This window comes from Pseudomonas rhodesiae (assembly GCF_013285305.1).
Classification (GTDB): Bacteria; Pseudomonadota; Gammaproteobacteria; order Pseudomonadales; family Pseudomonadaceae; genus Aquipseudomonas; species Aquipseudomonas rhodesiae.
In genome coordinates, this window is record NZ_CP054205.1 from 4183316 (window position 1) to 4413497 (window position 230182).

A 230182-nucleotide genomic window follows, 5' to 3' on the forward strand; every position below is an offset into this window, starting at 1 on the left:
CACCCAGCGCTCCTCGCGGGTCTGCCAGGAACCCGTGGCAAGGGTCTGCCAGTACTCGGTCTGGGCGGTGTTGAGGCGCTCGAACAACTTGAGTGCGACAACTCGCTGCAGTGCTTCCAGCGCTGTGAACGGCAAACGGCGCGTCGGCTCGTCCTTGAGGCTGAGGGCGGTGAATTGATTGATATTGAGCGGCACCGACGGCAGCACGAGCAACTGCAGGGCGCGGTCGGTCAAGCACTCCACCTTGCTCGCGGTGGCCGGCGGCAAGGGTTCGGTGAACAGCAACGTATCCGGGTCCAGATCGAAGGCCTGGCGCAGGGCGGCGCGAATCACTCGCAGCACCTTGGGCGCGCGCGCAATCAGGCCTGACACGCGGCGTGCCGCGTCGGCGCAGCGCAGATCGGCCGTCGCCAGCTGGTTGATCAGACGGCTGGGATGGGGGCTGCTGTTGATCCGCTGGGTCAGCTGGGCGCGCAGGGCCTGGCGCGCTTCGTGGGCGGCGCGGGCCGGATCGTCCGCCTCGGCAGGCAACGCGGTAGGGTCGTCGTTAAGTGAGGTCACGGCGGTATCTTCGTCGAGGAAAACACCTAGCCTAGGCAGGGCCAAGCTCGCGCAGGCGCTAGATAATTGAACGCCGCCCGAGCAAAAAAAAGCCCGCAGTGTGAGCGGGCGAAAAACCAACGAAGAGCTTTGGGGGTGTGAAGCGCGGGGACGACTCAGCTACCGCGATAGGTGGAGTAGCTGTAAGGCGAAATCAGTAAGGGCACATGGTAGTGATCCTGTTCGGCGCTGATGCCGAAGCGCAGCACCACAACGTCCAGAAAGGCCGGCTCCGGCAGTTGTACGCCGCGGGCGCGGTAGTAGTCACCGGCGCTGAACTGCACCTGGTAGACGCCGCTGCGATAGTCGTCGCCTTGCAGCAATGGCGTGTCGCAACGGCCGTCGCTGTTGGTCACGGCGCTGGCCACCAGTTCCAGCTGCGTGCCTTCGACGCGGTACAGTTCAACCTTGATTGCGCTGCCGGGGCAGCCGTGGGCCGCGTCGAGTACGTGTGTGGTCAGTCGTCCCATGGATCGGGGCTCCGTTCAGTCGAGTGAGAAAGGCCGCACCTTTTCAGGGCGAGAAAAAGCCGGCGATGGATGATTAAGACACTTTTGATAAAAATTGTACACAATAAAAACCACAAAATTTTCAGCACGCTCCGCAGCGCTTTTCGCGCTGGTGAATCCTCGGTAAACCTTGCGGTTAAAAGGACTGCTATACATTTACTGACCAACCGGGCAAGTTTCTTGCAGGGTTAAGCCGTGCAGATGGCTTGGAAAAAATGCGGAAATACAGGCTTACAAAGTGACCAGCAAGTTGTATACAATCAGCCCATCGCTGTGACGCCACCCAGTCTTTCCGCTGGCCGCCACGCACTTGTTACCACGCACAAGAAGGAAGACTGCAGTGAGCGCTGACTACCCACGCGACCTGATCGGTTACGGCAGTAACCCTCCTCACCCCCACTGGCCAGGCAAGGCGCGCATTGCCTTGTCGTTCGTACTCAACTACGAAGAAGGCGGTGAACGCAACATCTTGCACGGCGATAAAGAGTCGGAGGCGTTCCTTTCGGAAATGGTCTCGGCCCAGCCGCTGCAAGGCGAACGCAATATGAGCATGGAGTCGCTGTACGAATACGGCAGCCGTGCCGGCGTGTGGCGCATCCTCAAGTTGTTCAAAGCATTCGATATCCCGCTGACCATCTTCGCCGTAGCCATGGCCGCTCAGCGTCACCCGGACGTGATCCGCGCCATGGTCGCCGCCGGCCACGAAATCTGCAGCCACGGTTACCGCTGGATCGACTACCAATACATGGACGAGGCCCAGGAACGCGAGCATATGCTCGAAGCCATCCGTATCCTCACCGAACTGACCGGCGAACGCCCGCTGGGCTGGTACACCGGGCGCACCGGCCCCAACACGCGGCGGCTGGTGATGGAGGAAGGCGGGTTTCTCTACGACTGCGACACCTACGACGACGACCTGCCCTACTGGGAACCCAACACCCCCACCGGCAAGCCGCACCTGGTGATCCCCTACACCCTGGACACCAACGATATGCGCTTCACCCAGGTGCAGGGCTTCAACAAGGGCGATGACTTTTTCGAGTACCTCAAGGATGCGTTCGACGTGCTTTACGCCGAAGGCGCCGAGGCGCCGAAAATGCTCTCCATCGGCCTGCATTGCCGCCTGATCGGTCGCCCGGCGCGCCTGGCCTCGCTCAAACGCTTTATTGAATACGCCAAAAGCCACGAACAGGTGTGGTTCACTCGCCGCGTCGATATCGCCCGTCACTGGCAAGCCACCCACCCGTACAAGGGAGCGGCGAAATGACTGCATTCCAAACCCTGCAACCCTCGACCTTGAGCCGTGACGCCTTCGTCCGCGCCTTTGCCGATATCTATGAACATTCGCCATGGGTGGCCGAAAAGGCCTTCGACCTGGGCCAGGACGCGTCGATCGATCAGATCGAAACCCTGCACCAGCGCATGAGCGATATCCTGTTGAGCGCTGATCACGCCAGTCAACTGGCGCTGATCAACGCTCACCCGGACCTGGCCGGCAAAGCCGCCGTCCAGGGCCAACTGACCGAAGCCAGCACTAACGAACAGGCCGGCGCCGGTATTCACCAATGCACGGCCGAAGAGTTTTCTCGCTTCACCGAGCTGAACGAAGCCTACAAAGCCAAGTTCAAGTTTCCCTTCATCATGGCGGTAAAAGGCAGCAACCGGCATCAGATACTCGCCGCGTTCGAAACGCGCATTCACAACTCGGTGGACGCCGAGTTCAAGTGCGCGCTGGACGAGATCAACAAGATCGCGTTGTTCCGTTTACTGACCCTCTAAACACCATCCCCAGCCACTCTATCTAAGGCAGACAAGAAGAATGAAAGCGCAACCCGTACCGTTCGAAAAGTTCGTCAACCTGGCCGACGCCCGCTTGGGCACCAAGATCATCTCCGTGACCGATGACTGGTTCGCCGACGCCAACCGCCTGTTCCAGCCGACCCCGGCCGTGTGGAAGGAGGGCGTGTTCGACGACAACGGCAAGTGGATGGACGGCTGGGAGTCGCGCCGCAAGCGCTTCGAAGGTTACGACAGCGCGGTAATCCGCCTGGGCGTGCCGGGCTCGATCAAAGGCGTGGACATCGACACTTCATTCTTCACCGGCAACTACCCGCCGTCGGCCTCCCTGGAAGCCTGCTTCCTGGCCTCGGGCGAGCCGGACGAAAATACCCAGTGGACCGAAGTGCTGTCGGCCGTCGAGCTGCAGGGCAACAGCCACCACTACCATGAGATCAACAACGACCAGGCGTTCAGCCACCTGCGTTTCAACATCTACCCGGATGGCGGCGTGGCGCGTCTGCGTGTGTACGGCGTGCCGTTCCGGGATTGGTCGGCGGTGGGCGACAACGAACAGGTCGACCTGGCCGCGGCGCTCAACGGCGGCCGCGCCCTGGCATGCTCCGACGAACACTTCGGCCGCATGAGCAACATCCTCAACCCAGGCCGTGGCATCAACATGGGCGACGGCTGGGAAACCGCGCGTCGCCGCACGCCAGGCAATGACTGGGTGATCGTCGCCCTGGGCCATCCGGGCGAGATCGAGAAGATCATCGTCGACACCCTGCACTTCAAGGGCAACTACCCGGATACCTGCTCGATCCAAGGTGCTTTCGTAAAAGGCGGCACCGACAGCCAGATCGAAACCCAGTCGCTGTTCTGGCGCGAATTGCTGCCGGCGCAGAAGCTGGAAATGCACGCCGAACACACCTTCGTCGAGCAGATCAAGGCGCTGGGGCCGATTACCCATATCCGCCTGAACGTATTCCCGGACGGTGGTGTAAGCCGCCTGCGGGTGTTCGGCAAGGTCGCTAAATAAGCGGTGAACCCAATCGCGGGCAAGCCCGCTCCCACAGGGGAATGCATTCCAAATGTGGGAGCGGGCTTGCCCGCGATTGCAATAGACCAGACAACACAGAACTCGGATAAGAAGACAGCCATGCGCACACTAGTGATCGAACCCCTGACCAAAGAAGCCTTCGCCCCTTTCGGAGACGTTATCGAAACCGACGGCAGCGATCACTTCATGATCAACAACGGGTCGACCATGCGCTTTCACAAATTGGCCACGGTCGAAACCGCAAAGCCGGAAGACCACGCCATCATCAGCATCTTCCGCGCCGACGCGCAGGACATGCCGCTGACCGTGTGCATGCTGGAGAGACACCCGCTGGGCAGCCAGGCTTTCATTCCGCTGCTCGGCAACCCCTTTCTGATCGTGGTCGCGCCACTTGGCGATGTACCTGTATCGGGCTTGGTCCGCGCCTTCGTCACCAACGGCAGGCAGGGCATTAATTACCATCGCGGCGTCTGGCACCACCCGGTGCTGACGATCGAAAAGCGGGATGACTTCCTGGTGGTTGATCGCAGTGGCACAGGCAATAACTGCGATGAGCATTTTTTCCAAGAGGATGAGCGGTTGATCCTCGCCCCCCACCAATAAGAGAAGGTCTGATCACCCGACAACAAGGGTGACAGGCGAGAGGTAAAGACTGTGGAAGCACATCTGTTGGAATGGCTGAACCTGAGCGTGCGCTGGGTTCACATGATCACTGGCGTCGCCTGGATCGGCGCTTCGTTCTACTTCGTCTGGCTTGAAAACAACCTCAACCGCGTCAACCCCAAGGACGGCCTGGCCGGCGACTTATGGGCGATCCACGGTGGCGGCATCTACCACCTGGAAAAATACAAACTGGCCCCGCCGACCATGCCGGACAACCTGCACTGGTTCAAATGGGAAGCCTATTTCACTTGGATGTCGGGCGTCGCGCTGCTGTGCGTGGTGTTCTATTCCAACCCGACCTTGTACCTGCTGGCGCCGGGCAGCAGCCTCAGTGGTCCGCAAGGCGTGTTGCTGGGCATCGGCTCGCTGTTCGCCGGCTGGTTCATCTACTCCTTCCTCTGCGACTCGGCCCTGGGCAAGCGCCCTGCCCTGCTTGGTTTCATCCTGTTCGTACTGTTGATTGCCGCCGCGTATGGCTTCAGCCAAGTGTTCAGCGGGCGCGGCGCCTACCTGCATGTAGGTGCGGTGATCGGCACCATCATGGTGGGCAACGTGTTCCGCATCATCATGCCGGCGCAGCGCGCGCTGGTGGCGGCCATCGCCGAGAACCGTACACCGGACCCGGCGCTGCCGGCCAAGGGCCTGCTGCGCTCGCGTCATAACAACTATTTCACCTTGCCGGTGCTGTTCATCATGATCAGCAACCACTTCCCGAGCACCTACGGCAGCCATTACAACTGGCTGATCCTGGCCGGTATCGCGGTGGCGGCGGTGTTGGTGCGGCATTACTTCAACACCCGGCACAACAGCCAGAAGTACGCGTGGACCCTGCCGGTGGGCGCGCTGGCGATGATCTGCCTGGCTTATGTGACCGGCCCCAAGCCGGCCGAACCGATTGCCAAGGCGCCGGCGGCCATCGAGTACCAACCGTTGCCGGAAACCGCATTGGGCGGTGGCTTGAAACCTGCCGCGCCTGCGGCAACCGAACCCGCTGCCGCACCTGCGCCGGCCCAGGCGACCATTGATTTCGACAAGGTCCACGGAGTGATCCAGGAACGCTGCGCCGTGTGCCATTCGGCCAAGCCCACCAGCCCGTTGTTCAGCACCGCGCCGGCGGGCGTGATGTTCGATACACCGGCGCAGATCCAGCAACAAGCGGCACGCATCCAGGCCCAGGCTGTGGCCAGCCAGATCATGCCACTGGGCAACATCACTCAGATGACCCAGCAGGAGCGCGACCTGATCGGCACCTGGATCAACCAGGGGGCGCATACCAACTAACAGCCTGGTGCGACTCCAAAATGTGCGAGGGGGCTTGCCCCCGATAGCGGTATGTCATTCAAAACATCAGTGACTGAACCAACGCAATCGGGGGCAAGCCCCCTCCCACAGATGACTTGCAGTGGTTTAGAGATTGCGTTCCACACAATACAAAAATAAAAAAGATTCGAGGTGTTGCATGTCCCCGTTAGAACCGCAGACTCCTGCCGCGCCCGCCATAGTGCGGCTACCCCTCTTGCAACTGATTCTGGTCGGCCTGCAACACGTCTTGTTGATGTACGGCGGCGCCGTCGCCGTACCTCTGATCATTGGCCAGGCCGCCGGTCTGAGCCGTGAAGAAATCGCCTTTCTGATCAACGCCGACCTGCTGGTGGCCGGCGTCGCCACCATGGTGCAGTCGTTCGGCATCGGCCCCCTGGGCATTCGCATGCCGGTGATGATGGGCGCCAGTTTCGCCGCTGTCGGCAGCATGGTCGCCATGGCCGGCATGCCCGGTATCGGTTTACAGGGGATCTTCGGCGCCACCATCGCCGCCGGGTTCTTCGGCATGCTGATCGCGCCGTTCATGTCCAAGGTCGTGCGCTTTTTCCCACCGCTGGTGACCGGCACCGTGATCACTGCCATCGGCCTGTCGCTGTTCCCCGTGGCCGTGAACTGGGCCGGTGGCGGCAGCGCGGCGGCCACCTTCGGCTCACCGATCTACCTGACGATTGCCGCTTTGGTGCTGGCCACCATCCTGCTGATCAACCGTTTTATGCGCGGTTTCTGGGTCAACATCTCGGTGCTGATCGGCATGGGCCTGGGGTACGCCCTGTGCGGCGTCCTCGGCATGGTCGACCTTAGCGGCCTGGCCCTGGCGCCGTGGGTGCAGGTGGTGACGCCGCTGCATTTCGGCATGCCCACCTTCGAGTTGGCGCCGATTCTGTCGATGTGCCTGGTGGTGGTGATCATCTTCGTTGAGTCCACCGGGATGTTCCTGGCGCTGGGCAAGATCACCGACCGCGAGGTCACGCCAAAGATGCTGCGTCGTGGCCTGCTGTGCGACGCCGGCGCGTCGTTCGTGGCCGGGTTCTTCAACACCTTCACCCATTCCTCGTTCGCCCAGAACATCGGCCTGGTGCAGATGACCGGCGTGCGCTGCCGCTCGGTGACGATCATGGCCGGCGCGTTTCTGATTGTGCTCAGCCTGTTGCCCAAAGCCGCTTACCTGGTGGCCTCGATTCCGCCGGCGGTGCTGGGCGGCGCGGCGATTGCCATGTTCGGCATGGTGGCGGCCACCGGCATCAAGATTCTCCAAGAGGCCGATATCGCCGACCGCCGCAACCAGTTGCTGGTGGCGGTGAGCATCGGCATGGGCCTGATTCCCGTGGTGCGCCCGGAGTTCTTCGCTCAACTGCCGCTGTGGATGAGCCCGATCACCCACAGCGGCATCGCCATGGCCACCCTCAGCGCGTTGTCGCTGAATGTGTTGTTCAACATCCTCGGGGGTTCCGAGCGGGCGGTCGCCGAGCACGCGCACACCTGAGCGTGCCCCATCATCGCGCTGTACGCCCTGTAACAGCGCGCTTGAGCCCAGGCAGGGTTATCAGTATTCTCCGCGCCCGCTCGAATCGATTGCTCTTCAACGCGTTGGCGCGGCTCTTGCTAAACCCATAAAAGCTGACCGATCAGACGATATTCACAGCGAACCAAAGGCGCCACATCAGAGCGCCTGCATTAGAAGAAAAACCAAAAAAACTTTAACTCGGGAGCAACCGAATGAAACCTATGTTCAAAGGCCTGATGCTGGCGGGATCCCTGCTGGCCGGCGGCCAGGCCGTGGCCGGTGACTTGTTGCAGTGGCAGAACAACAGCCTGACCTACTTGTGGGGCAAGAACTTCACCGTTAACCCGCAGATCCAGCAGACGGTCACGTTCGAACATGCCGACGCCTGGAAGTACGGCGACAACTTCTTCTTCCTCGACCGCATCTTTTATAACGGCAAGGAAGACGGCAACGTCGGCCCGAATACCTACTACGGTGAGTTCAGCCCGCGCTTGTCGTTCGGTAAGATCCTCGACCAGGACTTGTCCTTCGGCCCGATCAAAGACGTGTTGCTGGCGATGACATATGAGTTCGGCGAAGGCGACAACGAGTCATACCTGGTCGGCCCAGGCTTCGATTTGAACATCCCCGGTTTCGATTACTTCCAGTTGAACTTCTACCAGCGCCAGACCGAAGGCAATCGCCCCGGCGACGGTGTGTGGCAGATCACCCCGGTGTGGTCGTACACGATCCCGGTGGGCAACTCGAACATCCTGATCGACGGCTTTATGGACTGGGTGGTGGACAACGACAAGAACGCCCGCGGCACCTACCACGCCAACCTGCACTTCAACCCGCAAGTGAAATACGACCTGGGCAAGGCGATGAACTGGGGCGAGAAACAGCTGTACGTCGGTTTCGAATACGACTACTGGAAAAACAAGTACGGCATCGAAGATTCCGGCGCGTTCAAGACGACTCAGGACACGGCGAGCTTCCTGGTCAAGTACCACATCTGACCGAACGCCCCAGGTCAGCGTGTGAGAGGGGCTTGCCCCCTCCCACCGTTAGATCGGCTACAGACCCAAAAATCGGGTGATCTCTTCACGCTTGGCCAGCGCATCTTTTCTGCCCAACTCGATCAGTTCGCTGCAATACCCCGCCTCGAACAACAAGTAGCTCAGCACCCCTGCCCCGCTGGTCTTGGTCGCACCCGGCCCGCGCAGGAACACACGCAACGCTGCCGGCATTTCCTGGCGATGCCGCGCGGCGATTTCGTCGATGGGCTGGCTGGGCGCGATGACCAGCACTTCCACCGGCGCCAGGCCGCGCGCAGCGCTGTCGGCCGGCTGCAAATGGCTGAACTGATTGAGGCGTTCCAGCAATTCGATATCGCTTTCCAGGCTGTCGATAAAGGTGCTGTTGAGCATATGCCCACCGATCTGGGCCAGGGTCGGTTGCTGCCCGGTAAAGGCGCGCTGCACCGCCGGTTCATTGCCCCGCGGGTTGCCGCTGACGCCCACCACCAGCACGCGGTTGGCGCCCAGGTGCAGGGCCGGGCTGATGGGGGCCGATTGACGCACGGCACCGTCGCCAAAATATTCCTGGTCGAGTTTCACCGGTGCAAACAGCAGCGGAATCGCCGAGCTAGCCAGCAAGTGCTCTACCGTCAGCTGGGTCGGCACGCCAATGCGACGGTGGCGCAGCCAAGCGTCGATGGCGCGCCCGCCCTGATAGAACGTCACGGCTTGCCCGGACTCATAGCCGAACGCCGTGATCGCCACCGCATGCAGGTGGTTTTGCCGGATGGCCTCATCGATGCCTTGCAGGTGCAGTTTGTCTTGCAGCAAATCGCGCAGCGGCGAGCTGTTGAGCAGCGCCACCGGCACCCGGCGGCCCAGGCCCAACAGGCTGTGGATCAGGAAGCGAGCGGCCTGGCGCACCACGCCGGGCCAGTCGCTGCGCAGCACCAAGTGGCTGCGAAAGCCCTGCCAGAAGGCGGTCAGGCGCTCGATGGACGCGCGAAAATCCATGGCGCCGCTGGCCAGGCTGACCGCATTGATCGCCCCGGCCGAGGTGCCGACGATCACTGGAAACGGGTTGGGCGCCCCCGGTGGCAACAGCTCGGCAATCGCCGCCAACACCCCTACCTGATACGCCGCTCGCGCCCCGCCGCCGGAAAGAATCAAGCCTGTTACCGGTTCAGCTGGGCGCATCGCATCACTCCATTGGGGAAAGGTCGTTCTTATCGACGGCGTTTTTCGTACAGCTTGGGTTCACCCGGTGGCCGGCTCTTGAAGCGGCGGTGGGTCCACAGGTATTGCTCGGGGCATTCGCGCACGGAGGCTTCGACCCACTGGTTGATGCGCAGGCAGTCCACCTCGTCGCTTTCGCCGGGGAAGTCGGTCAGCGGCGGGTGAATCACCAGGCGGTAGCCACTGCCATCGGCCAGACGCTCTTGAGTGAACGGCACCACCAGCGCCTTGCCCAAGCGAGCGAACTTGCTGGTGGCGGTCACGGTGGCGGCCTGGATGCCGAACAGCGGCACGAAAATACTTTGCTTGGCGCCGTAGTCCTGATCCGGTGCGTACCAGATGGCACGGCCGGCGCGCAGCAGCTTGAGCATGCCGCGCACGTCTTCGCGCTCCACGGCCAGGGAATCGAGGTTGTGACGCTCGCGGCCGCGGCGTTGGATAAAGTCGAACAACGGGTTGCCGTGCTCGCGGTACATGCCGTCGATGGTGTGCTTCTGGCCGAGCAATGCCGCGCCGATTTCCAGAGTGGTGAAGTGCAGGGCCATCAGGATTACGCCCTTGCCATCCAACTGTGCCTGCTTGAGATGCTCCAGGCCTTCAACATGGGCCAGCCGCGCCAGGCGCTGACGCGACCACCACCAGCTCATGGCCATTTCAAAAAAGGCGATGCCGGTGGAGGCGAAGTTTTCCTTGAGCAGGCGCTTGCGTTCCTTGGCGGTTTTTTCCGGGAAGCACAATTCCAGGTTGCGCGCGGCGATGCGACGGCGTTCGCCGGCCACGCGGTACATGCCCGCGCCCAACAACCGACCGATGGTCAGCAGGGCGCGGTACGGCAATTGGGTCACCAGCCATAGGAGGCCGAGTCCCAGCCATAACAGCCAAAATCGCGGGTGAAAAAATACAGCTCGAAAACGCGGGCGATCCATTACAGATTCCGGTAAAGACAAGGGCCGCGCATTCTACAACGGTTCGACTCGGCTTGCGGCCAGTGAGTGTTCTCGTTATAAGTCTCGACACTTTTCGTGACAAGCCGCTTTTGCCGACCATGAGCCAAACCGAACCGCTAGACCAAGATCCCGTGTTCCAGTTGAAAGGCAGCATGCTCGCCATCACCGTGCTGGAACTGGCGCGCAACGACCTCGACGCCCTGGACCGCCAATTGGCCGCCAAGGTCGCCCTGGCGCCGAACTTCTTTAACAACGCCCCGCTGGTGCTGGCTCTGGACAAACTGCCCGCCGGCCAGGGCGCCATCGACCTGCCTGGTCTGATGCGCGTGTGCCGCTCCCATGGCCTGCGCACCCTGGCCATCCGCGCCAGCCGCATCGAAGACATTGCCGCCGCCATCGCCATTGAACTGCCAGTACTGCCGCCGTCCGGCGCGCGCGAACGTCCATTGGATCCGACGGAAGGCGACGTAAAGAAAAAACCGGAAAAACCGCCCGAGCCGACGATAAAGCCTACAAAGATCATTACCACCCCCGTACGCGGCGGGCAGCAGATTTACGCCCAGGGCGGCGACCTGGTGGTGGTCTCTTCGGTCAGTCCCGGCGCGGAACTTCTGGCCGATGGCAACATCCATGTATACGGCCCGATGCGCGGACGTGCCCTCGCCGGTATCAAGGGTGACACCAAGGCCCGTATTTTTTGCCAGCAATTGACCGCTGAACTTGTGTCCATCGCCGGCCAGTACAAGGTTTCCGAGGATTTGCGCCGCGACCCGCTGTGGGGGGCCGCCGTTCAGGTCAACCTGTCGGGCGATGTGTTGAACATCATCCGGCTTTAACGGATACTGCCGCATTTTCCAAGCATCTCTAGACTCTGATAGCACAGCGAAACCGGCAAGACTTGTGTAGGAATAACTGAAAGCTGGCGTTTCCCCGCGGAAACCACAGCTTTTTCCTACAGTAGCTGTCCGCCTGCAGCGAGTTCCAAGAGATGTTTTTCAGGGGCTGAAAAGTCCTTTTTCCTTAGGGGTGAAACACCTTGGCCAAGATTCTCGTGGTTACATCCGGCAAGGGTGGTGTGGGTAAGACCACCACCAGCGCCGCTATCGGTACCGGCCTCGCACTGCGCGGCCACAAGACAGTCATCGTCGACTTCGACGTCGGTTTGCGTAACCTCGACCTGATCATGGGCTGCGAACGCCGCGTGGTGTACGACTTCGTCAACGTGGTCAACGGCGAAGCCAACCTGCAACAGGCCCTGATCAAGGACAAGCGCCTTGAGAACCTGTACGTACTGGCCGCCAGCCAGACCCGCGACAAAGAAGCGCTGACCAAAGAAGGCGTAGGCAAAGTCCTTGCTGAGCTGAAGGAAACCTTCGAATACGTGGTCTGCGATTCCCCAGCGGGTATCGAGACAGGCGCGCACCTGGCCATGTACTTCGCCGACGAAGCCATCGTCGTGACCAACCCGGAAGTCTCCTCGGTACGTGACTCGGACCGCATGCTCGGCCTGCTGGCCAGCAAATCCAAGCGTGCCGAAGAAGGCCAGGACCCGATCAAGGAGCACTTGCTGCTCACCCGCTACAACCCTGAGCGCGTCAGCAACGGCGAAATGCTCGGCGTTGAAGACGTGAAGGAGATCCTGGCCGTGACCCTGCTGGGCGTCATTCCAGAATCCCAGGCGGTGCTCAAAGCCTCCAACCAAGGTGTTCCGGTAATTCTCGACGACCAGAGCGACGCCGGCCAGGCGTACAGCGATGCGGTCGATCGCCTGCTGGGCAAGTCCGTGGAACATCGCTTCCTCGATGTCAAGAAGAAGGGATTCTTCGAGCGTATCTTTGGAGGCAACTAAACAATGAAATTTCTCGACTTCTTTCGCGCCAACAAAAAGCCAAGCACCGCGTCGGTCGCGAAAGAGCGTCTACAGATCATCGTGGCGCACGAACGCGGCCAACGCAGCACCCCGGATTACCTGCCAGCCTTGCAGAAGGAACTGGTCGAAGTGATCCGCAAGTACGTCAATATCGGCAACGATGACGTGCATGTCGCCCTGGAAAATGACGGCAGCTGCTCGATTCTGGAACTCAATATCACCCTGCCCGATCGTTGATCGAACGGGCGGTCGCCACGGCGGCTGGGGCGTGCGGCTCCCTTTACGGGAAGCGGACGGCCCAGCCGCCGTTGGCGTTTGTTACGAGGCTGTTTAATGCCGTTGTCCAACATTCATATCCTCTACCAGGACGACGCGGTCCTGGTGGTGAACAAGCCGACCCTGCTGCTTTCGGTGCCTGGCCGCGCCGATGACAACAAGGACTGCCTGATCACGCGCCTGCAGGAAAACGGCTACCCCGAAGCTCGCATCGTCCACCGGCTGGACTGGGAAACCTCGGGCATCATCCTGCTGGCCCGCGACGCCGATACTCACCGCGAGCTGTCGCGCCAGTTTCACGACCGTGAAACCGAAAAGGCCTACACAGCCCTGGCCTGGGGCCAACCGGCACTGGACAGCGGCAGCATCGACCTGCCCTTGCGCTACGACCCACCCACCAAGCCCCGGCATGTGGTGGACCACGAATTCGGCAAGCATGCACTGACCTTCTGGAAGGTGCTGGAACGTTGTGGCGATTGGTGTCGCGTTGAGCTGACGCCGATCACCGGGCGTTCGCACCAATTGCGTGTGCATATGCTATCCATCGGCCACCCTCTGTTGGGGGATGGCCTGTACGCCCACCAACAAGCCCTGGCTGCGTGGCCGCGCCTGTGCCTGCACGCGAGCATGCTCAGCTTTACCCATCCGCAAAGCGGCGAGCGCTTACGCTTCGAGTGCCCTGCACCCTTTTAAGTGGTCAACACAGGCAAATGTGGGAGGAGGCTTGCCCCCGATGACGGCGTATCAGTGGCAGATGTACTGACTGACACACTGCAATCGGGGGGCAAGCCGTCTCCCACATTTGTTATGTGCACTTGCCGCCACCGAACGGTAAACTCCGCGCATTGCTGTCTGGAGCTATTTATGCGCGAAGCGTTGAATCAAGGCCTGATCGACTTTCTCAAGGCCTCCCCTACTCCTTTTCATGCCACCGCCGCCCTGGCCCAGCGCCTGGAAGCGGCCGGTTACCAGCGTCTCGACGAGCGCGAAACCTGGGCTACCGAAGCCAACGGGCGCTATTACGTTACCCGTAACGACTCCTCGATCATCGCCTTCAAGCTCGGCCGCCAGTCGCCGCTGCAGGGCGGCATTCGCCTGGTCGGCGCCCATACCGACAGCCCGTGCCTGCGGGTCAAGCCGCAGCCGGAGTTGCAGCGCCAGGGCTTCTGGCAGTTGGGCGTGGAAGTCTACGGCGGTGCGTTGCTGGCGCCGTGGTTCGACCGCGACCTTTCCCTGGCCGGCCGCGTGACTTTCCGCCGCGACGGCAGGGTCGAAAGCCAATTGATCGACTTCAAGCTGCCGATCGCGATCATCCCCAACCTGGCCATCCACCTCAATCGCGAAGCCAACCAGGGCTGGGCGATCAATGCCCAGACCGAACTGCCGCCGATCCTGGCGCAGTTTGCCGGTGACGAGCGTGTGGATTTCCGCGCTGTACTCACCGACCAACTGGCCCGCGAGCATGGGCTCAATGCCGACGTGGTGCTCGACTACGAGTTGAGCTTCTACGACACCCAAAGCGCTGCGGTGATCGGCCTCAACGGCGACTTTATCGCCGGTGCGCGCCTGGACAACCTGCTGTCGTGCTACGCCGGCCTGCAAGCCCTGCTCACCAGCGACAGCGACGAAACCTGCGTGCTGGTATGCAATGACCATGAAGAAGTCGGTTCATGCTCGGCCTGCGGCGCCGACGGCCCGATGCTGGAACAGACCCTGCGTCGCCTGTTGCCTGAAGGTGATGAATTCGTACGGACCATCCAGAAATCCCTGCTGGTGTCTGCGGACAACGCCCACGGCGTGCATCCGAATTACGCCGACAAGCACGACGCCAACCACGGCCCCAAGCTCAATGCCGGCCCGGTGATCAAGGTCAACAGCAACCAGCGCTACGCCACCAACAGCGAAACCGCCGGGTTCTTCCGCCATCTGTGCATGGCCCAGGAAGTACCGGTGCAGAGCTTCGTGGTGCGCAGCGACATGGGCTGCGGCTCCACCATCGGCCCGATTACCGCCAGCCACCTGGGTGTGCGCACCGTGGACATCGGTTTGCCGACATTTGCCATGCACTCGATCCGCGAACTGTGCGGCAGCCATGACTTGGCGCATTTGGTGAAGGTGCTGGGCGCGTTCTACGCCAGCCACGACCTGCCCTGATCAATGAGGGAGGGGGCAGCCCCTCCCTCATTGGGTTTTGCCTAAAGCTGATCTGCATCATCTGCACTTTCTGCAATCCGACCTAGACTGGTCGATATTCCCCGTCAGACAAGGCCGTCGTTCCATGATTTCCATGTCCTCGTTCCACGCCATGCTTATCCCTATCCTGATCGGCATGATCATGCTGGCAGTGGGTTTCAACTTTCGCGACAAGCCCCTGGGCGTGTTCGGCATGTGGGTCGGCATGCTGCTGATCCTGGGCACCGTGGTGTACAAAATCCTCGCCAAACTGGCTGAATAAGAATTGCACTCGCATCTGGCATAGCGCCCTCGTACACTCGGTCAATTCGTCGTCTCCAAGGTTGACCGCCTCGTGCTTTCCCGTCTGTTTGCCCTGCCCTGCTCCCTGTTGCTTGCCCTGCTTATCCTGCTGCCGACCGCGCCTGCCTACGCAGCGGGCCTGCCGGGGCTGCTCAACGGCGGCAATAAAGCCCAACCCCAGGCCGAAGTACCGCTGGGGCAGTCGTTGGACGAGGTGATCAAAACCCTGGAGAACGACCAGCAGCGCACCCAACTGCTCAGTGACCTGAAAAAACTGCGCGCCGCCACGCAAAAGGCTCAGCCGGCCGCCGAGCAAGGCGTACTCGGCTTGATCGGCAGCACCTTGTCAGGCCTGGAGCAGCAATTTTCCGGCAGCGACAGCCCACTGGGGCGTTGGTCCGATGAAGTCGATCAGGCCAAGGACGAACTTGAAGCCCTGATGCTGCCGGCCAGCGAATGGCTACCGATCATTTTCGGCTTTGCCTTGATTCTGGCGGTGTGGAGCCTGCTCGCCGCCGCGCTGATCTGGCTCAGCCACCGCGTGCGCGAGCGCTTCGGCCTGCCCGAAGAATTGCCGCAGCACCCACGCACCTGGGACATGCTGCGCTTTGCCCTGCGCAAACTCGGGCCGTGGCTGATCGCGCTGGTGATCACCGTGTACCTGAGCTACGCCCTGCCCTCGTCCCTGGGCAAATCCCTGGCGATGGTGCTGGCCTATGCGCTGGTGGTGGGCACCTGTTTTTCCGCAATCTGTGTGATTGCGTTCTCCCTGCTCGACGGCCCGCATCGCCATCGTGCGCTGTACATCCTGCGCCATCAGGCTTTTCGTCCGCTGTGGCTGATCGGCAGTTTCGCCGCCTTCGGCGAAGCCCTGAGCGACCCGCGTCTAATGCAATCCCTAGGGCAGCACTTGGCACACACCGCCGCGACCGTGGCCAATGTGATGGCGGCGTTGTCCACTGGGGTGTTTATCCTGCGTTTTCGTCGCCCGATCGCGCATCTGATCCGCAACCAGCCACTGTCGCGCCGCCTCACACGGCGCACCCTCAGCGACACGCTATCGATCATCGGCACGTTCTGGTACTTGCCGGCGCTGTTGCTGGTGGGCATCTCGCTGTTCGCCACCTTTCTGTCGGCCGGCGACACCAGCACCGCCCTGCGCCAGTCGCTGCTGTGCACGGTGCTGCTGGTGTTGTGCATGGTGATCAACGGCCTGGTACGCCGCCATTCGCTCAAGCCACAGCGCGGGCACAAGCGCCATGCGCTGTATTCCGAGCGCCTGAAGAGTTTTTTCTACACCCTCGCCCACTTGCTGGTATGGCTGGCGTTTATCGAACTGGGTCTGCGGGTCTGGGGCCTGTCGTTGATTCGCTTTACCGAAGGCGACGGCCATGAAATCAGCGTCAAGCTGTTCGGCCTGGGCGGCACGCTGCTGTTTGCCTGGCTGATCTGGATCCTCAGCGACACCGCGATCCACCACGCCTTGACCCGCTCGCGCAAAGGCCTGGCCAACGCCCGCGCGCAGACCATGATGCCGTTGATCCGCAACGTGCTGTTCGTGACCATTTTCATCATCGCCGCCATCGTCGCCCTGGCGAATATGGGCATGAACGTCACGCCGCTGCTGGCCGGTGCCGGTGTGATCGGCCTGGCCATCGGCTTCGGTGCGCAATCGCTGGTGGCGGACCTGATCACCGGCCTGTTCATCATCATCGAGGACTCCCTGGCCATCGACGACTACGTGGACGTCGGCGGCCACCTGGGCACGGTCGAGGGCCTGACCATCCGCACCGTGCGCCTGCGCGACATCGACGGCATCGACGGCATCGTGCACACCATTCCGTTCAGCGAAATCAAGAGCATCAAGAACTACTCGCGGGAGTTCGGCTACGCGATCTTCCGCGTGGCGATCCCTTACAACATGGACATCGACGACGCGATCAAGCTGATCCGCGACGTGGGCCAGAAAATCCGCAACGACCCGATGCAGCGTCGCAATATCTGGTCGCCGCTGGAGATTCAGGGGGTGGAGAGCTTTGAGTCCGGCAGCGCAATCCTGCGCGCCCGATTCAAGACCGCGCCGATCAAACAGTGGGAAGTGTCGCGGGCGTTCAACCTGTCGCTCAAGCGTCAGCTGGATGAAGCTGGCCTGGACCTGGCCACGCCGCGCTTGAGCGTGCAGGTGGTGACGGCGGCGTCAGGGCAGGAAAAAGACAAGAGCGTCTAACTCCCGATCCCATGGCGGGATCGGGAGGCGAGAGTGATCAACCGGCCAGTGCCGCGCCATCCATCTTCTGGCGCAGGCTCAACGGACGCATGTCGGTCCAGACTTCTTCGATGTAGGCCAGGCATTCTTTCTTGAAACCGCTCTTGCCCACGGTACGCCAGCCGTCCGGCACGGCCTTGTAATCGGGCCAGATGGAATACTGTTCTTCATGGTTGACCACTACCTGAAACAGGATGTCGTCGCGGTCAAATACTGAGGTCATTGCTGTTCTCCATCGTTCAAAGGCTGGGCTGCGCACCACGCGCAGCATCGATATCTGTAGAAACGTAGCGGGCGCGCAAAAAATTAGAGACTGGCGACGGCTGCCGCCAGGGCGCGGCCGAAAATATCGGCCACTTGGTCGATTTCGCCGGCGGTGATCACCAGCGGCGGCAAGAAGCGCACCACGCTGGCGTGGCGACCGCCCAGCTCCAGGATCAAGCCGCGCTTGAGGCATTCGCGCTGCACCAACGGCGCCAACTGGCGATGCACCGGGGGGTGGCCCTGGCTGTCGAGCGCGCCGTGGGGGTCTACCAGCTCAACACCGAGCATCAACCCACGCCCACGGATATCCCCCAGGTGTGGGTAGTCGCGCTGCAACAGGCGCAGGTGTTCACCCAGGCGCTCGCCCATCGCCGCCGCGTGACCCGGCAAATCGTGGGCCTTGAGGTAGCGCATTACCGCCGAGCCCGCCGCCATTGCCATCTGGTTGCCACGAAACGTGCCGGCATGGGCGCCCGGCAGCCAGGTGTCGAGCCAGTCGCGGTACACCACCACCGCCAACGGCAGGCTGCCGCCGATAGCCTTGGACAGCACCACCACGTCCGGGATGATGCCGGCGTGTTCAAACGCAAACATCTTGCCGGTGCGACCGAAGCCGCTCTGGATCTCATCGACGATCAATGCCACGCCCGCCTGTTCGGTGATACGCCGCAGGCCGCGTAGCCAATCGAGGTCGGCCGGAATCACGCCGCCCTCGCCTTGCACCACTTCCACAATCACCGCCGCCGGCAGCAGCACGCCGGCTTCGGGGTCGTTGAGCAGGTTTTCCAGGTAATGCAGGTTGACCCGCACGCCCTCCGCGCCACCCAGGCCGAACGGGCAACGGTAGTCATAGGGGAACGGCAGGAATTGCACACCATTGCCGAGCAGGGCACCCAGCGGTTTCTTCGGCCCCAGGCTGCCCATCAGGCTCAACGCGCCTTGGCTCATGCCGTGGTAACCGCCCTGGAACGACAACACCGTACTGCGCCCAGTGGCGGTGCGCACCAGTTTCAGCGCGGCTTCCACCGCATCGGTGCCGGTGGGGCCGCAGAACTGGATCTTGGCTTGCTGCGCCAGCTCAGCCGGCAGCAGGCCGAACAAGTCCTGCACAAACTGATCCTTGACCGGCGTGGTCAGGTCGAGGGTGTGCAGCGGCAATTCATCGCTCAGCACCTGCTGGATGGCGTCGATCACCACGGAGTGGTTATGCCCCAGCGCCAGCGTACCGGCGCCGGCCAGGCAATCGATAAAGCGTCGGCCCTCCACGTCCTCCACGTAAATGCCCTTGGCCCGCTTCAGCGCCAGGGGGATACGCCGCGGATAACTGCGCGCATTGGACTCCTGCTGACGCTGGCGGGCCAGCAGCGGGGTTTCGTCGAACTGATAAAGCGTTTCATGCACTTGGTTATCTTCAATACGGCTGATAGCGACTGACATCTCTCGATCCCTCAATACGCGGATGATGGTGACCAAACTGCCGATCCGTTGGCGTCTGGCCCAAGGGCATGCGCACGGATTTCCTGTTCTGGAAACGCACCAGCGAGAAGAGGATTTAGGCGGCAGTGGTGATTGCCCCTGATAGCGGGGGATCAATCGGCAACTCTATTGGCTGATCCAGTGCCATCGGGGGCAAGCCCCCTCCCACATTGGGATGACCTTTGTTTTCGAAATGGAGCAATGGCTCGGTTAAAGTGAAATCGGTCAAAACTGTGGGAGGGGGCTTGCCCCCGATGGCCATAGGTATCTATAGATCTTCGGTGAAAACATAACCTGAGAAAATGAGGTTCTTGTGGTGACCAGGCTTGCCCTGCGCCGGGCTTCAGAGCCCGCGGTATTTTTCATTCAAGGCATACAGAATCGCGCAGGTCTCGGCATCCAGCACGCCTCGGTAGTCCCGTGGCCGAAAGTGCATCTGAAAGGCCCGTGTCCGCGATTCGAACGCCTGGCGGTTCTGCGCCGGCTTGTAGCCGTAGCGCTGGAACGCCCGCTCCACTTCCACCTCAGGGGGTAAGCCGACGCAGAAGCGGCGTTGATACATGGCCCGGGTCGACTCGTCGAACCAAGCGCCCAGGCCCGCCTCCGACAAGCGCTGCCACGGCAGTCGCGGCCCCGGATCGCTTTTGCGCCAGTACGCCACGTCGCTATGGCCGAGGATGTCCGTGGGTTCGATCTGCGGATAACGCCCCAGCACATCATGCAGCAGCGCAGTCAGCGCCTCGATCTGTGCTTCGGCAAACCCAGGAAAAACAAACACACCCGCCTCATCCCGCGCCAGGTTGACGATCTCGATGCCAATCGACCGTGCATTGAGGTTGTCGCGCCCACCCCATTGGCTGGCCCCGGCGTGCCAGGCGCACTGACGTTCATCCACCAGGCGGAACACGCGCAGTTCCTCGTACCCGGCGGCGCGGTAGCCGGGGTCGTCGGGGTCGGGCAACAGGTAGTGGGCACTCACGGCAGCCTGGGTCAGGGTGCGCAGAGACGCGGCAAACGGCGCCGCGGTGTAATGCAGGATCACCTGCCGCACGGGCTCGCCGTTACGTTCGTTGCAGCCCGTGGCGGAAAAACTGGTGTCGATGACCAACATAAGAAGCATCCCTTTCAATTCAGGCCGAGTCTTTCGGCCCGTTCAAGCGCAAAAAAATTACCGCCATCCTGAAGCCTTCCACTTCAAGGGGGCGGTAACTATTTGGCACCGGAAAGAAAAGGGATCAGCGTCGCAGCGGCATACCCAGCTCGACCCGCAGGCCATCGGGCTGGCTGTCGAAGTTCAGTGAGCAACCACAGCGCTGCACGATCGCCTGCACAATCGCCAGGCCCAGGCCGCAGCCTTCGCTGCTGCCGTTGCGCCAGAAACGCTGGGTAAGGTATTGCAGGTCTTCGCTGGAGATCTGCTCGCCATGGTCACGCACGCGGAACACTACCTTGTCGGCGTCGTTGAACAGGCTCAGTTCCACGCGGGTGTGGGCTGGGGTGTGGCGCAGGGCGTTGTCCAGCAAGTTGCGCAGCGCGGCCACGGCCAGGCCCACCGGCATGTCCACCGGGGCGCCGCAGAGGTTGTCCGAGAGGATCAGGTCGATGCGCCCGTTGTCGCCGGCGCTGGCGTCCTGGATTGCCAAGCGCGCGACTTCTTCGGCGCTGGACTGCAAACCATCGTCAAACGACAGGCTACCTTCCACCCGCGCCAGCAACAGCAATTGTTCCAGGGTGCGGTGCAGGCGGTCGGCACCCTCCTCGGCATGGGCCAGGGACTGGTCGCGCGCGGCGCCGTCGGTCATGCGCGCCACTTGCAGGTGGGTCTTGATCGCCGTCAGCGGGCTGCGCAGTTCATGGGCCGCATCGCCGGTGAGGCGGCGTTCGCGCTCGATGGTCTTGGCGATGCGCTGCAACAGTTGGTTCTGGGTGTCGAGCAGCGGCTTGAGTTCGCTGGGCAGCGGGTGGATCTGCAGCGGTTCGAGGGAATCGGCGCTGCGCCGCATCAGCGCATCGCGCATGCGGTTAAGCGGCAGCAGGCTCTGGCCGATGCCCAGCCACAGCAGGCATAGGCAGCCCAGCATCGCCACGCCCACCGGCACCGACGCCGCCAGCAGGATCGACAGGTTCAACGCCTCGCGCTCCACCTGACGGTCAGCGGTGGTGATCAGCAGGTCGCCACGGGACAAGGTAAAGCTGCGCCAACCCACGCCGTCGATAACCTGATCGCGAAAGCCGCTTTTGCGCGACTCCAGCCCTTCATCCGGGGTGGTGTGGCTGCGCGCGAGAATTTCCCCACGCAGGGAGCTGACCTGGCAGGCCATGCCGCCCGGCACATTGAGTTGTTCGGCACTGAAATGCGCACCGCCGCTGACGCTGGCCAGGCCCGGCATCTGCTCGGTCAACCCGGCCACCATGCGCGCCGACGCCACCAGGCGCTGGTCGAGGGAGAACATCATCTGGTTGCGCAGGTCATTGAGCATCCAGGCCGCCGCCAGGGCCCAGATCAATACGAACGCAGCGCCCAACTTGAAGGTCAGGCGCAGGCGCAGGCTTTTCACGACGCGTCCTCTCCCCCGTCCGCCGGCCCCAGGCGGTAGCCCAGGCCGCGCACGGTCTCGACGATGCCGTTGCCCAATTTGCGCCGCAGGTGGTGGATATGCACGTTGAGGGCGTTGCTTTCCAGTTCGTCATTGAAGCCGTAGACGCTGTCCTTGAGCTGCTCGCTGGACAGCACACGCCCCTTGTTGTGCAGCAACGCTTGCAGCAACGCCTGTTCCCGGCGCGACAGGTCCACCGGCTGACCGCCCAGAAAGGTTTCGCGGCTGCTGGGGTCGTAGGTCAGGCGGCCGTGTTCGATCAGGTTGACGCTGCGCCCGGCCACCCGCCGCAGCAGGGTTTGCAGACGCGCGGCCAATTCGCGCAGGTCGAAGGGCTTGAGCAGGTAGTCGTCGGCCCCGGCCTGCAGGCCGTCGACGCGGTTGGTCACCGAATCCCGCGCGGTGAGGATCAGCACCGGAATCTCCAGGCCCTGGCTGCGCTGTTGCTGCAATAGCTTAAGGCCGTCTTCGTCGGGCAGGCCGAGGTCGAGCACCATGATGTCGAAGGTCGCGGCCTTGAGCATCGCGCGCGCGGCCGCGGCCGTGGCCACGCGCTCGACCGTAAAGCCTTGGGCGGTGAGGCCGGCCACGATGCCGCTGGCGATCAGTTCGTCGTCTTCGCAGACCAATACGTGCATGGAGAACCCTTCGTCAAAGATGGGGGAGATTAAAAAACCAACCGATTAAGCGCGGATTATGCCGTGAAAAGATGCACCCTCAGATATTCCCTACACTTTAGAATAGCGCCCGGTTAATCATCGGTTAATCAACGCCACACATTGTGTGCCTCACTTGTATCGAACTAAGGCTTGACCATGCGGCTTCTGTTGACCTTTCTACTGGTGATGTTCGCCGGGTTCGCCCAGGCCGCGCCGGGTAACCCCTTCGACACCAAACCCGAGTTCCTCCCGGTGGGCAAGGCCTTCACCTTTACTTCCGAGCGCCTTGAAAGTGGCGAGACCCAGTTGTATTGGCAGATTGCCGACGGCTACTACCTGTACCAGCAACGCATGAAGTTCGACGGCCTTGCCGAAAAGCCCGTGCTGCCCCAGGGCGAAGCCCATAGCGATGAATTCTTCGGCGAGCAGCAGGTGTATCGCCAGGGCCTGGAAGTCAAACTGCCGGCGGGCACCACCGGCCAGGTCAAACTGGGTTGGCAGGGCTGCGCCGACGCCGGCCTGTGCTACCCGCCGCAATCGATCACCGTGGACCTGGGCGGCAACCCGGCGGTAGCCGCCACTGCGCAGGCGCAGGATCAAAGCCTGGCCAGCGGTCTGCAACAACGCAGCCTGGGTTGGAGCCTGCTGGTGTTCTTTGGCCTGGGCCTGCTGCTGGCGTTCGCGCCCTGCTCGTTGCCGATGCTGCCGATTCTCGCCGGCCTGGTGGTCGGCAGCGGCGCCAGTCCGCGTCGCGGCTTTGCCCTGGCCGGCAGCTATGTGGTGTGCATGGCGCTGGTGTATGCCGCGCTGGGCGTGCTGGCCGCCCTGCTCGGCGCCAACCTCGCGGCGCTGCTGCAAACCCCCTGGATCCTCGGCAGTTTCGCGGCATTGTTCGTGATCCTGGCCCTGCCGATGTTCGGCTTCTTCGAGCTGCAACTGCCAGTGGCCCTGCGGGATCGTTTGGATAACGTCAGCCGCAACCAGAGCGGCGGTAGCCTGGTCGGCGCGGGCGTGCTCGGCGCATTGTCCGGCCTGCTGGTGGGGCCGTGCATGACCGCGCCCCTGGCCGGCGCGCTGTTGTACATCGCCCAGAGCGGCAATGCGCTGCACGGTGGGTTGATCCTGTTCGCCATGGGCATCGGTATCGGCGTCCCGCTGTTGCTATTGGTGACCGTGGGCAATCGCTTCCTGCCCAAGCCGGGCACCTGGATGAACGTACTCAAGGGGGTATTCGGCTTCCTGTTCCTGGGCACTGCCGTGCTGATGATTCGCCCTGTGGTGGATGAAAGCCTGTGGCTCGCCCTGTGGGGCGCGCTGGCGATGGCCATGGCCTATTGCGGCTGGCGCCTGGCCCAGGATTTCGGGCGGGTGGCCATGCTGTTCGGCGCCGGTTCCGTGGTGCTGGGCCTGTGGGGCGCGCTGATGCTGGTGGGCGCCGCCGGTGGCAGCGACGAACCGTGGCAGCCGTTGAAGGTGTACAACGGCTCGGGTAGCGCCGCCGCGCCGACGGCCCACGACGCCTTCCTGACCCTCAACGACCCAGCCGCGCTGCAAAGCCAACTCGACAGTGCCAAGGCCCAGGGCCAATGGGTGCTGGTGGATTACTACGCCGACTGGTGCGTGTCGTGCAAGATCATGGAGAAACAGGTGTTCGGCCGCCCCGAAGTCCTCGCCGCCCTCAAAGATGTGCGCCTGTTGCGCCTGGACGTCACCGCCGACAACCCGGCCAGCCGCGAACTGCTAGGCCGCTACCAGGTGCCGGGGCCGCCGAGTTTCGTGTGGATCGGCCCGGACGGCCAGGAACGCCGCACCCATCGCATTACCGGTGAAGTCGACGCGATGACCTTCCTGCAACGCTGGACCCAAGCCCGGGACGCCCTCTGATGCTGACCCTGACCATCGGCACATTCGCCATCGCCCTGAATCACATCCTGCTGATCGGCGCGCTGATTCTCGCCACCCTGGTGGGTTGGCGCGTGGCCAAGCGTGGCGGTGAAAACCCGGAGTCGGTGCTGTTCAGCCTGTTTCTACTAGGCATGCTCACCGCGCGCATCAGTTTCGTGCTGATGTACTGGAGCTACTACCGCAACGACCCAGTGCAAATGGTCGACCTGCGCGACGGCGGTTTCCTGGCTTGGCCGGGCGTGGTCGCACTGATCCTCGGCGCCCTGCTCTACGGCTGGCGCCGCCCGGCGCTGCGCAAGCCGCTGAGCGCCGGCGTCATCACCGGCCTGCTGTTTTGGGGCATGACCAGCCTCTCATTGAGCGTGTATGAAAAAGGCACGCGCCTGCCGGACATCACCTTGCGCAATGCCAATGGCGACGTGGTGCAACTGGTCGACTACCAGGGCGGGCCGCTGGTGATCAATCTGTGGGCCACCTGGTGCCCGCCGTGCCGGCGCGAAATGCCGGTGCTGGAAAGCGCCCAACGCATGCGCCCCGACGTGACCTTCCTGTTCGTCAACCAGGCCGAAAGCATGCAAAGCGTCAGTACCTTCCTCGCCACCCAGGGCCTGACCCTGGACAACGTCTTGTTCGACGCCAGTGGCCGCCTCGGCCAGGCCGTGGGCTCCATGGCCCTGCCGACCACGCTGTTCTACACACCTGACGGACGCTTGATCAACAGCCATTTGGGCGAGTTGTCCCAGGCCAGCCTGGCCCGTGCCATGGAACCCTTCGACACCGTCCCCACCGCCACAAGGAAACCGACATGCCCCGCCTCCGCCACCTGCTGACCCTGCTGCCGCTGACGCTGGCGGCCTCCCTGGCCCAAGCCGAAGACTGGCCGGCGCCGATCAAGCAGATCGAAGCCAAGGGCGCCAAGATCATCGGCAAATTCGACGCCCCCAGCGGCCTCACCGGCTACGCCGCGCAATACCAGAACCGTGGCATGGCGCTGTATCTCACCGCCGATGGCAAACACGTAATCGCCGGCAGCCTCTACGACGCCCAGGGCAACGACTTGAGCAACGCGCCCCTGGAAAAACTGGTGTATGCGCCGATGGCCAAGGAAGTCTGGGCCAAGATGGAACACAGCAGCTGGATCCAGGACGGCGACGTTAAGGCACCGCGCATCGTCTACCTGTTCAGCGACCCCAACTGCCCTTACTGCAACATGTTCTGGGAACAGGCGCGACCTTGGGTCAAGGCCGGCAAGGTGCAACTGCGCCACATCATGGTCGGCATCATCCGCGAAGACAGCCCCGGCAAATCCGCTGCGCTGCTGGCCGCCAAGGACCCGCAAAAAGCCCTGGAAGAACACGAAGCCGCCGGCAAAGGCAGCAAGTTGCAGGCGCTGGCCAAGATCCCGGCGGATATCGAAGCCAAGCTCGATGCCAATATGAAGTTGATGGATGAACTGGAGTTGTCGGCGACGCCGGCGATTTTCTATCTGGATGACAAAGGCGGGTTGCAGCAACAGCAAGGTGCGCCGTCGCCGGATAAGTTGGTGAAGATACTTGGGCCGAAGTAACGCCTGCCAATATAGAGAAATGCCCGCAATAAGCGGGCACTCCGGGCGTAATGGAACAGCCGGTTACAGCTCCCTTACGCGGATGTTATCAACCGCGTAATCATTACCTATTCCTGTAGCCACATGATTGTAGAGAGCTAACATCATGGTCGTGGCAGTGGCGGAAAACGTACCTTTAAGGGTTTGCCAGCTCTGACTTGGAATAAGCACCGGGCCCACCAGGGTTCTGCCATCCGCCAAAAAACCAGGGCACTTTTTAAAAAAAAGAGTGCTCTGACGTATGTCAGAGCACTTGAACAAGTGCTGTCGCTCACTCCATTATCGATACAATTCAAAACTATCCAAATAAGAGTGCTGCTGGTTAACCACACTGATCTTCGCTATTTGACGACCGTCAGGAGCAGTGAAATCAACCCAGCTATTGAGAGGTAAATTAGAACGAACCCCGAGTTGCTGTCCTGCGGCATCATAAAAATAGCAAGCGCCGTAATACGCGTTGCGTGTAAAGGAGAATCTGACACGCATATATTCTTGCTTGAGAAACAGATCTACCGTCTGGATGGGCCTTTGTTGCTCAGTAGGCGCAGCACAATTCAGCGCTATGGCATTCCCTTCAGTCATTCCTGGAACGGCCGGGTTCGCAGCATGAATACCGACGTAACCTGACTGAGCCGTAATAGACATCGTCGGCGCTTGCACAATAGTCCCAGCAGGGTGCTGACCGTAAGGCAACGTCGCAAAATCTTCAATGATCTTCGTGACTGTGCGCACACTCAATACACGCTCTGGGCACACCACGTTGGCTGTCAAGCTGCCATCCGTTGCCACACTGAAAGTCAAAGTCAAGTTGGTACTGTCCATCAGTACTTCTAACTCAGAGCGTAAGACAAGGTTCGCTACCCCCACGGCGACTTCTCCCTCGATGATAGTTCTGGCCGCGTACACGTCGAAAGAGTGCGGATGGCCACTCTTAGCAGTCCCCGTCGCCCGCAACCAACACTTCTGCCCCGCCCGCAAGAACCACATCGGGTCTTCCAGCGAGTTGGCATTTCCCGCAAACGTACGCAGATCCAAAATGGCATTTTGAGTCCTGGGTGGCGTAGCTTCCAGCACGTTCGGCGTTTCCAGGCGTGTCGGCAAGCTGATCGTCAAGTTCAACGGCGTTGACGTCTGTACCTTGCATGCCGTGTTGACGGTGTAGGTGATCGACACTGTTTTGCCCATGCTTTCGATCACCGCTTCCGCCGGCAAGGCAAAGCTGACAGCTTCACCCGTGCTTCCTGGTTTGGAAGGCAGTACCCAGCACGTGCCATTTGGCTTTTTCCAGCAGACACTGATGCTGTGCTGGGGCCCGATACCGACGTAATTCACTTCGACATGCACGCCATTACGCCCATTCCAGGCAATCAGGTTGGAACCCACCGCTTCGGACACTGCGGGGGCAACCAGCGCCAGCGGTTCCTGCTCGATCTTGTAAGTCTGAACCGGAAACTCATAGGCCTGTGCAATGTCGCTGACATCACAAAAACTCACCGCAAAGTGCAGCTCGAAACGACTGCAATCGGCCAGCAATTGTAGCTGCCGTCTTGGAATAGTGGCTTCGACACCCTCGGCCTTCCAATCGTCCGTAACCGGTGCCGCCTTCAAAATATCGAACCGGTAAGCATCACCGCCTTCGTGTTCTCCAGTGATCCACATCCAGCAAGCGTTCGAGCACTCGGCATAGGCCCAGACGGGCACTGTCGCGGTGGCGGCGCCTGTAAAGGTACTCAGGTCCAAATCATCGTTCGTGGCCTCTTCAATTCCCGGGTGGAGAAACTCAGGCACCGAAACATTCACGAGCCGGGAGGGCGATTGCTGCGGCTCATCCCCATTGGGAAACTGCACCGTGTAGCTCAACTTCATCGAGGTGTCGAAGAAGCACGCGATTGCACAGGACGACAGTTTGACGGACGCCGGAGCTCCATCATTCGCGATGGTCACGCAGCCCAGCGGCTCGGGCTCATAACCGGACCCGCTGAGAGAAAAACACACGCGGTCGCCGGCATAGGTATCCAACTGAGGGGTGTCTACGTCCCCGCCCGCCTCAGTGAGTCTCGGGTTGAGCCACCATTGGTCCTCGAACGCCACCGACTGGCGCAGGTGTGGAGGCTCCAGCTCCAGTCCTGGGTCCACGATCAAAGCCGCCGTGCGACGACGTTGAACTTCGAGCGCGTTTCTCGGCAGCCGTGTTTCAAGGTGAGGGGGGACATCCGCTGGCTGTTCGGCCGGCAAACCGCTGGTGATCCACGCCGACTGCAGGGTGATCGTCCGCCAGCGCTTGCGGCGCGCCAGCCATCCGCGAGCAATCTGCGGACGCAAGACATAGCCCGCAACCGCCTCCTCGGCCGTGAGCACATGGTCGTAAATCACCGTGTAAAACACATGGGGGATGGCGTCCTGTTCGGTTACCGCGGTGCAATAAACCTTGTCTCCGGCTTTGGCCAGAGGATGCACCGGCACCAGCACCGTCTCGTTGCCGGTGTGGTCCTTCATGTCATAGGTCGGTGTGTTATTAACGTTTTCTTCGTGAAGCAAACGCGGGGCAAGGTCTTCACTTTCACTGGCAGGGTAAAACGATATTCCCACCTCCTTGACCAGCGAAGCGGCTACCTGACCTTGTGATTTGCCCTTATATGAGACCAGCAGCGTGAAGCCCATGGTCTTCGTCATGTAATCCAACGGGATCTTAATCATGCGGGCGCCTGAATTGCCGCTGGAATCCACGATGTTTTCGAGCTTCAGCTCAGGCGCCTCCTTGGCACTGAGCATGACGGTGATCGGCGAACTGTCCATGCGTGCGTCTACCGTCAGATAGGTACCGGGCATGTCGGAGGGTACAACGGTGCCATCCACTTCACTGGAAATTGATGGGGCATCGACCTCCACGGCTTTGGGCTTGGACGCTTTGGTGGGTTTTGCAGGAACGACGATTGAGGAGGATGCAGGTGCCTTATTTTCTTTAGTCATGACAAAAGCTCCGTTCTAGGGGGTACGTCCCGAACCTTTCGGGATTAAAGCTCCCCCCTAGTGAGCGCTTCATCCATAACGTCGACAACTGTCAAAATTGACAGGTTTATAGCGTAACGCCGAGGTCTCAGACGAACGGTTCATCAACTCGCCTCACCGCAGATGAACCGTCACGAACTGCCTCAACATGGAATAAGCACTACATTTTTTGACACAGCGTACGCACGCAGCCCGCACACGAGCATCCAATCAAGTCCTGTAGCACATGCTGAAGTTGTCAATAAACGAGTAATCTTCCACATGAATGAGCATTGACTTGATCGCAGTACCAGGCGTCGTAGTGTGTTCCACCCAGAACCCGCCTTGCCAGTCGTCAGGATAATTGGCCGAGGTAATCACCTGACCATCTTCGTCGTAGAACGTGACGTGTGCCGGGCGTTGCTTCCAGGACCAACTGAACCGGACCGACTCCAATGCTCGACTAAATTCAATGCGGTGCAATTGCGGTGGGACTTGATACCCGACGTTTTGACACATGACAAAATGATTGCCCGAATAGAACTGATTATTGCCATATCGGACAATACCCGCCAAACCCGCCCCAGATTCAAAGGTTATCGTCATCAACGGCGTCTGGATGCGGCCCCCTGCGCTGTACGTCCCCCGCGCCAAGTCTTCAAATCGCTCTATTTCACAGATCAGAATTCTGCGCACAACCAAGTTCAGCACTGGAAAAACAATCCCATCTCGCTCGTGCTGGCTTTCATCTGTCGTCGCAGTACAAGTGACGACAAGAGGAGAGTCGTGTTTCAAAAGTTCAAGGTGCGCTCGGTCCAACTTTCGGACCAGCCCTTCATTCACATCATCCTGCGTGAGGATCGAGCCGTTGGAAACATAGAAGGTATAAGCGCTGTCGTCCTTTTTTACCCCCGTACATTTCAGCCAGACCCGCTGCCCCACTAACGCGAACCACCATTTTTCCACAGTGATCGAGGCATCTCCCGCAAAGCTCGCCAAATCCAGAAGCCCGCCCTGGGTAGCCGGTGGTGTTGCCTGCGGTACGACAGGTGTCGGCAAGCGCACAGGCTGGCTGATCGTTAACTTCAGCACCTTGGATTCACGCACCTTACAAGCACTTGCAACGGTGTAACTGACCTGGATCGTTTGCCCCGCGCCTCGAATCACGGCTTCGCGGGGAATGGAAAAATCAACATAACCTGATTCGCTATTACCTGGCTCAGGCCCCAGTGGTAGACGGGCGCCGTTTGGTTTGACCCAATAGCCAGTGATGGTGTCATTGGGATTTATCCGCTCATATGCGACTCGGACTGTCACGCCGAATCGACCATTCCAGATCGTCAGCTGCGAGCCGACCGCTTCAAGTACGGCCGGCGCAGTGAGCTCCACGTTTTCTTGAACCAAGTGGAACCGCCTGCTTGGAAATTCCAACGCCGTTTCACGCTCACACAAACCATCGAAGCTGGCGGCAAAATGCAAGACCATGACGCTGCAGTCGGCCAGTTCGCGCAACTTGTCCCGTGCGATCGCGGTAACCACACCATCGGCCAGCCAAGCGGTCGTCAGGGGTTCACTGACCAGAACATCGAACCCATGGGCACTGCCATCCTCAAGCACCCCGGTGATCCACATCCAGCAACAAGCCCCCTCCTTCGCATAATCCCAGATCGGCACCAAAGCGGTTGCATCGCCGTGGAATGTGTTGAGATCCAGTACCCCGGACGTTACCTCTTCAATGTCCGGTGTGGTGAGTTGAGGACCTAACACCTTGACTACCCGCTCCGGCGAACGCTGGGGTGCGTAGTGGTTGAACTGAAGGCTGTAGTCCAGCGTCAGGGTTTGGTTGAACAGCGCCGCGAAGAGGTCGGGAGCGACATCAAACGACAGACTTGCTTGGCCCGCCACGACGTCCTGGCAACCGAGGGGCACTCGCACGCCATTCGGCCCAGATGCATAAGCGCAGACATGATCGTCTTGAGCCATGCCGTCATAGGCGACGATGGCGTGCCCACCGTTGACGGTATTGGCCGGGTTGACCTGCCAGTGACCCGGTGGCAACTCCACCGATTCGCGTAAGTGCGGGGCAGAAAGTTCCTGGGTCGGGTCGACCTCCAGCAACGACGTAGTGCGTAGGTGAAAGTCTTGCGCGTTGACGGGTAGCGGGTTCTCATGCATGGGGTCGCCCGGTTCCGGAAACACAGGTACGGTTGTGTCCCAGATAACGCCCAAGTGGGCGGTGATTGCCGAGTAGTCCCCAAGCCTGGACAACCATCCTCGCGACAGGCGAAACCTGAAGATGTGATCCGCGTGTGCCTCACCGGGTTGCACCACATGCCCCAAGGCCACCCAGATGAAACGATAGGGCGCGATGTGCTGATTACCGGCAACGGTGACAAACAATCGCTGCCCCGGATAGATCATTGGCCAGGCTTTGATCTCGACAATTTCATCGCCGCTGAAATTGTGCATCCTCAGCCACCACGTGTTCCACTCGTTGGTCGAATTCTTGAACACGGGCCTTGAATCAAGCAGGTCATCCTCAAGGATGTGCTGAACCTGCAGCTCCAGCGTCAAGGACTCACGGAGCTGCCCGCCAACGGTGGCCGTGTACCGCATCAAGACCGTGTGCCCGATGCAGTAACTGATTAACTGGGCGGGGATCTCGACGACATCCACCCCATCCTCGACAGACACCGGCTCGAATGTTGGCTCCTCCTGGCCTTCGATAGCCATATAGAACATGACATGGGTGGCCCCCGCCGGCAGAGTCAACGTCGCGCGGGTGCCCTCCAGCACGTCCATGGGATACAGCACACTGTTATTGGCAGCGAATTCTATGATCGGGTAAGGCAACTCCGCCTTTGGCTTTGCCGAGGGAACCTGCGCTGGGATAGAGGCATGTGAAGGGGCGGTTGAAGCGCGCACGGTTTTTTTAGCCACGATAAGACTCCTTTCCAACGTTGGATACGGTCGGTGGGCCTGGCCTTTAGGTCAGAAACTCCGTTATCTAACGCTGGGAACGTGAGCCTTGCCTACTGTCAAAGTTGACAGTTCTGATGAATGATCAGGCACGGCACGACCAGTGGCATGGACATACCTTTCAACCAGTCTCTTCATCAGGATTTCCAACTTCAGCCGGCGGTTGGGCCGGCAAACCATTCGTGATCCAGGCTGCTTGGCAAGTGATCGACTCGTAGCGTGGTTTTTGCCGTGCCAGCCACGGGCGATGGGAAAAGTTAGGCGTTCACCGGAAGCTATATCATCAGCCGTTAACGCGTAGTCGTACGCCACAGTGTAGAAAGCCGGTTTCCCACTGCATTGCTCAATCACAACGGTGCAGTAAACCTTATCTCCTTGCTGGGCAAGATCCGGCAGCGGGATCTCAACGATCTCGTCCCCTTCGTGATCGTGCATGTCGTATGTTGGCGTGTTCTGGTAGATTTTTTCGTCGATTAATCGAGGTGCGAGCACTTTACCTTGCTCGGTTGCGTGGCCGCAGAAATGGGCGAGGATAGCCGGGTCAACTTGGACTGGCGCCATCGGGGCGTGGTATCTACACGTCCTCGATGAAAACACAGCCTGAGAAAGTGAAGCTTTTATGGTGAGTGGGCTGCTTCGCAGCCCGGCGCAGGGCAAGCCTGCTCATACCACAGAGTTATGTGTCGGCCTTCAGGACTTGAGTAAGTGTTATGACCATCGCAGATCAGAGCCCTTCCAACTCCGCCATCAAATCACTCAAACGATCCACCTTCTCCACGCTGATCTCACTGCCCGCCAACCCGTCGATGTACTCGGCCAGTTCCGCCACGCTGCTGCACTCGAACATCGCCCGCAGCGGTACGTCCCGTTGCAGGGTTTTCTGCACGCGCGACGCAATCTGTGTGGCCAGCAGCGAATGCCCGCCCAGCTCGAAGAAGTTGTCCTGCACACCGACCCGCTCGACTTTGAGCACTTCGGCCCAGATGACGGCCAGGGTGGTTTCCAGTTCGTTGCGTGGCGCCAGGTAATCCTGGCGGTGCAACTGGCCGATCTCCAGGGCCGGTAGGGCGTTGCGGTCGAGTTTGCCGTTGGCGTTGAGCGGCAGGCGTTCAAGCCATAGCCAATGCAGCGGCACCATGTACTCCGGCAGTTCGGCGCGCAGGCGCTGTTTGATACGGTCCAGGCGCTCGCTGGGGTTGAGCGCGCCATCGGCCGCCACCAGGTAGCCCACCAAGTGCTTGCCGTTGACGCCGTCCTGCACGCCGACGGCGGCGTCGCGCAGGTCGGCTTGTTCGTGCAGACGCGCTTCGATTTCCCCCAACTCGATCCGGTAGCCGCGAATCTTCACCTGATGGTCGATCCGACCGACATATTCCAACACCCCATCGCTGCGCCGCCGCGCCAGGTCGCCGGTGCGGTACAGGCGTTCGCCCGGCGCGCCGAACGGGTCGGGCACGAAGACCGGCGCAGTACGCAACGGGTCGCCAACATAGCCGCGCCCGACCCCGGTGCCCGCCACGCACAACTCGCCGACGGCGCCTTGGGGCACCAACTCCAGTGCGCCATCGAGCAGGTACAGGCGGTTGTTGTCGGTGGGTGTGCCAATCGGCAGATAAGTGCCACGGGTCGAAGCCAGGTCGACGCGGAAGAACGCCACGTCATCGGAACATTCCGCCGGGCCGTACGCATTCACCAGGCCGATCTCGGGGTAGCGTTGCAGCCACTGGTGCGCCAGTTCAGGCGGCATCGCCTCGCCGGTCGGCAGCATCCAGCGCAGGCCGTCCAGGTGCAGGCGCTCCTGGGCGAGCATGCCCTGAATCAGCGACGGCACGCTCTCCAGCACGCTGATGCCCTGGGCCTGCACATGGGCCAGCAAACCTTGCGGGTCGTGGGCGATGCTGTTCGGCACGATATCCACCCGCGCGCCAAACAACGGCGCGGCGAGGAATTGCCACACGGAAATATCGAAACTCTGGGAGGCGGTTTGCGCGATCACATCCGCTGCGGTCAGGTCCAGGTACGGCACTTTGCTCAACTGGTTATTAAGCATGCCGCGCTGTTGCACCATCACGCCTTTGGGCAGGCCGGTGGAGCCGGAGGTGTAGATCACATAGGCGAGGTTGTCGGGGCCACTGTAGACACCCGGGTTCTCACCACGGGCCGGCACTTCGTCCCATACCAGCAACTGGCAGTCGATACCGTCCAACAACGCGATGGCCTGTTCGCGACACGCCTCGCTGCACACCAGCAGCGGCGTACGGCTCAGCTCGATAAGGCGGCGCAGACGCTGGCTCGGCAAGCCCGGGTCCAGGGGCAAGTAGCCGGCCCCGGCCTTGAAGCTGCCGATGATCATGCCCAGCAGTTCCAAGTCGCGCTCGGCCAGCAACGCCACCGGTTGATCCAGGCCGACACCCGCCGCGATGAGTGCGTGCCCCAGGCCATTGCTGCGGCGATTCAGTTCCTCGTAACTCCAATGCCGGTCCAGGCAACTGGCGGCGATACGCTGTGGATGCGCGGCTACCTGGGCTTCGAACAGCTCCACATAGCTGCGCTCCAGCGGGTAGGCGTGTTCGCTCTGGTTGCAGCCGTGCACCAGGAAATCGCGCTCCTGTTCGCCCATCAGCGGCAAGTCGGCCATGTCGCCATGGAAGCCCTGCACCAGCGCCAGCAGCAGGCGTTTGAACTCGGCGAGCAAGCCTTGCACGGTGCTTTCGTCGAAATAGCGTTGGTCGTAGGACAGGTGCAAGCCCAGGTCGTCGCCCGGATAGCACACGGCCGTCAGCGGGAAATTGGTGTGGGTGCGACCGGAATCCGAGGTGGCGTTCAGGCTGTGGGCGCGGTCCAGCACCGTGGTGTCCACCGGGGCGTTTTCGAACACGAACAGGCTGTCGAACAACGGCTGGCCCTTGGGCAGTTCGCTGTGTTCCTGGATGGTCACCAGCGGCAGGTATTCGTACTCGCGCAATTGCATATTGCTGTCGAGCAGGCCGTTCAACCACTGCCGCACGCTGCAGGGCTGGCCGTCCTCGGGCAGTTGCACCCGCAGGGCGATGCTGTTGATAAACAGACCGACCGTGTGTTGCATCTCGGGCATGTCCACCGGACGACCGGCCACGGTCACGCCAAAAACCACGTCACGGTCTCCGCTCACCCGACGCAGCACCAGCGCCCAGGCCGCCTGGGCGAAAGTGTTGACGGTCAGTTGATGGGCCTGGGCCAATTCACGCAGCTGTGCGCCGTCGTGCGCATCGAGGCGGGTGTAGCAGTCGCCCACCACCATGCCGCCGCTGTGGCCGGCGTGTTCGCGCAGGAATGGGCGGTCGCTGGGGATCGGCGTGGTGCGTTCGAAGCCTTTCAGGTTCTGTTGCCACCACTGGCGCGCTTCGCTCAGGTTGCGGCGTTGCAGCCAGGCGATGTAGTCGCGATAGCGCGGCGGCGTGGCCAGCTGCGCGTCGCGGCCTTCACCCAGCGCCAGGTAGATTTCGAAGAAGTCGTTCATCAGCAACGAACGGCACCAGGCATCGATCAGGATGTGGTGGTTGCTCATCATGAACCAGTAGCGCGCCTCGCCCACGCGAATCAGCCGCAGGTGGAACGGAGCCTGGTTGAGCAGATCGAAACCGGCCTCGCGCTCGGCCTTGAGCAGCGCTTGCAGGCGCGGCTCATGCTCGGCCTCCGGCGCGTGACGCCAGTCCAAGTACTCGATGGGGGTGCTACCCGGTGCGTGAATCACTTGCAGCATGTCTTCGCCGACGTTCCAGCAGAACGACGCGCGCAAGGCTTCGTGACGGGCGATCACCGCTTGCCAGGCCTGGGCGAAACGCTCGGGGTCCAGCTCGCTGTTGATGCGGTAGCGGTCCTGCATGTAGTACAGGCCGGTACCCGGTTCCAACAAGGTGTGCAGCAGCAGACCTTCCTGCATCGGGGTCAGCGGGTAGACATCTTCGATCACATGGGCGGGCACCGGCAGGCTGTCCAGTTGTGCCTGGGTCAGGCGCGCCAGAGGGAAGTCCGACGGTGTCAGGCCACCGGCCTGGTCGCTGAGGCAGTGTTCGATCAGGCTGTGCAACTCGGCCAGGTAAGCCTCGGCCAATGCGCCGATGGTGCGCGCATCATAGCGTTCGCGGCTGAAGGTCCAGCGCAGCAGCAATTGACCGCCGTAGACCTGGCTGTCCACGCTCAAAGCATTGGGCAGCGGCGCGTCCGGGTCATGGGCCTGGCCGGCCGGCTCATCCAGCGGATGGAACAGCGCATCGGCGCCGAAGCTCTGGTCGAACTGGCCAAGGTAATTGAAGGTGATTTCGGCGCTCGGCAGCGCCGCCATCTGCTGCTTGCAACCGGCGTCCGCCAGGTAGCGCAGCACGCCATAGCCCAGGCCCTTGTGGGGCACCGCGCGCAGCTGTTCCTTGATCGCCTTGATCGAATCGCCCTGCCCGTCTTGGGGCGTGAGGCGCAGCGGGTACGCGCTGGTGAACCAGCCGACGCTACGGGTCAGGTCGATATCGTCGAACAGCGGTTCGCGGCCGTGGCCTTCCAATTGGATCAACGCCGAGGCGTGGCCGCTCCAGCGGCACAGTACGCGGGCCAGGGCGGTCAGCAGCAGGTCATTGACCTGGGTGCGGTATGCGCTGGGCGCCTGTTGCAGCAACTGGCGGGTGCGCTCGGCGTCCAGGCGCACGCTGACGCTGTCGGCATCGCGATTGCGCAGCGCGCCATGGGCACGGTCCACCGGCAACGCCACGTCAGGCCCGGCCAACTGCGCTTGCCATACGGCCAGTTCTTCGCGCAGGGATTCGCTGCCGGCATACGCCTGCAGGCGCGCGGCCCAGTCACGCAGCGCGCTGGTCTTGGCCGGCAGGCTGACCGACTGGCCGGCGCTCAACTGGCGGTACACCGTTTGCAAATCTTCGAGCAGCACACGCCACGACACGCCGTCCACCACCAGGTGATGGATCGCGATCAGCAGGCGTTGCTGGCCCTCGGGCCCGTCCACCAGCAGCGCGCGCAGCAGCGGGCCGTGTTGCAGGTCGAGGCTGCGCTGGGTGTCGTTGAACAGCGCGGTGCACTGCGCCATGTCGCGTACCTGGGCCTGCATCAGCACACCGCCGCGGGGCACGCCCAGGTGTTCGGCGTGCCACTGGGCGTCGCGCCGGGTAAAACTCAGGCGCAGCGCATCGTGCTGTTCCAGAACCGCCAGCAGCGCTTGCTCCAGACGGTGCGGGTCGAGCAGTTGCAGCGGCTTGAGCAGCAGCGCCTGGTTCCAGTGCTGACGGTTGGGCATCGGCGTTTCGAAGAACCACTGTTGGATCGGCGTCAGCCCCGAACGACCGGTGAGCACGCCTTGCTCGGCGCGAATGTGCTCGGTGCGCGTGGCCACGGCGGCCAAGGCCCTCACGGTCTGGTGCTGGAACAGGTCACGCGGGCTGAAATGAATCCCGGCCTGGCGTGCGCGGCTCACCACTTGGATCGACAGGATCGAATCGCCGCCCAGTTCAAAGAAGTTATCGTCCAGGCCCACTTGCTGCACATTCAACACGGCGCACCAGATCGCGGCCAGGCTGCTTTCAAGGGCGTTGCCTGGCGCCACGTAATGTTGGCGGTTGGCCTCCGGGTCGGGTTGCGGTAACGCACGGCGGTCGAGCTTGCCGTTGGCAGTCAGCGGCATGCTGTCGAGCACGATCAGATGCGCGGGCACCATGTAGTCCGGCAGTTGCGCCTTGAGGTGGGCTTTGAGGGCCTCGCGCAGAGGGCCGTGCTCGGCGTCGCTGACCAGGTACGCCACCAGTTGTTTGCCGCTCGGCGCATCCAGCGCCAGCACCACCGCTTCGCGCACCTGGCTGTGTTCCAACAGACGGGTTTCGATTTCCCCCAGCTCGATGCGGAAACCGCGAATCTTCACCTGATGGTCGATTCGCCCCAGGTACTCCACCAGGCCATCGGCGCGCTGGCGCACCAGGTCACCGGTGCGGTACAGACGCCCGCCATCGGCGGCAAACGGGTCGGCCACAAAGCGCTCGGCGGTCATGCCCGGACGTTGATGGTAACCCTGGGCCAGACCGGCCCCGCCAATGTACAACTCGCCGCTCGCGCCCTGGGGCACCAGGGCCAGATCGGCATCCAGAATGTACGCCACGCGCTCACCGACAATGCTGCCGATCGGCACGCTGCCAGCGCCCTCCTCCCACTGCGGCGGCGCCAGGCTGGCCAGGGGCATCACCACGGTTTCGGTGGGGCCGTAGGCGTTGAAAAACAGCGCGGGCTGGAACGCCCCACGGATGCGCTGCAAGTGTTCGCCGGTCAGGGCTTCGCCGCCAGTGATGCACATGCGCACCGGCAATGTCTGCCGCTGGGTCGCAAGCCATTGCGCCAACTGGCTGCCGTAGCTCGGGGTAAAGCCCAGCACCGTGACGCCATGGTCGCGTATCAACCCGCAGATCTGCTCGGCATCCCATTGCCCCTCAGCCCGCAGCACCACGTGTGCGCCGCTGAGCAACGGCACCAGCAAACGCTCGGTGGCGGCGTCGAAGTTGATCGAATAGAAGTGCAATTCGCAATCGTCGGCGCGCATGCCGAAACGCTCGATCACCGCCTGGCAGTGCATGGCGATTTCACCGTGGGACACCACCACGCCTTTGGGCTTGCCGGTGGAGCCGGAGGTGTAGATCAGATAAGCCTGATGCTGCGCCAGGTTGATGCACGGCGGCGCCTCGGCCGGGTAATGGCCCAGCACCGGCAGGTCATCCTCCAGGCACCAGCAGGCTACCGTGGCCGGCAGTTCGCCGAGGGCTTCGAACATCGCCGCATCGCTGAGCAGCAGGCCGATGCCGCTGTCGTCGATCATGTAGTGCAGGCGATCGAGGGGGTATTCCGGGTCCAGCGGCACATAGGCGCCGCCGGCCTTGAGGATCGCCAGCAGGCCAACCACCATCTCCAAGGACCGGGGCAGTGCCAGGCCGACCCGCACTTGGGGGCCCACGCCACGCTCGCGCAGCATCCAGGCCAGGCGGTTGGCGCGCGCTTCCAGCTCGCGGTAGCTGAGGGTTTCACCGGCAAAGGTCAGCGCCGGGGCGTCGCCACGTTGTCGTGCCTGTTGGCTGAACAGCGGATGCAGGCATTGATCCAGGCGATGCACACCGGGCTCGGCGCCCAGGCTGCGCTGTAACTGGCGTTGTTCAGCGGCGCTCAGCAACGGCAATTCGCTCAAGCGCTGGTGCGGGTCGGCGATCAGTGCTTCGAGCAGGTTGCGCCAATGCTCGGCCATGCGCGCGATGCGCGGTTCGTCGAACAGATCGGTGCTGTAGGTCAGGCAGCAACCCAGGCGATGGTCGAGGTCGGTGACTTCCAGGTTGAGGTCGAACTTGGTGGCGCGCGCATCGTTGGCCAGGTACTCGACGGTCATGCCGGCCAGTTGGCGGCGCTGTTGGAATTCCCAACGCTGCACGTTGCACATCACCTGGAACAGCGGGTTGTACGCTGCACTGCGCGGCGGTTGCAAGGCTTCGACCAAGTGGTCGAACGGCAGGTCCTGATGGGACTGGCCTTCGATCACAGTGTGACGAACGTGCTCGAACAATTCGTGGACATTCATCTGCCCATCGAGCTGGCAACGCAGCACCTGGGTGTTGAGGAACGCGCCGATCAGCCCCTCGCTTTCCGGGCGGATGCGGTTGGCCACGGGGGCGCCGATGCGCAGGTCGGTCTGGCCGCTGTAGCGGTAGAGCAGCACCGCCAGGGTCGCGGTCATGGTCATGAACAGCGTCAAGCCGCGCTCGGCATTGAACGCCCGCACCCGCGCGGCCAGTTCGTCGCTGAGGTCGAAGCGATACAGCTCGCCCCGATGGCTTTGCACCGGCGGCCGCGGACGGTCGGCGGGCAGTTCCAGCAAGGGGTGTTCGCTGCCCAGTTGCGCGGTCCAATAATCCAATTGGCGCTGACCCTCGCCGCTCTCCAGCCATTGGCGTTGCCACACGCTGTAGTCCAGGTACTGCACCGGCAGCGGTGCCAGCGGCGACTCGCGCTCGTCGATAAACGCTTCGTACAGCGCACTGAGTTCACGGGCAAAAATGTCCATGGCCCAGCCTTCGGTGACGATGTGGTGCAAGGTCAGCACCAGGTAATGCTCCTGCTCGCCGGCCTTGACCAGGCACGCACGCAGCAACGGCCCGGTTTCCAGGTTGAACGGCGTATGGGCTTCGTGATCGGCCAACTGCTGCAGGCGCTGCTGGCGCTCGGCAGCATCGAGGGCGGACAGGTCCTGCCAGTCCATGCGCACGCCGGTCTGCGCCGCGACCCGCTGACAAGCCACGCCGTCGACGCTGGGGAACGTGGTGCGCAGGGTTTCGTGACGCATGATCAAGGCCTGCAATGCGGCTTCGAAACGCCCCACATCCAGCACCCCGCGCAAGCGCGCCATACCGCCGACGTTGTAGGCCGGGCTGTCCGGTTCCATCTGCCAGAGGAACCACATGCGCTGCTGGGAATAGGACAGCGGCACCGGCTGGCGACGGTCGACCCTGGCGATGGCGGTGTGCTGATTGCGCTGACCGGCCGCCTGGATCAGCGCGACCTGTGTGGCAAATGCTTCAAGCTCGCTGGCGTCGAACAGGGTGCGCAACGGCAGCTCGACATCGCAGGCTTGGCGAGTGCGGGAGACGATCTGGGTAGCCAGCAGGGAGTGGCCGCCGAGGGCGAAGAAATCATCGCGCAGGCCCACCTGCGGCACCCCGAGCACCTCGCGCCAGATCGCTGCGATCTGCTGCTGCAACGGCGTCGCGGGCTCCACATGTTCGCGGGTGTGCCACACCGGCTCAGGCAACGCGCGACGGTCGAGTTTGCCGCTGGGGCTCAGGGGCATGGCATCCAGGCGTATCACCTGCGCGGGCACCATGTACTCCGGCAGCTCGGCGGCCAGGGCGGCTTTGACGTCGCGTTCATCCAACGGGGTGTGCGCGGTGTAGTAACCGATCAATTGCCCGTCGCGTACCAACACCACGGCTTGGGCGACACCGTCCAGGGCCAGCAGGCGCGCTTCGATTTCTTCCGGCTCCACGCGGAACCCGCGCAGCTTGACCTGCTGGTCGAGGCGGCCGAGGTATTCCAGCACACCGTCGCGGCTCCAACGCACGCGGTCGCCGGTGCGATACAGGCGCGTGCCGGCTTCGCCCAGCGGGTCGGCAACGAAACGTTCGGCGGTCAGCCCGGCACGCCCCAGGTAACCGCGCGCCAGGCCGATGCCGGCGATGCACAACTCACCCGGCACTCCGGCGGGCAGTGGGTTGAGGTGCTCGTCGAGCACGCGGCAGATCACATTACCCAGCGGCCGACCAATCGGCGAGCGCTCGCCGTCCTCGGCCTGGCAGTGCCAATGGGTGACGTTGATCGCGGTTTCGGTCGGCCCATAGCGGTTGTGCAACTGCACCGCCGGCAACTGCGCCAACACGCGATTACGCAGCTCGGCGGGCAAGGCTTCGCCACCGGAAAACAGGCGGCGCAGGCTGGTGCATTCGGCGGCCAGCGGCTCGTCGATAAACAGCTGCAACAGCGGCGGCACAAAGTGCAGCGTGGTCACGCCGTAGGTCTGCACCAACTGTGCGATGCGGTGGGGGTCACGGTGTTCGCCGGGCCCGGCCAGTACCAGGCGGCAGCCGCTGATCAACGGCCAGAAGCACTCCCATACCGACACGTCAAAACTGATCGGCGCCTTCTGCATCAGCACATCGCTGGCGTCGAGCCGATAGGTGGCCTGCATCCATTGCAAGCGCTCGGCCAGAGCCCCGTGGGTGTTGCCCACGCCTTTGGGCTGGCCGGTGGAGCCGGAGGTGTAGATCACGTAAGCGAGGTTGTCGCCGTGCAGGTGCAGGCCCGGCGGCTGGGTCGGCCAGCTGTCCAGGTGCAGGCTGTCCATCGCGATCACGCACACGCCCTCGGCGCTCGGCACGCGATCGAGCAGTGCGGTCTGGGTCAGCAGCAGGTGCACGCCGCTGTCCTTGAGCATGTAGGCCAGGCGCTCGGCCGGGTAGTCCGGGTCCAGTGGCACGTAGGCGCCGCCGGCCTTGATGATCGCCAGCAGGCCGATCAGCAACTGCGGCGAACGCTCGGCGGCGATGGCCACGCACACGTCCGGGCCGACGCCTTTGTCGCGCAGGTAATGGGCCAGGCGATTGGCCTGGGTATGCAGTTGGGCGAAGCTCAGGCTGCCGCCGTCCCACACCAGCGCGGTGGCGTCCGAGGTGTGCTGGTTGAGGGCTTCGGGCAGCCATTGTTGCGCCGGTGCGCAGGGCGCCGCGTTCCATGCCTGCTGTTCATCGTGCGGCAGCAGCGCAAGGTCGCTGAGGGCCAGGTGCGGGTGTTCGCACACGCAGTGCAGTAGGTGGATAAAGTGCTCGGCCAGACCCTGGATAGTCGCCGCCTCGAACAGTTCGTCGGCGTAGTCGAACGACAGACTCAGGCGCCCGTTGCGGTCCTCTTCACTGTGCAGTTGCAGGTCGAACTTGGCCTCGCGGCTGTGCCATGGCAACTCGTCGGCGAGCATGCCCGGCAGGCGGCGCAGCGCGCTCAAGTCCCGCTGCTGATGGTTGAACATCACCTGGAACAACCCCTGTTCGCGAGCCTGGGGGAAGGCTTCCAGCAGTTGTTCGAATGGCAGGTCCTGATGGGCCTGGGCGCCCAATGCGGTTTGGCGGGTAGCGGCCAGCAACTCATTGAACGGCAGGCGCCCATCCAGCTCGGCGCGTAGCACCAAGGTGTTGATAAAGAAGCCCACCAGCCCCTGGGTTTCCTGGCGCGGGCGGTTGGCGCTGGGCACGCCGATACGGATATCGCGCTGGCCGCTATAGCGGTAGAGCAAGGTCTGGAAGGCCGCGAGCAGCAACATGAACGGCGTGGATTCATGGGCCTGGGCAGTCTGGCGAAGCGCCTCGCTGAGACTCGCGCTCAAGCGCACGCTATGCCGCGATGCGCTGCGGCGGTGCTGGGCCGCACGCGGGTGATCGGTCGCCAGGCTCAGCACCGGGTGCTCATCGCCCAGTTGCGCCTGCCAGTACGCCAGTTGACGCGAGCCCTCACCGTCGGCCAGCCATTGGCGCTGCCAACTGCCGTAGTCGGCGTAGCTTACGGTCAAAGCTGGCAGCGTCAGGGTTTGGCCTTGAACAGCGGCCGAATACAGGCGCGCGAACTCGTCGAGCAGGATCGACAACGACCAGCCATCGGCGATGATGTGGTGCAGCGTCACCAGCAACTGGTGGTCTTCGTCGTCCAGGCGCACCAGGGTTACCCACAGCAGCGGACCTTTTTCCAGATCGAACACGGTGCGCGCTTCGTCCTCGCGAATCTGCTGCGCGCGGGCTTCACGCTCGGCGGCGGGTAAATCGCTGAGGTCGATCAGTTGCAAGTCGAACGTGACTGCGGCGTCGATGCGCTGATAGGCCTGGCCGTCGCGCTCGTAAAAGCGCGTACGCAGGGCGTCGTGGCGCTGGATCAACTGCGCGAAGCTGGCGCGCACCGCGTCTTCATCCAGTTCGCCGCGCAGACGCAGGGCGCCGGGGATGGTGTACGCGCTGCTCTGGGGGTCGAGTTGCCAGGTGATCCACAGGCGATTCTGCGCCAGGGACTGAGGCCGTTCGTCGTGAGCAGACAAGGCGCGGATGGCCCCTTGAGCCACACCGCCGTCCTGTTGCAGGTGCGCGACCTGTGCGGCAAAACCCTGCAGGGTCGGTGCCTCGAACAACAGGCGCAGGTTCAGCTCCAGGCCCAGGCTTTCACGCAGGCGCGCAATCACCTGGGTGGCGCTGATGGAGTTACCGCCGAGCAAGAAGAAGTGGTCGTCGGCTGCCACGCTCGCGACCTGCAGTTGCTCGCACCAGATCGCGGCGATCTGGCGCTGCAGTTCGGATTCCAAGCTCGCCTCAACGGCCAACACCTGCCGATCGGGGAGTTGCGCATAACAATCGAGACTGCCATCGGCATGGCGCAGTGCGCAGGCGGCGCGCTGCACCTTGCCGCTGGAGGTCTTGGGCAAACCGCCGGGGTTGAGCAGCACCACCACACACGGCGCTTCTTGATAGGCCTCGGCCACCGCTTGACGAATCGCTTTGATCAACGCTTCGGGCGGCAGGATTTTCTGCACGCTGCGGCTGATTTCGGCGGCGATGCCGATACCTTCCAGGCCCTGATCACTGACGGCGAACGCCGCCACCCGGCCCTTGCGCACCACTTCCACTTCGCGCTCGATGGTCTGCTCGATGTCCTGGGGATAGAGGTTGTGGCCGCGCACGATCAACAGGTCCTTCAGGCGACCGGTGATGTACACCTCGCCGTCGCGCCGAAAGCCCAGGTCACCGGTGCGCAACCAGGTACGCCCGGCGTGCGACACAAAGGTCTTGGCGGTGGCTTCGGGGTTACGCCAGTAGCCGTGGGCGATGCTCGGCCCGCTGGCCCAGAGTTCGCCGACGTGGTTGTCAGCCAGTTCGCTCAGGCTGTGGGGGTCGACGATCAACACCGCGTGGTCCGGCTGCGCCGTGCCGCAGCTCATGATCGCACTGCCCTGCCCTGGCTCGGCGCGGTTGGCGGCCAGCGCCGCGTCGTCCACCCGCAGCGCCGGGATACCCTGGCCACGACGGCCGCCGGCCACAAACAGTGTGGCTTCGGCCAGGCCGTAGGAGGCGAAAAAGTTGTTGGGGCTGAAGCCGCACACCGCGAATTTGTCGGCGAAGCGCTCCAAGGTGTCGAGGCGGATCGGTTCGGAACCGGAATAGGCCACGCGCCAGCGGCTCAGGTCGAGGCGCTCCAGGGCCGATTCGCTGACCCGCTCACTGCACAAGCGATAGGCAAAGTCCGGACCGCCGCTGATGGTGCCGCCGTATTCACTGATCGCTTCCAGCCAGCGCAACGGCCGACCGAGAAAGTACGCCGGCGACATCAACACACACGGCACGCCGCTGAAAATCGGTTGCAGCAGGCCGCCGATCAAGCCCATGTCGTGGTACAGCGGCAGCCAGCTGACGATCACGTCGTCCGGGTTGAGGTCAATGCCGAAACCACGGCGGATCAGCACTTCGTTGGCCACCAGGTTGCCGTGGCTGACTTGCACGCCTTTGGGCAACGCGGTGGAACCGGAGGTGTATTGCAGAAAGGCAATATCGTCAGCTTGCAGGTCGACCGCGACCCACTGCTCGGCGAGCTGCGCGTCGAGGGTGTCGACGCTCAGCACCGGCGGCGCGTTGTGGAGTTGCGCCAGGCCGTCGCTCAGACTGGCGATGGTCAGCAACAGGCGCGGCTCGGCGTCGCCGATGATCGACAGGAGGCGCTCCTGATGATGGCGACGCGTGGACTCCGGCGGATAGGCCGGCACCGCGATCACCCCGGCGTACAAGCAACCAAAGAACGCTGCGACGTAGTCCGGGCCGCTGGGGAACAACAACACCGCGCGGTCGCCCAAGCTCGCCTGCGCCTGCAACGCTGCTGCGATGGTGCGGGCGCGCTGGTCCAGTTCGCGATAACTGAGCACCACGTTGTGCTCGGCCGACTCGGCGAGAAAACGCAACGCCACCTGATCCGGGGTGTGCGCGGCGCGATGTTGAAGGGACTGGACCAATGTGCGGGGAAGTTCGAAGGCGTCCATCATGGGGTTCCTGCCTGAAATCGGCTTACGGGGAAATCGGAAAAATGGGCTGCGCTCAGCCAGCGGCCAGTTGCCGCGGCGCGCCATTGCGCCAGCGCGTCAGGTGTTCCTCGGCATAGCGCCGCACACAGCGCAGCACCGCGCTTTCGTGCTGCACGATGAAGAAGTGGTGACCGTCGAACAGGTCTAGGGAAAAGCCGCTGGCGGCCTCCAATTGCCAGTCGAGCAATTGGTCGGCGCGCACGCTGTCCTGCTTGCCGCCGAACACATGGATCGGCATGCCCAGGGGCTGGCGCTCGCCATAGCTGAAACTGCCGCACAGCAGAAAATCGGCGCGCAGGATCGGCAGCATCAACTGCATCAATTCGGGGTTGGCCAGGGCCTCCTCGGCGGTGCCCTGCAGTTCGCGCAGACGGGCGATCAGCTGTTCATCAGTCTTTTCAACCGCGTATTCACTGACGTCCCGACGGGCCGGCCCGGCAGTCCCGGATACGAACAGCGCCAGCGGCGCCGGCAGATTACGGGCTTTCAGCGCGTGGGCCAGTTCAAACGCCAGCAGGCCACCCAGGCTGTGGCCGAACAAGGCGTAGGGGGTGTGCAGGTCGCGGCTGATTTCCTGCGCGAGCTGCGCCGCCAGGGCCTTGATGTCGCGCTGCAAGGGCTCGTCCATACGCATGCCGCGACCGGGCAATTCCAGTGGGCAGACCTGTAGCCAGTCCGGCAACGCACGGCGCCAGCGCACATAGACCATGGCGCTGGCGCCGGAATAAGGCAGGCAATACAGGCGCAATCGGGTCGCTGCACTCATCCCTGGAGTGCTCCGATGTGAGACACGCTGTGTGCACGATAAAAACCCATCTCGTCCTCCTGCGGGTGCTGATCCTTGGCCGCTGCGGGAACGGACCTGTCACCCATGAGAACGGACGGCCTCGGCAAATAATTAGTCGCCGGGGCAGCGCGTGAGGCACTTCACATCAAAGTGAAAAGCATAAGATTAGTTCGTCTTCTCATTTGACAATCATTATCATTCATCCTAATTTGTTGCCCGATGTGTAGGAGGCCTCAGCAAGGAAGCCCTCCCCTAACCTCTTTTGCGACAAGGTGATTTCCATGACGGAACCAGTAACCACAGGCAGGTGCGATTCACCTCTTCTTCAGGCGTTCGTCGATAATCGAACGATTCTGGTGAAGATCGCGGCACGCATTACCGGCTGCCGCTCGCGGGCCGAAGACGTCGTTCAGGATGCGTTCTTTCGCCTGCAATCGGCGCCGACTATCACCTCCTCGTTCAAAGCCCAGCTCAGTTACCTGTTCCAGATCGTGCGCAACCTGGCGATCGATCACTACCGCAAGCAGGCCCTTGAACTGAAATACTCCGGTACGGAAGAGGAAGGCTTGAATGTGGTGATTCACGGTGCTTCACCGGAAACCTCCCACATCAATTTCAATACCCTGGAAACCATCGCCGAGGCCTTGACCCAACTGCCCCAGCGCACCCGCTATGCGTTCGAGATGTATCGCTTGCATGGCGTGCCACAAAAGGACATCGCCAAGGAGCTGGGCGTCTCGCCGACCCTGGTGAACTTTATGATTCGCGACGCGCTGGTGCACTGCCGCAAGGTCTCGGGCAGCCACAGCGATACGTTTGCGCGGCGGGTGTAAAACCCTCGATCAAGGCACCGGCATCACATCGATGCGGTAAGGCTCGAAAATCTTCAGCATTTCGCCGTTATCGCGCAGGCGTTTGAGCAGCGCGGCAAACGCTGGGCCTGTGATCGGCGCTTTGGGACGCAGCAGCGCGTAGTGGTGGTAGATCTGGTCGATACGCTCCGAGACCAGGAACTGCGTGGCGGTGTCGGCATTGCGTACCATGAAATCGCTGAGGTAAGAGCGGGTCACCAGCGCAATATCGGCGCGCCCGCGGGCGACCATCAGCAGGTTGCTGTCGTGGGAATAGGTCAAGGTCGCGTTGAAGCGTTCGGCCATGAGCTTGGGGTCGGGGTCGAAGTTGGCGAAGGCGTAGTGATAACCGCTGAACACCGCCAGACGCTTGCCGCCAAGGTCAGCGAAATAGCTTTGGTCGCGTCCGGGCGCACGTTGAGCGACAAAGATTTCCGCGTCTTCCAAGCCCATATCGACGCTGGTATGGGGAATCTTCTGCCAGCCCCAGTCGGGGTTTTCGAAGATCGCCATGTCGACCCGGCCCTGGTCGAAATCGCGGAAACGCCGGGGAATCGAAGTGGGCACCAGCACGAACTGGTACTCGGTCTGCTCGGCGTTCAACGCCTCCACCAACTGCGGCAGCAACCCGGTATCGGCCCCCTGCTCAGGTCGCACGGTGTATGGCGGAAAATGCGCCGCGCCGATGCGCACCAATTGCGCAGCTGAAGCAGGCAGCCACGCGGCGGTGCCCAGTGCCCATAAAGTAACTCCTGCAGCCAACCGCCATGGCGATAACATCGAGGCACACACCGTTCATCACTCTGATGGCAATAAGCTAGGCGTTTTTGCCTGGGGAGACAACTTTCTACCGGCAAATTAATAGCTTGCGCCTCAGTCCTCTTTCAGAACCATTAGCAATGCTTCTTCCGCCAGTTGTTCGAGAGTCAGGCTGCCGCCCTCGGCACGGAACCAGGTGGTGGTCCAGGACAGCGCGCCGGTCAGAAAGCGCCGGGTGATAAATACATCGCCGCGGATGTAGCCCGCCGCTTTGGCTTCATTCAACACCTGCAACCAAATCTGCTCATACACGTCACGCAACGCCAGCACCTGGGCCTGCCCCTCGGCCGACAGCGAGCGCCATTCATACACCAGCACCGCCATGGCTTCGCCGCTGCCGCCCATGATCGACTGCAATTCGCAGCGGATCAGCGCCAGCACGCGCTCGCGCACGCTGCTCGCCGCTTGCAGCGAAGCACGCATCAGCGCGGTGTTGTAGTGGATGGTTTCTTCCATCACGGCCCGCAGGATCTCGTCCTTGCTCTTGAAGTGATGAAAGATGCTGCCGGACTGGATGCCCACGGCGCCGGCCAGATCGCGCACGGTGGTGCGCTCGAAACCTTTGTTGCGAAACAGGTGAGCCGCCGTCTGCAGCAACTTGCCCCGGGCACTGTCGGGGTCGGTCAATTGGCCGCCGTCGACCATGGTGCGCATTACCTGCAAGGCTTTTTGCTCATCCATGCTTCTCTCCTCTACTGCCAGAACGTGTTGGCCGGCAATTTAGGCCGTGCCAGCCACCCAAGCAAGCGCTTGGGTAAAACTTGTCAGCGGCGTTTACAAACCAAGCGCTTGCTTGGTAGTCTCGGCCACAGCCATTCGAGGAAGGATTTCTCATGAGCAAGACGGTTCGTATCGGCTGCGCCAGCGCCTTTTGGGGCGACACCTGCACCGCCGCCGCGCAGTTGGTGCACGGCGGTGCCCTGGACTACCTGGTGTTCGATTACCTGGCGGAGGTGACGATGTCGATCCTCGCCGGCGCGCGCATGAAAGATCCCAAGGCCGGTTACGCCACGGACTTCGTCGAGGTGCTCACGCCGTTGCTGGCCGATCTCCAGCGCCAGGGAATCCGGGTGATCAGCAACGCCGGCGGCATCCACCCCCAGGCCTGCGCCGCCGCCCTGCAAGCGGCTTGCGACCATGCCCAAGTGCCCTTGAAAATCGCCGTGCTGCTGGGCGATGACCTGCAACCCCAGCTGAAAAATCTGCACGGCATCACCGATATGTTCGACGGCACGCCACTGCCGCCGGTATGCGTATCGGCCAACGCCTACCTCGGCGCGCCGGGCATCGCCCAAGCCCTCGCCCTCGGAGCGGATATCGTCATCACCGGTCGGGTGGTCGACAGCGCCGTGGTCAGCGCGGCGCTGGTGCATGAATTCGGCTGGTCGTGGCACGATTACGACCGCCTCGCCCAGGCCGCCCTGGCCGGGCACATCATCGAATGCGGCGCGCAGTGTACCGGCGGCAACTTCACCGACTGGCGCGACGTGCCCGATTACGAACATATCGGTTTCCCCATCGTTGAGGTCAGCGCCGACGGCCAGTTCACCGTAAACAAAGTCGACGGTAGCGGCGGATTGATCAGCGAACTCAGTGTGGCCGAACAACTGCTGTATGAAATCGGCGACCCGCGCGCGTATGTGCTGCCGGATGTGATCTGCGATTTCAGCCAGGTCAAATTGCAGCAACAAGGCAAGCACCAGGTGCGCCTGCACGGCGCCAAAGGCTTGCCCCCGACCGACCGCTACAAGGTCAGCGCCACCTACCCGGATGGTTTTCGCTGCACCGCCAGTTGCCTGATCGTCGGGATCGACGCGGTGGCCAAAGCCGAGCGGGTCAGCCAGGCGATCATCGGCAAGACCGCCGAGTTGTTCAGCCAGCGCGGCTGGGCGCCCTTCACCGACGTGAACATCGAACTGCTGGGCAGCGAAGCGACCTACGGCCCCCACGGGCAGCGCCATGACACCCGCGAAGTAGTGGTCAAACTGGCGGTGCGTCACCCAAGCAAACAGGCGCTGGTGCTGTTCGCCCGCGAGATCGCCCAAGCGGCAACGGGCATGGCGCCGGGGCTGACCGGCATCGTCGGCGGGCGGCCGACGGTATACCCGCTGATCCGCCTGTTTTCGTTTCTGATCGACAAATCGGCCTGTGACCTGAGTATCCACTGGCAGGGCGAACGACATACCTGCGCCCTGCCCACTGCCCAGGCACTGGTGACACCGGCGGCACCGATCGACCCACCCAAACCCACAGGCCGCGCCGACGCCAGCGTCGCCCTGGTGAAACTGGCGGTGGCGCGCGCTGGCGACAAGGGCAACCACAGCAATATCGGTGTGATCGCCCGCGCGCCCGAGTACCTGCCCTGGATCGCCGAAACGCTGACCCCAGAAGTGGTCGTCGACTGGATGCGCCATGTGCTCGACCCCGTGCATGGTCGCGTCGAGCGGTGGTACTTGCCCGGCAGTCACAGCCTGAATTTCCTGCTGGAAAACGCCTTGGGCGGTGGCGGCATCGCCAGCCTGCGCATCGACCCCCAGGGCAAGGCTTTCGCCCAGCAACTGCTGGAAATCCCCATAGCCGTGCCGCAGCACATCGCCGATCAACTCAACTGACAGGAGCCTGGCCGTGGCCTTCGACTCGATCTTCAAAGCCGAGCTGTTCAAGGGGCACACCGTGGTGGTCACCGGTGGCGGCAGCGGCATCGGCCGTTGCACCGCCCATGAACTGGCGGCCCTCGGTGCCCGCGTGATCTTGGTGGGGCGCAAGCCGGAAAAACTCCACGCGGTCGCGGCGCAAATTGCCGAAGACGGCGGCAGCGCCCATGGCTACGCCTGCGATATTCGCGATGAAGTGGCGGTCAAAGCGCTGGTCGGCCAAATCATTGCAGAACACGGCGCAATCCACGGCTTGGTCAACAACGCCGGCGGCCAGTACCCCTCGCCCTTGGCGTCAATCAATCAGAAAGGCTTCGAAACCGTGCTGCGGACCAACCTGGTCGGCGGTTTTTTGATGGCGCGAGAGGTGTTCAACCAGTGCATGAGCACCCACGGCGGCGCCATCGTCAACATGCTGGCCGACATGTGGGGCGGCATGCCCGGCATGGGCCACTCAGGAGCGGCGCGCGCCGGTATGGATAACTTCACCAAGACTGCCGCGTTCGAATGGGGCTACGCCGGGGTTCGGGTTAACGCCGTGGCGCCGGGTTGGATCGCCTCCAGCGGCATGGACACCTACGAAGGCGCGTTCAAGGCCGTGATCCCCACCTTGCGCGAACATGTGCCGCTCAAGCGTATCGGCACCGAGTCGGAAGTCAGCGCGGCGATTGTGTTCCTGCTCAGCCCCGCCGCCGCGTTCATCAGCGGCAGCACCCTGCGCATCGATGGCGCCGCCAGCCTTGGCAACCGGGCCTGGCCACTGCACAAAGCGGCCGTGCCGAGCGCGCCGTTCAATGGTTTTCACCGCGCGTATCTGCCCGATGTGCTCAAGGCGCAGGACTGACGCCATGCCGACAATAATCAGCCAGATCGACCCGCACAGCCCGGCGTTCGCCCAGAACCGCGCAGCGCTGCTCGCCAGCATCGAGCACCTGCGCCAGCTGGAAAATGCCCTGCTCGACAAGGCTCAAGCAGCCAAGGCCAAGTTCGAGCAGCGTGGCCAGTTGCTGCCGCGCGAGCGCCTCAGTGCGTTGCTGGACCCGGGCGCGCCGTTCCTGGAACTGGCCAGCCTGGCCGGCTACAAGCTGCACGATGACAAGGACGGTAGCGCCGCCGGCGGTGGCTTGATCGCCGGCATCGGTTACGTCAGCGGTGTGCGGGTGCTGGTGGTGGCCAATAACAGTGCGATCAAGGGCGGCACCATTTCCCCTTCGGGCTTGAAGAAATCCCTGCGCCTGCAACAGATCGCCATGGAGAACAAACTGCCGGTGGTGACCCTGGCCGAGAGCGGCGGCGCCAACCTCAACTACGCCGCCGAGATTTTCGTTGAAGGCGCACGCAGCTTTGCCAACCAGGCGCGCATGTCGGCCATGGGCTTGCCGCAGATCACCGTGGTGCACGGCTCGGCCACGGCCGGCGGCGCCTACCAGCCTGGGTTGTCGGATTACGTGGTGGTGGTGCGCGGCAAGGCCAAACTGTTTCTCGCCGGGCCGCCGCTGCTCAAGGCCGCCACCGGTGAAGTGGCCACGGACGAGGAATTAGGCGGTGCCCAGATGCACGCGCACGTAGCCGGCACCGCCGAATACCTGGCAGAAAACGATGCCGACGGCCTGCGCATCGTGCGTGAGATCGTCAGCCTGTTGCCGTGGAACGCGCACCTGCCGCCGGCGCCGTCGCGTGCCTTCGCCGAGCCGCTGTACCCCATCGACGAGTTGCTCGGCTTGATCCCCGCTGACGCCAAAAAACCCTACGACGTGCGCGAAATCCTCGCGCGTCTGGCCGACGGCTCGCAGTTCCTCGAATTCAAAAGCGAGTTCGACCCGCACACGGTGTGCGGCCACCTGCATATTCACGGCCACGCGGTGGGAGTGATCGGCAATAACGGCCCGATTACGCCCAAGGGCGCGAGCAAGGCCGCGCAGTTTATCCAACTGTGCGACCAGAGCCGCACGGCGCTGCTGTTTCTGCACAACACCACCGGTTTTATGGTCGGCACCGAGTCGGAGCAGCAAGGGGTGATCAAGCACGGTGCGAAGATGATCCAGGCGGTGGCCAACGCACGGGTGCCTAAACTCACGGTGGTGGTCGGCGGTTCCTATGGCGCCGGCAACTATGCAATGTGCGGTCGCGGCTTGGACCCGCGCTTTATCTTCGCCTGGCCCAATAGCCGCACCGCCGTGATGGGGGGCGCGCAGGCGGGCAAGGTGCTGCGTATCGTCACCGAGGCCAAGCAGTTGAAGGACGGCCTGGTGCCCGACCCAAAGGTGCTGGACATGCTGGAGCAGGTCACCGCACAGAAACTCGACAGCCAATCCACCGCGCTCTACGGCAGCGCCAATGTGTGGGATGACGGCCTGATCGATCCACGGGATACCCGCACCGTGCTGGGGTTTGTGCTGGATATCTGCCATGAAGCCGAGGCTCGACAGCTACAGCCGAACAGCTTCGGTGTGGCGCGTTTCTAACAGGAGAACAATAAAAATGATCTTCACCCAGGAACATCAGGAACTGCGCCGCACCGTGCGCGCCTTCGTCGACCGCGAGATCAACCCCCATGTGGACGAATGGGAGAAAGCCGGGCGTTTTCCCATCCACGAGGTTTTCCGCAAGGCCGGCGACCTCGGCCTGCTGGGCATTTCCAAACCGGAACGCTTCGGCGGCATGGGCCTGGACTACAGCTACTCGATTGTGGCCGCTGAAGAGTTCGGCACCATCCGTTGCGGCGGCATCCCCATGGCCATCGGCGTGCAGACCGATATGTGCACCCCCGCCCTCGCCCGCTTCGGTTCCGACGAGCTGCGCGACGAATTCCTGCGCCCGGCCATCAGCGGCGAACAGGTCGGCTGCATCGGCGTCTCGGAAACCGGCGCCGGTTCCGACGTGGCCGGGCTCAAGACCCACGCGCGCAAGGATGGCGGCGATTACGTGATCAACGGCAGCAAAATGTGGATCACCAACTCCCCCAGCGCCGATTTTATCTGCCTGCTGGCCAACACCTCCGACGACAGACCGCACATCAACAAGTCGCTGATCATGGTGCCGATGAACACCCCCGGCGTGAGCCTCAGCCCGCCCCTGGAAAAACTCGGCATGCACAGCTCCGAGACGGCCCAAGTGTTCTTCGACAACGTGCGCGTGCCGCAACGCAACCGCATTGGTCAGGAGGGCGCGGGCTTCATGATGCAAATGCTGCAATTCCAGGAAGAACGCCTGTTTGGCGCGGCCAATATGATCAAGGGCCTGGAGTACTGCATCGACAGCACCATCGCCTACTGCAAGGAACGCCACACCTTCGGCAAAGCACTGATCGACAACCAGGTGATCCACTTTCGCCTGGCGGAACTGGCCACCGAAATCGAATGCCTGCGCGCACTGGTGTACCAGGCCACCGAGCAGTACATCAAAGGCCAGGACGTGACGCGGCTGGCCTCCATGGCCAAGGTCAAGGCCGGGCGCCTGGGCCGCGAAGTCAGCGACAGTTGCCTGCAATACTGGGGTGGCATGGGCTTTATGTGGGACAACCCGGTGGCGCGGGCGTATCGCGATGTGCGCTTGGTGTCGATTGGCGGCGGCGCCGACGAAATCATGCTGGGCATCATCTGCAAACTGATGGGCACCTTGCCGGGGAAAAAGCCATGAACACCCTGTTGCTGGAAGCCCACAACGGTGTGCTGCTCATCACCCTCAACCGCCCACAGAGCCGCAACGCCATGAGCCTGGAGATGGTCAACGAACTGCGCACGGTGCTGGCGCAGCTCGACAGCCAGGTGCGTGCCGTGGTGATCAGCGGCGCGGGCGGGCACTTTTGCGCAGGGGCCGACGTGAAGGATCTGGTCAGTGCGGGCGATCAATTGCAGGCGCTGAACCGCGCATTCGGCACCTTGCTGCAAGAGGTGCAAGCCACACCACGCGTGGTGATCGTGGTGCTGCAAGGCGCCGTGCTGGGCGGCGGGTTCGGCCTGGCCTGCGTAAGCGACATTGCGATTGCCGATCACCAGGCACAGTTCGGTTTGCCGGAGACCAGCCTGGGGGTACTGCCGGCACAGATCGCACCGTTTGTGGTCAAGCGCATCGGCCTGACCCAGGCGCGGCGGCTGGCGCTGACCGCCGCACGCTTCGATGGCGTCCAAGCGCAACGCTTGGGCCTGGTGCATTTTGTCGAGCGCGACCCCCAGGCCCTGGCCGAGCGTGTGGATGAGGTGCTGGGCCAGGTCTTGCAGTGCGCGCCGGGGGCCAATGCACGAACCAAAGCCTTGTTGCTGGCCAGCGTCGATCAGCCGTTGGAGCCGTTGCTGGATCAAGCGGCGCAGTGGTTTGCCGAGGCGGTGGCCAGTGCAGAAGGGATTGAGGGGACACAGGCTTTTGTACACAAGCGCAAGCCTGGTTGGTGCAAATGACGCCAGCCCCGGGGACTGGTTCCAGATGTGAGAGGGGGGCTCGCCCCCGATAAGGCCAGACCAAACAGCGCATAACCAAGGGACCTTCCAATGCCCACATTCAGCAAAATCCTGATCGCCAATCGCGGCGAGATCGCCTGTCGCATCCAGCGCACGGCCCAGGCCCTGGGCTATCGCACCGTGGCGGTATACAGCGACGCCGACGCCGACGCCCTGCATGTGCAGATGGCCGACGAAGCCGTGCACATCGGCCCCGCTGCGGTGCAGCTGTCTTACCTCAATATCCCAGCGATCCTCGAAGCCGCGCATAAAACCGGCGCTGACGCGGTGCACCCCGGCTACGGCTTTCTCTCGGAAAACCCCGACTTCGCCCGCGCCTGCCAACACGCCGGGCTCACCTTTATCGGCCCCAGCGCCGAAGCGATCGAGCTGATGGGCAGCAAACGCCTATCCAAGCTGGCCATGCTGGAGGCCGGCGTGCCGTGCATTGCGGGCTATCAAGGCGCCGATCAGGATGACGCCACCCTGCAACGCCACGCCGAACGCATCGGCTACCCGTTGATGATCAAGGCCAGTGCCGGCGGCGGTGGGCGTGGCATGCGCCTGGTTCATCAACAGGATCAGCTGCTGGCGCAATTGCGTACGGCGCGCTCCGAAGCGCTCAACGCCTTCGGCAGCGCCGAGCTGATTCTGGAACAAGCGCTGATTGAGCCGCGTCATGTCGAAATCCAAGTGTTCGGCGACCGTCACGGCCAGCTGATATACCTGGGCGAGCGCGACTGCTCGGTGCAACGCCGCCATCAGAAAATCATCGAAGAAGCGCCCTGCCCAGTGATGACGCCCGACCTGCGCCAGGCCATGGGCGAGGCCGCGCTCAAGGCTGGGCGCGCGGTGAACTACGTGGGCGCCGGCACCGTGGAGTTTTTGCTTGACCGCGACGGGCGCTTTTACTTCCTGGAAATGAACACCCGCCTGCAAGTCGAGCACCCGGTCACCGAACTGATCACCGGGCTCGACCTGGTGGCCTGGCAACTGCAGGTCGCCGCCGGCCAGCCACTGCCCCTGACCCAGGCCGACGTGACCCTGAACGGGCATGCCATGGAAGTGCGCTTGTACGCTGAAGACCCGGCCCAGGGCTTCCTGCCGCAGACCGGCGACGTGCTGCGCTGGCAACCGGCCGCCGCTGTACGGGTTGACCACGGCGTGCTGGAAGGCCAGCGCATCAGCCCGTTCTATGACGCGATGCTGGGCAAGATCATCGCCCACGGCGCCACCCGCGAAGAAGCGCGGCGCAAACTGCTGCGTGCGGTGCAAGACACGCTGCTGCTGGGGGTGACCAGCAATCAACGGCTACTGGCCGAGGTGCTTGAACATCCGGACTTTGTACGCGGGGACTTCAGCACTGGGTTTATCCCTCGTTATTTCAATGCGATCGCCCCCTACCCGGCCACTGACGAACAATTAGCCGTCGCCGCCGCACTGTTCTACCAGCACAGTGCCGCGCGGCATCGTCCCGGCTTGTCCGGGTGGTGCAACAACGCCAGCGCAGCCAGGAGTTATCGCTTGCTGGTCAACGACAAGGTGCAGGGGATCAGCGTCAGTGTGTCGGCCGATAACGCCCTTTGCATCAACGGCATCGATATCCGGCCGCTCGGGCTCGACGACCGCCACTTCACCCTGGTCATCGATGGCATTCGTCGCCGCCTCGCCTATCACCTCGATGGCAGCCGGTTGTGGCTGCCGGGGCTGACGGTGGTCGACGTGACCCAGCAGGTTGCCCAGCGCCAGGACGACGCCGGCAGCGGTACGCTCAAGGCGCCAATGGACGGGGCAATCGTCGACGTGTGCGTGGGCGTCGGTGACCGTGTGCGCAAAGGCCAACTGCTGCTAGTGCTGGAGGCCATGAAGATGGAGCATCCGCTCAAGGCCGGGGTTGAGGGCGTGGTCAAGGGCATACAGGTGATGACGGGCGATCAGGTTCGCAATCGCCAGATTCTGCTGGAAATCGAATAAACCCTGGCTCTCCTGGAAAAAACAGCGCGGAACTACACGGGCCGTCTACGCTCTATCCCCCAGGACGGGAAGAGTACGGGAACCTGCACCATGCCTCATTGGCTGATTATTGACCTTGAAGCCACGACGGATGAAGGCGGCTGGCCCGTGACGGAGATGGAAGTCATTGAAATCGGCGCGAGCCTGGTCAATCGCCAGGGCCGCGAAGTGGATCATTTCCAGCGCTTTGTGCGCCCGCAGCGCCGCCCGTTGCTGACGCCGTTCTGCCGCCAGCTTACCCATATCACCCAGGCCAATATCGACGCGGCGACGCCGCTGAACGAGGTGTGGCCACTGTTCGAACGCTGGCTGGGCCAGCACCAGACGCGCCTGGAAGGCTGGGCCAGTTGGGGCGACTACGACCGCCAGCAACTGGAACTGGAGTGGCAGCGCCATGGCCTGGACAGCGCCCTGGCCCACACGCCCCATATCAACCTCAAGCAGCGCTTCGCCAAGGCCCGACGCCTGGACAAGCCGCTGGGGCTCAACGGCGCGCTGCAACTGGCGGGGATGCAGTTCCATGGCCAGCAGCACCGGGCACTCGAAGACGCGCGCAACACCGCCCGCCTATTGCCGCTGATTTTGCCGGTCTAGGCAGCCTCGCAAGGCTTGGGCATACTGGCCAACCTTTTCCATAACGCTGCCCTCGCTTCGACAGGGAAGGCAACTTTTTCCGAGGATTCGCCCATGTTCAAAGTCAACGAGTACTTCGACGGCACCGTCAAGTCGATCGCGTTCGGCACCGCTGAAGGTCCGGCGACCATCGGTGTGATGGCCCCGGGTGAATATGAGTTCGGCACTGACCAGCGTGAAATCATGCACGTCGTCTCCGGCGCGCTGACCGTCAAACTGCCGGATGCCAGCGAGTGGCAGACCTTCTCCGCCGGCAGCCAGTTCAACGTACCGGCCAACAGCAAATTCCAGCTGAAGGTCGAGGTCGACACTGCTTACCTGTGCGAATACCGCGGCTAAGGTTTCAGCCAGGCAAAAAAATGCCCGTTTCCCAGGTGGAAACGGGCATTTTTTTATGGGCGATGGATTATTCGAGGATCGTCACCGGCATGCCGACTTCCAGATGACCCACGCCATCGTTGACCAGGTTCTGGCCGAACATCGCGCCATCCTCGGTCTTGCGATAGCCATTCAAAGTCGCGAAGGGTTCGCGGTCGGCGCTGCGCTCGCCGGTGCGCGGGTCGATGGTGGTGAGGATGCAGCGTGCGCACGGCTTGACCACCCGGAACTCCACGTCGCCGATGCGCAGGCGCTTCCAGCCATCTTCGGCAAACGCGTCGGCACCTTCGATCACCAGGTTGGGGCGAAAGCGCAGCATCTCCATGGGGCGGCCGACCTTCTCGGACAGGTCTTCCAGGGAGGCCTGGCCGATCAGCAGCAAGGGATAACCGTCGGCCAGCGCCACCTGGTCATCGTCGCGGCCATAACCGGACTGAGTGGTGCGCGCCCGCTTGAGCGGCATGTGCACCAACCGGGTCGGCGCGCCGACAAACTCGCTGACCCACGCAGCCGCCGCGTCACCGGCATCCGGCAGGCGCGGGGTGTCGCGCCAGATGGTCACGCCGCGCAACGCAGCGTCTTCGTCGGGCAATGGGACGTCAAGGGAGGTATGGCCAGGCGAACTCAGGGTCAGGCCACCGGCGCTGTTCCACAAGGCCGACAGCTGGCTCATCTTGGTGACGGCGCGTTGCGTCAGGAAGCGCCCACTGGCCTCGTCCACCAGCATCCAGCGTCGATCCCCGTCCAACCCGAGCTTATCCAGGCCGCTGTGTTGCAACGATTCGGCCTTGCCGGATTTCAAGGGATAACGGTACAACGCGCTGAGACGAAGCATGGCTCTGCATTCCTGAGGGGCAAAGCCATCACCCTAAGGTCAAGCTGGCTGTTCGTCCAGCATCAGTCGCTGGCGCACCACATCCACCAGTTTGTCAGGCTGGAACTTGGACAGGAAATTGTCGCAGCCGACCTTCTTCACCATCGATTCGTTGAAGCTGCCCGACAGCGAGGTGTGCAGCACCACGTACAATTTGCGCAGGCGCGGGTCGTTGCGGATCTCGGTGGTGAGGCGGTAGCCGTCCATTTCCGGCATTTCGGCGTCGGTGAAGATCATCAATAGTTTGTCGGTCATCACGTGACCGGCGTCGGCCCAGGACTTGAGCATGTTCAGGGCTTTGAGGCCATCGCTGGCGATGTGCATTTTCACGCCCAACTGGCCGAGGGTGTCACGCAGTTGCGACAGCGCCACGTTGGAGTCGTCCACCAGCAGCACTTCGCGGCCACGGGCGCGTTCGAGCACCGGGTCTTCGAGCTTTTCCCGGGAGACCTTGGCGTTGTACGGCACGATCTCGGCGAGGACTTTTTCCACGTCGATGATTTCCACCAACTGGTCGTCGACCTTACTGATGGCGGTGAGGTAATGCTGGCGACCGGCGCTGGTCGGAGGCGGCAGGATGGCTTCCCAGTTCATGTTGACGATGCGGTCCACACCGCCCACCAGGAACGCCTGCACCGAGCGGTTGTACTCGGTGACGATGATGGTGCTGTTCGGGCCCGGCACCAGGGGCCGCATGCCGATGGCCTGGGACAGGTCGATCACCGGCAGAGTCTGGCCGCGCAGGTTGACCACGCCACACACAAACGGATGGCGCTGCGGCATCAGCGTGAGCTTGGGCAATTGCAGGACTTCCTGCACCTTGAACACGTTGATGGCGAACAACTGCCGCCCGGCCAGGCGAAACATGAGGATTTCCAGGCGATTCTCACCCACCAATTGCGTGCGTTGATCTACCGTGTCGAGAATGCCGGCCATTGGAAGCTCCTGATATGCGCGGGTAAGTGCTGCGCGTAGGGGTTGTGCAGTTCACTAAGCTGTTTATCGGCGGCAAGCGCCAGATCTTGACCCCGTTAAAATGCCACGTAAATTAATTGATGTCACACTGACATCATGCTTTACTGGCCGTACCGCTTCATAAGTGGGCAAAGCGGCATTGCGCGACACTCAAATCGACGCAAGGTTCCCGCTTGTAAGGGATTCCCCTATACGCAATCAGGTCCAACCTGATATTCGCAATATCTAATAGCCATTAATGTGACGCCATTCTCATTGCATGAATGGAGTCAGGCTTTTGTTCGCCATCCCAAGTCCTCGCCCGTTGGGTGTTTCAGACATTTACGTCGCGGCAACTGAAGGTGTGCAACTGAGCCCGCTCACGAGGGCTGCGCAGCGCCGTTGGCGTTATTTCAATAAACTTCCTACCAAAAGCTCAGAAGCAACCTACAAGCATCAGCAATATTTCAGCGCTAGCTTTAAGCCATTGACCCGCAGCGAAATCTCATCGCCCGATTCCATATTGTGGAGACTTGCATGATGAACGACGGTAAAGAGTGGCAGCTCGCACTTTCGGCGTTTCTGCTGGAGGCTGAAAAGCTGTTGAACCGGTCAGAAGAATGCCTGAGCCACCTGCATCTGATTCGTAACGACAGCGACGCCATCGACTGCATGACACTCAGCCTGGCCAAGCTCGCGGCACAGGCCGACACCCTGGCGCTGCAAGCCATCAGCGAGTTTTCCGGGCATATCCACGGCCTGATTGCCAACGCTGAAAACCCATTGCAACTGCACGACCAGGCGCTGGACGCGCTGCATGACTGCCTGACTTTACTGGCCTGGCAATTGGAACTGATCGATACCAAGACCGGCCAATTGGCACTGGATGAAACCGAGCAAACCTCGTTGATTGCGACGGTCACCGTGCAGATCCCGCAAAAGGGCTTCACCTGTAAACCGCAACAACGTTTGCACCACGCCTCGTGAGGGTTTGACAGGTCGTGTTTCGCTACGCAACTTACCTAAAAACGACAGGCGTTAACGATTCAGTCATCCTTCAACATCCATTAACGTTACAACTTCGTTTACGTAGTAAAACTTTCCATGCTTCAGACGCTGATATCCCCCACAACATCCCCTCGTTTAATTGCTCGGCACGGCAAGGTGTCAGGCGACCAACGGTTACAGGGGTGTTACTATGCGTCGCTCGAAGTCATTCAACTTCCTGTATATAAACGATTCGGCCACGCACTCCAGACTGAGCCCCGTCAGAGGTGACCGGACTTCCCGCAGCGAACCTTCATTGGCTTCATCCGCTATGTACGCCAGCCTCAAGTCACTCCTCGCCAGGTCCGTGTCCCGCAGCCATGCTCGCCGCCTGACCCTTGGCTTGTGTCTTGCCTCGCTGTTGATCAGCCTGTGGGCCTTTAGCCATTCGGCGCCTTTGCCACTGTCGGTGTTGCTGCTTAACCTGGCCACGCTGGGGGTGGTAGGCCTGCAACAATGGCGCTCACGCAAATCCATCCGCTTCCAGCCCCAGGAGTTGGCCGATCGTCTGTTGCAGGTCCAGGAAAACGAACGCCATCGCCTCAGCCGTGAACTGCACGACGATATCGGCCAACTGCTCACCGCCGCCAAACTGCAGAGCGAATGGCTCAAGCGACGCCTGCCGGATGACCTGCAAGACCAATGCACCATGCTGTGCAATACCCTGAACGAAACCCTGGCCAAGGTGCGCGACGTGTCTGCCATCCTCAACCCCCGGCAACTGACCAGCCTGGGCCTGGAGGCCAGCCTGCGCGCGCACCTGCTCAAGACCCTGGAAAACAGCCCCGTTCACTGGAGCCTGGAATGCCGGCAACGCCTCACCGGCATCCCGGAAGAAATGGCCGTGGCGGCGTTTCGCATTACCCAGGAAGCGGTGACCAACATGCTGCGCCACGCCCAGGCCCAGAACCTGCTGGTGCGCCTGCAACGCCTGCCCGAAGGGTTATCGCTGACAATTCGCGATGACGGCCGTGGCTTCGCGCCTGCGAGCAACCCAGCCCGTGAAGGTCAGCGAGGCATGGCAGGCATGGCCGAACGTGTCGATCAACTGGGTGGCACGCTGTCCGTCAGCAGCCAGCCCGGGCAAGGCACGCGCATCGACGCACTTTTTCCCTGGGCGCCGCGCGCCCTCGAACGGGCCAACTCCCCTAAGGTTCTCGAGTGACCTGCACATTACTTCTAGTGGATGACCATGCACTGATCAGGGCCGGCGTGCGCGCCCTGATCCAAGATATTCCCGGCTACACCGTGATCGGCGAAGCCAACGATGGGGCACAGTTACTTGAGCAGTTCCACGCGTTGCAACCGGACATGGTGCTGCTGGACCTGTCGATGAAGCACACCGGCGGCCTGGACGCCTTACAGCAACTCAAGGCCGCCTACCCGCGCTGCAAGGTGCTGATCCTGTCGATGCACACCGACCCGCAACTGATCATGTGCGCGCTGGAGGCCGGCGCCCATGGCTACCTGCTCAAGGACACCACCGCCAACGAGCTGGAACACGCCCTGCGAGCCCTGTGCAATAACGAGCGCTACCTGAGCCCGGCGATCGCCCATACCGTGATCAACCAAGCGCTGGTGCGCACCCAAGGGCCCACCGCGCCGGCAGGCCACGGCCACAACCTCACGGCGCGGCAGTTGGAAATCCTGCGCCTGATCGTGCGCGGCAAGTCCACCCGTGAGATCGCCCACGGCCTGGGCCTGAGCATCAAAACGGTGGAAGCTCACCGCTCGCAAATCATGAAGCGCTTGCAGATATTCGACGTGGCGGGGCTGGTGCTATTCGCGGTGCGCGAGCAAATCATCAGCCTGGACGACTAGGGGCGAACCCAGCGGCAAATGCACGCGCAAGGCCTTGGGTAAGGCTTCGAAACGCAAGTCGTCGCCCTTGAGCGGTTCACCGTCCAGGTTGATGTACAGCCCTTCGGCCTGTTTGATCTGCACCCAGGGCAGCCGCGCACGCACGAACATGGTGTCCAGGCCCCAGCCATTGCTCATCAGCTCGCGCAAGGTGCCGACCACTTCCTGGGGCGCCGGCAGAATACTGACATCAAGCAACCCATCGTCGGCCATCGCCTCTGGGCACAGCACATGCCCGCCGCCAGCCTGGCGACCGTTGCCGATGCCCAGCGCCAGCATCTCGCCCTTCCAGTGGAAATCCGGGCCTTCCAGCTCGCCATAGGCCGCCTTCAACTCGCTGAAACGCGTGAGGCCGGTGAACAGGTACGCCGCGCCCCCGAGGATTTTTTTCAGGTCTTCGGAGGTATTGGCGGTGACCTGGCTGCCGAAACCGCCGGTGGCCATGTTGAGGAAAATCTGCCCGCCGACCTGGCCGAGGTCGATCGCCCGCGGCGCCACATCCAGCAGCGCCAGGGCCTGGGCCGGCTCTAGCGGTACGCCAGCGGCCTTGGCGAAATCATTAGCGGTGCCCAGGGGCATCAGCACCAGGCTGGCATCGGCCTTGGCCTGGGCCATCGCCTCGGCCACATCGCGCAAGGTGCCGTCGCCGCCGCCGGCAATGATGTGGGTATAACCGCCGTCCAGGGCTTCCCTGACCAGACGCTGCGCATCGCCGCCCTCCCACGTCACCCGCACGGCCAGCTCCCAACCCTGCTCACGCCGGGCCAGCACGGCGCTGCGCACGTCCTCGTTGAGGGCTTGCTTGCCGTGGAGGATCAACAGTGCCTTGGGGGTGCTCATGCAGGGAATCTCCTGATTCAAAGGTGCTTGAAGGATGTGGACCTTGGCAGAGGAGAAAAAAGTCAGTGGGGTTGAAAATTAATTGGCCGGCCAGGTGCCAGGCATCGCAGGTGCGACGCCCCCCACCAGTTGCCACAGGCGCAATCAGCTCTTATGCAACTTACTCATCAACTGCGCCTCAGCCTGGGTCAAGCCGCATGACTGGGTCAGGTCGTCCACCGTCGCCCCCATCCCCACCAGCTTGGCCGCTTGGGCAAACGACAGGTTGGCCGGATCGCGCTGTTCCAACTGCTCCAGCTTGTCCGGCATCGGTGCGAGGATCGCGCGTAGTTCGTGCACCTCATCCCCGACCCGCACGGCACTCTTCTGGTAATGGTCGACGCGCTTGACCAGCTCCACGATGCGCCGGTCACGCACGGCATCGCGCTCGGCCTGCTGCAACGCCAATTCGCGCTGCCGGGCCATGTAGCGCAGCAGAAAACCCAGGGTCCCGGCCCACAACAGGGCCAGGACGATCACCGCGACCTCAAGGAACAATCAAATGCTCTCCAGTTCCGACCATTCTTCTTCGCTCATCATTTTGTCCAGCTCAACCAGAATCAACAGTTCGTTGTTCTTGTTGCACACACCCTGGATAAACTTGGCCGACTCTTCGTTGCCCACGTTCGGCGCGGTTTCCACTTCCGACTGGCGCAGGTAGACCACCTCGGCGACGCTGTCGACCAGGATGCCGACCACTTGCTTGTCCGCTTCAATGATGACGACACGCGTGTTGTCGGTGACTTCGGCGGTATCCAGACCGAAACGCTGGCGCGTGTCGATCACGGTCACCACGTTGCCGCGCAGGTTGATGATACCCAGCACGTAGCTCGGCGCACCCGGGACCGGGGCGATCTCGGTGTAGCGCAGCACTTCCTGCACGCGCATCACGTTGATACCGTAGGTCTCGTTGTCCAGCTTGAAGGTTACCCATTGCAGAATCGGATCGTCCGAGCCTTTTTGTGCAGATGCTGACATATTCATACCCATGACCCCTTCAAATGCCGTTGGATACGGCGTGTGTGCTTCATTCGCCAACCGCACACCCGTGCGGCCAGCGTGTTCAATCAACTGCGTTTGTTACCGGGCATCGACTTGACGGCGCCGCTGGCGATCAACTCGGCCAGTTCGGCGACGTCGAGCAACGCGCACATGTGTTCGATCACGGTGCCGGCCAGCCAAGGCCGCTGGCCCCGGTGACTGCGCCATTTGATTTCGTTCGGGTCCAGGCGCAGCGAGCGGCTGACCTGATGCACCGCCAGCCCCCACTCGTAGCCTTGAACGGAAATAACGTATTGCAGACCCTCGCGAAAATCGTCGCGGTAGCGGTCGGGCATCACCCAGCGCGCGGTGTCCAGCACCTTGAGGTTGCCGGCCTGGCTGGGCAGGATGCCGAGGAACCACTCCGGCTGGCCGAACAGCGGCGTCAGCTCGTGACCTTCCAAAGAGTAGATCGAGCCCAGGCACACCAGCGGCACCGCCAGGGTCAACCCGGCGACGTCGAACAGCAGGCATTCGAAAGGCTCGGCGGCCCATGCCGGCCGGTCGTCGCCGCTCACTGGCGGCGGCGTGATGCTCGGCGGCAGGTGCACGTCCACCACCGGCTCGATCACCACGGGCGCCGCCACCAACGGTTCCGCCGCCACAGGCTGCGCCACTACGGGTACGACCGGCGCAACAATCGGCGCTACGATCCGGGCGTCTCGGGCCTGCTCTTCCAGCACCGCCAGTTGGAATTCATCCAGTGTACTGCTGGGCTCGACAACCGCCTCCAGCACCAGAATCGGTTCCGGCAACACCTCATCGGTGGCTTCCTGCAACAGGGCATCCAGGTAGGATTCCAGCGCCAGTTGCGGCCGGGTCTTGGTCTTGAGTTCGACAGGACGGTTCATCATGCCACCTGCGCCACGAGTTGCTGGGACAGCAAGTGTTTGAGCAACGCACGGTAGGCCATCACGCCGCGACTCTTGCCATCGAACTGCGACGGCGTGAGCCCTGCGCGGCTGGCGTCACGCAGGCGCGTATCCACCGGAATGTAGCCTTGCCAGATGGTGTCCGGGTAGGCATCGCGCAATACACGCAAGGTGCCCAGCGACGCTTGGGTGCGACGGTCGAACAGGGTCGGCACGATGCTGAACGGCAGCGGCTGTTTGCGCGAGCGATTGATCATCGCCAGGGTGCTGACCATGCGCTCAAGGCCTTTGACAGCCAGATGCTCGGTCTGCACCGGGATCACCAGTTGCTGGCTGGCGGCCAATGCGTTGACCATCAGCACGCCCAGCAGCGGCGGGCTGTCGATAATGGCGTAGTCAAAGTCCTGCCACAGTTGCGCCAGGGTCTTGGCGATCACCAGGCCCAGGCCGCTCTGCCCCGGCGACTGACGCTCAAGGGTGGCCAGCGCGGTACTGGAGGGCAGCAGGGAAATGCTCTCGTTGCTGGTGGGCAACAGCAATTGCCCGGGCAGGTCGCCAGGCACGTTGCCCTTGTGCAGGAACAGGTCAAAGCAGCTGTGTTCCAGCGCATCCGGGTCGTAGCCGAAATAGCTGGTCATCGAGCCGTGGGGGTCCAGGTCCACCACGACCACACGCTTGCCCGCCTCGGCCAGCAAACCGGCCAGAGCGATGGAGGTGGTGGTCTTGCCGACTCCACCTTTTTGATTGGCAACTGCCCAGACTCTCATTCGGATGATTCCTCCCGGCAGGCACAGGCGCGACCGAGACATTGCATAACGTTATTGAGCCGGTGACGGAGAATTGACGGCGCTCTGACCCACCGGCGGCTTAACCGCTGGCGGTGCAGTTTGTGTGCCAGCACGCCTCAAGGCCGCATCCGGTGTTGCATTGGCGGTGCCGGTGCCGGTCAGGCTGCGGCGCACATCCAGGTTGCGCGACACCACCAGCACCACCCGACGGTTGCGCGCGCGCCCTTCCACCGTGGCGTTATTGGCCACCGGCTGGAATTCGCCATAGCCCACCGACGCCAGGCGCCCGGGGTTCACACCCTGCATCGCCAGCATGCGCACGATGCTCGCCGCGCGGGCCGAGGACAGTTCCCAGTTGGTGGGGTACTGCGCGGTGCTGATCGGAATATTGTCGGTAAAGCCTTCGACGTGGATCGGGTTTTCGAACGGCTTAAGGATCGCCGCCACTTTGTCGATGATGGTGAACGCCTGGTCGCTGGGCATCGCATCGGCGCTGGCGAACAGCAGGCTGGAATTGAGCTCGATCTCGACCCACAGCTCATTGCCGCGCACGGTCATCTGATTGGAACTGATCAGGTCGCCAAATGCGGCGCTGATGTCATCGGCGATGCTTTTCAACGGGTCGCTGGTGCCGCCCACGCCAGCGGCGGTTTCATCGCTGTCATTGACCAGCGGCTTGGCCGGGGTCACGGTGCGGGGCCGCTCTTCGCCGATGGGAATCGGCTTGAGCGAGCGGTCGGCGTCGTTGAACACCCCGATCAGCGCTTGGGAAATCACTTTGTACTTGCCTTCGTTGATCGACGAGATGGAGTACATCACCACGAAAAACGCGAACAGCAGGGTGATGAAGTCCGCGTAGGACACCAGCCAGCGTTCATGGTTGACGTGTTCTTCAGGCTCGCGACGGCGACGGCTCACAACCCATACCTCCCATCAATCCATGAAGCCCTGGAGCTTCAATTCGATGGAGCGCGGGTTCTCGCCCTCGGCAATCGACAGCAGGCCTTCGAGCAGCATTTCGCGGTAACGCGATTGGCGCATGGCAATCGACTTGAGCTTGCTGGCTACCGGCAGCAACACCAGGTTGGCGCTCGCCACGCCGTAGATGGTGGCGACAAAGGCCACGGCAATGCCGCTGCCCAATTGCGACGGATCGGCCAGGTTGCCCATCACATGGATCAAGCCCATTACCGCACCGATGATGCCGATGGTCGGCGCGTAGCCGCCCATGCTTTCAAAGACTTTGGCTGCGTTGATATCGCGGCTTTCCTGGGTGTAGAAGTCCACCTCAAGGATGCTGCGGATCGCTTCCGGCTCGGCGCCGTCCACCAGCAACTGCAAGCCTTTGCGCGCGTAGCTGTCAGGCTCGGCATCAGCCACGCCTTCCAGGCCCAGCAGGCCTTCCTTGCGTGCGGTGAGGCTCCAGTTGACCACGCGATCGATGCCACCGGCCAAGTCCACACGGGGCGGGAAAATAATCCAGATCAGGATCTGCATGGCGCGCTTGAACGAACTCAACGGCGACTGCAGCAACGCAGCGCCCACCGTGCCGCCGATCACAATCAGCGCCGCTGGGCCGTTGGCCAGGGCGCCCAGGTGGCCGCCCTCCAGGTAGTTGCCGCCGATGATGGCGACAAATGCCATGGTGATGCCAATCAGACTCAAGACATCCATCAGAGGCAGGCCTCCACCAGATGCTTGCCGATGTCATCCAGGCTGTAGACGGCGTCGGCCAGGTTGGCTTTGACAATGGCCATGGGCATGCCATAGATCACGCAGCTGGCTTCGTCCTGGGCCCAGATCGCGCTACCGCCCTGCTTGAGCAAGCGCGCGCCTTCGCGGCCGTCGGCGCCCATACCGGTCAGGACCACCGCCAGAACTTTGTCGCCGTAAGACTTAGCGGCCGAACCAAAGGTGATGTCCACGCAGGGTTTGTAGTTGAGGCGTTCGTCACCCGGCAGGATTTTGATCGCACCCCGGCCGTCGACCATCATCTGCTTGCCGCCCGGGGCCAGCAGCGCCAGGCCGGGACGCAGGATGTCGCCATCCTCGGCTTCCTTGACGCTGATGCGGCACAGTTTGTCCAGGCGCTCGGCAAACGCCTTGGTGAACGCGGCCGGCATGTGCTGGATCAACACGATCGGCGCCGGAAAGTTGGCCGGCAATTGGGTCAGCACGCGCTGCAACGCCACCGGACCACCGGTGGAGGTGCCGATGGCGACCAGTTTGTAGGCCTTGCGCTTGGGCGCCGGGGACTGTGCCGTTGCCGCTGGCGCAGACGCACGCACAGGTGCCGCTGCGGGGCGGGCAACCGGTGCAGGCGCGGGGCGCCCGAACGTCGAGGCACTCGTGGGAGCCGGTGCGGCAACAGGTGTCGGGGCCGGCGCGGGGGCGCTGAATAGGCTGCGACGGTTGCTGCGGGAAATGCTGTGGACTTTCTCGCACAACAGTTGCTTGACCTTCTCGGGGTTGCGCGAGATGTCTTCGAAATTCTTCGGCAGGAAGTCCACCGCCCCTGCGTCCAGGGCGTCGAGGGTCACTCGGGCGCCTTCATGGGTCAGCGAGGAGAACATCAACACCGGAGTCGGGCAGCGCTGCATGATGTGCCGCACCGCGGTGATGCCGTCCATCATGGGCATCTCGTAGTCCATGGTGATGACATCAGGCTTCAACGCAATGGCTTGATCAATCGCCTCTTTACCGTTGGTGGCCGTGCCGACCACCTGGATGCTTGGATCGGCGGAAAGAATTTCCGAGACGCGGCGGCGGAAGAAACCCGAATCGTCCACCACCAGGACCTTGACTGCCATAAACACTCCGTTAGGCGGGGCGGGCAATACCGCCCTGCCCCGCCAGAATCAAATACGCCGAGCGGCGTAACGCTTGAGCATGCTCGGAACATCGAGAATCAGCGCGATTCGACCGTCACCGGTGATGGTCGCACCCGACATGCCCGGGGTTCCCTGCAGCATTTTGCCCAAAGGCTTGATGACCACTTCTTCCTGGCCGACCAACTGATCGACCACAAAGCCGATGCGTTGAGTGCCCACGGAGAGAATCACCACATGGCCTTCGCGCTGTTCTTCATGAGCCGCCGAAGCCACCAGCCAGCGCTTGAGATAGAACAGGGGCAACGCCTTGTCGCGCACGATCACCACTTCCTGGCCGTCCACCACGTTGGTGCGCGACAGGTCGAGGTGGAAGATCTCGTTGACGTTGACCAGCGGGAAGGCGAACGCCTGGTTGCCCAGCATCACCATCAGGGTCGGCATGATCGCCAGGGTCAACGGCACCTTGATGACGATCTTGGAGCCCTGGCCCTTGGTCGAGTAGATATTGATCGAACCGTTGAGCTGGCTGATCTTGGTCTTGACCACGTCCATGCCCACGCCACGGCCCGACACGTCGGAGATCTCGGTTTTGGTCGAGAAGCCTGGGGCGAAGATCAGGTTGTAGCACTCGGTGTCGGTCAGGCGGTCGGCGGCGTCTTTGTCCATCACGCCACGCTTGACCGCGATGTTACGCAGGATGGCCGGGTCCATGCCTTTGCCGTCGTCGGTAATCGACAGCAGGATATGGTCGCCTTCTTGCTCGGCCGCCAGGATCACTTTGCCGCCCCGGGACTTGCCCGCGGCTTCGCGTTCTTCCGGGGTTTCCACGCCGTGGTCGACGGCGTTACGCACCAAGTGGACCAGCGGGTCGGCCAGGGCCTCGACGAGGTTTTTGTCGAGGTCGGTCTCTTCGCCCACCAACTCCAGGTTGATCTCTTTCTTCAGCTGACGCGCCAGGTCGCGAACCAGGCGTGGGAAGCGGCCGAAGACTTTCTTGATCGGCTGCATCCGCGTCTTCATCACGGCGGTTTGCAGGTCGGCGGTAACCACGTCGAGGTTCGACACGGCCTTTTGCATGGACTCATCGCCACTGCTCAGGCCCAGGCGCACCAGGCGGTTACGCACCAGCACCAGTTCGCCAACCATGTTCATGATGTCGTCCAGGCGCGCAGTATCGACCCGCACGGTGGTTTCGGCTTCACTGGCAGGCTTGTCGGCCACCGGCGCGGCGGCGGCCCGTGCAGGCGCGGCAGCCGGAGCCGCCGCCGCGGGCTTGGGTGCTGCGGCAGGCGCCGCGGCCTTGGCGGCGACCGGTGCAGGTTTGGCGGCGGTAGCGGCGGCCGCAGACGCGGCCAGCGCAGGCACTTCGCTGAATTTGCCCTTGCCGTGCAAATCATCCAGCAACGCTTCGAATTCATGATCGGTGATCAGCCCGTCACCGGCAGGTGCCGCAGCGGCTGCCGGCTTGGCATCAGCCGGCGCGGCGGCGGTGGCCGCGACTTCCGGCAACGCGTCGGCGGCGAAGGTGCCCTTGCCGTGCAACTGGTCGAGCAACGCTTCGAACTCGTCGTCGGTGATATCGGTGCTGGCAGCCACAGCGGCCGGTGCAGGCGACGCGGCGGCAGGCGCCACGGCATCGGCGGCGAACTGGCCTTTGCCATGCAACTGATCGAGCAGGGACTCAAATTCGGCGTCGGTGATGTCTTCGCTGGCCGGTGCTTCAGCCGAGGTCGGGGCCGCAGCGGCCGGCGCTTCGGCTTCGGCCTTGACCGCGCTGAGGGAGCTGAGCAGCTGTTCGAATTCACTGTCGGTCACGTCCGGTTCCGGCGCCGGTTCAGGCTCCGGCACGGCCTCGACCACGGGCTCCGCCGACAGGTCGGCAGGCTCTGCATAGCGCGCCAGGGCGGCCAGCAGTTCCGGGGTGGCGGCAGTGATCGGCGCACGTTCGCGCACTTGGCTGAACATGCCGTTGACCGCATCGAGCGCTTCGAGAATCACGTCCATCAACTCCGAGTCGACGTGACGCTCACCCTTGCGCAGGATGTCGAACACGTTCTCGGCGATGTGGCAGCACTCCACCAGCTCATGGAGCTGGAGGAAGCCGGCGCCCCCTTTTACAGTATGAAAACCGCGAAAAATTGCATTGAGCAGGTTCGCATCATCCGGGCGGCTTTCCAGCTCGACCAGTTGTTCGGACAGTTGCTCTAAAATTTCGCCGGCCTCTACAAGGAAATCCTGAAGGATCTCTTCATCGGCGCCGAAGCTCATGTGGGTGCTCCTTAGAAGCCTAAACTGGATAACAGGTCATCTACGTCATCCTGACCTGACACAACGTCTTCACGTTTATCGGCATGAATCTGCGGACCTTCACCCTTGGCGAGATGTTTTTGTGGATCTTTTTCCGAGAGGATCGCTGCGCGGTCATGTTCGATGCCGGCAAAACGGTCAACCTGGCCGGCCATGAGCACCAGTTTGAGCAAGTTGCTTTCCACTTCGGTGACCAATTGCGTCACGCGCTTGATCACCTGACCGGTCAGGTCCTGGTAATCCTGAGCCAGCAGAATATCGTTGAGGTTGCTGGACACCGTGCGGTTGTCCTGCTCGCTGCGTGACAAGAACCCTTCGACCCGGCGCGCCAGCTCGCGGAACTCTTCAGCCCCCACTTCCCGGCGCATAAAGCGCCCCCAGTCGGCATTCAGGGCCTGAGCTTCGGTGGCCATGCCGTTGACCAGAGGCGTGGCGTTTTCCACCAGGTCCATGGTGCGGTTGGCCGCGGCCTCGGTCAGCCTGACCACATAGGACAGGCGTTCGGTGGCATCCGTGATCTGCGAGATTTCCTCGGCCTGGGGCATGTGCGGGTCAATCTGGAAATTGACGATTGCACTGTGCAGCTCGCGTGTGAGCTTGCCCACTTCCTGGTACAGGCCTCGGTCACGGGTCTGATTGAGCTCATGGATCAACTGCACCGCGTCGCCGAAATGGCCTTTTTCAAGGCTGTCGACCAGTTGGTGAGCATGTTTTTTCAGGGTGGACTCAAAGTCTCCCTGTGACGTTTCTTTGTGCTCCATAGCTCCCCCGCGATGGCATTAGCCGTGGATGCGTTCGAAGATTTTTTCGATCTTCTCTTTCAACGCCTGTGCAGTGAATGGCTTGACCACATAACCGTTAACACCGGCCTGGGCGGCCTCGATGATCTGCTCGCGCTTGGCTTCGGCGGTTACCATCAGCACCGGCAGGTTGCGCAGTTTTTCATCGGCGCGCACCCAGCGCAGCAGGTCGATACCGGTCATGCCCGGCATGTTCCAGTCAGTCACCAGAAAGTCGATGCCTCCGCTGTTGAGGATCGGCTGTGCAGTGATGCCATCGTCCGCCTCGACCGTGTTGGTGAACCCAAGGTCACGCAACAGGTTTTTTATGATCCGCCGCATCGTTGAGAAGTCATCAACGATGAGGATTTTCATGTTCTTGTCCAATTCGACCTCCAAGCAGTCTTAAACGCGCCCAGCACCTGGACGCGCCATTTCAATCAACAGGCATTACACAAAAAGGACTGCCGGGGCCACCACGGGCCGAACCCGCGTAGGCCAATCACCCCCGCGGTATCGCTCTGCAGTGTCCCCACACTGCCTGTCAGCGCGCTCGCCACTCTCCCAAACGCCCCCGCAAGCGGGCGGCGCACTGGCTGTGCAACTGGCTGACTCGCGATTCGCTGACCCCCAGGACCTCACCGATTTCCTTGAGGTTCAGCTCTTCGTCGTAGTACAGCGCCAACACCAATCGTTCACGCTCCGGCAAATTGGCGATTGCGTCCGCCAACGCCCCCTGGAAACGCGCATCTTCCAGGTCGCGCGACGGCTCCATGTGAGCGCTCGCGCCGTCCTCGTGCAGCCCTTCGTGTTCGCCGTCCTGGAGCAGGTCGTCGAAACTGAACAGGCGGCTGCCCAAGGTATCGTTCAAAATCCCGTAATAATCGTCGAGACTCAATTGGAGTTCGGCCGCAACTTCATGATCTTTAGCGTCGCGACCGGTTTTTGCTTCAATTGCACGAATTGCGTCACTGACCATGCGCGTATTGCGGTGCACCGAACGGGGTGCCCAATCACCTTTGCGCACTTCATCGAGCATCGCCCCACGGATACGGATACCCGCATAGGTCTCGAAACTCGCGCCCTTGGTTGCGTCGTACTTGGTCGACACTTCGAGCAGGCCGATCATGCCGGCCTGAATCAAATCTTCGACCTGCACGCTGGCAGGCAACCGGGCCAGCAAGTGGTAGGCAATGCGCTTGACCAGGGGCGCATAGCGCTCGATCAGTTCACCCTGGCTGTCACGCGCCGATTTCTTATAGAGGTTGTAGCCGCTCGATGTCATAGCACTGGTCCTGCGCTCGTCTGATGCACCAATCGCTCGACGAAAAACTCCAGATGCCCACGCGGGTTGGCGGGCAAAGGCCAGGTATCGACCTTCTGAGCAATAGCCTTGAACGCCAAGGCGCATTTCGAACGAGGGAATGCTTCGTAGACCGCACGCTGCTTTTGCACGGCCTTGCGCACACACTCGTCGTAGGGAACTGCGCCGACGTATTGTAAGGCGACATCGAGAAAGCGATCCGTGACCTTGGTCAACTTGGCGAACAGGTTGCGCCCTTCCTGCGGGCTCTGGGCCATGTTGGCCAGGACGCGGAAGCGGTTCATTCCGTAGTCACGGTTAAGGAGTTTGATCAGGGCGTAGGCGTCGGTGATCGAGGTGGGTTCGTCGCAGACCACCAGCAATACTTCCTGCGCGGCGCGCACAAAGCTGACCACGGATTCGCCAATCCCGGCGGCGGTGTCGATCACCAGCACGTCGAGGTTGTCGCCGATATCGCTGAACGCCTGAATCAGGCCGGCATGCTGCGCCGGGCTCAGGTGCACCATGCTCTGGGTGCCGGAAGCGGCCGGCACGATGCGGATCCCGCCAGGGCCCTGCAGCAGCACGTCGCGCAGCTCACAGCGCCCCTCGATCACATCGGCCAGGGTGTGTTTAGGCGTCAGCCCCAGCAGAACGTCGACGTTCGCCAGCCCCAGGTCAGCGTCCAGCAGCATGACGCGACGGCCAAGCTCTGCCAGCGCCAGGGACAAATTCACTGACACGTTCGTTTTTCCGACGCCACCTTTGCCGCCGGTCACCGCGATCACCTGTACGGGATGCATGCTGCCCATTTTATTTCTTTACCTTGTCTTGCTTAGACGCAGGCTACATGGCTTGGCCGCGTGAATCGCTTGCAGACCATCAATGTAGGTACATTGCATTGTGTTCATGTTGCTCAGCCCACCCGTTTTGCCGGGCTGTGGTAAAGATCAGCGAACATATCCGCCATCGCTTCCTCGCTCGGCTCGTCTTGCATTTGCACGCTGACTGCACGGCTGACCAACTGATGACGGCGCGGCAGATGCAGATCATCCGGGATCCGCGGCCCGTCGGTCAGGTAGGCGACCGGTAACGCATGACCGATAGCCAGGCTCAACACTTCGCCCAGGCTGGCGGTTTCGTCCAGTTTAGTCAGGATGCAACCGGCCAGCCCGCAGCGCTTGTAGCTGTGGTAGGCAGCGGTAAGAACCTGTTTCTGGCTGGTGGTTGCAAGCACCAGGTAATTCTTTGACTTGATGCCACGCCCGGCCAGGCTTTCCAACTGCATGCGCAGCGCCGGATCGCTGGCTTGCAGGCCGGCGGTGTCGATCAACACCACACGTTTGCGCAGCAGCGGGTCGAGGGCGTTGGCCAGGGATTGGCCCGGGTCGACGTGAGTCACCGGCACATTCAGGATGCGCCCCAGGGTCTTGAGTTGTTCCTGGGCACCGATACGGTAGCTGTCCATGCTCACCAGCGCGATGTTATGCGCGCCGTATTTGAGTACATAGCGCGCCGCCAGTTTGGCCAGGGTGGTGGTCTTGCCCATGCCGGCCGGGCCGACCATGGCGATGACGCCGCCCTCTTCCAGGGGTTCGATTTCCGGGGTGACGATCATGCGTGCCAAGTGGGCCAGCAGCATGCGCCAGGCTTGGCGCGGCTCATCGATTTCAGTGGTCAGGGCCAGCAGGTCGCGGGACAACGGACCGGACAGGCCGATGCGTTGCAGACGACGCCACAGGTTGGCTTGCTGCGGCTTGCTGCCTTGCAGTTGGTTCCAGGCCAGGGAACCCAGTTGCACTTCCAGCAGCTCGCGCAGGCCGTTGAGTTCGAAGCGCATCGAATCGAATACGCGCTGGTCGACGGCGGCGGCCGGTGCTGGCGCGGCGGGACGTGGCGGTTCGACGAAGGTCGGCTCCACCAGCGGCTCGGCGGCGGTCAGCGGCAGCCCGGCGAACAACTGGCGATTGGTGGTGGCATCGCTGTCGCCACGCATGCTCAGTTCAGCCTGGGCCGAGACGATGCGCGATGCAGTCTTGCGCAGTTCATCTTCGAGTTCCATGTTGGGAACGCGCGGCGCCAGCGCCGAGGGGGTGTAGTCCAGGGCAGCCGTCAGCTCGACACCGCCGGCAATGCGACGGTTACCGATAATCGCGGCATCGGCGCCCAGCTCATCACGGACCAGTTTCATGGCCTGACGCATATCGGCGGCGAAAAAACGCTTCACTTGCATAACCCACTACCCTCAGCCGTTGGGCCCTACTGTCGCGACGATAGTCACTTGCTTGTTGTCAGGAATTTCCTGGTAAGCCAAAACGTGCAAATTCGGTACTGCCAGGCGTCCAAACCGCGACAACATCGCTCGGACCGGGCCCGCCACCAGCAGAATCACCGGTTGGCCCTGCATTTCCTGACGCTGTGCGGCGTCGATCAACGAACGCTGCAGTTTTTCAGCCATGCTTGGCTCCAGCAGAACGCCCTCTTCCTGGCCTTGTCCTGCCTTCTGAATACTATTGAGCAATATTTGTTCCAACCTTGGTTCCAAGGTGATCACAGGCAGCTCGGAGTCAAGCCCTACAATGCTTTGCACGATGGCGCGCGACAATCCGACGCGCACTGCCGCCACCAGCGCGGCGGTATCTTGACTCTTGGCGGCGTTGTTGGCGATGGCTTCGGCAATGCTGCGGATGTCGCGCACCGGCACCTGTTCGGCCAGCAGCGCCTGCAACACTTTGAGCAATTGCGACAACGACAGCACGCCCGGCACCAGTTCTTCGGCGAGTTTTGGCGAGGCTTTGCCGAGCAACCCCATCAATTGCTGGACTTCCTCGTGGCCGATCAGCTCGTGGGAGTGCTTGTAGAGGATCTGGTTGAGGTGGGTGGCAACGACCGTGCTGGCGTCCACCACGGTGTAACCCAGGGACTGTGCCTGGCTGCGCTGGCTGATTTCGATCCACACCGCGTCCAGGCCGAAAGCCGGATCTTTGGCGGTAATGCCGTTGAGGCTGCCGAACACCTGCCCGGGGTTGATCGCCAGTTCGCGGTCGGGGTAGATCTCGGCTTCGGCCAGGATCACGCCCATCAGGGTCAGGCGGTAGGCGCTGGGGGCCAGGTCGAGGTTGTCGCGGATGTGCACGGTGGGCATCAAAAAGCCCAGGTCCTGGGACAGCTTCTTGCGCACGCCCTTGATCCGCGCGAGCAGTTGGCCGCCCTGGTTGCGGTCCACCAGAGGGATCAGGCGGTAGCCGACTTCCAGGCCGATCATGTCGATCGGGGTCACGTCATCCCAGCCAAGCTCCTTGGTTTCCTGGGCGCGGGCCGGGGATGGCAGCAGTTCCTGCTGACGGGCGATCTCTTGCTGGGCCTGCACCTTGACCATGTTCTGTTTTTTCCAGAACAGGTAGGCGGCACCGCCGGCCAGCGCGGCCATGGTCAGGAACGACACATGGGGCATGCCCGGCACGATGCCCATGATCGCCATGATGCCAGCCGCTACGGCCAACGCCTTGGGCGACGCGAACATCTGCCGGCTGATCTGCTTGCCCATGTCTTCGGAGCCCGAAGCACGGGTCACCATGATCGCGGCCGCTGTAGATAACAACAGTGATGGCAATTGCGCCACTAAACCGTCACCGATGGTCAGCAAGGCGTACACCTTGCCCGCATCGCCGAAGCTCATGCCGTGCTGGAACATGCCGACAGCGACGCCGCCGATGAGGTTGATGAACAGAATCAACAGGCCAGCGATGGCGTCACCGCGCACGAATTTGCTGGCACCGTCCATGGAGCCGTAGAACTCGGCTTCCTGGGCCACTTCCAGACGGCGGGCCTTGGCTTGGTTCTGGTCGATCAGGCCGGCGTTGAGGTCGGCGTCGATAGCCATCTGTTTGCCGGGCATGGCATCGAGGGTAAAACGTGCGCTCACCTCGGAGATACGCCCGGCACCCTTGGTCACGACCACGAAGTTGATGATCATCAAAATCGCGAACACCACGATACCGACCACGTAGTTGCCGCCGATCACCACTTCACCGAAGGCCTGGATCACCTTACCGGCAGCGGCGTGGCCGTCCTGACCGTGGAGCATCACCACGCGGGTGGACGCCACGTTCAGCGCCAGGCGCAACAGGGTCGCCACCAACAGGATGGTGGGGAATACCGCGAAATCCAGCGGCCGCAGGGCATACACACACACCAGCAGCACCACCACGGACAGCGCGATGTTGAACGTGAAGAACACATCCAGCAGAAACGGTGGCATCGGCAACATCATCATTGCCAGCATCACCAGCAACAGCAACGGCACACCCAGATTGCCCCGCGACAGGTCAGTCAGGGTGCCACGGGCCGTACTGAGCATTTGAGAGCGATCCACCACCGGTATTCCTCGTTTCCTTGAAGCAAACTTTTGACGCCGGGAGGCGTCCTGGAGGCGGTATTGCAAGAAGCCTTCCAACTTTACTTTTGTGCCTGGAGAACCTCACAAACACTCCGGGCCATCGGGTGTCAATCATTCCAAATGAGGGAGGGGGCTTGCCCCCGATTGCAGTCTGTCAGGCCCGGATCAGGTGCCTGATACACCACCATCGGGGGCAAGCCCCCTCCCACATTTGAGCTGTGTACATCCAGTGCTGCTAAGGAAATTTATGGCAAGGAGTGGGGATCGTCTCTAGGAGGCCCCGCTCTCTGGTCCCACACCGAAGAACTGAAGCTCAAAGCACGCGGACGTTCTCAGCCTGAGCACCTTTGGGCCCCTGGGTAACCTCGAACTCTACTTTTTGCCCCTCTTCAAGCGTTTTGAATCCGTCGCCCTTAATGGCGGAGTAGTGAACAAATAGATCCACCCCACCGTCCTGAGTGATAAACCCAAAGCCCTTCTCCGCGTTGAACCACTTAACTGTGCCCGTCGCCATTGCCGTTCTCCATACACTTCAATAAAACACTCAGATCAACTTGATCTCGCACGCGTAAACACCATCAGGGCGATGGATCTTCCGGAACACCACTCTCTGTCCTTGCGAAAGCAAGCGACCATCTGAGCTGAGCAAATCGACCGCCACCACCTCACCCCACCCCTCCGGCGCAATCAAACCCTTGCCAGTCTGTGGGTCATACGTTTGAACCTTGCCTGTAAACACCTGCATTAACCCACTCCCTGCATCTTGAGGCGCAGTCACTAAGGCTATGGAACCGCGAGAACGCGACACTGGCTACTGTCAAAGTTGACAGGTAGACGAGATCGCGCGACGAGTGGTAACGGGCGTGGAGGGTAGTAGACGTCAAGCCTGCTCAGTACAGGCGTGGCGATCAGGAGTCGCGGCGCAGGTCCGGCGGGATGGGCAGGTCTTTGAGCGGATCGGGCCGCTTGCCTTTGCCGGCGCGGTACTGGCGAATCTGATAGACATAGGCCAGCACCTGGGCCACGGCCAGGTACAACCCTGCAGGGATTTCCTGATCGAGGTCAGTGGAGTAAAAAATCGAGCGCGCCAATGCCGGCGACTCCAGCAGCAGGATGTCGTTGGCCACGGCGATTTCGCGGATTTTCAACGCGGTGAAATCGCTACCCTTGGCCAGCAGCATTGGCGCTCCACCCTTTTCCGGGTCGTATTTCAGGGCCACGGCGTAGTGGGTCGGGTTGGTGATAACCACGTCGGCATCCGGCACCGAGGCCATCATCTTGCGTTGGGACATCTCGCGCTGCAGCTGGCGGATGCGCTGTTTGACCTCGGGCCGACCTTCCTGATCCTTGTGCTCGTCACGCACTTCCTGCTTGGTCATCAGCAGCTTCTTGTGGCTTTCCCACAGCTGGATCGGCGCATCCACCGCCGCGATCAGGATTAGCCCAGCCGCCATCCATAGCGCACTCCAGCCCACCACCTGCACGCTGTGGATAATCGCCGACTCCAGGGGCTCATGGGCGATGCGCAGCAAGTCATCGATGTCGGACGACAACACCGAAATGGCCACGAACAGAATCAGGATGAACTTGGCCAGGGCCTTGAGCAGCTCGACCAGCGCCTTGGCCGAAAACATGCGTTTGAGCCCCGCGGCCGGGTTCATGCGGCTGAACTTGGGCGCCATGCTGCTGGCGGCGAACAACCAACCGCCGAGGGACACGGGGCCGATCAGCGCAGCCAGCAGTAAGGTAATCAGGATCGGCTGCACGGCCAGGATCGCGATCTGGCCCGAATGCAGCAAATACTGGCCCATGGCGCCGGGGCTGAGCAGCACTTCGCGGGGCAAGCTGAAGTTGTGCTTCATCAGCTCCATCAGATCCAGCGCCAGACCGCCGCCGTAGATCAACAGGGCCCCGGAACCGGCCATCATGGTCGCAACGGTATTGAGCTCTTTGGAGCGGGCGATCTCACCCTTTTCCCTGGAGTCCTTTTTGCGTTTCTCCGTGGGGTCTTCTGTTTTGTCCTGACCACTCTCGCTCTCGGCCATGGTTCAGCGCGCCCGTGCCAGATCACGTAAGAACTGCAAGGCGTCGGTCGCCAGCGGTTGATACTGATTGAGAATGTCGGCCAGGCCGACCCAGAAAATCCCCATGCCCAACACCAGGGTCAATGGAAAACCGATGGAGAAAATGTTCAGTTGCGGCGCCGCACGGGTCATCACGCCAAACGCAATGTTGACCACCAGCAGGGCCGTGATTGCCGGCAACACCAGCAACAGCGCCGCCCCCATCACCCAGCCGAGGCGGCCGACAATTTCCCAGAAATGGTTGACCACCAGCCCCGAGCCCACCGGCAAGGTGGTAAAGCTCTCGGTCATCACCTCGAACGCCACCAAGTGGCCGTTCATGGCCAGGAACAGCAAGGTCACCAGCATGGTCAGAAACTGCCCGATCACCGCCGCCGACACGCCGTTGGTGGGGTCGACCATGGAGGCGAAGCCCATGCCCATCTGCACCGAGATGATTTGCCCGGCAATCACGAACGCCTGAAAGAACAGCGTCAGGGAAAAGCCCATCAAGGCACCGATCAGGATCTGTTCGGCGATCAGCAGCAGCGCACTCAGGTCCAGCGCATTCACCGGCGGCATCGGCGGCAGCCCAGGCACGATCACCACGGTGATCGCCACAGCGAAATACAAGCGCACCCGCCGTGGCACCAGGGTCGTGCCGAACACCGGCATGGCCATCAACATCGCCGTCACGCGAAACAGCGGCAGGATGAAAGACGCCACCCAGGTACTGATCTGGGTGTCGGTCAAGGCCAGCAAGGATTGCATCGGGTCAGCCGATCAGCTGCGGAATACTGCCGTACAACTGCAGGATGTATTCCATGAAAGACTGCACCAGCCACGGCCCGGCGACGATCAGGGTAACCAGCATCACCAACAGGCGCGGCAGGAAGCTCAAGGTTTGTTCGTTGATCTGGGTCGCGGCCTGGAACATCGCCACCAGCAAGCCCACCAACAGGCTGGGCACCACCAGCACGGCGACCATCACGGTGGTCAGCCACAGCGCTTCACGGAACAGGTCGACGGCGACTTCTGGCGTCATAGCGCTATACCCCTCCGAAACTGCCAGCCAAGGTGCCAATAATCAGCGCCCAGCCATCCACCAGCACAAACAGCATGATCTTGAACGGCAACGAGATGATCAGCGGCGATAGCATCATCATACCCATGGCCATCAGCACGCTCGCCACCACTAGGTCGATGATCAGGAACGGAATAAAGATCATGAAGCCGATCTGGAACGCGGTCTTCAATTCGGAGGTGACAAATGCCGGCACCAGAATGGTCAACGGCGCCTGGTCGGGGCTGGCGATGTCGGTGCGCTTGGACAGGCGCATGAACAGCTCAAGGTCGCTGGAGCGGGTTTGCGACAGCATAAAATCCTTGATCGGGCCCTGGGCCTTGTCGATGGCATCCTGGGCGGTCATTTTTTCCGCCAGGTAGGGTTGCAGGGCTTGCGTGTTCACCTTGTCGAATACCGGCGCCATGATGAACAGCGTCAAGAACAGCGCCATGCCGGTGAGGATCTGGTTCGATGGGGTCTGCTGCAGGCCCAATGCCTGACGCAGGATCGAAAAGACGATGATGATCCGCGTGAAACTGGTCATCAGCATGACGAACGCTGGGATAAAGCTCAGCGCGGTCATGATCAGCAGGATCTGCAGGCTCACCGAATACTCTTGCGCGCCCGCCGCATTGGTCCCCAGCGTAATGGCCGGGATCGACAACGGGTCGGCAGCCAGCGCCAAGGGCGCGGCCAGCAACAGCATGAGCGTCAATAAAACGCGCATTACTTCTTATCCTTCTGATCCTTGCCCAGCAATTCCATCAGGCGCTGGGCGAATTCGGGCGTGGCGGACTGGGTCTGCTCCACATTCACCGGTGTCTTGAGTACGTGCAGCGGGGTGATGCGACCTGGCGTAATGCCCAGCAGAATCTGCTCCTCCCCCACTTGCACCAGCACCAGCTGATCGCGCGGGCCGAGGGCGCGGGCACCGATCATTTCGATCACCTGGCCATTGCCAGGGCCTACGCGCTGCACCCGGCGCATCAGCCAGGCCAGTACGAAGATCAAGCCCACCACCAGCAGCAGGCCGAGCACCAGTTGGGTCAACTGCCCGCCGACACTGCCGACCACCGGCGCCGCAGCGGCCTGGGCCACCGGCTCCGCCGCCCACACGGGCAGCGCCAACGCGATCAACAGCCCCACCATCAGCCGCTTCATATCAGCGCAACTTCTTGATGCGTTCGCTTGGGCTGATCACGTCTGTCAGGCGGATGCCGAACTTTTCGTTGACCACCACCACCTCGCCATGGGCGATCAGCGTGCCGTTGACCAGCACGTCCAGCGGCTCACCGGCCAGGCGGTCCAGCTCGATCACCGAGCCCTGGTTGAGCTGCAGCAGGTTGCGGATGTTGATGTCGGTGCTGCCCACTTCCATGGAAATCGACACCGGAATATCCAGGATCACATCCAGGTTCGGACCGTCGAGGGACACCGGGTCGTTGTTCTTCGGCACGCTGCCGAATTCTTCCATCGGCAGGCGATTGCCGGCCGGCGCGGTGGCGGCGTCAGCGGCCAACAGCGCATCGATATCGTCCTGACCGACATCGCCGGTCTCTTCCAGGGCAGCCGCCCATTCGTCGGCCAAGGCCTGGTCTTCGGCGGAAGTGTTTTCGTGTTCGGTAGCCATTACATGTCCTCGGCGAAGCAAACATTCATAAATTAGGGATCAGCGACGGTTGATCGGCTCAACCACTTGCAATGCTAGGTTGCCCTTGTGGGAACCGAGCTTGACCTTGAACGACGGCACGCCATTGGCGCGCATGACCATTTGTTCCGGCAATTCCACCGGAATGATGTCCCCCGGCTGCATGTGCAGGATGTCGCGCAGGCGCAACTGACGGCGGGCCACGGTGGCGCTCAGCGGCACGTCGACGTCCAGCAAGTCTTCGCGCAGCGCCTTGACCCAACGCTCGTCCTGGTCGTCCAGGTCGGACTGGAAGCCGGCGTCGAGCATCTCGCGCACCGGTTCGATCATCGAGTACGGCATGGTCACGTGCAGGTCGCCACCACCGCCGTCGAGTTCGATATGGAAGGTGGACACCACGATGGCTTCGCTGGGACCGACGATGTTGGCCATGGCCGGGTTCACTTCCGAGTTGATGTACTCGAAATTGACTTCCATGATCGCCTGCCAGGCTTCCTTCAAGTCGATGAACGCCTGCTCCAACACCATGCGCACCACCCGCAACTCGGTGGGGGTGAATTCACGGCCTTCGATCTTGGCGTGGCGGCCGTCGCCGCCGAAGAAATTGTCCACCAGCTTGAACACCAATTTGGCGTCGAGGATGAACAGCGCGGTGCCGCGCAAAGGCTTGATCTTGACCAGGTTGAGGCTCGTGGGCACGTACAGCGAGTGCACGTACTCGCCGAACTTCATCACCTGCACGCCGCCCACCGCCACGTCCGCCGAGCGGCGCAGCATGTTGAACATGCTGATACGGGTGTAACGGGCGAAACGTTCGTTGATCATTTCCAGGGTCGGCATGCGTCCACGGACGATGCGATCCTGGCTGGTCAGGTCATAACTTTTGACACTGCCGGGCTCGGCAGCCATTTCGGTCTGTACCAGACCATCGTCGACGCCATGCAACAGCGCATCGATTTCATCCTGGGACAGCAGGTCCTGCACGGCCATGTCGTGATCCTACTGCAATACGAAGTTAGTGAAGAGCGCCTGTTCGACCACCGTTTTACCCAACTCTTTCTGGGCCACTTCCTGCACGCTGGCAGTGACCTTCTGGCGCAGCATTTCCTGGCCGACCGGCGTGGCCAGGGTGTCGAAACTCTGGCTGGAGAACAGCATCACCAGGTTGTTGCGGATCACCGGCATATGCACCTTGAGTGCCTCCAGGTCCGACTGGTTGCGCGCCAGCAAGGTGATGCTCACCTGCAGGTAGCGCTGACGACCGTTCTGGTTGAAGTTGGCGACAAAGGCCGGAAGCATCGGCTCGAAGATTGCCGGTTGCTTGACGTTGGTGGCGGTTTCGGCGGCGGGTGCCGGCTTGCTTGCACTGCTGTGCATGATGTACCAGGTGCCACCCACCGAGGCGCCGATGGCCAGGAGCAGGCCCACGACTATCAACAGAATAAGCTTGAGCTTACCTTTGCCTGCGGGTGCTTTTGCTGCTGCGTCGTCGCTCTTCGCCATGCCAATAATCCGTCACTATTCGGGGATTCATAGATCTACGGGAAGGCAAGAGCAAGTGTTATGCCAGAGTTGTCTGGCTGAACACAGACAAGAGAACACCATAAAGTGTGGGAGTGGGCTTGACCTCGGATAGCGGCGTATCAGTCAACTTATCTATGAACTGACACACCCTCATCGGGGGCAAGCCCCCTCCCACATTTTGATCTCGTTTCGTCAATTGCCACTCAAGCTGGAATGCGATTCGAGTGGGAGGGGGCTTGCCCCCGATAAGGGTCTGTCAGCTTATACATCGGCGGGCTGATACAGCGTTATCGAGACAAGCCCCTCACATCAGGCGTAGTAATCGACGGCACTGGAGCCGATCACTGTCGACGTCACGGGCGCCACAGCTTCAGCCACATCAACGTGACCACCGCCGTCGCCGATGTCACCACGCCCACCCCCACTGCTCACACTGCGGGTCTGCGCCTGCTGCTGTTGCTGCTCCTGGCCACGGGACTGGTCGGAGACGTTGACGTCCACCTGCCCCATGCCCTGTTGGGCAAACATCTCACGCAAACGCCCGGACTGGTTTTCCAACGCTTCGCGCACCACCGGGTGGGCGCTCATAAAGTTGACCTGGGCCTGCTGGTCGGCGGTCATGTTGACCTTGATATCCAGGCGTCCAAGTTCGGCCGGCTGCAACTGGATCTCCGCCGACTTGAGGTTGGCGCTGGAGAGGTACATGACGCGGTTGACGATCTCGTCGGTCCAGCCGCTCTGGTGCATGGCCAGCGGCGCATTCGCGACGGGCGGCAAGGCATTGGCGGTTTTCGGCGTGGCAGCCTGGGTCAGGGCGGCGAGGCGGTTGGCGAAGTCATCGACCCGGGTGTCGCTGCTAGCGCTCTTGAGATCCTTCAGCCCCTCGTCGATCAAGCCGCTGAAAGCCTTATCGCCGCCTTGGTCAGTGCTGTCCTTGGTGGCTTGCTGGTCGACCATATTGGCCAGGCCGGCAGCGAAGTTCTGCGCGGCGGTGGGTTGGTCCTGGGTTGGTGCCGGGGCGGTTTTTGCCTGGGCCTGGCTGCTGGCGGACACATGACCGCCCTGCTCCATGGCCAGGCGCACGGCCGGCATTGCATCCAGAGGGTCGGCCTCGGGGTCGAAAGTGGGCTTGACCTCTTCACTGGCCGCCACCGGCGCGAGCGGCGCGGCAACCGGCGGCTGCGTCTTATCATCGGCAGTGTCAACGACCGGAGCCGGGGTTTCCACCGGCACAGGCACCGCGACCGGCACGACAGCGGCGATCAACGCGGGGTCAACCGCAGGCTGCTGCGCCAGGCTCGGGTCGGCTGCGGCGGCGTCGTCCGGAGCGGCATCATCATCGGCTTTGGCCGGTGGATTAGCGGCAGGCAAGGTATTGCCGCTATCGGCAACCGCCGGTGTCTTGGCGGCAGGCTGATCACCCCCGGCGGCAGGTTTGGCGCTGGCATCGGCGGACTTGTCGCGAGAGGGTTTGACGCTGTTGTCATCGCCCTTGAGGCTGGGCTTGGAACCCTGGCTGGCGAACACTTGAGCGAAGCCAGGGCCCTTGTCCCGTGGCTCCGCCGCCACCGCCGGCGGGTTGGCGGCGGGCGCTTGGGCCTTGGCTGCGGGGGCAGCCTGAAGAAGCGAATTCGTGGCGACTGGCATGATAAAGGTCTCCACTGCATGGGGATCGAGGGATGCAGTATCGAGAGCTACAGCAAGAGTCGGGCCAAGTGTGGCCTCTGTCTCCGGACTGCGGGTTGACCGCTATACCTGAAACCGCTGACGCTCCGACTCATACAGCGGCTTGACCACCGCAAACTCATGATCGATCTGATCCACCAGCGCCTCCAGATTCGCGGTCGGCTCGCCGGATTCCAGCTCCAGCCGCTCGCACAACTGCGCCAGACGCACAGCCCCCAGGTTGCCGCTGCTGCCCTTGAAGCTGTGGGCGATCTTGCCTAATGCCTTGGCGTCATCCCGCGCCGTGCGCAGCGCTTCGATGCGTTTTTGCGAGTCGTCGAGAAAGGTTTCGAGCAGCTTGGGGTACTCGCCTTCCATCACTTCCTGCAAACCCGACAACACGTCAGGGTCCAGATGAACATCGACCACTTGCTCGCTCCTTGATCAAGAATCGGCGGATTATGCCAGAGCCTCCCAGGAAAACTCCACGCAGACACAGCGCCCGCCATCGGACCAGCGTATGTCGCGGCTGAGCTGACGCACCAGGCCCAAGCCCCGACCGGACAGACGATCGATATCCATTGGCTGCGCCAGCACTTTTTCCACGTCAAACCCGGGGCCGCTGTCTTCGATCCGCAAGGTCATCGTCCCGCCCGCTCCATTGGGCACCACCTGCACCTGCACCCGCACGTAACCACTGTCCAGTTGAGCCAGGCGCTCGTTGCGCTGGCGATAATATTCGGCAAAGCCCTGGGCATCGCGCTTGAGCAAAGAGTCCAGGCCGAGTACGCCGTGCTCCAGCGCGTTGGAGTACAGCTCGGCCATCACGCTGTAGAGCGCGCCGCTCTGTGCACGCAGGCCGTGGATCTCCAACAGCAGTTGCAACAGGTAGGGCAACGGGTTGTAGCGCTTGAGGGTTTCGGCGCGAAATTCGAAATTCACCGACCAATCCCGTGGGCACGACTGGCCGCTGTCGGCATACAACGGCCCGGTGGCGCGCGTCGCCAGACCCGACCGCAAGGTGATCTCCACCATGCTCACGTCATCACGGGCTTCACCGCGAAACGCGACCAGGGCCTGTTCGATGTCGTCGAACAGACGATCGGGCTCGCGGTTGGTGTCGAATACCTCCTGCAGACGCTCGACCCCGAACAATCGATCATTGGCGTCGGCGGTTTCCAACACCCCATCGGACAGCAGAAACACCCGATCGCCCAGGGCCACGGGCCAGACTTCAGTGCGGTCGTCGAACAGTTCCGCCGACAGTACCCCCAGCGGCAAATGCCGCGACGCCAATGGCGTGCGCTTGCCGGTGGTCACTTCAAGCACGTAACCCTCGGGCATGCCACCGTTCCACACCTCGACCACGCGTCGATCGGTACTCAGGCACAACAGGGTGGCGCAGCAGAACATGTCCACCGGCAGGATGCGTTTAAGCTTGGCGTTCATCTCGCGCAAAATCTGCGTCAGGCCGTAGCCTTTGGCGGTCATGCCGTAGAACACTTCCGCAAGGGGCATGGCCCCCACCGCTGCCGGCAAACCGTGACCGGTGAAATCGCCGAGCAGCACATGCATATCACCCGAAGGCGTGTAGGCCGCCAGCAGCAAGTCCCCGTTGAACAACGCATAGGGCGATTGCAGGTAGCGGATATTTGGCGCGGCATTGATACAGCCCGAATGCGCGACCTTGTCGAACACTGCCTTGGCCACCCGTTGCTCGTGCAGCAGGTAGTCATTGTGCTTGGCGATCAGGTCGCGCTGCTGCAAGACCGTGGCTTGCAGGCGGCGCAGGCGGTCCATGGCGTTGATCTTCGCGGCCAGGAGCAAGGGGTTGTAGGGCTTGGCCAGGAAGTCATCGCCGCCGGCGTCGAGGCACTCGGCCAGGTCGGCGCTGTCGGTCAGGGAGGTGAGGAAGATGATAGGCACCAGGGCTTCGCCGGACAGCTGCTTGATCCAGCGCGCGGCTTCGAAGCCGTCCATCACCGGCATCAGCGCATCCATCAACACCAATTGCGGACGCGCGCGCGTGAATACCTCGACCGCTTCGCGCCCATTGGCGGCGGTGAGCACTTGATGCCCCTGACGTCGCACAATGGTCGACAGCAAGAGCAAGTCAGTGGCGCTGTCATCGGCGATCAGGATCGTAAGCGCCTCATGGGCGGGGGCCAGGGCGCTCAATTGATGTCGAACAGCTTGTCGAAGTTGGAGATGGCGAGGATTTTGCGCACGTCAGAGTTGCTGTTGATGACCCTGACCTCAGATTCGTCGCCCCCCGCGTGGTCCCGCAGCAACAGCAGCATGCCCAGAGCGGAACTGTCCAAATAGGTAGTGTCTTTGAGGTCGACGATATAGGTATCCGGTGCCTTGTAGAACCGCTCGTAAGCGTCACGAAAGAGCTGGTGGCTGCTGAAATCGAAGCGGCCTTTGATAACGATGGTCAACTTCTTCCCGTCCGGGGATACAACTGACTCGACTGACATATGACTGCTTCCTTGTCGTAGGGGGCGTACACACAAGGTTTAGCAGTTGAACCGAGTACGGGCAACACAGCCCGTCATTTAGAACTGTTCCGGACGCGGCAGGCGTTGGGACAGTTCATCCAGCAACTTCTGCTCGCGCTTGTCTTCAATCGCCCGCGCTTCATCGATATAGCGCTGCACCAGTTTGCGCAGACCTTCGACGCGGGCGAATGCCTGCTGCCAGCTCTCACGGGCCTTGTCGAGATTGTTCTGGTGCCAGGCCAGGCTTTGACGCTGCTGGCCGACGGCGGTTTCCAACTGGTTGAGAAAGCCCTGATAGCCCATCAGCCATTGGCCCGATACGCCTTTGGCGCCGCGCTCGATCCACTGCTGCTGGTACTCGCCGCGAAAGCGCTCCAGGTCGCCCAGCTTGCTTTCGGCCAAGCGCACTTGGCCCTGGAAATACCCCAGGCGCTGCACCGCGGTTTTTTCGGCCTTTTCGGCCATGTCCACCACCGGGGCCAAGCGTGACGCGCGACTGCTGGCCATGGCTTAGCCGCCTGGCGCCGGGGCGAAGATCGACTGCAAGTGCGCTTCGCTTTCGCCCATGCTGATCTTGTCGTTGAGGCCCTGGCGCAGGTACGTCACCAACTGCGGTTGCAGGGCGATGGCCAGGTCGGTATCGCGATCGCCGCCGGCCACATAAGCGCCGACGCTGATCAGGTCGCGACTCTGCTGATAACGCGACCACAGCTGCTTGAACTGCTGCGCACGGGTCATGTGCTCGGGCGTGACCACCGCCGGCATCACCCGGCTGATGGATGCTTCGATGTCGATGGCCGGGTAGTGCCCCTCCTCCGCCAGGCGCCGCGACAACACGATATGGCCGTCGAGTACGCCCCGGGCCGAGTCGGCGATGGGGTCCTGCTGGTCGTCGCCTTCGGACAGCACCGTGTAGAACGCGGTGATCGAGCCCCCGCCGGCCTCGGCGTTACCGGCGCGCTCCACCAGCTTAGGCAGCTTGGCGAACACCGACGGCGGGTAACCCTTGGTGGCCGGCGGCTCACCGATGGCCAGGGCGATTTCCCGCTGGGCCTGGGCGAAACGGGTGAGCGAGTCCATCAGCAACAGGACGTTCTTGCCCTTGTCGCGAAAGTATTCGGCGATGCGCGTGCAATACATCGCGGCGCGCAATCGCATCAGCGGCGCATCGTCGGCAGGGGATGCAACCACCACCGAGCGTTTGAGACCTTCCTCGCCGAGGCTGTGCTCAATGAACTCCTTCACCTCCCGGCCCCGCTCGCCGATCAGCCCAACCACGATGATGTCGGCCTCGGTAAAGCGCGTCATCATGCCCAGCAACACCGACTTACCCACGCCGGTACCGGCGAACAAGCCCAGACGCTGGCCGCGACCGACCGTCAATAAACCGTTGATGCTGCGAATCCCCACGTCCAGCGGCACGCTGATGGGGTTACGGTTGAGCGGGTTGATGGTGGGGCCGTCCATCGGCACCCAATCTTCGGCCTTCATACCGCCCTTGCCGTCCAGCGCGCGACCGGCGCCGTCGAGCACGCGACCGAGCATGCTCATGCCCATGGGCAGGCGGCCGGTATCGGCCAGGGGCACCACGCGGGCACCGGGGGCGATGCCCGCCAGGCTGCCCACGGGCATCAGGAAAATCTTGCTGCCGGAAAACCCCATGACCTCGGCTTCGACCTGCACCGGGTGATAACTGTCGTCGTTGATCACCATGCAGCGGCTGCCCATGGCGGCGCGCAAACCTTCGGCTTCGAGGGTCAGGCCAACCATGCGCAACAGCCGCCCTTCCAGGATCGGCTGGCCGGGCAATTCAGTGGCTTCGGTGTAAGCGCTCAAGCGCTTGGTGAAGCTGGTGCGATCAAGGCGCATCGGGGGCGTCCAGGTCGATGCTCAGGTCAGGTTCGGCCGGGTTCAGCACCTGCTCGTGCTGTTGATCGAGCAACTTGGCCATGATCTGGCTGATGCGGGTTTCCACCGTGGCATCGATGCGGCTGTGCTCGGTCTCGACGCGGCAACCGCCGGGCTGCAACGCGGCGTCTTCGACGATGCGCCAGGTTTCTTCATGGCGCTCGCGCAGGGCTTTGACCTGTTCGAAATCCTGCGGGTTGATGTACAGCCGCACATTGCCGACGCCCAGGGGCAACAGCTTGAGGGCTTCGCGCATGACGCTTTCGATCTGGCTGGAGTCCAGCGCCAACTCACGCTGAATCACCTGACGCGTCATGTGCTCCACCAGGCGCACCATGGCTTTTTCGATCTGGGTGTCCTGTTCGGCGATAGGCTCGAACAAGCTGCCCATCAAACGCTCCAGGCTGGCCAGTTTCACCGCCAGCGCGGCCTCGGCTTCCTGGCGCACCTTGAGGGTGGTGCTGCGAAAACCGTCTTTCTCACCGGCAGTGAAGCCCTCGTTGTAAGCCTCCTGACGGATGCTTTCCAGCTCTTCCAGGGTCAGTGGCTGGACTTCTTCCAGCGGCACTTCTTCCATTTCCACCGGCGGCTCTTCCACCGGTTCCGGCTCGGGCTCAGGCACATGCGGGTCGAAGCTGGGCAGCGACCAGATGTCGAACCCGCCGACATCCCGTGCGCGAATCAGATCGCTGGGTGCCTCATCTTTGCTCGACATGGACAACGCCTTAGATCATTTCTTCGCCGCCCTTCCCACCGAGAACGATTTCTCCGGCTTCGGCCATACGGCGGGCAATGGTGAGGATTTCTTTCTGCGCGGTTTCCACGTCGCTGACGCGCACCGGACCCTTGGCTTCCAGGTCGTCGCGCAACAGTTCGGACGCGCGCTTGGACATGTTCTTGAAGATCTTTTCCTTGACGCCGTCGTCGGAGCCTTTGAGTGCCAGTACCAACACGTCGGAGGACACTTCGCGCAGCAACGCCTGGATGCCACGGTCGTCGACATCGGAAAGGTTGTTGAACACGAACATAAGGTCTTCGATCTGGCCGGACAGGGTGTCGTCGATCTCGCGGATCGAGTCCATCAACTGGCCTTCGACCGAGCTGTCGAGGAAGTTCATGATGTCCGCCGCGCGCTTGATACCACCCAGGGTGGTACGCGAGGCATTGGAGTTGCCCGAGAACTGCTTCTCCAGGATGGTGTTCAGTTCTTTCAGGGCGGCCGGCTGCACGGTGTTGAGCGACGACACGCGCAGGATGATGTCCAGGCGCACCTTATGGTCGAAGTGGCCCAGCACTTCACCAGCCTGGTCGGGGTCGAGGTATGCCACCACGATGGCCTGAATCTGCGGGTGTTCGTAGCGGATCACATCGGCCACGGCGCGCGGTTCCATCCACTTGAGGCTGTCCAGGCCGCTGGTATTGCCACCCAGCAGGATGCGGTCGATCAGGCCGTTGGCCTTGTCTTCGCCCAGGGCCGAGGTGAGCATCTTGCGGATGTAGCTGTCGGAGCCGACGCCCAGGCTGGTCTGATCGCCGACAATCTCGACGAACTCGCTCATCACCTGTTCGACTTGCTCGCGGTGCACATTGCGCATTTGCGCCATGGCCACGCCCACCCGTTGAACCTCTTTGGGCCCCATGTGGCGCAGCACTTGGGCGGCGTCGGTTTCCCCCAGCGACAGCAACAGGACTGCGGCTTTGTCGACCCGGGAGAGCTTGGCAACAGCGGCTCGATTATCACTCATCTGCGTTAATCCACTCTTTCACGACCTGAGCCACACGGCCCGGGTCTTCTGCTACCAGACTCTTGATTGCGTTCAACTGCGCGTCATAGCCTTCGCTCGGGCTTGGCAACAGGATGCTTTGCGGGCCGCCGAGGCTGACGCGGTCGTTGGCCAGTTCGCCGTCCAGGCCGCCCATGCCACCCAACTCGACATCGCTGCCGCCGGCCAGGGCCAGTTGTTTCTTGCCGTTGCCGGTGATGTTGTTGAGCACCGGGCGCAGCACGCCGAACACCAGCACCAGGATGAACAGCACACCCAGCACTTGCTTGACGATGTCCCAGAACCACGGCTGCGAGTAGAACGCAGGCTCGGCAATCACTTCGCCACGCTCAGCGGAGAACGGCATGTTGATCACGCTCACGCTGTCGCCACGGCTGGCGTCGAAGCCGACGGCGTCCTGCACCAGGCGGGTGAAGCGCGCCAATTCGTCGGCGCTCCACGGGGCACGGGTGACCGCGCCGTCTGCGGCATTGACCTTGACCTGATCGTCGACCACCACCGACACCGACAGGCGATTGACACGGCCCTGCTGCTGCTTGGTGTGGCTGATGGAACGGTCCAGCTCGAAGTTCTTGGTGGACTGGTTACGCTTGTCCGCCGGGTACGGGGCGAGCATCGGCTGGCCGGTGGCCGGGTCCATGATCTGCTGACCGTTGGCGTCCAGCAGCGGTTGCCCAGGCTGGATCGCGCCGGCGGTAGCGGCGGCGCCACCGGTGGTTTGCGGGGCCGAGGCTGGCGATGGCGGCTGGTTGCTCAGGGCCCCCGGCACACCTTGCGGGCCATTGCTGGCGGTACGTTGTTCGCTGGTGGACTGCTCGCTGCGCAGGGCCGGCTGGTCCGGGTTGAACTGTTCAGAGGTGGACTCCACAGCGCTGAAATCCACATCGGCGGAGACTTCGGCTTTATAGCGGTCATTGCCCAACACCGGTTGCAGGATGTTGTGCACGCGCTGGGTCAGCATGCTTTCCACGCGGCGGCTGTAATCGAACTGCTTGCCGGCCTGGGTCAGCGCGGAGTTCTCGGCTTGGTCGGAGAGCAGGTTGCCCTTTTGATCCACCACGGTGATCTGGGATTTGCTCAGTTCGGGAACGCTGGTAGCCACCAGGTTGACGATGGCATTGACCTGACCGGGTTCCAGGGAACGACCGGCGAACAGCTCAACCAGTACCGAGGCGCTGGGCTTGCGCTCATCACGCACAAATACCGAGCTTTTCGGAATGGCCAGGTGCACGCGGGCACCCTTGACGTTATTGAGGCTGGAGATGGTACGCGCCAGTTCGCCTTCCAGGCCGCGCCGATAACGGGTGGCCTCCATGAACTGACTGGTGCCCAGGCCCTGGTCCTTGTCGAGGATCTCAAAACCGATATTGCTGTCGGACGGCGTCACACCCGCAGCGGCCAGCTTCATGCGCGCACGGGCGACGTCATCGGCCTTGACCAGCAGAGCCCCGGAGTTGGGCTCCACGGTGTAGGCGATGTCGGCGGCGGCCAGGGTTTCCATGATCTGTTTGGAATCCAGGCCAGCCAGGCTGCCATACAATGGCCGGTAATCGGGTTGCTGCGACCACAACACCACGGCAAAGCCAATCGCCACGCTGGCAGCCAGGCCGACCAACAGGCCAACCTGACGCAACATGGTCATTTCCGAAAGGTTTTCCAGGAACGACAGGCCAAACAGCGGCGGCTTGCCTTCTGCCTTGGCGGGTACGTTGTCCACGACTGCTTCTGCCATGACTTAAATCTCGCCCTTAAACCGGCATCTGCATGATGTCTTGATAGGCCTGAACCAGCTTGTTACGCACTTGGGTCAGAGCCTGAAAGGAAACGCTGGCTTTTTGCGAAGCGATCATCACGTCGGTGAGGTCCACACCGCTCTTGCCGATCTCGAACGCGCTGGCCAACTGGCTGGAGGCTTGCTGGGTGTCGCTGACTTTGTTGATGGCCTGACCGAGCATGTCGGCAAAACTGCTTTGGCCCAATTCCGGCGCTGGCGCGACGGATTTCGGTTGAGCCATGGCATCCATCTGCATGGAGCGCATATCCAACATCAACCGATTGAACTCAATACCCTGGCTCATGACCTTCTCTCTCCGACCCGCAAAAATTTGACACTACGCTGCAGTTACTAGGGGAGGTAGCAACAAGGGTGCCAGATCCGTGGCGACTCGTAAGAAAAGGCGACAAACCTTGTACGCCTTGGCTATTTTCAGGTGGCGAAAAGATACGCTTCCACATCCATGCCGGCGTCGCGCATCTGCGCCAACTTGTAGCGCAAGGTGCGCGGGCTGATGCCCAGGCGCTCGGCGGCCTCTTTGCGGCGGCCGCGCTCGGCGCGCAGGGTATCGATGATCATCTGGAATTCGCGGCGACGCAGGTCATCGCCCAAAGCGCTGGCGGTTTCCACCTCGGCGACCAACGGTGCGGGGGCCAGTGTCGGCAGCGGCGCCGCGCCACTGCCCATGGCCAGACAGAAATCCTGGGGCTGAATCAAACCGCCCTGCTGCAAGATCAGGGCACGTTGGATCGCGTTGTCCAGTTCCCGCACATTGCCCGGCCATGGATAGGCGATCAGGCACGCCTGCGCCTCGGCCGAAAGCCGCGCCTGGGCGTGCTTCATTTTTTTGACGTGGTTGTTCAGCAGGCGCTCGGCCAAGGGCACGATATCCGCCGGACGCTCGCGCAAAGGGCGCCAGGCCAGCGGAAACACCGACAGGCGATAGAACAAGTCTTCACGGAAGCGCCCCGCCGCCACTTCGCCGGCGAGATCGCGGTTGGTGGTGGCCACTACTCGGATATCCAACTGGATCGGTTTGCGCGCGCCGACGCGCTCCACTTCGCGCTCCTGCAACACACGCAGCAACTTGGCTTGCAGGCCCAAAGGCATCTCGGAAATCTCGTCGAGCAGGATCGTGCCGCCGTCGGCCTGCTCGAACTTGCCGGCTTGCGCCGCAATAGCACCGGTGAACGAGCCCTTTTCATGACCGAACAGCGTGGCTTCCAGCATGTTGTCGGGGATCGCCGCGCAGTTGATGGCGATGAACGGCTGCTTGGCGCGGGTCGACTGCTGGTGAATGTAACGCGCCAGCACTTCCTTACCCGTACCGGACTCACCGGAAATCAGCACCGTGGAATCGCTGCGCGCCACGCGGGCCGCCAATTCCAGCAACTGGGCGCTGGCTGGCTCGATGGCAATCGGCCCCTCGCCTTCGTGCGCCGAGATCACGCCCAGAGCGTGGCGCGCTACCAACTCGATCAAGGCCTTGGGCTCAAAGGGCTTGACCAGGTAATCCGCCGCGCCCTGGCGCATCGCATCCACCGCGCGCTCCACGGCACCGTGGGCAGTCATCAACAACACCGGCAGTTGCGGCTGGCGGGCGCGCAACAGGGCCAGCAATTGGTGACCGTCCATGCCGGGCATATTGACGTCGCTGACCACCAGGCTGAACGCCTCCTGTGCCACCGCGTCCAAGGCCTCTTCGGCAGACCCGACCGCCCGGTAGTCATGGCCCGCCAACAGCAGCGTGTCAGCCAATGCTTCACGCAGGGCGCGATCGTCTTCCACCAGTAAAACCTTGATAGCCATGACTCTTTACTCCGCGCTTGCCGCGCCTGAAAACAGCGGCAAGCTCATCAATGCACAGGTGCCGCGCCCCAACCGGGAACGCAGTTGCAATTCTCCCTGATGGGCGCGCGCCACGGCCTTGACCACGGTCAGGCCCAGGCCGGTTCCGTTGGTCTTGGTGGTAAAAAAGGGCTCGCCCAGACGCCGCAGCACCTGCGGGTCGATGCCACTGCCGTTGTCGCTGACGCACAGGCGCAGCGAATCTTGACGGCGATATAGGTGCACCTTGAGCCGCGCACCGGGGCCGCTGGCCTGGGTGGCGTTTTCGATCAGGTTGAGCAGCGATCCCACCAGGGTGTCGCGATTGCACAGCAACTCGCCTTGGTGGCTGTCGCACTGCCAGCGCACCTGCGCGTCTTGAATGTGAGTGGCGGCCGCCGCCTGCAGGGTCTGCATCAACTCGGCCGGAGTGATGCGGTCGGTCAACGGCAGTTCGCCGCGAGCGAACACCAGCATGTCGCGTACCTGATGCTCCAATTCGTGCAGACGCTCTTTTAGGCGCCCGGCAAAACGCTGATGGGTCGCGGCCGGCAACTGCTCGTCAGTCAAATGACTGGCGTAGATCAACGCCGCCGACAAGGGCGTACGGATTTGATGCGCCAGAGAAGCGACCATGCGCCCCAGGGACGACAAGCGCTCATGGCGCGCCAACTGGTCTTGCAAGTGGCGGGTTTCAGTCAGGTCGTTGAGCAGCACCAACTGGCCGGGCTCGGCGTCCAGGGAACGGGTGGAAATCGACAGGCGACGCCCATCCTTGAGGGAAATTTCATGACCATCATCTTCACGCGGGGCGAAGCAGCGGGTGATGACGTGGCGCCACAGCTCGCCTTCCAGCGGCAGTCCCAGCAGGTCGCAGGCGGCCGGGTTGGCTTCGCGCACGCGGCCCTGGTCGTCAATCACGATCACGCCGCCGGGCAACAGGTCGAGCAGGTTTTGCAAGCGGTTGGCCAGGCGTTCTTTCTCGGCCAGCTCCTGCATACGCTGAGCACTGACCACCGCCAGCTCGCCTTTAAGCTCCGAGACCCGGGCTTCCAGCAGACTGTAGGAGTCGCTCAGTTGGCTCGACATCTGGTTGAACTGCGAGAACGCATGTTCAAGGCCCTGTCGGGCGAGCGGCTCTGCGGAGGGAACAAGCCCCTGGATGGCAGGGGCTGAGGCTAATTGGGCGGCGTGGGGCATGATGCTCTCTCGCTTGGCTGACCGTCAGTTAAACGGAACGTTGCGAGGGGTGTAGCAATACCCGTGCCTAAAAAAATAGGCTTAGTTTTCAGTCAGTTGAAAAACAGGCGTCAATCATCCGCCTGTTCGTCACCTTCGCGGCGGCTCATACCGTACTTGCGCATCTTCTCCACCAGGGTGGTACGACGAATGCGCAGGCGCTCGGCGGCACGGGCGACAATGCCACCGGCATCGTCCAGGGCTTGTTGGATCAGGCCCTGCTCCAGATTGCCGAGGTAGTCCTTCAGGTCCAGGCCCTCCGGCGGCAGCATGGCGGTGGAACCAAAATCCGGGGTGTGGCCGTTGATGGCGACCCGTTCTTCCATGTCACTGCGCAGACTGTCGACCAATTGCTCATCTTCGTCATCGACATAGCGGAATTTCTTCGGCAGCTCGACCACGCCAATCACACCGTAGGGGTGCATGATCGCCATGCGCTCCACCAGGTTGGCCAGCTCACGCACGTTGCCCGGCCAGCCGTGGCGGCACAGGGACATGATTGCGGCGGAGTTGAAGCGAATCGAGCCACGCTTTTCGTGCTCCATGCGCGAGATCAGTTCGTTCATCAGCAGCGGGATGTCTTCCACGCGCTCACGCAGCGGGGCCATCTCGATGGGGAATACGTTGAGCCGATAGTAGAGGTCTTCGCGGAAGCTGCCGATCTCGATCATGCTTTCGAGGTTCTTGTGGGTCGCGGCGATGATGCGCACGTCCACGCTCTGGGTCTTGTTGCTGCCCACGCGCTCGAATGTGCGCTCCTGCAACACACGCAGCAGCTTAACCTGCATCGGCAGCGGCATGTCGCCGATTTCGTCGAGGAACAGAGTGCCGCCGTTGGCCAGCTCGAAACGCCCGGCACGGCTGGTGATGGCGCCGGTAAAGGCGCCCTTCTCGTGACCGAACAGCTCGCTTTCCAGCAGCTCTGCCGGAATCGCCCCGCAGTTGACCGGTACAAAGGGCCCGTCGCGGCGCTTGGAATGGTAATGCAGGTTGCGCGCGACCACTTCCTTGCCGGTGCCCGACTCGCCGAGGATCAGCACGCTGGCGTCAGTGTCGGCCACTTGCTGCATCATCTGGCGCACATGCTGGATGGCGCGGCTGGTGCCGACCAGGCTACGGAACAGGTTGGGTTCGCGATGACGACCGCGCTCGCGAGCCTGGTCGTACATCTCGCGATAGACCTGGGCACGGTGCAGGGAATCGAGCAATTTGCTGTAGCTGGGCGGCATTTCCAGGGTGGAAAGGACACGCCGGCGCTGGTCTTCGGGCAGGTCGAGCGAAGAATTTTCGCCCATTAGCAACACGGGAAGGAACTCATCCCAGGTAGACAGTGTCTTTAACAAGCCCAAAACAGCGCCAGGAGCGTTTACCGTCCCGATCAGCACACAAATGACTTCACGGCTCGACGACAACGAGCTGACCGCCTGCTGCCAATCGTGGCTGCCGCAGGGCAAATTTTCTTCGCCGAGAAAATTCAAAATCACCGCCAAATCGCGGCGACGGACGCTATCGTCATCAATCAGCAGAATTTTGGTTTCACGCCACATGCAATAGCAACTTCCCTAGTAAAACTTCCTGCCCAAATGTAGGGGCAATCGAGACGGCTGTAGGACTTCTTACTCTATAGACGTCTGAACTCTGAAAACAGCACTAGTTAAGTCAAAAAAGCTGGCACGGTCAAATTTATGACGCGCCGGTCGGATTAACTGCGTCTGTTCAGCCGAACAGATGGTAGACCTTTGACGCATTCTTCGCTTGGTTGATCTGCGACATCTCTTCGAAAATCGCCTGGCGCTCGCCCGTCGTCACCTCAAGCAGTTGCTGGTAGACCGCCAGCAGGCTCTCAAGCTTTTCACGCAGCGCATTTTCATCCACAGGGACTTCGCTGAGCACCTCATCAATCACCGCACGACAACCCAGATCCAACTCGCCAACAGCCTCCCAGTTGCGTTCCGCCAGCGCGCCGATCAGGGCTTCGCGGGTTTCATCAATGCGTTGCAGTGCGTGGCTCATGATGTGTTCCTCAAGGCCTGTGGCCTTATTGTGCGACGCCCTGTGGCGCCCCGATGGCATCCCAGCCTTCTTTCACGGTAATCAGCAATTGCGCGACCTCGTCGAGCATGTCGGCGTCGTTGTGCAGATTGGCTTCCATCAGACGGTTGCTCATGTACACATACAGGCCTTCCAGGCGCTGGACGTATTCCTTGTTGTCGCTTTTTTCCGCATTCAGGCCATCACGAAGGCCGATAATGATGTCCGTGGCCTTGCCCAGCATCAGGCCCTTCTGAGCAATGTCACCGCGCGCCAGGGCCCCTTTGGCTTGCGCAATACGGTCAAGGCCGCCTTCGAGCAGCATCTGCACCAGGCGGTGCGGGCTGGCTTCGGAGATCTGGGCGTGGGAATTGACCTTCTGGTATTGGCGAAGGGCTCTCATGGGATTCATGTTTCTACCTCGTGACAAGCAACAGCGAGAAGGATTTCATTAACCAATATATCGACTGGATTGCGCAAAACTTTAACCCGTCGGCCGCTTGAAAAACAAAGCCCAGGTCAATGAACCTGGGCTTTTTTTCGACCGTTCGATCAGCTATCGCTTTTGGAATTACTGATCGCACTGAGCGTGCCGAGAATGCTGTTGCTCTGCTGCCGCAACTGCGCTACCAGGGTGTCCATGGCGGTGTACTTGCGAGTCAGGGCGTCCTGCATGGTGGTCAAACGCTCATCCAGGCTGATCTGGTCTTTGTTCAGGTCTTTAAGGCTTTCGGACAACGACGCGGTGCGCGTGGCCAGAATGCCAGTGGAGGCCTTGGCATAGGGCTCGGTCGCCGTCTTAAGACGCGCCAACAGACCTGTCTTGCCACTGAAGATGCTGTTGATATCCGCCGGATTGCTCAGCACGGCTTTGTCCCACTGCTTGGCGTCGATACTCAGCGCTCCCGTGTCTTGGTCGCTAGTCACACCGAACTGCGCCAGAGACTTCAAGGTGCCGTTGCCGGACAACATATTGAACTCGTTGCGGATCGCCGATTGCAGGGTGCGCATGGTCGAGTCGCCGGTCAGCGTTGCCGCGACCGAGTTACCGGCGGCGTCCTTGGTCACTTTGGTCTCGGCGTTCATCGCCTTGAGCAGAGCATTGTAGGTGTCGACAAACCCCTTGACCCCGGACTTCAGTGCGGTAGTGCTAGTGCTTACCGAGATGGTCAGGGCGGTACGAACCGGATCAGTAGTATTCGGATCGTTAGCAACGAGCGTAGGCGACACGGCCAGCAATTTGATACTGACACCACTCACCGCATCACTGATGCTGTTGGACTTCGATTCCGCCGCAATGCCATCGATGGTGTACTTGGCATTCTGCGGCACATCGACCACCTTGTAGCCAGTGTCGATCCCGGAGTTACCCGACATGGTCAAATCAGACCCTACCCCGCCATTGGTGGACGTCAGGATCAGACGCGAACCGTTGGAGTCGGTGAGAATGTTGGCACTCAGACCGGCAGTGCCGAACTGCGAGTTGATCGAGTCGCGTACCTGTTGCAAGGTGGCCCCGGCCGGAACACTCAGGTCGAAGTTCTTACCCGACTGAGTGATGGTCAGCGTCGTCGCTTTGCCCGTGCTGTTGACGACCGTGGATTGGCCACCAGCAAAACTGATGGTCGACAGCTTCGAGGGCTTGGCAAGCTGGTTGACGACCAGCGAGAAACTACCGTTGGCCGCGCCCTGGTTAGCCGTCATGGTGGCGACTTTTTCATCCGAGGACGTACCGGTCAAGCCACTGAAGCTATTGTCGGTGACCATGCTGTCCAACGCGCCACGGAACGCATCCAGGGCCGCCTGGATTTTGCCGATCGACGACAGCTGGGTCGTGGCCTTTTGCGATTGTGCGTTGATCTGCGCCTGTTTCGGCGCGCGCTCGGCATCCACCAGGGATTTCACAATTGCCTGGGTGTCGAAACCAGACCCCACGCCAGTAATCGTTGTACCCGCCATCATCTTTCTCCTAGTCCGGTGGCTGCCGTTATCTTGACGAATTACGCATCAGACAGTAGCAGCAACAAGTTTCATGCCAGATCAAGCCTTGTCGTCAAACAGCACATGACTGGCGCTGGACAAGCTTTGCGCCAATTTCAAGGCCGTTTCCGATGGGATCTGGCGGATCACTTCACCGGTGTCGGTGGCAATGACCTTGACCACGACCCTGTGAGTGGAATCATCAATGGAAAAATCCAGATTGCGCTGGGCCGCTTGTACGAATTCTTTAATATCGGTGACCGCTTTTTCCAGATCGCCAGGTTTGGCTTTATCCGGGGTTGGCGCAACCGCTTCAACTTTGCTCTTGTCTTTATCCACAACCACAGGGGCCACCGCGCCTTGCGGGGCCAGCGACGGATAAGACAAGTTCAAATTCACATTCATGTCCATGCCCAATCTCCTCTGATTGGAAAAGACGAAAGGGCACGTAAACGCGCCCTTCCGTCAGCTACCAAGCGCTTGTATTACTGAAGCAGCTTCAGTACAGCGGATGGCAGTTGGTTGGCCTGAGACAGGATCGCGGTGGAAGCCGACTGCAGGGTTTGCTGCTTGGTCAGTTCAGCGGCCTCGGAAGCGAAGTCGACGTCCTGAACAGTACTACGGGCAGCAGTGGTGTTTTTCTGGATGTTGGTCAGGTTGTCCACAGTGCTGGTCAGACGGTTCTGAACAGCACCCAGACCCGAACGGGCGCTGGAGATGGAAGCGATAGCCTGGTCGATCACAGCCACAGCGTTCTGCGCCTTGGTGGCGTCGGTCACGTCGGTCTGCGACACGGTGGTCTTGGCCGAAGCAGCCGAAGTACCGGCACCGAAGATACCAGTCACACCAGCGCCTTCCAGGGAGTAGCCCTTGGAGGAGTCCAGGTTTACAGCACCGGTAGCGATGATGCCGTCAGCCAGGGCGGTAGCAGTGCCGTAGGTACCCGAACCGTCTTTGGTGGCGACAGTGATGCTGCCGGCATTGGTCGAAGCGCTGAAGGCCAGGTTTTCACCGGTATCGGATTTAACCGACAGAGTGCCTTTGGACTCATCGTAGTTAACGCTGATACCCAGTTTGGCGGAGTTGGACTTCAGCGCCTCAGCCAGGCTGGCGGTATCGGTCACACCGACGAAGCTGGTGGCTTGGCCGCCAACAGTCATGGTGAACGAAGCCGGAGCGGTAGCAGCAGCAGCGCCGACCACGAACTGAGCTTCTGTGCTGGCGGTAGCGCCCAGGCCACCGATGGCGCCGTTCAGTTGGGCAGCGATGGTTTTGGCCGAAGCAGCAGCCGCTACGGTGACGCTGTTAGTCTGACCGTTACCGGTTACAGCGATTGCGCCGCCGACAACACCGGCACCAGGGGTGATGCCAATGCTCTTGACTTGCTGCGAACCAATGTTGTTGGCCGCAACGTTTTCCAGGCTGACGTTGATGGTTTCGTTAGCGTTGGCGCCAACCTGGATGGCTTTGGTACCGTACGAACCGTCCAGCAGTTTCTGGCCACCGAAAGTGGTGGTTTGCGAGATACGGGTCAGTTCCGAAGTCAGAGCCTGGTATTCGTCGTTGTTCGACTTACGGTCGTCGTTGCTCAGGGAGCCGGTAGCCGAGGACAGAGCCAGGGTACGCATTTTTTGCAGAATGTCGGTCGAAGCCTGCATTGCGCCTTCAGCGGTCTGCGCGATGGAGATACCATCGTTGGCGTTCTTTACTGCTTGACCCAGGCCGTTGATCTGGCTGGTCATACGGGTAGCAATACCCAGGCCGGCAGCGTCGTCTTTAGCGCTGTTGATACGCAGGCCGGAAGACAGGCGCTGCATGGAAGTGGCCAGGGCGGTGCCAGCTTTGTTCAGGTTGCCCTGAGTGGAGACCGAAGCAATGTTGGTGTTTACTGTTAAAGCCATGACGAAATCCTCGTTGGATGGATACTGCGGCTTCCGGCCCTGGCAACTGCCGGGTGTGGCCTAGAGAACCTACGTAATAGTTATCGTCGTGGTAGCCGGTTGCTTGAGGGTTTTTTTGATTTTTTTTACTGGCGCCGTGCCACCCCTTGTAATTCAAGGGTTTAGGCATACGCCAAGCCGCGATTTCAGCGGTTTTTTTGGCGCCAAATAAAAAACGCCGATGATCTTTCGATCATCGGCGTTTGCTTTTGCGGTGTACGCAGTCTACCGACGCGTCACGGACGATGCAGAATCGCCGAGCCCCACGACAGGCCCACACCGAATCCACTGATCGCCACGCGTTTCCAGGTGGCGTCCATCACATGCTTTTCCAGCAGCAATGGAATGCTCGACGACACGGTGTTGCCGGTCTCGACCATGTCCTTGATGAACTTGTCCACCGGCGCCTCTTCGAAGCGACGGGCCACGGCGTCGACAATCGCCGCACTGCCCTGGTGAATGCAGAACGCATCGATGTCATCGGCCTTGAGGTCCGACTCATTGAGCAGCTCGTGCAAATGCGCCGGCACTTTGAGCAAGGCAAAATTGAACACCTGGCGACCGTTCATAAAGAACACGCCATCGCTGACCTTCAGGTGCGGTGCGCCGGAACCGTCGGTGCCGAACTTGGACTTGCCCAGCAGCCACGAGGCATCTTCGCCCATCCAGGTCGCGGTGGCGGCGTCGCCGAACAGCATGGTGGTGTTGCGATCTTCCGGGTCGACGATCTTGGAGTACGGGTCGGCGGTGATCAACAGGCCATTTTTCAGGCCGGCGGCTTCCATAAAGCCCTTCATCGCGTAGATGCCGTAGACGTAACCGGAGCAGCCCAGGGAAATATCAAACGCGGCGACATGGGTCGGCAGCCCCAGTTTGTCCTGGACGATGGCGGCTGTATGGGGCAAGCCCTCTTCGTCACCGTTCTGGGTCACGACGATCAGCGCGTCAATCGATTCGCGCTTGAGATCCGGGTTGTTGGCAAACAAGGCGTTGACCGCTTCGACACACAGATCGGAGGTTTCCTGCGCAGCTTCCTTGCGCGGCAGGAACGCCGAACCGATCTTGCCAATGATGAACTCTTCATCCTTGGCGAATTTGGCACCCTGGGCGTAGTTATCGATACCGTCCGCCGGCACGTAACTGGCGATGCTTTTTATGCCAATCATTGTGGCTTCCCAATACTAAATAGCTGGAGAACACCCCACGGCCGACGCCTGGAGTGCTGACAATAAAGGGGGTAACCCCATAAAAATCTCGCTGAAAGCCGCCCCGCAAGGACCCTGTGACGACTTATCCTTTTCACACGATACAGTGAAGATGCGCTTTATGACTCACAGGTCACTCAATTTTCTGCGGTTTATGCAAAACCTTTAAACAATTGAGCCCCCTGAAACGACAGCGGCCCCGCCTGTTTCCAGGCGGGGCCGCTGTGCTGACGCGGTGAAATCACATCTTGTTGAACAAGCTCAACTGCGAAATCTTCACAAAGGCCAGCTGCGAGGCTTGCAGCATGGTTTGTTGCAGCGACAGGTTGATTGCCGCCTCGCCCATGTCGATATTGGCCAAGTCGCTCATGGTGCTGGTGTTGGCGATGCCGATGCTGGCATTTTCATCGGACTGGATCGTCAGGGCCTGGCCGCGCGCACCGATGGAGCCGCGCACATTGACGATCTGGGACGTCGAGTTGGCCAGGTTGGCGATCGACGTATCCAGTACATCCTTCAATTTGACGGTCGCTGCCGGGTTGCCGTCGGCCGGCAACTCCAGGGCTCGACGCAACTGACCCAAGGTATCCAGCGCATTCTGGGTCTTCTGGGTGTTGGCCCCGACGGAGAACTGATCACCCGGCTGCGGTGGCCCGGCACTCACATCGAATGTCACGCCAGCCGCTGTCACCGTGGTACCGCCACCGGTATCACCGGTGGCAATGGCCTTGCTGTCGGTGGTGTACGGCTGGGCATAGACCTCATAGGCCGTGGCACTGGTGAACTTGATGATCGCGCCGCTGTTGGTCGGGAAGGTGCTGGCATAGTCCGCCTGGCTTGACACCTGAGCCCCCGTCAACTGCGCGCTTGAGGCGTTGCTCGGGGTACGCGAGACGCTGAACGTATCGGGCTTGGATTCCAGGCTGAAAGTACGGTCCTTGACCAGCGCATCGGACGGCGCGCCAGGCGCGACATCGTCGCCCAGCTTCAGGGTGATGTCGAACTTCACACCACGTAGCGCAATGCTGGAGCTGCCTTCCTTGGTGGCATCGAACGTGCCGTTGCCAGGGATCTCGGAGGTGATGTCGGTACCGTTCTTGTCCTCCACCTTATATTGCGTACTGCTGGTGAAGGTGAGCTTGTACGGCTGGCCGTCGGCAAATTTACCCGAATAGTCAGCGCTGGACGTGACCAGGCCGGCGGACAACGCCACCTTGTTGTCGTTGACGGTCGGCGGCACTGTCTGCGGAACCGGCGCCAGCCACGGGGCCTGGGTGCGGCCCGAGTTGGCAGCACCTTCCAGTACGGTCTTGCCGGTATCGCCGGCATTGATTGTCAGCGTGTTGGAAACCTGCAGGCTCAGCGGCGTTTCATCACCCTGGTAGCTGTAGGTGCCATCGTTATTACGCGCATAAGGCGGGGTTTGGGTCTTGGAGCCCGAAAACAGATAGTTGCCCGAAGAGTCCTTGCTGTTGAGCAAACCCAGCACCTGATCCTCGATCGCGCCGACTTCGCTGGCGATCGAGCGCCGATCCGCATCGCTGATCGAACCACCGGCACGCAGCGCCAACTCGGTGGCGCGCTGCATGGCATCGCTGATTGCGGTCAGCACGCTCTCTTCGTTGGTCAGCTTGTCCTTCAGGCTGGTGATGTTGCCGTTGTACTGGGTCAGCATGTCTTTCTGCTGCTGAAGCATCAATAAACGTGCCGCCGCCACCGGATCATCCGCGGCGGTTTGCACGCGCACGCCGCTGCTGGCCTGGTCTTGAGCTTTCACCACGCCCGAATAGTTGTTCGAGTACTTGGTGGAACTGGTCTCGAAATATTGCTGCGTAGAAATGCGCATCGTCCCTGGCTCCCTTAAAGACTGTTAATCAGCGTGCTGAAGGTTTCTTGCGCAGCTTTGATGATCTGCGACGAGGCGGTGTAGTACTGCTGGAACTTGATCATGTCACCCGCTTCTTCATCCAGGTTTACCTGGGACACCGAGTTACGCGCGTTCTTATTGGCGCTCAACAGCGCGCCAGTGGCAGTGGTATCGGTGCCGGCCGCGGCGGCCTTGGCACCGACGGTCGATACCAGTTTGCTGTTGGCGCCCACCAGGCTGGTGCCGCCCGTGCCATCGGCCGCCGTGCCAATGGTCGCCTTGGTTTGCAGATTCAATAGCTGCAAAGCATTGCGGTTGTCGGACTTTCCGCCGGCATTGAACGAGAAAGAGGTGCTGTCACCATCAGCTGGCACACCACCCACCGTGGTGTCGAAGCTGAAACTGGTGGCCGGCACCACCAAGGCACCGCTGGCATCGCGCATCGGCACGTTAATGGTGACCTTGTTGCCCTGCCCCGGGACGATGGTGCCGGTGCCGATCGGGTTGCCCTGGGAATCATTGAGCGTATACGGCTGGGTGCCATCTGCCGCGGGCTTGCCGAACACCATCTTCACTGGCATCGAGTTTTCAATCCCGACGCGCAACTGAGCGGTGGCGGCGCCGCCCTGAATATCCAAAGGTACGGTAAGCGCCGGCGGCGTGAAGTTGCCGGTGCCCTGGTTGGTCTTGCTGGCTTCACCCAACAGCGGCGCTGCAAAGGCGAGCTTGGTGGGGTCGGTGAGGACCGTACCGATTTCCTTGGCACCGTTGGCAGTGGGGCTGACCTTGAAACTGTCACCGGCCTGGACCGCACCGCTTTTGACCGCCAGGGTGAACCCGTCGATGACCGGCGGCGGCGTGGCGCTGAGGTCGTAAACCCCCATGGCCTTGCCGTCGGAACGCAACACGGTCGCCTTGGTGAGATCGGTGCTGTCGTTGAAAGAAACCTTGTAATCGTAATTGGTCAGCTTGCTGGTGTCTTTGATCGTTACGCCCAAGGCACCATCCCCGAGGTTGCCTTGTGCAGCCTGGCTGCGCAGGGCAACGGCCGAGGCACTGTTGATGTCCGTGAACAACGAAGAACCGAACTCGCCGTTGAGGTCCAGGCCCTGACCCAATTGGCTGTTGACCACATCAGCCGTCGCCACGGCAATGCGCCCCAGGTCATTGATCGCCGGAATCAGCGCGTCGCTGCGATAACGCAACAGGCCACCGATGCTGCCGCCGCTGATCACATTCCCCAGGTCGAGCTTGGTGCCGCCGGGGGCATTCAGCTCAATGGTGTACTGGCTGGTGTCGCCCTTGCTCGGCACGGCGGAAATGGTGCTGAACTGATCGCCCAGCACCAAGGACTGGCCGCTGCCGGTGCTGACACTGAACACGCCATTCTTTTCCACCGCGGTCACGCCGATCAACTCATTGAGCGAACGCACAGCCTCGGCGCGCGAATCAAGCAGGTTGGCCGGAGTGGTATTGGTCGAACCCTGCACCTGATTGATCTGCTTGTTGAGCGAAGCAATCGACGCCGTCAGTTGGTTGACCTGATCGCTCATCGAGCTCAATTGGCCATTGATGGTTTCTTTCTGCTGGCTCAACTGCGAGGAAATCGCGTTGAAGCGGTTACTCAACGTCTGAGCATTGGTGACCATCACTTGGCGCGCAGTCACGTCGCTCGGGTTGCTCGCCGCCGTCTGCACCGCCGCAAAAAACGAACTGAGCACTGCGGACATGCCCGTGGTCTTGTCCGACAAGGTCTTATCGACGGCACTGACCTGATCCTGATAAGCCTTGGCGTCGGCATTCAGCGCAGTGCTGTTCTGATAAGCCGTGTCGAGGAATTCGTTGTACACCCGGCGCACATCGGCCAGGGTCGTGCCGCTGCCGATGTACACGCCGCCAAACTGGTTCACGGCATTCGCGGTTTGCGTGGTCTGCTGACGCGAATAACCCGCGGTATTGGCGTTGGCGATGTTGTTACTCAAGACCGACAACGATCCTTGAGCGGCGTTAAGCCCCGACATCCCTATATTGAGCAAACTCATGGTGGTTCAGACCTTATAAAAGAGTGGTCGCGCCCGCGGCGGCGTAGTTCTGGTAACTGTTCATCGAATGGGCGATTTGCGAGATCTTGCTGGCGTAGTTCGGGTCGGTGGCGTAACCGGCCTTTTGCAACTCGCGTACAAAGCGTTCTGGGTTATCGGCCGATTTCACCACGTCTTTATAGCGATCGTTGCTTTGCAGCAACGTCACCAAGTCGTGGAAGCTGTCCTGGTAAGAGTCGTAGGAACGGAACTGCGCCGTCTCCTTGACCATCGCCCCGTCGCGGAACTCGCTGGTGATCGCGCGAGCCTGGCCGCCCTGCCAGCTCTTGCCAGCCTTGATGCCGAACAGGTTGTGGCTGCTGCTGCCGTCTTCGGCGCGCATCACCGATTTGCCCCAACCGGTTTCCAAGGCAGCCTGGGCCACCAGGTACTTCGGATCGATGCCGATACGCTTGGCGGCCGCTTCGGCCATCGGCAGCATGGTGGCGACAAATTCGTCCTGGGAGCTGAAGGCTTTCTTGGCCGGCGCCAATGGTGGCTGGGCCACGGCGCGGCCATAGACCTGCATGCTGCCTTTGGCCGCGGCAACACTGCGTGCGCCGCTGTTGATCACGTTGTCTTGCAGGGCGCTGTTGCGCAGCGGCGCAGCCTTGGCCTCGGTGGAGACCTGGGTGCTCGGCACGATGCCGGCCAGCAGGCGATCGGTCAGCTTGCTCGGCAAGGCGATACGGCGCTGGTTCATCAGCTCCATGTCGTTGCTGTGGGTAGCGGCGGCGCCGGCTTGAGGCTCGGCGACACGGAACGCCCACAACGGACGCTGTCCATTGGAGCGCCCCAACGGGCCATCGGCCTGGGTGCCGGCGGCGATCTCGGTCGGCACATCGACTTTCTTGACCGCCTCGGCCGCCGCCGGGCCCTGCAAGGTGGCCGCCTGGGCGTCCACCGGCTTGTTCTTCTGCATCTGGCGCATCAGCACGTCGGCCAGGCCGATGCCGCCGCCCTCGCGGGACAGCGAGACCGCCAATTGCTGGTCGTACATTTCCTGGTACTGCTTGGCCGCCGGGGTGTTCATCGGGTTATCTTTGCCCAGCGCCTCGGTGGCCGAACGCATGGACTTGAGCATCTCGCTCAAAAACAGCGACTCAAACTCCTGCGCCACTTTGCGCATGTTGCCTTCGCTGTTTTTGTCAGCACCGACCTTGAGCTGGTTAAGCCGGTTCAAGTCGGAGTAAGAGCCCGAGTCCGCCGAACTGACAATGCCGCTTTTGTGCATATCCATGGCCATGGCCTCAGATCACGATCAGGTCGGCTTGCAAGGCGCCGGCCTGTTTCAATGCTTCAAGGATCGCCATCAAGTCGCCGGGCGCCGCGCCCACCTGGTTCACCGCGCGGACAATCTCGTCCAAGGTGGTGCCGGGGCCGAATTTGAACATCGGCTTGGCTTCTTGCTGAGCGTTAACCCGCGAGCGTGGCACCACTGCGGTCTGGCCGTTGGACAACGGCCCAGGCTGGCTGACGATCGGGTCTTCGGTAATGGTCACCGTCAGGCTGCCGTGGGTCACCGCCGCCGGCGAGACTTTGACGTTCTGGCCGATCACGATGGTACCGGTGCGCGAGTTGATGATGACTTTGGCCACTGCCTGGCCCGGGTCGACTTCCAGGTTTTCCAGGATCGACAGGTAATCGACGCGCTGGCTGGGGTCCAGCGGCGCGGTCACACGGATCGAACCGCCGTCGATAGCCTGGGCCACGCCTGGGCCGAGCATGTCGTTGACCTTGTCGACCACGCGCTTGGCGGTGGTGAAGTCCGAGCGGTTAAGGTTCAAGGTCAGGCTGTTGCCCTGGTTGAAACCGCTGGGCACGGTGCGTTCCACCGTGGCCCCGCCAGGGATGCGACCGGCCGACGGCACGTTGACGGTGATCTTGGAACCGTCGCGACCTTCGGCGTCGAACCCGCCCACCACCAGGTTGCCCTGGGCAATGGCGTAAACGTTACCGTCGATACCCTTGAGGGGCGTCATCAGCAACGTGCCGCCACGCAGGCTCTTGGAGTTACCGATGGACGACACGGTGATGTCCACCACCTGGCCTGGCTTGGAGAACGCCGGCAAGTCGGCACTGATCGACACCGCCGCGACGTTTTTAAGCTGCACGTTGCCCGACCCCGGCGGCACTTTGATGCCGAACTGCGAGAGCATGTTGTTGAAGGTTTGCAGGGTGAACGGGGTCTGGGTGGTCTGGTCACCCGTACCGTTGAGCCCCACCACCAGGCCATAGCCGATCAACTGGTTGGAGCGCACGCCGGAAATGCTGGCGATGTCCTTCAAGCGTTCGGCCTGGACGACGGCGCTCAAGGAAAGCAACAGGGCCGCCGCCATCAGCTGTTTGAATTTCAAAGTGGCCACCTAGAAAGGGAACAGCGGGCTGAGGAAGAAACGGTCGAACCAACCCGGCTGGCTAGCATCGGCAAACGAACCCGTCCCCGAGTAAGTAATGCGTGCATCGGCGATTCGCGTCGACGAAACGGTGTTGTCGGTAGAGATATCGTCGGCGCGCACCATGCCGGCAATTCGCACCAGCTCGTCGCCAGTGTTGAGGGTCATCCACTTCTCACCGCGCACGGCGATGATGCCGTTGGGCAATACATCGGCCACGGTCACGGTGATCGAACCGGTCAGGCTGTTGCCCTGCCCCGCCGCACTTTTGCCACTGGTCGCACGGTCGCCGCTATAGCCAGCGTTGAGGCTCAAATCGCCGTCACCCAACGGGTTGTTGGTGTTAGGTACGGCACCGAACAACGAGGTCAGGCCAATGCCTGCCTTGCTGGTCTTGCCGACCTGGGAGTTGGCGTTCTTGCTGGCCTGGGTCTTCTCGTTCAGGGTGATGGTGATGATGTCACCGACCCGGAAGGCCTTGCGGTCGCTGTACAGGTTCTGTTCGAAGCCGGCCTGGTAGATCGAGCCATTGTTGGCCGCCGCCGGCAGCGGCGTGCGTGGCAACACCGGCGCGTAGTACGGGTCATTGGGTTTTGGCGTCGGGGCGACACAGCCCGCGAGTACGGCAATCCCACTCAATGCCAGAACGGAAACATAGCGATTCATGACCCTTACCTCACGGTGTTGCAGACGCTTTCAGGGCGCCCCATAGACTTGATTACAGATTCTGCGTTACGAACGAGAGCATCTGGTCGGCGGTGGAGATCACCTTGGAGTTCATCTCGTAAGCGCGCTGAGTGGTGATCATGTTGACCATCTCTTCCACGGTGCTGACATTGGAGGTTTCCAGGGTGCTTTGCAGCGTGGTGCCGAAACCGTTCAGACCAGGGGTGCCGATCTGTGGCGCGCCGCTGGAGGCGGTTTCCAGGAACAGGTTGTTGCCCATGGCCTGCAAGCCGGCCGGGTTGATGAAGTCGGCGGTCTGCAGGTTGCCGATCACTTGCGAGGCCGGGTTGCCGGCCACGGTGATGGACACGGTGCCGTCGTTGCCGACGGTGAAGGTCTTGGCATCGGCTGGCACTACAATCGCCGGTTCCAGGGCAAAACCGTTGGCGGTGACGATCTGGCCATTGGAGTCCAGGTGGAATGTACCGTCGCGGGTGTAGGACGTAGTGCCGTCCGGTTGCAGGATCTGGAAGAAGCCACGGCCGTTGATGGCCATGTCCAGCGGCTGACCGGTTTGTTGCAGGTTACCGGCGCTGAAGTTCTTCTGGGTGCCGACGATCTGCACACCGGTACCCAATTGCAGGCCCGACGGCAGTTCGCTGTCCTGGGTCGACTGAGCGCCCGGCTGCTTCTTGATCTGATAGAGCAAGTCCTGGAACTCGGCGCGGTCACGTTTGAAACCCGTGGTCGATACGTTGGCCAAGTTGTTGGAAATGGTGGTCAGGTTGGTGTCCTGGGCGGACAGACCGGTTTTGGCAACCCATAGAGCCGGAAGCATGCTGTTCTCCTTCGTGCGCCTGTTTGTTGGCGCTGCGCTGCAAAATTAGTGGTTCAGTGAAACCGCGATCAGCTCATCTGCATGACGCGTGTCATGGCCTGGTCGTCTTCCTTGGCGCTGTTCATCATTTTGATGTGCAGCTCGAACTGCTTGGAAAGCGCCAGCACCGCCGTCATTTCTTCCACGGCATTGACGTTGCTCGCCTGCAGGAACCCTGAGGTCAGCCTGACGCCTGCGTCGGCCTGAGCCGGCTGGCCATCCTTGGTGTGGATGGTGCCATCCAGGCCCTTATTCATGTTCTTCAGGTCCGGCTGAACCAGTTTGATGCGGTCCACTTCGGCCATCACCCGTGGGCCTTCGCCCATGGCACGGATGCTGATGGTGCCGTCGGCGCCCACTTCGATCTTCTGCTGCGGCGGCACCGCGATAGGGCCACCGTTGCCCATGATCGGCATACCGTTGCCGGCACGCAGCACGCCCAGGGCGTCCACGTTCATGCTGGCGCTGCGCACGTAGGCTTCGCCGCCATCCGGGGTTTGCACGGCCAGCCAGCCGTCGCCGTTGACAGCCACGTCCAGGTCGCGACCGGTTTCGATCATCGCGCCAGGCGTGAAGTCGGTGGCGGGACGCTCAGTCATGGCGAAGGCCCGCGCCGGAAAGCTGTCACCGAACACCGGCATCGAACGCGCCTGTTCCAGGTCGCGTTGGAAACCGTTGGTGGAAATGTTCGCCAGGTTGTTGGCATGGGCCTTCTGCGCCAGCGCATTCTGGCTGGCGCCGGTCATTGCCACATAAAGGTACTTGTCCACGCTCTTTCCTCTTTATGACGGACGCTTGCCGCCCACCGCTGTACTGATGAGGCTTAAGCAATTAGCGAACCAACTTTCAGAAAGTCAGGAAAGTCCAGGCGGGACGGGGGTTTGCGGGCCGCCTTCACATTTTTCAGGAAAGGAGAGAGTCGAAAAAACGGCGGACTACTGCCGCTTACGGCAAGGGCCGTCTTACGGGTGACAGAGAACCCATCCGGGAGCGGGCAAGCCCTAATGCCAGTCAGTTCAGGACTCAGTTGATCCAGCCCAGGCAATGACTATCAAAAGTGGGAGGGGGCTTGCCCCCGATAGCGATGCGTCAGTGACAGTTGGGCTGACTGCCCTACTGCCATCGGGGGCAAGTCGAATCGTCGCACCGCCCCTCCTACATTTTTGCCACCGTTGTGCCAGTTGATTATTTATCGGTCTTGAGGATTTCGTAATCGCGCAATTTATTGGCGATGGTGGTGTGCGACACGCCCAGGCGCTTGCCCAGCTGTCGACTGCTGGGATGTTCGACATACAGGCTTTCCAACACCGCTTTCTCGAAGCGCCCGACAATCGCCTCCAAACCGCCGTCCAGGGAAAAATCGCCAAGGGGCTGACGCACGCCGTAATCCGGCAGACGAATATGCTCGACCTTCACCGTGCCGCCGTCGCACAAAGACACTGCCTGGAACAGCACGTTTTCCAACTGCCGCACATTCCCCGGCCAGTGATAATGGCTGAGGCGCTCCATCGCCGCCGGTGCCAACGTGGGCAACGGGCAGCCGATCTGTCGGCTGGCCTGGTCAAGAAAATGCTCCACCAGCGGCGCCAGGCCATCCAGGCATTCGCGCAGGGGTGGGATATGTAGGGACAGCACATTGAGGCGGTGATAGAGGTCCTGGCGGAATTCGCCGCGCGCGCAGAGTTCGGACAGATCCACCTGAGTCGCGCAAATCACCCGCACATCCAGGTACACCTCTTCGTCACTGCCGACGCGGCGGAAACAACCGTCCTGCAAGAAGCGCAGCAATTTCACCTGCAGGCGCGCGCTCATTTCGCCCACACCGTCGAGAAACAACGTACCGCCCGCAGTCAGCTCCAGCAGCCCCAACTTGCCTTCCGCCCGGGCGCCTTCGAACGCGCCGGGGCCGTAGCCGAACAGCTCGGTCTCGGCCATCGACTCCGGCAGGCCGGCGCAGTTGAGGGCCATCAGCGGCGACTGCCCGCGCGGACTGGCCAAGTGGCAGGCGCGCGCCAACAGTTCTTTGCCGGTGCCGGTCTCGCCTTCTATTAATAGCGGCGCGTCCAACGGGGCCATGCGCCGTGCTTCACGCACCACGGCGGCCATCACCTTGGAGCTTTGGAAGATGCTGTCAAAGCCGCGCAGTTCCTGCTTGCGCACGTTGTAGATGCGCTCGCCGACCCGGTCCGCACGATGCAACGTCAGCACGGCGCCGGCCATGGCCTCACTGTCATCGTGTTCGGAGGATTGCAGCGGCGCGATATCCGCCAGGAACACGTCGCCCTTGACCTTGACCCGCAGGCCGTTGATCCGCGACTTGCTGGCGCGCACCAGTTCCGGCAAATCGAAATCCTCGGCGTAGCGTGACAACGGAATGCCCGGCACCTCGTCCACCCGCACCCCCAGCAACTGCGCCGCCGCACGGTTGGCGGCGACGATGGAGCCGCCCATGTCGATGGACAGCACCGGAAACTCCAGGGCGCCCAGCAAGGCATTGAGTTCCATGTGTCGCCGCTCGCTGGGCATCAGCCCTACCCGCTTGACCCCAAACACCCCGGCAATCGCCTCGAACTGCGGGCGCAACGCCTGGAATTGCATATTCACCAGGTTCGGACAAAACAGGTAGATAGCATTGCCGTGCTCACCGCCCACCTCGCCTTTGGCAACGTTGACGCCGTACTCCACCAGCAGGTTGAGAATGTCCCGCAGGATGCCGATGCGGTTCTGGCAATGCACTTTGATACGCATGAATAAGGCCCGAAAAGAGGGAAGGCGCCGCGTCTTTTTGTCGCTGGGCGCAGAAAGTCGTCAAGATTATGTGACAGCCGGACTGCTTTTCCCAGCCCAACACCAAGAGCAGGCCCCCACTCGTAACGAATACTTTACAAAAAACGGTAAATTTTCCTACGTGGCACTGCCACAGGTGGCTGGCATCCGCACGCCATCGGGTTATCAATAGGCCTATCGCAGGACATAACAAGAACGAATGCCTAGCAGGAGAGCCGTATGAAGCAGACGCACTACGTGGCCCGCGAGCCCGATGCGCAAGGGTTTATCCACTATCCGCCGGAAGAACATGCGGTATGGAACACCCTGATCACGCGCCAGTTGAAAGTGATCGAAGGTCGCGCCTGCCAGGAATACCTGGACGGCATCGACAAGTTGGGCTTGCCCCTGGACCGCATCCCGCAACTGGGCGAGATCAACCAAGTGCTGGCCGAGACCACCGGTTGGCAAGTCGCTCGCGTGCCGGCGTTGATCCCCTTCCAGACCTTCTTTGAATTACTCGCCAGCAAGCAGTTTCCGGTGGCGACGTTTATCCGCACCCGCGAAGAACTGGACTACTTGCAAGAGCCGGATATTTTCCACGAGATCTTCGGCCACTGCCCGCTGCTGACCAACCCTTGGTTCGCTGAGTTCACCCACACCTACGGCAAACTCGGGCTGGCGGCGACCAAGGAGCAACGGGTCTACTTGGCGCGGCTGTACTGGATGACCATCGAGTTCGGCCTGGTGGACACGCCGGCTGGTCGGCGCATCTACGGCGGCGGGATTCTGTCGTCGCCCAAGGAGACGGTATACAGCCTGTCCTCCGAGCCCGAGCATCAAGCCTTCGACCCGCTGGAAGCGATGCGCACGCCGTACCGCATCGACATCCTGCAACCGCTGTACTTCGTGCTGCCCGACCTCAAGCGTCTGTTCGAGGTGGCGCAGGAAGACATCATGGGCATGGTCGAGCGTGGCATGCAGCTGGGTCTGCACGCGCCGAAATTCCCGCCCAAACCAAAGGCTGCTTGAACCGTGCCTTTTAAGGCCAGGTGAGTCTGTTCCCTGGCGCCGCGTTGCTTTAGGGTGACGCCACTGACCTTCACTTATTCGAATTCAGGACATTTCCACATGACCACCTTGAACCAAGCCCACTGCGAAGCCTGCCGCGCCGATGCCCCGCAAGTCAGCGATGAAGAACTGCCGGTACTGATCAAGCAGATCCCTGACTGGAACATCGAAGTGCGCGACGGCGTCATGCAGTTGGAAAAGGTTTTTCTGTTCAAGAATTTCAAATTCGCCTTGGCCTTCACCAATGCCGTGGGTGAGATTTCCGAAGCCGAAGGCCATCACCCGGGCCTGCTCACCGAATGGGGCAAAGTCACCGTGACCTGGTGGAGCCACTCCATCAAGGGTCTGCACCGCAACGATTTCATCATGGCCGCGCGCACCGATGAAGTAGCCAAGACCGCCGAGGGCCGCAAGTAATGCATTTCGATGCCATTGGCCGCGTGCCCGGCGACCCGATCCTCGGGTTGATGGACCTGTACGCCCAGGATTCCAACCCGCACAAGTTCGACCTGGGCGTAGGCGTCTACAAGGACGACCAGGGCCTCACGCCGATTCCGCCGTCGGTGAAGCTCGCCGAACAGCGCCTGGTAGACCAGCAAACCACCAAGACTTACATCGGCGGTCATGGCGACGCCGCGTTCGGCCAACTGATCAGCGAACTGGTGCTGGGCGCCGAATGCGCGCTGTTGCACGGGCGTCGTGCTGGCGCCACCCAGACCCCGGGCGGGACCGGCGCGCTGCGCTTGAGCGCCGATTTTATCGCTGCCAACTTGCCAGGCCGTGGTATCTGGCTGAGCAACCCGACCTGGCCGATCCACGAAACCATCTTCGCCAAGGCCGGGCTGAAGGTCAGCCATTACCCCTACGTGGGCGCCGATAACCGCCTGGATGTGGAGGCGATGCTGGCGACCCTCGCCACCGTGCCGGAAGGCGATGTGGTGTTGCTGCATGCCTGCTGTCATAACCCGACCGGCTTCGATCTGTCCCACGACGATTGGCGCCAGGTGCTGCAGATCGTGCGCGAACGCCACCTGCTTCCGTTGATCGACTTCGCCTACCAGGGCTTCGGCGATGGCCTGGAACAGGACGCCTGGGCCGTGCGCCTGTTTGCCGCCGAATTGCCGGAAGTACTGATCACCAGTTCGTGCTCGAAGAACTTCGGCTTATACCGCGACCGCGTCGGCGCATTGATCGTGTGCGCGGCGGATGCCGAGAAGCTGACGGATGTGCGTAGCCAATTGGCGAATGTGGCCCGCAACCTGTGGTCGACCCCGCCGGATCACGGCGCGGCCGTGGTGGCGACCATCCTCGGCGATGCCCAGCTCAAACAGCAGTGGAGCGCAGAAGTCGAAGCCATGCGTGGGCGCATCGCGCAGTTGCGTTCCGGGCTGGTGGAGGCCCTGGCGCCCCATGGCTTATCCGAGCGATTCGCACACATTGGCGTGCAACGTGGGATGTTCTCCTACACCGGCCTGAGTGCCGAGCAGGTCAAGCAACTGCGCGAGAAGCACAGTGTGTATATGGTCAGTTCGGGGCGGGCCAATGTGGCGGGGATTGATGCGACACGCCTGGCGTTGCTGGCCGAGGCTATTGCCGACGTCTGCAACTGAACACTGCATATCTAAGTCAGTCACTGGTTGACTGATACACCGCTATCGGGGGCAAGCCCCCTCCCACATTTTGTCGCATTCCAATGTGGGAGGGGGCTTGCCCCCGATGGCGATCTGAAGTTACAGAAGGTGTGCCTGAGCCACCTCGGCCTTCAGTTGCGCTTCTTTGGCCTGGGCATCCGCCAGCCGATACAACTCGATACTGCCATCCCAGTGCTCGATCAGCGCCGTGCAAGACTCCACCCAGTCCCCGCAGTTGAGGTAATCCACCTCGCCCACCTTGCGAATCTCCGCATGGTGAATATGCCCGCACACCACCCCATGCAATTCACGCCGGGTCACTTCGTGGGCGATCGCTTCTTCAAAATCGCTGATAAAACTGACCGCCGTCTTGACCTTGTGCTTGAGGTACGCCGACAGCGACCAGTAACCATAGCCATAGCGCGCACGCCAGTGGTTCAACCAGCGGTTCAAGGTCAGGGTGAACTCGTAGGCCGAGTCGCCAAGAAACGCCAGCCAGCGGTGATAACGGGTAATCACGTCAAACTGATCGCCGTGGATCACCAGCAGGTGGCGACCGTCAGCGGTCACATGCACGGCTTCGTCGACCAACTGGATATTGCCCAGGATCAGCTTGGAATAACGGCGCAGGAATTCATCGTGGTTGCCGGTGACATAGATCACCTCGGTGCCGCGCTTGGCCATGGTCAACAGGCGGCGGATCACGTTGGTGTGCGCCTGGGGCCAGTACATGCCGCCGCGCATTTTCCAGCCGTCGATAATGTCGCCCACCAGGTAGACCTTATCGGCGTGATAGCCCTTGAGGAACTGCGAAAGATGGTCGGCCTGGCAATCCCGGGTGCCCAGGTGCACATCGGAAATCCACAGGGTACGCACCCGTTGTTTGCGGCTGGGCTTGGCGAACTCGGCACTGGTCATGGGCATCCCTCGACGGTGTTTTCGCGAGCTTGCGCCATGGCGGTTAATGGCCCATGACAAGTGTGGGTCAGTCTGATGACAGCGACCGGCGCCCACGATGCGTTGTAGACTGGCGCCTCGCCGTCCAGGAGACCGTGATGAGACCGTCCCTCACCCTTCGCCACTACCTCGAAGCGCCCATCGCCCACAGCCATGCGCATGCGCAGTTGGTGTTCGGCCTGTCCGGGCATCTGGATCTGGAGGTCGATGGCCGTGGCAGCCAAGTGCGCGAAAGCAGCGTGATGGTACTGCCCTTCTCTGCCCATCACGCCTGCGGCAGTCGCGATGGCAGCCGCTGCCTGGTGATGGACGTACCCACCGAACATTGGCTGCTGCAGTCCCTGGGCGAACATGCCGACGCGAGCCGACGCCTGCTCGACCAACCCGCGCGCCTGGCCCTGGATGCACGTCAGCACCAGTTGGTGCAGTGGCTGGCCCACAGCCCGGTGGACGACCCGCTGATCGTGCAGCAAGGTTCGGTGTTGCTGCTGGCCAGCCTCAATTCTGCGCAACCCCAGCCCGTGCCAGGTCGACGCTTGCCCTATCCGGCCTTCAATGCCCATATCGAACGGCACGTGGCGCACCCCTTGCAGGTGGCCGATCTGGCGCGCATCGCCGGGCTGTCGGTGGCGCGCCTGCACGCGCGGTTCGTCGTCGAGTGCGGACAGACGCCGATGGACTACATCCGCAGCCGACGCCTGCATAAAGCCCTGAGTCTGCTGCGCGATACCGCGCTGCCCATCGGTGAAGTCGCCGAGCGGGTCGGCTATAGCTCCCAGAGCGCGTTTGCCGCCGCTATGTCCCGTGAGTTCGGCGCGTCTCCCGGCGCGTTGCGGCGCTCGCCTTAGGGCGAGTCCTGCGCTAAAACGCGCGAGCCTCACGACAGACGCCAGCCATCCCAAGCCACTAGACTGCGAGCCTGTCACTCTCGTGGTTTGAAGGAACGCAATGACTCCCCGCACAGCCCTGGGCGCCCTGCATATCGGCGCATTGATGTTTGGCCTTACCGGCGTATTCGGCAAACTGGCGGCCGCTTCGCCGGCCATCATCGTGTTTGGTCGCGCCGTGTTTGCCGTGCTCGCCCTGGCGGTGTTCGCCCGGTTCGCCAGCCGCGCTCCGTGGAAGCACCTGGAGCGGCGCGACTGGCGTCGGCTGCTGGTCAGCGGCGTGTTGCTGGCGGCGCACTGGGTGACATTTTTTCTTGCGGTCAAGGTGGCCGGTGTGGCGGTCGCGACCCTGGGGTTCACGGCGTTCCCGGCGTTTACGGTCATTCTGGAAGGGCTGATATTCCGCGAGCGTATTCGCGCCAACGAAGTACTGCTGGTGGTACTGGTCACGGTCGGCCTGGTGCTGGTGACCCCCGACTTCAACCTGGCCAGTGAAGCCACCGGTGGCCTGCTCTGGGGCATCCTTTCGGGCTTGCTGTTTTCCCTGTTGTCCCTGAACAACCGCGCCGGCTCCGGGCGCATTCCGGCGGTGCAGGCGGCGCTGTGCCAGAACCTGGTAGTCGCGGCGTGCCTGTTGCCGGTGGCCGCACCGGGCCTGGCGCATGTGCGAGCGCTGGACTGGTTGTGGATCGGCCTGCTCGGCGTGTTCTGCACCGGCCTGGCCCACAGCCTGTTTGTCGCCAGCCTGGCGGTGATCAAGGCGCGTACGGCGTCGGTGGTGTTTGCCATGGAGCCGGTCTACGGCATCACCGTGGCGTGGCTGCTGTTTGCCGAAACGCCGAGCCTGCGCATGCTGCTGGGGGGCGCCTTGATCATCGTCGCCATCGTGATTTCCGGCCTGATGAGCAGCGCCGGCCCGGCCAAACAACCGACCGCAACGGCCTGATCTATACTTCGGGCATCCGCAACAGTCTGTCGTCGTTCAACGGATAACGGCTCCTCGACGACAGCCAGGGCATTTTCCGCAGTTGCTGCAAGCGAGTGGTCACTCCCTTAACGCTATGCAGGATTTGATCATGGAAATGTTCATTAGCGTGTTGGTTCAGATCATCAGCGGTGCCGTGGGCGGGAATGTAGCCGGCATGACCAAACAAAGCCTGGGTACCGTACTTAACACGATGCTTGGCGGTGTCGGCGGGCTGGTACTGGGCCAGCTTCTTTCAACGCTGACCGGTACTCCAGGCGGCGAAGCGCTGGATGTGGCGGCCGTTGGCGGCAATATCCTCGGCGGCGGCGTGGGCGGTGCGGTGTTGACCTGGGTCGTCGGATTCATCAAACAGAAGTTGGACGCCAAGTAGCGCTCAGTTCACCGCCCCTTGCACGGGGCGGTGACGTCATTGGGTACGGTCGTTGTGGCCCAGATCGCGCGCCGGGGCGATCTGGTCGCGCACCCGCTGCTTGAGCACCTTGGCCTCGGGGAAACCGCCGTCGGCCTTGCGCTCCCAAATCTGCACACCGTCACAGGTGATATGGAACGTGCCACCGGTAGCCGGCACCAGTGAGACCTTACCCAGGTCGTCGGCAAACGTGCTCAGCAGTTCCTGGGCCAGCCACGCGGCACGCAGCAGCCACTGGCATTGGGTGCAATAGGTGATGACGACCTCGGGTTTAATCGACGACATAATTTGACAGGTTCCTGGCATAACGGGCGCGGAGGATCGGGTGGCTATAATAGCGGCCTTTATCGTCCAGCTCCGAGATTCAAGATGCGCCGCCTGCTGTCCTGCCTGTTTTTGTGCCTGCTCCCCCTCCTTGCCCAAGCCGTGGACGCTCCGCGCCCGAAGGTCGGCCTGGTGCTGTCTGGCGGCGCCGCCCGGGGCCTGGCCCATATCGGGGTGCTCAAGGCGTTGGAAGAGCAAGGCATCCAGATCGATGCGATCGCCGGCACCAGCATGGGCGCGGTGATTGGTGGGCTGTATGCCTCCGGCTACAAGATCGACGAGTTGGAAAAACTCGCATTGAACATCGATTGGCAACAGGCGCTCTCCGACGCACCGCCGCGCGAAGACGTGCCGTTTCGCCGCAAGCAGGATGACCGGGACTTCCTGGTCAAGCAGAAGCTCAGTTTCCGCGATGACGGCAGCCTCGGCCTGCCGCTGGGGGTGATCCAGGGCCAGAACCTGGCGCTGCTGCTGGAAAGTATGTTCGCCCACAGCAGCAACACCCGCGATTTCGACAAACTGCCGATCCCGTTCCGCGCGGTGGCCACCGATATCACCACCGGTGAAAAAGTTGTGTTCGGCAAGGGCCACTTGCCCAAGGTGATCCGCGCGAGTATGTCGATCCCAGCCGTGTTCGCCCCGGTGGAGCTGGATGGCCGGCTGCTGGTGGACGGCGGCATGACCGATAACATCCCGCTGGATGTCGCGCGGGAGATGGGCGTGGATATCGCCATCGTGGTGGACATCGGCACCCCGCTACGCTCGCGCAAGCAACTGGCCACGGTGGTGGACGTACTCAACCAGTCCATCACCCTGATGACCCGGCGCAATTCCGAAGAGCAACTCAAAGCCCTGCAACCCAGGGACGTGCTGATCCAGCCGCCGCTAGCAGCCTACGGCGTGACCGATTTCGGCCGCGCCAAGGACATGATCAACGCCGGCTACCGCGCCACCCGCGCCCTCGACGTGCGCCTGGCCCACCTGCGTCCGGCTGAGCCGATCGACCCGCAGCTGGTGGCCGCGCGCACGCCGGGCGAGCGCACCCCGGTCATCACCGCCATCACCGTGGAGAACGACTCGAAAGTCAGCGACGACGTGATCCGCTACTACATCCGCCAACCCTTGGGCGAACCGCTCAATCTGGGTCGCCTGCAAACCGACATGGGCACCTTGTATGGCCTGGACTACTTCGATCAGGTGCAATACCGCGTGATCAAGAAAGGCCAGGACAACACCCTTGTAATCAGCGCCCGCGGCAAACGCAGCGGCACCGACTACCTGCGCCTGGGGCTGAACCTGTCGGATGACATGCGCGGCGACAGCGCCTTCAACCTGGGTGCCAGCTACCGCATCAACGGTATCAACCGCCTTGGCGCGGAATGGCTTACGCGCGTGCAGATCGGCGACCGCCAAGAGCTGTACAGCGAGTTCTACCAGCCGATGGACGCTGGTTCGCGTTACTTCGTCGCGCCCTATATCAGCGCCCAGGCACAGAACGTCGAGCTGATCCTGGATAACGACCCCATCTCCGAATACCGCCTGGAACGTTACGGCTTCGGCCTGAATGTGGGGCGGCAGATCGGCAATAGCGGCGAGATTCGCTTCGGTGTCGGCGAAGCCTGGGGCCAGGCGGACGTACGCATCGGCGACCGCGACCTGCCGAGCGTGAGCTTCAGCGAAGGCTTCTATGAGCTGAAATACTCCTTCGACTCTCTGGACAACGTGTACTTCCCCCACTCCGGTGAAGACATCGGCCTGGCTTATCGCGAATTCGAACCGGGGTTAGGCTCGGATCAACGCTACCGTCAATGGGAGTTCAAACTCGACAAAGCCATGAGCCACGGCCCGGACACTCTGGTGCTGGGCGGACGTTACGGGCGCACCCTGGATGATTCGGACGTGGTGATTTCCAGCTTCCTGCTCGGCGGTGCCAGACAGCTGTCAGGCTTTCGCCAGGACGCGATCTCGGGGCAAAACATCAGCCTGATGCGCGCCGTGTACTACCGCCGACTGACGCCGCGTTCGTACTTGCCGCTGGATTTCCCGCTGTACCTGGGCGCGTCTCTGGAACGTGGGCGGGCGTGGAACAACGACAATGAATTCGACAGCGGCTATATCAACGCCGCGAGCGTTTTCCTCGGGTTCGACACACCACTGGGGCCGCTGAATTTCAGTTATGGATTCAACGATGACAACCAGAAGGCGGTGTACCTGAACCTGGGGCAGACTTTCTAGGGGTCAGCGCACCTACGGTCAATGCGGCAGGTTTTCAAGATGGGGTGAGCCTGCTCATCACAACAGGCTCAGCCATCTGCGCAGCTCAGGACTTTTCCAGATTCGCCAGAATATGCGCATGCACCCGCATGCACACACGCAGGTCCGCCTCGTTTACGCCGGCAAACAGCTCGTGACGCAACTCGGTGGCAATGGTTTCAATTTGATCGATCAGAGGACGGGCGCTGTCGCACAGCAAGATGCGCTTGGCGCGGCGGTCTTCGAGCACCGCCTGGCGTTGCACCAGGCCCTGGCCTTCAAGGCTGTCGAGCAGCCTTGCGAGGGTCGGCCCCTCTACCCCGACGCTCTGGGCCAGCTCACGCTGAGTAGGAGCTTCTTCGAAACGGGCCAGGTGCAACAGCACCAGCCAACGCGCCTGGGACAGGCCCAGCCCCGCCAAACGGCGGTCCAGCTCGGCGCGCCAACCTCGGGACATCTGCGCCAACTGCATGCCAAAACGGTGTTGATCGGTTAACGGCATAAAAAACTCATGTTTTAGACTGAAAATAAAATGTGGCTAATTATTAGTCAGCTAAGCATGAGCCTTGCCCTTAGGCAAGCGCCGCTCAGTACTGATCTGTGACATTGTCGTAATTGACACATTAAATTTCGAATTCTGACTGCAAAGCGGCCCGCACGCAGTACAGAACCCCCTCCGGCACACGCCCGGTAAACAACGGTGCGATCTCGGCGACAGCTGGCAATTCGCCTTCGCCGTCGAGGAAAGCGTCCTGGATCTCACCCAGCAAATCTTCCGGTAAATCCAGTGCTTGCTCCAACGACAACTGTTGCTTGCCGATGGATTCGGCAAGCAAGGTGTAGACGTTTTTTTCCGAGCATTGCAGTTGGCCGGCGATCTGGATCGGGGTCATGCCGGCGCGGGCCAGGCTGATCAATTCGTGGCGAATGTCGGCCACTTCCCTGGGCGCCTCGGCCTGACCACCGAGCACTTCGAGAAAGGCCTGGCCATAGCGCTCCAGCTTGCGCGCGCCCACGCCGCTGACGCGGGCCATTTCCGCCAGGGTGGCGGGTTGCTCGCGCAGCATCTCCAGCAAGGTGGAGTCCGGAAAGATAACGTACGGCGGCACACTGTGTTCCTGTGCCAGTTTGCGCCGCAGGGCACGCAAGGCTTCCCACTGCTCGCGCTCTTCCCCGCGCACCAGTTGGCTGGCCTGGCTGGTGCTGCTTTTGGCGGTGGTCTGCGGCTTGAGATCGCGGCGCAGTTCCAGGCTCACTTCACCCTTGAGCAGTGGCCGGCAACTGTCGTTAAGGCGCAGCCCGCCGTACCCTTCAAGGTCGATGTCCACCAGGCCGCGAGCCACCATTTGTCGGAACAACGAGCGCCACTCGCCTTCGGCGCGGGCCTTGCCGACGCCGTAAACCGAGAGTTTTTCGTGGCCAAAGCTGCGAACTTTTTCGTTGTCCTTGCCCAGCAACACATCCACTAGATGGCCCACGCCGTAACGCTGACCGGTTCGGTAGATCGCCGACAACCCCTGGCGCGCCGGTTCGGTGGCGTCCCAGGTCTGCACGCCGTCCACGCAGTTGTCGCAATGCCCGCAGGGCTCGGGCATGTCTTCGTCGAAATAGGCCAGCAGCGTCTGACGGCGGCAACGGGTCTCTTCGCACAGCGAGAGCATGGCATCGAGCTTGTGCTGTTCCAGGCGCTTGTGGCGCTCATCGCCTTCGGAGTTCTGCAGCATTTGCTTGAGCATCACCACGTCCTGCAGGCCGTAGACCATCCACGCATCCGCCGGCAGACCATCACGGCCGGCACGTCCGGTTTCCTGGTAATAAGCTTCCAACGACTTGGGCAGGTCCATGTGGGCGACAAAGCGCACGTTGGATTTGTCGATGCCCATACCAAACGCAATGGTCGCCACCATGATCAAACCTTCCTCATTGAGGAAACGCTTCTGGTGATAGGCGCGCAGTTCGTTCGGCAGGCCGGCGTGATAAGGCAAGGCTGGGAAACCCTGTTCACACAGGAACGCGGCCACTTCGTCGACTTTCTTGCGCGACAGGCAATAGACAATGCCCGCATCGCTGCGCCGCTCGGACAGGAACGCCAGCAGCTGCTTGCGCGGCTGCTCCTTGGGCACGATGCGGTAAAAAATATTCGGCCGGTCGAAGCTCGACAGGAAGCGCTCGGCGTTCTGCAAATGCAGGCGTTCGACGATTTCTTCGCGGGTACGTTTGTCGGCCGTGGCGGTCAGCGCAATGCGCGGCACGTCGGGAAACAGTTCCGCCAGTTGGCCCAGTTGCAGATATTCGCGCCGGAAATCGTGGCCCCATTGCGAGACGCAGTGCGCCTCATCAATCGCGAACAGGGCAATTTCCAGTCCCTGCAGGAACGCCAGCATGCGCGGCTGCACCAGCCGCTCCGGGGCGAGGTAGAGCATTTTGACTTCACCGCGTTTGATCCGCGCGGCCAGGTCGCGTTGCTGCTCGGCGCTGAGGGTGGAGTTCAGGGAAGCAGCGGCCACGCCGAGTTCTTCAAGGGTTGCCACCTGGTCGTCCATCAAAGCGATCAACGGCGATACCACCACCGCCAACCCGTTGCGCAACAGCGCCGGCACCTGGAAGCACAACGACTTGCCGCCGCCGGTAGGCATCAGCACCAGGGCATCGCCGCCACTGGCCACGCGCTCAATGATCGCACCCTGACGGCCACGAAAACTGTCGTAGCCGAAGATGTCCTTGAGGACGCGTTGAGCCTGCTCGAGCATGTAGAACTCCAAAAAAGTGCCGAAACCCTCCGTATAGGCTGGCCGAAAAAAAACGCGGCCTCGGAAAATAATCCGTAAGCGAAGTTTTCTCGGGCGGGCTCCTGGCCGGTAGGGGCATCACAAAACGCGGCAGTATACCCGAGCGTCATCCGGCAAAGGGCGCCACTGACGAATTGCAGCCCGTCTTTAAAACCGGGCAAATGTGCATGGCGGCTGGCCTGTGGACGCAAGAACGCCTAGAATTCAGCATCGTTTATCCCCAAGGTAGTCCTTCATGTCCTTCGCTGAGCAACTAACCCGCCTGCAAGCCTTCCTCGACGCCGATGAGCTGCATGAGGAGGCGCTGGACTATGTGGCCGCCCACGGCTACCTGACCGCACTGTCCATCTGCTCCGAGGTCGTGCCCGACCGCGAATGGATCGACGCGCTGTTCGCCGAAGAACCCCACTACGCCGACGCCGCCCAGCGCGAAGAAATCGAGTCCACCCTGGTGGCCCTCAAGGCCCATATCGGTCGCCAACTGGCATCCGACGAGGAATTCGAGCTGCCGTGCGAGCTGGACTTGGGCGATGACCCGGACGACTCCGACCTGCGCGGCTGGTGCATCGGCTTTATGGAAGGCGTGTTCCTGCGTGAAGCGGCCTGGTTCGAAACCGCCGAGGAAGAGGTCAGCGAGATGCTGCTGCCGATCATGGTCGGTTCGGGCCTGTTCGAAGAAGAGGCGGAATTTTCCGACATCGCTTCCGACGCCAACCTGATGGACGACATGATCGTACAAATCCCGGAAGCCCTGACCGCCCTGTACCTGCTGTGCAACGCCCCTGATGAAAAACCGGCGATCCTCAAGCCACGTCACCACTGAGTCGCTCGCCCGTGACCCCCATGGGCAAGCGTTCGCCGCTGCTGCGCTACGCACTGCTGGCCATCGGCTGGCTGAGCGTGGCCCTGGGCGTGATCGGTATTTTCCTACCGGTATTGCCCACCACCCCCTTCCTCTTGCTCGCCGCCGCCTGCTTCGCGCGAAGCTCCCCGCGGTTCTACCAGTGGCTAGTGGAACACCCGCGCCTGGGCCCGTGGATTCGTGACTATCTGGATGGCAATGGCATCCCGCTCAAGGGCAAGGTCTACGCCATCGGCCTGATGTGGCTGAGCATCGGTATTTCCTGCTATCTGGTGCCACTACCTTGGGCACGCGGTTTTATGCTGACCAGCGCCGTGCTGGTGACTGTCTATATCCTGCGCCAGAAAACCCTGCCGCCGCGCTGAACGCCGTGTGCGACATAAGATCCCACACGACCTTGGTCGACACTGACTAACCCCGGGCATCGTGCGAGACTGTCCCACCGGGCCTGGAATGCCTGGGCGTTCTTTTGTTCGGAGTTCCCATGACGCTGTCCAGTGGGCTGATCGCCACCGTCGCCCTGGCCTATATGGCCATTATGTTTGCCATCGCTTTCTACGGCGACCGTCGCCATGCGCCACTGCCGCCGCGCATGCGTGCCTGGGTGTACAGTCTTTCGCTGGCGGTTTACTGCACCAGTTGGACCTTCTTCGGCGCTGTCGGCCAAGCTGCCGAACAGTTGTGGGCATTTATACCGATCTACCTGGGACCGGTGCTGTTGCTGGTACTGGCACCTTGGGTCCTGCAAAAGATGGTACTGATCAGCAAGCAGGAAAACATCACTTCCATCGCCGACTTTATCGCGGCGCGGTATGGCAAATCCCAATCCCTGGCGGTGGTGGTGGCGCTGATCTGCCTGGTGGGCGTGCTGCCGTATATCGCCCTGCAGCTCAAAGGCATTGTGCTGGGGGTCAACCTGTTGATCGGCGCCGGGGCCGACACCACCGGCACGCGCGCTCAGGACACCGCGCTGATCGTGTCGCTGGTACTGGCGTTGTTCACCATCGTGTTTGGTACGCGCAACCTCGATGCCACCGAACACCATCGCGGCATGGTGTTGGCCATTGCCTTTGAGTCCCTGGTCAAGCTGTTCGCTTTTCTCGCGGTGGGTGCGTTCGTGACCTACGGCCTGTACGACGGTTTCGGCGACCTGCTCGACCAAGCGATGCTCACCCCTCGCCTGGAGGAATACTGGCAAGAGACCGTTAACTGGCCATCCATGGTAGTGCAGACCGGGGTGGCCATGATGGCGATCATCTGCCTGCCCCGGCAGTTTCATGTGACCGTGGTGGAAAATATCGAGCCTCAGGACCTGCGCCTGGCCAAGTGGGTGTTTCCGGCCTATCTGGTGCTGGCCGCGCTGTTTGTGATCCCCATTGCCCTCGGCGGCAAGATGCTGCTGCCGGCATCGGTACTGCCAGACTCTTACGTGATCAGCCTGCCCATGGCCGAAGCCCATCCAGCGCTGGCGGTACTGGCGTTTATCGGTGGCGCGTCGGCGGCTACCGGCATGGTGATCGTGGCGAGCATCGCGTTATCCACCATGGTGTCCAACGACATGTTGCTGCCATGGCTGTTGCGCCGCTCCAGCGCCGAGCGGCCGTTCGAGGTGTTCCGCCACTGGATGCTGTCGGTGCGTCGGGTGAGCATCGTGATCATCCTGTTGCTGGCGTACGTCAGTTACCGCCTGCTGGGCTCCACGGCGAGCCTGGCGACCATCGGCCAGATCGCCTTCGCCGCCGTGACCCAATTGGCGCCGGCGATGCTCGGCGCGCTGTATTGGAAGCAAGCAAACCGGCGCGGAGTGTTTGCCGGTCTCGCCGCAGGCACGTTCCTGTGGTTCTACACCTTGGTCCTACCGGTTACCGCGAAAAGTCTGGGATGGTCGCTAAGCCTGTTCCCAGGGCTGACGTGGATGCATTCCCACCCGCTGGGGCTGTCCGTGACTTCGCTGACCCTGGGCACGGTGTTCTCCCTGGCGGGCAACTTCACGCTGTTCGTGTGGGTGTCGATGCTGTCGCGCACAAGGGTGTCCGAGCACTGGCAAGCCGGGCGCTTTATCGGCCAGGAAATCAGCCAACGCGCCAGCGCCCGTTCGATGCTGTCGGTGCAGATCAACGACCTGCTCAGCCTGGCCGCGCGTTTTGTGGGTGAAGAGCGCGCGCAGCAAAGCTTTATCCGTTTTGCCTATCGCCAGGGCAAAGGCTTCAACCCCAACCAGAATGCCGACAACGACTGGATCGCCCACACCGAACGCCTGCTGGCCGGCGTGCTCGGCGCTTCTTCGACGCGCGCGGTGGTAAAAGCCGCGATTGAAGGTCGGGACATGCAACTGGAGGACGTAGTACGCATCGCCGACGAAGCCTCGGAAGTGCTGCAGTTCAACCGCGCCTTGCTGCAAGGCGCCATCGAGAACATCACCCAGGGCATCAGCGTGGTGGACCAGTCTCTCAAACTGGTGGCCTGGAACCGGCGTTATCTGGAGTTGTTCAATTACCCGGAGGGGCTGATCAGCGTGGGCCGGCCGATTGCCGACATCATCCGGTACAACGCCGAGCGTGGCCTGTGCGGGCCCGGCGAAGCCGAGGTGCATGTGGCGCGGCGCCTGCACTGGATGCGCCAGGGCCGTGCGCACACGTCCGAGCGCTTGTTTCCCAATGGCCGCGTGATCGAACTGATCGGCAACCCGATGCCTGGCGGTGGCTTTGTCATGAGCTTCACTGACATCACCGCGTTCCGTGAAGCCGAACAGGCCCTGACCGAGGCCAACGAGGGCCTGGAACAACGGGTTACCGAACGCACCCATGAACTGTCGCAGCTTAACCTGGCCCTCACCGACGCCAAGAGCGTGGCCGAAACCGCCAGCCAGTCGAAAACCCGCTTTCTGGCGGCGGTCAGCCATGACTTGATGCAGCCGTTGAACGCCGCGCGCCTGTTCTCCGCCGCCCTCTCCCACCAAAGCGACGGACTCTCCGACGAGGCACGGCAATTGGTGCAGCATCTGGACAGTTCGCTGCGCTCGGCCGAAGACCTGATCAGCGATCTGCTGGACATTTCTCGCCTGGAAAACGGCAAGATCAACCCGCAACGCCAGCCGTTCGCTCTCAACGAACTGTTCGACACCCTGGGCGCCGAATTCAAGGCCCTGGCCCAGGAGCAAGGCTTGCGCTTCCGCCTGCGCGGCAGCCGTTTACGGGTGGACAGCGACATCAAGTTGCTAAGGCGCATCTTGCAGAATTTTCTCACCAATGCCTTCCGTTATGCCGACGGCCCGGTGCTGCTCGGCGTAAGGCGTCGCGGGGGCGAACTCTGCCTGGAAGTGTGGGACCGCGGCCCCGGTATCCCGCCGGATAAGCAAAAGGTGATCTTCGAAGAGTTCAAACGCCTGGACAGCCACCAGACCCGCGCGGAAAAGGGCCTGGGCCTGGGCTTGGCGATTGCCGACGGCCTATGCCGCGTGCTGGGTCACCGCCTGAGTGTGCGCTCATGGCCCGGCAAGGGCAGCGTGTTCAGCGTGAGTGTGCCGCTGGCGCGCAACCAGGCCAGCTCGCAACCCAAGCCAGCACAGGAAAACGGCTTGCCCCTCAGCGGCGCGCAGGTGCTGTGCGTGGATAACGAAGAGAGCATCCTGATCGGCATGCGCAGCCTATTAACCCGTTGGGGCTGCGAAGTGTGGACGGCCAGGGATCAAGCTGAATGCGCGGCGCTGCTGGCCGAGGGGGTACGCCCACAACTGGCGCTGGTGGATTACCACCTGGACCATGGCGAAACCGGCACGGAATTGATGGGCTGGCTGCGCACGCAGTTGGCCGAACCGATTCCCGGCGTAGTCATCAGCGCCGACGGGCGCCCGGAGAGCGTGGCCGAAGTGCATGCGGCGGGCTTGGATTATTTGGCCAAACCCGTCAAGCCGGCGGCGTTGCGGGCGCTGTTGAGTCGGCATCTGCCGTTGTAGGGCAAGTGTGTGCGGGGCGATTATTCAGGCAGATGCGCCACGCCGTCCGCATCGGTCATCGCCCGCTCCAACAGATCCGCCGGCAGGCTTTTGCTGGCACGCGCCCCGAGCAATCTGAGCTGCTCGGTGCGGCTGACCAGGTTGCCGCGTCCATCTGTCAGCTTGTTTCGCGCGGCGCTGTAAGCTTTATCCAATTGCTGTAGACGGTTGCCCACTTCATCCAGGTCTTGGATAAACAGCACGAACTTGTCGTACAGCCAGCCGGCGCGTTCGGCGATCTCACGGGCGTTCTGGCTTTGGCGCTCCTGCTTCCACAGGCTGTCGATCACCCGCAGCGTGGCCAATAACGTGGTGGGGCTGACGATGACGATATGCCGGTCGAAGGCCTCCTGAAACAGGTTCGGCTCAGCCTGCAGCGCGGCGGAAAAAGCCGCTTCGATCGGCACGAACAACAACACGAAATCCAGACTGTGCAGACCTTCCAGGCGCTTGTAGTCTTTGCTGGCCAAGCCTTTGACGTGATTGCGCAGGGACAGCACATGCTGTTTCAACGCCGCCTGGCCGATCACCTGATCTTCGGCCGCGACGAACTGCTGGTACGCGGTCAGGCTGACCTTGGAATCCACCACCACTTGCTTGTCACCGGGCAGCATGATCAGCACATCCGGTTGGAAGCGCTCGCCGTCCGGGCCTTTGAGGCTGACCTGGGTTTGGTATTCGCGGCCTTTCTCCAGGCCCGCGTGCTCCAGCACCCGCTCAAGAATCAGTTCGCCCCAGTTGCCCTGGGTTTTCTGGCCCTTCAGCGCACGGGTCAGGTTGGTGGCTTCGTCCGATAGACGTAGGTTCAGTTGCTGCAGGCGTTCGAGCTCCTTGGCCAGAGAGAAACGCTCGCGCGCTTCGTTCTGATAGCTTTCTTCCACACGTTTTTCGAAGGACTGAATGCGCTCTTTCAGCGGATCGAGCAACTGGCCCAGGCGTTCCTGGCTGGTCTCGGCGAAACGCTGCTCACGCTCATCGAAGATCTTGCCGGCCAACTCGGCGAACTGCGCACGCAACTCATCGCGCGAGCCCTGCAGATCGGCCAAGCGTTGCTGATGGCTGTCCTGTTGCTCGCGCAGTTCAGCGTTCAGCGCGGCCGCCAACGCATCGAGACGACGCAATTCGGCCTCCTTGGCGCTGCGGTCGAGGTTCCAGGCGTGGGCGGCATCGCGGGCATTGTCGCGGTCGATCTGCAACAGTTCGACTTCGCGGCGCAGCGCCGCCAGATCGGCCTGCTTGGCGGTGTTGGCCTGGCTCAGGTCGCTGATTTCATCGCGACTGGCATCCAGTTGCGCGGCGAGACCTTCCTGGGCCAACTGCGCGTTGGCCAAGCGTTCTTCGAGCACTTCCCAGCCGGCCATACGCGCGCTCAGTCGCCGCTGAAGCTGCCAGCACGCTGCCAACAGCGGCACTGCGGCGCCTGCAAGGCCCAGGGCAATACTGGTCCAGTCAAAAGCCATCGCCATGTCTGCCATCACCGAAAAAGAGCAAGGTTAACCAAGCACAGGGTCAGAGGACAGCTCAGTCTTCGACCTGGCGCAATTCGCGCTGGGCCCGCACGTCGCCGGCACGGGCCGCCTGGCGCAGCAGATCATGGCCGATGCGACGGTCGCGGGCACTGCCGCACTCGCGGCACATCAATTGACCCAGACGGCTCTGAGCAGCGACTACACCTTCCCGGGCAGGCTGCTTGAGCAAGCGCCCGGCGAAATGTTTGACATTGGCGCTGTGCCCCAGGCGTGGGCTGTCGAGCAGCCACAGCGCGACTTTCAAGGAAAAACGCTTGGGTGCGGTAACAGTTTGGAGGGTATCGGTAACAGCAGGTGATACTGAGCGAAACTTCATAAAGCACTGTGGGACAGAACGGAAGGCGCGCCACTCTACTCTTTTTTTCGCACAGGTAAAGCTGAAAAAACCGTGCACGCCCGTGCTAGAGCAAGCGCTTGGGACAATCCACAGAAGCTGTGGATAACTCAGTGGACAACCCGCCCTCAACTGGCGCAAAGCCCCATGGAACGGGGCTCGCAGTCAAACTGACGATTTTTTCACCAATAAAAAAAAGCCAGATTTTTCATTGACTTAAATTTCCATTGCAGGCAAATGGCGGCTTTTGGCAGAAGTTGACAGCTTGGTTACACATGCCGCAACTAATGTGCACAAGTACCCAGGTGCCGGTTATATCGCCGAGACTTTTTAAGCGACAAGCGTCAGAAATGTTACCGCCCTATCCCATTAAGGACTTTTCAAATCCTCCCAGGCTGTCCACACTGCCGGACCTGCAATGCAACGCTGGGTGGGTCGATGAAGGGAATGCTGTTGTTCGCTGTGTTGTTACTGGCCATCTGCGCCATCTCCCTGGGAATCAATGCTGCCTTACCTTCTCCAGACGGAGCCTTGTTTGCCATCGCCATTCTGCTGTCAGCCACGTTCACTGCGGTTAGTTTGTGCATTGAGCTGGGAGATGGACGCATCAACGACATGAGCGACCTGGTTACGGTGGTAGAAACCGGCCAATCCTTACGTCTGACCCTGGCCGCCTACGCGTTGGGCTGCTCCTTGGCGGCGGCCGCCACGGTGCTGGTCTATCGCGGCCTGCTTGGAGGCTGACTGATTTTTTTGGCGAACACACTTCCCTTACCTGTTTCAATCCGTTACTATTCGCGGCGTTAGTACCAAGCTGAAAGTCAATTCTGGTCGAACAAATCCCCTGAAAACACGGGATCGACCACCTCGATGGTTTCCAGGTATCACTTGCGACGACACCGCCTTTGAACAAGCAAAGGGTGCCGCGAAGTCTCAATACTCTGACCGAACCAACCTGCAAATTGATCAGGATCTTCACCCCGGGCCCAGAACCTTTGCCCTTGTCGTGTTGCCTGCCCTCCTAAGTACCTACCTGCCAGCCCAAGCGCGCCTTATTGAATAGCGCTTCAAACTGGCTGCTTTGTTCCAGTCGGGTTCTTCGTTTGATCAATGGTGATCAACGTCACTGGAACGTTTTAACGTTGCACGGTTCTTAACCGTGTCATTTGTAGGAACACCAATAATATGTCCACTCAAATCCATACTCAGGATGCCATTCGCACCCTTACCAACGCTTTTGCTCCAATGAACTGCCTGATCATGGCCGCTCGCAAAGGCTGCTTCAGCTTCACCCTGGTCAACGAACATGGCATCGCCCGTCATAGCGAACGCCTGTACCCCGATCAATACTCCAGCGCAGAACCGCTGCAGGCCGTGATCGAGCGTACCCGCCAGGCACTGGTTGCCTGATCGACCCGAGTCGCTGAAACACAAAAAACCCTGTTTAACCCACAGGGTTTTTTATTGCCCGAAATAAATGTTCTACCGATTTCGGTTAAGTTCAATTAGATATAAACGATATAACTAAATGAATAAGATGTTTTAAAAACAGGCCTTTACATCACGAATATGACACTACACTTCAACTCAAGCGGCATGATCCGCTTCCGGCGAGCCTGAGATCCGATCCACCGCTGCCAAGCCCCACTGTCTCAGGTCTCGCCTACCCTTTTTTATGGATTGAGACGCTTATGGGTATCGCTGCCAGCGAATTGTGTCGATATGTGATCCGGCCGACCTTGATGTACCTCGGCCGTCACGACCCGAACGCGGAGTCCCTGCTGCTGGGTATCGCTGCCAGCCAATCCGAATTGGGCTCGGCGCTGCATGATCGGCGTGGTCATGGCCTATACAGCATCACTGAACCGTGCCATCGCACCCTGTGGGACACCTACCTGGCGCTGGACCCGGACCGGGCCAGCCTGGTGCGCGGCTTGGCCAGCCAGCACGCGTTTCTCAGCGCTCCTCAGCTTGAACTCACCGTCAACCTGCGTTACGCCACTGCCATCGCTTGGCTTCTGGTGGAACAACATGCCGCCGCCCTGCCACCGCCCGGCGATGTTTTAGGCATGGCCCGCATCTGGAAAGAAATATTTCATCCTCAAGGACGACTGCGAGATTTCACCCAAGCCTGGCAAACCTGTGTTTCGCCCAAGAAACACATGGCCTGTTAACCGGGCAATTTGCAAGATTCGGCAAAAAACGCGAATTTTGGTCGGATTGTCCTACAAAACCGCTCTATCTCCAGCGTTACAGCCTGTAGCGCGTTGTGTAATTTATTGATACTTTCCGCAGCGGTGATCACCACGGAGTTCTAATAATGAAAAAAGTAATGCTCAAGACCACACTTAGCCTCGCCGTTGCCATGGCCTCCTCCCAACTGTTCGCAAGCGGTTTCGCACTCAACGAACAGAGTGTCAGCGGGATGGGTACGGGTTTCGCAGGTCGCTCGTCCACTGCCGATGATGCAAGCACTGTTTACGGCAACCCTGCCGGTATGGCTCGCCTGAATGGCCAGCAAATCACTGGCGGCGTAGCAGCCATTGATGCCTCCACCGATATCAGCGACGTCAGCGGCCGCTCTCGCGGCAGCAACAAAGGCGATATGGTGCCTTTCACTGCCGTGCCTTTCGGTTTCTACACCAATAAACTCAACGATCAGTGGGCTGTCGGTTTTGGCGTGTACGCACCGTTTGGCCTGGTGACCGACTACGAGAAAGGCTTCCAGGGCCGTAGCTTCGGCAGCAACAGCGAAGTGAAAGTCATCACTTTCCAGCCGACCGTCAGCTACGCCTTCAATGATCGCGTTTCGGTCGGTTTCGGCCCGACCATCAACCGCATCGCCGGTACCCTGGAATCGGACCTGTCGTTCAACCCAGCGGCGCCAGACACCAACATCAAGATCAAAGGTGATGACACCGCGCTGGGCTTCAACGTCGGCGTACTGGTACAAGCCACCGACACCACTCGCGTGGGCCTGACCTACCACTCCAAAGTCAGCTACAAGCTGGACGGCCACACTGAGGTGAGCGCACCCGCCGCTACTTCGGGCCTGTTGCGTAGCAACCGCTACGACGCGTCGCTGAAGATCGACACCCCTGAGTCCTACGACCTGTCGGTGACTCAGGACCTGACCGACGCCTGGAAACTTTATGCCGGTGCCACCTGGACCCGCTGGAGCCGCCTGAAAGACATCACAGTCAAGAACGAAGGCGTCGTGGGTGGCGCAACGGGCGGCGCGCTGGCTCCCGCGCTGGTCGGCACCATCAAGGAAGAACAGAACTGGCACGATACCTGGGCCTACGCCCTGGGCACGTCGTATCAGTTGACCAAGCAGGTGGTACTGCGTACCGGCTTGACGTTCGACCAGTCGCCGACCAACAACACTGACCGTTCGCCGCGTATTCCTACCGGTGATCGCACCATCTTCAGCCTGGGCCTGGGTTACGAGGTCATGCCAAACATGACGGTCGACGTGGCCTACTCCTACCTGAAGGAAGAAGACGTCAAGATTGCGCGCTCCAACCAATTGGCCAGCTACAACGCCAAGTACGAAAACAGCGCCAATGGTTTCGGCCTGGGCATGACCTATCGCTTCTGATTTCACCGAGGCGTAAAAAAGCCCCGCTCTCCTGCAAAGGAGGCGGGGCTTTTCAATGGGTGTCGATCAGGGTTTGGAGGCCAGCGCCTGCTCCACCGCCTCGATCAGATCCGGACTGTCCGGCTTGGTCAGGCTGGAAAAATCGGCAATTACGTTGCCCTGACGGTCAACCACGTACTTGTAGAAATTCCACTTCGGCGCATTGCTCTGCTGCGCCAGCACTTTGAACAAATGCACCGCGTCCGGGCCTTTGACCTTCTGCGGTTCGGTCATGGTGAAGGTCACGCCGTAGTTGACGTAGCAGACCTTGGCCGTCTCTTCGCCGGTCTTGGCTTCCTGCTTGAAATCATCGGAGGGCACGCCGATCACTTCCAAGCCCTGGTCCTTGTAGCGTTGGTACAGTGCCTCAAGACCTTTGAACTGCGGGGCGAAACCACAGAAGCTCGCGGTATTGACGATCACCAGCGGCTTGCCGACAAAGCGCTGGCACAGATCGATGGTCTCCTTGGCGCGCAACTTCGGCAATTGCCCCTCCAGCAAGGGTGGGCAGTCGGCGGCCATCGCCACACCGCCAAAGGCCGCCATCAGCACGGGTACTGCAAACCAGCGCATCTGCATGGGGAAATATCCTTTTAAGAATTCAGGGATCGAACTTAACAGATCGACATGCCCAGTTGCATCAACGCCAGACCGCCGCGCTGCCAACCCCACCAGGCCAGCGCCAGCAGCAGCGCCGTGGCTGCTGCGCCGCCGAGCCAATACCAGGTCGAACTCATGCCACCTCCATCTGCGCCTGCAAACGCGCCACCGGCCGCTCGCGCACCGGCCAATTCAGGGCCGCGGCGAGCAGGCTCAACAGAATTGCCATCTGCCAGATCAAATCGTAGTTGCCGGTTCGATCATAGACCACCCCGCCCAACCACCCACCGAGGAATGAACCGAGTTGGTGGAACAGAAACACGATGCCACCGAGCATGGACAGGTTGCGTACACCAAACAGCGTCGCAACGGTGCCGTTGGTCAGCGGCACGGTGGACAGCCACAAGAAGCCCATGGCCATGCCGAACAGGTAGGCCGACATCTCTGTGACCGGCGCCCACAGAAACAGCACGATCACAACCGCCCGCAGCAGGTACAAAGCCGTCAGCAGGCGCGGCTTGGACATGCGCCCGCCGAGCCAACCGGCGGTATAGGTGCCGAAAATATTGAACAGACCAATCAGCGCCAGCACCGTGGTGCCGACGGTCGCCGGCAGATGCTGGTCCACCAGATAGGCCGGCAGGTGCACACCGATAAATACCACTTGGAAACCGCACACAAAAAACCCAAAGGCCAGCAACCAGAACCCGGAGTGAGCGCAGGCTTCCTTGAGCGCTTCACCCAGGGTCTGCTGGCCGGCCATGACCGGCAGCGGCCGATCCTTGAGCATGCTGACCAGCGGCAGAATCAACGCCACCATCAAGCCCAGCGCCAACAATGCGGCGGACCAGCCCAGCCAACCGATCAGGCCCAAGGTGCCCGGAACCATGGCGAACTGGCCGAACGACCCGGCAGCGCTGGCGATGCCCATGGCCATGCTGCGTTTTTCCGGAGCCACGGCGCGGCCCACCACCCCCAGGATCACCGAGAATGAAGTGCCCGACAGGCCCATTCCGATCAGCAAGCCCGCGCTTAACGACAGCGACCACGCTGAATCGGACATGCCCATCAGCACCAGGCCCGCCGCGTATAAAACACCGCCGACAAACACCGCTTTGGTGGCGCCGAAGCGGTCCGCCAACGCGCCGGTGAACGGCTGCGCCAGGCCCCAGATCAGGTTCTGCAAGGCGATGGCAAAGGCGAAGGTTTCACGGCCCCAGCCGAATTCGGTACTCATCGGCGCGAGAAACAGGCCGAACCCGTGCCGCACGCCCAACGATAACGCCAGGATCAGCGCACTCCCCAAAAGAACCCAGCCACTGGTGCGCCACATCGAGGTCATTTCTTATTCTCCGTTCGCGGGTATATACCCGCTTATCATCGAACAAACCCGCGTTCAGGCGAGTTCATCCAGCAAGGCCAACAGGGTTTCACGTTTTTGCGCGCCCAATTTATCGATCAGTTTCCGCTGTGCCGCTTCCCAGGCCGGCAACGCGGCGGCCAGGCGTGCTTCACCGGTTGCGGTGAGCTGCACCAGGCGATTGCGCAAATCATCGCCTTCCACCAGTTTGACCAGCCCTTCACCCTCCAGCACCCGTAGGTTGCGGCCCAGGGTACTGCGATCCAGCCCCATCGCATCGGCCAGGCTGGAAATACTCGGTTGATCCAGGCGTTGCAGGTTGCTCAACAAAGAATACTGGGCAACGTTGATCCCGAAGCCGTCGAGGGCGCCGTCGTAATGCCTGCTGACGCCACGGGCGGCACGTCGCAGGTTGGTGCATAAACATTGGGAGGCAAGCATGGAACGTGTATATACCCGCGATTGAGCAAATGCAAGAAAGTGTTACAGCGCCAAGCCGACCAATACCACGACTTCCAGCAGCTCCAGCAGCGCACCGGCGGTGTCGCCGGTGGTGCCGCCGAGGCGATTGATCATCAATTGGCGCAGGCCTACAAAGGCGATAGCCGCCAGCAGCACCGCAACCCCGCCGCCGAACCCACCGATTAGCAGGCACGCCAGACCGCTGAGGATCAGCACCTGCTGCCCCACAGCCCTTGGTAAATGCTCCGACAATGCCTGACCCAAGCCGCCGGCACGCACATAACGCGTACTCAGGAACAACGCGAGCATCGACGCCCGGCCGATCAACGGCGCGAGGATCAATGCCGCGGTGTTGTGCTGTTCGATCAAGGCAACCAACGCACTGAATTTGAGCAGCAACACCAGGCCCAACGTCACCACGGCAATCGGCCCACTGCGCGGATCTTTCATGATAGTGAGGGTGCGTTCGCGATCACCGAAGCCACCCAGCCAGGCGTCAGCGCTGTCCGCCAGACCGTCCAGGTGCAAGCCGCCGCTGAGCAAGACCCAGGCCGTCAGCAGCAGCGCCGCGTGCAGCAGCAACGGCGCGCCCGTCAATGCGATACTCAGCCCCCACAACAGCACACCGAACACCCCACCGACCGCCGGGTAAAACAGCAACGAGCGTCCCATTTCCTGCGGCTGCGGCATGCCTGGCAGGCGAATCGGCAGGCTGCTCAGAAATTGCAAGGCGATCCAGAACGGCAACATCGTCAGCTTCCTTCCCACAACGCGCCATCGGCGGCGACACGCAGGCTGAACAACCCACCGTGGCCGACTTCGACATTCAATAAGTGCTCACGAGGCAACCCCCTCGCGCGGGCCAGCAACAGACGCATCACCCCGCCATGACTGATCAACAGGACGCGCTCACCGGCATACGCCTGATGCAGGCGTGCGACAGCACCCAGAACCCGCTCGGAAAAATCCTCAACCGGCTCGCCCTCGGGCGGCGTGAAGCGGTAGGGATCGGCCCAGAAGCGTCCCAACCCCTCGGCATCTGTTTGCATCAACGCCGCTGCGCTCTGCCCTTCCCACGCGCCGAAGTGCAATTCCTGCAAATCTTTTTCCAGACTCACCGGCACATTGAGCCGGGCCCCCAGCTCGTCGGCAAACCGCGCGCAGCGTTGCAGGGGCGAACTGATCAGCCGGTCCCACGGGCCTTGTTGCGCCACGGCGGCGCGCATCTGCGCCCAACCGTTGGCGGTAAGCGCGTCGTCCAGGCTGCCGCGCAGGCCGCCGCCCAGCTCGGTTTCACCGTGGCGCAGCAGGTCCAGGTGCAAGGTCATGCCGGGCGATCCGCCACGGCAGCTTCGGCGAAGGTCGCCATCTGCCCGTGCAGCGCACAGGCCAAGCGCAGCAACGGCACCGCCAGCGCCGCGCCGCTGCCTTCGCCCAGGCGCAGGCCCATGTCCAGCAACGGTTGCGCGTCCAGGTGTTGCAGCACATGACGGTGGCCCGGCTCGGCACCGCGATGGCCAAACAGCAGCCACGGGCGACTGGCTGGATTCAAACGCGTGGCCACCAATGCGGCGACGCTGCAGATAAACCCGTCCACCAGCACCACGATGCCGGCCTGGGCGCAGGCGAGGTAGGCGCCCACCAACGCGGCGATTTCAAAGCCGCCCAGGTTGAACAGCGTCTGCAACACATCGCCGCGCTGGGCAGCATGCCGTGCCAATGCACGCTCAATCACCGCCACCTTGTGACTGACGCCCTGGGCATTCAAGCCGGTGCCAGGACCGGTGAGGTCGCTGACTCGGCAATCGAGCAAGGCACAGGCCAGCGCGCTTGCCGCCGTGGTGTTGCCGATGCCCATTTCGCCGCCGATAAACAGCTGCGTGCCATGTTCCAATGCGCGCTGTGCGCTGTCACGTCCGGCCTGCAACGCCAACCGCCCCTGAGCGACGCTCATCGCCGGGCCGTCGACGAAATTGGCCGTACCCGCGCCGATATTCAGGTGACGCACACCCGGCAGGTCCAGGGACGGTGTCACCGTGCCCAGGTCGACCACTTCCAGACGCGCCTCCAATTGCCGGGCAAGCACGCTGATGGCGGCCCCGCCACTGACAAAGTTGTGCAGCATCTGCCCGGTCACCGCCTGGGGAAACGCCGACACCCCTTCGGCCACCACGCCGTGATCGCCGGCAAAGATCGCGATCCACAGCTGATCCACCGCAGGCTTGACTCGCCCCTGCAAGCCGGCCAATTGCACCGCCAACGCTTCCAGCTGGCCGAGGGAGCCGGCGGGTTTGGTCAATTGCTGCTGGCGTGCCAAGGCGTTTTCGTACGCCTCGGTGTCGACAGGCTTACAGGGGTTGAGCCACCAGGTGTCAGTCATAACGCAGTACCTTTCAATGTCAGGGGCAGTCCGGCGACCGTCAGCACCACGCGCTGACACCGCTCGGCCAAGGCTTGATGCAGCCAACCGGCTTCATCCACGTAGCGGCGAGTCAATTCGCCCAGCGGCACGACACCCAGACCGGTCTCGTTGCTGACAAAAATAATCTCCCCCGGCAGCGTGGCCAGGGTCTCCAGCAAGTGGTCGCGCTCCAGCGCCAGGCGCTGCGGATCTTCGAGCATCAGCAGGTTGGTCAGCCACAGGGTCAGGCAATCCACCAGCAGGCAGCGGTCGGCGGCGGCGTGTTCACGCAGCACCCGCGCCAGCTCGATCGGTTCTTCGATCAAGCCCCAGTGCCCCGGTCGACGCTGGCGATGCAAGGCCACCCGTGCGTTCATCTCGCCGTCCTGGGGTTGGCTGGTGGCGACATAAATGACCGGCAACGCCGTGTCCACCGCGAGCGTTTCCGCCAGGCGACTCTTGCCGGAGCGGGCGCCGCCGAGGATCAGTTGGTGCATGGGGCCACTCCACACAGACTGCGCAATAAATCGGTATCCAAATGCTGCTCCACCAGATCCGCCAAACGCTCGATATCGCGCTCGCGCAGGGCGTGATAGTCCACCTCCTGCACATCCGCCAGCCCCGCCCAGCGCAACAGCGCGCTACATGCGGCCGGCGTTTCGAACAGGCCGTGCAGGTAGGTGCCGAGGATCTGCCCGTCGGCACTGCGCGCGCCGTCATGGCGGCCGTCGTCCAGGCGCACGGCTGGGCTCGCCAGAGCCTGGCCGGACGTTACCCCCGCGTGAATTTCATAACCGCTGACCTCGACGTCTTCCAGCAGCAAACGGCCGCGCACATTGCGCAATTGCTTCTCTTCCTCCAGGGTCGTGCTGAAGGCCAGCAGCCCCAGGCCATCGCTGGAACCGGAAGGCCCTTCCAGACCCAGGGGGTCGTGCACCTGCTCGCCGAGCATCTGCAGGCCGCCGCAAATACCCAGCACCTTGCCGCCGTAGCGCAAGTGCCGCGCCACGGCACTGTCCCAGCCATTGGCGCGCAGGTAGGCGAGGTCGCTGCGCACGCTTTTAGAGCCCGGCAGGATAATCAGGTCGGCGGCCGGGATCGCTTGGCCCGGGCCGATAAATTGCAAGTCCACCTGGGGGTGCAGGCGCAGCGGGTCGAAATCCGTATGGTTGCTGATGCGCGGCAGCACCGGCACCACCACCTTGAGGACCTGGGCGGCTTTGTCGATCTGGCGCCGGTCGATGCCGTCTTCGGCCTCCAGGTGCAAATCCATCACATAGGGCAGAACCCCCACCACCGGCTTACCGGTGCGTGCCTCAAGCCAATCCAGGCCTGGCTGCAACAGCGCAATATCGCCGCGAAAGCGGTTGATGATGAAGCCCTTGACCCGCGCCTGCTCGCTGGGCGAGAGCAATTCCAAAGTGCCCACCAAGTGAGCGAACACACCGCCGCGATTGATATCGGCGATCAGCAGCACTGGGCAGTCCACCGCTTCGGCGAAGCCCATGTTGGCGATGTCGTTGGCGCGCAGGTTGATCTCCGCCGGGGATCCCGCCCCTTCGACCATGACCACTGGGTAGGCCGCGCTCAGTCGCGCATGGGAGGCCAGCACGGCCTGCATGGCGATGGCTTTGTAATCGTGATAGGCCACGGCGTTCATGCTGGTCACGGCGCGGCCATGGATGATCACCTGGGAGCCGGTGTCACTGTTGGGTTTGAGCAGCACCGGGTTCATGTCGGTGTGGGGCGCCAGCCGCGCGGCTTGGGCCTGCACGGCCTGGGCGCGGCCGATCTCGCCGCCTTCGGCGGTCACGGCGCTGTTGAGCGCCATGTTCTGCGGTTTGAACGGTGCAACGGCAACGCTCTGACGAATCAGCCAACGGCACAGCGCGGTTACCAGAGTACTTTTGCCGGCGTCGGAGGTGGTGCCTTGCACCATCAGCGTGCTCATGTGGCGTCCTTATAGGCGACCAGGGCTTCGTCGAGGCGCAGCCAGTCGGCCTCGGTGTCCGGCAGGCCGAAGCGCAGGCTGCTGTTGTGAACGAACAAGCGCAGCAGGATGCCGCGCTGGGCCATGAACTCATGCATGCGTTCGGCATGCGGCGTGATCAGCCATTGGAACAGCGCGCAGCCGCCTTGTGGCTGGAACCCCCGCTGTTCAAGCAACGCATACAAACGCGCGCCGGCCTCCAGGCAACGCGCACGCTGGCGTGCCTGCCCTTCGGCATCGCGCAGGCAGACTTGGCCCAACACCCGCGTCGGCCCGCTGACTGCCCATGGCCCGACCTGATCGGCGAGCAGCTTGAGCAACTTACGGTCGGCCAGGACAAAGCCCAAGCGCACTCCAGCCAGGCCGAAAAACTTGCCGAACGAACGCAATACGATCAAGCCGACGAGATGGGCCTGACCCGCCAGGCTCAAATGCGGCGTGACATCCATAAAGGCTTCGTCCACCACCAGCCAGCCGCCCCGCTGGGCCAGGCGCGCGTGCCAATCCAGCAAGCGTTGGGGGCTCAAGCTCAGGCCGGTGGGGTTGTTGGGGTTGACCACCACCAGCACGTCGAGGCCGTCGAGGAAAAAGTCCACTTCCTGCTCCTGGACCTCGCGCACCACATAACCGGCGCGGCGCCAGGCTTCGGCATGTTCGGCGTAGCACGGCGACACCACGCCGACTTTGCCGGCGCGGCGCAGGCGCGGCAGCAACTGGATCGCGGCCTGGGAGCCAGGCACCGGCAACAGGTGGGGCGCGCCGTAATACTCGCTGGCGGCCTGCTCCAGGCCGTCGTCGTTTTCCGGCAGGCGTGCCCAGGCCCGTAGCGGTATCTCTGGGATCGGCCAGGGCCAGGGCGCGAGGCCGCTGGACAGGTCCAACCAATTGGCTTCGGCGATCCCGTATTGAATGGATGCCTTACGCAGTCGCCCGCCATGTTCAAGCATAGAATTGCGCCCCCGCGCATAGGATCAGCAGCCACAACCATACGCCGCGCTGCACCAGTTGCCAGCCCCGCTCGATGGCGTCCGCATCCGCCGCCGGGCCTTCGCCCAGTGGCGGACGTTGGTGCAGTTCACCGTGATAGATCGCTGCACCGCCCAACTCGACGCCCAAGGCACCGGCACCGGACGCCATGACCGGACCGGCGTTGGGGCTGTCCCAAGTCGGGCCCTGGGTGCGCCAGCATTTGAGGGCCAGGCCGGTTTTGCCGAGTACGGCGTAGGTCAACGCCACCAGACGCGCGGGAATGTAGTTGAGTACATCGTCGATTTTTGCCGCCGCCCAGCCGAACCGTTCGAAGCGTTCGTTGCGATAGCCCCACATGGCGTCCAGGGTATTGCTGAGGCGGTACAGCACCACACCGGGCACACCGGCGATCACAAACCAGAACAGCGCGGCAAACACCGCGTCGCTGCCGTTTTCCAGGACCGACTCGGTGGCGGCGCGGGCGACTTCGGTGCGGTCCAGTTCGCTGGTCTGGCGGCTTACCAGATAACTCACGCGTTTGCGCGCCTCATCAAGGTCATCCCCGCGCAATGCCTGGGCCACCGGCAACACATGCTCGCCGAGGCTGCGCATACCGAGGGCGCAGTACAGCGCGAGGATCTCCAGCACCCAACCGATATAGGGCGCCCACGATAAAGCGGTGGCCAGCAGCGTCAGCGGCACCACCGCGATAAACCAGGCGGTGACGCCATGGCTGCGCCAGCCGCGCCCGCCGCTGTTGAAACGCTGCTCGATGCGCCCGGCGAAATTGCCGAACGCCACCAGCGGATGCCAACGCTTGGGCTCGCCCAGCAGCGCATCCAGCGCCACGGCGGCGACACACAGCAAGGCCACACTCATCGACTCACTCCCCACACATTTTCATACAGCATGTCACTCAGCGGCCGAGGTTCGGCCCAGCCTTCGAGTTGCAACATCGGTGCCGGGTAAAACTCGGCCACCGGGCCCAGGCATAACACCGCCAGCGGCTTGGCACCGACGGGCAACCCCAGCAGGTCAGCCAGGGCCTGGGGTTCGAACAACGAGACCCAACCCATGCCCAGCCCTTCGACGCGGGCCGCCAGCCACAGGTTCTGGATCGCACAGGACAGCGACGCCATGTCCATCTCCGGCAACGTACGGCGCCCGAAAATATGTCGCTCGCGATCGTCCATCAGCGCCGCCACCAGGACTTCGGCGCAGTCGTGGATGCCTTCGACCTTAAGCTTCATAAATTCGTCAGAGCGCTCGCCAAGCGCCTCGGCGGTGCGCACGCGCTCCTCTTCCACCAGTTGTTGAATTTGCCCACGCAAGACGCGGTCGCTGATGCGGATAAAGCGCCACGGCTGCATCAGGCCGACACTCGGCGCCTGATGCGCAGCCTGGAGCAGGCGCTGCAACACCTCGCAAGCGACACTGCCGCCGCTGAAGTGGCGCATATCGCGGCGTTCGGCGATGGCGCGGTAGACGGCGTCGCGGTCGGCCTGGGGGAAAGCGTTGTCGGTCATAGCCCTATCGGGGGCAAGCCCCCTCCCACAGTAGAGGGGGTTTCAGCTCGGTCCGGGGCAAACAAGGCGGCGACCGCCGTCGGATTCGATGGGAAATAGAAGTGTACGTAAGAGGCAGTCATCCGCCCCTGTCGGAAGACTGCCTCGGCACCGCGCCCACCGTTAGGGCTTTGGCCACGGGCAATCGGCTGCCACTCGGTACTGGTCAGGGAATGATGGTAGGTATGGCCGCGCAGCACGCCTTCGGGCAATTCGACGCTTTGCAGGGCCAGGGCGGCGAGTTTCTTCTGCATCACCGCATCGCCCTGCAACAGGCCCACCAGTTCGGCACGGTTGCCGTCGACATCGGTGAGCGAGTCCAGCAGGTAGAGCATGCCGCCGCACTCGGCGAGCAACGGTTTGCCGGCCGCGTGATGGGCGCGGATGGCGGCCAGCATCGTAGTGTTTTGCGCCAGGGCCTGGTGATGCAGCTCCGGATAGCCGCCGGGCAGGTAGAGGCTGTCGGCGTCGGGCAGTTCGCGGTCGTGGATCGGTGAGAAGAAGTGCAACTCGGCGCCCATAGCCCGTAGGAGGTCGAGGCTGGCGCCGTAGGTAAACGCGAAGGCTTCGTCGCGGGCCACCGCGATGCGCACACCGGCCAGCAGCGGTTCGGCTTCGACGATCGTCGGCGCGGCGAACGTGACCGGCGGCGGCACCGCCACTTCGCAACTGCTGCCCAAGGCTTGGGCGGCGGCGTCCAGGCGCAGGTCCAGGTCATTCAGCTCACTGGCCTGCACCAGGCCCAGGTGGCGGCTGGGCAGCTCGATCCCGGTTTCGCGGGACAGCGCGCCATACCAGCGCAGGCCCTCGGTGAGGCTGCCTTCGAGCAGTTGCGCATGACGCAGCGTACCGACACGGTTGGCCAGCACCCCGGCGAACGGCAGGTCCGGCTGGTAACGCGCCAGGCCCAAGGCCAGGGCACCGAAGGTTTGGGCCATGGCGGTGCCGTCGATCACGCCCAGCACCGGCACGCCGAAATGCCGCGCCAGGTCGGCGCTGGAAGGCGTGCCGTCGAACAGGCCCATTACGCCTTCGATCAGAATCAGATCGGCCTCGCCGGCGGCTTCCCACAGCAGACGGCGACTCTCCTGCTCGCCCACCATCCACATGTCCAGTTGATACACCGGCGCACCGCTGGCGCGCTCGTGGATCATCGGGTCCAGAAAGTCCGGGCCGCATTTGAACACCCGCACCTTGCGCCCCAGGTTGCGATGCAAGCGGGCCAGCGCGGCGGTGACGGTGGTTTTGCCCTGGCCGGACGCCGGTGCGGCGATCAGGACGGCCGGGCAATGACGAGGCTGATTCAAAGTTCGACGCCTTTCTGTGCCTTGATACCGGCCTGGAAAGCGTGCTTTAGCATGCCCATTTCGGTGACGGTGTCGCCCATCTCGATCATTTCGGGCTTGGCGCCACGGCCGGTGACCACCACATGCTGCATAGGTGGGCGGGCTTGCAGGTCGCTGAGCACTTGGTCCAGATCGAGGTAGCCGTGCTTGAGGGCGATATTCAGTTCGTCCAGCACCACCAGGCCGATAGTCGGGTCTTGCAGCATCGCGCGGGACACAGCCCAGGCGGCTTCGGCGGCGGCGATGTCGCGTTGGCGGTCCTGGGTTTCCCAGGTGAAGCCTTCGCCCATGACATGAAAGCGCACTTGTTCGGGGAAGCGCCGGAAGAACAGCTCTTCGCCGGTGCTGTGGCGGCCCTTGATGAACTGCACCACACCGCACTGCATCCCGTGGCCCATGGCCCGGGCCAGCATGCCGAAGGCCGAGCTGCTCTTGCCTTTGCCGTTGCCGGTCAGCACCAGCAGCAAACCGCACTCATTGGGGGAATTGGCGATGCGCTCGTCGATCACGGCTTTTTTGCGCAGCATGCGCGCCAGGTGGCGTTCGTCGCGGTCGGGGGAATCGGTCATGGCAGCTCTCCGTTGGGGCTGGACAAAAACGGCGGGCAGGGAAAAACACAATCAGACAGCCAAGCATCGCCCACCGTGATGCTGTTGAATGATCCAGGCCGGTCTCCGGGCTCATAAGTGGACCGCTCCCGGCGAACCAGGAACAGACCGACGCTGCGCCTTCCCGTATCGCTGGGATACAGTGGCCAAAGGCAGCGTCTTGACTCATTTACCGTTGCGGGGGCAGCGCCGGGATCGCGGCCACACTGTGTACAAGTGCGCTCACTCACCGGCTTCCCTGTTTCACTCCGTCGACCCGTGGGTCACAGAGCACCTGAAACAAGCCGCGAAGGTTAGTGGGTTGGGGGTGGAGCGTCAATTAAAGCCGGCCTTGTTCTTGAACCATCGCACCCGCGCCCTCCTCTATCCCTACAGGTATCAAGGAGAACACCATGCATAAAACCAGACTCGCCTTACTGATCATGCTCGCCGGCAGCCTCGCCGCCTGCGGTGAAAGCTCCACGTTGCAGATCAGCGACGGCACGGGGCCATCGCCGCGCTTACCGCAACCGAACAAGACCCTGATCCCCACCGTCAACATCGCCCCGGCCATCGGCTGGCCCGACGGCGCCAAGCCCACGGCAGCACCAGGCTTGCAGGTGAGCGCTTTTGCCGAAGGCCTGGATCACCCGCGCTGGCTGTACGTTTTACCCAATGGCGACGTGCTGGTGGCGGAAACCAACGCGCCGCCCAAGCCGGATGACGCCAAAGGCATTCGTGGTTGGGTAATGGAAAAGGTCATGGACCGCGCCGGCGCCGGCGTACCCAGCCCGAACCGCATCACCCTGTTGCGCGATGCCGACCACGACGGTGTGGCGGAAACCCGCACGGTGTTCCTGGAAAATCTCAACTCGCCGTTCGGCATGACACTGGTGGGCAACGACCTCTATGTCGCCGATTCGGACAAGCTGCTGCGCTTTGCCTATCAACCGGGTGCCACTGCAATCAAGACCGCAGGCGCCACGGTGGTCGAGCTGCCGGGCGGACCGCTGAACCACCACTGGACCAAAAACGTGATCGCCAGCCCGGACGGCAGCAAGCTGTACGTGAGCGTCGGCTCCAACAGCAACGTCGGTGAAAATGGCCTGGAGGCCGAACAAGGCCGCGCTGCGATCTGGGAAGTGGACCGCGCCAGCGGCCAGCACCGCATCTTCGCCTCAGGCTTGCGCAACCCCAACGGTATGGCCTGGGAACCCCAGAGCGGCAAACTGTGGACCGCAGTGAACGAACGCGACGAGATCGGCAGCGATTTGGTGCCGGATTACATCACGTCGGTCAAAGACGGCGCTTTCTATGGGTGGCCCTTCAGCTACTACGGCCAGCACGTGGATGAACGCGTCACGCCACAGAATCCGGACCTGGTGGCCAAAGCCATTGCCCCGGACTATGCAGTGGGGCCCCATACCGCTTCACTGGGCTTGACGTTTGCGCAAGGGAACAAATTGCCTACCGCCTTCAGCAACGGCGCGTTTATCGGCCAGCACGGCTCGTGGAACCGCAAGCCACACAGTGGCTACAAAGTAATCTTCGTACCGTTCGAGGGTGGCCAGCCGAAAGGGCAACCGGTGGACGTACTGACCGGATTCCTCGATCAAGATGAAAAAGCCATGGGCCGGCCGGTGGGCGTGGTGATTGATCAGCAAGGCGATTTACTGGTGGCCGATGATGTGGGGAACAAGGTGTGGCGGGTGTCGGCCGCTAAATAAACACCGCAAAAACCATGTGGGAGGGAATTGCTCCCTCCCACATTGGATTAAGGATTGCGTGCCAAATGCTCAGCCGGTAACACGCGTTTGGCGCTCAGGTAGGCATTCTGCCAATAGGCTTTGGACAAGGTGTCCAGCTTCACCGTACCGCCGGTTTGCGGTGCGTGTACAAAGCGGCCTTCACCCACGTAGATGCCGGCGTGACTGACTTGAGAGCCGCCGCCGGTGGCGAAGAACAACAGGTCGCCGGTCTGCAGGTTCTGCTCGCTCACATCTTGGGCACGCATCACGATCAGCTCACGGGTGGTGCGCGGTAACGAAATGCCGGCGGCATCGCGGAACACAAACCCGATCAGGCCACTGCAATCAAACCCAGAGTCCGGGGTGTTGCCGCCCCAGCGATAAGGCGTGCCGACCAGGCCGAGCGCACGAAACAGCACGTCTTCGGCGGCAGGCGAGAAACTTTGCGTGGAATAGTTGAACACCGGCTTGGGCTTGACCGCGACGGGCGCGGGCGGTGGGCGGCTGGCGCAGGCGCTGATAAGCGCGGCGCAGAGGATAAGAATCAGGCGGGCCGAGGTCGACATGTGCAGAACAATCCTGGTCTGGATGCGGCTTTCGCTGCCGAACGCTGAAAACCAGAACGCGCAAGCAAAGCTCGCGCGTACCGATTACAACAATGTCCAGGGATTCTAGCGCTTACACGTCAAACTTCAAGTATCACTTTAACTTTACTTGCTGGCGGTAACGGTAGTCGGAGCCATCGCCAAGGCACGCTTGGCTTCGATAAAGGTTTTGCTCCAGTAGCTGTCGCCCAGATTGTCGACTCGAACACCGCCGCTGCGACGGCTGCTGGAGTGGATAAACTGGTTATCGCCCAAGTAGATACCGGCGTGGCTGACGCGCCCACGGCCACTGGTACTGAAGAAAAGCAGATCGCCGGGCTTGAGGTTGTTGCGCGCGACCAACGGTGCATTAACGTTGATCATTTCGCGCGTCGAACGCGGCAGGTTCATGCCGGCCTCTTCACGAAACAGGTAGCCGATAAAGCCGCTGCAATCGAAACCGGCCTCGGAGGTACCGCCGAAACGGTAACGGGTACCGATCAGGGACATGCCGCGTTCAAGAATGCTGTCGGCCAGCACTGGGAGTTGATAAGGCTTGCTGCCGGAGAAATCGGCCAGCTCTTTTTCGGTAGCCACTTCTTCCTCATAAACAGTGGAAGATTGCGCCGCGACGAATTTTGCCTGGTTTTGAACCTGTGGTTTTTGCTGTTCTGCCACTTGTTGAGGGTGGGACGCGCAACCAAACAACAGGGTAACGAGTGCGAGAGGCACGAGGGGTGCGAAGCGATTTAGCATGGGCACGACCGTGGCTGATAGATTTAGAAGCCGCGACTATGCCCTCTATCACATCGATTTGCAAATTCAATCGTGCCTTTTGTGACTTCCCGATTCGACCCTGACATCTAAGCCGTAATTCCATTTATCGACAAAAATGCGTAGCTCGCCGGGCTCAAACGCAGGTTTTCTGGCGCCTGAAAAGTGTCGAAACATTGAAAATCAACGTGTTACCAGCCCAAAGTCTCTTTGAGAAAAGGGATCGTCAATTTTCTTTGCGCCTGCAAGGAAGCTTGGTCGAGCTGTTCAAGCAGATCGAACAATGCGCTCATGCTGCGAGTGCCACGGGTCAAGATGAAATGCCCCACCTCATCGGTGAGGTGCAGGCCGCGCCGGGAGGCTCGTAATTGAAGGGCGCGCAATTTGTCTTCGTCGGACAAGGGGCGCATCTGGAAGATCAACGCCAGGGTCAGGCGCGATTTAAGGTCCGCCAGCTTGACCGGCAATTCCCGCGGCGATGTGGAGGCCGCAATTAACAGGCGTCGGCCACTGTCACGCAGGCGGTTGAACAGATGGAACAGCGCTTCTTCCCAGTCAGCCTTGCCGGCGATGGCCTGCAGGTCGTCGAGGCAGACCAGCTCGTATTGCTCAAGGTGGTCGAAAATGCCGACGCCGCGATCCATCAACTCAGCCAACGGCAGGTACACCGCCGGTTCGCCCATCTGTTCGAAGCGCAGGCACGCGGCCTGCAACAGGTGGGTACGCCCCACGCCATGCTTGCCCCACAGATAGATCAGGCTTTCAGTCCACCCGGCGTCGGCTTCGCAGAGCCGCTCGACATAGCCGAGTGCAGCGGCGTTGGCGCCTGGGTAGTAATTGATGAAGGTGGCGTCGTCACGCAGACGCACACCCAAGGGCAGCTGAATCGGTTTCATGCTGACTGAACGGCTCCCATCGAACCGTTAGTGGCCTCTGTGAAAAGTTTGCGAAGTTTATACCCGTGACGTCGGGCGCACAATGCAGCAGACCTCAAGCAAAATCAAAGGTTTGCGTTAACTTGTTGGTTTTACGCGAATTGTTTGACGCCACGCCTGAATAAACAACAAACCCGGCGTTGCGCCGGGCTTGTGACACTGCGATTACAGGTCGGGGTCTTCGACCCCCGTGTAGACATCCGAATCCTTGTACAGATCATGCACATGGCGCACCAGCACCATGATCACTGCAGCCACCGGCAGGGCCAGCAGGATGCCGGTAAAACCGAACAACTCCCCGCCCGCCAGGATCGCAAAGATCACGGCCACCGGGTGCAGACCGATGCGATCCCCCACCAGCAGCGGCGTGAGCACCATGCCTTCCAGCGCCTGGCCGACCATAAACACTGCAACGATACCCAGCATCGGGTAAAGATCGCCGCCGAACTGAAACAGCCCCGCCACCAACGCCGCGCCGATCCCGATCACAAACCCCATGTACGGCACGATCGCGGCCAAGCCGGCAATCAGCCCGATCAACAGGCCCAGCTCCAAGCCGATGGCCATCAACCCGGCGGCATAGATAATGCCCAAGGCCAGCATCACCAGCAACTGGCCACGCACGAATGCGCCCAGCACTTCATGGCACTCTTCGGCCAGGGACACAATGCGCTCTTCGCGGTCACGCGGCAGCAGGCTGCGGATCTTGGCCATCATGATGTCCCAGTCGCGCAGCAGGTAAAACGCTACCACCGGGATCAGCACCAAGTTGGTCAACCAACCGATCAGCGCGAGCCCGGAAGCGGTGGCCTGGCTAAGCACCACACCGACGATATCGGTGGTCTGGCCCATGTGCTCACTGATGGCCGCCTTAACTTTGTCGAACTTCCAGAAGCCATCCGACAACCCCAGTTTGGACTGAGCCCACGGCATCGCCGTGTGCTGCAGCCAGTCAAGCATTTGCGGCGCCAGCTCATACAATCGATACAGCTGCTTGACCAGCATCGGCACCAGTACCAGGACCAGAGCCGTGACGATCAAGGTGAACAGCGCGAACACCGTTACCACGCCCAAGGTTCGCGAAAGTCCGGCCTTTTCCAGACGATCCACCACGGGATCGAATAGGTAGGCCAACAGCAACGCGACCAGGAACGGCGTCAGGATCGAATGCAGCAAGAACACAAAAACGCACAGCAGGACAATCCCGCCTAGCCACACCCAACGACGCGTATCCGCCATAAACCACTCCATCTGTTTGCTTCTATCTATATAAGGAAGAACGTTTACCAGCGAAAACGCAGTTGCGCCTGGGGTTCGGGGGCAGCGGCCGGTGGCGTTCCGTCGGTCACCGGCTGGGCTTCAGCCGCTGGAACCTCCTGCAACTTGGCCAGGTTCAACTGGGTACGCAATTGCTCGGCGCTGCCGTTCACGCGATACACAATGCGGTCGCCATCGACCAGCAGCGGTTGACCGCCAAACGGCTCAAGCAGATGCCCAAGCGTTGCGTAGCGCTCCAGATTCATGCCCTGCACTTCCAGCAACTGCTCAGTGCTGACGCCCGGCTTGACCGCAAAACGCGGCGCCAGCTTCTGGCTGACGGCCAACATCACCGCGTCCGCCAGCGCTGCGGTGTCGGCGCCCTCGGCGGTGCCTTGATCAGCCTTGTCGCCCATCCAAAGGCGCCATTTGGCCTGCCACTGATTACCTTCCTGACGCGCATGCACCGCCAGCAACGCGTCGGCGCCGTAGCGTTCGGACGCAGCCCGCAGCGGCGTGGCATCGGCGCTCTCCAGGTTCGGCGCGGTGGCCACCACTTGCTCTTCCAGATCGCCCAATGGCAGACGCAGCGGCAAGCCACGGTGTTGCGCCGCACGACGCAGCGCTTGGGCGACGGACTGGCCGTCGCCCACCAGGCTGCTGCCCTCGGTGGAATCGTTCAGCCACCAGCCCAGGATCGAGGGCCGATTGCTGCCCCAGATAGACAACCCGGCGTCACGCAATGCGCGATCGGTGCTCACCGGGTCGAAATCCACTTGCAGGCTTTCCGGCGGGCCGGCGTCGTAGCCGTACTGGCTGATGATCTGCTGCGGGTCTTTGCGTACCGCCGCCAGGCCCGGACCTTCGGCGGCCTTGGCATCGCCGGTCAGGCGGATCACCAGGGTCTGCACCGCGCGCTGGGTGGCTTGGTCGCGCTCCTGGGGCGACTGGCTGCTGACCGGTTCAAGTACTTGATAAAGGCCGTTGAGGGTTTCGGCATGACTCGCCAGGCTGACCAACGACAAACAGCCCACAAAAAACACATTACACAGACGCATGAAAGATTCCCGAACGACAGATTTAGCGGCTGGAACAGACCGCGCGAACTCGGTTTCGCCTGGGCTGGGACCACGGCGACCGGTAAAACATTCACGGGGTCTCGGTAAGTTTTCGTACTGTCACAGTACTAGCGGGTTCAAGGCTATACCTTAATAGGCGCTGAAGCCGAGTCGATTAGCATTTTTTTAATCGCCTTTTTTAGCCGATATGGCCCTGCCCGTCGGCCCGAGGATGGCCGCTGCCCCTCAAGCCTGATAAAATCGCGCGCCTTCGCAGACCGTCAACGGCTGGGCCTTTTTACAAAAGCCCCCGCCCGCTCGGTCGTTACCCAGAAATCCCCCCTAAAGGCCTGGATCATGAGCAAGCAACCCTCCCTGAGCTACAAGGACGCCGGTGTAGACATCGACGCCGGTGAAGCATTGGTCGAACGCATCAAGAGCGTCGCCAAGCGCACTGCGCGCCCCGAAGTCATGGGCGGCCTGGGCGGTTTTGGCGCCCTCTGCGAGATCCCGGCCGGCTACAAGCAGCCAGTCCTGGTGTCCGGCACCGACGGCGTGGGCACCAAGCTGCGCCTGGCCCTGAACCTGAACAAGCACGACAGCATCGGCATCGACCTGGTGGCCATGTGCGTCAACGACCTGGTGGTATGTGGCGCCGAGCCGCTGTTCTTCCTCGACTACTACGCCACCGGCAAGCTGAACGTGGACACCGCCGCACAAGTGGTTACCGGTATCGGCGCTGGCTGCGAACTGTCGGGTTGCTCCCTGGTAGGCGGCGAAACCGCTGAAATGCCCGGCATGTACGAAGGCGAAGACTACGACCTGGCCGGCTTCTGCGTCGGCGTTGTAGAAAAAGCCGACATCATCGACGGCTCCAAAGTGGCCGCCGGTGATGCCCTGCTCGCCCTGCCATCCTCCGGGCCGCACTCCAACGGCTACTCGCTGATCCGCAAAATCATCGAAGTGTCGGGTGCCGACATCGAAAACACCCAGCTCGACGGCAAGCCACTGACCGACCTGCTGATGGCGCCGACCCGCATCTACGTCAAGCCGTTGCTCAAGCTGATCAAGGACACCGGCGCCGTGAAGGCCATGGCCCACATCACCGGTGGCGGCCTGCTGGACAACATCCCGCGCGTCCTGCCAAAAGGCGCTCAGGCTATTGTCGACGTCGCCAGCTGGCAGCGTCCTGCGGTGTTCGATTGGTTGCAAGAACAAGGCAACGTCAACGAAACCGAAATGCACCGTGTGCTGAACTGCGGCGTGGGCATGGTCATCTGCGTGGCGCAGGAACATGTGGAAACCGCGCTGAACGTATTGCGCGAAGCCGGCGAGCAGCCTTGGGTCATCGGCCAGATCGCCACCGCTCCGGAAGGCGCGGCCCAGGTTGAACTGAAGAACCTTAAGGCGCACTGATGCCGGCAACCTGTGATGTCGTGGTGCTGCTCTCCGGCACCGGCAGTAACTTGCAGGCCCTGATCGACAGCACGCGCACCGGCGACAGCCCGGTGCGCATCGCTGCGGTGATCTCCAACCGCAGCGACGCCTATGGGCTGCAGCGCGCCAGGGACGCGGGAATCGAAACCCGCTCCCTGGATCACAAGGCGTTCGACGGCCGCGAGGCTTTTGATCGCGCCCTGGTGGAACTGATCGACGCCTTCGATCCCAAGCTCGTGGTACTGGCCGGTTTCATGCGCATCCTCAGCGCTGACTTCGTGCGTCATTACGCCGGGCGTCTGCTGAATATCCACCCTTCCCTGCTACCCAAATACAAGGGCATGCACACGCACCAACGTGCCATTGATGCCGGTGACCGCGAGCATGGCTGCAGCGTGCACTTCGTCACCGAGGAACTCGATGGCGGGCCTCTGGTCGTACAGGCAGTGGTTCCGGTAGAGTCGGATGACTCGGCGCAGACGCTTGCGCAACGGGTTCACACCCAGGAACACAGGATTTACCCGCTGGCGGTTCGCTGGTTTGCCGAGGGGCGGTTGATTCTCGGTGACCAGGGTGCATTATTGGACGGCCAGTTACTCGCGGCCAGCGGCCACTTGATTCGAACCTAGGAGATTTTATGCGTCGTGCCTTGCTCTTCGCTTTTGCGCTGTTCGCCTTGCCTGCGGTGCAAGCGGCAGACCTTCATCCCTTCTCCGTAAGCTACACCGCCGACTGGAAACAGTTGCCCATGAGTGGTTCGGCCGAACGCAGCCTGACCAAGAATAGCGACGGCACGTGGACCTTGAACTTCAAGGCTTCCATGATGATTGCCAGCCTGACCGAAACCAGCGTAATCCTGTTTGATAAGGACAGCCTGCAACCGAAGAGCTACACCTTCGAACGCGGCGGCCTGGGCAAAGCCAAGAAAATCAACCTGGACTTCGATCAGGCAGCCAAGAAAGTCACCGGTTTCGAAAACAAAGATGCCGTGAATGTGCCCCTGCAAAGCGGCATGCTCGATAAGTCTACCTACCAGTTGGCCTTGCAGCGCGATGTCGCGGCCGGCAAAAAGAGCATGAGCTACAACGTGGTGGAAGGCACCGATGTCGACACTTACGACTTCCGCGTGATCGGCCCGGAAAAGGTCCAGACCAAGGTCGGCTCCATCGACGCCATCAAGGTCGAGCGGGTACGTGATCCGACGCAAAGCAAGCGCATCACACAGATGTGGTTTGCCAAGGACCAGGGCGGCATTCTGGTAGCCCTGCGCCAGGTCGAGACCGACGGCAAGGAATACAACATCATGCTGCAAGACGGCACCGTTGACGGTAACGCGGTCAAAGGCAGTTGATCGATCGATACGACTGAAAGCCTCGCGAATGCGGGGCTTTTTTTCGCCTGTTTTTCTCGCTCGCACAGGGTGCAGCAAGCCCTTTCACATGAAACTTTTGTCATCAAACCCACGGCTCTGCGGCGCAATGTCGCGGTTTACGGGGCCTGCAGCACTGTTGCGTTTCATGCAATGAATTGTTGCAGGCAAAAGCGGTTTACTTAGCAAGCTAACAAAACATATAACAAAGGCCTGCGACGACTTGCCGCAGATCCACCAGAGATTGGAGCAAGCAGATGACTGTAAAAGTAACTGAACGCGACGATGCACATATGTCCCATGAAGCGTTGGGCCATGGGATTCACATCTGGGATGTACACCAACAAGACCTGCTGGTCGGCATGTTTCATAACGAAAGCGACGCTCAGAACTATAAGAACGAGCTTGAAATGCTTGAGATGAGACGCCAGGCAGAAAGCGCCTGAAGCGCTGATAGTGCGCAGGCGCTGCGTCCACGACACGGAGCACCTGCGAAACAAAACCCCGCCTTCGAGCGGGGTTTTGCGTGGTCAAGACGGTACTTTTTAAATCACCGTAAGAAACCAGACACGTCTTACAAAAGTTGCATCTGCGTACTACGGGCTGCGTTGAAAACCCTGAACGGGCCCATTCCAGAGCCTCCCAAGCCCGCCTTCCCGCCTCCAAAGCGACACAATTGCCTTGAGACACCCCGCCCCAGCCAAGCGCGAATAAACGTGGGCGCCTATTCGAGTAACAAAAAATAGACATTTGATAATGGTTCTCGATACTATCGCGCCGCCTTCGACTCAGTACCCAGGATAAGGAATTCGACTTGATGTACGGAAACAGCATGACGCCTGAATCGTCCCTGCTCGCACGTTGGAGCGAAGCACTGGCCACTTCGCCCTTCCAGGCGAATCACATCACCCTCGAAGACCTTGCCGACACCTTGCAACCCGCCGCTGAACGTAGCTTCCAACGGCTGCTCCAGGCACTGCTGCGCGAAGCGCTGCTGGCTCCCGACACCTGTACCTACGACGATCATGGCCATTGCTGGCTGGTGTTGCCGGACCAGTCGCGCCTGTGCTTCGAGCATCTGCGTCCAGGCCGTATGGCCAGCTGGGACCTGCGCGGGCGCGTCGTGCATGTGCGCGAGGGTCAGCCGGCGCTCAAACTGCAATTCCCCTCGCAATTGCTGACGCTGCTCAACAGTACGCTTCAAACCCCTGCCGCGCCGGATGTACTGAATCGTCTGAACACTGAAATCGACGACAGCTTCGTGAACGACACGCTGTGCCTGGCCTTCCACGCGCATTGGACGCTGAAGCTTCAGGCCTCCATGCCAGCTGCCCACGCGGGCAACCTGCTCAGCTATCTCAAGCAGGACCCACAGGTCGCCAACCCGACCTGCGTGTTGGAGCAATGGGGCACACTGGGCCATCCCTGGCACCCCAACTACAAAACTAAACTGGGCTTGAGCACCGAGCAGGTGATCGCGTTCTCGCCGGAGTTCGAAGCGCGCTTCCCGGTGTTGCTGTGCGCCTTGCACCGTCAATACGCACACGTTGAAACGCTGGCCGGTTCTGCGGATTACTGGCCGTGGTGGCAACAGCATTTTCCCCAGGCCGCCCGGGAATTGGCCGACGTGCTGACCGCGCAAGGCCTTGCACCCGCCGACTATCTACCGCTGCCCGCTCACCCCTGGCAGGCTCGCCAGGAGTTGCCACAGCTGTTCGCCAATGAGATCAGCGATCGGCTGCTGGTACTCACCGAGATTGTCACGTTTACAGCCCACCCCACCATGTCTTTTCGCACCGTATTGCCGGACGGCCGCTGCGATGCACCGATGGTCAAGCTGCCAGTCTCGCTGCGCCTGACCAGCGTGCAGCGTACCGTTTCACCACGTTCGGCGCGTATGGGACCGCGTATCAGCGAGCTATTGTTGAGCATTCTTTCCCGTGAGCCGGGTATCTCCAAGCGGCTTAGCATCGTACCGGAGCGAATCGGCGTGCACTTCAAGCCGCAACCGGCCAACGACGAACATTCCCGTCACCTCGCCGTGCTGTACCGCGATAACCCGCTGAGCCAGCTGCAATCGGGGGAAATGGCTGTGCCGGTCGGCAGCCTGTTCGCCCTCGACCAGCACGGCGAACCGCTGCTGCGACACTGGGTACGCCTGAGCCAGGGCCGGGACGATGCCCAAGGCATGCGCGCGTTTTTCCGTGATTACGCCGCGATCACGGTGCCGGCGCTGTTGGGCATGTACCTGCGCTACGGCGTCGCGTTCGAGGCCCATCAGCAGAATTCCTTTATGGTCATGAGCGACGACGGGCAACTGAGCCGCCTGTTGCTGCGCGACTTCGGCGATATCCGTATCGACCGCAAGACCTTGCATGCCCAGGGTCTGGACATTGAGCTGCACGACCCGAAAATGACCTTGTATGACGACGCCAGCTTTGTACGCGACAAGTTGCTGCACACGGTTTTCATGTGTCATTTGGGCGAGCTGGTACTGCTCAGCGCGCGTCATTTCGAAATGCCCGAGGCGCAGCTGTGGGATGAACTGTCAGCCCAGGTCAGCCAGTGTTTCGACGCGCTGCGCGACCAGGTCGAGCCCCAACGCTGGCGGACCGAACGCGCCGCACTGCTGGAGCAGGCATGGCCGGCCAAATCGTTTATGCGCATGCGCCTGTTGGAAAGTCACGCCGATATTGTCGGGCGGCTGCCCAACCCGCTGAGTGCCGCCGCCAATGAGCTCTGACCGTACGGCGTTGCGGTTGCTGGTGATGATTCAGTTGGTGTCGATGGGCGCCATGGAAATGAGCGGGCCTTTCTGGCCGTTGCAAATCCAGAAACTGCTCGGCGTTGCCAATGCTCATTACACTGGGCTGCTGTCAGCTCTGGTGTACGCCGGGCCGATGATGGCGGCGATGCTCCTGACACCGATGTGGGGCCGCCTGGGTGACCGCACCGGTCACAAGCCGATGATCCTGCGCGCGCTACTGGCGCTGGCGGTGTGCCAGGCGCTGGCAGCGATCGCACAGGATCCTTGGTTGCTGGTGGCAATCAGGGTCGTGCAAGGCGCGTTGGCGGGCTTTATCGCAGCGGCCCAGGCCTACGCTCTGGCGTGCTGCGGCGACGGCGGACGCGGGCACATCCTAGCGCGGCTGCAATCGGCGACCGCCGTGGGTTCCCTGGCAGGCCCGGTATTGGGCGGCTGGCTGATGGACGTCTCGGGTTTCGCCCTGCTGTGCTACAGCGCCACTGCGGTCTGCCTGCTCTGCGCAGCGCTCAGCCTGTGGCTGCCCAGCGATGCACCGCGCGCACGACCGGCGCGCAACGCGACCCGCACCGCGCTGCCCAAGGGCTGGCTCGGCGCGATGCTTGGCATCATCGTGTTGATCCAGGCAGCCAAAATGATGCCGCAGCCGTTCTACGCGCTGTACGTGGCCGATGTGCTGCACGCGCCGGCGTGGTTGATTGGCGCCAGCTATGCCGCCAGCGCGCTCACCCTGGCGCTTTCCGCGCCGCTGTGGGGTCGCCTGTTCGACCGGCACCCACCGGCGCATACGCTGCGCATCATCGAATGGGTCACATGGGCCTGCGCCCTGACGCTGGCATTCACCGCCATGGCCAGCGAGTGGCTGGGGTTCCTCGCCAGTCGGTTGCTGTGGGGCGTATGGCAAGGCGCATTGCTGCCTGTGGCTTATACGTTGATCGCCAGCACCGTGCCCTCCAGCCAGCAAGGGTTTGCCCTTGGACTGGGTAATAGCGCCGCCAAGGCCGGCGCGCTGTGTGGCGCGTTGATCGGCGGTATCGGCATGGGGATGGTGGGCCTGGCGCACAGCTTCTGGCTGGTCGCGCTCACCTATGCCGTGGCGGCCGTGGGCATCCGGGGGATCCGCGGGCTGGCGCGCGCGCCTGAGCCGTCCGATTTTTCTGTCAATACTTCTAATAACTCAAAGGCAAGGTCATGAACAAAACACACTTGGCACTTCTACTGCCCTTCCTCGGCTCACTCAGCAATGCTGCCTGGGCCGATACCGCGGAGCAAACCCAGGAAGCTCCCACTAACCTGCAGTTGCAGGCAACCGTGGTCTCGGCCACGCGCAATGAAACCAGCATCGCGGCGATCCCGGGTTCGGTGCAGGTCATCGACGAAGCCCAGATCCGCCAGCAAACGGGCGCCGGGCGCCGGGTCGCGGACATCCTCGGGCAGTTGGTGCCGGGCATCGCCCCTTCCAGCGGCGGAATGAGTAACTTCGGCCAGACCCTGCGCGGGCGCAATACGCTGATCCTGATCGACGGCGTGTCCCAGAACGCCACGCGCGACAACTTCCGCCAGCTCAACAGCGTGGCGCCGGAGAGCATCGAGCGCATCGAAGTAATTTCCGGCGCCAGCAGTGTCTACGGTGCGGGTGCCTCCGGCGGCATCATCAACATCATCACCAAGCGCAACAAAGGTGAGGACCTGGCGTTCAGCAGCAAGATCGGCATGACCTCCGGCAACAATTTCAACCATAAAGGCTTTGCCTACGAGGCATTCCAGAGCGCCACCGGCCGCCAGGGCCCGGTGGATTGGTATGTGTCGGCCAATACCGTGCAACGCAACGACCAGTTCGACGGCAACGGCAAGCGCATCCCCCAGGACACGTCCCAGGGCAGCAACATGGACACCGACACCTACGACCTACAAGGCCGTTTCGGCTACGAGTTGGATGACGATAAAAAGATCAGCCTGTCGCTGCAGGACTACAAGGACGAACAAGATACCCGCTACACCAAGAACCCACGCATCACCAGCGCTGCTGTTGCGGTCAAAGGCCTGGACCTGGACGACCAGCCGTCCACCCATAACCAGGCCGTCAACCTCAACTACACCGACCGGGACTTCTACGGTCAGGGCCTGCAGGTGGAAAGTTACTGGCGCCGCGCCGACGCGCTGTTCTTCCCGGACCTGTCTCGGGGCCGCGCCGGGGTGTCGGACAATAACAGCGTGCAGGACGTGTACGGCCTACGTGCCGCCATCGACACGCAAATGCCGGACATCGGCCGCGCCACCGGCAACCTGGTGTGGGGCGCGGATTACGATCACGAGACATCCCGCCAACGCGGTGACCAGTACCGGGTCAATGGCCTGACCTATACCAAGACCGGCACTACCTTCGAGTTGGGCCCGGACATCCAGACCACTACCAAAGCCATCTTCGGGCAGCTGTCCTACGACATTGATGACTGGACCCTACGCGGTGGTGTGCGCCGCGAATGGATCGAAAGCGACGTGGACGACAGCATCGCCTACGGCGAAATCGTGCAGACCGGCAATCGCGCGACGCTGCCGGGGGGCACCCTCAAGTATGACGACACCCTCTACAACCTCGGCGCGGTGTACCACCTGAGCGAAAACCAGGATGTGTTCGTCAACTTCAGCCAGGGGTTTTCCCTGCCGGATATCCAGCGTTTCCTGCGTGATGTGAGCAGTCGATACGATATCCAGAACCTTAATGCCCAGGCGCTGAAAGTCGACAGCTACGAGCTGGGCTGGCGTGGCAATTGGGACAAGTGGCTGGCCAATGTCACCGCGTATGAAAACACCTCGGACGTCACACAGTTCTACGATGCCAACGACCGCGTGCTGCGCCTGGTCAGCCAGAAAGAACGCGTGCGCGGTATCGAAACCAGCCTGACGTATAACGTTACCGATGAGTGGTCAGTCGGCGGAACCTACGCCTACGCCAAGGGCGAGACGCGCCAGAACGGCCAATGGATCGACCTTCCGGCCACGCGCATCGCGCCAGCCAAGACTACCGCCTTTATCGGCTATGACCGCGGCGACTACAGCCTGCGCCTGCAAGGTATGCGCCTGGCCGACTACGACGTCGCGTTCAAGGACAATAACGGTCGCGATATCAAGGGCTATACGTTGGCCGATCTGCTGGGATCGGTGCGGTTGCCGGTGGGGCGCCTCGAAGGCGCGGTCTACAACCTGACTAATCGCAACTACCAGAACATGTTTGCCCAGGCAAATGCGCGCGCGCCCTATCCGAACGCAGAGGGGCGCACCTTCAGCTTGAGTTACGCCGTGGATTGGTGAGGGAAACTCCCCTCGTAGAAGCGCTTCAACAAGAAAAACAAACCCCGCCATTGAGCGGGGTTTGTTATTCGCAGCACGATGCGCCGCTTACCACATCAGGTCGTCAGGGATCTGGTAAGCCGCGTATGGATCATCCTCGTCCGGCACCTGGCTCTCGGTGAGGATATTGAGCTGTACGATGCGCTCGGGTGCGCGCTCCTGGATCTTCAACGCGGCCTCCCGTGGGATCACTTCGTAACCGCCGCCGTGATGCACGATCGCCAGGGAGCCGTTGCTCAGTTTGTTGCGCATCAACGTGTTGACCGACAGGCGCTTGACCTTCTTGTCATCCACGAAGTTGTAGTAGTCCTCGGTGGTCAGCTTGGGCAGACGCGAGGTTTCGATCAGTTGCTTGACCTGGGCCGCACGGGCCTTGGCCTCGGCTTTTTCCTGCTGCTGGCGGTTCAGTTCCTGGTCGCGCTTGATCTTTTCGGCCTTGGCCTCAAGGGCCAGGCGCGCCTGGGTGTCATCGGCTTCGGCCTGGCCTTTGTGGACCAGACGTTGCTGCTTCTGTTTCTCTTTGCCGACCTGCTTGGCCTGCTTTTGATTGACCAGACCTGCTTTGAGCAACTGGTCGCGAAGGGAAAGGCTCATGGTGCTTACTCACTTAGGCAACTGCTCAACCGCAGCTGGACACGTTCTTTTCCTGACGTTTGGCTTCGCCCCACAGGGCGTCCAACTCTTCGAGGGTGCAATCTTCCATGGGACGCTGGGTCTCGCGCAATGCCTGTTCGATAAATCGGAAGCGTCGTTCGAATTTGGCATTGGCGCCACGCAGCGCGGTTTCGGGGTCGACCTTGAGGTGACGGGCCAGGTTGACCGCCGCGAACAGCAGGTCGCCGACTTCATCGGCAATGGCCGCCGGGTCGTTATCGGCCATGGCTTCGAGGACTTCATCCAACTCTTCGCGCACGTTGTCCACCACCGGCAAGGCCGATGGCCAGTCGAAACCGACCTGGCTGGCGCGTTTCTGCAACTTGGCGGCACGGGACAGGGACGGCAAGGCGCTGGGCACATCGTCGAGCAGTGAAAGTTGCTGCGGTGCGTCGGACTTTTCCGCGCGCTCCTCGGCCTTGATCTGCTCCCAGCGTTCCTTGACGTGTTCTTCGCTGAGTCGCGGGACATCCAGCGGCGCATACAGATCGCCGGTCGGGAACACATGGGGGTGACGCCGAATCAGCTTGCGAGTAATGCTGTCGACCACCCCGGCAAATTCAAAGCGCCCTTCTTCCCGCGCCAGCTGGCTGTAATACACCACCTGAAAGAGCAAATCGCCGAGCTCGCCCTGCAAGTGATCGAAGTCGCCACGCTCGATGGCATCGGCCACCTCGTAGGCTTCTTCGAGGGTGTGCGGGACGATGCTCGCGTAGGTTTGCTTGATGTCCCACGGGCACCCGTATTGCGGGTCCCGCAGGCGATTCATCAGGTGCAGCAGGTCTTCGAGGCTGTACATCGGGCTACTCATGATGGCGTGCGATTACGCCGCGTCTCGATGATGTTCGGCAACTGGGAAATCCGCCCCAGCAACCGCCCCAGCGCATCCAGCCCGGGAATCTCGATGGTCAGTGACATCAACGCGGTGTTGTCCTCTTTATTCGAGCGGGTGTTGACCGCCAACACGTTGATCCGCTCGTTGAGCAACACTTGCGAGACGTCGCGCAGCAACCCCGAACGGTCGTAGGCGCGGATGATGATGTCCACCGGATAGGTGAGCACCGGTACCGGCCCCCAACTGACCTGAATGATGCGCTCCGGCTCACGCCCGGCCAGCTGCAACACCGAAGCGCAGTCCTGACGGTGAATGCTCACGCCACGACCCTGGGTGATGTAGCCGACGATGGCATCGCCCGGCAGCGGCTGGCAGCAACCGGCCATCTGCGTCATCAGGTTGCCCACGCCCTGGATCTGAATATCGCCGCGCTTGCCAGGTTTGTAGCCGGTGGCTTTGCGTGGGATCAGTTCCAGTTGTTCGTTGCCGCGCTCCGGCTCCACCAGTTGCTGGGCCAGGTTGACCAACTGCGCAAGGCGCAGGTCGCCGGCACCGAGGGCGGCGAACATGTCCTCGGCAATCTTCATATTGGCCTTTTCGGCCAGTTTGTCGAAGTCCACCTGAGGCAGCCCCAGGCGCGCCAGTTCGCGTTCGATCAGGGTCTTGCCGGCGGCGACGTTCTGGTCGCGGGCCTGCAGTTTGAACCAGTGGACGATCTTGGCCCGCGCCCGCGATGTGGTGATGTAACCCAGGTTCGGGTTCAGCCAGTCGCGGCTGGGGGTGCCGTGTTTGCTGGTGATGATCTCGACCTGTTCACCGGTCTGCAAGCTGTAGTTGAGCGGCACGATGCGCCCGTTGATCTTGGCGCCCCGGCAGTTGTGGCCAATCTCGGTGTGCACGCGGTAGGCGAAGTCCAACGGCGTGGCCCCCTTGGGCAAGTCGATGGCGTGGCCGTCCGGGGTAAAGATGTAGACCCGGTCCGGTTCGATATCGACCCGCAGTTGTTCGGCCAGGCCGCCGATGTCGCCGAGTTCTTCGTGCCATTCCAGCACTTGGCGCAGCCAGGAGATTTTCTCCTCGTACTGATTGGAGCCAGCCTTGACGTCGGTGCCCTTGTAGCGCCAGTGCGCACACACCCCCAGCTCTGCCTCTTCGTGCATGGCATGGGTGCGGATCTGCACTTCCAGGACCTTGCCCTCGGGGCCGATCACCGCAGTGTGCAGCGAGCGGTAGCCGTTTTCCTTGGGGTTGGCAATGTAGTCGTCGAATTCCTTGGGAATGTGCCGCCACAGGGTGTGGACGATGCCCAGCGCGGTGTAGCAGTCGCGCATTTCCGGCACCAGCACGCGCACCGCACGCACGTCGTAGATCTGGCTAAAAGCCAGGCCCTTGCGCTGCATTTTGCGCCAGATGGAATAGATGTGTTTGGCGCGGCCACTGATATCAGCCTCGACCCCGGTGGCCTGCAGCTCGGAACGCAGTTGGTTCATCACATCGGTGATGAAGCGCTCGCGATCCAGCCTGCGCTCGTGCAAGAGCGTGGCGATCTGTTTGTATTGATCGGGCTCCAGGTAGCGGAAGGACAGGTCCTCCAACTCCCACTTGATATGGCCGATACCCAGGCGGTGCGCCAGGGGCGCGTAGATATCGAAGACCTCGCGGGCGACGCGGTTGCGTTTCTCGTCGTCGGCGTTCTTGACCGCACGGATCGCACAGGTGCGTTCGGCCAGCTTGATCAGGGCCACGCGCACATCGTCGACCATCGCCACCAGCATCTTGCGCAGGTTCTCGACCTGGCCCTGGGTACCCAGCACCATGGACTGGCGCGGGCTGAGGCTGGCACTGATGGCGGCCATGCGCAGCACGCCGTCGATCAGTTTGGCCACCACCGCACCGAAGCGCTGGCTGACCGTTGGCAACGGAATATGCCCTTCGCGCACGCCGCGATAGAGCACGGCGGCGATCAGCGAATCCTGGTCCAGCTTGAGATCGGCGAGGATCTCGGCGATCTCAAGGCCGGTGCGAAAACTTGAAGTGCCTTCGGCCCACAGGTTCTTCGCCGCGTTGTCCTGTTGCTCAGACTCACGGGCGAACTCGCAGGCGGCCTTCAAGGCTTCACGGTCCAGTGCCGGATCGACACTGACCGCATGATCCAGCCATGCCTCGAGATTGATACTGCCGTCAGTGTTGATCGGCTGGTGTGCTCTCACCTGTACCATCTTGCTTACCTTCCCTACGACGCACCTTCGATGCGTCAAAAATCATCGCCAACCTGCTTTATCACTAAAGCTCACCCTGCAGATTCCCTGGCGGATCACGGCCCTGGAGAATGCAGGCCAGTCGGATTAAACGGGCATCCTAGCCCGCTTCAAATAACGCCATGGCCTCGACATGCGCTGTCTGCGGAAACATATCGAGGATCCCGGCACGTTTTAGCCGGTAGCCTTGCTTGACCAACTCAACCGTGTCCCGCGCCAGCGTCGCCGGGTTGCAGGACACATACACCAGACGCTTGGCCCCCAGGGTGGCGAGCTTGCGCACCACCTCCTGAGCACCGTCGCGAGGTGGGTCCAAGAGTACCGCAGAAAAGCCCTGCTTGGCCCATTCTGCGTCAGTCAAAGGCTGAGACAAATCGGCCTGAAAAAACCGCGCATTATGCAAATTGTTGCTGACGGCGTTGAGCGCCGCCCGGTCCACCATGGCCTGCACACCTTCTACCGCGACCACTTCACGCACCTGGCGCGCCAATGGCAAGGCGAAGTTGCCCAGACCGCAAAACAGATCCAGCACCCGCTCGTCGGGTTGCGGCGCCAGCCATTCCAGGGCCTGGGCCACCATCGCCTCATTGACCCCGGCGTTGACCTGAACAAAATCCCCTGGCCGATACGCCAGCTCCAGATCCCAGGCTTCCAAGCCAAATCCCAGGGTCAGATCGGGCTCCACCGGTGCCGGTTGCCCCTCCCCCTGGAGCCACAATTGAGCGTTATGGAACGCGCAGAATTCTTTCAACACCAGCAGGTCCGCTTCGGACAACGGCGCCATATGCCGCAACAACACAGCGATGGACGACCCGCTGAACAACTCCACATGCCCCAGGGCTTGAGGTTTGCTCAAGCGGCGCAGCATGTTCGGCAGGCGCTGCATGATCGATTGCAAGGCCTGTACCAGCACCGGGCATTCATCGATGGCAACAATGTCCTGGCTAGCCACCGCGCGAAAACCCACTTCAAGGGTCTTGGCCTTGGCGTCCCAGCGCACGGCCACGCGGGCGCGGCGACGGTAGCCGAATTCCGGGCCACTCAACGGCGCCGCCCATTCCGACGGCTCGATACCGGCCACACGGGACAGTTGCTCGGCGAGCATGCGCTGTTTCAGGGCGAGTTGTTCGTCATGCGCCAGATGCTGCACGCTGCAGCCGCCGCAGCGGCCGAAATGCGCGCAAGGCGCAGGGCGGCGCAGTTCGCTGGCGCTGAACACCCGCTCGGTGCGGGCTTCGACCACTTTGCCGTGGGTGCCCAACACCCGCGCTTCGACCTCTTCACCGGCCAGGGCGCCATTGACGAACCACGTGCGTCCTTCGAAGAACACGATACCGCGGCCGTCGTTGGCCAGGCGCTCAATGGTCAGGCGCTGTTTCTTGCCCACGGGAATCTGTGGGGCCCGGCTGCCGCCCGTCGGTTGGAAGCGCAGGCCTCTGTCGTGCTTGGCCATCAGTTGGGTTCGTCGAAAATGCCGGTCGACAGGTAACGGTCGCCTCGGTCACAGATGATCGCGACGATCACCGCGTTTTCGACTTCTTTCGACAGCCGCAGCATGCCGGCCACCGCACCGCCGGAGGAAACGCCGCAGAAGATGCCTTCTTCACGGGCCAGGCGGCGGGTGGTGTCTTCGGCTTCGCGCTGGGCCATGTCGATGATGCGATCGACCCGCGAGGCGTTGTAGATCTTCGGCAGATAGGCCTCTGGCCAGCGGCGAATGCCGGGGATGGCCGCGCCTTCCATCGGTTGCAGGCCGACGATCTGGATCGCCGGGTTCTGCTCCTTGAGGTAACGCGAGTTGCCCATGATGGTGCCGGTGGTGCCCATGGAACTGACGAAATGGGTGATGGTGCCCTGGGTCTGGCGCCAGATTTCCGGGCCGGTGCTGGTGTAGTGCGCCTCAGGGTTATCCCCGTTGGCGAACTGGTCGAGCACCAGGCCGCGGCCTGCGGCGGCCATGCGCTCGGCGAGGTCGCGGGCACCTTCCATGCCTTCTTCCTGGGTCACCAGCACCAACTCGGCGCCATAGGCGGTCATTGCCGCCTTGCGCTCGGCGCTGCCGTTGTCGGGCATGATCAGGATCATTTTGTAACCCTTGATCGCGGCGGCCATGGCCAGGGCGATCCCGGTGTTGCCCGAGGTGGCTTCGATCAGGGTGTCACCCGGTTTGATCTGCCCGCGCAACTCGGCGCGGGTGATCATCGACAGCGCCGGGCGGTCTTTTACCGAGCCGGCCGGGTTGTTCCCTTCGAGCTTGAGCAACAGGGTATTGCTGGTTTCACCCGCCATGCGTTGCAAGCGGACCAGGGGCGTGTTGCCGACGCAATCGGCGATAGTGGGGTACTGCAAGGTCATGGCGTATTCGCAATCCAGACTGCGGGGCGCACATCATACCGGGAAAGGTCGGCGGGCCATATCACGCAAAGTGCGGTACTTATGGCTTCTGGGAATAAGCGAGGGAAATGGGCAGCTGTGAGGGCCCTATTGGGGGGCGGGCCCCTCCCACATGCGAGCGCATTTTCACGCTGCAACGCCCCCGCCTACTCCCAATGCCCGCCGCCATGATTCTTCTGGAAAACCGCCTCACCCATCGCCGCAATCTGCCCGTCGATCAATGCTTCAAAAGGTTTGAGCAGCGGCTCGAAAGAAGTGGGTGCCTCCAGCACCTGCAATGCCTGCGCGACAGCTTCCACTGTAGACAAGGCCCCAGGCCCCGGCGCCTTGCGCAGCCGATAGCGCGACACACCGCCCTCGGCCAGCGACACCCGTGGCAACGCCGCCAACAACGGATTCAGGTGCAGCAATTTACGTGCTTTTCGCCAGGTGCCGTCGGGGACCACCAGCAACAGCGGTTGGTCGTCGGGCCCATAAGCGTGCAAAGGCTGGGCGTCGTCAGCGGGAAACAACAGCCGTGCCTGATAGCCGGGAGGGTTCAACAAGGTCGGCAGATCATCGAACACCTCGCCCACCACCAGTTGCGCATTGTTCAAACCTAATGCCGCCAGGCGCGCGGTATTGAGCGCATGGTTGACCTCGCTCGGATGCTGCAACAGCAACACCCGAGTGCGGCTATCCAGACGGGGAATCAGCGCACACAAGCAATGGGCGGCGGGCCTCAGGCAACGGGAACATTGGGGTCTGGACATGCTGGTATCAGGCCTGATTGAGCTGAGCTTTAAGTAAGTCGCGGAAAGTCTGGATCAACGGTTCGCGGCTGCGGCCCCGGCGCATGATCATCGAAAACGGTGCCTGATAACCAAAAGTGGCGGGCAACAATACCCGTAGATCGCCTTTGTCGGCCCAGGCCTGGGCGTAGTGTTCCGGCAGGTAACCGATATAGGCGCCGGACAGCACCAGGATCAACTGTGCCTCCATACTTTCCACGGTCGCCGCGCTGTGTTTAAAACCATGGCGCGCCAGTTCCGCCTGGCTCCAATAGCCGCGTCCAACCATGCGCTGCTGGGTAATCACCTGTTCCGGAATACGCCGCTCGCCGAACAGCGGATGCCGCGAGCTGCAATACAGCCAGTGCTGCTCGCGGTACAGCGGCATATAGATCAACCCGCTCATGCGATTGGAAAAGGCGCCAATCGCCAAGTCCAGGCGATTGTCCTGCACGCCAAGCTGCAATTCGTAGGGACTCATGACCGACAGATGCAGGTGCACCGCCGGGTGTTCCTGGCTGTAGGCGCCGATCACTTCAGCGAACGGCAGCGCCTTGTCGCTGACCGTGGAGTCCAGCACGCCGAGCTTGAGGGTGCCGCGCAATTCCCCTTTGAGCGCGGCGGCGTACTGCTCGAAGCCTTCCAGCTCGGCCAGCAAGCGCAGGGTTTCCTGATGGAACAACTCGCCCTTGCTGGTCAGGCTGAAGCCGCCGCGCCCCCGATGACACAGCACCAGGCCGAGCGCCGATTCCAGCTGACTCATATAGGTGCTGATAGCCGATGTCGACAGGTTGAGTTCGTGCTGGGCATTGGCGAACCCCTGGTGTCGCACGACGCTGACGAAGATGCGCAGGAGTTTCAGGTCGGGCAAGGCGTTGGCCATGGTCGGCTCCGAGGGTTGAGAGCGGCAGTCTACCTGCCTGCTTTAGTTTAGAAAAATCTGAACTAAGTATTTGCCACAGCCGATTTGTCCGGCGCCGCGCTTTTCGCAGAATCGGCCCCTGACAACCAAAACAACGATGAGGCACTCCCGTGGACAAGATTTTTCACCAACCACTGGGCGGCAATGAAATGCCGCGCTTTGCCGGCATCGCCACCATGATGCGCCTGCCCCACCTGCCAACGGCCAAGGGCCTGGACGCCGCGTTTATCGGCGTGCCCTTGGACATCGGCACCTCACTGCGCGCCGGCACCCGCTTTGGGCCCCGCGAAATCCGCGCCGAATCGGTAATGATCCGCCCTTACAACATGGCCACCGGCGCCGCACCGTTCGACTCGCTGTCGGTGGCGGACATCGGTGACGTGGCAATCAACACCTTCAACCTGCTGGATGCCGTGCGCATTATCGAAGAGGCGTATCACGAGATCCTCGAACACGACGTGATCCCCTTGACCCTGGGCGGCGACCACACTATTACCCTGCCGATCCTGCGGGCGATCCACAAGAAACACGGCAAGGTCGGACTGGTGCACATCGATGCCCACGCCGACGTCAACGACCATATGTTCGGCGAGAAAATCGCCCACGGCACCACGTTCCGCCGCGCGGTGGAAGAAGGTCTGCTCGATTGCGACCGCGTGGTGCAGATCGGTCTGCGCGCGCAGGGCTACACCGCCGAAGACTTCAACTGGAGCCGCAAGCAGGGCTTTCGCGTAGTCCAGGCCGAAGAATGCTGGCACCACTCTCTCGCCCCTCTGATGGCCGAAGTGCGGGAAAAAGTCGGCGGCGGCCCGGTGTACCTGAGCTTCGACATCGACGGCATCGACCCGGCTTGGGCACCCGGCACCGGCACCCCGGAAATCGGCGGGTTGACCACCATTCAGGCGATCGAAATCATCCGCGGTTGCCAGGGCCTGGACTTGGTGGGTTGCGACCTGGTGGAAGTGTCGCCGCCCTACGACACCACCGGAAATACCTCCCTGCTGGGCGCGAATCTGCTGTACGAAATGCTCTGCGTGCTGCCGGGCGTGGCGCACCGTTGATGAGCGCGCACGAGGTGCTGCAAGCGGCCGCCGACCTGGTGGCCGCGTTCGCACGCAATGACCGCGCCGCCTACTTCGACGCATTCACCGCCGATGCCAGCTTTGTGTTTTATACCCTGCCCCAGCCGTTGCTGAGTCGCGACGCGTACCAGACGTTGTGGGACAGCTGGCGCAGGGACGAAGGATTCGAGGTGCTGTCCTGCACGTCGAGTAATGCCCACGTCAGCCTGCACGGGGATGTGGCGATTTTTATGCATGACGTGGTCACCGAATTGCGCATGCATGGGGAGCACTGCTCCAGCCAGGAACGCGAGACCATTGTGTTTATTCGGCAAGGGTCTGGCACACAACAAAAACAAGGCCTGTGGCTGGCCTGTCACGAACATTTGTCCGCTATGCCGGAAGGGCTGCCGCCCCCTTAGCCAATATGATCGGAGCTGATCATGAATAATAAAAACAACCAAAAAAGTATTCGCACCATAGAAACCAACGGGGTCGAACAGATCCCGGACCACGAACGCACCGCCAGCCCCAAGGATCTGTTCCGACTGATCTTCGGCGGTGCCAATACCTTTGCCACCGCCGTGTTGGGCTCCTTCCCCGTACTGTTCGGCCTGTCATTCCAGGCCGGTGTGTGGGCGATTGTGCTGGGTGTGCTGGTGGGCGCGCTGATCCTGGCGCCCATGGGCCTGTTCGGGCCGCTCAACGGCACCAACAACGCAGTGTCGTCCGGCGCGCACTTCGGTGTGCATGGGCGCATTGTCGGCTCGTTTCTGTCATTGCTGACGGCGATTGCCTTCTTCTCCCTGTCGGTGTGGAGTTCGGGGGATGCACTGGTCGGCGGCGCGAAACGTCTGATCGGCCTGCCGGAAACCGACCTGACCCTGGGCCTGGCCTATGGCATGTTTGCCCTGCTGGTGCTGACGGTGTGCATCTATGGCTTTCGTTTCATGCTGTGGGTCAACCGTATTGCCGTGTGGGCGGCCAGCCTGCTGTTCCTGCTGGGCATCTTTGCTTTCGCACCGACCTTCGACAGCCATTTCGCCGGCAGCTTGGCCCTCGGCCAGAGCGGCTTCTGGGCGGCCTTTATCGGCGCGGCACTGGTGGCCATGAGCAACCCGATTTCCTTCGGTGCGTTCCTGGGGGACTGGTCGCGCTACATCCCGCGCGAGACGCCGAAACTGCGCATCATGCTGGCGGTGATCGCCGCGCAGATCGCCACGCTGATTCCGTTTCTGTTCGGCCTGGCCACCGCGACCATCGTGGCGGTCAAGGCGCCGGATTACATCGCGGCCAACAACTATGTCGGCGGCCTGCTGGCGGTGGCGCCGACGTGGTTCTTCTTGCCGGTGTGCCTGATCGCGGTGATCGGCGGCATGTCCACCGGCACCACCTCGCTGTATGGCACCGGCTTGGACATGTCCAGCGTATTCCCGCGCGTGCTCTCTCGGGTCAGGGCGACATTGCTGATCGGCGTGATGTCGATTGCCTTCATCTTTATCGGACGTTTCGCCGCCAACCTGGTGCAGAGCGTGTCGACCTTCGCCGTGCTGATCATCACCTGCACCACGCCATGGATGGTGATGATGATCATCGGCCTGATCGTACGCCGCGGTTTCTATTGCCCGGATGACCTGCAAGTGTTCACCCGCGGCGAGACCGGCGGGCGTTACTGGTTCAGCCACGGCTGGAACTGGCGCGGTTTGGGGGCATGGATTCCCAGCGCGCTGGTGGGGTTGTGCTTCGTCAACCTGCCGGGGCAGTTCGTCGGGCCGCTGGGCAACCTGGCCGACGGCATCGACATCAGCCTGCCGGTGACCCTGGGGCTGGCTTCGGTGGTGTACCTGACGCTATTGCGGGTGTTCCCGGAGCCGGCGTCGGTGTATGGACCGACCGAGTCGGCCAGGGCTTTGGCCGCAACCCGCGTGCAAACCGCCTAAAACAATAATCGGAGACTCGCCGTCATGGCTTTGGATTTATTCGTCGTACTCATCTACGCCGCCGGCATGCTGGTGCTCGGCTATTACGGCATGCGCCGCGCCAAGACCCACGAAGATTACCTGGTGGCCGGCCGCAACCTGGGCCCGTCGCTGTACATGGGCACCATGGCCGCCACGGTACTGGGTGGCGCGTCCACGGTCGGCACGGTGCGCCTGGGCTATGTGCATGGCATCTCGGGCTTTTGGCTGTGCGCGGCGCTGGGCATGGGGATCATTGCGCTGAATCTGTTTCTGGCCAAGCCGCTGCTCAAGCTCAAGATCTTCACCGTCACTCAGGTGTTGGAAAAACGCTACAACCCCATGGCGCGCCAAGCCAGCGCGGTGATCATGCTGGCGTATGCGCTGATGATCGGCGTCACCTCGATCCTGGCCATCGGCACCGTGCTGCAAGTGCTGTTCGGCCTGCCGTTTTGGGTGTCGGTGCTACTGGGGGGCGGCGTGGTGGTGGTGTATTCGACCATCGGCGGCATGTGGTCGCTGACCCTTACCGACATCGTGCAGTTCGTGATCAAGACCGTCGGCCTGATGTTTATCCTGCTGCCGATCTGCCTGTACCGCGTCGGTGGCTGGGATGAACTGGTGGCCAAGCTGCCGGCGTCGAGTTTTAGCTTCACCGCGATCGGCTGGGACACGATCATCACCTACTTCATGATCTACTTCTTCGGCATCTTGATCGGCCAGGACATCTGGCAGCGGGTGTTCACCGCCCGTGATGAAAAAGTCGCGCAGTATGCCGGAACCTTCGCCGGTTTCTACTGCGTGCTCTACGGGCTGGCCTGTGCATTGATCGGCATGGCGGCCCATGTGCTGATCCCAGACTTGGACAACGTCAACAATGCCTTCGCTGCCATTGTGAAACTGTCGCTGCCGGACGGCATTCGCGGCCTGGTGATCGCTGCGGCCCTGGCGGCCATGATGTCCACCGCCAGCGCCGGCCTACTGGCCGCCTCTACCGTGCTGACCGAAGATCTGCTGCCGCGCCTGCGCGGCGGCAAGCAGTCGAGCCTGAGCCTCAACCGCTTGTTCACCCTGCTGACCGGCGCGACAGTGCTGGGCATTGCGTTGGTGGTCAACGACGTAATCAGCGCTCTGACCCTGGCCTACAACCTGCTGGTAGGCGGTATGTTGATCCCGCTGATCGGCGCAATCTTCTGGAAACGCGCCAGCACACCCGGCGCGATCGCCTCCATGGCCCTGGGCTTTGTGACGGCGCTGGTGTTCATGCTCAAGGATGGCCTGGATGCGAACACACCGATCTACTACAGCCTGGCGGTGGGGCTGGTGAGCTTTGTCGCGGTGAGCTTGCTGTCGCGCAAGCCACAAGGCGTGACAGCTCGGGCGGTGTGAGACAAAGCGGTTTCTTCAGCGGGTGCGACGTCGGAGGTCGCACCCGCTTTTTTTATTGGGCGTTCATGGCCAAAACCATAGGCGCTTTGGCTTGGATGATTTCCTGCACCAGAGAAGCCCACAGCAACCCCTGCGTGGTGCCCGCGGCATAGGTTCCGCCGGCGACAATGCGGTTGTGGGCGCAGCGGTACACGATGGATAGGCCATCTCGAGTGCCCGGTCTCGCACATTCGACAATATGCAAATCACCGGTTTCGACCGCCATTCGATAGGACTCAGGAAAGTGTCGAGAAACGGCAGCCAGGCACGCAGCAAGTATTTGCTCTTTGTATTCCAATGATGAATCAGGAGGAACCTGCCCACCGGAAACCAAAATCCAATCCTCGTCCCGGCGGCAATTCATAACGCCGATTGGCAGTTCATACTGTAATTTAAGCCCACGTATTCTTGCGCCTTCATTGGCAAAGGCGCGCAGTTTGAAAAACCAGCCGATGATTGGGAACACGGCTTGTTCCTCTACTCCCATTGCAGTAACAACAATGTGTTCTCTACTGAGCTGGGCAATTTCGGCCGCACTCAAGTGCTGGGACGTAAACTGCACACCGGAACCCTGCAACAGCACCTCTATCTCACCCATTAACTCGTTAAACTCGAGATCGTACCCTGATACCTCAATCGCATAATCAACACCGGGAACTCCAAACTCTGAGCTGAATGTTTGTTGACTGAGCATTCTGAGTTTCGATCCCGGTCTACCGCTTGGCCAAGGCCTATTTTCAATATCGCGCTGGTCGCCAATTGCTGCCTCTACGTCGCCGACGTGCTGCGTATAAGCTCGTACAACTCTTGATCGCGTGAAAGGGGCCAACGTCGGATTATCAATAAGTAGTTTTTCAAATAATTCAATACCTGCGCGATTACACTCAACAGTTAAATATTGATTTATGGGAAACAAGTATTCGTTGTGCAGCGGCTTAGCCGTGGTCTCCGTGGCTGACATATGACGCATATTCACAAGTTTATGACTGGCGCCATCGCTCGGTGACTTCCCGCCATATACCACGACACGATAATTCGCTAGACGCAACATTGCGGCTTGAAGCAGACCATTGATACCCCGCCCGATAATCGATACCTGCGGCGCATCAGCATTTACCGGATGAGAAGGAATCGTCAGTGTCTGTACTAGTTTGCGCCTTACAAGCCCACGTAAAGCCGTTAAGCTCAATTGAACACTGACCGCGTAATCTAAGTCGCAATTGCAGGCGTCTGTTGTAGCTGCCTGCGTCGTGAGCATCGGCGGTCTGAGCCAACTTGTAATGTCGCAACCGAGTTCCTGTGCGCGAACTCGGAACGAGTCAAGCGTCACAGGCCCATAGTCCAGCACAAGCTGAATATCCTCAGCCACCGCCAATGTATGCAAAGCCTCATTGCTGAATACGTCTGGTTTGGCGACACATATCAAGCGAGCCTCGCTATGCAAGCCACGTATGAGAGCTTCATTAATGCGGTGGACAGATTCTTTATTCAGCGACAAACAGACGGCGACGGCTTGAGCCCCTCTCATCGCCTCATGCCAATCCTCAAAAAATGAAACTCTTTTATCGACTGTGGTGCTTCCCAGATTGTTCTGGGCTCGACCTTTTCTTTCCAAAACCCTAATCCGAGCATCCGGGTCTTTTTTCAGCAATAACTTAACTAGTTCTTTACCGACGCTGCCGTATCCCAGCACACAGATATCCTGTGGCAAGGCCCCCTCGCCAAGCGTCAGCCAACGCACCATATACGCCGCCACATGGGGCGCGTTGACGCCCGGGGTATTGATTACTCGAATATCGTTCGCTTCGCACAAGTCCAGTCGTACTTTATCCAGGCTCGTGCCTCTACGAATCAGACACAGATCGCCAAATGGGTGGGCTGAGCGCCACCGCTCAATGATTTCGGCATCGATGACTTGGTCCGCGATAATCAACGCGGACGGCCGCAACAGTGCGATCTGCAACAGCAGTGTCTGCTTGGTCAGGGTGGGGGGAAGAAACACGACGTTGCCGGGGGCGTCGGCCTTCCAGCGTCTAGAGACAGGGGCGATGTGTAAAACCGTGTCGAGGGTGGCGATCAGTGAAGCGGCGACGGGCGGGACACATGAGAGCGTCATGGGCTTATCTCCAGCAGATTCATGTAGGCGCTGGAGATTTTTTCTACGCTGATTTTTCGGATTAACTAAGCCAGCCGAATCCGACAAACAAGTAGTCCGATTCCGATGCTCAGAGACGAACGTGTGACACAGGGCATGCTAAGACACCTGTGGTGGCAGACTTGCCCTAGCAAGCCTGCTACTACAGTTGCGAAATCCTCAATGTTCCCTCAATCGCGGCTCACCGGCGACGTGGGCGACGCTGTTCGTCATCCGTGCGAATCGGCACCGGCTGCAGCGGTGGCTCGATCAAGCCCAGGGCGACGCCGAGATCATGGAGCCAGTTTTGAATTTTCTCTTTCATGGTGGTGCCCCCTTTGAGGGTAATGCGGATCGGCGGAAGCTGAATTGCCCTACATAAAATATCGCCGCTTCCTACTGATAATAGCCCTAAGTACTACGTATTGCTTGCGGCAAAGCACAACGAACTATTACCGAATAGGTCTGAATCCTGACGGATCGCTCAAGCGATGGCGCGGGTGTCTGACAGCAACTCGGCCTTGCCTGTTTGCTGCAGGTCTATCCATGCGTTGAGGTTAGCGCCGAGCATACCCTTTCGCCACATCAACCAGGTGGTCGCAGTGGCAAATTGCCCTATCAGCGGATGAACGGACACACTGTCCCTGCCCGGCAGGCTGGCAAGCATGGATTCGGACATCAACGCCACTCCCGAACCGGCAATCACACAGGCGAGCATGCCCTGATACGACTCGATCTCAATAGCGCGCCCCATGGCCACACGATCCTGGGCAAACCAGCTTTCCAGACGCGCGCGATAAGCGCAGCTGCGGCGAAAGGTGAACACTGCGCGACCAGCCACGTCCTGAGGCCCGCGCACTGGCGCATGGTCCGCTTCACAGATCAGCACCAAGCGCTCTTCACACAACGGGATGCCATCCAAAGAGGCGATGGTCAGCGGGCCATCCACCAAGGCCGCGTCAAGGCGCCCGGTGATCAGGCCTTCAAGCAATTCGCCGCTGGGCGCCGACTGCACCTGCAAGTTCACCTGCGGATAAGCCTTGTGATAACGCGCCAGCAAGGTCGGCAGGTGAATCGCCGCGGTGCTGTACATGCTGCCCAGCACAAAATCCCCAGCCGGCTGGCCGCCTTGCACCGCGCCGTGGGCTTCGTCATGCAAGGCCAACAGGCGCGTGCTGTAGTCCAGCAGCACCTTGCCTGCCGGGGACAACTGCAAGCGTTGACGTTCGCGCACGAACAATTCGACGCCGAGCTGTTTCTCCATCTGCTTGAGGCGTGTCGACAGGTTCGACGGCACGCGGTGCAGGCGCTCGGCCGCGCGAGTGATGGAGCCCTCTTCGGCCACCGCCTGGAAGATGCGCAATTGACTGAACTCCATACCTTTCTCCAAAACTGAACAAGTTGCTCACTATTATTCATTTTTGCAGAAAGTCAATGCACCTTAGGCTGACCGTCATACGTTTCTTGCAGGAACCCCTGACCATGTCGCCGTTAATCCGCTTACTCGCCAGCTTCATCGCCTTGATGATGGCTATGGGCATTGGCCGTTTCGCGCTCACTCCGCAACTGCCCCACCTACTGAATGAAGGCCAGATCGACCTGACTGACGCGGGCCTGATCGCGGCCGCCAACTACCTGGGCTATTTCGTCGGCGCAGTGGATTCGATGTTCGCCCGCAGCCATCAGCATATTCGCGGCCGTCTGTACGGCGGCTTATGGCTGTGTGTGCTGCTGACCGTGGCCTCGTCTTGGGCCCATGGCTTTTGGGCGCATTTGTTACTCCGATTCGGCACGGGAGTGGCGAGCGCGTGGGCGTTGGTGATGATCACCAGCCTGAGCCAACCCCTGGCGCTTGCCGCCGGCCGCCCGCGCTTGGGGGCACTGGTATTTGCCGGACCGGGGCTGGGGATTCTGCTGACGGGGGTGCTGGCACTGGTCGCCAACCATCTGGGGCAAAGTAGCGCAACACTGTGGCGGGTGTATGGCGGCGTGGCGTTGGTGATGCTGCTGGCGATTCTGCCGTTCCTGCCGCCGGTCAAGGCAACCGCCGCGCCAGGGGCCGAAGTCAGCGCTGGCCGCAATGGCAGCATCACGCATCTGTGCTGGGTTTACGTGCTGTACGGGGTGGGCTACATCATCCCGGCGACCTTTCTGTCGCAAATGGCCAGTGCACAATTGAAGGGCGCCTGGCAGGCCGATCTGTTCTGGCCCTGCTTTGGCCTGGCATCGGCCCTTGGCGTGGTGGCCGCGAGCCTGCGCCGCACGGATGCGCACACTACCCGCCGTTGGCTGATGACGACCTTGTGGCTGCAAGCGGCCGGGGTGTTCGCCTGCCTGCTGGGCAATGGCTGGGGCCTGGCCTTGGGCGTGCTGCTGTGCGGCGGGCCGTTCCTGGCCTGCATGCAGCTGGTGATGGCGCGTCTGCGAGAGATCGCGCCCCACGGCTACCAGCGCAACACTGGGCTGCTCACCGCCAGCTTCGCCATCGGGCAATTGAGCGGCCCGTTGCTGGCCTCGATCAGCAGCCATGTGAGCGGCGGTTTGCAGCCAGCGTTGGTAATCGCCGGTGCAGGTCTGTTAGTGGCGGGCGGGATCGTCCTCAGCTCGCAACCAACGGCACCGGCACGCGACCCTGCTCGCGTCGCGCCAGCACCAGAAAGAACAGGCCGCCCAGCAAACATCCAGTGAACCAAGCGAAGTTGGCCAGGCCCTGCAATGCCGGGGTGAAGGTGATCGCAACGCCCACCAGCGTGGCGGGCACCAAGGCCTTGACGGCTGTCCAGTTCACACCTCCGTCGAAGTAATAGCGCCCGCTCGGGCTGTCATCGAACAGCGCATCCACATCGATCCGTTGTTTTTTGATCAGGTAGAAGTCCACCAGCAGGATGCCGAACAGCGGCCCGATGAACGCCGCGAGAATATCCAGGGTGTAGTGGATCATCAGCGGGTTATTGAACAGGTTCCACGGGGTGATGAAGATCGAGGCCACCGCCGCGATCATGCCCCCGGCGCGCCAGCTGATTTTGCTCGGCGCGACGTTGGCGAAGTCGAACGCCGGGGACACGAAGTTGGCGACGATATTGATGCCGATGGTGGCGGTTACAAATGCAAAGGCACCGAGCAGAACAGCCATGCTGTTATCGATCCGCGAGACAGTGGCTATGGGGTCATGCAGCATCTCGCCAAACACCGGTAAGGTGCCTGAAACAATCACCACGGTGACCAGGGAAAACGCCAGAAAATTCACCGGCAGGCCCCAGAAATTACCGCGTCGCACGTCCTGCATGCTGCGGCAGTAGCGGCTGAAATCGCCGAAATTCAGGGTGGGCCCAGAAAAGTACGACACCACCAACGCCGTGGCGACGATCACCTGGCCAAACGCCTGCCAACCCGACAGGGATTTTTCCGCCAGGGTGAAACTGATATTCGCCCAACCCGCCTTCCACACAATCCAGCCGGCCAGGATAAACATCACGGCGTACACCACAGGGCCCGCCCAATCGATAAAACGGCGAATGGATTCCATCCCCGCCCAGAACACGGCGGCTTGCAGCACCCATAGGCTGAGAAAACCAAACCAGCCCAGGTAGGAGAGGCCCGCGAAATGCGGCTCGGCATAGACCGCCATTTGTGGGAAGAATCGCAGTACCACGATGATCAAGGCACTCGACGCCAAGTAGGTCTGAATGCCGTACCACGCCACGGCGATCAGGCCGCGAATCACCGCGGGAATATTCGCACCGAACACCCCGAACGCCAGCCGGCAGATCACCGGGTAAGGCACTGCCGCCTGCTGGCTGGGCTTGGCCACCAGATTGGCGATCAATTGCACGATACAGATGCCGGCGAGCAAGGCGATCAACACCTGCCAACTGGCCAGCCCCAGCGCGAACAGGCTGGCGGCGAACACGTAGCCGCCGACGCTGTGCACGTCACTCATCCAGAAGGCGAAGATGTTGTACCAGGTCCACTTTTGCGGGAGTGGACCAAGGTCCTGGTTGTATAGGCGTGGGCTGTAGCCGTTGGGCAATTGTTCGGTCATCGCTGGCTCCTCGTCATACCGGCCTGCGCTGCCGTAGCGGGTGCATACGGGAGGCGGCATGGTTTGTATACGAGATCGTCAGCAGATTACGTGCCAATGGCACACAATCCCTGTGATACGGCACTTCACGAGGATCAGCGAACCTTAGTCAGCGACACTTCGCTCAGCAACGGTGCAGATTTATCCTGTACACAATCATCGGTGCACCCGATGTGCACACACGTAACCCACCGTGCAGCAGGCCGCCGTGAGGAAGGTGCCCCACGCCATGTCCATCACTGCCAGTTGAGCGGACCAACCCTGCAACGTGGCCCAGTTGCTCAGATCATAGGTGCCATACGCCACCAGGCCCAACAACGCGCCCAAGCGCGCCGCGCGCTGCCAACTAACACTGGGCAGCACCACGAACACCACGCAGCCGAGCACATACAAGAGATAGAAGAGCACCGCGGGCAACAGCCGAGGTTGATCGAGCATCAGAGGGCCCAGCAGGGATTTGTAGGTGGGGCCCATAAGGACGCCGAGCCAGAGGCCGTCCAGAATCAAAAAGGCGAGCAACGTGCCCAGGTAGGCAAACAGGGTTTTCTTGGTCATGGAAACAGCCTCTGTAGGCGCCAATCAGCGCCTACAGAAGAGCAAAACACCCTCAGCTTAGTTCAATGCGATCGGCATGAATCACGATCTGGCCCTGTTTGTAGAGCGCGCCGATGGCTTTCTTGAAGTTGCCTTTGCTCACGCCGAATAAGTTGCTGATCACCGCCGGGTCGCTTTTATCGCTGACCGGCAAGGTGCCGTTGTTTTCGCGCAACTTGGCGAGGATCTTCGAGTTCAGGCTGGAGGCTGCTTCCTGACCGACCGGTTGCAGGCTCAGGCTGATGTTGCCGTCGGCGCGGATCTCCTTGATAAAGCCTTTCTCTTCCTTGCCGGGTCGCAGGAATTTGAACACTTCGTTCTTGTGGATCAAGCCCCAGTGCTTGTTGTTGATGATCGCCTTGAAACCCATATCGGTGGCTTCGGCCACCAGCAGATCGACTTCCTGGCCCACCTGGTAGTTGGCGGGTGTCTTGTCCAGGTAACGGTCGAGGCGCGCGGTGGCGGTGATGCGCTTAGTGTGCTTGTCGAGATAGACATGCACCACGCAATACTCACCCGCGCTCAACTGACGCTTTTCTTCCGAGTAAGGCAGCAACAAATCTTTGGGCAGCCCCCAATCGAGGAATACACCAATGCTGTTGACTTCCACTACTTTCAAACTGGCGAACTCGCCCACTTGAACTTTGGGCTTTTCAGTTGTAGCGATAAGTTTGTCATCGCTGTCCAGATAAATAAAAACGTTAAGCCAGTCTTCATCTTCACTGGGAATATCTTTGGGGATATACCGATTAGGCAAGAGGATTTCACCGTCTTGCGCACCATCGAGGTACAAACCAAAGTTAGTGTGTTTAACCACTTGCAAGCTGTTGTAGCGCCCGACTAAAGCCATTTCCAAACCCCTCGTTACGTGGGCGGCATTCTACCCGAGTTGTGCCCGCCACGCGCGCACGCCTGAAAAATCCAGGGGTTGCGTGGCTTTCTACTGGCCCTGCCCCGCTCGTCAGATCATCCCGATGAATTTTGCCCGGAGCGCCAGGCCAGTCGTTCCAGGGCTTTCCAGTTAAAACAGTAAGTTAGCGGGTTATTCATCGGCCCAACTTTGCCCATTTTCAACCAGGCGTTTTATTCTCAGGGGATATTTACCAAGCAATTGTCAAGTATTTCATGTACGATGCCTGGCCAAGTTAATTCTCTACAGGTTAGTGGCCGCCATGCGTGTAAAAGCATCCAACAGCAAAGCAAAGCCAGCTCCCGCCGTTGAAACCAGCGAATCGATCAACAGCCAGATTGCTGCGTTCCTTAAATCCGGTGGCGAAATCCAGCAAATTGCCAAGGGCGTAAGCGGCCAGACTTTCGGCCCGTCCAAGCAGATCAGCCTGGGCAAGAAGTAACACTCTCGCAACACACCTGGTCCCTAAGCGCCTTGCCTTCAAGGCGCTAGGACTAGCGTCGGTACCACCCTCTTATTGCATTCAATAGCACCCTAATCGACGAACGGACCTCACCGACCGCTATTCGCCGGTATCCTTGCACGCGTCTAGCGCGGGCATCTGCCCGATTTTTCCGTCACTGCTCCTCGCTTTTCATGGAGTGAAGCATGTTTAAACCCTGCATATTCCTGATCACTGCCCTGGTCGCCAGCCCTCTGGCCGAAGCGCAAATCTTCCAACGCGAATTGGGCGACTTCGACCTGAAACTGGGTACAACCCCCAGCCGCAGCATGGCTCAGGGCCTGGTCAAGCCGACGTCGCCGGGCAGTGATTCGTTCCATGGCGGCCTGGATCTGAGCCACGACAGCGGCCTGTATTTCGGCCAGTTCTCGCCGAACATGGGGCTATCCTCCTCCAGCAACCTCGAAATCGATTCCTATATGGGCTTCAAACACCCTTTCGATCAGACCCTGGGCTACGAAGTCGGCTTGATCCACTACAGCTACCCCACCCTCAGCCCGCTCAACAGCCAGGAGTTCTACGGAGGTCTGAACCTGCTCGGCAATCGTTTCGGCGCTTCCTTCAGCAACGACCCGGACCGCCAGGACAGCACCCTCTTTGCCGACCTTAGCGGCACACAGCCGTTCGGGATCGGGGTAAGCATGAAGTACACCACCCATCAGTTGGGCTCGCCGGTTTCGGTGGATGGCGGCTCTATCAGCAGTTTCAGCGACTGGTCGGTGCAGTTTTCCCGCGCCTGGAAGGGCATCGACCTGGACCTGATCTACAGCGATTCCAGCCTCAGCGGCGGCAATTGCTCCGCCTACTCCGGGCACAACGCGCAATGCGATGGCCTGCTGACTCTCAAGGCCGTGCGCTCGTTTTATTGATGGGCTGAACTGTCGGACCCGGCCAGGGTTCACATGCACAAGTCCCCTCTGTGCAAGGATCCGCTCATGCTGCGTCGGCTCAAACTATTGGTGGTAGTACTGACCCTGAGCCTGGTGCTCGCCGGCTGCAATCGCGTGGGCCTGGCCTATCGCAATCTGGACGTGATCATCCCCTGGACCCTCAATGACTACCTGGACATGAACGCCGGGCAGAAGAGCTGGTTCAACGACACACTCAAAGAACACCTGGCCTGGCATTGCACCACGCAACTGCCGGGTTACCTGGACTGGCTGGACCGCCTGCAACAGATGGTCGACGCCAATCAAGTCACGGACGCCGCGCTGCAAACCCGCACCGTCGAGGCCAAACAAGCGATTGCCGAAGTAGCACGAGAAATCACCCCGTCGGCCATCGAGCTGCTGCAAGGGCTGGACGATGAGCAGGTCGAGGACATGAACGCCGCGTTGGCCAAAGACTTGCGCAAGCGTCAGGACGAATACCTCAAACCCCCGCTGCAACAGCAGATCAAGGAGCGCGCCGAACGCATGCGCAAGCGCCTGGACAGCTGGATGGGCCCGCTCAGCCCCAGCCAGCAAGCCCGCGTCCTGGCCTGGTCGGTCGCGCTGGGTAAGCAGAATGAGCAGTGGATCGGCAACCGCGCCCATTGGCAGGCGCAGTTTATCGACGCGGTCCAGCAACGCCGAAGTGCCGATTTCCCACAAAAGATGCAGCAACTGCTGGTGGACCGTGAAAGCCTATGGACCCCGCAGTACCGCGCCGCCTACGCCCAGACTGAAGCGCAAGCGCGAAGCCTGATCGTCGACTTGATGGCCGATAGCACGCCGCAACAGCGGTTAAAACTCACCCAGAAAATAGACGGCGTGCGCAGCGACTTCAAGGCACTCAAGTGCCTCAAGGCCGCTGCCCGTTGAAATGCGGGCTGCCATCGCAACTCGGCAACGATCCTAGATCGCGCCGCCTGCAATCGCCGCTTCGGAAGCCACGCGATCAAAGGTTTCAGGGTCCAATGCGTCTTCCTGCTCGTCCATGACCTGACGCGGATGAGCGTTGCCAGGAATGGAGCTGTCAATCAGGGACAGCAGGCTCGCTCCCCGTGGGGTCAAAATGAAATTCTCGCCGTTACCGCCCTGTTCTTCCGGGCGCGATTCGATAAAGCCGCGCTTGAACAGCAGCGCTTCATAGTCGGCAGCGGTCTTTTTCAGCGCATCCAGGTTGCCAATGGACTCACCGGCCGTGGCCTTGTCGGCGGCTTCCTGCTCCGCATATTTGCGTGGGGCGAAGCTGCCCTCGCCGTTCTGCACTTCGTGCAGCAAACGTTCGATCAAATCCCAGTTGTAAGTCGTCATCCTGATTCCTCCTGCGGGCGTGAGCAAAAGTGGCCCGTCAGCAGGTGTGACCTGTCACGTCGGCAGCCGTTCAGCCGAATGGACGGGCGCCATTTCTCTGAACTTTCCAGACGTTCGCCCCCTCAACTGCGTACCAACGCCAAGGAGGTCGCCCCATGAAAACCCTGATGAATCTGACCGTCGCCGCCGCTCTGCTCACCGCCCTGCCGACCTGGGCCTGTACGCCGGAAGAAGCCACCGCCAAGCGCGAGGAGCTGGCCAAGCAAGTGACCCGGCTCACCGAACAGAACCCAGCCAAGGCCAAGGAGATGAACGACGAACTGCAGAAAATGGACCTGGACACCGAGAGCGCGGAGTTCCCCGACAAATGCCAGTTGATCGACGCGCGCCTCAAAGAACTGAAAGAGGCCGCCGCCAAGGCCGAAAACTGAGCCCATAAAAAAACCGGACATCGTCCGGTTTTTTTATATCGCCCCAGGCTTATTCAGCAGCTGGCGCTTCGGGTTTGCGGCGCTTGAGCGGGGCCATGCCGTCCTTGCTTACCAACGACAGGTTGTCGGTCTTCGGGCGGTTGGCGATCTTGCGTTTGGTCGGCGACTTGGCGCCGGTTTTCTTCTTGTCGCCCTTGGCGTCGGTCTTTTTCTTCTTCACGCCGACGGCCTTGCCCGACGCCTTGACCTTCTTCGGCCCGGTGTAGGTGCCTTTGACTTCCTTGATGGTGCGGCGCTCGAACGACTGCTTGAGGTAGCGTTCGATACTCGACATCAGGTTCCAGTCGCCGTGGCAGATCAGCGAGATGGCCAGGCCATCGTTACCGGCCCGCCCGGTGCGGCCGATACGGTGCACGTATTCGTCGCCGCTGCGCGGCATGTCGAAGTTGATCACCAGGTCGAGGCCGTCCACATCCAGGCCACGGGCGGCCACGTCGGTGGCCACCAGGATCTTCACACCGCCGGCCTTGAGGCGGTCGATGGCGAGCTTGCGATCTTTCTGGTCTTTCTCGCCGTGCAGCACGAACGCCTTGTATTCCTGGGCGACCAGGCGGCCGTAGATGCGGTCGGCGGCGGCGCGGGTGTTGGTGAACACAATGGCTTTCTGATAGGTCTCGTTGGCCAGCAGCCAGTTGAGGATCTGTTCTTTGTGCACATTGTGGTCGGCGGTGACGATCTGCTGACGCGTGGTGGCGTTGAGGTCGCTGACGTTGTTGACCTGCAGGTGTTCCGGGTTGTTCAGCACCTTGGCGACCATGTCGCGCAGGGTCGAACCGCCAGTGGTAGCGGAGAACAACATGGTCTGCTGACGGTTGACGCACTCGCCCACCAGGCGCTGCACGTCGTCGGCAAAGCCCATGTCGAGCATGCGGTCGGCTTCGTCGAGCACCAGCACTTCGACTTCCTTGAGGTCCAGGTTGCCGGCGTTGAGTTGTTCGATCATGCGCCCTGGCGTGCCGATCAGAATGTCCGGCACCTTGCGCAGCATGGCGGCCTGCACCTTGAAGTCTTCACCGCCGGTGATGATGCCGGACTTGATGAAGGTGAACTGCGAGAAGCGTTCGACTTCCTTCAGGGTCTGCTGGGCCAGCTCGCGGGTCGGCAGCAGGATCAGGGTCTTGATGCTGACGCGGACCTTGGCCGGGCCAATCAAACGATTCAGGACCGGCAGGACGAACGCGGCGGTCTTGCCGCTACCGGTTTGCGCTGTCACCCGCAGGTCACGCCCTTCGAGCGCGAGCGGGATGGCCGCGGCTTGCACAGGCGTAGGCTCGACAAATTTAAGCTCGGCCACGGCTTTGAGCAGGCGTTCGTGCAGGGCGAATTGGGAAAACACGGGTGCTACCTCGAAGAAATGCAAAATATCAGCTGCATAGGGTAACGGTTTCGGGCGTCCAAACCGAGTTTCTTTACGCGAACGGGCCCAATCAGGCGTTTTTTTGTGCTTGATTGTGTCGGCGACGTCAACTTTGGCGCACTCAGGTGCTCTAATCGCCCCCGACTTGTCTTACCGAGGAATTGCCTTATTCATGGATATCAAACAGCTCTGGCGCAACGTCCAAGACCTTTGGGACGCACTCGACCAACATCCCATGCTGCATGCGGGCCTGGGCTTGCTGGTATTGCTGGTGGTGGCCCTGGTGCTGGGTCGCGTGGCGCGCTACCTGATCCTGCACGCGGTCAAACTGCTCGGGCGCCAACCGGCCCTGCACTGGCTCAACGACCTGCGGCATAACAAGGTTTTCCATCGTCTGGCGCAGATGACACCGTCTCTGGTGATTCAGTTCGGCCTGTACCTGGTGCCCGACCTGAGCAAGACCGCCACGTTGTTCATCGGCAACGTGGCCCTGGCGTTCACCATCCTGTTCCTGGTGCTGGCCATAAGCGCCCTGCTCAACGCCCTGCTGGACATCTACGCCCGCACCGAACACGCACGCACCCGTTCGATCAAGGGCTATGTGCAATTGGCCAAGATGGTGCTGTTCGTGTTCGGCGCGATCATCATCGTTGCCACCCTGATCGACCGGTCGCCGCTGTTACTGTTGTCCGGCCTGGGTGCAATGTCGGCGGTGATCCTGTTGGTCTACAAGGACACGCTGCTGTCGTTCGTCGCCAGCGTGCAGTTGACCAGCAACGACATGCTGCGGGTCGGCGACTGGATCGAAATGCCCCAGGTCGGCGCCGACGGCGATGTGGTGGACATCACCTTGCACACGGTGAAAGTGCAGAACTTCGATAAGACCATCGTCTCCATCCCCACCTGGCGCTTGATGTCCGAATCGTTCAAAAACTGGCGCGGCATGCAAGCCTCGGGCGGGAGGCGTATCAAGCGCAGCCTGTTCATCGATGCCAGCGGCGTGCGCTTCCTGCGTGACGACGAAGAAGTGCGCATGACCCAGGTGCACCTGCTCACCGACTACATCAGCCGCAAGCAAGCCGAACTCAGGGCCTGGAACCAAGCCCAGGGTCACAGCGCGCAGTTGTCGGCCAACCGCCGGCGCATGACCAACCTCGGCACCTTCCGCGCCTACGCGCTGGCCTACCTGAAAAGCCACCCGGACATCCAGCCGAACATGACCTGCATGGTCCGCCAGATGCAGACCACCGCCCAAGGCGTGCCGCTGGAAATCTACTGCTTTACCCGCACCACGGCGTGGGCCGATTACGAACGAATCCAGGGCGATATCTTCGATTACCTGCTGGCGGTGTTGCCGGAGTTCGGCCTGAGCCTGTACCAGCAACCCAGTGGCAACGATCTGCGGGCGGGGATGCTACCGGCGGTGGCGGGCGCCAGTCATTTAGCAGCCCCGGATTACCCGGCGGTTTAAGCCAGCGAGCGGTTGGGCGCCTTGACGCCCAACCGACTGATCCAAACCGCCCCCACAATCACCAGCCCGCCCAAGGCCAACCGACCCAGCGGCTCGTGCTGGTTCCAGATCAACAGGTTGAGCAACAACCCAACCGGTACGTGCAAGTTATTCATCACCGCCAGGGTGCCGCCGTTGACCAGGCATGCGCCCTTATTCCACCAGTACAGGCCCAATGCCGTGCTGACCAGGCCGAGGAACACCAGCACACCCCATTGCAGCGGCGCTTGCGGCAGAAAATCAGCTTTGCCGAACAACAGGAACGCCGGCAACACCACCAGCAATGCGCCAAGGTAGAAATAGCCGAAGCGTCGGTAGTGCGGCAGGTCGCTCGGGTAGCGCGCCACCAGGTGTTTGTACATGACCTGCCCGGCGGCATAGGTGAAGTTGGCCAATTGCAGCAGCAAAAAGCCCATCAGGAAGTGCGGGGTGACCTGGTCGAAGCGAATCACTGCCGCACCCGCCACCGCCACCAGGGCAGCCAGCAATGCCCAGGGATTAAAGCGGCGGTTGAGAGCATCTTCGATCAGGGTCACATGCAGTGGCGTGAGGATGGTGAACAGCAGCACCTCCGGCACGGTAAGCACGCGAAAGCTCAGGTACAGGCACACGTAGGTCACGCCGAACTGCAGCGCGCCGATCACCAGCATGCCGCGCATGAACGCCGGCTCCACCGAACGCCAGCGCGTCAGCGGGATAAACACCAGCCCGGCCAGTACCACGCGCACCAGCACCGCGAAGTAGCTGTCGACGTGACCGGCGAGGTATTCGCCGATCAAGCTGAAGGAAAATGCCTGAATCAGGGTGACAACCAGTAGATAGCCCATGCGCGCCTCGTTTCGAATGGGCGGGACATTAAAGCTTTTCGTCGCAGGACGAAACTCGGGGCAAAAAAAACCCGACCTCGCTAAAGCGTCAGTCGGGCAGGAGCACTCAGGAGCACAAGTGCAAAGGGAGGTTCGTTACGCGTACTTGAAGGGTTGGCGTGCAGCGATATAAACACCGCGGGATTATCTGGCGATTAAAGCTTCACACCACCTGGGCCAGCTGGGCCTTGGCGTGATTGATGCCTTTTTCCTGGAAGTCACCGCTCAGGTTCACCCCTTCGGCATGAATAAAAGCGACCTCATGAATCCCGATAAAGCCCATGACCTGCCGCAGATACGGTTCCTGATGATCAGAGCTGGCGCCGGTATGAATGCCACCGCGCGCGGTGAGCACAATGGCGCGCTTGCCGGTCAGCAGGCCCTGGGGCCCGGTGGGGGTGTATTTGAACGTGACCCCAGCGCGCAATACGTGATCCAGCCAGGCTTTCAAGGTGCTGGGGATGGCAAAGTTGTACATCGGCGCGGCCAGTACCAGCACGTCGGCGGCCAACAGCTCATCGGTCAATTCGTTGGAGCGGTCCAGAGAGATCTGTTCGTCGTCGTTGCGCTGTTCCGACGGTTTCATCCAGCCGCCGAGCAGGTTGGCGTCCAAATGCGGAACCGGGTTGAGGGCCACGTCGCGCACGGTGATCCGGTCCGCCGGGTGGGCGGCCTGCCATTGGCTGATGAACTGCTGAGTGAGTTGGCGGGAAATGGAATCCTGCTGGCGTGCACTGCTTTCGATGATCAGAACGTTGGACATGGCTATGTAGGCTCCATCTGAAACTGCTGTAAGTCGATGGAGAAAAGATTAACCAGGGCTCATTCGATAAAAAAGCGCAAAAAACTGCTATAACCCATCTAGAAATTTGTTGATAAGCGGAGTATCCCTGTTGGCCTGCTCCGCTGATGCGTCATTTCGGGGTGCAGGTCAGGGCGATACGCATCTTGATAATCGCGCGGTTGAATTTGACCGTGGTGTTGGTGCTCTTGCCGGCCGGTACCAAGACGGTACGCCGACGCGGCGACTCCGGACCGTTGGTGAAGACTACCGAGCACTGGGCATCGTTGGTGCCGTAGTTATTCAGTTGAATCGAACTGATATCGGCATCCACGTCGGTCGCGGTGTAGTCCACGCTCACGCCGTCGATCTTTTTGCTCACATCGATAGGGTAGGCGAACGCGCTCAACGGCAGCAGCGCCAGCAGCACACAACAGAATTTTCTCATTCGGCAGTCTCCAATAAGGACCGCCAGCTTAGGACAAGAGGAACCCATCTTGAAAGCGCCCCGCGTTACCCTCGATCAATGGCGCACGCTGCAAGCGGTGGTCGACCATGGCGGCTTCGCCCAGGCGGCCGAAGCGCTGCACCGTTCGCAGTCTTCGGTGAGCTACACCGTAGCCCGCATGCAGGACCAACTCGGCGTGCCGCTGCTGCGCATCGACGGGCGCAAGGCTGTACTCACCGACGCCGGTGAAGTGCTGTTGCGCCGCTCGCGGCAACTGGTGAAAAACGCCAGCCAGTTGGAAGACCTCGCCCACCATATGGAGCAAGGCTGGGAAGCCGAAGTGCGCCTGGTGGTGGACGCCGCCTACCCCAACGCACGCCTGGTGCGCGCCTTGAGTGCGTTTATGCCGCAAAGCCGCGGTTGCCGCGTGCGCTTGCGTGAGGAAGTGCTGTCCGGCGTCGAAGAGCTGCTGATCGAAGGCGTGGCCGACCTGGCGATTTGCGGTTTCAGTATCCCCGGCTACCTGGGCACCGAGATGAGCGATGTGGAATTTGTCGCCGTGGCCCACCCCGAGCACACCCTGCACCGCATGAACCGCGCGCTGAGCTTCCAGGACCTGGAAAGCCAGATGCAAGTGGTGATCCGCGACTCCGGCCGCCAGCAGCCGCGGGATGTGGGCTGGCTCGGCGCCGAACAGCGCTGGACCGTCGGCAGCCTGGCCACGGCAGCGTCCTTTGTGGGCAGCGGCTTGGGCTTTGCCTGGTTGCCACGGCACATGATCGAACGCGAACTCGCCGAGGGCGTGCTCAAGCAGCTACCTTTGGAACAGGGCGGCAGCCGCCATCCCACGTTCTACCTCTATTCGAACAAAGACAAACCTTTGGGGCCGGCCACGCAGATCCTCGTGGAATTGCTGCGCACTTTCGACACCGCCCCGTTGGACGCCCCTTTCGCCGCCCCTCGACAAGCCTGAAACGGAGTTCAAGCATGCCCTGGTTCGACCATGACGACTGCAGCCTGCACTACGAGGAATACGGCCACGGCACCCCACTGATCTTGATTCATGGCCTGGGCTCCAGCAGCCAGGACTGGGAGCTGCAGCTGCCGGTGCTGTCCCGGCACTACCGCCTGATCGTGGTAGATGTACGCGGCCATGGGCGCTCCGACAAACCCCGCGAACGCTACAGCATCCCTGGCTTCAGCGCCGATCTGAGCGCACTGATAGAACACCTCGACCTGCCGCCGGCCCATGTGGTGGGGTTGTCGATGGGTGGCATGATTGCGTTTCAGTTGGCGGTGGACGAGCCCGGCAGCGTCCGCAGCCTGTGCATCGTCAACAGCGCGCCTGAGGTCAAGGTGCGCAGCGCCAATGACTATTGGCAATGGACCAAACGCTGGACGCTGGCCCGGGTGCTCAGCCTGAACACCATCGGCAAGGCTCTCGGTAACCGGCTGTTTCCCAAACCGCAGCAGGCCGACCTGCGGCGCAAGATGGCCGAACGCTGGGCAAAAAACGACAAACGTGCTTATCTCGCCAGCTTCGACGCCATTGTGGGCTGGGGCGTGCAGGAACGACTGTCCAGCATCGCCTGTCCAACCCTGGTCATCAGCGCCGACCACGACTACACCCCTGTGGCGCAAAAACAAATCTATGTAAAACTGCTGCCCGATGCGCGCCTGGTGGTCATCGAAGATTCCCGCCATGCCACGCCCTTGGATCAACCCGAGGTCTTTAACGCAACCCTGCTCGAATTTCTAAAGACCGTCGACACCACTGCTCAGGATCACTGACCCATGCTGAAAAAAATCGCCTTCTTTGCCGGTTCCGTTCTGTTCGCTGCCAACTTGATGGCGGCCCAGCCGGCCAAGGCGCCGCACGTTTTGATCTCCACCACCAATGGTGACATTGAAGTCGAACTGGACCCGGTCAAGGCGCCGATCAGTACCAAAAACTTCCTGGCCTACGTAGACAAAGGCTTTTACACCAACACCATTTTCCATCGCGTGATTCCGGGTTTCATGGTTCAGGGCGGGGGGTTCACTCCACAGATGCAGCAGAAAGACACCCAGCCGCCGATCAAGAACGAAGCCAGCAACGGCCTGCACAACGTGCGTGGCACGCTGTCGATGGCACGCACCTCCAACCCGGATTCGGCCACCAGCCAATTCTTCATCAACGTGGCTGACAATGCGTTCCTCGACCCAGGCCGTGACGCCGGTTACGCGGTATTCGCTAAAGTGGTCAAGGGCATGGACGTGGTCGACATCATCGTCAACTCCCAGACCACCACCAAGCAAGGCATGCAAAACGTGCCGATCGACCCTGTCGTGATCAAGTCGGCCAAGCGCATCGACTGACGTCTGCAGGATGCTCCGCGCACAGCCCACAAGGCTGTGCGCGCACCTGAAAGGAGAGCCCGCCCGGCGGGCGTCAACCCCAATGCTCTATCGTCGTTTCGAACAACTGATCGATATTTTCCGCGACGCGCCCAGCGCCGCACCACCTGACAAAGTCCTACCCTTCTACCTCTACTACCTGCGCCAAGTATGGCCGCATTTTGCCGCCCTGCTGGTGGTGGGCCTGATCGGTGCGCTGATCGAAGTCGCGCTGTTCAGCTACCTGAGCCGCATCATCGACCTGGCCCAGGGCACGCCGCCGGCGAATTTTTTCCAGGAGCACAGCAGCGAGCTGATATGGATGGCCGTGGTCGCCCTGTTGCTGCGCCCGATCTTCGGCGCCCTGCATGACCTGCTGGTGCATCAAACGATCAGCCCCGGCATGACCAGCCTGATCCGCTGGCAGAACCACAGCTACGTGCTCAAACAGAGCCTGAATTTCTTCCAGAACGACTTCGCCGGGCGGATCGCCCAGCGCATCATGCAAACCGGCAACTCGCTGCGCGATTCCGCCGTGGCGGCGGTGGATGCGATCTGGCACGTCGCGATTTATGCCATCAGCTCTCTGGTGCTGTTTGCCGAAGCGGACTGGCGCCTGATGATCCCACTGGTGACGTGGATCATCTGCTACAGCCTGGCGCTGCGGTATTTCGTGCCGCGGGTCAAAGAGCGCTCGGTGATTTCCTCCGAGGCGCGCTCCAAATTGATGGGGCGCATCGTCGATGGCTATACCAATATCACCACCTTGAAGCTGTTCGCGCACACCCAGTACGAGCAGCAATACGCCAAGGAAGCGATCATCGAGCAGACTGAAAAAACCCAGCTGGCCAGCCGTGTGGTCACCAGCATGGACATCGCGATTACCACCATGAACGGCCTGTTGATCGTCACTACCACGGGCCTGGCCCTGTGGTTATGGACGCAGTCGCTGATCTCGGTGGGCGCCATCGCCCTGGCCACGGGCCTGGTGATCCGCATCGTCAACATGTCCGGCTGGATCATGTGGGTGGTCAACGGTATTTTCGAAAACATCGGCATGGTGCAGGACGGGCTGAAAACCATCGCCCAACCGCTGGCCGTGGTCGACCGTGAAAACGCCCCGCGCCTGAGCGTGCCCCATGGCGAAGTGCGCTTCGAACAGGTGGACTTTCACTACGGCAAACAGAGCGGGATCATTGGCGACCTGAATCTGACCATCAAGGCCGGGGAGAAAATCGGCCTGATCGGGCCGTCCGGCGCGGGCAAATCGACCTTGGTCAACCTGCTGCTGCGCCTGTACGACCTGCAAGGTGGGCGCATCCTGATCGACGGCCAGAACATCGCCGAGGTGGCCCAGGAAACCTTGCGCGAGCAGATCGGCATGATCACCCAGGACACCTCGCTGCTGCACCGTTCGATCCGCGACAACCTGCTCTACGGCAAGCCTGACGCCACCGATGAAGAACTCTGGAGCGCGATCCACAAAGCCCGCGCCGATGAATTCATCCCGCTGCTGTCGGACGCCGAAGGCCGTACCGGGTTGGACGCTCACGTCGGCGAGCGCGGGGTGAAACTCTCCGGTGGGCAGCGCCAGCGCATCGCCATTGCGCGGGTCCTGCTCAAGGATGCACCGATCCTGATCATGGACGAGGCCACCTCGGCGCTGGACTCGGAAGTAGAAGCAGCGATCCAGGAAAGCCTGGAAACCCTGATGCAAGGCAAAACGGTGATCGCGATTGCCCACCGCCTGTCGACCATCGCCCGCATGGACCGCTTGGTGGTGCTGGAAAAAGGCCGGATCGCCGAGAGCGGCAGCCATGCCGAACTGTTGGCCCATGGCGGGCTGTATGCGCGGCTGTGGCAGCATCAAACCGGCGGCTTCGTCGGTATCGACTGAACACAACGCTGGTTGCACCGTCCGCCTGGCACTTTGCGCTGACCATGCTGTAATTCAGTGCAGTGCCCAGACGGGCGCTGAAGTAAATCTGCAGGGAGCATCACTGATTTACTGATTCGGTAGAGCGATCTATCAAGGACGGGTTTCATGTCTTTGTTCAAGCGTTCAGTCACAGAGGGGCTGGGTACGTTTTGGCTGGTGTTGGGTGGGTGCGGCAGCGCGGTATTGGCCGCAGCGTTCCCAGCGGTTGGGATCGGGTTGCTGGGGGTGTCCCTGGCGTTCGGGCTGACGGTGTTGACCATGGCCGTCGCCATCGGCCATATCAGCGGTTGTCACCTCAACCCGGCCGTGACGGTGGGCTTGGTGGTCGGCGGGAGGTTTCCGGCCAAGGAGTTACCGGCCTATATCATCGCCCAGGTCATAGGTGGCGTAGTCGCGGCGGCATTGTTGTATATGATCGCCAGCGGCAAGCCGGGCTTCGAATTGGCGTCGGGGCTGGCTGCCAACGGGTATGGCGACCACTCACCCGGCGGCTATTCGCTGGCGGCGGGGTTCGTCAGTGAGCTGGTGATGACGGCGATGTTCCTGGTGATCATCCTCGGCGCCACCGACCCACGTGCCCCCAAGGGCCTGGCGCCCATCGCCATCGGCCTGGCGTTGACCCTGATCCACCTGATCTCCATTCCCGTGACCAACACCTCGGTCAACCCGGCGCGCAGTACAGGCCCGGCGCTGATCGTGGGTGGGTGGGCGATCCAGCAGTTGTGGTTGTTCTGGCTGGCGCCGTTGCTGGGTGCGGCGATCGGCGGTTTTATTTACGGATGGTTGGGTAAGGAGCCTCCAGCCTGACGCCCCAATACCACGATGGGCCGGTGCAGCCCTGCCGATACAGGGCAGGGCTGCATTCAACAGAGGCTGACTTAACCCTGATGGGCCTGCATGTATTGACGCAACAATTGGTTGATCCGTGTCTGGTAGCCCGTACCCTGACCTTTGAACCACTCAAGAACGTCAGCATCCAGCCGAATAGTCACCGCCTGTTTTACAGGCACACGTAACTCCGCACGTCGGAAAAATTCGGCGTCCAGCTCAGGGATGTCGCTGGTATCGATTTCTTTATCTTTCATCTTGGCCAGGCGCTCCCAATCAGTTTTGGATGTTTGCGTCATAGTATTTGGCCTCCTTCTTAGTTGCCTTTCGGGCGGAGATGATACGAATCACATCACCACACCGCTCGGTGTATACGACTACACCCATTAACCGTTTTATCCAGCCAATACAGATCCAACGCTCTTCCCCATAATCCGCTCGATCATCGCGCAAGGCCAGCATCGGATGGCGAAAAATATCGGGTACGTCATTGAAATCGATTCCGTGCTTGGAAATATTGACCTTGTTTTTTGATTCATCCCATTCAAAACGCATGGCAATGCCTGTATGTACTTTTGTACATACAAAATAGTCAATTTTACAGTTCGTTTGCCGCGACGCGGACGAACGGTCTACGCCTGCCGATACGGCAGCGCCGCCCTCGCTTCTTCGGCATAGGCCAAAACGCCTACCCGTTCGCGCTCGAGAAAATCCTCCACCGCCTTTTTCAAGCCCGGATGCCGCAGGTAGTGCCATGACCGCGTGATCACCGGCTCGAACCCACGGATCAGTTTGTGCTCACCCTGGGCACCGGCGTCGAAACGTTGCAGGCCGTGAGCGATGGCGTAGTCCATGCCCTGGTAGAAACAGGTTTCGAAATGCAGGCGGTCGAATTCCGCCAGGCAGCCCCAATAGCGGCCGTAGAAGCTGTCGCCGCCGATCAGGCTGAAAGCCATGGCCACCGGGCGTGTGCCCTGCTTGGCCAATACCACGCGGATTGCCTCGGGCATACGTTCGGCCAGCAGGCTGAAAAAGGCGCGGGTCAGGTACGGCGCCTGGCGACGGACTGCATAGGTGTTGGCGTAACAGGCGTAGACAAAATCCCACTGCGCCTCGCTCAGTTCGTGGCCTTGCAGCCATTCGAACTCGATGCCCTGCCCCGCCACTTGCTCGCGCTCCTTACGCATCTGCTTGCGTTTGCGCGAGCTCAGGGCGTCGAGGAAATCCTGAAAGTCGCGGTAGCCGCGGTTCTGCCAGTGGAATTGACAACCCAGGCGCTGCAACCAGCCCGGTTGGCCGGCCAAGGCCTCATCAGCCAACCCGTCGGTAAAGTTGATATGCGCGCTGGAAAGCCCTTCGATTTCCAGGTAACCGGGCAGGCTGTTGAGCAGCTCGAAACCATCCTCGACGCTGGCGGCCAGCAAACGCGGGCCGCTTACCGGGCTGAACGGCACGCCAACCAGCAGTTTGGGGTAGTAATCGATACCGGCGCGCTCACAGGCATCGGCCCAGCCGTGATCGAACACGTACTCGCCATAGGAATGCCATTTGCGATAACCGGGCAGTGCCGCCACCAGTCGATCGCCCTCCCAGTGCAGCAAATGCTCCGCTTGCCAGCCTGACTGCGGGCCCAGGCTGGCACTGTCCTCCAAAGCGCTGAGGAAGGCATGTCGCACAAAGGGCTGGGCGCTCGGCAGCAGCGCATCCCATGTCTGCGGGGCGATTTCGGACAGGCTGTCCAGGCGTTGCAACGGCATCGGCATCCTCACTACATCATGGCGTGAAAGCTTCGCGAGTATCGCTTATCGCCGCGACCAGCACACCCTCGAATCGCCGGACAAGGCTCTAAACCAATAGTTCCACGCCCGAACAATTTGTCACCGACATGACATTACTTTGCCACTGTTCCGTCATAAACCACCGCGATACTGACGCCTGTTTTTAGAGCGCCTGGTTCTAGCAGGCGGTTATTTTTTCCGTCCGTCAACGGTCGGTTGTGTCCTGGATGGTTTGCCATCCCTCCCCACTTTCGGAGATTGATATGCGTCTTGCTTCCACTAAAACTGCGGCGGTCCTGTGTGGCGGCCTGTTGCTGGCCCTGAGCGTTCCGGCCAGCGCCGCAGTCGACGCTAAATTGCTCGACATGCTCAAGGCCAACGGCCAGATCACTGCGGCGCAGTACACCGAACTGCAAAACGAGTTGGCCAAAGACCAGAAAGAACAGCAGATCGCACGGCAAGCTCAACAAGAGACCAACGAACAGATCGCGGCCACCGCCAAGAAAGCCAACGAACTGAGCGTGTTCGACCAGAAGCTGGCCTGGGCCGCCAAGACGCAGTTCAAGGGCGATGTACGCTTCCGTCAGGAAACCATCAAGATCGACGGCGAACCCAACAACGGCGGGCGTGACAAGGATCGTCAGCGCATCCGTGCGCGTCTGGGCGCTTACACTGAGATCAACCCGCAAGTGGACACCGGCATCCGTATCGCCACCGGCGGCGGCGACGACGCGCGCTCCACCAACCAGGATCAGGATGGCTACTTTGACAAGAAGTCGATCTGGCTGGACCTGGGCTACATCGACTACCACCCCGACCAGATCAAGAACCTGCACGTGATCGGCGGCAAGATGCTGCAACCGTGGGTCAACATGGGCGATGTGATCTGGGATAGCGATATCAACCCTGAAGGCCTGGCCCTGACCTACAAGTACCCGCTGGGCAGCAGCGCCGAGCTGTTCGGCAGCATTGGTAACTACAACCTCAAAGACAACGTCGACGGCGACGGCGTGCAATTTCGCCACGACCTGCGCCTGACCGCCGGCCAGTTGGGCTCGCGTTTCTCGCTGACCGACAACCTGAAACTGACCGTGGGCGGCAGCGTCTACGCCTATCAGAACGATGAGGACAGCCGCTGCACCACGACCACCACGCCGTGCGCGCTGGCGGTCAACGGTAACTCGGCCAACGAAGAGTTCCGCCTGTACGAAGGTTTCAGCCAACTGGACATCGGCGGCTTGGCCGTACCGCTGTCGCTGTACGGTCAATACGTAAAAAACAACGACGCCTCCACCGATCAGGACACCGCCTGGTTGCTGGGCGCCAAGTCCAAGGTGTTCGGTTTCAACCTGGACTACAACTACCGCGACACCCAGCGTAACGCCGTGGTCGGCGCCTTCACCGACTCGGACTTCGCCAACGGCACCACCGGTTCGCGCGGTCACAAGTTCAAAGTGGGTTACGACATCGACAAGAACTTCGCGGTCGGTGCCACGTACTTCCTGACCAAGGCGGATTTCTCCAGCCGTACCCAGCGCGACGCCGACACCAACACCCTGCAGTTGGATGCCGAAGCCAAGTTCTGAAGCTAGGCGTTGTAAGCCTTGGGCCAGGAAGGCCCAAGGTGGTTGTCACAGTCTGGCGTGGGAGGGGCGATCCCCATCATCCGTTCGGCTCACCCACGCGAGCCTGTTTATTTCCCGTCTTTGCGATCCTTGCGCCGCTCGTCAGCGAGCCGCTGCGCCAAGGCATCCACATTCTTGACCGGCGCGTCGGGCATCATCTTCAAGGTGGCTTGCATCAGGCGCATCTGGCGGATAAACCGGCGGCAGTTCGCGCAGAACATCAAGTGATGACGCACCATCAGGCGCTCGCGAAAGGTCAATTGCCCATCGAGATAATCACTGGAACGTGCCACTTGTTCTTTACAGGTCAGCATTCGCCGGTTTCCTCAAAATGCTCCACCGTGGCGAAGACTTTAAGCCGTGCCCGATGCAACAGCACTCGCACATTGGAGAGCGAGAGGGTCAGCAGATTACAGATTTCTTCCAACGCCAGGCCCTGGCGTTCGCGCAAGACCAACACACTGCTTTGCAGCTCGGACAAGCTCAGCAACGTATGTTCCAGGCAGTCGCGCAGTTCGTCCTCGGTGAGTAACGCCTCCGGCGTGTCCTGGTGCCAGGCATAAGGGGCGACGGCCCAGTGACCGTCATCGGGGCTGAAACGGTCGTCGCCGATGGTGCCGTGGGGCGAAGGCAAATCGTCGAGCAGCACCTCCCGACGATTCTGCTTGTAACGGCCCTTGGCGGCATTGGCTGTGATGGTCAGCAACCAGGTCTTGAGGCTGGAACGCCCCTCGAACTTCGCCAGGTTGCGCACCACCGACAGCCAGGCGTCCTGCACCACTTCATCGGCATGGCGCTGGCCGACGATGGCATAAGCCACCGCCCGCATCGCGCTCTGATAGGTGCTGACCAGTTCTTTGTAAGCCTGCTGCTCGCCCTTGAGCAGGCGTTCAAGCAGGTGCGCGTCGTCCGCTGCCGCCATTAAAGACTCCGGTTATTCAGCGCTTGCGCAGGATGACACTGCCGATCGAATAACCCGCGCCGAACGAACTGAGCACGGCAACCGAGCCCTTGGGCAAGTCGTCCTGGTAAGTGTGAAACGCAATCACGGAACCGGCCGAACTGGTGTTGGCGTAGGTATCGAGAATCACCGGCGCCTCTTGCACCGTGGCTTCGCGGCCCAGCAGTTTTTTCACAATCAGGTGGTTCATGCTCAGGTTGGCCTGGTGCAGCCAGAAGCGCTTCACATCCGCCACATTCAGCTGGTTTTCTTGCAGGTGCACGCCAATCAGTTCAGCGACCATCGGGCATACGTCGCGGAACACCTTGCGGCCTTCCTGCACGAACAGCTTGTCCGGCGCACCAATGCCTTCCGGCGCCGCGCGATTGAGAAAGCCGAAGTTGTTGCGGATGTTGTTGGAGAACTTGGTCAGCAGCTTGGTGCTGACCACGTCGAATTGATGCTCGGAGGTGGCCAGGTCGGCACGCTCCAGGATCACCGCCGTGGCGGCATCGCCGAAGATGAAATGGCTGTCGCGGTCACGAAAGTTCAGGTGACCGGTGCAGACTTCCGGGTTGACCATCAGGATCGCCCGGGCCTGGCCCAGTTGGATGCTGTTGGCGGCATTCTGGATGCCGAACGTAGCGGAAGAACAGGCCACGTTCATATCGAAACCAAAGCCTGCGATACCCAGGGCTTCCTGGACTTCAATGGCGATGGCCGGGTAAGCGCGCTGCAGGTTGGAGCAGGCGACGATCACACCGTCGATGTCGGCGGCGGTCTTACCGGCGCGTTGCAGGGCCTGTTCAGCGGCACCGACGGCCATCTGGCAGAGCACCGACCATTCGTCGTTACTGCGCTCCGGCAGGCTCGGGGTCATGCGCTGGGGGTCGAGAATGCCGTCCTTGTCCATCACGAAGCGGCTTTTGATACCCGATGCTTTCTCGATAAAGGCCGCGCTGGACTCGGTCAGCGCTTGCACATCGCCGCGCTCGATGGCGGCGGCGTTGTCGCTGTTGAACTGATGCACGTAGGTATTGAAAGACTGCACCAGCTCTTCGTTGGAGATGCTATTGGCCGGGGTGTACAGGCCAGTGCCGCTGATGACGACGTTATGCACGGTCGTTCCTCTAAATCTGTCAGGCAGAAGATATTGGTACCGTCGTACCAAACTGTAAGTAGTCCGATTCCGCACCGCGGACACCAAACTGGCATCGCTTTATTCCATCGCGCCGCAGACTTCTGCGACGATCCCGGCATTTATAGCGGCGAAGTTTGCCACAAACACCGGGATTTGGCGCCATCTGCCAGCGGGTTTCAATAGGAGGGGGGGCAAGCCCCCTCTCCTATTTTGATCTGCCTGCCTGGCTGACCGAAAAAGCGATCAGGCCTCGACCAGGCTCCACTGCTTGCTCAATCGCTTGTCGGAAATCGGCACCTTGGTTCCAAGCTGTTGGGCAAAAAGTGACACGCGGTACTCCTCCAGCCACCAGCGGTACAGCTCCAGTTGCGGGTCGCGCTTGCCTTCTTGGGTGTGTTTGTTCAGGCGGTTCTGGTACTGCGTCCACAGGCCGCTGAGTTCACCGCTCCACACTCGATCTTTCTGTACCTGGCTCGGCAGCTTCTCCAGACGCAATTCGATGGCCTTGAGATAGCGCGGCAGTTCCTTGAACCATTGCGCCGGCGTTTCACGTACGAAGCCTGGGTACACCAGGTTGCTCAGTTGCTGCTTGATGTCGTTCAACGCCACGGCCTGGGCCAGGTCGATCTTGCCTTTAAAGCGCTTTTGCAGGCCGTGCCAGAGTTTCAGCACATCCAGGGTCAGGCGCGCCAGGCGCTCGGCGTGTTCGGTCCAGCCGCTGCGCTTGCGCTCGGCCAGGGCCGCCAGGCCGGCGCCGTCGCGCGGCAGGCTGGCTTCACCTTCCAACACACAGCTGTCGAGGCTGGCCAACAGGATGTCTTCGACCAGCGCATCGATACGCCCCAGTTCGCGGTACATCAGCCCCAGTTCGGTAAGACCGGGCAACTTGCCACGCAGGAATTTCGCCGGTTCCGCCAGTTGCTGCATCAAGAGGCGCTGCAAAGCGCGACGGTGCTGGAACTCGGCCTCGGCGGCGGTTGAGAAACGCCCTTCCTTGACCGTGCCGTTCTCTTCCACCAGCGCCGGGTACACCGTCATGGACAGCCCGGCGATGTTCTGCTGGGTCTTCTCGGCCACCGCCGCGAACACCTTGGCCTCCACCGGTTGCTGGCTTTTCGCGGTCTGCGGCACGGCGAGCGCGGCTTGGCTGGCTTCGGCGAAGCGTGCGGTCAGTTCGGCCAGGTCGCGGCCTTCGCCGAGGAACTTGCCCTGGCCGTCGACCACCTCCAGATTCATCTTCAGGTGGTTTTCCACCTGCTGCGCCGCTTCGGCCCAGGCTTCGTCACTGACCCGCGCACCGGTCATGCGCAGCAGTTCGCGCCCCAGCGCCTGGGGCAGCGAGCCCTGGCCGAACTCGATACGTTGCAGCGCGGCCTTGACGAAGTCCGGCACCGGCACAAAGTTCTTGCGCAACGCTTTGGGCAGGTTGCGCACCAGCGCGATGCACTTGGCTTCGATCAACCCTGGCACCAGCCATTCCAGGCGCTCGGCGGGCAACGCCGGCAACAGCGGCGCCGGTACGCGCAAGGTCACACCGTCGCGCGGGTGGTTGGGTTCGAAGTGGTAACTCAAGGCCAGGGCCAGATCGCCCAAGTGCAAGGTGTCGGGGTAATGCGCGGCGGTGACTTCGCTGGCCTCGCGGGCCAGCACGTCCTCCTCGCGCATGATCAGCAATTGCGGATCTTTCTGGCTGTTGATCTTGTACCAGCTATCGAAGGTCGCGGTCTGGTGGATTTCCGCCGGCAAGCGCGCGTCGTAGAAGGCGTACAGGGTTTCTTCGTCGGCCAGGATATCGCGACGGCGGGCCTTGGCTTCCAGTTCGTCGAGCTGCTCCAGCAAGCGCTGGTTGGCGCTGAGGCACCTGGCGCGGGACTGAATCTCGCCGCGCACCAGACCTTCGCGGATAAACAATTCCCGTGAGACGACCGGGTCGACCGGGCCGTAATGCACCGGCCGGCGGCCGACCACGATCAGCCCGAACAGGGTGATTTGCTCAAATGCCACGACCTGGCCGCGCTTCTTCTCCCAATGGGGCTCGAAGTGGTTCTTCTTGATCAAGTGCCCGGCCAGCGGCTCGATCCAGTCGGCGTCGATCTTGGCCACCATGCGCGCATACAGCTTGGTGGTTTCCACCAGTTCGGCGGTCATCAGCCATTGCGGGCGCTTTTTGCCGATGCCCGAGGACGGGTGGATCCAGAAGCGCCGCTGACGCGCCCCCAGGTAATCGCCGTCTTCGGTCTTCTGGCCGATCTGGCTGAGCAGGCCGGACAGCACGGCTTTGTGCAGTTTCGGGTAGTCCGCCGGGTCTTTATTGATGGCCAACTGCATATCGCGGCAAATCAGGCTCAACTGGCGATGGGAATCGCGCCACTCGCGCAGGCGCAAATAGTTGAGGAAGTTTTTGCGGCACCAGTTGCGCAGCGGGCTGGCGGTCAGTTCCTGACGCTGCTCTTCAAAGCCGCGCCACAGATTGACCAAGCCGGCGAAGTCCGAATCCGGGTCTTTCCACTGCGCGTGGGCCTGGTCGGCGGCCTGTTGGCGCTCCGGTGGGCGCTCGCGCGGGTCTTGGATCGACATGGCACTGGCGACGATCAGCACTTCCTGCAAACTGCCGAGCTTGGCCGCTTCCAGCAGCATGCGGCCCATACGTGGGTCCACGGGCAGGCGCGCCAACTGGCGGCCCAGCGGGGTCAACTGGCTGTTTCGGTCCACCGCCGACAGCTCTTGCAGCAGATTGAAACCGTCACTGATGGCCTTGCCGTCCGGCGGTTCGATAAACGGGAAGTCGGTAATTTCGCCCAGGCGCAGGTGCAGCATTTGCAGGATCACCGCGGCGAGGTTGGTGCGCAGGATTTCCGGGTCAGTGAATTCCGGACGGCCGATAAAATCCTCTTCGCTGTACAAACGCACGCAGATGCCCGGCTCAACCCGGCCGCAGCGGCCCTTACGCTGGTTGGCGCTGGCCTGGGAAATCGCTTCGATGGGCAGGCGCTGCACCTTGGCGCGGTAGCTGTAGCGACTGATGCGCGCCGTGCCGCTGTCGATCACATAGCGAATGCCCGGCACCGTCAGCGAGGTCTCCGCGACGTTGGTCGCCAGCACCACGCGACGGCCCGGATGGGATTGGAAGATCCGCTGCTGCTCGGCGGGCGACAGGCGCGCATACAACGGCAGAATCTCGGTGTGCTTGAGCTGGGCCTTGCGCAGCATGTCGGCGGCGTCGCGAATCTCGCGCTCGCCCGGCAAAAACACCAGCACGTCGCCGGGGCTACGCCGTTCGCTGCGTTCGTAGGCGGCGATTTCATCGAGGGTGGCGAGGATCGCCTGGTCAACGGTGAGGTCGTCCTCGACACGGTTGCCCTCCTCGTCCTGCTCCAGGGTCAGCGGGCGGTACCAGGTCTCCACCGGGAACGTTCGGCCCGATACCTCCACGATGGGCGCATCGTCGAAGTGCTTGGAGAAGCGCTCCAGGTCGATGGTGGCCGAAGTGATGATCACTTTGAGGTCCGGGCGACGCGGCAACAGGGTCTTGAGGTAGCCGAGCAGGAAGTCGATGTTCAGGCTGCGTTCGTGGGCTTCGTCGACGATGATCGTGTCGTAGCGTTCCAGATAACGGTCGTTCTGGGTTTCCGCCAGCAAGATGCCGTCGGTCATCAGCTTGATCAGGGTGTTGGCGTCGCTCTGGTCTTCGAAACGGACCTGGTAACCGACCAGCGCGCCGAGGGGCGTGGCCAGTTCTTCGGCGACGCGGCTGGCCACGCTGCGCGCAGCAATCCGGCGTGGCTGGGTATGGCCGATCAGGCCGTACTGGCCGCGACCGATTTCCAGGCAGATCTTCGGCAACTGGGTGGTCTTACCCGAGCCGGTTTCGCCGGCAATGATCAACACCTGGTGCTTGCTCAGCGCGGCCTTGATCTCATCGCGCTTGGCGGCGATGGGTAGGCTGTCGTCATAGCGGATCACTGGCAGGCTGGCGCGCCGCGCCGTCACCTGGGCACAGGAGGCCTGCATGCGCGCGACCCACTGCGCCAACTTTTCCTCGTCGGGTTTCTTGCGCAGCTCAAGCAACTGCCGGCGCAAGCGGTGGCGGTCGGCGAGCATGGCGTGATCGAGGTTTCTGAGCAGTTGGTCGATAGTGGGCGCTTGGTCAGTCATCAGGGCGGCAAGGGTCTTTTGGGTGAGGCAGGTGAGGCCTGCGCAGCGTAAGTCATCAGAGAGGGCGGGATTGTCGCAGATTTCGACCAGTATGGAGACGGTCAGTCAATTACGACTGCGCTGACTTACCGCCGACGACGATATTTACTACGCCACTGAGTAGATCACTCTGTCGTCTTAATGGCAGAAGTCCGATGGGATAGATGGCATGCGAACGGTTCAATGAACCTTCCAGACACCTCTGGCCAACCTTCATTTTTCAACGTGAACCGGAGTTTCCATGCCGCTAAGTCCGTCCACTACGCGCTCACACAACCCGCCCTCCTACGCCGAAGCAACAAATCCTCGGAACCCGCCGCCCTATGAGCACCCTCCGAGCTATGCACAAGCAACAGGTACCCAACCTTCGGCCAGTAATAGCCGTGCTCCATCCACACCGGCCACCAACCTGACGGCGAATAGAATCTCGCAGTATCACTCTATAAGCCAGGCCAATCGAGGCGTGAACTTCATGAGTGACCATTAACAAACGAAAGCCAAGAAGACTCACCTTTTCCATTCAATACTTTTAATACCCCATTAAAAACACAGCGTTTTATTTAGTTAAATAAATAAGCACTTTGTGCTTTTTTTGAAAAAACACTAATGCACTGATGCAATCTCGAAACTTTATTCGACGCGTTATTTACCAGTTGCCAACAACAGTCATCGGAGTTTTTATGCCTATAGATCGCATGTCTTCATCTCGTGTCGGAGGCTATGGACATTCATTTGCGGAAAAGCACCAACGCACGCCCGACAGCATGCCACAAGGCGCCTCGGCATCGTCCTCCAGTTCGTGGAAAACCATAGAAACTTTAAAAAGTCTCCCCACCGACTTCCCTACGTCCAAATTCGGTCAAAGTCATGTTGACAAGCCTATAGGTTTGCTACAGAGAAAAATTGAACTACAGGACAAAGGGTATTCGACCAAGAATGTCGACAACGCATATAAAGAGTCGATGAATGACCTCTACCAGGCAACGGCTAAAGGCCAGAGCAGTTCGTCCAACGAAGTGGACAGAAATCGTTTGACCAACTGGAGCGACAGGGTACTGGAAACTAACAAAGACGTACCATTCCTGAAGTAAACTCAAGCGAACCGTTAGATATATCGACTTATAACTTGCATCACCTTGCTACTGGCATTTTTATAATTGCCAGTAGCTTTATTCAGTGGGAACACTTCAGGGTGCGCTAAACCACAGTCATTGAGCGGTTCAAGACACCTCTCCTCACTTGCGTCGATACGGAAACACATCAATCACCTTCCCCGCCCGAATCGCCTCCTGCAGGCCCTTCCAATAATCCGCGTTGTACAACTCGCCATGCAGTTCGTTGAATAGCTTGCGCTGGCCGATGTCGGCAAACAGGAACGGCGGGAATTCCTCCGGGAACACGTCCAGCGGGCCGATGGAGTACCAGGGCTCGGAGGCCATTTCATCCTCGGGTGTACGCGGGGCGGGAATGTGGCGGAAGTTGGCCTCGGTGAGAAAGCAGATTTCGTCGTAGTCGTAGAACACCACGCGGCCGTGACGGGTGACGCCGAAGTTCTTGAGCAGCATGTCACCGGGGAAGATATTCGCCGCCGCCAACTGTTTGATGGCCAGGCCGTAATCTTCCAGGGCTTCGCGTACCTGTGCGGGGTTGGCGTTTTCCAGGTAGAGGTTGAGTGGGGTCATGCGCCGTTCGGTCCAGCAGTGGCGGATCAGCACGGTGTCGCCTTCGACTTCGACAGTCCCGGCGGCCACGTCCAGCAGTTCGGCCAGGCAATCAGGGTCGAACTTGCTCAAGGGAAAGCGAAAATCGGCGAATTCCTGGGTATCGGCCATGCGCCCCACACGGTCGACGCTTTTAACCAGGCGGTACTTTTCGATCACGGTGGCGCGGTTGACGTTTTTCGACGGTGAGAAACGGTCCTTGATGATCTTGAACACGGTGTTGAAGCCCGGCAGGGTGAACACGCTCATGACCATGCCGCGCACGCCGGGAGCCATGATGAACCGGTCGTCCGTGGTAGCCAGGTGGTTGATCAGCGCGCGGTAGAACTCCGACTTGCCGTGCTTATAGAAACCGATGGAAGTGTACAACTCGGCAATATGCTTGCCCGGCAGGATGCGCTTGAGAAACCCGATGAACTCCGCCGGCACCGGCACATCCACCATGAAGTAGGAACGGGTGAACGAGAAGATGATCGACACCTCGGCCTCATCGGTGATCAGCGCATCAATGCGGATACCCTGCCCTTCGCGGTGCAGCAGCGGAATAACCAGCGGCCATTGCTCGTCGCGGGTATAGATGCGCCCGACCAGGTAGGCCCCTTTATTGCGGTAGAGCACCGAGGAAAACAGCTCGACTTTGAGGTCCGGGTCTTTGCACACCCAGTCCGGCAGGTTTTCCCGCAGTTGGGCTTCGAGCCGGCGCAAGTCGGCCGCCAGGTCGGCGTAGGGCTCGCTGAAGCGGTAGTCCTCGACGATCTGCGCGAGCATCTCGGCAATCTGCCCGGCCGGCGCGTAGACACGGGTTTGCGCCGCCCGCGCGCGACGCAGACTGGGCCGGGTGGTGTGAATAAACATACAGCCGTCGCTGATCAGGTCGTGGCTGAACAGGCCGCAGAAGATCGAGTTGTACCAGGTCTCGGACAATTCATCGTCGAAACGCAGGTCGATAAGGCCGATATAGGCGCTTTTCACCAAAGGCCATAGGTCGATGTCCAGCAAATCGGCGGCCTCGAACCCCGCGCGCAGCCGCGTAGTGACTTCGCCGACCTTTTCTTCATACAGGTTGATCCGCGCCGCCGATGCCGCTTGGCCCAGCTGCCATTGGGCCTTTTCGAAACGCTCGCGCGCACCATCGGTGATCTGGCGAAAGTGTTCGCGGTAGTCATCGAAGCCCTCAAGGATGGTGCGGGCGATGGCAAGGGCGGACGTGGGCTGCGACATGCGGGAAACCTCGAACGGGCATCGGGAAGCCCTGAGCTTAGCCAGTGCGGGAACCCAGGAGAAGAAGGATTTTCGCCGCGCCGTTCTACAGCCTTGTCAACTTTGTACATTAATTTGCAATTTTTATAAGTCGACCGGATGGTCAACTAACGCACTAGAAACGTGCAACGCGTCATTCGCCTGAGCCTCTCACAGCGTGGCTTGGCGCTTGAATCCAAGAAAAAGGCGCCTATCGCCAGCCCCCGACACAAAATTCGATTTTGGATCCAACTAAGGGAAACCCTGATTACCACCTTGATGGCACTTTGATATACAGCGCGCCCTTTCCCACCCTGACAAGGCCATAGGCCGATGCGGGAAGAGGTTCTAATCGTCCAAGGAGCATTGAGATGTCATTGAGGAACATGAGAATCGGTATGCGCGCCGGTCTGAGTTTTGCCGCGTTGGCCAGTTTGCTGGTGATGGTGGGGCTGTTTGGCCTGGGCCAGATGGCCAAGCTGCGTGAAAGCGCGCTGGTGATTGAGCAAACGTGGATGCCCAGCATCGAGAACATTCACGACAGTGCGGCCCTGGTGGCCACTATCCGCTTGGAGTCCCTGCGCCTGGTAAGCACCGACGAATCTCGCGTGCGTGACACCAGCAGAGCAGTGATCAGCCGCACCAGCGATGAACTGCAAAAGCTGCTCGACCGGCATGAAACCCTGCTGAGCAACGACGCCGAACGCGACCTGCTCAAGACCCTCAAAGGCCACGTAACCACCTACCTCGCCATCGTCGCGCAAATGATCGCGCTGGTGGACCAGGACCAACAGCAGGAAGCCCTCGACTTGCTAGTCGGTCGCCTCGCGCCCCAGGGCGGCGTGCTGAGCCAGAGCCTGGAAAACCTGATTGTGTTCAACCAGAACGGCGTCGAAGCCGCTGCCGATTCGGCCGCGCAGCTGTATGGGAGCGCGCAGTGGGTGGTCGGCCTGATTATCGTGGTCGCACTGATCGCTACCCTCCTGCTGGCGTGGTTGCTCACCCGCAGCATCACCGTGCCGATCGGCCAGGCGCTGGGGGTGGCCCGCACCATCGCCAACGGCGACCTGAGCCAGCCCATCACCGTCAGCGGCAAGGACGAAGCAGCTCAGCTACTGACCGCCCTGGCCAGTATGCAAGCACAGTTGCAGGGCACCATTCGTGGAATCAGCGAATCGGCCCGGCAACTGGCCTCGGCCGCCGAGGAGATGAGCTCGGTGATGGATCAGAGCACACGTGGCTTGCAGGCCCAGAACGACGAAATCGAGCAAGCCGCGACCGCCGTCAACCAAATGAGCGCGGCCGTCGACGAGGTAGCGGGCAATGCGGTGTCCAGCGCCGAGGCGTCCCAGGCCTCCGACGAAGACAGCAAACATGGCCACTACCAGATCAGTGAAACCATCAGCTCAATCCAGAACCTAGTGGACGAAGTGCTCGGCGCCTCGAATAAAGCCGAGGGCTTGGCGCTACAGGCCCAGGACATCAGCAAGGTGCTTGAGGTGATACGGGGCATTGCCGGGCAGACCAACTTGCTGGCGCTGAATGCGGCGATTGAAGCGGCGCGCGCAGGCGAGGCCGGGCGGGGCTTTGCGGTGGTCGCCGATGAGGTGCGTTCATTGGCGCAGCGCACCCAGGACTCCACCGAAGAAATCGAGCAGATGATCAGCGGCATCCAGCAAGGCACCCAAGCCACCGTTGACGCACTCAACAGCAGCGCCGAGCACGCCGGCCAGACTCTGCAGCGGGCCAACAGCGCCGGCAGCGCGCTGGAAAAGATCACCGCCGCCATTTCGCAGATCAGCCAGCGCAATCTGGTGATCGCCAGCGCCGCCGAGCAGCAGGCGCTGGTGGCGCGCGAGGTCGACCGCAGCCTGGTCAATATCCGCGACCTGTCCACCCAGACCGCCGCCGGTGCCACCCAGACATCGGCCGCCAGCCAAGAGCTGTCGCGCCTGGCGGTGGACCTCAATGGCATGGTGCTGCGCTTCGTCGTGTAATCAGGGATTGTGTCGCGCAGGGCGCTGGGCAACACTCGCCGGCTTATTCGCGTAGGAAGTTTTCCGTGAGACCTGTCGACACCCTCTACCTGCTGGGACTGGCCGCTATCTGGGGCGCGAGTTTCTTGTTTATGCGCATCATTGCGCCGGAAATAGGTACGCTGCCCACCGCGTTCTTCCGCGTATCGATCGCCGCCGCCGGCTTGCTGGTGATGCTGGCCGTGATGCGGGTGAAATGGGATTTCCAGGGTAAATTCAGAACCGTCCTGCTGCTGGGGGTGATCAATTCCGGGATCCCCGCCACCATGTACTCGGTGGCCGCCCAAGTGCTGCCGGCCGGCTATTCGGCGATTTTCAACGCCACCACGCCGCTGATGGGCGTGTTGATCGGCGGGTTGTTCTTCAGCGAACGCCTGACCCCCTCGAAAATCGCCGGCGTGTGCCTGGGCCTGCTGGGCGTGGCCGTACTGACCCGCGCCGGGCCGGTGGCATTCGACCTGCCCCTGCTGATGGGTGCCCTCGCCTGCCTGCTGGCCACCACCTGCTATGGCTTTGCCGGGTTCCTGGCACGCCGCTGGCTGGATCGACGCGGCGGCCTGGACAGCCGCCTCGCCGCTCTAGGCAGCATGCTCGGCGCGACCTTGTTTCTACTGCCATTCTTCGCCGTCAGTGCCCTATATCAGCCACCGGCCAGTTGGGGCGGTTGGCAGGTCTGGGCATCGCTGCTGGGGCTCGGGTTGGTGTGTACGGCGTTTGCCTACGTGCTGTACTTCCGCTTGCTGACGGCCATCGGACCGGTGCGCTCGATGACCACCACATTCCTGATCCCGCCGTTTGGCGTGCTGTGGGGCGCCTTATTGCTGGATGAGCCGCTGTCCATGGCTCATCTATATGGTGGGGTGTTGATCGCGGGCGCGCTATGGCTGGTATTACGGGTAGGGAAACTGGCCAAGACCTTGTAGGCAGGTTTCATGCGGGGAGCCAGGGACGGTCGTTATACTGCCGCCCGGTATTTTCAAGGATTCCCCCCATGCTGACCCTGCCCTGGCTGTACCTGGCACTGCTTTCCATCGGCTATGTAATGGCCCTGGTTTACGGACAATTGGGTGCACTGGCGTTGGTGTCAGTCGCCCTGCTGCTGGTCGCCGGCTATGCCGTGCGCCAACAACACACACCCTGGGCGCGCTACCTGGGTCACGGCCTGTTTATCGTATTGGCGCTGGGCCTGGCGATGCATTGGTTGCCGGGCTTCTATAACGGCCGCGGGATCGACCCGCAGCGCTTCACCCCCGACGCAGTGCCGTTCTCGATGTACCTGAATCAGGACAAACCTCTGATCGGCTTCTGGCTGCTGCTGGCCTGCCCCTGGATCGTGGCGCGGCGCGCGTTGCGCCTGTCGATCTGTGTCACCGCCCTGGCCTTGACCCTCACCGCCATCGCGGCACTGGGCGGCGCGGCGCTGCTTGGCATCATCAGTTGGGCACCGAAATGGCCGGATCCGGCGTGGCTGTGGGTGCTCAATAATCTGCTGTTGGTCACGCTGGTGGAAGAAGCGCTGTTCCGTGGCTACATTCAAGGCGGCTTGAGCCGGCGCTTCAAGCACCTGCCCTATGGCGACAACCTCGCACTGTTGTTGGCGTCGCTGCTATTTGGCCTTGTGCACCTGGGGGCGGGGTGGCACTGGGTGCTGCTGGCGAGCATTGCCGGGGTCGGTTACGGCTTGGCATACCGGTTTGGCGGCCTGGGGGCGGCGATTGCCACGCACTTTGGCTTGAACCTGCTTCACTTCGGCTTGTTTACGTATCCGATGCTGGCCGGTTGATTGTTGCAAAAATAAGTTAAATAAACCCCCGTGCCGGTCGATACCCCCTGAAAGCCTTGCGGATTGAACAATCATGCGTAATAACCAGCCCGTTACCCAGCGCGAACGTACCTTCCCCGCTCAGCAACGGTTGATCTCCACCACGGATGCCAAGGGCGTGATCACTTACTGCAACGACGCGTTTGTCGAGATCAGTGGGTTCAGCCGTGAAGAACTGCTGCGCGCCCCGCACAACCTGGTACGTCACCCGGATGTTCCGGCGGCAGTGTTCGCGCACATGTGGACGACGCTCAAACAAGGCTTGCCATGGATGGGCATTGTCAAGAACCGCTGCAAGACCGGCGATCATTACTGGGTGAACGCCTATGTAACGCCGATTTTCGATGGCAACCAGGTGGTCGGCTACGAATCGGTGCGGGTCAAACCCACCGCCGAGCAGATCCGCCGGGCCGAAGCGCTCTACCAACGCATCAACCAGGGCAAGTCGGCGATTCCACGGCGCGACAAGTGGCTACCGGTGCTACAGGACTGGGTGCCTTTTATTCTGGTGAGCCAGTTGAGCTTTATGATCGGGGCCTGGCTTAACTCCCACTGGGGTTTTGCCTTGGCCGCGGCGCTGTCGGTGCCTTTGGGCCTGCTGGGCCTGAGCTGGCAACAGCGCGGCCTCAAGCGCCTGCTGCGCCTGGCCGAGCAGACCACGTCCGACCCGTTGATCGCGCAGATGTACACCGACAGCCGTGGCGCCCAGGCGCGTCTGGAGATGTCGATCCTCAGCCAGGAGGCGCGTCTGAGGACGTGTCTGACCCGCTTGCAGGACACTGCCGAGCACCTCAACGATCAGGCGTCGCAGTCCAATACCCTGGCGCATAACAGCTCCAGCAGCCTGGAACGCCAGCGCGTCGAAACCGAGCAAGTGGCCACCGCCGTCAACCAGATGGCCGCGACCACCCAGGAAGTGGCCAGCCACGTGCAGCGCACCGCCGATGCCACCCAGGAAGCCAATCGCCTGACCGGTCGCGGCCGCGATATCGCCGGGGAAACCCGCGAGGCAATTCAGCGCTTGTCCACCGCCGTGGGTGAAACCGGTGTCACCGTGACCCAACTGGCCAAGGACAGCGATGAAATCGGTGGCGTGGTCGATGTGATCAAAGGCATTGCCGACCAGACCAACCTGCTGGCACTGAACGCCGCCATTGAAGCGGCGCGTGCCGGTGAAATGGGTCGAGGCTTTGCCGTAGTGGCCGACGAGGTTCGCCAACTGGCGCAACGTACCGCCGAGTCTACCGGGCAGATCCATACCTTGATCGCCAAGCTGCAACAAACCGCCAGCGCGGCCGTGCAGACCATGGATGCCGGGCATCGCCAGGCCGAAGAAGGCGTGGCACGGGTAATGGAAGCGGATCAGGCGCTGGTGGGCATCAGCGAAGCGGTGGCGCACATCACCGATATGACCAGCCAGATCGCCGCCGCGACCGAGGAGCAAAGCTCGGTGGCTGAGGAGATCAGCCGCAATATCAGCACCATTGCACTGCTGGCCGATCAAACCTCTGAACAGGCGTTGAACTCGGCACAACTGAGTGAAGACCTGACCCACACAGCTAATAGCCAGTATTCCTTGGTCGAACGTTTCAACCGTTAGACCGCTATCGGGAGCAAGCCCCCTCCCACAGTTAACCGCGTACATCCCTTGGAATGCGGTCGAATGTGGGAGGGGGCTTGCTCCCGATTGGCCCTAACAGACGCTGAGAAACTCAGCCACCTGCACGGCCGCAGCCTCCAAATGCTGCTCATGCGTAAACCCCGAAGCCTTCAACGGCTTCAAGTCGTGATCCCCCGCCACCAGCCACATCACCTCGATGCTCGGCGATAACGCATAACGCTCCACCGCGGCCCGATTGCCCAGGGCATCGCGCTCACCTTGCACGATCAAGGCCGGGGTCTTCAGCTCGGCCAAATGTTCGACCCGAGGCTTCTGCGGCTTGCCCACCGCATAAAACGGATACCCCAGGCACACCAACCCATCGGCGCCCAGTTCGTCGGCCACCAGACTGGCCATGCGCCCGCCCATGGACTTGCCACCGATGGCCACAGACCCAGCGACATGACGCCGCACCTCGGCATACACCTCACGCCAGGCCTGCAGCAGTTTCGGTGCCGGGTTGGGTGGGCGTTTGCCGCCGTCGAGCCGGCGCTGAGCCATATAGGGAAACTCGAAGCGCAAGACGTTCACGCCTTGTGCGGCAAGGCGTGCAGCCATGTCGTTCATAAAGGTCGAGTCCATTGGCGCGCCGGCGCCGTGGGCCAGGATAAGCGTGATCGGCCCGCCCGAAGGCGCGTTGGACGCGACATCCCACAACCAGCCATGTTCCCGCGCACACTGCGCCCATTGATCCCCGTCAATACTGGCCTTGTGCTCTTTGCCCATGCTTGCCTCGCTATTTAGTCTGCCTATAACTCCAGCCCAAGTGCCGCTCGGCTTGGGTTGAACCGTGGATGGGGAACCATGAACACTACATTAAGTACCGCCTATAACTACAAGGTGGTCCGCCAATTCGCCATTATGACGGTGGTGTGGGGCATCGTCGGCATGGGGCTCGGGGTTTTTCTCGCCGCCCAATTGGTTTGGCCCGCGCTCAACTTCGATTTGCCCTGGACCAGCTTTGGCCGTTTACGCCCACTGCATACCAACGCGGTGATCTTCGCGTTCGGTGGCTGTGCGCTATTCGCCAGCTCCTTCTACTCGGTGCAGCGCACCTGCCAGACCCAGCTGTTCGCGCCGAAACTCGCCGCGTTCTGCTTCTGGGGCTGGCAACTGGTGATCCTGCTCGCCGCAATCACCTTGCCGCTGGGCTACACCAGTTCCAAGGAATACGCCGAGCTGGAATGGCCGATCGACATCTTGATCACCATCGTCTGGGTGGCCTACGCCATTGTGTTCTTCGGCACCGTGGCCAAGCGCAACACCAAGCACATCTACGTCGGTAACTGGTTCTTCGGTGCGTTCATCATCACCGTGGCCATCCTGCATATCGTCAACAACCTGGAAATCCCGGTCAGCCTGACCAAGTCCTACTCGCTGTACGGCGGTGCGACGGATGCCATGGTGCAGTGGTGGTATGGGCACAACGCGGTAGGCTTTTTCCTCACCGCCGGTTTCCTCGGCATGATGTATTACTTCGTGCCCAAGCAAGCCGAGCGTCCGGTGTACTCCTATCGCCTGTCCATCGTGCACTTCTGGGCGCTGATCACCCTGTACATCTGGGCCGGTCCGCACCACCTGCACTACACCGCACTGCCGGACTGGGCACAGTCCCTGGGCATGGTGATGTCGCTGGTTCTGCTGGCGCCAAGCTGGGGCGGCATGATCAACGGCATGATGACCCTCTCGGGCGCCTGGCATAAATTGCGCAGCGACCCGATCCTGCGCTTCCTGGTGGTGTCCCTGGCGTTCTACGGCATGTCGACCTTCGAAGGTCCGATGATGGCGATCAAGACCGTCAACTCGCTTTCCCACTACACCGACTGGACCATCGGCCACGTTCACGCCGGCGCCCTCGGTTGGGTGGCGATGATCTCCATCGGCGCGCTGTATCACATGATCCCGAAAGTCTTCGGCCGCGAGCAGATGTACAGCCTTGGCCTGATCAACGCGCACTTCTGGCTGGCCACCATCGGCACCGTGCTCTACATCGCCTCGATGTGGGTCAACGGCATTGCCCAGGGCCTGATGTGGCGTGCGATCAACGACGACGGCACCTTGACCTACTCCTTCGTCGAGACCCTGGTGGCCAGCCACCCAGGCTTCATCGTGCGGCTGGTGGGCGGCGCGGTGTTCCTCAGCGGCATGTTGCTGATGGCTTACAACACATGGCGCACCGTGCGCTCGGCACAACCTGTCGAAGCCGCCCCTGTCGCGCAGATGGCCTGAGGAGTCAGTGATGAAACACGAAACGATTGAAAAGAACGTCGGCCTGATGATGCTGCTGATGGTGCTCGCCGTGAGCATCGGCGGCCTGACCCAGATCGTCCCGCTGTTCTTCCAGGACGTGACCAACAAGCCGGTCGAAGGCATGAAGCCCTACACCGCGCTGCAACTGGAAGGCCGCGACATCTACATCCGCGAAGGCTGCGTGCAATGCCACTCGCAGATGATCCGCCCGTTCCGCGCCGAAACCGAACGCTACGGCCACTACTCGGTCGCCGGCGAAAGCGTGTGGGACCACCCGTTCCTGTGGGGCTCCAAGCGCACCGGCCCGGACCTGGCGCGCGTCGGCGCACGCTACTCCGACGACTGGCACCGTGCGCACTTGTACAACCCGCGCAACGTGGTGCCTGAGTCGAAAATGCCGGCCTACCCGTGGCTCGTCACGGCCCCGGTCGACAGCAGCCACACCGAGACCAAGTTGAACGTAATGCGCACCCTCGGCGTGCCGTACACCGACGACGACATCAAGGGCGCCGTGGCCAGCCTCAAGGGCAAAACCGAGATGGACGCGCTGGTCTCGTACCTGCAAGTGCTCGGCACTGCCATCAAGAGCAAGAGGTGAGCCATGGGATTTGAATTCGATGCGGGCACCATCCGCGGCCTCGGCACGCTGGTGGTCGCCATCGCCTTTATCGGCTTGTCGCTGTGGGTGTTCAACAATCGGCGCAATGCGGAATTCGAGCAGGCGCGCCTGCTGCCGTTCGCCGACGAGCCCACCGCCCCCCCATCCGACGCTCAAGAAGAGCCTGCAATAAGGAGCACTCGGCCATGACCCTATTTTGGAGTACATGGATCTGCGTACTGACCATCGGCAGCCTGATCGGGCTGACCTGGCTGTTGATCTCCACCCGCAAGGGCGAGACCAAGGGCAGTGTCGACCAGACCATGGGCCACGCCTTCGATGGCATCGAGGAATACGACAACCCCCTGCCCCAGTGGTGGTTCATGCTGTTCGTCGGCACCTTGGTGTTCGCGGTCGGCTACCTGATCCTCTATCCGGGCCTGGGCAACTGGAAAGGCGTGCTGCCGGGCTATGAAGGCGGTTGGACCCAGGCCAAGGAATGGGAAAAGGAAATGGCCAAGGCCGATGCGAAATTTGGGCCGATCTACGCCAAATTCGCGGCCATGCCCGTGGAAGAAGTAGCCAAAGACCCACAAGCGCTGAAAATGGGTGGCCGCCTGTTCGCCTCCAACTGCGCCGTGTGCCACGGCTCGGATGCCAAGGGCGCATACGGCTTCCCAAACCTGGCCGACAACCTGTGGCGCTGGGGCGGCTCTGCCGAGGCGATCAAGACCACCATCATGAACGGTCGCCACGCGGCGATGCCGGCCTGGGGTGAAGTACTGGGCGAAGACGGCGTGAAAAACGTCGCGGCCTATGTGCGCCACGACCTGGCCAAGTTGCCGCTGCCGGCCGATAGCACCGTCGATCTGGCCGCTGGCCAGGCCACCTTCAACACCACTTGCGTTGCCTGCCACGGCCCGCAAGGCCACGGTGTGGAAGCCATGGGCGCGCCTAACCTGACCGAACCCGCCGGCTTCATCTACGGCACCGGCCTGGCGCAATTGCAGCAGACCATCCGTCACGGCCGTCAAGGCCAGATGCCAGCGCAGGAAGCCCTGCAAGGCAATGACAAAGTGCACCTGCTGGCGGCTTACGTGTACAGCCTGTCCCACAACGCTGATGGCGCAAAGCCAGAAAGCCAAGCGCAATAACCACTCAAGGCCGCCCCGCCCGGGGCGGCCGCTGCTTCGTCTGTAGGAGCGGGCTTGCTCGCTCCCACACCGACCGCCCTACGCGACCAAGTGTCGCACCCGTCTAAAGCAAACCTTTCCCCTCCTCCCATTCGGGTCTACGCTTGCTTGCACAGTGGACCGATCCTGGTGTACGCGACGAGTCACGTTGCGACCTGCAAAATTTCCTGTCCACTTGATCAGCTTTCCATTTCGGATTTTGTCCTTACGCCAAACATGGAAAGGGCGCAGAATCTGGCGTGGAACGCATTGATACAGGTCAGTCATTGCGTTGCAATGACCCCTCGCTTTCTACATACTTGCGGCCGATTTTTACCTATAAAAAAACCTAAACCGTGGAACCTTAGAATGAGCACAGCAATCAGTCCGACTGCTTATAACTATAAGGTAGTCCGCCAGTTCGCCATCATGACGGTGGTCTGGGGGATCCTTGGCATGGGGCTCGGGGTCTTCATCGCCTCGCAACTGGTCTGGCCGGAATTGAATTTCGACCTGCCCTGGACGACCTTCGGTCGCCTGCGCCCGCTGCACACCAACCTGGTGATTTTCGCCTTCGGCGGATGTGCATTGTTTGCCACCTCCTACTATGTCGTGCAGCGAACCTGCCAGACGCGACTGATCTCCGATGGCCTCGCCGCTTTTACCTTCTGGGGCTGGCAAGCGGTCATCATCGGCGCCATCGTCACCCTGCCGTTGGGTTACACCACCACCAAGGAATACGCCGAGCTGGAATGGCCCATCGCCATTTTGCTGGCCGTGGTCTGGGTGACCTACGCTGCGGTGTTCTTCGGCACCATCATCAAGCGCAAGACCAAGCACATCTATGTGGGCAACTGGTTCTACGGCGCGTTCATCCTGGTGACGGCGATGCTGCACATCGTCAACCACGCGTCGTTGCCGGTCAGCCTGTTCAAGTCCTATTCGGCTTATTCGGGCGCGACGGACGCAATGATCCAGTGGTGGTACGGGCATAACGCCGTGGGCTTTTTCCTCACCACCGGGTTCCTGGGGATGATGTACTACTTCGTGCCGAAACAGGCCGAACGCCCTATCTACTCCTATCGCCTGTCCATCGTGCACTTCTGGGCGCTGATCACCCTGTATATCTGGGCCGGTCCGCACCACCTGCACTACACCGCGCTGCCGGACTGGGCGCAATCCCTGGGCATGGCCATGTCGATCATCCTGCTGGCGCCAAGCTGGGGCGGCATGATCAACGGCATGATGACCCTCTCGGGCGCCTGGCATAAATTACGCACCGACCCGATCCTGCGGTTCCTGGTGGTGTCCCTGGCGTTCTACGGCATGTCGACCTTCGAAGGTCCGATGATGGCGATCAAGACCGTCAACTCGCTCTCCCACTACACCGACTGGACCATCGGCCACGTACACGCCGGCGCCCTCGGTTGGGTGGCGATGATCTCCATCGGCGCGCTGTACCACATGATCCCCAAACTGTTCGGCCGCGAGCAGATGCACAGCGTCGGGCTGATCAACACGCACTTCTGGCTGGCCACCATTGGCACCGTGCTCTACATCGCTTCGATGTGGGTCAACGGCATCACCCAGGGCCTGATGTGGCGTGCGATCAACGATGACGGCACCCTCACCTACTCCTTCGTCGAAGCGCTGCAAGCCAGCCACCCGGGCTACATCGTTCGTGCCCTGGGGGGTGCATTCTTTGCCGCCGGCATGCTGTTCATGGCCTACAACGTGTTCCGCACCGTGCGGGCCTCGGACCCTGTAAAAGCTGAAGCCGCCGCCAAGATCGCCGTTGTGGGAGCCCACTGATGAAGCATGAAGTAGTCGAGAAGAATATCGGCCTGCTGGCCTTCTTCATGGTCATCGCCGTGAGCATCGGCGGCTTGACCCAAATCGTCCCGCTGTTCTTCCAGGACGTGACCAACAAGCCGGTCGAAGGCATGAAGCCGCGCACCGCCCTTGAACTGGAAGGCCGCGACGTCTACATCGCCAACGGCTGCGTGGGCTGCCACTCGCAGATGATCCGCCCGTTCCGCGCCGAAACCGAACGCTACGGCCACTACTCGGTCGCCGGCGAAAGCGTGTGGGACCACCCGTTCCTGTGGGGTTCCAAGCGCACCGGCCCGGACCTGGCGCGCGTGGGCGGGCGTTACTCCGATGATTGGCAACGTGCGCACCTGTACAACCCGCGCAACGTCGTGCCCGAGTCGAAAATGCCGGCGTACCCGTTCCTCGTGGAAAACAAGCTCGACGGCAAGGACACCGCGAAGAAGATGGAAGTCCTGCGCACCCTGGGCGTGCCCTACACCGACGAAGACATCGCCGGTGCCGCGGCTGCCGTGAAGGGCAAGACCGAAATGGACGCATTGGTGGCCTACCTGCAGGGCCTGGGCACCATCATCAAAAGCAAACGGTGATTCTTCATGGATATCGGGATGATTCGTGGCCTGGGCACCGTTGTGGTGATGGTGGCCTTTGTCGGCCTGGCGCTGTGGGTATTCAGCCCCAAGCGCAAGTCGGAGTTTGACGACGCAACCATGCTGCCCTTTGCGGATGACCCCGAAGCCATCAAGCACGTCGAGCAAGCTTCTAGGAGTAACAAAGAATGACTACGTTCTGGAGTCTGTACGTCACAGTCCTCAGTCTGGGTACCATCTTCGCCCTGACCTGGCTGCTGCTGTCGACCCGCAAGGGCCAGCGCGCCGAGCAAACCGACGAAACCGTCGGCCACTCGTTCGACGGCATCGAGGAGTACGACAACCCGCTGCCCAAGTGGTGGTTCATGCTGTTCGTCGGCACCATCGTGTTTGCCCTTGGTTACCTGGTGCTGTACCCGGGCCTGGGCAACTGGAAGGGTCTGCTGCCGGGCTACAACTACCTCGACAACGACAAGCAAACCCCCTTCGCCAACGGTCAGACCGGCTGGACCGGCGTGCACGAATGGGAGAAGGAAATGGCCCGTTCGGACGCCAAGTTCGGGCCGATCTTCGCCAAATTCGCCTCGATGCCGATCGAAGAAGTTGCCAAGGATCCGCAAGCGCTGAAAATGGGCGGCCGCCTGTTCGCGTCCAACTGCTCGGTGTGCCACGGCTCCGACGCCAAGGGCGCCTATGGCTTCCCCAACCTGACCGACGCCGACTGGCGCTGGGGCGGCGAACCTAACACCATCAAGGAAACCATCCTCAAAGGCCGCCACGCGGTGATGCCAGGCTGGGCCGAAGTGATTGGCGAACAAGGCGTGGCCGATGTGGCCGGTTTTGTGGTGACCAAGCTCGACGGTCGCAAGCTGCCTGAAGGGGCCAAGGCCGACGTGGCCAACGGCGAAAAACTCTTCGCCGCCAACTGCGTGGCCTGCCACGGTCCCGCCGGCAAAGGCACCCCCGCCATGGGCGCCCCCGACCTGACCCACCCCGGCGCGTTCATCTACGGTTCGAGCTTCGCTCAGTTGCAGCAGACCATCCGCTACGGCCGTCAGGGCCAGATGCCTGCGCAGGAACAACTGCAAGGCAACGACAAGGTGCACTTGCTCGCGGCGTATGTGTACAGCTTGTCTCATGCAGACAAAAAGGCCGAGGAGCAGTGAGACTGATCGTTATTTAGCAACACAGAAACAACCCATGTGAGAGGGGGCTGGCCCCCCGATAGCAGTGGGCCAGTCATGCCTTTATTGACTGACACTCTGCTATCGGGGGCCAGCCCTTCTCACATTGGATCTCTGGCATTTTTGAAGGTCGAACCGGCAAAACCGTCCATACTTCCCAAGTCAATTGATCCAGATCACGTACACCATCAATTGATTTCCCCCAACGCGACCAAAGGTCGCACCCTTGGCGTACCATCGGGGGCGTATCATTACGCTACTGCAACATCCTTAATTTGACCCCGGTTGGCACGTACTGGCCGAGGCAAATCTCCACCGCCGTGGGATGCAATGATGAGCGACCAAATACCGGTACATGACGTTACCCCGCCTGCCAAACATTCAAGCCAGACGGTCGATCTCTACGCCGCGCGCGAGAAGATCTACACCCGTGCCTTCACTGGCCTGTTCCGCAACCTGCGCATGCTCGGCGGTGCCGCGCTGTTCCTGCTCTACTTCGGCACGGTGTGGCTGAACTGGGGCGGTCACCAGGCCGTGTGGTGGAATTTGCCGGAACGTAAGTTCTTTATTTTCGGCGCAACCTTCTGGCCTCAGGACTTCATCCTGCTGTCTGGCATCCTGATCGTCGCCGCGTTCGGCCTGTTCTTTATCACGGTGTACGCCGGGCGCGTGTGGTGCGGCTATACCTGCCCGCAAAGCGTGTGGACGTGGATCTTCATGTGGTGCGAGAAGGTCACCGAAGGCGACCGCAACCAACGCATCAAGCTGGACAAAGCGCCGATGAGCGCCAACAAATTCCTGCGCAAGTTCAGCAAGCACAGCCTGTGGCTGATCATCGGTTTCGTCACCGGCATGACGTTCGTCGGTTACTTCTCGCCGATCCGCGAACTGGTCTTCGACTTCTTCACCGGCCAGGCCGATGGCTGGTCGTATTTCTGGGTCGGTTTCTTCACCCTTGCCACCTATGGCAACGCCGGTTGGCTGCGCGAACAGGTGTGCATCTACATGTGCCCTTATGCGCGTTTCCAGAGTGTGATGTTCGACAAGGACACCCTGATCGTCTCCTACGACCCACGCCGTGGCGAACTGCGCGGGCCACGTAAAAAAGGCGCCGACTACAAGGCCCAGGGCCTGGGCGACTGCATCGACTGCACCATGTGCGTACAGGTATGCCCGACCGGCATCGACATCCGTGACGGCCTGCAGATCGAGTGCATCGGCTGCGCGGCGTGCATCGATGCCTGCGACAACATCATGGATAAGATGGAGTACCCACGCGGCCTGATCAGCTACACCACCGAGCACAACCTGTCCGGCCAGAAAACCCACAAGCTGCGTCCACGTCTGATCGGCTATGCGTTGGTATTACTGGCGATGATCAGCCTGTTGGTCACCGCGTTTTTCATGCGTTCGCTGGTGGGCTTCGACGTCAGCAAAGACCGCGTGCTGTTCCGCGAAAACGCCGAAGGCCGCATCGAAAACGTCTACAGCCTGAAGATCATGAACAAGGACCAGCGCGACCACACCTACGTGCTCGATGCCGCCGGCCTGCCGGATCTCAAGTTGCAGGGCCGCCGCGAGATCAAGGTGTCCGCCGGCGATATCGTGAGCATGCCGGTGGAACTGTCGAGTGCGCCGGAACAAGTGCCATCGAGTACCAACGAGGTGACGTTCATCCTCAAGGATGCCGATGACCCGAGCATTCACGTCGAAGCCAAGAGCCGATTCATCGGCCCTCAGGTCCGTTAACCCAACGTTGTTAAACAGAGAGCCGAACAATGCCCGTAGCCACTGCCGCAAGCCCTTGGTACAAGCACCTCTGGCCCTGGATCATCATCGGTATCCTCGCCTGCTCGGTGGCCTTGACCTTGTCCATGGTGACGATCGCGGTGAACAACCCGGACAACCTGGTCAACGACAACTACTACGAGGCCGGCAAAGGCATCAACCGCTCCCTGGATCGTGAACGCCTGGCCCAGACCCTGCAGTTGCGCGCCAAGCTGCACCTGGACGAACTGACCGGCGAGGTCGAGCTGAACCTCACCGGCTACAGCAACCCCAACACCCTGCAACTGAACCTGATTTCACCGACCCAGCCGGAGAAAGACCGCAAGATCAACCTGACCCGCAGCGACAGCGAGCCGGGCCGCTACCTGGGTCAGGTGACCGATAAGGTCGAAGGCCGCCGTTTCGTGGAGCTTTTGGGTGTGGAAGGCGACAAGACCTGGCGCTTGTTCGAGGAAGAAGAAGTCAGCCACGACAAAGACTTACTGCTGGGGGATGAGCCCTTGCAGGGCGCCGAAGACCTGAAGAAGTAAACACTCTGCGCTTCGCACGTCGCGGCCCCGCCCCTCCCTGCGAGAGCCGGGCTGGCCCGCGACGAGGCCCTACCAGCCCCTAAAGATTCCAAGCCATGACCACCCCGCTTCCCTGCTACCACTGCGCCCTGCCCGTGCCGCCCGGCAGCCGGTTCACCGCTCAGATCCTCGGCGAGCGCCGTGAACTCTGCTGCCCAGGTTGCCAGGCGGTGGCCGAAGCGATTGTGGCCGGGGGCCTGGAAAGCTATTACCAGCATCGCAGCGAAGCTTCGGCCAACCCCGAAGCGCTGCCGGTGCAACTGGTGGAGGAGCTGGCGCTGTATGACCGCGCCGACGTGCAAAAACCCTTTGTGCGCCATGACGGCGAACTGGCCGAAACCACCCTACTGATGGAAGGCATCAGTTGCGCGGCGTGTGGCTGGCTGATCGAAAAACACCTGCGCAGCCTGCCCGCCGTGGCCGAGGCACGGCTGAACCTGTCCAACCATCGCTTGCAGGTCCGCTGGGCCGATGGGCAACTGCCGTTGAGCCAGGTGCTCAGCGAACTGCGCCATATCGGCTATGCCGCCCACCCGTATCAGGCGGACCGCGCCGCTGAGCAATTGGCCAGTGAAAACCGTCTGGCCCTGCGCCAACTGGGCGTGGCCGGCTTGCTGTGGTTCCAGGCGATGATGGCAACCATGGCCACTTGGCCGGAATTCAATATCGACCTGAGCCCAGAGCTGCACGTCATCCTGCGCTGGGTAGCGATGTTTCTGACCACCCCCATCGTGTTCTACAGCTGCGCGCCGTTTTTCAAGGGCGCGTTGCGCGACCTGCGCACCCGCCATCTGACCATGGATGTGTCGGTGTCCCTGGCGATTGGCGGCGCCTACCTGGCGGGCATCTGGACCGCCATCAGTGGCGTGGGCGAGCTGTATTTCGATGCAGTGGGCATGTTCGCGCTGTTCCTGCTGGCCGGGCGCTATCTGGAACGCCGTGCCCGCGAACGCACCGCCGCCGCCACTGCGCAACTGGTCAACCTGCTGCCGGCGTCGTGCCTGCGGGTGCAAAGCGACGGCCAGAGCGAGCGCATCCTGCTCAGCGAACTGGCCGTGGGCGACCGCGTGCGCGTACACCCTGGCGCGGTACTGCCGGCGGACGGGGTGATCCTCGACGGTCAGTCCAGCATCGACGAGTCGCTGCTGACCGGCGAGTACCTGCCGCAAGCGCGACAGGTGGGCGATAGCGTCACCGCCGGCACCCTGAATGTGGAAGGCGCGCTGACCGTTGAAGTACGTGCCCTGGGCCACGACACCCGCCTGTCCGCCATCGTGCGCTTGCTGGAACGGGCCCAGGCCGAGAAACCGCGGCTGGCCCAGATCGCCGACCGTGCCGCGCAATGGTTCCTGCTGGGCTCGCTGCTTGCCGCCGCGCTGATCGGCTTGTGGTGGTGGCAGTTGGACGCGTCGCGGGCATTCTGGATCGTACTGGCGATGCTGGTGGCGACCTGCCCGTGCGCCTTGTCGCTGGCCACACCCACCGCCCTCACCGCCGCCACCGGCACCCTGCACAAACTCGGTTTGCTGCTGACCCGCGGCCATGTGCTGGAGGGTCTTAACCAAATCGACACGGTGATTTTCGACAAGACCGGCACCCTCACCGAAGGCCGCCTGGCGCTGCGAGCGATTCGCCCCTTGGGCCCGTTGGACAGTGATGCCTGCCTGGGCCTGGCCGCCGCCCTGGAAAACCGTTCAGAGCACCCGATTGCCCGTGCCTTCGGGCGTGCGCCGCTGGCTGCCGATGAAGTGCTGAGCACCCCCGGCCTCGGCCTGGAGGGTCGCGTGGGCGAGCGCCTGCTGCGCATCGGCCAGCCGGGGTTCGTGTGTGAGCTCAGCGGCTGCGTCTTGCCCGCCTCACCCGACGAAGCCGGACAATGGCTGCTGCTGGGTGACAGCCAGGGCCCGCTCGCCTGGTTCGTGCTCGACGACCGCCTGCGCAGCGACGCACCGGCCTTGCTGCAAGCCTGCCAGGCACGCGGCTGGCGCACCCTGCTGCTCTCGGGGGACAGTTCGCCGATGGTCGCCAGCGTCGCGCTTGAGTTGGGCATCGACGAAGCCCACGGTGGCTTGCGCCCCGACGACAAACTGCAAGTGCTGCAACGCCTGCACCGGGAAGGCCGCAGGGTGTTGATGCTCGGCGATGGAGTCAACGATGTGCCGGTGCTCGCCGCCGCGGATATCAGTGTGGCCATGGGCTCGGCCACCGACCTGGCCAAGACCAGCGCCGACGCGGTGCTGCTGTCCAACCGCTTGGATGCGCTGGTGCAGGCCTTCAGCCTGGCGCGGCGCACCCGACGGGTGATCATTGAAAACCTGGTGTGGGCGGGGCTATACAATGGCCTTATGCTGCCGTTCGCCGCCCTCGGCTGGATCACGCCTATTTGGGCGGCGGTGGGCATGTCCCTCAGTTCGTTGACCGTGGTGCTCAACGCCCTGCGCCTGACTCGCCTGCCGAGCGCGCCGGCCGCCAGCGCCCCTCAAGTAACCCGCCCGCTGCCGGCTTGAGCCGCGCGGGCATGGAGTGCAGATGCCAGCTTTATACGTGATGATTCCGGCGGCGCTGCTATTAGTGGGCGTCGCCATCTACATCTTCTTCTGGGCCGTGGACAGCGGCCAATACGACGACCTCGACGGCCCGGCCCACAGCGTGCTGTTCGATGACCAGGACCCCAACCACTTGGCCGGCGTCGAAGAAGCCAACAGCCCCGAGCAACCGCCCAAGCCCCAAGAACCACCCCATGCTTGAACTGGCGCCGTTACTGGTTTCCGCGCTGATCCTCGGCCTGCTCGGTGGCGGCCATTGCCTGGGCATGTGCGGCGGACTGATGGGGGCGCTGACCCTGGCCATCCCTCAAGAGCAGCGCAGCCGTCGGTTTCGTCTGCTGCTGGCATACAACCTGGGGCGCATCCTCAGCTACGCCTGCGCCGGGCTGCTGATCGGCATGGCCGGCTGGGCCGTGGCCAATAGCCCGGCGGCCATGATTCTGCGGGTGTTGGCCGGTCTGCTGCTGATCAGCATGGGCCTGTACCTGGCCGGCTGGTGGAGCGGTCTGACCCGCATCGAACGCCTCGGGCGCGGCCTGTGGCGGCATATCCAGCCGATTGCCAACCGTTTGCTCCCGGTGTCCAGCCTGCCCCGCGCGTTGTTGCTGGGCGCGCTGTGGGGTTGGTTGCCGTGCGGGTTGGTCTACAGCACCCTGCTCTGGGCCGCCAGCCAAGGCAATGCGCTGGACAGTGGTTTGCTGATGCTGGCATTCGGCCTGGGCACCTGGCCGGTGTTGCTGGCCACCGGGCTGGCGGCGGAACGCGTCACTGCCTTACTGCGCAAGCGCAGCGTGCGCATGGCCGGCGGTGTGCTGGTGGTGCTCTTCGGTATCTGGACCCTGCCCGGCCCGCATCAGCACTGGTTGATGGGGCATTGAAACGCCGTGTGGCATAGCGCCGCTCCCCGTTGACGCAAATCAAGGCGCCCCCTACGGCCAACCCCTAGACTCGGCCCACTAGCCTATCCGGGGGACGCCCGCATGCTCGACGCCATTCGTTGGGACACCGATCTGATTAACCGCTACGACCTGGCAGGGCCGCGCTACACGTCCTACCCGACCGCCGTGCAATTCGACAGCCAAGTCGGCACATTCGACCTGCTCCACGCCCTGCGTGACAGCCGCAAGGCCACACGGCCGCTGTCGCTGTACGTGCATGTGCCGTTCTGCGCGAACATTTGCTACTACTGCGCCTGCAACAAGGTCATCACCAAGGACCGAGGCCGCGCCCACGCCTACCTGCAACGCCTGGAGCAGGAGATCCAACTGGTGGCTTGCCACCTGGACCCCAAGCAGCCGGTGGAGCAACTGCACTTCGGCGGCGGCACTCCGACCTTTCTCAGCCACGACGAACTGCGCCAGGTCATGACCTGCCTGCGCCAGCACTTCAACCTGCTGGACGATGACTCCGGCGACTATGGCATCGAGATCGACCCGCGCGAAGCCGACTGGGCCACCATGGGCCTGCTGCGCGAGCTGGGCTTTAACCGCGTGAGCATCGGCGTGCAAGACCTCGATCCCGAGGTCCAGCGCGCAGTGAACCGCCTGCAAAGTCTGGAAGAAACCCGCGCGGTGATCGACGCGGCACGCACCCTGCAATTTCGTTCGATCAACATCGACCTGATCTACGGCTTGCCCAAACAGACGCCGATCAACTTCGCGCGCACCGTGGAGGAAGTCATCAAGCTGCAGCCAGACCGCCTGTCGGTGTTCAACTATGCGCACCTGCCGGAACGTTTCATGCCGCAACGCCGGATCAACAGCGACGAACTGCCCTCCCCGGCGCAAAAACTGTTGATGCTGCAAACCACCATCGAACAACTGACCCAGGCCGGCTATCGCTACATCGGCATGGACCACTTCGCCCTGCCCGACGACGAGCTGGCCATCGCCCAGGAAGAGGGCCGGCTGCAACGCAACTTCCAGGGTTACACCACCCATGGTCATTGCGATCTGATCGGGCTTGGGGTGTCGGCCATCAGCCAGATCGGCGATCTGTACTGCCAGAACAGCAGTGACCTGAATACCTACCAGAACACCTTGGCTGGCGCGCAACTGGCCACCAGCCGTGGCCTGGTCTGCACCACGGACGATCGTTTGCGCCGTGAAGTGATTCAGCAACTGATCTGCAATTTCAGCCTGGCTTTCGAACCCGTCGAGCAGGCTTTCAATATTGATTTTCGCGGGTATTTCGCCGATCTCTGGCCGCAACTGGAGGCGATGGCCACGGACGGCCTGATCACCATCGACGAACACGGCATTCGCGTGCTGCCGGCAGGTCGACTGCTGGTGCGTTCGGTGTGCATGGTGTTCGATGCGTACTTGGAGCACCAGAACCGGCAGCGGTTTTCGCGGGTGATCTGAAGGGCAAGTCCCGGCGCGATGAGGGCCGGGGCGTTGCGCAAATCTCTATACCATTGGTGCTTTTTTGTACAGGCTGGCCTGACTGCCCACAGTGCGTTACCCTTACGCATTATGTGTGATTCCCCACAAGGATTTTAGTAATGTCCGAGCCAGTCAAGCTGCGCGCTCATAACCAGGCCCATTGCAAGGATTGCAGCCTGGCCCCCCTCTGCCTGCCACTTTCGCTGAATCTGGAAGACATGGATGCGCTGGACGACATCGTTAAACGCGGTCGCCCGCTGAAGAAAGGCGAGTTTCTGTTTCGCCAGGGCGACAAGTTCGATTCCGTCTATGCAGTACGCTCCGGCGCGTTGAAGACATTCAGCCTGAGCGACGGCGGCGAGGAACAAATCACCGGTTTCCATCTGCCGAGTGAGCTGGTGGGGTTATCGGGCATGGACACCGAGATTCACCCGGTATCGGCCCAGGCGCTGGAGACGACCTCGGTGTGCGAGATCCCCTTCGAACGCCTGGATGAGCTGGCGCTGCAATTGCCACAACTGCGCCGCCAGTTGATGCGTGTGATGAGTCGCGAGATCCGCGACGATCAACAGATGATGCTGCTGCTGTCGAAGAAAACCGCCGACG

General features: G+C 61.5%; 209 protein-coding genes and 1 riboswitch (2 of these 210 cut by a window edge). Of the genes, 87 read left to right on the forward strand and 122 right to left on the reverse strand.

From position 1 onward, the window contains the following. Positions 1 to 561 carry the beginning of a dermonecrotic toxin domain-containing protein gene (locus HRH33_RS18875; RefSeq protein ID WP_244962427.1) on the reverse strand. It extends 4716 nt beyond the left edge of the window, so the window shows 561 of its 5277 coding nt (coding positions 1–561); its start codon is at positions 559 to 561; the stop codon falls past the left edge of the window. A 155-nt stretch (positions 562 to 716) separates the two neighbouring features. Then, the gene (uraH, locus tag HRH33_RS18880) at positions 717 to 1070 is read right to left on the reverse strand and encodes a hydroxyisourate hydrolase (protein ID WP_034114675.1); all 354 of its coding nucleotides are present in this window, start codon (positions 1068 to 1070) and stop codon (positions 717 to 719) included. A gap of 379 nt (positions 1071 to 1449) precedes the next feature. Between uraH and puuE the strand changes: the two genes are divergently transcribed. From puuE to HRH33_RS18915, 7 genes are all read left to right on the forward strand, one after another. Next, on the forward strand, positions 1450 to 2376 hold the full coding sequence (gene puuE, locus HRH33_RS18885) for an allantoinase PuuE (protein WP_034099379.1): 927 nt from the start codon (positions 1450 to 1452) through the stop codon (positions 2374 to 2376). Then, positions 2373 to 2888, forward strand: a complete 516-nt coding sequence (gene uraD, locus HRH33_RS18890) for a 2-oxo-4-hydroxy-4-carboxy-5-ureidoimidazoline decarboxylase (RefSeq protein WP_047881336.1) — start codon at positions 2373 to 2375, stop codon at positions 2886 to 2888. Before puuE ends, uraD begins: the two co-directional genes overlap by 4 nt. A 40-nt stretch (positions 2889 to 2928) precedes the next feature. After that, positions 2929 to 3924 (forward strand): allantoicase, encoded by a 996-nt coding sequence (gene alc / locus HRH33_RS18895; RefSeq protein ID WP_034138801.1) that lies wholly within the window; start codon positions 2929 to 2931, stop codon positions 3922 to 3924. Positions 3925 to 4044: 120 nt separating this feature from the next. After that, on the forward strand, positions 4045 to 4548 hold the full coding sequence (locus HRH33_RS18900) for an ureidoglycolate lyase (protein ID WP_034099384.1): 504 nt from the start codon (positions 4045 to 4047) through the stop codon (positions 4546 to 4548). Positions 4549 to 4599: 51 nt separating this feature from the next. Then, complete coding sequence (locus HRH33_RS18905) at positions 4600 to 5889, forward strand: urate hydroxylase PuuD (RefSeq protein ID WP_034099386.1); 1290 nt, start codon at positions 4600 to 4602, stop codon at positions 5887 to 5889. A 178-nt stretch (positions 5890 to 6067) separates the two neighbouring features. Next, positions 6068 to 7414, forward strand: coding sequence for a nucleobase:cation symporter-2 family protein (locus tag HRH33_RS18910; RefSeq protein ID WP_167416934.1), 1347 nt, complete (start codon positions 6068 to 6070; stop codon positions 7412 to 7414). 233 nt (positions 7415 to 7647) lie between these two features. Further along, positions 7648 to 8433 (forward strand): outer membrane protein OmpK, encoded by a 786-nt coding sequence (locus HRH33_RS18915; protein ID WP_167416933.1) that lies wholly within the window; start codon positions 7648 to 7650, stop codon positions 8431 to 8433. 57 nt (positions 8434 to 8490) lie between these two features. On the opposite strand, the gene HRH33_RS18920 is transcribed toward HRH33_RS18915, so the two are convergent. Continuing rightward, positions 8491 to 9630: a patatin-like phospholipase family protein gene (locus HRH33_RS18920; RefSeq protein WP_034114686.1), complete on the reverse strand. Its 1140-nt coding sequence runs from the start codon at positions 9628 to 9630 to the stop codon at positions 8491 to 8493. 29 nt (positions 9631 to 9659) lie between these two features. Continuing rightward, positions 9660 to 10595, reverse strand: a complete 936-nt coding sequence (locus tag HRH33_RS18925; protein ID WP_034138803.1) for a lipid A biosynthesis lauroyl acyltransferase — start codon at positions 10593 to 10595, stop codon at positions 9660 to 9662. A 119-nt stretch (positions 10596 to 10714) separates the two neighbouring features. On the opposite strand from HRH33_RS18925, the gene minC reads away from it, so the two are divergent. From minC to HRH33_RS18960, 7 genes are all read left to right on the forward strand, one after another. After that, positions 10715 to 11452, forward strand: a complete 738-nt coding sequence (gene minC / locus HRH33_RS18930) for a septum site-determining protein MinC (protein ID WP_034099395.1) — start codon at positions 10715 to 10717, stop codon at positions 11450 to 11452. A 200-nt stretch (positions 11453 to 11652) separates the two neighbouring features. Beyond that, a complete protein-coding gene (gene minD, locus HRH33_RS18935; protein WP_094064907.1) occupies positions 11653 to 12465 on the forward strand; it encodes a septum site-determining protein MinD in 813 nt (270 codons plus the stop codon). Positions 12466 to 12468: 3 nt separating this feature from the next. Beyond that, on the forward strand, positions 12469 to 12723 hold the full coding sequence (gene minE, locus HRH33_RS18940; RefSeq protein ID WP_003175252.1) for a cell division topological specificity factor MinE: 255 nt from the start codon (positions 12469 to 12471) through the stop codon (positions 12721 to 12723). 96 nt (positions 12724 to 12819) lie between these two features. Further along, complete coding sequence (locus HRH33_RS18945; RefSeq protein WP_167416932.1) at positions 12820 to 13455, forward strand: RluA family pseudouridine synthase; 636 nt, start codon at positions 12820 to 12822, stop codon at positions 13453 to 13455. 171 nt (positions 13456 to 13626) lie between these two features. Beyond that, positions 13627 to 14916, forward strand: coding sequence for a M18 family aminopeptidase (locus HRH33_RS18950; protein ID WP_034099401.1), 1290 nt, complete (start codon positions 13627 to 13629; stop codon positions 14914 to 14916). Between the two features lie 124 nt (positions 14917 to 15040). Then, positions 15041 to 15217: a hypothetical protein gene (locus tag HRH33_RS18955; protein WP_016970148.1), complete on the forward strand. Its 177-nt coding sequence runs from the start codon at positions 15041 to 15043 to the stop codon at positions 15215 to 15217. Between the two features lie 72 nt (positions 15218 to 15289). Then, positions 15290 to 17464, forward strand: a complete 2175-nt coding sequence (locus HRH33_RS18960) for a mechanosensitive ion channel family protein (protein WP_173603539.1) — start codon at positions 15290 to 15292, stop codon at positions 17462 to 17464. Positions 17465 to 17501: 37 nt separating this feature from the next. Here the strand turns inward: HRH33_RS18960 and HRH33_RS18965 are convergent, their stop codons facing one another. The 5 genes from HRH33_RS18965 to HRH33_RS18985 form a co-directional block, all read right to left on the reverse strand. Further along, the gene (locus HRH33_RS18965) at positions 17502 to 17726 is read right to left on the reverse strand and encodes an MbtH family protein (protein WP_034099405.1); all 225 of its coding nucleotides are present in this window, start codon (positions 17724 to 17726) and stop codon (positions 17502 to 17504) included. 83 nt (positions 17727 to 17809) lie between these two features. After that, entirely contained in the window at positions 17810 to 19204 is a 1395-nt protein-coding gene (locus HRH33_RS18970; RefSeq protein ID WP_167416931.1) for an aspartate aminotransferase family protein, read from the reverse strand. Between the two features lie 382 nt (positions 19205 to 19586). Beyond that, positions 19587 to 20354 (reverse strand): N-acetylmuramoyl-L-alanine amidase, encoded by a 768-nt coding sequence (locus HRH33_RS18975; protein WP_034099408.1) that lies wholly within the window; start codon positions 20352 to 20354, stop codon positions 19587 to 19589. A gap of 124 nt (positions 20355 to 20478) precedes the next feature. Then, on the reverse strand, positions 20479 to 21801 hold the full coding sequence (locus HRH33_RS18980; protein WP_034114698.1) for an ATP-binding protein: 1323 nt from the start codon (positions 21799 to 21801) through the stop codon (positions 20479 to 20481). Beyond that, on the reverse strand, positions 21798 to 22478 hold the full coding sequence (locus HRH33_RS18985) for a response regulator (RefSeq protein ID WP_034138806.1): 681 nt from the start codon (positions 22476 to 22478) through the stop codon (positions 21798 to 21800). The genes HRH33_RS18980 and HRH33_RS18985 overlap by 4 nt, the downstream gene beginning before the upstream one ends. A gap of 177 nt (positions 22479 to 22655) precedes the next feature. Between HRH33_RS18985 and dsbD the strand changes: the two genes are divergently transcribed. From dsbD to dsbG, 3 genes are read left to right on the forward strand one after another with little or no spacing between them, the layout of a single operon-like run. After that, the gene (gene dsbD, locus HRH33_RS18990; protein WP_167416930.1) at positions 22656 to 24383 is read left to right on the forward strand and encodes a protein-disulfide reductase DsbD; all 1728 of its coding nucleotides are present in this window, start codon (positions 22656 to 22658) and stop codon (positions 24381 to 24383) included. Further along, a complete protein-coding gene (locus HRH33_RS18995) occupies positions 24383 to 25234 on the forward strand; it encodes a TlpA disulfide reductase family protein (RefSeq protein WP_123478924.1) in 852 nt (283 codons plus the stop codon). Before dsbD ends, HRH33_RS18995 begins: the two co-directional genes overlap by 1 nt. Continuing rightward, the gene (gene dsbG, locus HRH33_RS19000) at positions 25210 to 25971 is read left to right on the forward strand and encodes a thiol:disulfide interchange protein DsbG (protein WP_034138809.1); all 762 of its coding nucleotides are present in this window, start codon (positions 25210 to 25212) and stop codon (positions 25969 to 25971) included. Before HRH33_RS18995 ends, dsbG begins: the two co-directional genes overlap by 25 nt. Positions 25972 to 26289: 318 nt before the next feature. Here dsbG and HRH33_RS19005 read toward each other — a convergent pair whose 3' ends face one another. From HRH33_RS19005 to HRH33_RS19025, 5 genes are all read right to left on the reverse strand, one after another. Continuing rightward, positions 26290 to 28980 (reverse strand): hypothetical protein, encoded by a 2691-nt coding sequence (locus HRH33_RS19005; protein WP_167416929.1) that lies wholly within the window; start codon positions 28978 to 28980, stop codon positions 26290 to 26292. A 249-nt stretch (positions 28981 to 29229) separates the two neighbouring features. Continuing rightward, complete coding sequence (locus HRH33_RS19010) at positions 29230 to 31938, reverse strand: hypothetical protein (RefSeq protein ID WP_243269797.1); 2709 nt, start codon at positions 31936 to 31938, stop codon at positions 29230 to 29232. Positions 31939 to 32001: 63 nt separating this feature from the next. Then, positions 32002 to 32538 (reverse strand): hypothetical protein, encoded by a 537-nt coding sequence (locus HRH33_RS19015; RefSeq protein ID WP_167416928.1) that lies wholly within the window; start codon positions 32536 to 32538, stop codon positions 32002 to 32004. A 163-nt stretch (positions 32539 to 32701) separates the two neighbouring features. After that, a complete protein-coding gene (locus HRH33_RS19020; protein WP_167416927.1) occupies positions 32702 to 45598 on the reverse strand; it encodes a non-ribosomal peptide synthetase in 12897 nt (4298 codons plus the stop codon). A 52-nt stretch (positions 45599 to 45650) separates the two neighbouring features. Further along, a complete protein-coding gene (locus tag HRH33_RS19025; protein WP_167416926.1) occupies positions 45651 to 46403 on the reverse strand; it encodes a thioesterase II family protein in 753 nt (250 codons plus the stop codon). 302 nt (positions 46404 to 46705) lie between these two features. On the opposite strand from HRH33_RS19025, the gene HRH33_RS19030 reads away from it, so the two are divergent. Next, positions 46706 to 47257 carry an RNA polymerase factor sigma-70 gene (locus tag HRH33_RS19030; protein WP_034138813.1) on the forward strand — a complete coding sequence of 184 codons (552 nt, stop codon included), beginning with the start codon at positions 46706 to 46708 and terminating at the stop codon, positions 47255 to 47257. A 9-nt stretch (positions 47258 to 47266) separates the two neighbouring features. On the opposite strand, the gene HRH33_RS19035 is transcribed toward HRH33_RS19030, so the two are convergent. Next, on the reverse strand, positions 47267 to 48055 hold the full coding sequence (locus HRH33_RS19035; protein ID WP_094064919.1) for a substrate-binding periplasmic protein: 789 nt from the start codon (positions 48053 to 48055) through the stop codon (positions 47267 to 47269). A 93-nt stretch (positions 48056 to 48148) separates the two neighbouring features. Continuing rightward, positions 48149 to 48775, reverse strand: a complete 627-nt coding sequence (locus HRH33_RS19040; protein ID WP_034099426.1) for a TetR/AcrR family transcriptional regulator — start codon at positions 48773 to 48775, stop codon at positions 48149 to 48151. 152 nt (positions 48776 to 48927) lie between these two features. Between HRH33_RS19040 and HRH33_RS19045 the strand changes: the two genes are divergently transcribed. From HRH33_RS19045 to ppnP, 8 genes are all read left to right on the forward strand, one after another. Then, positions 48928 to 50706: an acyclic terpene utilization AtuA family protein gene (locus HRH33_RS19045; protein ID WP_167416925.1), complete on the forward strand. Its 1779-nt coding sequence runs from the start codon at positions 48928 to 48930 to the stop codon at positions 50704 to 50706. A 13-nt stretch (positions 50707 to 50719) separates the two neighbouring features. Next, on the forward strand, positions 50720 to 51592 hold the full coding sequence (locus HRH33_RS19050; RefSeq protein WP_094064921.1) for an SDR family oxidoreductase: 873 nt from the start codon (positions 50720 to 50722) through the stop codon (positions 51590 to 51592). A 4-nt stretch (positions 51593 to 51596) separates the two neighbouring features. After that, the gene (locus HRH33_RS19055) at positions 51597 to 53213 is read left to right on the forward strand and encodes an acyl-CoA carboxylase subunit beta (protein ID WP_167416924.1); all 1617 of its coding nucleotides are present in this window, start codon (positions 51597 to 51599) and stop codon (positions 53211 to 53213) included. A gap of 16 nt (positions 53214 to 53229) precedes the next feature. Further along, positions 53230 to 54387, forward strand: coding sequence for a citronellyl-CoA dehydrogenase (atuD, locus tag HRH33_RS19060; protein ID WP_167416923.1), 1158 nt, complete (start codon positions 53230 to 53232; stop codon positions 54385 to 54387). Continuing rightward, a complete protein-coding gene (locus tag HRH33_RS19065; protein ID WP_094064924.1) occupies positions 54384 to 55145 on the forward strand; it encodes an enoyl-CoA hydratase/isomerase family protein in 762 nt (253 codons plus the stop codon). Before atuD ends, HRH33_RS19065 begins: the two co-directional genes overlap by 4 nt. A gap of 90 nt (positions 55146 to 55235) precedes the next feature. After that, positions 55236 to 57158 (forward strand): acetyl/propionyl/methylcrotonyl-CoA carboxylase subunit alpha, encoded by a 1923-nt coding sequence (locus HRH33_RS19070; RefSeq protein ID WP_167416922.1) that lies wholly within the window; start codon positions 55236 to 55238, stop codon positions 57156 to 57158. Between the two features lie 90 nt (positions 57159 to 57248). Next, positions 57249 to 57791, forward strand: a complete 543-nt coding sequence (locus tag HRH33_RS19075; protein WP_094064926.1) for a 3'-5' exonuclease — start codon at positions 57249 to 57251, stop codon at positions 57789 to 57791. A gap of 93 nt (positions 57792 to 57884) precedes the next feature. After that, the gene (gene ppnP, locus HRH33_RS19080; RefSeq protein WP_167416921.1) at positions 57885 to 58169 is read left to right on the forward strand and encodes a pyrimidine/purine nucleoside phosphorylase; all 285 of its coding nucleotides are present in this window, start codon (positions 57885 to 57887) and stop codon (positions 58167 to 58169) included. Between the two features lie 67 nt (positions 58170 to 58236). Here the strand turns inward: ppnP and HRH33_RS19085 are convergent, their stop codons facing one another. Together HRH33_RS19085 and HRH33_RS19090 are read right to left on the reverse strand one after the other, a co-directional pair. Beyond that, positions 58237 to 59043 carry an MOSC domain-containing protein gene (locus HRH33_RS19085; protein WP_034138822.1) on the reverse strand — a complete coding sequence of 269 codons (807 nt, stop codon included), beginning with the start codon at positions 59041 to 59043 and terminating at the stop codon, positions 58237 to 58239. A 39-nt stretch (positions 59044 to 59082) separates the two neighbouring features. Further along, complete coding sequence (locus tag HRH33_RS19090) at positions 59083 to 60018, reverse strand: chemotaxis protein CheV (protein WP_034138823.1); 936 nt, start codon at positions 60016 to 60018, stop codon at positions 59083 to 59085. A 555-nt stretch (positions 60019 to 60573) separates the two neighbouring features. Here HRH33_RS19090 and HRH33_RS19095 point away from each other — a divergent pair. The 3 genes from HRH33_RS19095 (at position 60574) to HRH33_RS19105 (ending at position 62904) form a co-directional block, all read left to right on the forward strand. Then, positions 60574 to 61023: a hypothetical protein gene (locus HRH33_RS19095; protein WP_034138824.1), complete on the forward strand. Its 450-nt coding sequence runs from the start codon at positions 60574 to 60576 to the stop codon at positions 61021 to 61023. Between the two features lie 331 nt (positions 61024 to 61354). Next, entirely contained in the window at positions 61355 to 62248 is an 894-nt protein-coding gene (locus HRH33_RS19100; protein WP_173603586.1) for a sensor histidine kinase, read from the forward strand. After that, positions 62245 to 62904, forward strand: a complete 660-nt coding sequence (locus tag HRH33_RS19105) for a response regulator transcription factor (protein ID WP_034138826.1) — start codon at positions 62245 to 62247, stop codon at positions 62902 to 62904. The genes HRH33_RS19100 and HRH33_RS19105 overlap by 4 nt, the downstream gene beginning before the upstream one ends. Here the strand turns inward: HRH33_RS19105 and yegS are convergent. The 52 genes from yegS to HRH33_RS19365 all read right to left on the reverse strand — a co-directional run bounded on the left by yegS (position 62863) and on the right by HRH33_RS19365 (position 114932). Further along, the gene (gene yegS / locus HRH33_RS19110; protein ID WP_034138827.1) at positions 62863 to 63783 is read right to left on the reverse strand and encodes a lipid kinase YegS; all 921 of its coding nucleotides are present in this window, start codon (positions 63781 to 63783) and stop codon (positions 62863 to 62865) included. The two genes, HRH33_RS19105 and yegS, sit on opposite strands and share 42 nt — an antisense overlap. A 144-nt stretch (positions 63784 to 63927) precedes the next feature. Then, positions 63928 to 64320, reverse strand: coding sequence for a DUF2802 domain-containing protein (locus tag HRH33_RS19115; RefSeq protein ID WP_034099447.1), 393 nt, complete (start codon positions 64318 to 64320; stop codon positions 63928 to 63930). Further along, positions 64321 to 64806, reverse strand: a complete 486-nt coding sequence (locus HRH33_RS19120; protein ID WP_373873651.1) for a chemotaxis protein CheW — start codon at positions 64804 to 64806, stop codon at positions 64321 to 64323. Between the two features lie 83 nt (positions 64807 to 64889). Then, entirely contained in the window at positions 64890 to 65714 is an 825-nt protein-coding gene (locus HRH33_RS19125; RefSeq protein WP_167416919.1) for a CheW domain-containing protein, read from the reverse strand. After that, the gene (locus tag HRH33_RS19130; protein ID WP_034099451.1) at positions 65714 to 66502 is read right to left on the reverse strand and encodes a ParA family protein; all 789 of its coding nucleotides are present in this window, start codon (positions 66500 to 66502) and stop codon (positions 65714 to 65716) included. The genes HRH33_RS19125 and HRH33_RS19130 overlap by 1 nt, the downstream gene beginning before the upstream one ends. A gap of 51 nt (positions 66503 to 66553) precedes the next feature. Next, entirely contained in the window at positions 66554 to 67441 is an 888-nt protein-coding gene (gene motD / locus HRH33_RS19135) for a flagellar motor protein MotD (RefSeq protein ID WP_034138828.1), read from the reverse strand. A 15-nt stretch (positions 67442 to 67456) separates the two neighbouring features. Further along, positions 67457 to 68197 (reverse strand): flagellar motor protein, encoded by a 741-nt coding sequence (locus HRH33_RS19140; protein WP_034138829.1) that lies wholly within the window; start codon positions 68195 to 68197, stop codon positions 67457 to 67459. Beyond that, complete coding sequence (locus HRH33_RS19145) at positions 68197 to 69333, reverse strand: protein-glutamate methylesterase/protein-glutamine glutaminase (protein ID WP_040269012.1); 1137 nt, start codon at positions 69331 to 69333, stop codon at positions 68197 to 68199. The genes HRH33_RS19140 and HRH33_RS19145 overlap by 1 nt, the downstream gene beginning before the upstream one ends. A gap of 48 nt (positions 69334 to 69381) precedes the next feature. Next, the gene (locus HRH33_RS19150) at positions 69382 to 71622 is read right to left on the reverse strand and encodes a chemotaxis protein CheA (protein ID WP_167416918.1); all 2241 of its coding nucleotides are present in this window, start codon (positions 71620 to 71622) and stop codon (positions 69382 to 69384) included. Positions 71623 to 71633: 11 nt separating this feature from the next. Beyond that, positions 71634 to 72422, reverse strand: coding sequence for a protein phosphatase CheZ (locus tag HRH33_RS19155; RefSeq protein ID WP_034138832.1), 789 nt, complete (start codon positions 72420 to 72422; stop codon positions 71634 to 71636). Positions 72423 to 72440: 18 nt separating this feature from the next. Beyond that, a complete protein-coding gene (locus tag HRH33_RS19160) occupies positions 72441 to 72815 on the reverse strand; it encodes a chemotaxis response regulator CheY (protein ID WP_162276696.1) in 375 nt (124 codons plus the stop codon). A 169-nt stretch (positions 72816 to 72984) separates the two neighbouring features. Then, positions 72985 to 73725, reverse strand: coding sequence for an RNA polymerase sigma factor FliA (gene fliA / locus HRH33_RS19165; RefSeq protein WP_034099464.1), 741 nt, complete (start codon positions 73723 to 73725; stop codon positions 72985 to 72987). Next, positions 73722 to 74555 carry a flagellar synthesis regulator FleN gene (fleN, locus tag HRH33_RS19170; protein ID WP_003192912.1) on the reverse strand — a complete coding sequence of 278 codons (834 nt, stop codon included), beginning with the start codon at positions 74553 to 74555 and terminating at the stop codon, positions 73722 to 73724. The genes fliA and fleN overlap by 4 nt, the downstream gene beginning before the upstream one ends. A 104-nt stretch (positions 74556 to 74659) precedes the next feature. Next, positions 74660 to 75976, reverse strand: coding sequence for a flagellar biosynthesis GTPase FlhF (flhF, locus tag HRH33_RS19175; protein WP_034138833.1), 1317 nt, complete (start codon positions 75974 to 75976; stop codon positions 74660 to 74662). A gap of 12 nt (positions 75977 to 75988) precedes the next feature. Continuing rightward, on the reverse strand, positions 75989 to 78103 hold the full coding sequence (gene flhA / locus HRH33_RS19180; RefSeq protein WP_375538188.1) for a flagellar biosynthesis protein FlhA: 2115 nt from the start codon (positions 78101 to 78103) through the stop codon (positions 75989 to 75991). A gap of 352 nt (positions 78104 to 78455) precedes the next feature. Next, positions 78456 to 78656, reverse strand: coding sequence for a cold-shock protein (locus tag HRH33_RS19185; protein WP_034138835.1), 201 nt, complete (start codon positions 78654 to 78656; stop codon positions 78456 to 78458). A gap of 30 nt (positions 78657 to 78686) precedes the next feature. Beyond that, complete coding sequence (locus HRH33_RS19190; protein ID WP_034138836.1) at positions 78687 to 78887, reverse strand: S1 domain-containing protein; 201 nt, start codon at positions 78885 to 78887, stop codon at positions 78687 to 78689. A gap of 163 nt (positions 78888 to 79050) precedes the next feature. Then, complete coding sequence (gene flhB, locus HRH33_RS19195; protein ID WP_034099468.1) at positions 79051 to 80187, reverse strand: flagellar biosynthesis protein FlhB; 1137 nt, start codon at positions 80185 to 80187, stop codon at positions 79051 to 79053. Between the two features lie 3 nt (positions 80188 to 80190). Beyond that, complete coding sequence (fliR, locus tag HRH33_RS19200; protein WP_034114727.1) at positions 80191 to 80976, reverse strand: flagellar biosynthetic protein FliR; 786 nt, start codon at positions 80974 to 80976, stop codon at positions 80191 to 80193. A gap of 4 nt (positions 80977 to 80980) precedes the next feature. Next, positions 80981 to 81250: a flagellar biosynthesis protein FliQ gene (gene fliQ / locus HRH33_RS19205; protein ID WP_034099472.1), complete on the reverse strand. Its 270-nt coding sequence runs from the start codon at positions 81248 to 81250 to the stop codon at positions 80981 to 80983. Positions 81251 to 81254: 4 nt separating this feature from the next. Continuing rightward, complete coding sequence (gene fliP, locus HRH33_RS19210) at positions 81255 to 81998, reverse strand: flagellar type III secretion system pore protein FliP (protein WP_034138838.1); 744 nt, start codon at positions 81996 to 81998, stop codon at positions 81255 to 81257. Beyond that, positions 81998 to 82432 carry a flagellar biosynthetic protein FliO gene (gene fliO / locus HRH33_RS19215; RefSeq protein WP_167416917.1) on the reverse strand — a complete coding sequence of 145 codons (435 nt, stop codon included), beginning with the start codon at positions 82430 to 82432 and terminating at the stop codon, positions 81998 to 82000. The genes fliP and fliO overlap by 1 nt, the downstream gene beginning before the upstream one ends. A gap of 1 nt (position 82433) precedes the next feature. Further along, positions 82434 to 82901, reverse strand: coding sequence for a flagellar motor switch protein FliN (fliN, locus tag HRH33_RS19220; protein ID WP_034138839.1), 468 nt, complete (start codon positions 82899 to 82901; stop codon positions 82434 to 82436). 39 nt (positions 82902 to 82940) lie between these two features. Beyond that, entirely contained in the window at positions 82941 to 83909 is a 969-nt protein-coding gene (gene fliM / locus HRH33_RS19225; protein WP_034138840.1) for a flagellar motor switch protein FliM, read from the reverse strand. Positions 83910 to 83918: 9 nt separating this feature from the next. Next, a complete protein-coding gene (gene fliL / locus HRH33_RS19230; protein WP_034099481.1) occupies positions 83919 to 84422 on the reverse strand; it encodes a flagellar basal body-associated protein FliL in 504 nt (167 codons plus the stop codon). Positions 84423 to 84752: 330 nt separating this feature from the next. Further along, entirely contained in the window at positions 84753 to 86090 is a 1338-nt protein-coding gene (locus HRH33_RS19235; RefSeq protein ID WP_167416916.1) for a flagellar hook-length control protein FliK, read from the reverse strand. 102 nt (positions 86091 to 86192) lie between these two features. Continuing rightward, complete coding sequence (locus HRH33_RS19240; RefSeq protein ID WP_034138843.1) at positions 86193 to 86537, reverse strand: Hpt domain-containing protein; 345 nt, start codon at positions 86535 to 86537, stop codon at positions 86193 to 86195. Between the two features lie 30 nt (positions 86538 to 86567). Further along, positions 86568 to 88286 (reverse strand): ATP-binding SpoIIE family protein phosphatase, encoded by a 1719-nt coding sequence (locus HRH33_RS19245; RefSeq protein WP_167416915.1) that lies wholly within the window; start codon positions 88284 to 88286, stop codon positions 86568 to 86570. Further along, a complete protein-coding gene (locus HRH33_RS19250) occupies positions 88283 to 88588 on the reverse strand; it encodes an STAS domain-containing protein (RefSeq protein WP_094064935.1) in 306 nt (101 codons plus the stop codon). The genes HRH33_RS19245 and HRH33_RS19250 overlap by 4 nt, the downstream gene beginning before the upstream one ends. Before the next feature lie 78 nt (positions 88589 to 88666). Continuing rightward, complete coding sequence (gene fliJ, locus HRH33_RS19255; protein WP_034099491.1) at positions 88667 to 89116, reverse strand: flagellar export protein FliJ; 450 nt, start codon at positions 89114 to 89116, stop codon at positions 88667 to 88669. 3 nt (positions 89117 to 89119) lie between these two features. After that, a complete protein-coding gene (gene fliI / locus HRH33_RS19260) occupies positions 89120 to 90478 on the reverse strand; it encodes a flagellar protein export ATPase FliI (RefSeq protein ID WP_034099493.1) in 1359 nt (452 codons plus the stop codon). Beyond that, a complete protein-coding gene (gene fliH, locus HRH33_RS19265) occupies positions 90468 to 91232 on the reverse strand; it encodes a flagellar assembly protein FliH (RefSeq protein ID WP_083377786.1) in 765 nt (254 codons plus the stop codon). Before fliH ends, fliI begins: the two co-directional genes overlap by 11 nt. A 10-nt stretch (positions 91233 to 91242) precedes the next feature. After that, on the reverse strand, positions 91243 to 92262 hold the full coding sequence (gene fliG, locus HRH33_RS19270) for a flagellar motor switch protein FliG (protein WP_034099497.1): 1020 nt from the start codon (positions 92260 to 92262) through the stop codon (positions 91243 to 91245). After that, the gene (gene fliF / locus HRH33_RS19275) at positions 92255 to 94033 is read right to left on the reverse strand and encodes a flagellar basal-body MS-ring/collar protein FliF (RefSeq protein ID WP_167416914.1); all 1779 of its coding nucleotides are present in this window, start codon (positions 94031 to 94033) and stop codon (positions 92255 to 92257) included. The genes fliG and fliF overlap by 8 nt, the downstream gene beginning before the upstream one ends. 16 nt (positions 94034 to 94049) lie before the next feature. Continuing rightward, entirely contained in the window at positions 94050 to 94379 is a 330-nt protein-coding gene (fliE, locus tag HRH33_RS19280) for a flagellar hook-basal body complex protein FliE (protein WP_034099500.1), read from the reverse strand. A gap of 128 nt (positions 94380 to 94507) precedes the next feature. Further along, positions 94508 to 95884: a sigma-54-dependent transcriptional regulator gene (locus HRH33_RS19285; protein WP_034138848.1), complete on the reverse strand. Its 1377-nt coding sequence runs from the start codon at positions 95882 to 95884 to the stop codon at positions 94508 to 94510. A 6-nt stretch (positions 95885 to 95890) separates the two neighbouring features. Then, positions 95891 to 97102 (reverse strand): sensor histidine kinase, encoded by a 1212-nt coding sequence (locus HRH33_RS19290; RefSeq protein ID WP_034138849.1) that lies wholly within the window; start codon positions 97100 to 97102, stop codon positions 95891 to 95893. A 110-nt stretch (positions 97103 to 97212) separates the two neighbouring features. Then, positions 97213 to 98688, reverse strand: a complete 1476-nt coding sequence (locus HRH33_RS19295; protein WP_034099504.1) for a sigma-54 dependent transcriptional regulator — start codon at positions 98686 to 98688, stop codon at positions 97213 to 97215. A gap of 169 nt (positions 98689 to 98857) precedes the next feature. Then, the gene (gene fliT, locus HRH33_RS19300) at positions 98858 to 99154 is read right to left on the reverse strand and encodes a flagellar protein FliT (RefSeq protein ID WP_167416913.1); all 297 of its coding nucleotides are present in this window, start codon (positions 99152 to 99154) and stop codon (positions 98858 to 98860) included. Positions 99155 to 99179: 25 nt separating this feature from the next. Further along, positions 99180 to 99584: a flagellar export chaperone FliS gene (gene fliS, locus HRH33_RS19305; RefSeq protein WP_034138851.1), complete on the reverse strand. Its 405-nt coding sequence runs from the start codon at positions 99582 to 99584 to the stop codon at positions 99180 to 99182. A gap of 140 nt (positions 99585 to 99724) precedes the next feature. Continuing rightward, the gene (gene fliD / locus HRH33_RS19310) at positions 99725 to 101131 is read right to left on the reverse strand and encodes a flagellar filament capping protein FliD (protein WP_034138852.1); all 1407 of its coding nucleotides are present in this window, start codon (positions 101129 to 101131) and stop codon (positions 99725 to 99727) included. 81 nt (positions 101132 to 101212) lie between these two features. Continuing rightward, positions 101213 to 101563, reverse strand: coding sequence for a flagellar protein FlaG (locus tag HRH33_RS19315; RefSeq protein ID WP_034138853.1), 351 nt, complete (start codon positions 101561 to 101563; stop codon positions 101213 to 101215). A gap of 74 nt (positions 101564 to 101637) precedes the next feature. Then, the gene (locus HRH33_RS19320; protein WP_167416912.1) at positions 101638 to 103053 is read right to left on the reverse strand and encodes a flagellin N-terminal helical domain-containing protein; all 1416 of its coding nucleotides are present in this window, start codon (positions 103051 to 103053) and stop codon (positions 101638 to 101640) included. Positions 103054 to 103328: 275 nt separating this feature from the next. Beyond that, positions 103329 to 104258 (reverse strand): ketoacyl-ACP synthase III, encoded by a 930-nt coding sequence (locus tag HRH33_RS19325; RefSeq protein WP_034138855.1) that lies wholly within the window; start codon positions 104256 to 104258, stop codon positions 103329 to 103331. A 280-nt stretch (positions 104259 to 104538) separates the two neighbouring features. Further along, positions 104539 to 106143 (reverse strand): flagellar hook-associated protein 3, encoded by a 1605-nt coding sequence (locus tag HRH33_RS19330; protein WP_167416911.1) that lies wholly within the window; start codon positions 106141 to 106143, stop codon positions 104539 to 104541. A 14-nt stretch (positions 106144 to 106157) separates the two neighbouring features. Continuing rightward, positions 106158 to 108206, reverse strand: coding sequence for a flagellar hook-associated protein FlgK (gene flgK / locus HRH33_RS19335; RefSeq protein ID WP_034138857.1), 2049 nt, complete (start codon positions 108204 to 108206; stop codon positions 106158 to 106160). 13 nt (positions 108207 to 108219) lie between these two features. Then, on the reverse strand, positions 108220 to 109491 hold the full coding sequence (gene flgJ / locus HRH33_RS19340) for a flagellar assembly peptidoglycan hydrolase FlgJ (RefSeq protein WP_167416910.1): 1272 nt from the start codon (positions 109489 to 109491) through the stop codon (positions 108220 to 108222). Positions 109492 to 109495: 4 nt separating this feature from the next. Further along, positions 109496 to 110584, reverse strand: coding sequence for a flagellar basal body P-ring protein FlgI (locus HRH33_RS19345; RefSeq protein WP_034139004.1), 1089 nt, complete (start codon positions 110582 to 110584; stop codon positions 109496 to 109498). 27 nt (positions 110585 to 110611) lie between these two features. After that, the gene (flgH, locus tag HRH33_RS19350; protein WP_034099521.1) at positions 110612 to 111307 is read right to left on the reverse strand and encodes a flagellar basal body L-ring protein FlgH; all 696 of its coding nucleotides are present in this window, start codon (positions 111305 to 111307) and stop codon (positions 110612 to 110614) included. 52 nt (positions 111308 to 111359) lie between these two features. Then, positions 111360 to 112145 (reverse strand): flagellar basal-body rod protein FlgG, encoded by a 786-nt coding sequence (gene flgG, locus HRH33_RS19355; protein WP_034099522.1) that lies wholly within the window; start codon positions 112143 to 112145, stop codon positions 111360 to 111362. Positions 112146 to 112213: 68 nt separating this feature from the next. Beyond that, the gene (locus HRH33_RS19360; protein WP_034138859.1) at positions 112214 to 112954 is read right to left on the reverse strand and encodes a flagellar basal body rod protein FlgF; all 741 of its coding nucleotides are present in this window, start codon (positions 112952 to 112954) and stop codon (positions 112214 to 112216) included. Between the two features lie 415 nt (positions 112955 to 113369). Further along, on the reverse strand, positions 113370 to 114932 hold the full coding sequence (locus HRH33_RS19365; protein ID WP_123478896.1) for a sigma-54-dependent transcriptional regulator: 1563 nt from the start codon (positions 114930 to 114932) through the stop codon (positions 113370 to 113372). 258 nt (positions 114933 to 115190) lie between these two features. Between HRH33_RS19365 and phhA the strand changes: the two genes are divergently transcribed. From phhA to HRH33_RS19380, 3 genes are all read left to right on the forward strand, one after another. Continuing rightward, entirely contained in the window at positions 115191 to 115982 is a 792-nt protein-coding gene (gene phhA, locus HRH33_RS19370) for a phenylalanine 4-monooxygenase (RefSeq protein ID WP_034099528.1), read from the forward strand. A 99-nt stretch (positions 115983 to 116081) separates the two neighbouring features. Then, positions 116082 to 116438, forward strand: a complete 357-nt coding sequence (locus HRH33_RS19375) for a 4a-hydroxytetrahydrobiopterin dehydratase (RefSeq protein WP_034099530.1) — start codon at positions 116082 to 116084, stop codon at positions 116436 to 116438. After that, positions 116438 to 117631, forward strand: coding sequence for an amino acid aminotransferase (locus HRH33_RS19380; protein WP_167416909.1), 1194 nt, complete (start codon positions 116438 to 116440; stop codon positions 117629 to 117631). Before HRH33_RS19375 ends, HRH33_RS19380 begins: the two co-directional genes overlap by 1 nt. Positions 117632 to 117751: 120 nt before the next feature. Here the strand turns inward: HRH33_RS19380 and HRH33_RS19385 are convergent, their stop codons facing one another. Further along, positions 117752 to 118570, reverse strand: a complete 819-nt coding sequence (locus HRH33_RS19385) for a UDP-2,3-diacylglucosamine diphosphatase (RefSeq protein ID WP_034099534.1) — start codon at positions 118568 to 118570, stop codon at positions 117752 to 117754. A 137-nt stretch (positions 118571 to 118707) separates the two neighbouring features. Between HRH33_RS19385 and HRH33_RS19390 the strand changes: the two genes are divergently transcribed. From HRH33_RS19390 to HRH33_RS19400, 3 genes are all read left to right on the forward strand, one after another. After that, complete coding sequence (locus HRH33_RS19390) at positions 118708 to 119457, forward strand: helix-turn-helix transcriptional regulator (protein WP_167416908.1); 750 nt, start codon at positions 118708 to 118710, stop codon at positions 119455 to 119457. 100 nt (positions 119458 to 119557) lie between these two features. Continuing rightward, positions 119558 to 120442: a DMT family transporter gene (locus tag HRH33_RS19395; RefSeq protein ID WP_167416907.1), complete on the forward strand. Its 885-nt coding sequence runs from the start codon at positions 119558 to 119560 to the stop codon at positions 120440 to 120442. 130 nt (positions 120443 to 120572) lie between these two features. Further along, positions 120573 to 120854 carry a hypothetical protein gene (locus HRH33_RS19400; protein ID WP_167416906.1) on the forward strand — a complete coding sequence of 94 codons (282 nt, stop codon included), beginning with the start codon at positions 120573 to 120575 and terminating at the stop codon, positions 120852 to 120854. A 36-nt stretch (positions 120855 to 120890) separates the two neighbouring features. Here HRH33_RS19400 and HRH33_RS19405 read toward each other — a convergent pair whose 3' ends face one another. After that, on the reverse strand, positions 120891 to 121178 hold the full coding sequence (locus HRH33_RS19405) for an Rdx family protein (protein WP_034138866.1): 288 nt from the start codon (positions 121176 to 121178) through the stop codon (positions 120891 to 120893). 84 nt (positions 121179 to 121262) lie between these two features. Between HRH33_RS19405 and HRH33_RS19410 the strand changes: the two genes are divergently transcribed. Then, positions 121263 to 123452: a patatin-like phospholipase family protein gene (locus tag HRH33_RS19410; RefSeq protein WP_167416905.1), complete on the forward strand. Its 2190-nt coding sequence runs from the start codon at positions 121263 to 121265 to the stop codon at positions 123450 to 123452. Between the two features lie 85 nt (positions 123453 to 123537). On the opposite strand, the gene HRH33_RS19415 is transcribed toward HRH33_RS19410, so the two are convergent. Together HRH33_RS19415 and recQ are read right to left on the reverse strand one after the other, a co-directional pair. Continuing rightward, positions 123538 to 123972: a MarR family transcriptional regulator gene (locus HRH33_RS19415; protein WP_034099546.1), complete on the reverse strand. Its 435-nt coding sequence runs from the start codon at positions 123970 to 123972 to the stop codon at positions 123538 to 123540. Between the two features lie 121 nt (positions 123973 to 124093). After that, positions 124094 to 126220 carry a DNA helicase RecQ gene (gene recQ / locus HRH33_RS19420; protein ID WP_167416904.1) on the reverse strand — a complete coding sequence of 709 codons (2127 nt, stop codon included), beginning with the start codon at positions 126218 to 126220 and terminating at the stop codon, positions 124094 to 124096. A 274-nt stretch (positions 126221 to 126494) separates the two neighbouring features. Between recQ and HRH33_RS19425 the strand changes: the two genes are divergently transcribed. The 3 genes from HRH33_RS19425 (at position 126495) to HRH33_RS19435 (ending at position 131076) form a co-directional block, all read left to right on the forward strand. Next, positions 126495 to 127082 carry a UPF0149 family protein gene (locus HRH33_RS19425; RefSeq protein WP_034099550.1) on the forward strand — a complete coding sequence of 196 codons (588 nt, stop codon included), beginning with the start codon at positions 126495 to 126497 and terminating at the stop codon, positions 127080 to 127082. Positions 127083 to 127102: 20 nt separating this feature from the next. Continuing rightward, positions 127103 to 127486: a YbaN family protein gene (locus tag HRH33_RS19430; protein ID WP_034099551.1), complete on the forward strand. Its 384-nt coding sequence runs from the start codon at positions 127103 to 127105 to the stop codon at positions 127484 to 127486. 119 nt (positions 127487 to 127605) lie between these two features. After that, positions 127606 to 131076, forward strand: coding sequence for a hybrid sensor histidine kinase/response regulator (locus HRH33_RS19435; protein ID WP_167416903.1), 3471 nt, complete (start codon positions 127606 to 127608; stop codon positions 131074 to 131076). 20 nt (positions 131077 to 131096) lie between these two features. On the opposite strand, the gene HRH33_RS19440 is transcribed toward HRH33_RS19435, so the two are convergent. Together HRH33_RS19440 and HRH33_RS19445 are read right to left on the reverse strand one after the other, a co-directional pair. Next, positions 131097 to 132461: a DNA recombination protein RmuC gene (locus HRH33_RS19440; protein ID WP_173603587.1), complete on the reverse strand. Its 1365-nt coding sequence runs from the start codon at positions 132459 to 132461 to the stop codon at positions 131097 to 131099. Between the two features lie 175 nt (positions 132462 to 132636). Continuing rightward, positions 132637 to 132960: an SEL1-like repeat protein gene (locus tag HRH33_RS19445; RefSeq protein ID WP_034138870.1), complete on the reverse strand. Its 324-nt coding sequence runs from the start codon at positions 132958 to 132960 to the stop codon at positions 132637 to 132639. 456 nt (positions 132961 to 133416) lie between these two features. Between HRH33_RS19445 and HRH33_RS19450 the strand changes: the two genes are divergently transcribed. From HRH33_RS19450 to HRH33_RS19465, 4 genes are all read left to right on the forward strand, one after another. After that, positions 133417 to 133722: a hypothetical protein gene (locus HRH33_RS19450; protein ID WP_034099558.1), complete on the forward strand. Its 306-nt coding sequence runs from the start codon at positions 133417 to 133419 to the stop codon at positions 133720 to 133722. 441 nt (positions 133723 to 134163) lie between these two features. Beyond that, a complete protein-coding gene (locus tag HRH33_RS19455) occupies positions 134164 to 134388 on the forward strand; it encodes a hypothetical protein (protein ID WP_007898912.1) in 225 nt (74 codons plus the stop codon). Between the two features lie 281 nt (positions 134389 to 134669). Continuing rightward, the gene (locus tag HRH33_RS19460) at positions 134670 to 135152 is read left to right on the forward strand and encodes a hypothetical protein (protein ID WP_034099561.1); all 483 of its coding nucleotides are present in this window, start codon (positions 134670 to 134672) and stop codon (positions 135150 to 135152) included. A 146-nt stretch (positions 135153 to 135298) separates the two neighbouring features. Beyond that, positions 135299 to 136579, forward strand: coding sequence for an OmpP1/FadL family transporter (locus HRH33_RS19465; protein ID WP_034138873.1), 1281 nt, complete (start codon positions 135299 to 135301; stop codon positions 136577 to 136579). Positions 136580 to 136645: 66 nt separating this feature from the next. Here HRH33_RS19465 and HRH33_RS19470 read toward each other — a convergent pair whose 3' ends face one another. The 14 genes from HRH33_RS19470 to cobO are packed head-to-tail and all read right to left on the reverse strand — an operon-like array spanning position 136646 to position 147880. After that, positions 136646 to 137197, reverse strand: a complete 552-nt coding sequence (locus HRH33_RS19470; protein ID WP_094064952.1) for a glutathione peroxidase — start codon at positions 137195 to 137197, stop codon at positions 136646 to 136648. 35 nt (positions 137198 to 137232) lie between these two features. Beyond that, the gene (locus HRH33_RS26530) at positions 137233 to 137355 is read right to left on the reverse strand and encodes a hypothetical protein (protein WP_259743746.1); all 123 of its coding nucleotides are present in this window, start codon (positions 137353 to 137355) and stop codon (positions 137233 to 137235) included. Further along, the gene (locus HRH33_RS19475; RefSeq protein ID WP_034138874.1) at positions 137352 to 138560 is read right to left on the reverse strand and encodes an MFS transporter; all 1209 of its coding nucleotides are present in this window, start codon (positions 138558 to 138560) and stop codon (positions 137352 to 137354) included. Before HRH33_RS19475 ends, HRH33_RS26530 begins: the two co-directional genes overlap by 4 nt. A gap of 54 nt (positions 138561 to 138614) precedes the next feature. Continuing rightward, positions 138615 to 139019: a MarR family winged helix-turn-helix transcriptional regulator gene (locus HRH33_RS19480; RefSeq protein ID WP_034138875.1), complete on the reverse strand. Its 405-nt coding sequence runs from the start codon at positions 139017 to 139019 to the stop codon at positions 138615 to 138617. A gap of 42 nt (positions 139020 to 139061) precedes the next feature. Continuing rightward, positions 139062 to 139790 carry an adenosylcobinamide-GDP ribazoletransferase gene (locus tag HRH33_RS19485; protein ID WP_034138876.1) on the reverse strand — a complete coding sequence of 243 codons (729 nt, stop codon included), beginning with the start codon at positions 139788 to 139790 and terminating at the stop codon, positions 139062 to 139064. A 2-nt stretch (positions 139791 to 139792) separates the two neighbouring features. After that, on the reverse strand, positions 139793 to 140368 hold the full coding sequence (gene cobC, locus HRH33_RS19490; protein ID WP_123478887.1) for an alpha-ribazole phosphatase family protein: 576 nt from the start codon (positions 140366 to 140368) through the stop codon (positions 139793 to 139795). Further along, on the reverse strand, positions 140365 to 141420 hold the full coding sequence (cobT, locus tag HRH33_RS19495) for a nicotinate-nucleotide--dimethylbenzimidazole phosphoribosyltransferase (protein ID WP_167416902.1): 1056 nt from the start codon (positions 141418 to 141420) through the stop codon (positions 140365 to 140367). Before cobT ends, cobC begins: the two co-directional genes overlap by 4 nt. After that, positions 141417 to 141938 (reverse strand): bifunctional adenosylcobinamide kinase/adenosylcobinamide-phosphate guanylyltransferase, encoded by a 522-nt coding sequence (gene cobU / locus HRH33_RS19500; protein ID WP_167416901.1) that lies wholly within the window; start codon positions 141936 to 141938, stop codon positions 141417 to 141419. Before cobU ends, cobT begins: the two co-directional genes overlap by 4 nt. Beyond that, entirely contained in the window at positions 141926 to 143392 is a 1467-nt protein-coding gene (locus HRH33_RS19505; protein WP_167416900.1) for a cobyric acid synthase, read from the reverse strand. Before HRH33_RS19505 ends, cobU begins: the two co-directional genes overlap by 13 nt. Next, the gene (gene cobD, locus HRH33_RS19510; protein WP_167416899.1) at positions 143389 to 144378 is read right to left on the reverse strand and encodes a threonine-phosphate decarboxylase CobD; all 990 of its coding nucleotides are present in this window, start codon (positions 144376 to 144378) and stop codon (positions 143389 to 143391) included. Before cobD ends, HRH33_RS19505 begins: the two co-directional genes overlap by 4 nt. Next, entirely contained in the window at positions 144371 to 145279 is a 909-nt protein-coding gene (gene cbiB / locus HRH33_RS19515; protein ID WP_094064960.1) for an adenosylcobinamide-phosphate synthase CbiB, read from the reverse strand. Before cbiB ends, cobD begins: the two co-directional genes overlap by 8 nt. Continuing rightward, a complete protein-coding gene (gene bluB / locus HRH33_RS19520) occupies positions 145276 to 145926 on the reverse strand; it encodes a 5,6-dimethylbenzimidazole synthase (protein ID WP_167416898.1) in 651 nt (216 codons plus the stop codon). The genes cbiB and bluB overlap by 4 nt, the downstream gene beginning before the upstream one ends. Beyond that, the gene (locus HRH33_RS19525; protein ID WP_167416897.1) at positions 145923 to 147272 is read right to left on the reverse strand and encodes a cobyrinic acid a,c-diamide synthase CobB; all 1350 of its coding nucleotides are present in this window, start codon (positions 147270 to 147272) and stop codon (positions 145923 to 145925) included. Before HRH33_RS19525 ends, bluB begins: the two co-directional genes overlap by 4 nt. Then, positions 147269 to 147880: a cob(I)yrinic acid a,c-diamide adenosyltransferase gene (cobO, locus tag HRH33_RS19530; protein ID WP_034099587.1), complete on the reverse strand. Its 612-nt coding sequence runs from the start codon at positions 147878 to 147880 to the stop codon at positions 147269 to 147271. Before cobO ends, HRH33_RS19525 begins: the two co-directional genes overlap by 4 nt. A gap of 79 nt (positions 147881 to 147959) precedes the next feature. After that, positions 147960 to 148212: riboswitch (cobalamin riboswitch) on the reverse strand. Positions 148213 to 148311: 99 nt separating this feature from the next. On the opposite strand from cobO, the gene HRH33_RS19535 reads away from it, so the two are divergent. Further along, positions 148312 to 149625 (forward strand): PQQ-dependent sugar dehydrogenase, encoded by a 1314-nt coding sequence (locus HRH33_RS19535; protein ID WP_167416896.1) that lies wholly within the window; start codon positions 148312 to 148314, stop codon positions 149623 to 149625. 47 nt (positions 149626 to 149672) lie between these two features. Here HRH33_RS19535 and HRH33_RS19540 read toward each other — a convergent pair whose 3' ends face one another. The 5 genes from HRH33_RS19540 to HRH33_RS19560 form a co-directional block, all read right to left on the reverse strand. Next, entirely contained in the window at positions 149673 to 150212 is a 540-nt protein-coding gene (locus HRH33_RS19540; protein WP_034099589.1) for a C40 family peptidase, read from the reverse strand. Between the two features lie 144 nt (positions 150213 to 150356). Further along, entirely contained in the window at positions 150357 to 150986 is a 630-nt protein-coding gene (locus tag HRH33_RS19545) for a C40 family peptidase (protein WP_034099590.1), read from the reverse strand. 209 nt (positions 150987 to 151195) lie between these two features. Next, positions 151196 to 151900 (reverse strand): DnaA regulatory inactivator Hda, encoded by a 705-nt coding sequence (gene hda / locus HRH33_RS19550; RefSeq protein ID WP_034099591.1) that lies wholly within the window; start codon positions 151898 to 151900, stop codon positions 151196 to 151198. A gap of 204 nt (positions 151901 to 152104) precedes the next feature. Continuing rightward, entirely contained in the window at positions 152105 to 153178 is a 1074-nt protein-coding gene (locus HRH33_RS19555; RefSeq protein WP_167416895.1) for an AI-2E family transporter, read from the reverse strand. A 44-nt stretch (positions 153179 to 153222) separates the two neighbouring features. Then, on the reverse strand, positions 153223 to 154254 hold the full coding sequence (locus HRH33_RS19560; protein ID WP_167416894.1) for a DUF2066 domain-containing protein: 1032 nt from the start codon (positions 154252 to 154254) through the stop codon (positions 153223 to 153225). Positions 154255 to 154611: 357 nt separating this feature from the next. Between HRH33_RS19560 and purM the strand changes: the two genes are divergently transcribed. The 7 genes from purM (at position 154612) to HRH33_RS19595 (ending at position 163136) form a co-directional block, all read left to right on the forward strand. Beyond that, the gene (purM, locus tag HRH33_RS19565; protein WP_034138890.1) at positions 154612 to 155670 is read left to right on the forward strand and encodes a phosphoribosylformylglycinamidine cyclo-ligase; all 1059 of its coding nucleotides are present in this window, start codon (positions 154612 to 154614) and stop codon (positions 155668 to 155670) included. Then, positions 155670 to 156320, forward strand: coding sequence for a phosphoribosylglycinamide formyltransferase (gene purN, locus HRH33_RS19570; protein WP_034099598.1), 651 nt, complete (start codon positions 155670 to 155672; stop codon positions 156318 to 156320). Before purM ends, purN begins: the two co-directional genes overlap by 1 nt. A gap of 8 nt (positions 156321 to 156328) precedes the next feature. Beyond that, entirely contained in the window at positions 156329 to 157042 is a 714-nt protein-coding gene (locus HRH33_RS19575; RefSeq protein ID WP_034138891.1) for a DUF3108 domain-containing protein, read from the forward strand. 275 nt (positions 157043 to 157317) lie between these two features. Further along, complete coding sequence (locus HRH33_RS19580; protein WP_034099600.1) at positions 157318 to 157506, forward strand: hypothetical protein; 189 nt, start codon at positions 157318 to 157320, stop codon at positions 157504 to 157506. Between the two features lie 371 nt (positions 157507 to 157877). Next, positions 157878 to 159803, forward strand: coding sequence for an IucA/IucC family protein (locus HRH33_RS19585; protein WP_167416893.1), 1926 nt, complete (start codon positions 157878 to 157880; stop codon positions 159801 to 159803). Next, entirely contained in the window at positions 159793 to 161019 is a 1227-nt protein-coding gene (locus tag HRH33_RS19590; RefSeq protein WP_167416892.1) for an MFS transporter, read from the forward strand. The genes HRH33_RS19585 and HRH33_RS19590 overlap by 11 nt, the downstream gene beginning before the upstream one ends. Then, positions 161016 to 163136 carry a TonB-dependent receptor gene (locus tag HRH33_RS19595; RefSeq protein ID WP_167416891.1) on the forward strand — a complete coding sequence of 707 codons (2121 nt, stop codon included), beginning with the start codon at positions 161016 to 161018 and terminating at the stop codon, positions 163134 to 163136. The genes HRH33_RS19590 and HRH33_RS19595 overlap by 4 nt, the downstream gene beginning before the upstream one ends. A gap of 87 nt (positions 163137 to 163223) precedes the next feature. Here the strand turns inward: HRH33_RS19595 and HRH33_RS19600 are convergent, their stop codons facing one another. From HRH33_RS19600 to HRH33_RS19630, 7 genes are all read right to left on the reverse strand, one after another. After that, positions 163224 to 163769 (reverse strand): DUF2058 domain-containing protein, encoded by a 546-nt coding sequence (locus HRH33_RS19600; protein WP_034099601.1) that lies wholly within the window; start codon positions 163767 to 163769, stop codon positions 163224 to 163226. A 25-nt stretch (positions 163770 to 163794) separates the two neighbouring features. Then, positions 163795 to 164628, reverse strand: coding sequence for a nucleoside triphosphate pyrophosphohydrolase (mazG, locus tag HRH33_RS19605; protein WP_034099603.1), 834 nt, complete (start codon positions 164626 to 164628; stop codon positions 163795 to 163797). Positions 164629 to 164636: 8 nt separating this feature from the next. After that, a complete protein-coding gene (relA, locus tag HRH33_RS19610; protein ID WP_034099604.1) occupies positions 164637 to 166883 on the reverse strand; it encodes a GTP diphosphokinase in 2247 nt (748 codons plus the stop codon). Between the two features lie 139 nt (positions 166884 to 167022). Beyond that, on the reverse strand, positions 167023 to 168375 hold the full coding sequence (gene rlmD / locus HRH33_RS19615) for a 23S rRNA (uracil(1939)-C(5))-methyltransferase RlmD (RefSeq protein ID WP_167416890.1): 1353 nt from the start codon (positions 168373 to 168375) through the stop codon (positions 167023 to 167025). Beyond that, positions 168375 to 169277: a cysteine synthase CysM gene (gene cysM / locus HRH33_RS19620; RefSeq protein WP_034099607.1), complete on the reverse strand. Its 903-nt coding sequence runs from the start codon at positions 169275 to 169277 to the stop codon at positions 168375 to 168377. Before cysM ends, rlmD begins: the two co-directional genes overlap by 1 nt. A 185-nt stretch (positions 169278 to 169462) precedes the next feature. Next, positions 169463 to 170068, reverse strand: a complete 606-nt coding sequence (locus tag HRH33_RS19625; protein ID WP_167416889.1) for a tRNA-uridine aminocarboxypropyltransferase — start codon at positions 170066 to 170068, stop codon at positions 169463 to 169465. Positions 170069 to 170075: 7 nt separating this feature from the next. Continuing rightward, positions 170076 to 170969, reverse strand: a complete 894-nt coding sequence (locus HRH33_RS19630) for a LysR family transcriptional regulator (protein WP_034099609.1) — start codon at positions 170967 to 170969, stop codon at positions 170076 to 170078. Between the two features lie 149 nt (positions 170970 to 171118). Here HRH33_RS19630 and speB point away from each other — a divergent pair, with 149 nt between their 5' ends. From speB to HRH33_RS19650, 4 genes are read left to right on the forward strand one after another with little or no spacing between them, the layout of a single operon-like run. Continuing rightward, a complete protein-coding gene (speB, locus tag HRH33_RS19635; protein ID WP_034099610.1) occupies positions 171119 to 172069 on the forward strand; it encodes an agmatinase in 951 nt (316 codons plus the stop codon). Further along, positions 172069 to 172491, forward strand: coding sequence for a YybH family protein (locus tag HRH33_RS19640; protein WP_167416888.1), 423 nt, complete (start codon positions 172069 to 172071; stop codon positions 172489 to 172491). Before speB ends, HRH33_RS19640 begins: the two co-directional genes overlap by 1 nt. Before the next feature lie 21 nt (positions 172492 to 172512). Beyond that, on the forward strand, positions 172513 to 174009 hold the full coding sequence (locus HRH33_RS19645) for a purine-cytosine permease family protein (RefSeq protein WP_167416887.1): 1497 nt from the start codon (positions 172513 to 172515) through the stop codon (positions 174007 to 174009). A 24-nt stretch (positions 174010 to 174033) separates the two neighbouring features. After that, positions 174034 to 175416, forward strand: a complete 1383-nt coding sequence (locus tag HRH33_RS19650) for a sodium:solute symporter family protein (protein ID WP_034138900.1) — start codon at positions 174034 to 174036, stop codon at positions 175414 to 175416. 52 nt (positions 175417 to 175468) lie between these two features. Here the strand turns inward: HRH33_RS19650 and HRH33_RS19655 are convergent, their stop codons facing one another. The 3 genes from HRH33_RS19655 to ptrR form a co-directional block, all read right to left on the reverse strand. Then, positions 175469 to 177571: an FAD-dependent oxidoreductase gene (locus HRH33_RS19655; RefSeq protein WP_167416886.1), complete on the reverse strand. Its 2103-nt coding sequence runs from the start codon at positions 177569 to 177571 to the stop codon at positions 175469 to 175471. A 220-nt stretch (positions 177572 to 177791) separates the two neighbouring features. Beyond that, entirely contained in the window at positions 177792 to 177914 is a 123-nt protein-coding gene (locus HRH33_RS26535; protein ID WP_003193089.1) for a PA1414 family protein, read from the reverse strand. A gap of 159 nt (positions 177915 to 178073) precedes the next feature. Further along, positions 178074 to 178967 carry a putrescine utilization regulator PtrR gene (ptrR, locus tag HRH33_RS19660; RefSeq protein WP_167416885.1) on the reverse strand — a complete coding sequence of 298 codons (894 nt, stop codon included), beginning with the start codon at positions 178965 to 178967 and terminating at the stop codon, positions 178074 to 178076. A gap of 104 nt (positions 178968 to 179071) precedes the next feature. On the opposite strand from ptrR, the gene HRH33_RS19665 reads away from it, so the two are divergent. After that, positions 179072 to 180277, forward strand: a complete 1206-nt coding sequence (locus tag HRH33_RS19665) for an MFS transporter (RefSeq protein WP_167416884.1) — start codon at positions 179072 to 179074, stop codon at positions 180275 to 180277. Here HRH33_RS19665 and HRH33_RS19670 read toward each other — a convergent pair. From HRH33_RS19670 to HRH33_RS19680, 3 genes are all read right to left on the reverse strand, one after another. Beyond that, positions 180189 to 181631 (reverse strand): NCS1 family nucleobase:cation symporter-1, encoded by a 1443-nt coding sequence (locus tag HRH33_RS19670; protein ID WP_040269065.1) that lies wholly within the window; start codon positions 181629 to 181631, stop codon positions 180189 to 180191. The two genes, HRH33_RS19665 and HRH33_RS19670, sit on opposite strands and share 89 nt — an antisense overlap. Before the next feature lie 195 nt (positions 181632 to 181826). Next, the gene (locus tag HRH33_RS19675; RefSeq protein ID WP_034138904.1) at positions 181827 to 182225 is read right to left on the reverse strand and encodes a DUF2177 family protein; all 399 of its coding nucleotides are present in this window, start codon (positions 182223 to 182225) and stop codon (positions 181827 to 181829) included. 52 nt (positions 182226 to 182277) lie between these two features. After that, positions 182278 to 183114, reverse strand: a complete 837-nt coding sequence (locus HRH33_RS19680) for a CvfB family protein (protein WP_034099624.1) — start codon at positions 183112 to 183114, stop codon at positions 182278 to 182280. Between the two features lie 322 nt (positions 183115 to 183436). Here HRH33_RS19680 and HRH33_RS19685 point away from each other — a divergent pair, with 322 nt between their 5' ends. From HRH33_RS19685 to HRH33_RS19695, 3 genes are all read left to right on the forward strand, one after another. Continuing rightward, positions 183437 to 183616, forward strand: a complete 180-nt coding sequence (locus tag HRH33_RS19685; RefSeq protein WP_003193095.1) for a hypothetical protein — start codon at positions 183437 to 183439, stop codon at positions 183614 to 183616. Positions 183617 to 183822: 206 nt separating this feature from the next. Beyond that, positions 183823 to 184545 carry a TorF family putative porin gene (locus HRH33_RS19690; RefSeq protein WP_034138905.1) on the forward strand — a complete coding sequence of 241 codons (723 nt, stop codon included), beginning with the start codon at positions 183823 to 183825 and terminating at the stop codon, positions 184543 to 184545. A 66-nt stretch (positions 184546 to 184611) separates the two neighbouring features. Then, a complete protein-coding gene (locus tag HRH33_RS19695) occupies positions 184612 to 185478 on the forward strand; it encodes a DUF6279 family lipoprotein (protein WP_167416883.1) in 867 nt (288 codons plus the stop codon). A 33-nt stretch (positions 185479 to 185511) separates the two neighbouring features. Here HRH33_RS19695 and HRH33_RS19700 read toward each other — a convergent pair whose 3' ends face one another. Then, entirely contained in the window at positions 185512 to 185913 is a 402-nt protein-coding gene (locus tag HRH33_RS19700) for a hypothetical protein (protein WP_034114778.1), read from the reverse strand. A gap of 155 nt (positions 185914 to 186068) precedes the next feature. Between HRH33_RS19700 and HRH33_RS19705 the strand changes: the two genes are divergently transcribed. Then, positions 186069 to 186344 (forward strand): hypothetical protein, encoded by a 276-nt coding sequence (locus tag HRH33_RS19705; protein ID WP_034099632.1) that lies wholly within the window; start codon positions 186069 to 186071, stop codon positions 186342 to 186344. 49 nt (positions 186345 to 186393) lie between these two features. On the opposite strand, the gene HRH33_RS19710 is transcribed toward HRH33_RS19705, so the two are convergent. Next, the gene (locus HRH33_RS19710; RefSeq protein ID WP_016979359.1) at positions 186394 to 187740 is read right to left on the reverse strand and encodes a DEAD/DEAH box helicase; all 1347 of its coding nucleotides are present in this window, start codon (positions 187738 to 187740) and stop codon (positions 186394 to 186396) included. A gap of 193 nt (positions 187741 to 187933) precedes the next feature. On the opposite strand from HRH33_RS19710, the gene HRH33_RS19715 reads away from it, so the two are divergent. Further along, positions 187934 to 189232, forward strand: coding sequence for a mechanosensitive ion channel family protein (locus HRH33_RS19715; RefSeq protein WP_034099634.1), 1299 nt, complete (start codon positions 187934 to 187936; stop codon positions 189230 to 189232). On the opposite strand, the gene HRH33_RS19720 is transcribed toward HRH33_RS19715, so the two are convergent. From HRH33_RS19720 to HRH33_RS19730, 3 genes are all read right to left on the reverse strand, one after another. Next, complete coding sequence (locus tag HRH33_RS19720; protein ID WP_034099636.1) at positions 189229 to 190098, reverse strand: carboxylate/amino acid/amine transporter; 870 nt, start codon at positions 190096 to 190098, stop codon at positions 189229 to 189231. The genes HRH33_RS19715 and HRH33_RS19720 overlap by 4 nt on opposite strands. 202 nt (positions 190099 to 190300) lie before the next feature. Beyond that, a complete protein-coding gene (locus HRH33_RS19725) occupies positions 190301 to 190900 on the reverse strand; it encodes an FMN-dependent NADH-azoreductase (protein WP_034114781.1) in 600 nt (199 codons plus the stop codon). Between the two features lie 151 nt (positions 190901 to 191051). Then, positions 191052 to 191366 carry a 3-phosphoglycerate kinase gene (locus HRH33_RS19730; RefSeq protein WP_094064975.1) on the reverse strand — a complete coding sequence of 105 codons (315 nt, stop codon included), beginning with the start codon at positions 191364 to 191366 and terminating at the stop codon, positions 191052 to 191054. Positions 191367 to 191415: 49 nt separating this feature from the next. On the opposite strand from HRH33_RS19730, the gene HRH33_RS19735 reads away from it, so the two are divergent. The 5 genes from HRH33_RS19735 to aqpZ all read left to right on the forward strand — a co-directional run bounded on the left by HRH33_RS19735 (position 191416) and on the right by aqpZ (position 196488). Further along, positions 191416 to 192339 carry a PA3225 family LysR-type transcriptional regulator gene (locus HRH33_RS19735; protein WP_094064976.1) on the forward strand — a complete coding sequence of 308 codons (924 nt, stop codon included), beginning with the start codon at positions 191416 to 191418 and terminating at the stop codon, positions 192337 to 192339. Positions 192340 to 192353: 14 nt separating this feature from the next. Continuing rightward, positions 192354 to 193157: an alpha/beta fold hydrolase gene (locus tag HRH33_RS19740; RefSeq protein WP_034138907.1), complete on the forward strand. Its 804-nt coding sequence runs from the start codon at positions 192354 to 192356 to the stop codon at positions 193155 to 193157. 3 nt (positions 193158 to 193160) lie between these two features. Beyond that, entirely contained in the window at positions 193161 to 193724 is a 564-nt protein-coding gene (locus HRH33_RS19745; protein ID WP_167416882.1) for a peptidylprolyl isomerase, read from the forward strand. An 82-nt stretch (positions 193725 to 193806) separates the two neighbouring features. Further along, entirely contained in the window at positions 193807 to 195639 is a 1833-nt protein-coding gene (locus HRH33_RS19750) for an ABC transporter ATP-binding protein (protein WP_167416881.1), read from the forward strand. 147 nt (positions 195640 to 195786) lie between these two features. Further along, a complete protein-coding gene (aqpZ, locus tag HRH33_RS19755; protein ID WP_094064979.1) occupies positions 195787 to 196488 on the forward strand; it encodes an aquaporin Z in 702 nt (233 codons plus the stop codon). Between the two features lie 71 nt (positions 196489 to 196559). Here the strand turns inward: aqpZ and HRH33_RS19760 are convergent, their stop codons facing one another. From HRH33_RS19760 to HRH33_RS19770, 3 genes are all read right to left on the reverse strand, one after another. Next, positions 196560 to 196808 carry a BrnA antitoxin family protein gene (locus HRH33_RS19760; protein ID WP_034114783.1) on the reverse strand — a complete coding sequence of 83 codons (249 nt, stop codon included), beginning with the start codon at positions 196806 to 196808 and terminating at the stop codon, positions 196560 to 196562. Beyond that, complete coding sequence (locus HRH33_RS19765) at positions 196786 to 197064, reverse strand: BrnT family toxin (RefSeq protein WP_034138911.1); 279 nt, start codon at positions 197062 to 197064, stop codon at positions 196786 to 196788. The genes HRH33_RS19760 and HRH33_RS19765 overlap by 23 nt, the downstream gene beginning before the upstream one ends. A gap of 77 nt (positions 197065 to 197141) precedes the next feature. Next, the gene (locus HRH33_RS19770; protein ID WP_167416880.1) at positions 197142 to 198266 is read right to left on the reverse strand and encodes a GNAT family N-acetyltransferase; all 1125 of its coding nucleotides are present in this window, start codon (positions 198264 to 198266) and stop codon (positions 197142 to 197144) included. Between the two features lie 284 nt (positions 198267 to 198550). Between HRH33_RS19770 and HRH33_RS19775 the strand changes: the two genes are divergently transcribed. Beyond that, positions 198551 to 199873, forward strand: coding sequence for a putative porin (locus HRH33_RS19775; protein ID WP_034138912.1), 1323 nt, complete (start codon positions 198551 to 198553; stop codon positions 199871 to 199873). Between the two features lie 107 nt (positions 199874 to 199980). Here HRH33_RS19775 and HRH33_RS19780 read toward each other — a convergent pair whose 3' ends face one another. The 4 genes from HRH33_RS19780 to hrpA form a co-directional block, all read right to left on the reverse strand. After that, positions 199981 to 200226, reverse strand: a complete 246-nt coding sequence (locus HRH33_RS19780) for a zf-HC2 domain-containing protein (RefSeq protein ID WP_034099654.1) — start codon at positions 200224 to 200226, stop codon at positions 199981 to 199983. Continuing rightward, positions 200220 to 200834, reverse strand: a complete 615-nt coding sequence (locus HRH33_RS19785) for an RNA polymerase sigma factor (RefSeq protein ID WP_034114785.1) — start codon at positions 200832 to 200834, stop codon at positions 200220 to 200222. Before HRH33_RS19785 ends, HRH33_RS19780 begins: the two co-directional genes overlap by 7 nt. Before the next feature lie 16 nt (positions 200835 to 200850). Next, complete coding sequence (locus HRH33_RS19790) at positions 200851 to 201972, reverse strand: beta-ketoacyl-ACP synthase III (RefSeq protein ID WP_034099658.1); 1122 nt, start codon at positions 201970 to 201972, stop codon at positions 200851 to 200853. A gap of 264 nt (positions 201973 to 202236) precedes the next feature. Beyond that, positions 202237 to 206148, reverse strand: a complete 3912-nt coding sequence (gene hrpA / locus HRH33_RS19795) for an ATP-dependent RNA helicase HrpA (RefSeq protein WP_167416879.1) — start codon at positions 206146 to 206148, stop codon at positions 202237 to 202239. Positions 206149 to 206867: 719 nt separating this feature from the next. Here hrpA and HRH33_RS19800 point away from each other — a divergent pair. Next, complete coding sequence (locus tag HRH33_RS19800) at positions 206868 to 207278, forward strand: hypothetical protein (RefSeq protein WP_034138915.1); 411 nt, start codon at positions 206868 to 206870, stop codon at positions 207276 to 207278. A 144-nt stretch (positions 207279 to 207422) separates the two neighbouring features. On the opposite strand, the gene aceK is transcribed toward HRH33_RS19800, so the two are convergent. Continuing rightward, the gene (gene aceK / locus HRH33_RS19805) at positions 207423 to 209129 is read right to left on the reverse strand and encodes a bifunctional isocitrate dehydrogenase kinase/phosphatase (RefSeq protein WP_167416878.1); all 1707 of its coding nucleotides are present in this window, start codon (positions 209127 to 209129) and stop codon (positions 207423 to 207425) included. A gap of 461 nt (positions 209130 to 209590) precedes the next feature. On the opposite strand from aceK, the gene HRH33_RS19810 reads away from it, so the two are divergent. The 4 genes from HRH33_RS19810 (at position 209591) to HRH33_RS19825 (ending at position 214605) form a co-directional block, all read left to right on the forward strand. Further along, positions 209591 to 211144 (forward strand): methyl-accepting chemotaxis protein, encoded by a 1554-nt coding sequence (locus HRH33_RS19810; protein ID WP_425326827.1) that lies wholly within the window; start codon positions 209591 to 209593, stop codon positions 211142 to 211144. A 65-nt stretch (positions 211145 to 211209) separates the two neighbouring features. After that, complete coding sequence (locus HRH33_RS19815; protein WP_034114788.1) at positions 211210 to 212106, forward strand: DMT family transporter; 897 nt, start codon at positions 211210 to 211212, stop codon at positions 212104 to 212106. 68 nt (positions 212107 to 212174) lie between these two features. Then, positions 212175 to 212966: a CPBP family intramembrane glutamic endopeptidase gene (locus HRH33_RS19820; protein ID WP_034138919.1), complete on the forward strand. Its 792-nt coding sequence runs from the start codon at positions 212175 to 212177 to the stop codon at positions 212964 to 212966. Between the two features lie 73 nt (positions 212967 to 213039). Next, entirely contained in the window at positions 213040 to 214605 is a 1566-nt protein-coding gene (locus HRH33_RS19825; protein ID WP_034099665.1) for a methyl-accepting chemotaxis protein, read from the forward strand. A gap of 93 nt (positions 214606 to 214698) precedes the next feature. On the opposite strand, the gene HRH33_RS19830 is transcribed toward HRH33_RS19825, so the two are convergent. Further along, positions 214699 to 215391, reverse strand: a complete 693-nt coding sequence (locus HRH33_RS19830) for an alpha/beta family hydrolase (protein WP_167416877.1) — start codon at positions 215389 to 215391, stop codon at positions 214699 to 214701. A gap of 78 nt (positions 215392 to 215469) precedes the next feature. Between HRH33_RS19830 and ccoN (HRH33_RS19835) the strand changes: the two genes are divergently transcribed. The 15 genes from ccoN (HRH33_RS19835) to fnrA form a co-directional block, all read left to right on the forward strand. Next, complete coding sequence (ccoN, locus tag HRH33_RS19835; RefSeq protein ID WP_034138921.1) at positions 215470 to 216894, forward strand: cytochrome-c oxidase, cbb3-type subunit I; 1425 nt, start codon at positions 215470 to 215472, stop codon at positions 216892 to 216894. A 10-nt stretch (positions 216895 to 216904) separates the two neighbouring features. Beyond that, complete coding sequence (ccoO, locus tag HRH33_RS19840; protein WP_034099669.1) at positions 216905 to 217513, forward strand: cytochrome-c oxidase, cbb3-type subunit II; 609 nt, start codon at positions 216905 to 216907, stop codon at positions 217511 to 217513. Between the two features lie 3 nt (positions 217514 to 217516). Then, on the forward strand, positions 217517 to 217723 hold the full coding sequence (locus HRH33_RS19845) for a cbb3-type cytochrome oxidase subunit 3 (RefSeq protein WP_034099670.1): 207 nt from the start codon (positions 217517 to 217519) through the stop codon (positions 217721 to 217723). Continuing rightward, a complete protein-coding gene (ccoP, locus tag HRH33_RS19850; RefSeq protein ID WP_167416876.1) occupies positions 217720 to 218667 on the forward strand; it encodes a cytochrome-c oxidase, cbb3-type subunit III in 948 nt (315 codons plus the stop codon). Before HRH33_RS19845 ends, ccoP (HRH33_RS19850) begins: the two co-directional genes overlap by 4 nt. 387 nt (positions 218668 to 219054) lie before the next feature. Then, entirely contained in the window at positions 219055 to 220497 is a 1443-nt protein-coding gene (gene ccoN, locus HRH33_RS19855; protein WP_034138922.1) for a cytochrome-c oxidase, cbb3-type subunit I, read from the forward strand. Further along, entirely contained in the window at positions 220497 to 221105 is a 609-nt protein-coding gene (gene ccoO / locus HRH33_RS19860; protein WP_003193167.1) for a cytochrome-c oxidase, cbb3-type subunit II, read from the forward strand. Before ccoN (HRH33_RS19855) ends, ccoO (HRH33_RS19860) begins: the two co-directional genes overlap by 1 nt. Positions 221106 to 221111: 6 nt before the next feature. Continuing rightward, positions 221112 to 221297 carry a CcoQ/FixQ family Cbb3-type cytochrome c oxidase assembly chaperone gene (locus HRH33_RS19865; protein ID WP_020372609.1) on the forward strand — a complete coding sequence of 62 codons (186 nt, stop codon included), beginning with the start codon at positions 221112 to 221114 and terminating at the stop codon, positions 221295 to 221297. Then, positions 221294 to 222271: a cytochrome-c oxidase, cbb3-type subunit III gene (gene ccoP / locus HRH33_RS19870; protein ID WP_034099673.1), complete on the forward strand. Its 978-nt coding sequence runs from the start codon at positions 221294 to 221296 to the stop codon at positions 222269 to 222271. The genes HRH33_RS19865 and ccoP (HRH33_RS19870) overlap by 4 nt, the downstream gene beginning before the upstream one ends. A 351-nt stretch (positions 222272 to 222622) precedes the next feature. Further along, positions 222623 to 224038 (forward strand): cytochrome c oxidase accessory protein CcoG, encoded by a 1416-nt coding sequence (ccoG, locus tag HRH33_RS19875; RefSeq protein WP_034099674.1) that lies wholly within the window; start codon positions 222623 to 222625, stop codon positions 224036 to 224038. Between the two features lie 29 nt (positions 224039 to 224067). Beyond that, a complete protein-coding gene (locus tag HRH33_RS19880; protein ID WP_034099675.1) occupies positions 224068 to 224607 on the forward strand; it encodes a FixH family protein in 540 nt (179 codons plus the stop codon). Between the two features lie 95 nt (positions 224608 to 224702). Then, a complete protein-coding gene (locus HRH33_RS19885) occupies positions 224703 to 227153 on the forward strand; it encodes a heavy metal translocating P-type ATPase (protein ID WP_167416875.1) in 2451 nt (816 codons plus the stop codon). Positions 227154 to 227175: 22 nt separating this feature from the next. After that, entirely contained in the window at positions 227176 to 227394 is a 219-nt protein-coding gene (gene ccoS / locus HRH33_RS19890) for a cbb3-type cytochrome oxidase assembly protein CcoS (RefSeq protein WP_034099677.1), read from the forward strand. Further along, positions 227387 to 228070, forward strand: coding sequence for a sulfite exporter TauE/SafE family protein (locus HRH33_RS19895; protein ID WP_034114795.1), 684 nt, complete (start codon positions 227387 to 227389; stop codon positions 228068 to 228070). Before ccoS ends, HRH33_RS19895 begins: the two co-directional genes overlap by 8 nt. Positions 228071 to 228172: 102 nt before the next feature. After that, positions 228173 to 229555 (forward strand): oxygen-independent coproporphyrinogen III oxidase, encoded by a 1383-nt coding sequence (hemN, locus tag HRH33_RS19900; protein ID WP_167416874.1) that lies wholly within the window; start codon positions 228173 to 228175, stop codon positions 229553 to 229555. A 140-nt stretch (positions 229556 to 229695) separates the two neighbouring features. Then, positions 229696 to 230182 carry the 5' portion of a Crp/Fnr family transcriptional regulator FnrA gene (gene fnrA / locus HRH33_RS19905; RefSeq protein ID WP_034099680.1) on the forward strand. It continues 248 nt past the right edge of the window, so the window shows 487 of its 735 coding nt (coding positions 1–487); it begins with the start codon at positions 229696 to 229698; its stop codon lies off the right edge, out of view.

Coding starts and splice junctions, on each gene's coding strand:
- uraH (WP_034114675.1), bottom strand. CDS start 1,070: ATGGGACGACTGACCACACACGTACTCGACGCGGCCCACGGCTGCCCC.
- uraD (WP_047881336.1), top strand. CDS start 2,373: ATGACTGCATTCCAAACCCTGCAACCCTCGACCTTGAGCCGTGACGCC.
- alc (WP_034138801.1), top strand. CDS start 2,929: ATGAAAGCGCAACCCGTACCGTTCGAAAAGTTCGTCAACCTGGCCGAC.
- HRH33_RS18900 (WP_034099384.1), top strand. CDS start 4,045: ATGCGCACACTAGTGATCGAACCCCTGACCAAAGAAGCCTTCGCCCCT.
- HRH33_RS18910 (WP_167416934.1), top strand. CDS start 6,068: ATGTCCCCGTTAGAACCGCAGACTCCTGCCGCGCCCGCCATAGTGCGG.
- HRH33_RS18915 (WP_167416933.1), top strand. CDS start 7,648: ATGAAACCTATGTTCAAAGGCCTGATGCTGGCGGGATCCCTGCTGGCC.
- HRH33_RS18920 (WP_034114686.1), bottom strand. CDS start 9,630: ATGCGCCCAGCTGAACCGGTAACAGGCTTGATTCTTTCCGGCGGCGGG.
- HRH33_RS18925 (WP_034138803.1), bottom strand. CDS start 10,595: ATGGATCGCCCGCGTTTTCGAGCTGTATTTTTTCACCCGCGATTTTGG.
- minC (WP_034099395.1), top strand. CDS start 10,715: ATGAGCCAAACCGAACCGCTAGACCAAGATCCCGTGTTCCAGTTGAAA.
- minE (WP_003175252.1), top strand. CDS start 12,469: ATGAAATTTCTCGACTTCTTTCGCGCCAACAAAAAGCCAAGCACCGCG.
- HRH33_RS18945 (WP_167416932.1), top strand. CDS start 12,820: ATGCCGTTGTCCAACATTCATATCCTCTACCAGGACGACGCGGTCCTG.
- HRH33_RS18950 (WP_034099401.1), top strand. CDS start 13,627: ATGCGCGAAGCGTTGAATCAAGGCCTGATCGACTTTCTCAAGGCCTCC.
- HRH33_RS18955 (WP_016970148.1), top strand. CDS start 15,041: ATGATTTCCATGTCCTCGTTCCACGCCATGCTTATCCCTATCCTGATC.
- HRH33_RS18965 (WP_034099405.1), bottom strand. CDS start 17,726: ATGACCTCAGTATTTGACCGCGACGACATCCTGTTTCAGGTAGTGGTC.
- HRH33_RS18970 (WP_167416931.1), bottom strand. CDS start 19,204: ATGTCAGTCGCTATCAGCCGTATTGAAGATAACCAAGTGCATGAAACG.
- HRH33_RS18975 (WP_034099408.1), bottom strand. CDS start 20,354: ATGTTGGTCATCGACACCAGTTTTTCCGCCACGGGCTGCAACGAACGT.
- HRH33_RS18985 (WP_034138806.1), bottom strand. CDS start 22,478: ATGCACGTATTGGTCTGCGAAGACGACGAACTGATCGCCAGCGGCATC.
- dsbD (WP_167416930.1), top strand. CDS start 22,656: ATGCGGCTTCTGTTGACCTTTCTACTGGTGATGTTCGCCGGGTTCGCC.
- HRH33_RS18995 (WP_123478924.1), top strand. CDS start 24,383: ATGCTGACCCTGACCATCGGCACATTCGCCATCGCCCTGAATCACATC.
- dsbG (WP_034138809.1), top strand. CDS start 25,210: ATGCCCCGCCTCCGCCACCTGCTGACCCTGCTGCCGCTGACGCTGGCG.
- HRH33_RS19005 (WP_167416929.1), bottom strand. CDS start 28,980: ATGACTAAAGAAAATAAGGCACCTGCATCCTCCTCAATCGTCGTTCCT.
- HRH33_RS19015 (WP_167416928.1), bottom strand. CDS start 32,538: ATGGCGCCAGTCCAAGTTGACCCGGCTATCCTCGCCCATTTCTGCGGC.
- HRH33_RS19020 (WP_167416927.1), bottom strand. CDS start 45,598: ATGATGGACGCCTTCGAACTTCCCCGCACATTGGTCCAGTCCCTTCAA.
- HRH33_RS19025 (WP_167416926.1), bottom strand. CDS start 46,403: ATGAGTGCAGCGACCCGATTGCGCCTGTATTGCCTGCCTTATTCCGGC.
- HRH33_RS19030 (WP_034138813.1), top strand. CDS start 46,706: ATGACGGAACCAGTAACCACAGGCAGGTGCGATTCACCTCTTCTTCAG.
- HRH33_RS19035 (WP_094064919.1), bottom strand. CDS start 48,055: ATGTTATCGCCATGGCGGTTGGCTGCAGGAGTTACTTTATGGGCACTG.
- HRH33_RS19040 (WP_034099426.1), bottom strand. CDS start 48,775: ATGGATGAGCAAAAAGCCTTGCAGGTAATGCGCACCATGGTCGACGGC.
- HRH33_RS19045 (WP_167416925.1), top strand. CDS start 48,928: ATGAGCAAGACGGTTCGTATCGGCTGCGCCAGCGCCTTTTGGGGCGAC.
- HRH33_RS19055 (WP_167416924.1), top strand. CDS start 51,597: ATGCCGACAATAATCAGCCAGATCGACCCGCACAGCCCGGCGTTCGCC.
- atuD (WP_167416923.1), top strand. CDS start 53,230: ATGATCTTCACCCAGGAACATCAGGAACTGCGCCGCACCGTGCGCGCC.
- HRH33_RS19065 (WP_094064924.1), top strand. CDS start 54,384: ATGAACACCCTGTTGCTGGAAGCCCACAACGGTGTGCTGCTCATCACC.
- HRH33_RS19070 (WP_167416922.1), top strand. CDS start 55,236: ATGCCCACATTCAGCAAAATCCTGATCGCCAATCGCGGCGAGATCGCC.
- HRH33_RS19075 (WP_094064926.1), top strand. CDS start 57,249: ATGCCTCATTGGCTGATTATTGACCTTGAAGCCACGACGGATGAAGGC.
- ppnP (WP_167416921.1), top strand. CDS start 57,885: ATGTTCAAAGTCAACGAGTACTTCGACGGCACCGTCAAGTCGATCGCG.
- HRH33_RS19085 (WP_034138822.1), bottom strand. CDS start 59,043: ATGCTTCGTCTCAGCGCGTTGTACCGTTATCCCTTGAAATCCGGCAAG.
- HRH33_RS19090 (WP_034138823.1), bottom strand. CDS start 60,018: ATGGCCGGCATTCTCGACACGGTAGATCAACGCACGCAATTGGTGGGT.
- HRH33_RS19095 (WP_034138824.1), top strand. CDS start 60,574: ATGATGAACGACGGTAAAGAGTGGCAGCTCGCACTTTCGGCGTTTCTG.
- HRH33_RS19100 (WP_173603586.1), top strand. CDS start 61,355: ATGTACGCCAGCCTCAAGTCACTCCTCGCCAGGTCCGTGTCCCGCAGC.
- yegS (WP_034138827.1), bottom strand. CDS start 63,783: ATGAGCACCCCCAAGGCACTGTTGATCCTCCACGGCAAGCAAGCCCTC.
- HRH33_RS19120 (WP_373873651.1), bottom strand. CDS start 64,806: ATGAATATGTCAGCATCTGCACAAAAAGGCTCGGACGATCCGATTCTG.
- HRH33_RS19125 (WP_167416919.1), bottom strand. CDS start 65,714: ATGAACCGTCCTGTCGAACTCAAGACCAAGACCCGGCCGCAACTGGCG.
- HRH33_RS19130 (WP_034099451.1), bottom strand. CDS start 66,502: ATGAGAGTCTGGGCAGTTGCCAATCAAAAAGGTGGAGTCGGCAAGACC.
- HRH33_RS19140 (WP_034138829.1), bottom strand. CDS start 68,197: ATGGATGTCTTGAGTCTGATTGGCATCACCATGGCATTTGTCGCCATC.
- HRH33_RS19145 (WP_040269012.1), bottom strand. CDS start 69,333: ATGGCAGTCAAGGTCCTGGTGGTGGACGATTCGGGTTTCTTCCGCCGC.
- HRH33_RS19150 (WP_167416918.1), bottom strand. CDS start 71,622: ATGAGCTTCGGCGCCGATGAAGAGATCCTTCAGGATTTCCTTGTAGAG.
- HRH33_RS19155 (WP_034138832.1), bottom strand. CDS start 72,422: ATGGAGCACAAAGAAACGTCACAGGGAGACTTTGAGTCCACCCTGAAA.
- HRH33_RS19160 (WP_162276696.1), bottom strand. CDS start 72,815: ATGAAAATCCTCATCGTTGATGACTTCTCAACGATGCGGCGGATCATA.
- fliA (WP_034099464.1), bottom strand. CDS start 73,725: ATGACATCGAGCGGCTACAACCTCTATAAGAAATCGGCGCGTGACAGC.
- fleN (WP_003192912.1), bottom strand. CDS start 74,555: ATGGGCAGCATGCATCCCGTACAGGTGATCGCGGTGACCGGCGGCAAA.
- flhF (WP_034138833.1), bottom strand. CDS start 75,976: ATGCAAGTGAAGCGTTTTTTCGCCGCCGATATGCGTCAGGCCATGAAA.
- flhA (WP_375538188.1), bottom strand. CDS start 78,103: ATGCTCAGTACGGCCCGTGGCACCCTGACTGACCTGTCGCGGGGCAAT.
- HRH33_RS19185 (WP_034138835.1), bottom strand. CDS start 78,656: ATGGCGACGGGCACAGTTAAGTGGTTCAACGCGGAGAAGGGCTTTGGG.
- HRH33_RS19190 (WP_034138836.1), bottom strand. CDS start 78,887: ATGCAGGTGTTTACAGGCAAGGTTCAAACGTATGACCCACAGACTGGC.
- flhB (WP_034099468.1), bottom strand. CDS start 80,187: ATGGCCGAGAGCGAGAGTGGTCAGGACAAAACAGAAGACCCCACGGAG.
- fliR (WP_034114727.1), bottom strand. CDS start 80,976: ATGCAATCCTTGCTGGCCTTGACCGACACCCAGATCAGTACCTGGGTG.
- fliQ (WP_034099472.1), bottom strand. CDS start 81,250: ATGACGCCAGAAGTCGCCGTCGACCTGTTCCGTGAAGCGCTGTGGCTG.
- fliP (WP_034138838.1), bottom strand. CDS start 81,998: ATGCGCGTTTTATTGACGCTCATGCTGTTGCTGGCCGCGCCCTTGGCG.
- fliO (WP_167416917.1), bottom strand. CDS start 82,432: ATGAAGCGGCTGATGGTGGGGCTGTTGATCGCGTTGGCGCTGCCCGTG.
- fliN (WP_034138839.1), bottom strand. CDS start 82,901: ATGGCTACCGAACACGAAAACACTTCCGCCGAAGACCAGGCCTTGGCC.
- fliM (WP_034138840.1), bottom strand. CDS start 83,909: ATGGCCGTGCAGGACCTGCTGTCCCAGGATGAAATCGATGCGCTGTTG.
- fliL (WP_034099481.1), bottom strand. CDS start 84,422: ATGGCGAAGAGCGACGACGCAGCAGCAAAAGCACCCGCAGGCAAAGGT.
- HRH33_RS19235 (WP_167416916.1), bottom strand. CDS start 86,090: ATGCCAGTCGCCACGAATTCGCTTCTTCAGGCTGCCCCCGCAGCCAAG.
- HRH33_RS19250 (WP_094064935.1), bottom strand. CDS start 88,588: ATGTCAGTCGAGTCAGTTGTATCCCCGGACGGGAAGAAGTTGACCATC.
- fliJ (WP_034099491.1), bottom strand. CDS start 89,116: ATGGCCAGCAGTCGCGCGTCACGCTTGGCCCCGGTGGTGGACATGGCC.
- fliI (WP_034099493.1), bottom strand. CDS start 90,478: ATGCGCCTTGATCGCACCAGCTTCACCAAGCGCTTGAGCGCTTACACC.
- fliH (WP_083377786.1), bottom strand. CDS start 91,232: ATGTCGAGCAAAGATGAGGCACCCAGCGATCTGATTCGCGCACGGGAT.
- fliG (WP_034099497.1), bottom strand. CDS start 92,262: ATGAGTGATAATCGAGCCGCTGTTGCCAAGCTCTCCCGGGTCGACAAA.
- fliF (WP_167416914.1), bottom strand. CDS start 94,033: ATGGCAGAAGCAGTCGTGGACAACGTACCCGCCAAGGCAGAAGGCAAG.
- fliE (WP_034099500.1), bottom strand. CDS start 94,379: ATGAGCCAGGGTATTGAGTTCAATCGGTTGATGTTGGATATGCGCTCC.
- HRH33_RS19285 (WP_034138848.1), bottom strand. CDS start 95,884: ATGGCTATCAAGGTTTTACTGGTGGAAGACGATCGCGCCCTGCGTGAA.
- HRH33_RS19290 (WP_034138849.1), bottom strand. CDS start 97,102: ATGCCCCACGCCGCCCAATTAGCCTCAGCCCCTGCCATCCAGGGGCTT.
- HRH33_RS19295 (WP_034099504.1), bottom strand. CDS start 98,688: ATGTGGCGTGAAACCAAAATTCTGCTGATTGATGACGATAGCGTCCGT.
- fliT (WP_167416913.1), bottom strand. CDS start 99,154: ATGAGCCACGCACTGCAACGCATTGATGAAACCCGCGAAGCCCTGATC.
- fliS (WP_034138851.1), bottom strand. CDS start 99,584: ATGAATCCCATGAGAGCCCTTCGCCAATACCAGAAGGTCAATTCCCAC.
- fliD (WP_034138852.1), bottom strand. CDS start 101,131: ATGGCGGGTACAACGATTACTGGCGTGGGGTCTGGTTTCGACACCCAG.
- HRH33_RS19315 (WP_034138853.1), bottom strand. CDS start 101,563: ATGGACATGAATGTGAATTTGAACTTGTCTTATCCGTCGCTGGCCCCG.
- HRH33_RS19320 (WP_167416912.1), bottom strand. CDS start 103,053: ATGGCTTTAACAGTAAACACCAACATTGCTTCGGTCTCCACTCAGGGC.
- HRH33_RS19325 (WP_034138855.1), bottom strand. CDS start 104,258: ATGATTGGCATAAAAAGCATCGCCAGTTACGTGCCGGCGGACGGTATC.
- HRH33_RS19330 (WP_167416911.1), bottom strand. CDS start 106,143: ATGCGCATTTCTACGCAGCAATATTTCGAGACCAGTTCCACCAAGTAC.
- flgK (WP_034138857.1), bottom strand. CDS start 108,206: ATGAGTTTGCTCAATATAGGGATGTCGGGGCTTAACGCCGCTCAAGGA.
- flgJ (WP_167416910.1), bottom strand. CDS start 109,491: ATGGCCATGGATATGCACAAAAGCGGCATTGTCAGTTCGGCGGACTCG.
- HRH33_RS19345 (WP_034139004.1), bottom strand. CDS start 110,584: ATGGCGGCGGCCCTGTTGCTTTCCTTGAGCGCCGTCGTCCAGGCCGAA.
- flgH (WP_034099521.1), bottom strand. CDS start 111,307: ATGAATCGCTATGTTTCCGTTCTGGCATTGAGTGGGATTGCCGTACTC.
- flgG (WP_034099522.1), bottom strand. CDS start 112,145: ATGCTTCCGGCTCTATGGGTTGCCAAAACCGGTCTGTCCGCCCAGGAC.
- HRH33_RS19365 (WP_123478896.1), bottom strand. CDS start 114,932: ATGCGTATCAAAGTGCATTGCCAGAACCGCATCGGCATCCTGCGGGAC.
- phhA (WP_034099528.1), top strand. CDS start 115,191: ATGAAGCAGACGCACTACGTGGCCCGCGAGCCCGATGCGCAAGGGTTT.
- HRH33_RS19375 (WP_034099530.1), top strand. CDS start 116,082: ATGACCACCTTGAACCAAGCCCACTGCGAAGCCTGCCGCGCCGATGCC.
- HRH33_RS19380 (WP_167416909.1), top strand. CDS start 116,438: ATGCATTTCGATGCCATTGGCCGCGTGCCCGGCGACCCGATCCTCGGG.
- HRH33_RS19385 (WP_034099534.1), bottom strand. CDS start 118,570: ATGACCAGTGCCGAGTTCGCCAAGCCCAGCCGCAAACAACGGGTGCGT.
- HRH33_RS19390 (WP_167416908.1), top strand. CDS start 118,708: ATGAGACCGTCCCTCACCCTTCGCCACTACCTCGAAGCGCCCATCGCC.
- HRH33_RS19395 (WP_167416907.1), top strand. CDS start 119,558: ATGACTCCCCGCACAGCCCTGGGCGCCCTGCATATCGGCGCATTGATG.
- HRH33_RS19400 (WP_167416906.1), top strand. CDS start 120,573: ATGGAAATGTTCATTAGCGTGTTGGTTCAGATCATCAGCGGTGCCGTG.
- HRH33_RS19405 (WP_034138866.1), bottom strand. CDS start 121,178: ATGTCGTCGATTAAACCCGAGGTCGTCATCACCTATTGCACCCAATGC.
- HRH33_RS19410 (WP_167416905.1), top strand. CDS start 121,263: ATGCGCCGCCTGCTGTCCTGCCTGTTTTTGTGCCTGCTCCCCCTCCTT.
- HRH33_RS19415 (WP_034099546.1), bottom strand. CDS start 123,972: ATGCCGTTAACCGATCAACACCGTTTTGGCATGCAGTTGGCGCAGATG.
- recQ (WP_167416904.1), bottom strand. CDS start 126,220: ATGCTCGAGCAGGCTCAACGCGTCCTCAAGGACATCTTCGGCTACGAC.
- HRH33_RS19425 (WP_034099550.1), top strand. CDS start 126,495: ATGTCCTTCGCTGAGCAACTAACCCGCCTGCAAGCCTTCCTCGACGCC.
- HRH33_RS19430 (WP_034099551.1), top strand. CDS start 127,103: ATGGGCAAGCGTTCGCCGCTGCTGCGCTACGCACTGCTGGCCATCGGC.
- HRH33_RS19435 (WP_167416903.1), top strand. CDS start 127,606: ATGACGCTGTCCAGTGGGCTGATCGCCACCGTCGCCCTGGCCTATATG.
- HRH33_RS19445 (WP_034138870.1), bottom strand. CDS start 132,960: ATGAAGTTTCGCTCAGTATCACCTGCTGTTACCGATACCCTCCAAACT.
- HRH33_RS19450 (WP_034099558.1), top strand. CDS start 133,417: ATGAAGGGAATGCTGTTGTTCGCTGTGTTGTTACTGGCCATCTGCGCC.
- HRH33_RS19455 (WP_007898912.1), top strand. CDS start 134,164: ATGTCCACTCAAATCCATACTCAGGATGCCATTCGCACCCTTACCAAC.
- HRH33_RS19460 (WP_034099561.1), top strand. CDS start 134,670: ATGGGTATCGCTGCCAGCGAATTGTGTCGATATGTGATCCGGCCGACC.
- HRH33_RS19465 (WP_034138873.1), top strand. CDS start 135,299: ATGAAAAAAGTAATGCTCAAGACCACACTTAGCCTCGCCGTTGCCATG.
- HRH33_RS19470 (WP_094064952.1), bottom strand. CDS start 137,197: ATGCAGATGCGCTGGTTTGCAGTACCCGTGCTGATGGCGGCCTTTGGC.
- HRH33_RS26530 (WP_259743746.1), bottom strand. CDS start 137,355: ATGAGTTCGACCTGGTATTGGCTCGGCGGCGCAGCAGCCACGGCGCTG.
- HRH33_RS19475 (WP_034138874.1), bottom strand. CDS start 138,560: ATGACCTCGATGTGGCGCACCAGTGGCTGGGTTCTTTTGGGGAGTGCG.
- HRH33_RS19480 (WP_034138875.1), bottom strand. CDS start 139,019: ATGCTTGCCTCCCAATGTTTATGCACCAACCTGCGACGTGCCGCCCGT.
- HRH33_RS19485 (WP_034138876.1), bottom strand. CDS start 139,790: ATGTTGCCGTTCTGGATCGCCTTGCAATTTCTGAGCAGCCTGCCGATT.
- cobC (WP_123478887.1), bottom strand. CDS start 140,368: ATGACCTTGCACCTGGACCTGCTGCGCCACGGTGAAACCGAGCTGGGC.
- cobT (WP_167416902.1), bottom strand. CDS start 141,420: ATGACTGACACCTGGTGGCTCAACCCCTGTAAGCCTGTCGACACCGAG.
- cobU (WP_167416901.1), bottom strand. CDS start 141,938: ATGCACCAACTGATCCTCGGCGGCGCCCGCTCCGGCAAGAGTCGCCTG.
- HRH33_RS19505 (WP_167416900.1), bottom strand. CDS start 143,392: ATGAGCACGCTGATGGTGCAAGGCACCACCTCCGACGCCGGCAAAAGT.
- cobD (WP_167416899.1), bottom strand. CDS start 144,378: ATGCTTGAACATGGCGGGCGACTGCGTAAGGCATCCATTCAATACGGG.
- cbiB (WP_094064960.1), bottom strand. CDS start 145,279: ATGAGTGTGGCCTTGCTGTGTGTCGCCGCCGTGGCGCTGGATGCGCTG.
- bluB (WP_167416898.1), bottom strand. CDS start 145,926: ATGACCGACAACGCTTTCCCCCAGGCCGACCGCGACGCCGTCTACCGC.
- cobO (WP_034099587.1), bottom strand. CDS start 147,880: ATGACCGATTCCCCCGACCGCGACGAACGCCACCTGGCGCGCATGCTG.
- HRH33_RS19535 (WP_167416896.1), top strand. CDS start 148,312: ATGCATAAAACCAGACTCGCCTTACTGATCATGCTCGCCGGCAGCCTC.
- HRH33_RS19540 (WP_034099589.1), bottom strand. CDS start 150,212: ATGTCGACCTCGGCCCGCCTGATTCTTATCCTCTGCGCCGCGCTTATC.
- HRH33_RS19545 (WP_034099590.1), bottom strand. CDS start 150,986: ATGCTAAATCGCTTCGCACCCCTCGTGCCTCTCGCACTCGTTACCCTG.
- hda (WP_034099591.1), bottom strand. CDS start 151,900: ATGAAACCGATTCAGCTGCCCTTGGGTGTGCGTCTGCGTGACGACGCC.
- HRH33_RS19555 (WP_167416895.1), bottom strand. CDS start 153,178: ATGGCGGATACGCGTCGTTGGGTGTGGCTAGGCGGGATTGTCCTGCTG.
- HRH33_RS19560 (WP_167416894.1), bottom strand. CDS start 154,254: ATGCGTCTGTGTAATGTGTTTTTTGTGGGCTGTTTGTCGTTGGTCAGC.
- purM (WP_034138890.1), top strand. CDS start 154,612: ATGAGCAAGCAACCCTCCCTGAGCTACAAGGACGCCGGTGTAGACATC.
- purN (WP_034099598.1), top strand. CDS start 155,670: ATGCCGGCAACCTGTGATGTCGTGGTGCTGCTCTCCGGCACCGGCAGT.
- HRH33_RS19575 (WP_034138891.1), top strand. CDS start 156,329: ATGCGTCGTGCCTTGCTCTTCGCTTTTGCGCTGTTCGCCTTGCCTGCG.
- HRH33_RS19580 (WP_034099600.1), top strand. CDS start 157,318: ATGACTGTAAAAGTAACTGAACGCGACGATGCACATATGTCCCATGAA.
- HRH33_RS19585 (WP_167416893.1), top strand. CDS start 157,878: ATGTACGGAAACAGCATGACGCCTGAATCGTCCCTGCTCGCACGTTGG.
- HRH33_RS19590 (WP_167416892.1), top strand. CDS start 159,793: ATGAGCTCTGACCGTACGGCGTTGCGGTTGCTGGTGATGATTCAGTTG.
- HRH33_RS19595 (WP_167416891.1), top strand. CDS start 161,016: ATGAACAAAACACACTTGGCACTTCTACTGCCCTTCCTCGGCTCACTC.
- HRH33_RS19600 (WP_034099601.1), bottom strand. CDS start 163,769: ATGAGCCTTTCCCTTCGCGACCAGTTGCTCAAAGCAGGTCTGGTCAAT.
- mazG (WP_034099603.1), bottom strand. CDS start 164,628: ATGTACAGCCTCGAAGACCTGCTGCACCTGATGAATCGCCTGCGGGAC.
- relA (WP_034099604.1), bottom strand. CDS start 166,883: ATGGTACAGGTGAGAGCACACCAGCCGATCAACACTGACGGCAGTATC.
- rlmD (WP_167416890.1), bottom strand. CDS start 168,375: ATGGCCAAGCACGACAGAGGCCTGCGCTTCCAACCGACGGGCGGCAGC.
- cysM (WP_034099607.1), bottom strand. CDS start 169,277: ATGACCTTGCAGTACCCCACTATCGCCGATTGCGTCGGCAACACGCCC.
- HRH33_RS19625 (WP_167416889.1), bottom strand. CDS start 170,068: ATGTCCAGACCCCAATGTTCCCGTTGCCTGAGGCCCGCCGCCCATTGC.
- HRH33_RS19630 (WP_034099609.1), bottom strand. CDS start 170,969: ATGGCCAACGCCTTGCCCGACCTGAAACTCCTGCGCATCTTCGTCAGC.
- HRH33_RS19640 (WP_167416888.1), top strand. CDS start 172,069: ATGAGCGCGCACGAGGTGCTGCAAGCGGCCGCCGACCTGGTGGCCGCG.
- HRH33_RS19645 (WP_167416887.1), top strand. CDS start 172,513: ATGAATAATAAAAACAACCAAAAAAGTATTCGCACCATAGAAACCAAC.
- HRH33_RS19650 (WP_034138900.1), top strand. CDS start 174,034: ATGGCTTTGGATTTATTCGTCGTACTCATCTACGCCGCCGGCATGCTG.
- HRH33_RS19655 (WP_167416886.1), bottom strand. CDS start 177,571: ATGACGCTCTCATGTGTCCCGCCCGTCGCCGCTTCACTGATCGCCACC.
- HRH33_RS26535 (WP_003193089.1), bottom strand. CDS start 177,914: ATGAAAGAGAAAATTCAAAACTGGCTCCATGATCTCGGCGTCGCCCTG.
- ptrR (WP_167416885.1), bottom strand. CDS start 178,967: ATGGAGTTCAGTCAATTGCGCATCTTCCAGGCGGTGGCCGAAGAGGGC.
- HRH33_RS19665 (WP_167416884.1), top strand. CDS start 179,072: ATGTCGCCGTTAATCCGCTTACTCGCCAGCTTCATCGCCTTGATGATG.
- HRH33_RS19670 (WP_040269065.1), bottom strand. CDS start 181,631: ATGACCGAACAATTGCCCAACGGCTACAGCCCACGCCTATACAACCAG.
- HRH33_RS19675 (WP_034138904.1), bottom strand. CDS start 182,225: ATGACCAAGAAAACCCTGTTTGCCTACCTGGGCACGTTGCTCGCCTTT.
- HRH33_RS19680 (WP_034099624.1), bottom strand. CDS start 183,114: ATGGCTTTAGTCGGGCGCTACAACAGCTTGCAAGTGGTTAAACACACT.
- HRH33_RS19685 (WP_003193095.1), top strand. CDS start 183,437: ATGCGTGTAAAAGCATCCAACAGCAAAGCAAAGCCAGCTCCCGCCGTT.
- HRH33_RS19690 (WP_034138905.1), top strand. CDS start 183,823: ATGTTTAAACCCTGCATATTCCTGATCACTGCCCTGGTCGCCAGCCCT.
- HRH33_RS19695 (WP_167416883.1), top strand. CDS start 184,612: ATGCTGCGTCGGCTCAAACTATTGGTGGTAGTACTGACCCTGAGCCTG.
- HRH33_RS19700 (WP_034114778.1), bottom strand. CDS start 185,913: ATGACGACTTACAACTGGGATTTGATCGAACGTTTGCTGCACGAAGTG.
- HRH33_RS19705 (WP_034099632.1), top strand. CDS start 186,069: ATGAAAACCCTGATGAATCTGACCGTCGCCGCCGCTCTGCTCACCGCC.
- HRH33_RS19715 (WP_034099634.1), top strand. CDS start 187,934: ATGGATATCAAACAGCTCTGGCGCAACGTCCAAGACCTTTGGGACGCA.
- HRH33_RS19720 (WP_034099636.1), bottom strand. CDS start 190,098: ATGGGCTATCTACTGGTTGTCACCCTGATTCAGGCATTTTCCTTCAGC.
- HRH33_RS19725 (WP_034114781.1), bottom strand. CDS start 190,900: ATGTCCAACGTTCTGATCATCGAAAGCAGTGCACGCCAGCAGGATTCC.
- HRH33_RS19730 (WP_094064975.1), bottom strand. CDS start 191,366: ATGAGAAAATTCTGTTGTGTGCTGCTGGCGCTGCTGCCGTTGAGCGCG.
- HRH33_RS19740 (WP_034138907.1), top strand. CDS start 192,354: ATGCCCTGGTTCGACCATGACGACTGCAGCCTGCACTACGAGGAATAC.
- HRH33_RS19745 (WP_167416882.1), top strand. CDS start 193,161: ATGCTGAAAAAAATCGCCTTCTTTGCCGGTTCCGTTCTGTTCGCTGCC.
- HRH33_RS19750 (WP_167416881.1), top strand. CDS start 193,807: ATGCTCTATCGTCGTTTCGAACAACTGATCGATATTTTCCGCGACGCG.
- aqpZ (WP_094064979.1), top strand. CDS start 195,787: ATGTCTTTGTTCAAGCGTTCAGTCACAGAGGGGCTGGGTACGTTTTGG.
- HRH33_RS19760 (WP_034114783.1), bottom strand. CDS start 196,808: ATGACGCAAACATCCAAAACTGATTGGGAGCGCCTGGCCAAGATGAAA.
- HRH33_RS19765 (WP_034138911.1), bottom strand. CDS start 197,064: ATGCGTTTTGAATGGGATGAATCAAAAAACAAGGTCAATATTTCCAAG.
- HRH33_RS19770 (WP_167416880.1), bottom strand. CDS start 198,266: ATGCCGTTGCAACGCCTGGACAGCCTGTCCGAAATCGCCCCGCAGACA.
- HRH33_RS19775 (WP_034138912.1), top strand. CDS start 198,551: ATGCGTCTTGCTTCCACTAAAACTGCGGCGGTCCTGTGTGGCGGCCTG.
- HRH33_RS19780 (WP_034099654.1), bottom strand. CDS start 200,226: ATGCTGACCTGTAAAGAACAAGTGGCACGTTCCAGTGATTATCTCGAT.
- HRH33_RS19785 (WP_034114785.1), bottom strand. CDS start 200,834: ATGGCGGCAGCGGACGACGCGCACCTGCTTGAACGCCTGCTCAAGGGC.
- hrpA (WP_167416879.1), bottom strand. CDS start 206,148: ATGACTGACCAAGCGCCCACTATCGACCAACTGCTCAGAAACCTCGAT.
- HRH33_RS19800 (WP_034138915.1), top strand. CDS start 206,868: ATGCCTATAGATCGCATGTCTTCATCTCGTGTCGGAGGCTATGGACAT.
- aceK (WP_167416878.1), bottom strand. CDS start 209,129: ATGTCGCAGCCCACGTCCGCCCTTGCCATCGCCCGCACCATCCTTGAG.
- HRH33_RS19810 (WP_425326827.1), top strand. CDS start 209,591: ATGGTGGGGCTGTTTGGCCTGGGCCAGATGGCCAAGCTGCGTGAAAGC.
- HRH33_RS19820 (WP_034138919.1), top strand. CDS start 212,175: ATGCTGACCCTGCCCTGGCTGTACCTGGCACTGCTTTCCATCGGCTAT.
- HRH33_RS19825 (WP_034099665.1), top strand. CDS start 213,040: ATGCGTAATAACCAGCCCGTTACCCAGCGCGAACGTACCTTCCCCGCT.
- HRH33_RS19830 (WP_167416877.1), bottom strand. CDS start 215,391: ATGGGCAAAGAGCACAAGGCCAGTATTGACGGGGATCAATGGGCGCAG.
- ccoN (WP_034138921.1), top strand. CDS start 215,470: ATGAACACTACATTAAGTACCGCCTATAACTACAAGGTGGTCCGCCAA.
- ccoO (WP_034099669.1), top strand. CDS start 216,905: ATGAAACACGAAACGATTGAAAAGAACGTCGGCCTGATGATGCTGCTG.
- HRH33_RS19845 (WP_034099670.1), top strand. CDS start 217,517: ATGGGATTTGAATTCGATGCGGGCACCATCCGCGGCCTCGGCACGCTG.
- ccoP (WP_167416876.1), top strand. CDS start 217,720: ATGACCCTATTTTGGAGTACATGGATCTGCGTACTGACCATCGGCAGC.
- ccoN (WP_034138922.1), top strand. CDS start 219,055: ATGAGCACAGCAATCAGTCCGACTGCTTATAACTATAAGGTAGTCCGC.
- ccoO (WP_003193167.1), top strand. CDS start 220,497: ATGAAGCATGAAGTAGTCGAGAAGAATATCGGCCTGCTGGCCTTCTTC.
- HRH33_RS19865 (WP_020372609.1), top strand. CDS start 221,112: ATGGATATCGGGATGATTCGTGGCCTGGGCACCGTTGTGGTGATGGTG.
- ccoP (WP_034099673.1), top strand. CDS start 221,294: ATGACTACGTTCTGGAGTCTGTACGTCACAGTCCTCAGTCTGGGTACC.
- ccoG (WP_034099674.1), top strand. CDS start 222,623: ATGAGCGACCAAATACCGGTACATGACGTTACCCCGCCTGCCAAACAT.
- HRH33_RS19880 (WP_034099675.1), top strand. CDS start 224,068: ATGCCCGTAGCCACTGCCGCAAGCCCTTGGTACAAGCACCTCTGGCCC.
- HRH33_RS19885 (WP_167416875.1), top strand. CDS start 224,703: ATGACCACCCCGCTTCCCTGCTACCACTGCGCCCTGCCCGTGCCGCCC.
- ccoS (WP_034099677.1), top strand. CDS start 227,176: ATGCCAGCTTTATACGTGATGATTCCGGCGGCGCTGCTATTAGTGGGC.
- HRH33_RS19895 (WP_034114795.1), top strand. CDS start 227,387: ATGCTTGAACTGGCGCCGTTACTGGTTTCCGCGCTGATCCTCGGCCTG.
- hemN (WP_167416874.1), top strand. CDS start 228,173: ATGCTCGACGCCATTCGTTGGGACACCGATCTGATTAACCGCTACGAC.